Origin of the sequence: Bradyrhizobium sp. SRL28 (genome assembly GCF_018596315.1) — a bacterium.
Classification (GTDB): Bacteria; Pseudomonadota; Alphaproteobacteria; order Rhizobiales; family Xanthobacteraceae; genus Bradyrhizobium.
This window is the reverse complement of sequence record NZ_JAHEAG010000006.1, coordinates 1-228,776: the sequence shown is the minus strand read 5'-3', so window position 1 is coordinate 228,776 and position 228,776 is coordinate 1. Positions and strand designations below refer to the sequence as shown.

Sequence of the window (228,776 nt, the reverse complement as noted above, 5' to 3'; positions counted from 1 at the left end):
GCCGATCAACCCGCCTTCGGCGGCTTCCGGCGAGAGATGCCCGATCGACAAGCCTGACGAGCCGCCGGAGAAGCGGCCATCGGTGACCAGTGCGCAAACTTTTCCGAGGCCCTTCGATTTGAGGTAGCTGGTCGGATAGAGCATCTCCTGCATGCCGGGACCACCGCGCGGGCCTTCATAGCGGACCACGACGACGTCGCCGGCCTTGATCTTGTTGCCCAGGATGCCTTCGACGGCAGCGTCCTGGCTTTCGAAGACCCGCGCCGGCCCCTCGAACTTCAAAATGCTCTCATCGACGCCAGCGGTCTTCACGATGCAGCCATCGAGCGCGATATTACCTGACAGCACGGCGAGACCACCGTCCTTCGAATAGGCATGCTCGGCGTCGCGGATGCAGCCTGTGGCGCGGTCGGTATCGAGCTCCTCGAACCGGCGCTCCTGGCTGAAGGCGACTTGCGTCGGCACATTGCCCGGCGCCGCCGTGAAGAATTTTCGGACACTCTCGCTCTTGGTGCGAACGATGTCCCAGCGGCTGAGCGCGTCCTCCAGCGTCTTGGAGTGAACCATCGGCAGGCCGCGGTTGAGCAGACCAGCGCGATCGAGTTCGCCCAAAATGGCCATCACGCCACCGGCGCGATGGACGTCTTCCAGATGCACGTCCGCCACCGACGGCGCCACCTTGCAGAGCACCGGCACCCGCCGCGACAGGCGGTCGATGTCCTGCATCGTGAACGGGACCTGCCCTTCATACGCCGCCGCCAGCAGATGCAGCACGGTGTTGGTCGAGCCGCCCATGGCAATGTCGAGCGTCATCGCGTTCTCGAACGCCTTGAAGTTTGCGATCTTGCGCGGCAGCGCGGTTTCGTCATCCTGCTCGTAATAGCGCCGCGCCAGATCGACGATCAGGTGCCCGGCCTCCACGAACAACCCCTTGCGGTCAGCATGCGTCGCCAGCACCGAGCCGTTGCCCGGCAGCGCAAGGCCCAGCGCCTCGGTGAGGCAGTTCATCGAATTGGCCGTGAACATGCCCGAGCACGAGCCGCAGGTCGGACAGGCCGAGCGCTCGATCACTTCCACCTCGGCGTCGCTGACGCTGGTGTCGGCCGCCGCGACCATGGCGTCGATCAGATCAACGGCGCGGAGCTTGCCCTTGATGTTCACCTTGCCGGATTCCATCGGCCCACCCGAGACGAACACCGTCGGGATGTTGATCCGCAGCGCCGCCATCAGCATGCCGGGCGTGATCTTGTCGCAGTTCGAGATGCAGACCATGGCGTCGGCGCAATGCGCGTTGACCATGTACTCGACGCTGTCGGCGATGATCTCGCGCGACGGCAGGCTGTACAGCATGCCGTCATGGCCCATGGCGATGCCGTCATCGACCGCGATGGTGTTGAACTCCTTGGCGACGCCACCCGCCTTCTCGATCTCGCGCGCGACGAGCTGGCCGAGATCCTTCAGGTGCACATGGCCGGGCACGAACTGGGTGAACGAATTGACCACGGCGATGATCGGCTTGCCAAAATCCTCGTTCTTCATACCGGTGGCGCGCCAGAGGCCGCGGGCGCCCGCCATGTTGCGGCCGTGGGTCGTGGTTCGGGAGCGGTAGGCGGGCATGATCTGTCCTTTTGGATCGGGAAAGGCGTCTTTTAGACGGTGAGCTCTGCCGATTAAAGCGACTTGGCGCAGGGTCGCCATGCGCTGGCCCACCCAAAACGGGACAGGGTGCAGACGCCCCCTGCCCCGGCTACCGCTAGACGACCTCGCGCGCGCGCAGTTCCGCGATTGCGTTGGCGTCATAACCGAGCGAGGCCAGCACCTCCTCGGTGTGGGCGCTGAGCGCGGGCGCCATGCGGTCGAGCCGGCCGCCGCCATGGGCGAGCTGGAACCCGCTGCCGGCAAAGCGCAGGCGTCCATAGGGCGTGTCGATCTCCTGAATAGCGCCGCGCGCCGCGATTTGCGGATGATCGATCACCTCCTCGACCTTCCAGATGCTGGCGCAGGGCGCGCCCGCGGCCTCCAGGATCTTTTCCCAGTCGCGCGGGTCCTTTTTCGACAGCGCCTCCTCGATGATGGCGCGCAGCGCCGGCTCGTTTTCCTGCCGGGCAAACCAATCGACGAAGCGCGGGTCTTCCAGCACGTCCGATCGACCCAGCGCGGTCATCAACGCGCGGTATTGCTTCTCGCTGTTGACGGCCAGCAGCAGATAGCCCTCACCGGCCTTGAAGAGGTTGGCGGTCGGCCGGCGGCTTACCGCCTGGTTGCCGGAGAGCTGCTGGCGATGGCCGGCGACCGAGTAGTCCGCGACCTGCCCGGACAGGAACGCCAGCGTCGCCTCCAGCATGGAGACATCGACCAGTTGCCCCTTGCCGGTATGGATGCGCTGGAACAGCGCGCTCGACACGCCGAAGGCTGCCGTGGCGCCCGACAGTACGTCGCAGACGGCGAAGCCCGCGCGCGTCGGCCCGGTCTCGGCGTGGCCGGTGATCGACATGATGCCTGACAGCGCCTGGATCTTGCCGTCATAGCCCGCGCCCGATCGCTCCGGGCCGGTCTGGCCAAAACCCGAAATGGCGCAATAGATCAGCCGCGGATTGATCGCCGAGAGTGCGGTGTAGCCAATGCCGAGCTTGTCCATCACGCCGGGACGGAAATTCTCCATCACCACGTCGGCTTGCGCGGCGAGCTGCTTGACGATGGCGATTGCCTCCGGCTTCGAAAGATCGAGGGTGAGGCTGCGCTTGTTGCCGTTGATGGCCTGCCAGCCCGGCGCCAGGCCGCGGTCGGCCCATTCGCGGCTCAACGGCGTGCGGCGCATGTCCTCGCCTTCGCGCCGCTCCACCTTGATGACGTCGGCGCCGAGCAGCGCGAGCTGATAGCTCGCATAAGGGCCGGCCAGCACCTGCGTGAAGTCGAGAATCTTCACGCCTTCGAACGGTCGGGTCAAATCAGTATCCTCCTGCGGGCGTCATTGCGAGGAGCGAAGCGACGAAGCAATCCATTCTTCCTTTGTGCCGCGCTATGGATTGCTTCGCTTCGCTCGCAATGACGACCCTTAAGGCCGTAGCCAGCGTCACGCCGCCCGGTTGCCGCGCGCGATCTCTTTCTGCTTGTCGAACTCGGCGCGGCGCCGCTCCAGCTCTTCCGGGCTCATCTGCGCGATGTTGTTGTAGTCGAGCTTCCAGGAGGCATCCTCGCTCCAGCGCAGCGGCGACTGCATCGTGGTGCGGGAGCCTGCCGCGGACTCCAGTAACCGCAGCGCCAGTTCGAGCGTCAACGCCTGCGACTCGACATCCTGCGGCTTGCCGGCGGAGTTGCCGAGCGGGAAATCCGAGAACAGCAAGCGCGGCGCGGCGGCATGTTCGACGATGTCCTTGGCGCAACCCATGACGACGGTTGGGATGCCGTTTGCTTCGAGATGACGCGCTACCAAAGCTGACGTCTGGTGGCAGACCGGGCAGTTCGGCACGATGACGGCGACATCGACCTTGTCGGCCTGGCAGCGGGCGAGAATATCCGGCGCGTCGACATCGATGGTGACGCGGTGGCTGCGATTGGTCGGCGCGCCGAAGAAGCGCGGCGCGACCTCTCCGATGCGTCCCGAGGCGGCGGCTTTGAGGAGCTGCGGCAACGGAAACCAGGTGCCGCTGTCGGTGGCCGTTGTGTGCTTGCGGTCGTAGCCGATATGCGAGATCCGCAAATCGTGCTGCTTGGCGGTGTCGCCGTCATAGACCTGATAGAATTTGGCGCTGCCGTTATAGGCCGCTCCGGGACCCTGATCGCCCTTGGTGGGATCATACTTCGCGGCAGTGGTAATGATGGTGACGCGCGACTTCGCGAGCGGCTTCTTCAGCGGCTGGAACGGCGCCTCGACATAATGCGCCCAACGATAGGGCGTCGTGTAGCCGATCGCGGCGTAATAATCGCGAGTCCGCTGCATATAGGGGACGGCGGAATCGTAGTCGGGCGCAAAGCCGAGCTGATCGTCGAGGGGAGCGGACATTGTTGTGTCTCCTGCGTTTCCACCGGGAGGCCGTTGCTCGGCCTGCGGCCAGACTAGAGATAGTCCGCTGATTGCTCAACCGCCGAAATAGCCACTCAAACCCGCGACCAGCGACTAACAGTCGACCTTAACTAGCCCAACAAGCTCAGACGCGCCTCTACGCTCGCAGGCGACGCGCGCCCCGAGTCGATGCGACGGCTCGTTTCCCCCGAAACAACGAGGGCGCAGGGAAGACCGGGTGCGCGCTGCACCCGCGGTCTCGTGTGCAATATGCACAAAGAAGTGCGCACACGAGCATACAGGTCCAGCGGAGAGCATCCGGCCTTCCCTGCGCAATGGTTTGACGGCTTATGGCGCGCTCTTCCCGGAGACGAATTCCTCTTGCCTCCGTCGCTGCCGGATCGACGGCCCAACGAACCCGGTTGGATTCGTTCAGCCTCCGTCAGCTTGACACCAGCCACGGGTGCCAGAACCACACGCTTTTGCCGTACGCAACAACGCCGCTCGTCCTGCGCGGATCAATCGCTCACAGCCCCAGGACAAAGCCTGAAACCGCCCTGCAATGCCTCGCGCGCGCGACGCCATCGCGTCCACCGCAACCCGCACTCCACGTATCGTGACGACGCGTACGCCCCTCTTCGATGAGGCGGGATGGCGCGAAGATGGGGCTGATTTGGGGGAAATGAGAAGCGGTTTATTTTCGATGCGCAATCTGGACGACCCAAATCACGCTGAAATGGCTGGCGAAATTCGATCTTTCGCGCAGCGGGTTTTGTGGTGATTCAGGCAAGGCGCCGTAGGGTGGGCAAAGCGAAGCGTGCCCACCATCCCGGACAACGGTGAGAGATGGTGGGCACGGCGCTGTGCGCCTTTGCCTACTCGCTGCTTGACGTCGGAATTGGCATGCCGCGAAACGCTGACCGCGCCATTCGAGCCAATCGCGATCACATACAGCGGTGGCTCGATGCCGCTGCCATCGATGAATTCCGAGACGAACTCGGCGAAGCGCTGCTGGCCGTGGGCCGTCATGCCGTGATCGTAGCAGATTTACAGGGCTGCCTCGATCACCGAACGATTCGGCAAGCCTTTGCTAACGCAGCAAGACCACGCCGGCCACCGTACACAGCGGATAAAATTCCTTGAGACAGATCAAGCGAAGGCTGTTCATGGGAGAACAGAGAGAGGCGGTCGGTTCAAGGCCGGGGCGTGCTGCAGTTGAAGATGGAAGCAAGCCTCGTCTCCATCCTCTATTCTAGGGAGGCATCAACAATAGGGAGCAACATCATGCGCGCATTTGGAGCTGTATGTTTTTCACTATTGCTATCAGCAATTCCTGCGACTGCATCAGATCAAAAACTCAAGGAGGAACTTGGGAAGGTAGCTTCAGCATACGAGCAGAACTTCAACAAGAAGGATGCTGCCGGGATTACTTCACTTTTTACAAAGAACTATCTTCGAGTTAACGCTGGAGGAGTGGTAACTGATAACACCAAGCTTTACGAAGGCGTTTTTAAGACTGGATTTGATCATCTCGAAGTAAAGACAACTGAGATTCAGCCTCTGTCAGATGACATGGCTATGGCTACTGGTGAATCCAGAATTACCGGAAAGAGTGAGAAAGGTGATCCTCTGGACGTAACGATCATCTGGACTGCTCTTGATGTCCGTGAGAATGGGCAATGGAAGATCCGGATGCTGACGTCGATTCCTAAGCCCCCGCCGCCGCCGCAAACAGCAGCAGCAAAGTAATTCAAGAAGAGCAACGACCGGGCGATGAAAGCGGCGGCGCCAACCAGCGCCGCCGCTTTGCAATCGGCCGTTCAGGGCAGCTCGTAGGGCGGATTGAAGCCGACTTGTCCGCCGTAGCTCGTGCCGAAACGCTCATTGATTTGCCCCCGTCGGGTAATCGGCGTTCAGTTCGTGGAAGGGAATTAGGCTGCACTTAATAATTGGCTGCAGTGAGAGCACTGATTTGAAGCGGGGAGTGCTGCTGCGGCGTGACCACAGGAGGTGGAGGAGATACGGCCGGTAGAGTCGCCCCGAGTACGGAAAATACCCGGTGCATCTAACTTTCACGCTGCGTCATGATGGGCGCATTGCGGACGATCGCATCGACAAAAAAGTTGAGTGCACTGTCACCGCAGCTACGAGCAGCAGATCATCAAGGTCCCTTTCGGCCGCTCGCCCCGAAAGCACCAGCATCGCGGCAATGGCGGCCAAACAGACGAATTTTCGACGACGCAGCTTCTGATCGCGCGTCGAATTTGCGCAGCGCGGCAACAAGTTTGCACTGCCATCAGGTCGACAATTGTGCTCTCTTTGGCTGCGCGACCTCTCGCTGATCATTTCAGCCCCAGCCCCATGGTCGGCTCGAGAGAGAGCGCTGCCCCGGCGTTGACCCCCACGATTCGCGCCGGTCGCCTTGTTCATGCGTTCCCCTGGAGTGGCGGCCATGGTGCAGAACCTAGTAGCCGGATTGGTCGTGGTGGCTTTGATTATCATGGGCCTGCTTGCATACGCCCAGAAACATGAGGGGTGCTTGCACGGGCGCTCGCTCCAAACCTTCAAGCCCTGCGGATCAGTTGGTGTTGACCTGTAGCGCTGGCCGCGACGCTGCGGCCAACCTCGCGCGATTTGGCGCTCATGATTCCGGGCAAATCCCGGTTCGCCTATCCGTCAGTACGGGCCGAGCCGAGCTGTTCTTCAATCGAACGTGGGTTCTTGGCAAACTGGGCGACTGATCAGGCGACGCGTTGGGCTCGCCTCCATTGGTGGTCTGTCGAAGTCTGCTCTTGGCAGCACCTTTGAGACATGCCCGCCTATCCTGAGAATGTCCGTTCACCGGGGTAGACCGGAAGTCGCCGTGATCCGGTCAAACCGACCCAAAGCTGCCATTTGAAGGATTTATTTCGCTGGTTGATTTGAATGACGGCGCTCGTTGCGCCGTTGAGCAGCTCTAAGTGAAAGCTGGCGAGCGGGCCAGCGGCATACGTTCTAACAAAGGCTGAAGGAGAGTCGCGCCGGCATTATCCGCATCGAGCTTAGCGAAGGCTTCCTGATACTGGCGCGCCGCCGGCGCCTCGCACGACTAGCGGTTCGTCAGTCAGCTGCCCCGGGACGTTGCGTTCAGTACGGAACAATGCGAGGCGTCTTGCCGGATAGTTGAGGCCTCGCGCCTAGCCTTTTGCGGCGGGTACGGGCGGCACCGGCAGAATGATTTCGGAAGCGACCTTCCAGTCCTTCCCGACGCGAAGCCATTGATGATCATCAGAAACGGCCTGGCTGTTCCATCCTGCCCCGCATAAGAGACCGTGATGTTCATAGGCACGTAGGACTCGGCGACGTCGCGCGTTAGGCCGACAACCTTGAGCTTCGAATAATCTGGCTCGAGCACGACCGGACCGGAGCTACCGATGTCATGCAGCTTTTGATCAACTGCCTCGTTGCCCCAGAAGCCGGCCCAGTTCCCCTCGGACTGGATCGCGCTTTTAGCCACCAACAGGGTCGAGGGCGATTGCCAGAACATCCCATGCAGAGCCTTGAAATCGTGGTTGTTGGCCAACTCCATGAGCCTGCCGAACTTCGATTTTATCGCGCTCAGGGTCGCAGCATCCAGCGGTTCTTTCCTGACGGCGGGAGCAGCCGCGACAGCCCCGGTGGAAAGAGCCGAGGCAGTGAGAGTGACAAGAAGAGTCTTGTACATGCAGGAATTCCCCTTCCAACGTTTGGCTCGCGTCATGACAACGCCCGTTCGCGTTCTGCGATTGGTATCAGTTACTCACTTCCATCGGCCGAAGACGTCATCAGGACGTTTTAGCTTGCACATTCGCGTAGCAAGGTTGTGATTTTGGCATCGAGATTTCGGGCAACGGTAAGGGCTTCCGAGCTGCCATAATGGAGCAGATAACTCTCCATTTTGTCATAAGAGACGTGCACGCCATCGGGACGCTCATCAATGAGCACTGTGACTGGAGCGTAAGATCCAGCATCGGGCACGTGCTTGACCATTTCTTTCATGATGAGTGGATTGCCGACCACAAACCGTATGATCTTAGGCGTCTTGGATCCAGTTTCGCGACGCAGAATGTCGCCCAAGTCGAATTCCGCGAAGAGCATAAGGTCCGTTCGGCCGAGGCCGCTTTGTACAACACGCTCCAAATCCGTGAAGGATTTTGTCGCTCTCGTCTCCTTGAAGAATTCGGCCATGTTGGGTTGCCCAACCGCCGACTTGAGCGCGGCCACGACAGCGTCGAATGGTTTTAAGCTCGTGAGGCTGAAACGCTCCACCTCGACTTTAGCGATTGTCATTTGTCCTCCGGAACAAGTCTCATGATGAAGTGCCTCTGATCGCGTCGGAACGCCCGGAAGTCATGCAGCCGCGGGCTGTGCATCCAGGAAGGTCCGGACGTGGCTGACGAACATCTCGTGGTGCTGAAACAGGGCGCCGTGCCCTGAATCGGATAGAAGACAAGCTGAGCGTTGCTTAGTTCCTTGAACATTGCGTAGGCGTTGTTCGCGGGCAGCATGGTGTCGTGGCTGCCGCTGACCACAAGAGCGGGCTGGCGGATGGCGCGCAGAATGGCGTGCCCGGGATCAGGTGTGGCGCACCAGGTGATCAGCGCCTTGGCCTGCGGATCGGTGACCGCGCTGCCGTTATCGGTGTCCCGATCGTCCTTACGCACCTTCGTCCGCTTCAGGAAAGCCAAGCCGGAGGACCTGCTGGCGGACGAATTCGTGAAGAACAGCGGCAGGCGGGGGTCCGGCGCATCGGTTTGGGAAAACGCTTCCTGCAGAACCGCTAACAGGTGTTCCTCTCCGCCTTTCGGTGCGGTGCCGACGAGGATGAGCTTCCGGACCAGCCGTTCGTGCTCGGCGGCGACCTGTTGGGCGACGCAGCCGCCAAGAGAAAAGCCCAGCAGGTCGACCTCAGAAAGGCCGAGCAGATTGATGAAGGCGACTGCATCTTTCGCCATCGCTGCGATATTGTCAGGCGTTTGGCCGGTCGAGCGGCCAACCCCGGCGTTGTCGAATGCGATTACAGGGCGATCGGTGGCGAGAGCGTTGACGACGGCGGGATCCCACGCATCGATGTTGCCAGAGAAGTGCTGCAGCAGAATCAGCGGCGTTCCGGTAGCGCCGCCGAGGCGGCGATAGGCGAAGCGGATTCCGTGGCCTTCGATGTAACGGGTCGGCGCCGTTTCGAGCGTGGCGGCGTCCTGGCTCGCGATGTCGAGTTGATTCATGTCATCCTCCGGATGCTTGGCATAAGAGTGGGGGACGGTGTGGCGCAGCGACTGAGAGCTTCCTCCCGGATTTCGCTGACGCTTCCGCGGCTTTGGCCGGTTTTGCGCGGTCCGATGCGTTCTGTATTCCTCTGAGCAAGTGTGCGCGCTCCCGACGCGAAAGCGCCGGGAGCGTACCGTCACTTCGCGAGTGCGGCCTTTTCGATGACCTCAGCGATTTGCTTCGCATGGACGACGAGCGAGGCATGGCTGCCGGCGACTTCCGTCGTCTGCGCCTTGATCCTGGCTGCAAACGACTTCTGGGCCTCGGGCGCGAGGACTTTGTCCTTCGTGCTGATGACATAGAATGTCGGCTTGTCATGCCAGGCCGCAATGTCGACGGGGGCTTCGAACGCAACGTGATTCAACGGAAGCTGCGAGTTGGCCAGGTGCTCAGCGATTTCCGGAGGAAGGTCAGCCGCGACGGCCGACGGAAACACCTTGGGATCGATGTACAAATTGCCCTTCGCGTCGGGATGGATCGCTTTGCCGCCTTCGGTCGGCGGGCCGGCCTTTGCCAGCGACGCCAGAGATTCACCGACCTCCGGCGCGAAGGCGGAAACATAGACCAGCGCCGAAACCTTGGGATCGTTGCCGGCTTGCGTGATCACCACGCCGCCCCATGAGTGGCCGACCAGAACGGTCCTGCCGTCCTGCCTCGCGAGCGCCTGTTTGGTGGCATCAACGTCGGCGGCGAGCGAAGTGAGCGGATTTTCAACGAGCGTGACGCTGTAGCCTTTCTTCGTGAGAATATCGGCAACAGGCCGCCAGCTCGTCTGGTCCACGAAAGCGCCGTGCACGAGTACAATGTTGTGGGCTGCTCCCTTGGGCAGTTCGGCGGAATGGACGGAGCCGACCAATGTCGTTCCGGCAAGGAGTACGGTGGCGGCTGAGAGGAGAATATTTCGCATTGATTGTTCCTGTTGGCATGTCGGACGAACACGGTCCGGGGGAATGGACAGGCGTTTCCAGCAAGGTCGCGGTTCTTCCATCTGCCGTCGGCGAGATGGTTGCCGCTCGTGACGTCGGCCCGCCGCGACATGACCTATTCCGCGGACCTTGCGGACGATAGGGATCAATCGTCCGGATGTTGTGTCCAATCGTCCATCGGTCTAATCTCGGCGGCATGGACATCCTCGCCCACGTGCTCGATCGCGTTCGTCTCGGCGGGACGCTGCTCTTTCACTTCGAGCTCGGCCATCCCTGGCATCTTGAGTTGCCGGCGCGCCCCTACGCTCTGTTTCACTATCTCAGCCAGGGCTCAGCGACCCTCGCGCTCGAGGACGGACAGGAAATACAGATGACCGAGGGCGACTTTGTCGTCATCACGCGCGGAGAGCCCCATGTGTTTTATTCGGATCGCCGGGCCAAGCCTTTGCGGATTATCGATATCGATCGATCGTCGCCGCTTCTTGGCGTCATCAGTCACGGCACCCGAGCAAAGCCGCTCTCGACCATGATCTGCGGCAATTTCACGGTGTCACGGCCGCTGTTTGGCAGCGTGCTGGAGCTACTTCCACCCGTGCTCCTGCTGAAGCCGACGGCGGACAGTGGTTGGCTTGAAGCAATCCTGCGCCGCATGGTCAGCGAGTCCGCGCTTGAACGTCCTGGCCAACGCGTCGCGCTTTCACGACTGACGGAAGTGCTCTTTGTCGAGGTGCTCCGAAGCTGGATCGCGTCACTCAGTCCCGGACAAGGCGGCTGGCTCGGGGCCATATCTGACCCGCATATCGGACCGGCGCTCAAGCTGATTCACGAAAACCCGGAGCGGCCCTGGACCCTGAGCGACCTTGGCCACCGCGTGGGGCTCGGCCGCTCGGTATTCTCGGCGCGCTTTACCAGACTCGTCGGCCAGTCCATGCACCGTTATGTGATCGAACGCCGGATGGCGGAAGCTGCGTTCCTGCTGGAAACCAGCGATGAGCCCATCGCACGCATTGCCAGCCGGGTCGGTTACGAGACAGCGGCGGCGTTTTCGAAGCTGTTCCATCGATATCACGGCCTATCGCCTGGCCGGTACCGCGCAGCGCGACGCTCTAACAGCGGCGAAAGGCAGGGGGACGTTCAGGAAGCAGAAGTCGCCGACTGACCTTGGCAGTGTGGACACCTATCGGATCGATAGGACGATGGCAGCGAGCGTGACGACACCTCGGTAATTTCGGGTAATTCTTTATGCGGGTGGCGACTCGACGGAACTGCCTGAGCTTGGAGAGACAAACGAGAAACTAGCGGGTCTATTCTCGCAACAGAAATTTTGATCGTTGGGTAGTTGCTGGATGCCTCCGCATTGCGGGTAACATAGGAGTTGAACGCAGCCTTTGGCGACAATCCTTCTTCCCAGAAATGGCACAGGAGGAGTTTGACACCGCCTTTGATTATCGCGAACGAACAACGACTCCTTGTCGCCCGTGAGAGCTCAGACCCCCGCTACCGACGACCAGATCTCCGCGAGCTTGCGCTTGGCCTTCTGCCTACGCGTCAAAGGCACGATCTGCTCCTCATCCTCCGGCAGCCGCAGGCCGACGACGTTGACGCGGCCGCCGCTGATGCTGCGCGCGACCAGCACGATGGGATCCAGCACGAGCTCGGCGCCTACCTTGGGCGCATGGTCGAGATGAATGTCGAAATAATCCGCCAGCGTCAGACTAGCCTGCTCTTCCCCGGCCGATACGCCATAGATCTGGGCGAGTTCACCAAGCGTGTGCTCGCCCGACACCATGAAATCGCCGAGCAGATGCGGATCGGGCGCCGAGCTCGGCGGCATGTCGACGAAGAAGCGGTCCAGCGCCTCGGCCTTCTCCGGCGGCGCCAGCAGATAGATGTAATCGCCGGCTGCGACCGGATCGGCCTCGGCAGGTGAAAGAATCCGCTCGTCGCGGATCACCAGCGTCGGTTTCGACCAGGACGGAATGAGCCCCCGCCGGACGTAGAGGCTCTTCGACCGCACCGGATAGCCGACCAGTTGCTGTTCGAGCTGGCCCGGCAGATCGAGCTCGACGCGCCGCGGGCCGCGGTCGACGCGCGGCAGCGCCACGTGTAGCCACCGCGCCGCCGGCCCCAGCGTCCAGCCCTGCAGCAGCAGCGAGATGACGACCACGACAAAGGCGACGTCGAAATACAGATAGGCTTTCGACAGCCCGACCAGCATTGGGATCGACGCGAGAAAGATCGCGACCGCCCCGCGCAGGCCGGTCCAGGCGATGAAGACCTTTTCCCGCCAGTTGAACCGGAACGGCGCCAGGCACAGCAGCACCGCGAGCGGCCGCGCCACGAGCATCAGCACGAGCGCCACGATCACCGAGGGACCCACGCTGTCCAGCAGGCGCTGCGGCGACGCCAGAAGGCCCAGCAGAACGAACATCACGATCTGCGCCAGCCAGGTCGCGGCGTCGAGAAAGGTTATCACCGAGTTATGCGCGCGGGTCGGCCGGTTGCCGATGATGATGCCGGCGAGATAGACCGCGAGAAATCCAGAGGCGTGCGAGATCTGCGCCACGCCGAAGATCACGAGCGCAGCGGTCGCGACAAAGGGCGCATGCAGGCCTTGCGGCAGCGCCATGCGATTGAGCGCCACCACCACCAGACGGCCACCGATCACGCCGATGACGGCACCGAGCACGCCTTCGCGGGCAAGCTCCATCACAACATGCCCAGGCGAGCTTTCACCGAGCGAAATGAATTCGACCAGCATCAGGGTGAGAAAGATCGCGAACGGATCGTTGGTGCCGGATTCGGCTTCCAGCGTTGCTCCGACACGGGGGCGCAGGCGCAGGCCCTGCGTGTGAACGAGCAGGAACACCGCCGCGGCATCGGTCGACGCCACCACGGCGCCGACCAGCAGCGCCTCGGTCCAGCTCAGATCGAGCGCATATTTGGCAGCCGGTGCGGCAACCACCGCGGTCACCAGCACACCAACCGTCGCCAGCACCATCGACGGCGCCAGCACGATACGGATGCTTTGAAACTTGGTCCGCAGGCCGCCGTCGAACAGGATCAGCGCCAGCGCCACCGACCCCACCAGATAGGTGGTGCGGACATCATTGAAATTGAGCTGGCCCGGCCCGGCATCGCCCGCCAGCATGCCGATCAGGAGGAACACCAGCAGCAGCGGCGCCCCGAAGCGCAGCGCGAGCAGGCTCGACAGGATGCCGGCCATCACCAGAATGGCGCCCAGAAAGATGGCGATGCTGACCGAGTCGAGAGAAGCCATGAACCTCCGCAATAACCTCTACAATCTTCGCAAATACTTGCAATTGCATCCTTATCGTTGCCACAGTTGAACGCCAACCCATTTCTGCGATAGCGGCAATGTGCCCGATTTCAGGGGCTTAATTGACTTCGCCGGCCCATGTATCGATGGTCCGGCCGCCCTGTTTGTGGAAATCTGCCCACCGTTCGAATCAAATTTGCCTGCGCTGCGCCTGACGAGATTTTGCCGATGGACATGGCCCCGAAAGAGATCGTTGAGTTTCTGCAATCGACCGCGCGATCGGTCGGTGCAGAGGTCACCTCGCCATGGTTCTATTTGCAGTTTGGGCTGATCCTGGCCGCCGCCGGCATCGCCTATGCGGCGGATGCGGCGATCCGCGCGCGGGTTGACATGACCTCGCTGGCGATGCGCTGGCCGTTGCCGCTGCGGCATTTCGCCCGCGTGCTGGTCGCCAGCGCGTCGACCGCGGTGTTCGCAGTCCTGGTGATCGCAGAGCGCATCACGATGTACCACCTGACGTGGCCAAGCCGCAGCTACCTGCTGATGGTCGCTGCCAAGCTGGCGCTGGCGTGGCTCGTGATCCGGCTCGTGACCTCGGTGATCCGCAACGCCTTCATCGTCAAGCTGGTGTCGATATCGGCATGGTTCGTCGCGGCACTGAGTATCCTCGGCCAGCTTGATCCGGCAGCGGAAACGCTGGACTCGTTTGCGATCGAGATCGGAGGCTTGCGGCTGACGCCGTTGCTGCTGATCAAGGGTGGCGCACTGTTGATCGCGGCGCTGTGGCTGACCAACATCGCCAGCAACTTCATCGAAAGCAGGATTACCCGCGCCAGCGATCTGACGCCATCGATCCAGGTGCTGCTGGTCAAGATTATCCGCATCGGTCTGATGGTGACGGCGATCGCGATCGCGCTCGGCACCGTCGGCATCAACCTTTCGGCGCTTGCGGTCTTTACCGGCGCGGCCGGCGTCGGCATCGGTCTGGGCCTGCAGAAGATCGTCGCCAATTTCATCTCGGGCATCATCCTGCTGGCAGACAAATCGGTGAAGCCCGGCGACCTCGTCACCATCGGCGACAGTTCGGGCCGCATCAGCGCGATGAAGACGCGCTACATCTCGGTCGCCGCCGGCGACGGCCGCGAGTTCCTGATTCCGAACGAGGATCTGGTGACGCAGAAGGTCGTGAACTGGACCTATACCGACAAGAACACGCTGGTGAAGGTGCTGTTCAGCACCAATTACGACGCCGATCCGCGGGCGGTGTGCAAGCTGGCCATCGACATTGCCGGCGCCGTGCCGCGCGCGATCAAGAGCAAGCCCCCGAACTGCATCCTGACCGAATTCGCCGAGGCCGGGATGAAGTTCTCCCTGACCTTCTGGTTGCCCGATCCGGACGGCCTGGACAACGTCAAGAGCGAGGTGATGCTGGCGCTGTGGGACGCCTTCAAGCGCGAGGGGATCCGTGTTCCCTATCCGGTCCGCGAAATCCGCGTCCGCGGCGGTGCACTACCGGTTGAACAGGTGGTGGAAGTTTCCGGCTAGATGCAAGTCTTTTTAGAGCCTCCAGCCCCCCAACCTCGGCTTGCCGCAGACCGCTTCGATCACTAAATTAGACCCTTAAAATCAACCATTCCCGTTCCCGCCGAAGCATGACCCGCCCATGAGCTATATTGAAGCGTCAGATACCTCCTTGCGAAAGACCGGCCAGATCAAACTGCATGGCGCGAGCGGATTCGCCGGCATGCGCAAGGCGGGCGCGCTGGTCGCAAAGTGCCTCGACGAACTCACCGACATCGTCAAGGCGGGCGTCCTGACATCACGGATCGACGAATTCGTCCGTGACTTCGCCTTCAGCCATGGCGCCTATCCGGCGACGCTGATGTATCGCGGTTACCGTTACTCGACCTGCACCTCGATCAATCACGTGGTCTGCCACGGCATGCCCGGCGACCGCGCACTGAAGGAAGGCGACATCGTCAATATCGACGTCACCTTCATCGTCGATGGCTGGTACGGCGATTCCAGCCGGATGTATGTGATCGGCCCGATCGCGCGCAAGGCGGAGCGGCTGATCGAGGTCACCTATGAGGCGATGATGCGCGGCATCGCCGCGGTGAAGCCCGGCGCCACCACCGGCGACATCGGCCACGCCATCCAGAGTTTTGTCGAGCCGCAGGGCATGAGCGTGGTGCGCGATTTCTGCGGCCATGGGCTCGGGCGCATGTTCCACGACGAGCCGAACATCATCCATATCGGACGGCCCGGCGAAGGCGTGATGCTCAAGCCCGGCATGTTCTTCACCATCGAGCCGATGATCAATCTCGGCAAGCCGCATGTGAAGATCCTCTCCGACGGTTGGACCGCGGTGACGCGCGACCGCTCGCTGTCGGCACAGTTCGAGCATTCGGTCGGCGTGACCGCGACCGGCGTCGAAATCTTCACGCTGTCGCAGCGCCACGGCGAGAAGCCGCTGGTTACGACGTAGTTGGGCAGGCGCCTGCCCCTCCCGTGCCGGGAGCTGACGATGGCGGCGGTGGCACGGCGCTTTCGAACCGGACTTGCTGCGACTTGTCTCATCGCATGTGCCATTTGCCTCGCAAGCCAGAGCAACGCGGCCGAGGATCCCCTGTTCGTCAGCAAGCGGATCACGCCGGAGGGCGAGTACACGTCCGGCATCGAAGGTCCCGCGGTCGACGCATCAGGCAACCTTTACGTTGTCAATTTTCAACAGAGCGGCAACATCGGCAAGCTGGCGGCTGGCGCCGCGCAGTCCCAGCTCTTCACGTCGCTTCCTGCTGGCAGCATCGGCAACGGCATTCGTTTCGATCGGCAGGGGCGGATGTACGTCGCTGATTTCAAGAAGCATAATGTCTGGGTCATCGAGCGCGGCGAAACCACGCCGCGCGTCTACTTTCATTCCGATCGGTTCAATCAGCCAAACGACCTGGCGATCGCGGCGGACGGCACGCTCTATGCCAGCGACCCGCGATTTGCATCGCCCGCAGGCGGCCAGATCTGGCGCATTACCCGCGGCGCCGACGGCAAGGGTCAGGGTGAAGTGATGTCCAGTACAAGGCGCCTCGGCGTGACCAACGGGATCGATCTGAGCCCGGACGGCGCCACGCTTTACGTGAGCGAGTCGAATTCGCGGCAGGTCTGGGCCTATCGCCTCGACGGCAGCAAATTGCTCGACCCACGGCTGGTCAGGGGTTTTGCGGATTTCGAGGTCGACGGCCTGCGCACCGACGTCGATGGCCGGATTTATCTGGCGCGGCTTTCGGCCGGCAAGATCGCTGTTATCGCAGCCGATGGATCGCTCGAGCGCGAGGTACCCCTGAGCGGAAAGCAGCCGACCAACCTCAGCTTTGGCGGCCCCGACGGCAGAACCGTGTTCGTGACCCAGAAGGAGGGCCGCTTCATTGAGGCCTTCCGTGTGAATGGTCCCGGCCGCGAGCCGTGTTTGCAAATGCCTCGCATGTGCTGAAAGCCCCCTGCCCCGCATTGCGGCAACACGCTTTGTCATTGAGCTGCAATGCACCGGAATATCCCGGGTTGTGTGGGGTAGCATCTAGCGCGAGCCCTTCGGAACAGAAGTCTCTGGCGGGCAAAAGATCAATCAAGGGAGCATGGGCAATGTTCGAAATTTCACGTCGTGATCTGGTTCTCGGGAGCACAGGGGCCGCGCTGGTTTTCGGCCTCAAGGGACCGGTTTCTTTCATCGGGGCTGCGCATGCGCAGCGCGCCGCTGACAGCTTCAAATACATGGTCGGCGACATCGAGGTCTTCAGCCTGCATGATGGCTCCGTCGAGCGCGTCGTCGCTGAGGGCATGGTCAAGAACGCCTCGGTTGACGACGTCAAGAAAGCGCTGACCGCAGCCGGCATCGGTCCCGACAAGTTCGACAATCCCTTCACCGTCACAGCGATCCGCACCGGCGGCAAGGTCATCCTGTTCGACACCGGATTTGGCAACAACGGGCCGCCGACGGTGGGCAAGCTCGCCGACAACATGAAGGCGGCGGGTCTCGATCCGGCGGCCGTCTCCACCGTCATCATTTCACACTTCCATGCAGATCACATTTCGGGCCTGTGGGTGAAGGAAACCAACGCGCAGGTGTTCCCGAATGCAGAAATCATGATGCCCGAGGTGGAGTACAAGTTCTGGACCGATCCCGCGCTGGTGGAGAAACTCCCTGAAGCCGCGCGCGGCACTGTGAAGCGCATTCAGGCGACCTTCCCGACCTGGAAGAACATCAAGCAGTACAGCGACGGCGCCGACCTCGCGCCCGGCGTCAAAGCCATCGCTACGCCCGGCCACACCGTCGGCCACATGTCCTTCCTGGTGGCCTCGGGCGGACAGCAACTGATCGTCCAGGGCGACGCCTCCACCCTCCACCAGTTGTTCGTAAGGAACCCCGGCTGGATCTCGTCGTTCGACGCCGACGGGCCGCAGGCGGAAGCTACGCGCCGCGCCTTGTTCGACCGCGTGATCGCGGACAAGGCCATGATCGCCGGCTATCATTTCGGCTTCCCGAATGTCGGAACGCTGTCGAAAGATGGCAACGGTTATGCGTTCGCGGCCGTGAAGGCCTGATCGCAAGCAAGGTTTGAAACGATCGGAAGGCGCCGCACTGTCTGCGGCGCCTTTTCGCCAGAAACGCTCGCACTTTAGAGTTGCAAAAGCTCGCCGGCACTGCATGGTTACGGCGATGCCAGCCAAGATCAGCCCCCCTCCAGATCAATCCGCCGAGACGCCGCATTATCACGGCCACCGCGAACGCCTGCGCGAGCGCTTCTATGCGGCCGGGCCGGAGGCGCTGAGCGACTATGAACTGCTGGAGATGGCGCTGTTTCCGGCCCTGCCCCGGCGCGACACCAAGCCGCTGGCGAAAGCGCTGTTGAAAAAATTCGGCTCGTTCGCCGAAGTCATTCACGCGCCGGTCGCGCGCCTGCGCGAGGTCGACGGCATCGGCGAGGCCTCGATCAACCAGATCAAATTGCTCGCAGCCGCCGCCAGCCGGGTGGCAAAGGGCGAGATCAAGCGCAAGGTTGCGCTGTCGTCCTGGAACGACGTGATCGAGTATTGCCGCAGCGGCATGGCGTTTGCCGATAAAGAGCAGTTTCGCCTGCTGTTCCTCGACAAGCGCAATCAACTGATCGCTGACGAAATCCAGCAGACCGGCACCGTCGACCACACCCCGGTCTATCCGCGCGAGGTGATCAAGCGCGCCCTCGAACTATCGGCGACCGCGCTGATCCTGGTGCACAATCATCCGAGCGGCGATCCGACGCCCTCACAGGCCGATATCCATATGACCAAGGCCATCGTCCAGATCGCCACCCCGCTCGGCATTTCGGTCCACGACCACATCATCGTCGGCAAGAACGGGCATGCGAGTTTGAAGGGGCTGAAGCTGATCTAGCAAGTCAGCTTTCAGGCGCAAAGCCGACGTGCACCGGAAGCGCTGGGAACGGCGCCCTTTAACCCCGAGCCGACTCGCCATCAGCCATAGACGTTGGGGATGGCTACCTTGCCGGCCTCTGCAGAGAGCCCACGATCTCGCGCGCGGCGGCCTGCAGATCGGCAAGGTGCCGGGCGGCGAAGTCATCTACCGTGAACGCCGTCCTGATCCAGCGAAAATTGATCGAGCCATGAACACGCCTGCCATCGAACAGCGCCACGGCAATTGCGGCTGCCCCATCATCGGCCGGGGTTTCTCCGTATCTACCGGCCACGTAGCTTGGGTCGCGTGTTGCGTAACCCCGGCGCCGCGCCTCACTGAGAATTCTCTCGAGCTTCTTCGGGTCGCGCGCGAGCCAGTCCTCCGGGTTGTTGGATTTCCTGAGTATGCGCAAGGTGTCTTCCCGCTCCTTCTCCGGACACCACGCGAGATAAGCGCGCCCGACGCCCGTCATCAGCCACCCCACCCGGCCACCAACCCGGCCGTGCAGCCCTGGGAGCACGAACGGACTGTGCGGCACGGTCGTCTCGCGTCTTTCCATGCAGTTGCCAGCGGGCACGAACAGATCGGACGGCCACTTCACCTTCTTGCACAGTCGGGCCAGAACGGGTGCTGCAGCCTCGGCAACGCGGTCGTACCGGTCCTGCTTTCGTACGACGTCCGTGAAGACGCTTAGCCGATAGCGGCCGTCGGCCAGACGCCGCGCGACCATGCCCGCCCGCTCCAGCGTGTTCAGAATGCGCAGCAGGCTGGGCTTGGATATCGCCGTTGCGGCGTGGATCTCGTGCAGCGACGAAATCGGTTCCGAGTGGAGGAATCTAAGGACTTGCAGTCCTCGCTCCAATCCTCTGATTGTTTCGACCCTCGGCATTGCCGATTCCTGTCGCTCGTCGAGCTCGGCCATTCTTCCCGTTCCGCTCCGCGGAGTCCAGTGTTCCGCAGTCCGGAATTCAGCGTTCCGCCCAGCGGAATCGACACCGATTTCTATGGTTTCTTGCACAGCAGAGCCCGATCCTTCGCGAGCGGGACATCCGAGGCGGCACGATGCTGTGCATCTACGAGGAGGGTGAGAATGGCAACGCAAACATTTCGTGGAATCTATTGGTGGGGGCGCCTCCTGCTGGCAGTGAGCCTGGGAGCAATGGCCCAACCGGCGGTCGCGCAATCCTACCCGTCCGGCATGATCCGCATCGTCGTCGGAGGCGGGGCTGGCGCGCCGCCGGACATCATCACGCGTATTATCGCCAACGAGCTTGGGCAGAGCGAAGGCTGGCGGATTGTCGTCGAGAACAAGCCTGGAGCCGCGGGGACGCTTGCAGCCGGCGAGGTCCTCAAGCAACCGGCGGACGGATATACGATCCTGGCCTTCACAATGGGCGCTTCGGCATCTCCCGCACTCCTGTCGAACATAGCCTTTCGTCATGACACCGATTTTGCTCCGGTAATCAAGGTCATGACCGCGCATCACGTTCTGGTTGCCAATCCGTCAGTATCCGCCAAGTCGATGACGGAGCTTGTTGCCTTGCTGAAAAGCCAGCCCGACAAGTTCACATTCTCATCAGGCGGGATGGGCACGCCAGCCCATCTCGCAGGCGAACAGTTCAGGCTCCAGACGGGGGTGCGCGTGACCCACGTCCCCTACCGGGCCCTGCCGCAGGCGATCGGGGATCTCGTCAACGGCACCAACCACTATCAGTTCATCACGCCTTTGCCTGTTCTCGAACTGATTGCCTCCGGCAAGCTCCGAGCGCTCGCCATCACGGCACCAACGCGCATGGCAGCCCTGAAGGACGTTCCCACCGTCGTCGAGGAGGGATTCCCGGAGCTCGTTATTGAGGACTGGGTCGGCTTCGTGGTGAAGAGCGGCACACCAGACGCCATCATCGGCGTGCTGAACGAGGCAATCAACAAGGCCCTGGCGAAGGCGAGCGTGCGCGAGGCGTTCGCGAAGATCGCGGCGGAGCCCGCCGGCGGGACGCCCGGCGAGTTCGGCGCGCACATCAAGTCGCAGATCGCGCACTGGAGCAAGGTCGTGAAGGACGCGGGGATCAAGCCCGAGTGACTGTCGAACAGGTACCGAGGGCCAAACCCCATGCTCAGATGCAAAGCCGCGGAAGCACGCAACGCCTACCCGACGCCCTCCCGCGCTGACATCGAAGCTGATCCAGCGAAGTCTGCTTTGTGACAGAGCGGCCCGTGTTGCGCACATAATGCGTGACCCTATCCACGCCCAGATCGCCATCCCGCTCGGCATTTCCGTGCACGACCACATCGTCGTCGGCAAGAACGGGCATACGAGCCTGAAGGGGATGCGGCTGATCTAACCTGCCGCCACAGCTCGGTAATCGCCTATCCCAACGAGGCGACCACCATCATGCCGCGGCAAGACCTCGCACGACGAAATCAACGACCGGCGCTATTAAAATCAGGTGATCGCAACGGGCAGTTGCGCTAATATGCACCTGTCGCACATCCCACGCCGCGCGCTGTCGCGTCGAGAGACCGACAAACCACGTCGGATAGGTTTTCGTATCGGAGGACCGTCATGACCAGCACTTCAGACACCGCGAGAAACCCTCAGGCCGGTTCGGATACGGCGCCCCTGCGCGCCAAGTCGGGCTGGATCATCGCGCTCGGCGTCATCTATCTGATTGCCGGGTTTATCGCGCTTGGCAGCGTCGCGATGGCTACCGTCGTCAGCGTTCTCGTCGTCGGCGTGATGATGATCATCTCCGGCGTCGCCGAAGTCTTTAGCGCCTTCCAGATCAAGAGCTGGGGCAAATTCCTGCTCTGGGCCCTGCTCGGCGTGCTCTACATCATCGCCGGCTTCGTCACGTTCCAGAATCCGCTGCTCGCCGCAGTGCTGCTGACCCTCGTTCTCGGCGCATCGCTGGTGGTCTCGGGCATCATGAGAATGTTTCTGGCCTTCAGCATGAAACGGGAAACGCCCTGGATCTGGGTGGCGCTGTCAGGCCTGATCACGCTTTTGCTCGGCGTGCTGATCCTGCTGCGCTGGCCGGTGTCGAGCGCTTATATCCTCGGCCTGTTCCTCGGCATCGATCTCATCATGGCCGGCGCGAGCTGGATCGGGCTCGGCGTCGGCTTGCGCCGCGCTCGCTGAGGTGTGGTTGGCGGGCTGCGTGCGGCGCAGTCTCTTGAGCGACGAAAAGGAGGCGCCATGCGCTGGATCTACCTCGCCGTCATCATTCTTTTCGCCGTTGCGACCATCATCTTCGCGCTGCAGAACTTCGAGGCCGTCACCATGTCTTTCCTCGGCTTGAATGCCCGCGTGCCGCTCGCGCTGCTGGTCGCCGTCGCCTACCTGCTGGGGGCTGCAACGGGCGGCAGTCTGTTCGCGCTGCTGCGTCGATCCTACGAAGGATCGAGAGGAGTATAGGAGCGTCCTGAAGGGCGCGCGCCGGGCTGGAATGCGCACGCATTCCTGAAAGCGCATGCGACCCCGGCCGGCGCTCCACGACCGATCTCGATGCACCGCTTGCGGAGTGCTGAGGGCGATGACTCTACTGGGACTTCTCGGCATCCTGATCGGGCTCGGCCTGCTGATCTTGTTCGCCTATCGGGGGTGGAGCGTGTTGCTCCTCGCGCCGCTTGCCGCGCTGGTGGCCGCGCTGTTTTCCCGCGAGCCGCTGCTGGCCCACTGGACCCAGACCTTCATGGTGAGCGCGGCAGGCTTTCTGGCCCAGTTTTTTCCGCTGTTTCTGCTCGGCGCCCTGTTCGGCAAACTGATGGAAGACAGTGGCTCGGTCGCCGCGATCGCGACCTTCATGACGCAGCGGCTGGGCACGCGGCGGGCCGTGCTCGCGGTGGTGCTCGCCGGAGCGCTTGTCACATATGGCGGCGTCAGTCTGTTTGTCGCCTTCTTCGTACTCGCGCCGATGGCGCACGAGCTGTTTCGCAACGCCGGCATCCCACGGCGGCTGATGCCGGCGACGATCGTGCTCGGCACCTCCACCTTCACCATGTCGGCGCTGCCCGGCACGCCATCGATCCAGAACGCGATCCCGATGCCGTTCTTCGGCACCACGCCGTTCGCCGCGCCCGGCCTTGGCCTTCTGGCATCGCTGATCATGTTCGGCTTCGGCCTGTGGTGGCTCAACCGCGAAGAGGCCAAATCAAGAAGAAGCGGCGAAGGTTTTGGCGGCGGCGTGCCGATGCCTTCCGACCGTCTCGCCACCGACGACAAGCTGCGCGAACGCGCCACTACCGCGCGGGAATTCGATCCGGCGGAGATCGCACACGGTGCGGTGACCGACGCGCCGCCGCCGGTTGCACTCGCCTTGCTGCCCCTCATTGTGGTGATTATCGTCAATCTTGCGATGTCGCTGTTCATCCTGCCGGCGCTGGACACCCACTTTCTCGCCGAAGCTCGCTGGGGCGAAACGTCGCTCGCATCCGTCGGCGGCGTATGGGCTGTTATCACAGCCCTCGCCTGCGCGATCGTGGCGGTTCTCGCCGTCAGCCATCGGCGATTGCCGGCCCTGCGTGCAACCATGGACGCCGGCGCCAACGCCGCCGTACTGCCGGCGGTGAGCGTGGCGAGCCTGGTTGGGTTCGGCGCTGTGGTGGCCGCGATGCCCGCCTTCGATGTCGTGCGCGACATCGTGCTCGGCATCGGCGGCGGACCGCTGGTCTCACTGGCGGTTGCGACCAATGTGCTCGCCGCGCTCACCGGCTCGGCATCGGGTGGGCTGACCATTGCGCTCGACGCCCTCGGGGCGACGTATATGGCGCGCGCGGCGGAGATCGGGCTCGATCCCGCGCTGCTGCATCGCGTGGCGGTGATCAGTTCGGGCACGCTCGACAGCCTGCCGCATAACGGCGCGGTCGTCACGCTGCTCGCCGTCTGCGGATCGACGCACCGGGACAGCTATCGCGATATCGTCATGGTCGGTATCGTCGGCGCGCTCATCGCCCTCGTTGCCGTCATCGTGCTCGGCTCGCTGGCGGGATCATTCTGAACCTCGCCACTGCCTGACGTCATTCACGGGAACGCGGGGTCATGTGCCAAGCCATGCCGTCAGCCTTGATCTTTGCCTGACCAGGCCATCCTGGTTGAAGTGGTGAACGCAGAAGTGAGCCCATGAATTTTCGTACGCCATGTCCATGTCACCCGTAACCGACGTGGTGCCTAGGCCGATTTCTGCGTAGGTAAACTCGAAACTGCCACTGGGGCGCGCCAGCGCAATGTGGAATGGTTGACCGGTGAACTCGTTGATCTTCGGCCTGCCGGTGCTCCGCATGACGCCGGGTATCTCTACCCTTGCGGTTCTGAGCTCGAGGTCCGCATCGAGATCAATCGGCAGGAACAACGTCTTGCAAAATTCCGAGCAGGTGGACGCGAATACGGCGAATAGATTGCTCAATGGTTCGCACGCCTCGCCTGAGATGATCGTTTCAAGCGCGATCCGTTGAGCTTCATCTGCACGCTCGTCGATAACGATCTGGCGCCGGCCGTTTCCGTCCTTGATTTCGCCAGGCCATTTGTACAGCGCCGCCCAGTTCAAGCCTGAGAGCGGCGTATCGTTGAAATGACCTTCCACGATGGTGCCGACGAAGGCCGACTGGCAGTAGCCGTGGGTACTCGGCAGGTTGAACTGGCAACCGCAATTCATGGCGCAATTGCAGTTATCGTAAGTCTCGCTCTTGAATAGCCATTGATCAGCCATCTCACTGCGCCTCCCGTCGCTTATGGTTGACGCCCTGATTCCACAAACAGGTGAGTGTCGCCGCCGAGCCTCCAGTCTGGGGCCGGGGTTTGCGTTGCAGTGTTCACACCCCGTTTGCCCCGGAAGTTTAGCGGCGTTGACCTGCGACTGAAACCGGATGGCTGGATTTCCGGTTGTGGCCCATTGACGCCCCCGGCGACAGCCGGTTCCCTCCACGACCACATCATCGTCGGCCAGAACGGTCACGCAGGTTTGAGAGGGCTGCAGTTCACCCAGCTGCGTCAGCGATCCATCGTAGATGGAGCACGGTGCGCGACTATATATTTGGTGCAGTGCCTTAATCTGCAATTTTGTATTTGCTGGCGGCGGCGTTCCGTTACTCTGCGCCTTTTGCGCGGGAGTTTCCTCGCCGCGATGATGGAGCATCGGATGCGGACGACACGCCGAACGTTCGTGCGGGCCTCCCTGGCGACGGCCGCCGCGACACTCCTGCCAATCTCTCTGCGCGCCCAGGAGGGCCTGCCCGCCCGCCGCGCCATCCCCTCGACCCGCGAGGAGATACCGATCGTCGGACTGGGGACCTGGATCACCTTCAACGTCGGCAATGATCCGGTGCTCCGGGACGAATGCGCGCGTGTCATGGCCGCCTTCTTCGAGGCGGGCGGCCGCATGATCGACTCCTCCCCCATGTATGGCTCGTCGCAGCCGGTGATCGGCTACGGCCTGCAAAAGCTCGGGCGGCCCTCCGCGCTATTCTCGGCCGAAAAGGTCTGGACGTCCTCGGCAGCGGCAGGTCCGCCCCAGATCGAGCAATCGCGCCGCTTCTGGGGTGTGCCGAAGTTTGACCTCGTTCAGGTTCACAATCTCCTCGCCTGGAAAGCGCATCTGCAGACGCTGTTCCAGATGAAGGCGACCGGTGCAGTTCGTTATGTTGGAATCACCACGTCCGAAGGCCGCCGTCACGATCTCATCGAACAGATCATGCGGAACGAGCCGATCGACTTCGTGCAAATCTCCTACAACGTCGTGGATCGCGAAGTGGAGGCGCGGCTGCTGCCGCTGGCGTCGGAGCGCGGCATCGCCGTGATTGTGAACCGCCCATTCCGGCAGGGCGCGCTGACCCAGCGGCTCAAGAGCGAACCGCTGCCCAAATGGGCGGCTGAGCTCGGGGTGTCGAGCTGGGCGCAACTTATCCTGAAGTTCATCCTCTCTCACCCGGCCGTCACCGTCGCAATTCCGGCGACCACCCGCGTCGACCACGTGCGTGAAAACCTCGCCGCCGCTGCCGGCCCTATGCCTGATCTCGCCATGCGGCAGCGCATCTCGGCCCACGTGAAGGCGCTTTGATGTCGGAGTGGTGGACCTACCGCGCGGAGGATTTCCTGCTGTTTTCGCCGCGCGTCTACTGGCGCATGTTCGAATTGCACAATGCGGCGCTCTGGCCTCTGCATGTCCTGACGCTCGCCGCCGGCCTCATCATCATCCTGCTCGTCGCGCGGCGGCCGAAACCCTCGGCACGCTGGCTCGCACTCATCCTCGCGATCCCCTGGATCTTCGTCGGGTGGTCCTTCCTGTGGAATCGCTATGCGACCATCAACTGGGCTGCCGCCTATGTCGCGCCGGCTTTCGCCGTTGAAGGCGTGTTGCTGCTCGTCATCGGGTCGTTGCGCGATGGTCTCGCCTTCGACCGGCGCGGGCTTGCCGGTTGGACAGGATATCTCATCCTTGCCTTCGCACTCGCCGGACAGCCGTTGCTTGCGCCGCTCCAGGGACGCGGCTGGGCCTCGTCCGAGGTCTTTGGCATCGCGCCGGATCCGACCGCGATGGCGACGCTCGGCGTTCTGCTCCTCGCCCGCGGCAGGCTTTTGCCATTGCTGCTGCCGATCCCCGTTCTCTGGTGCCTCCTGAGTGGCCTAACCCTCCAGACCATGGAAGAGCCGCAAGCCTGGGCCCCTTATGCTGCGCTAGCGCTCGCTGCTGCAGCCTGGATCTGGACCATCATCCGGCGGACGGCCGATATCATGAAGGAAAACCGAACGTGAGCGCCGAAGTAACGATCCGACCGTTCCGGGAGGAAGACACATCTCACGTGCGCGAGCTGTTCATCATCGTCAACCGCCTGCTATCGCCGCCGCGTATGCGCGATGCCTTTGAAGCTTACATCGCCCGTTCACTGACCGACGAAATGGATCGCGTTGCTGCCTACTACGGCGAGCGGGGCGGCGGCTTTTGGGTGGCGCTGAGGGAGGAGAAAGTCGTCGGCATGTTCGGCCTTGAACCCGCAGCACCTGACGCCATGGAGCTGCGTCGCATGTATGTCGATCCGTCCGCCCGACGTGGCGGGATCGCCCGGTTGATGCTGCAATTTGCGGAAGATGAATGCCGTCGGCTTGACATGCGAAGACTTGAATTGAGCACGTCTGAACTGCAGCCGGCCGCGCTGGAACTGTATCGGCACGCGGGATATCGGTTGCTGAGCGAGGCCGTCGCCGAAGAAGCGAGCAACAAGACGTTGGGAGGTGGCATCCGTCGATATTATTTCGAAAAGGCCCTGTAGGACAAAATGGGCTCACCAACGCTTCATCTGTCGATGAGGTTCCGAACATCACGGATACGATACTTCGTCACGTATCGAAGCATCCATGTCATCGAAGCGGGCATGATGATCTTCAGTCGCCGACCGGAATCGAACCGGCGTCGGCTTCACAGGAGAGCATCATGGCAACCACCGACTATGCAAACCAGAACCTGATCGTCACCGCATTCTGGGAGGTCAACTCCGGAGAGGAAGGCGCGGTCGCAGCACTTCTGAAAGACTTTCTTCCGCAGGCGCAGCGCGAGCCGGGCGTCAAGGAGTTCCAGATCCACCAGAACGTCGCCAAGCCGCGGGAATTCTTCTTCTACGAGGTATTCGCGGGTGAAGCGGCCTTCGCCGAGCATCAGCAGACCGACCATTTCAAGAACATCATCGTCGGTCAGGCGATCCCGAGACTCGCCAGGCGCGAGCGGCAGCAATTCCGCTTCATCTGAGCTCACAGAACCGGACCGACGATGCAAGGGAGCCTGGCTCAACTCGTGTCCCGGACGCGGCGCAGCGCCTTTTGGCGGTGCACCGCAGAGCCGGGACCCCTGCAGCCTCTTGGGTCCCGGCTCTGCGGCGCGTCATTTCATGCCGCGCCGCGTCCGGGACACGAGTGGCGTCACGCCGCCACGTTCGAGAGGAAACGATCGACGGACGCGCGCAGGTCGGCGGCTTGATCCGACAGGTCTCGCGCGGTCGCCAGTACGAGGTCGGCGGAACGGTTGGTGTTCTCGGTCGCGGTGGCCGTTCCCGCAATGCTCCGGGCGACGCTTTCCGTTCCGGCGGCGGCGTGTCCGATACTCCTCGATATTTCGTTCGCCGCGGCGTTCTGCTGGCTGACGGCGTCGGCAATCGCCGCGGTGAAGCGATCGATTTCATCCATGATCGAAGCAATCGCGCCGACATTGTCGACCGCCTGCTTGGTCGCCGATTGCACCTCGGCGATCTGCGAGGAAATGTCTTCGGTCGCCTTCGCGGTCTGGGTGGCGAGCGCTTTCACTTCCGACGCGACCACGGCAAATCCCCGGCCGGCCTCGCCCGCACGCGCGGCTTCGATCGTGGCGTTGAGCGCCAGCAGATTGGTCTGGCCGGCAATATTGCGGATGAAGCCCACGACCTCATCGATATGCTGCGCGGAGCTGGCAAGGGCCCGAATCGTTTCGTTCGCCGTCCCGGCCATGCCGGAGGCGCGCTGCACGATCGTCGTAGCGTCATTGACCTGCGTCTTGATCGCCTGCACGGAAGCGCCGAGCTGGCTTGCAGCGGTTGCCACGGTCTGAACGTTGGCCGAGGTTTGGCCTGCGGTGGAAGCCGTTTCGACGGATTGCTTGCCGGCGGCGTGCGCGATTGAGGAAAGGGTTTGCGCAGTGTTCTTCAATTCGCCCGTCATCCGGTCGGTGTTGGCGAGAGCGGCGGTGAAGGTGGATCGGAAGGCTTCTATCTCGGCCTCGATGCGCTGCCGCCGGGTGACCTGTTGCGCATGGGTCACGTCCTTTGAGGACATCAGCGCGAGATCCTGATCGGCGCGGGCCTTCAGGCTCGCCTGCATGACGGCAAGCGACTTCAGAAGCCGGCCCAGTTCGTCACGCCGCCGGACTGCAATATCGTCGGTGAAATTGCCGGCCGCCACGCGTTCTGCAACCCGCACCGCAGCGGAGATCGGCTTGCTGAGTGAATAGGCAAAGGCCATTGCGATAATGATTCCGACGAGTGCGGTCCCGATGGCGATACTGAGCATGGCCGTGCGTGCTGCCGCGACCGATGCTTCCGCCTCGGTCCGGTAGTCGAAGCCATAGGCCGCCACCAGTTCCACGAGATCGTCGAGCGCCGCGACGGCCTCGTCGCCCTGCCGCGTCAGCAAGAAGGTCGTGGGGATCTCGGTCAGGCCGCCCGGCACCGGCTTGAGGATCTTCAGTCCAGCGTCCGACCAGCCGCGGAGGCTGGCTTCAGCCTTCTCCCGGGCGGTCTTCACGTTCGCACTCTGGACCCTGTCCCGGACCACGCTGAGATCTTCGGAGATGTTGCGAACCAGCTTTTCAAACCGGGCGACTGCTTCGCGCGTGGCCCCGTCGGTCAGGCTGCGCTGCATGACGAGACGCGCCTCGTTCAAGCCCGCATGCGCTGAGCGCGCGTGATTGATCCCCATCAGGGGACCGTCATAGAGGCGCACCACCTGATCGCCCGCCGTGGAGATACCTCGAATGCCGTAAAATGCGAGCCCACAGGCAAGCAGGACGACAACGCTGAAGGCGCCGAAAATCTTGTAGCGAATCGACATCACAAATCTCCGGCGCAGCCTTGGGCGCGACTAGTCCGTAACCTTCACCATCATCTTCATCCGCGGATGGATGGCGCAGATCACCTGCACGTCGCCCGTTTCCTTGAAGGTCACATCCGTCGACATGCCGGGCGCCTGCGAGCCGAGATTGAATTCGCTGCCCTTGGTGGCCGACATGACGTTGTGAGGAATGCTGTCGTCGTTCACAAAGGTCAGCGCGCCACCCTTCTTGATGGTGACGCTCTCGGAGGAGAATACCCGGCCCTGCTGATGGATCACCTGGTTGGCGGCGAGCGCGCCAGCGGACAGGCCGGAGAGAATGACGAGAGCGAACAGAATGGTCTTGTGCATGGGATATCCTTGGATCGGTTAAGGCTGAGATCAGCGGGGGAGGACCGGCACCGCGGTCGGACTGAGGTTGCTGGTCAGGGTTTTCATGAAGGTAACCAGATCGGATTTTTCCTGGGCGGTGAGGCCGAGCGGCTTCATCAGGTCGGAACGGCTCGGCCGGTCGACTCCGCCGTGATCATAATGTTCGACCACCGCTTCCAGCGTGGCGAGCGATCCATCGTGCATATAGGGGCTTCGGCGTTCAATTTCGCGCAAGCCAGGCGTCTTGAAAGCGTGCTGCATCTTGATCACGCCCGGCACGAATTCGCCACGGCCGATATCCTTGCTCGGCAGCCCGATGTCCTGGAAGCCGTCATTGGTGAAGTTCCAGCCCTCATGGCAGGCGGAACAGAGCCCCTTGCCGTTGAAGACGGCGAAGCCGCGCTTGGCTTCCTCGGAAATCGCCTTTTCATTTCCTTCGATCCAGGCATCGAACGGCGCACGCTCGGAGACCACAGTCCGTTCATAGGTCGCAATGGCCTTGGCGAGCGTCTTGGCACTCATCCCTTCGCCCGGAAACGCCGCAGCGAACAGCGGCTTGTATTCGGCGATGGATGTCAGCCGCGACATCAACTGCTCGAGCGGCATGTTCATCTCGCCCGGGGCCTGGATCGGACCGAGCGCCTGCTCTTCGAGGGTAGCCAGCCGGCCGTCCCACATGAATATCTCACCCCATGCAGCGTTGACGATGGTCGGCGAGTGCCGGCCGAGTTTTGCCATGCCGTGGCCGACGCCCACCGCCAGACCGTCGCCCCAGCCGAAGCCCGGGCTATGACAACTCGCGCAGGACTGCGCCATGGAGACCGAGAGCCGCGTATCGAAATAGAGCTGCTTGCCGAGCGCAGCCTTCTCCGGCGTGTAGGGATTTTCCTTCGGGAACGGGATCGTTGCCGGCCGCTTGTACTGCGTCTTCATCGCATCCATTCCGGGCGCGGCCTTCTGACCGAGATCGATGCGGCGGGTCTCACCGACGATAACCGCGCCGAGGCTGATGCTGGCAAAGCCGATCGCACCAAGACCGGCCGCAACAATGGCCGTTGCGAGCAAGGTTGATCGACGAGGGAAGAATCCCGACATGCCGCGTCCTCGAATGATGGTGCCAATGGCCGCTTGAAAAAATGCAGCACGAGGGCGAATGCGTAATTGTTGGCGTGACGATAATCGCCAATGGTTAATCACAGTGTTCGGAACGAATGCTTTGGATTCCGTAGTTCTACGAATCGAAAAAACACGGGTTCTTGCAGCGGAAACAGCAATCCCAACGTGCGCCGGGTGCGCCGCTCATTCAGAAATCAACGATCGATTTGCCGCATCGGCCGCGTCGATAGCGCGACGTTTCAACAACTCACGTTCGCGCTTGTTGGCTGCGAGCGTGGCTGCGATCTCGAACGCTGCGCGCGCTTCCGCGAAGCGGTCGAGCCTGAAAAGGAGATCTCCGCGAACGCTTGGCAAGAGGTGATAGTTCTTCAGTGCCGGCTCGCCCGCCAGTCCGTCGACGATCACGAGCGCCGCCGCCGGCCCCTCGCTCATACTCACTGCCACCGCGCGGTTGAGCTCGATAATCGGCGAACGCACCAGGCCCGATAGTTCGGCATAGAGCTTTGCGATGCGTAGCCAGTCCGTTTCGCCAGGTGTGGCAGCTCTGGCGTGACAGGCGACGATCGCCGCCTGCAGCACGTAGAAACCGCCTCCGCCGCCGAGTTCGTACGCCCGCGCCAGTGCCGATAACCCGCGGCGGATCTGAAGCCGGTCCCATCGCGCGCGGTTCTGGTCCATCAGGAGAATCGGATCGCCGGCCGCATCCGTGCGCGCCGCGGTGCGCGAGGCGTTCAGTTCCATCAGCGCGAGCAGGCCATGGGCTTCGGCTTCCCGCGGCGCGACCAGTGTCAGCACCCGGCCCATGCGCAGCGCATCGTTGCAAAGCTGCGGCCGCAGCCACTCGTCGCCGCGGGCGGCGGTGTAGCCTTCGTTGAAGATGAGGTAGACGACCTCCAGCACCGAGGCCAGCCGTTCGGAGAGTTCCTCGCCACGCGGCGTTTCGTAGGCGAGCCCGGATTCCGACAGCGTCCGCTTCGCGCGCACGATGCGCTGGGCAATGGTCGCCTCCGGCTGCAGGAAGGCGCGCGCGATCTCTTCCGTGGTCAGGCCGCAGATCATCCGGAGTGCGAGAGCAGCGCGCGCCTCACGTGACAGGCGCGGATGGCAGGCGGTGAAGATCAGCCGCAGCAATTCATCGCCGATATCGTCGTCCAGGCCGGCGTCCGGATCGGGCATCGCCTGCTGCTCCTGCTCCAGATCGCGTATCAGCATTTCGTGCTTGAGGGCGAGCATGCGGCGGCGGCGCAGGTCGTCGAGCGCGCGGCGTTTGGCTGACGCCATCAGCCACGCGCCGGGCCGTTCCGGCACGCCGGTAGTTGGCCAATGTTCGAGCGCCGCGAGCAGGGCTTCCTGCGTCAGGTCTTCCGCCAGCGTCACATCGCGCAACATCCGGGACAGGCCGGTGATCAGGCGCGGCTGCTCGATGCGCCAGACCGCCAGAATGGTGCGATTGATGTCGGCGGCCGTCATCGCCGCCGACTGCGCCTGACGAACGTCCAGATCATGCGTGGGCGCTTATGCCGACCTCGCAGGCGCCATCCACGCCCGGTGTCGCCAGCACGCGAACTTCGCAGGTGCCTTCCCAGCCCGGCATGTGCTCGAGGTGCAACTGCATGAACTCCTTCGCGGCGGCGACAGCCTCTTCCATGTCCCGGAGTTCGAAGATCGCGTAGCCGCCGATCAGCTCCTTGGTCTCGACAAAGGGCCCATCGATCACACCGAGCTTGCTGTTCGTTATCCTGACCTGTGCGCCGGCCATGGCAATCGGCATCAGGCCGCCGGTATCGAGCATGCGGCCGGCCTTGATCTCGCGGTCGGCCAGCTTGCCCATCGCCTCCATCAGCGCAGGCGTCGGGCCTTGGTCGGGCTGCGGCGAGGTAACGATATACATGAAGCGCATCGAAAGACTCCCGTTGAGGCGAGCCGCGGCGGGAATCGCCACAAACTGGCTCGCTATGGAAGACGACGAACGGGATGATGCCGGATCGACAGGGGTTCTGGAAATATTTCGAACCCAAGGCGCGGGTTCCCCGGGGGCCTATTGCCCCCGGATCATGATCAGGGGATCGGCCGCGTCAGGCACCCGCCGCCACTGCGCATTGTCATCGGCCTCGAACTGCCAGGTGTCGCCCTTGGCCGACAGCAGCAGCATCCGGCCGTGATCGAGCCGCCACTGGTTCGGCGCGAAAGCTGCGACTGTGGGATCGCATTTCGGCTTCAAAAACACCTGGAAATTATCGCCCGTCGCCTCGGTATTGGTCAGCGTCAGGCCGCAGATGGTCTGGCCATTGCCGCGAACCATCGACCAGTCGCCGATCATCTGGTCCATCGATTTGGCGAGCGAGCGGGCGGCGGCGAGGTTCTGCAGGATGTAGACGCCCTCACCGGTCCGCAGGCCTTCGAAGATGCCGCTCTCGACCTCGGTGAGGTCGATCACCGGCTGGCCCGCCGCATCCTGCAGCCGCACGATGTCCAGCCCCTTGATATTCCAGGCCGTGATGTCCTTGGTGAACGGCAACGCCTTGGCACAGCTGGGCTCAAGCTCGAGCTTCAGCCCCTGCGGCGTCGTATCGCTCTTCAGCGTGACGACACACGTCTTGCTGCGCTCGGTGGTGGCCAGCTCCCACTGCCCGATCATGTCCTTCTTCAGCGTCGAGGCATCCTGCGCCGCGACCGGCGGCGCAAGCGCCAGCAGCGCCGTCAGCGCTGCCGCCGTAATGCCCGAACGCCTGCGCAACATCAGCGCCCCTTCACCGGGGTTTCCGGAACAGGCGTCAACGGCGCCTTGCCGGCAAACCAGTTTTTCAGATTGTCGACGACAAGCTGATCCATGGCATTGCGCGTTACCACCGAAGCTGAGCCGATATGTGGCAACAGAACGACATTTTGCATGGCCTTCAGGTCGTCCGGAACGTTCGGCTCGTTGGCAAAGACGTCGAGCCCCGCCGCCAGGATGGTGCCGGATTTCAGCGCCGCGACCAGCGCCGGCTCGTCGACGACGGAGCCGCGCGCGACGTTGATCAAAACGCCGCGCGGACCGAGCGCCTTCAGCACGTCGGCATTGATCATCTTGGCGGTAGAGGCGCCGCCGGGCACGATGACGATCAGCGTGTCCACTGCTTTCGCCATTTCCATCAAGTCAGGATAGTGCTTGTAGGAGACGGCCGAGGACGGGTTGCGCGAGTGATAGGACACCGGCACAAGCGAGGCCTCTAACCGGCGTCCGATCGCCTGCCCGATGCGGCCCATGCCGACGATCCCGATCTTGCGATCGCGCAGCGAACCGACGCTGAGGGGATAGTTCTGCGCCTGCCACAACCCGGAGCGCAGGTAGCGGTCGGCCTTGACGAACTCGCGCAAGGTCGAAATCAGAAGCCCCATTGCGACGTCGGCGACTTCTTCGGTCAGCACGTCGGGCGTGTTGGTGACGACGATATTGTGCTCGCGCGCATAGGCGGAATCGACGTGGTCGTAGCCGACGCCGAAACTCGCGACCATTTCGAGTTTTGGAAACTGCGACAGCGCCTTCGCGTCGGCCGGCACCATGTGATAGGTCACCGCCATGCCGCGGATTTTCGCTATCGTTTCGGGCGTCAAGCGTTCGAGGTCGGCGCGGCTCTCCGCCATATGCAGGACGAACTGGTCCGAAAAGCCGTTTTCGAGGATCGGCCTGATCGGCCCATAGATCAGGAGGTCGATCTTTTCGGACGAAATATTCGCGGCAGCCATCAATTTTCCTTTCCAAGCGCGCTCTCATGCCAGCGCCGTAGTACCAGATGCGAAACTAGCGCCAGCAGCCCATAGATGACAATCCCGGCCACCGACAGCAACAGCAACGCCGCGAACATTCGGGGAATGTTGAGGCGATAGCCGGACTCGGCGATCCGGAACGCCAGCCCGGAGCCGGCGCCCGCGGTACCCGCCGCGATTTCGGCGACCACGGCGCCGATCAGCGACAGGCCGCCCGCGATCCGCAGGCCGCCGAGAATATACGGCAGCGCGGCCGGCAATTTCAGGTATCGCAGCGTCTGCAGCTTTGACGCGCCATAGAGCTGAAACAGCCCGGCCAGATTGCGGTCCACCGAATTCAGCCCAAGCGTGGTGTTGGACAGGACCGGAAAGAAACCGACGATCCAGGCACAGACGATGACCGCGGTCTGCTGCGGCAGATAGATCAGCAATAACGGCGCAATTGCGATCACCGGCGTGACCTGCAGGACCACCGCATAGGGAAACAGCGAATATTCCAGCCATTTCGACTGATTGAACAGCAGCGCCAGCGCAATACCGCCGACGGCCGCGGCGATAAAGCCTTCCAGCGTGGTGAGCAGGGTGACACCGAGCGATTCCGACAGTACCGGCCAGTCGCCGACGAGCGTCTGAAACACGACATAAGGGCTCGGCAGCACGTAAGGCTGGATGTCGTTGACGCGCACCACGAGTTCCCAGAAGCCCAGGCCCGCCGCCAGCACAACGACTGGCAGCAGCATCCGCCCGATATTCTGGAAGGAGCTCATGCGCTGCGCTGCCCCGAATAGGAGGGCGCGAGCGCGCTGGAGACCTCGCGGCAATAGCCGGCATATTCGGCCGAGGTGCGAAACTCCTCCCCGCGCGGCTCCCGCGTTTCGATACGAAATTCCCTGCTGATGCGGCCCGGCCGCGCCGTCATCACGGTCACCCGCTGCGACAGGTAGACCGACTCGAACACCGAATGGGTGACGAAGACGACGGTCTTGTGCAGCTTGCGCCACAGATCAAGCAGATCGTTGTTGAGCCGAAAGCGCGTGATCTCATCGAGCGCCGCGAACGGCTCGTCCAGCAAGAGAATATCCGGGTCGGTGACGAGCGCGCGCGCCAGCGAGACCCGCATCTTCATACCGCCGGACAATTCACGGGGGTACGCATCGGCAAATTCGGATAGGCCGACCTGCGCCAACGCGTCCTCGATGCGGCTGTCGGCATCAGTCGCCGGCGCATGCGAAAGTTTCAGCGGCAGGCGAACGTTTTCGCGCACGCTTGCCCACGGCATCAGGGTGGGTTCCTGAAACACAAAACCGATGGGATGCCGCCCATCCTTTTTGTTTGCGTGATGGGATACGTTCACCGTGCCCGCACTCGGTGCGCTGAGCCCCGCGATCAGCCGGAGCGCGGTCGACTTTCCGCAGCCGGAGGGTCCGAGCAACGAGACGAACTCGCCCTTTGCGACATCGAGATCGAGCGGCCCGAGCGCGGTCACGCGATTATCATAGATCTTGGTAACGGCGCGCAGACGCACCGCAAGGCCCGCCGCATCGAAATCCGTCTCGGACACAGCGGGGTCGGCCATCTCGCCTCAGTTCTTCGGCCGCAGATCGACACCGACGCCCTTGTTGACGAAGCGCAACGTATAGGCCTGGCGGTAATCGATATCGCGGCGAACCACGCCGGCCCGCACCATCTTGTCGAAGAAGCTCGCCACCCGCGCGTCGCTCATGGCGCCGATGCCGTCGCGCAAGGTATCGCCGGAATCGACGATGCCGTATTCCTTCATCTTGGCGGCGGAGTAGCTGAGCAGCTCGTCGGTCATTTCCGGGTTCATCTGCTTGATCATGGCATTGCCGGCCGAATTGTCGCCGTAGAGATAATTGTACCAGCCGATGGCGGAGGCATCGACGAAGCGCTGCACGAGGTCGGGTTTCTTGTCGATGATCTCGCGGCGGGTCTCGATCAGCGTCGAATAGGCGTTGAAGCCGTGATCGGCGAGCAGGATCACGCCGGGCTTGAAGCCCGCCGCCTTCTCGACGGCGTAGGGTTCGGAAGTGACGTAGCCTTGCATCGCGCTCTGCTTGTTGACGATGAAGGGCTGCGAATTGAAGGTGTAGGGTTTCACCTTGCTCTCGCTGAATCCGTATTCGGACTTCAGCCACTGGAAGTAGCTCGCGACGCCTTCCTTGGACACGAATAGCGTGAGCGGCTTGAGATCTTCGAGCTTGGTGAATTTGGTTTCCGGATGGGTCAGGAAAACCTGCGGATCCTTCTGGAAGATCGCAGCGACCGCGACCACCGGTACCTTGTTGGTGACCGCGTCGAACGATTGCAGCGTGTTGGCGGTCATGAAGAAATCGAGCTTGCCGGCGGTCAGCAGGATACGGTTGTTGGTGTTGGGTCCTCCCGGCACGATAGTGACGTCGAGGCCGTATTTCTTGTAGGTGCCGTCGGCAACCGCCTGGAAGAAGCCGCCATGCTCGGCCTCCGCCACCCAGTTGGTTCCAAACGACACCTTGTCGAGGGTCTGCGCGCGCGCCGGCATCAGCGCCGCAGCCAGCGCCAGAAGACCCGCGGTTAACGCTCGCGTCAAAAAGGCCGGGTTCATGGTTGGACTCCGTCGATCGTTCTGGCCCATGATGGGAGGCAATGGACGTGGATATCGTCCCACAGGTTTATCCAGGAATAGGATCAATTCCCGGAATATCTAGCAAACTACCCTGCAAATTCATCCAAAGAAACGCTTCGCTCGATGGCTTCAACTGTTCCGCCCCGCGACTGGACCGAGATCCGCTGGCCCGAAATCGCCAGCGCCGACGCCGCGCGCTGGATTGCGGTGCTGCCATTGGCGGCGACCGAGCAGCACGGCCCGCATCTGCCGCTGGAAACCGACGTCCTGATCGGCGAGGCCTATCTGGCGCGGGTGCGCGAGTTGTTGCCTGTAGCACTTCCCGTCACCTTTCTGCCGCTGCAGCCGGTCGGCATTTCCACCGAGCATATCGATTATCCGGGCACGCTGACGCTGCCGACCGATGTCGCATTGAAGGAGTGGATGGCGATCGGCGAGAGCGTCGCACGGTCCGGCATCCGCAAGCTGGTGATCGTGACGAGCCATGGCGGCAACAGCGCGGCGATGTCGCTGGTGGCGCAGGATCTGCGCGCGCATCACGGGCTTCTCGCGGTGACCACGAGCTGGTCGCGCTTCGGCGCGCCGGATGGATTGTTTTCCGCGGAAGAAATCCGTCACGGCATTCATGGCGGTGCGGTCGAGACTTCGATCATGCTGGCGCGCTATCCGCACACCGTGCGGAGCGAAGCGATCGCCGATTTTCATCCCGCCAGCATCGCGATGGAGCAGAAATTTCGCTGGCTCTCCGCACATCGGCCGGTGCCCTTCGCGTGGCAGACGCAGGATCTGCATGAAAGCGGCGCGGTCGGCGACGCCACCAAAGCCTCCGCCGAGAAGGGCGAACAACTGCTCGATCACGGCGCGCGCGCGTTCTGTGAATTGCTCGACGACGTCGACAAATTCGATCCGGAATTGTTTCTTCGTAAACCATGAAGCCCGGGATCTATCCCCGTAACCATCTGAAATACCGGAGAAATAAACGACGAAACCATATTTCCAACCCTCGCCTCGAACCGCTTTCGAGGTGCCTCCGTCCAACTGGGCATGCGGACCACAATGGCCGCTCAACACAGGATGGAGACTTCCATGTCGATCAAGACCAAGTTCGCCGCTCTCGCTCTCGCCACCCTTGCCGTTACCGGCATGGCTTCCACCCAGGCTCAGGCCAAGCCGCTGCACTGGGGTGTCGGAGCCGGCCTCGTTGGCGCAGCCATCGTCGGCACCGCGATCGCCGCTTCAGGCCCCGGCTACTACTACGACGGCTATCGCCGCTGCGGCTGGGTTCGCCAGTTCGACGCTTTCGGCAATTACATCGGCCGCGTCCGTACCTGCTCCTACTAATTTCTTTCGGCTGACTTGGTCTCTGTTTGGGAAGCGAATTCTTCAAGCAAGCCACCTCAACTAAAAACGCTTCTCGTGGATTTGCGTCCGGCACGGGCGCCTCATCCACCCCGTGCCGAACACGACCCGCCCGGCTGTCCCCCCGGGCGGGTCAACTTTTTTGGAGATGCAGGCCGCCCGCCAGAGCCGGCCCATCGCGATGTGTCAGCGATGTCTCCGAACACCGGTCAGCGATCTGTCCGAACGGCAGCTGCGATGATGTTTTGCAACCACGTCACATACCGGTGCTAAGCGACCGCTGCAGTCGGCTCCATTCTTGCTACTGCAAATTACTTGCAATAAAAGTTTAAGGTAAAATGGCGGAATGATCCCGATCTGGCGCTGACCGGCGGAACCGCAGGGAAGCCGACTAGGGGCGGCGGGGTTGATGACTTCAATTGTTGGGTGGCGGCTGGCATTCGAATCTGCAGTGATGACAGGCAACGACAGCATGCCTCATGCCGGGAATGTCCGCTCCGTGAACCGCAACCGCCGATCCCTGGAATATGTGCTGGCCGGCGCCGCATTCGGCGCGCTGGCGCTCGGCAGTCCGGCCATTGCGGCCGACCTGCCCATCAAGGCCGCCCCCTATCTGCGGCCGGCGTTCGACTGGAGCGGCTTCTACATCGGCGGCCACGTCGGCTATGGCGGCGGCAGCTTTGGACCCGATACCAATCCCCTCCCGCTGCAAGGCGTGTTCTTTCCCCACAGCATCACGGGCCTGATCGGCGGCTATCAGGCCGGCTATAATTTTCAGCTCCCGAACAATCTGGTATTGGGCGCAGAGGTCGATGTTTCGTTCCTGAGCACGCTTGATCGTCCGCGGCTTGTGCCGGCCCCCTTCAACACCAGCTTCGACTACATTGCCACGGTCCGGGGCCGTGTCGGATACGCATTCGGAACGCTGCTGCCCTATCTGACCGGCGGCGTCGCCTGGGCCCGGACCCGCGTCGACGTCAATGATGCCGACGGCAGCGTGTTATCCGAGCGCGGGCATGCCCCTCTCGGCTGGACCGCAGGCGCTGGCGTCGAATATGCCGCCGACGCCAAATGGAGCGCAAAACTCGAATACGGCTACATCGACCTGGGTGCCCGAACCTACGGGCTTGCGGACGTACCGCTGCCGGACGTCGCAGTCGATCCGAAGATCCACACCGTCAAGGTCGGATTGAACTACAAGATCTGGGACGGGCCGGGTTCCGCGACATCAAGCGATTACGCCATCAGGCCACCCACCCCTCCCGCGTCCAAGGACTGGAACGTCCACGCCCAGACCACCTTCATATCGCAGGGCTATCCGAGCTTCCGCTCGCCTTATCAAGGTACGAACAGCCTGCCCGGCGCCGGGCGCGTGCGAGAAACCTGGACGGTCGGAGCCTTTCTCGGATGGCGATTATGGGACGGCGGAGAGCTCTATTTTGGTCCGGAGCTTGCGCAGGGGTTCGGAATCGGCGGCACATTAGGCTTGGGAGGTTTTTCAAACGGCGAAGCGCAAAAAGGCGGTGCCGAGTATCCGAGATTCCGCGCACAGCGCTATTTGTTCCGGCAGACGTTCGGGCTGGGAGGCGAACAGGAAGAAGTGGCCGATGCGGCCAATCAGTTGCCGGGCAAACGCGACATCGACCGGGTCACGGTAAGTGTCGGACGATTTGCGGTCGGCGATTTCTTTGACGGCAATTCCTACGCAAAAGATCCACGCGTGGACTTCATGAACTGGGCAATGTGGGCGTCCGCGGCCTATGACTTTCCGGCAGACCTCCCCGGATTTACCCGCGGCGCCGTCGTCGAACTCAACCGCAAGGATTGGGCTGTGCGCGCCGGCCTGTTTCAGGTGCCCTCGGCTCCCAACAGCGATGTCCTCACCTTCAAGACCGGCGGAGCTGTTGTCGAATTCGAAGAACGTCACACCGTGTTCGACCAGCCCGGCAAACTGCGGCTCGGCATCTTCGCCAATCGCGGCAATACCGGCAACTACCGCAACGCGCTGGCGATCAGCGCCGCAGACCCGGCGCTCGACATCAACAACGTCATGACAGACATCCAGCGCCAAAATCTCAAATACGGATTCTACGTCAACGCGGAGCAACAGCTCATGACGGACGTCGGCCTGTTCGCCCGCGCGAGTTGGAACGACGGCCGGAACCAAATCCTGTCCTTTACCGACATTGATCGCAGCGTCTCGGCAGGCCTGTCGGTCAAGGGCAGCTATTGGGGACGGCCGAGCGATACATTCGGTTTGGGCGGCGCAATCAACGGACTTTCCGGCGGGCACCGCGATTTCCTGGCGGCCGGCGGTCTCGGCCTGCTGATCGGCGACGGCCGTCTCAACTACAGCAACGAACGAATCCTCGAGACCTACTACGCCTACGCCATCGACAAGAACTTCACGCTCACCGCCGATTACCAGCTGATCACCAACCCCGCCTACAACGCCGATCGCGGCCCGGTCCACATCTTCTCCGGCCGTTTCCACGGCGAGTTTTAGTCTGGGCCCTTCTGCTCAACTGCGAGCAACCCGCTTGGGGCAGGAAGCTCAAGCCAGTCCCGCATCACGCTTCACCGCCGGGAGAAGCCTCGCCGGTCCTGGCGGCCAGCAGCTTGTCGATGCGTCGGCCATCGAGATCGACGATCTCGAAGCGCCAACCATCCACCTCGATATGGTCGCCGACGTCAGGTATCCGGCCGAAATGGCTGAGCAGGAAGCCGGCAACCGTCTCGTAGTCATGGGATACCGGCAACTCGAACCGGAGCAGCGAAGCAAACTCGACGGCGGGCATCCAGCCTGAAATCAAGTACGAACCGTCGTCGCGTCGGATGGCCGCCGCTTCCGGCGGCCCCTCCTCGGTATGAAAACCGCCGACGATCGATTCCAGGATGTCTGCGCTGGTCACCACGCCCTGCAACACGCCATACTCGTCATGGACCAGCCCCATATGAACGGGGGAATCCCGCAGGATCGCAACGACGTCCCTCGCATCGAGAAATTCCGGAATGACCGGCGCCGGTCGCACCAGCTTGCTGATGTCAAGCATCTGCCCCGACAGATAGCAGTCCAGCATGTCCTTGGCATTGACGATTCCGACCGCGGCATCGCCGGCCTGATCGAACACCACAAACCGGGAATGGCTGCTGGCAGCGAGCGTAGATCGGATCGTTTGCAAGGTGTCGGTCAGGTTGATCATGCTCACCTCGCGACGCGGCGTCATGACGGCGCCGACGGGAAGATCGCCGAGGCGCATGACGCCCGCGATCATTTCCTTTTCACCGGGTTCGAGCACGCCGGCATTCTCGGCTTCGACGACCAGGGTGCGGATTTCATCCTCGCTGACTTTCTCGCCGGCGGCACCGCGGTGACCGAGCAGCCACAACAGTGCCTTGCCGGACCGGTCGAGAAGCCAGACGGCAGGCAATGAGATCTTCGCAAGCAGCATCATGTAGGGTGCCACCCGCACCGCTACCGATTCCGGGTCGCGCAAGGCAATCTGCTTCGGCACCAGCTCGCCGATAATGAGCGAGGCGTAAGTAATCACGGTCACCACGACGCCGACGCCGACGGTATCGGCTACGCCCCGTGACCATCCGGCCTCGATCAATAAGTTACTCAGCCGCGAGCCGAGCGTGGCGCCGGAAATCGCGCCCGACAGCACGCCGATCAGCGTGATGCCGATCTGCACGGTGGAGAGAAATTTTCCGGGGTCGGATGCCAGCGCCAGCGCGCGGCGAGAGCCTTTGACGTTTCGTTCAGCCAGCGCCGCAAGCCTTGCCGGCCGCGACGACACGATGGCCAGTTCCGACATGGAAAGCAGGCCGTTGATGACAATCAGGATCGTGACGATCCCGAGTTCGAAGGTGAGCATTATCGCTTTCTTGCGGGTTCCAATGCGCCAGGACAACTGCGCCACGGAAACCTTACCAGAAAGCCATCCCGGCAAGATTCAAGAGAGCGTGGGGAAACCGCCAAGATTTTTATCCCACTGGCTGGAACGAATCCGCGCGTGCCATCGCCCAGGCATCGTGGAAGCGCGGATCCTGGGTGCCTTCGATCAACTCTCCCGGACGCAGCTGCGGGTAGAGTTTCGCGAATGACATCACCTCGGTGCTCGACGTTCGTTTCGAGAAGTGGATCGGCCGCAACTGCTGCGGATGATCGAGGCCGGCGGCGGCGAGAAGCTCGGACAGCGCGTGCAGGGTAGCATGATGGTACATGTAGACCCGTTCGGTCTTGAGCGGCACCACCAGCGCGCGGGCGCGGGTGGGATCCTGCGTGGTCACACCGGTCGGACAGCGATCGGTGTGGCAGCTCAAGGACTGGATGCAGCCGAGCGCGAACATGAAGCCGCGCGCGGAATTGCACCAGTCGGCGCCAATTGCCATGGCGCGGGCCATGTCGAAGGCGGTCGCGATCTTGCCGGCGGCGCCGATCTTGACGCGGTCGCGCGCGTTGATGCCGATCAACGCGTTGTGGACGAAACTGACGCCCTCGCGCATCGGCATGCCCAGATGATCCATAAACTCCAGCGGCGCCGCGCCGGTGCCGCCCTCATTGCCGTCGACGACGATGAAGTCGGGATAAATCCCGGTCTCCAGCATCGCCTTGCAGATCGCCAGGAACTCCCAGGGGTGGCCGATACACATCTTGAACCCGGTCGGCTTGCCACCCGACAGCCTGCGCATCTCGCCGATGAACGCCATCATCTGCAGCGGCGTCGAAAACGCGCGGTGGGTGGCCGGCGAAATGCAATCCTCGCCCATCGCGACGCCCCGGATCTTGGAGATCTCCTCCGATACCTTGGCAGCTGGCAGCACGCCGCCATGGCCGGGCTTGGCGCCCTGGCTGATCTTGAGTTCGACCATCTTGATCTGCTCGTCGGCCGCGACGCGGGCGAATTCTTCCGGGTTGAACGAACCATCGCGGTTGCGGCAGCCGAAATAGCCGGAGCCGATCTCCCAGATGAGGTCGCCGCCGTTTTCGCGATGATAGGGACTGACACCGCCCTCGCCGGTATCATGCGCGAAGCCGCCCTTCCTCGCGCCGGTATTCAGCGCGCGCACGGAGTTGGGGCTGAGCGCGCCAAAACTCATCGCCGAGATGTTGAAGACCGATGCCGCATACGGCCTGGTGCAATCGGGGCCTCCGACGGTGACGCGGAATTCCGCGCCGCTGCGAGCCTTCGGCGCCACCGAATGATGCATCCATTCGTAACCCTCGCGATAGACGTCTTCCTGGGTGCCGAACGGCCGCTTGTCGAGCTGCATCTTGGCACGCTGATAGACCAGCGCGCGGGTGTCGCGGGAGAACGGCATGCCGTCCTTCTCGCTCTCGAAGAAGTATTGGCGCATCTCCGGGCGAATTTCCTCGAGCAGGAAACGAATATGCGCCGAGATCGGATAGTTGCGCAAAACCGCGTGGTTCTTTTGCAGGAGATCACGAATGCCGAGAAATGTGAGGGCGCCGAAAATCACGATCGGGATCAGCAGGAATTCCCACACCTTCAGATTATGGTCGAAAATCCCGATGCCGATCAGCAAGGCGGTGACGACAGCGCAGATCGTCAGCACGATGTAGCGTGGCGAGAACGGAAGCAGCAGCGTTTCCATGGAATCCCTCAGCCGGATTGTCGTGTCGCCAGCTTAGTCCAACCGCCGGAACGAGCGCTATACGATATACAGAGCGATGCTCACGGAAGTGACGTCGGCCTGGAAAAATGCCTGGCGGCTTCACGGGGTTGAAACAAAGCCGTCGCTTTTTGCCTTTTTGCAGTGCAGCGTAACGCCCGACGCCCGCCATTCAGTGGCTGTGCAGCCGCATCTCGTGCGGAATCTTGCCCTGCTGCAGGCCGTGCTGGGCCAGCCAGGCGTCGGTAGAGAGAATGGCGCGGTCGATATGATCGGCGGTTCGCGAAAAATCGTAGGGTGAACCCACCAGCGGGCACAGCGGCGGCACCACGAAATACTCGATATCGGGCCCAAGCATTTCGAGCTCACTGACCAGTTGCCGCGCTATCAGGAGCGTGAGCGCGTGCATCGCGTTGGCGACCGCCCCGACCGGCGGCGCCTGGTTCGCGCAGGCGTGCCCGGTCGGCAGAATGATCAGGCGCCTGGCGCCCTTCTTCACGGCGACCTGTATCGGCGTGTTGCTGGAGATCGCGCCGTCGGCGAGATAATAGTCCTTGTAGCGGATCGGCGAGAACGCGCCCGGGATCGCGGTGGACGCAACGATCGCCTCCGCCGTGGAGCCTTCCGACAGCACGACGCTGTCGCCGGAGACGATGTCGGTGGTGACGATATGCACCGGCAGCTTCGCCTCCTCCAGATTGCGATAGGGGATGTGATCCTCGATCAGCTTGCGGATGCCGTCATGGGAGATCAGGAAATCGCGGTGCCACAGGAAGCTCAGCACCGTCCGCCAGCTCATCGGAAAGACGTCGTGCCGTTGCAATCCGCGCCAGATGGAAGCGAGGCGCTGTACGCCATCGAGCGTGGGATCGCCGGCATAGAATGCGCCGTTCAGGGCGCCAACGCTGCAGCCGACCACCATGTCCGCGGCGACGCCGTGGGCGGCGAGCGAATGCAACATGCCCACCTGGATGGCCCCGAAGCTGCCGCCGCCCGCAAACACAAAGGCGGTCTTTGCCGGGCCGATCTCGTCGCGTACCGACACGCACACACTCCCTCATCGCCGCGACGGCAACAGGCCGCGTGACGTTGGGGAGTAGTTATAGCAGTGGGGTGGGCTACCGGCCAACGCCGGTTCAGAAAACCGTAGCCCGGATGGAGCGAAGCGCAATCCGGGGACGCTGCATGGGCAGAGAAAGCGGTCCCGGATTTCGCTTCGCTTCATCCGGGCTACATGACCGTCAGCGCTCGACGAACGCCTTTTCGATCACGAAATGGCCGGGCGTGTTGTGGCTGCCTTCGAGGAAGCCGCCGGATTCGAACATCTGCTTCAGCTCGTCCAGCATCCCCGGGCTGCCGCACATCATGACGCGATCGGTCTCGATATTGAGCGGCGCCTGGTGAATGTCGTTGAACAACTGCTCGGACGAGATCAGGTCGGTGATGCGGCCGCGGTTGCGGAACGGCTCGCGGGTCACCGTCGGGTAATACAGCAGCTTCTCCGACAACAACGGTCCGAACAATTCATCGTCGCGCAGCTTGGCGACCAGTTCCTCGCCATAGGCGAGTTCGGAAACCTGACGGCAACCGTGAACGAGCACGATGGTCTCGAACCGCTCATAGACGTCGGGGTCCTTGATCAGGCTCGCGAACGGCGCCAGGCCCGTGCCGGTCGACAGCAGCAGCAGGCGCTTGCCCGGAATCAGATTGTCGGTGATCAGCGTGCCGGTCGCCTTGCGGCCGACCAGGATCTCGTCGCCCTCGCGGATCTTCTGCAGCTTCGAGGTCAGCGGCCCGTCCGCGACCTTGATGGAGAAGAACTCGAGTTCCTCCTCGTGATTGGCGCTCGCCATGCTGTAGGCGCGCAATAGCGGCCGGCCCTCGACCTCGAGGCCGATCATCGCAAACTGGCCGTTCTGGAAGCGGAAACCGGAATCGCGGGTGGCTCGGAAGCTGAAAAGCGTCTCGGTCCAGTGGCGAACGGAAAGAACTTTCTCTCTATAGAACGCGCTCATGGGTTTTCGTTTTTCCTGACGTCTCGATGTAGAACGTTTCGGTCTTCGGCCTCGAAGTGCCAAAAGTCTGCGAAATCATTGGCGATTTGGCGCTCCATTTGCGCACGGCACAGACATAGTCAATATGACCTACAGCACAATCGATAACTCGGAATGGCTGTCGTTCTATTTTGCAAAAAGGTTCGATTCGCTTCGTTAACGCTTTCTCGCGCAATTAACTTGCTGAATTCGGCATCGATCTGGCAATAAATGACCACGCCCAATTAAGAATGCTTCAAAAGAGATCGCATGCGGAGCCCAGGCGAATTTCGAAAAGGTAAACCGGGCTTTTATCCGGATCAGTCGATCTATGCCCAATTTGCCTGCGCCGAATTCGGGCTCCATTTTCGCGACATCGACGGTGGATCGGGACTGCTTTTCAGCGTTGCATCGCGCGACACGCTGGTTCATTTCGGCGCCGGCCGAAGCTCCTGGTATCCGCAAAACAACGCCACCGCCTCGACGCTGGCGTCCGACAAACATTTTACGAGCCGGATCCTGCGCGAAGCCGGCGTACCCGCGCTTGGCGGCGAATATTTCTTCCTTCATGAGCGCTATCGCGCGCATCGCCCGGCGGGACATGAGCGCAGCGACGCGGTTGCCTATCTCGAGACATTGGGCGGATCGGCTTTCGTCAAGCCGCTGACGGGATCGCGCGGCGATTTCGCGCAAGCCATTCACGGCGACGCTGCGCTCAGTCGATATCTCGATGACGTGATGAAATATTACGACGCCGTGCTGATCCAGCCGATCGTCGAAGGGATCGAGTATCGCGTTTTCCTGCTCGACGACGACGCGCTCTATTGCGCGCGAAAATATCCGCCGTCCGTCACGGGCGACGGCATGCACACCATTCGTGAGTTGCTCACCGTCCACAATGACGCGCTACGCGCACGCGGCCTCTCGCCGGCTTCGTTGCCAAACCAGGATCCGTCACTCGATGCTGTCCCGGGAAAAGGCGAACGCCGCGAGATTCCCGGGCGCATGAATCTGAGCGCGGGCGGCACGATGGTGCTGGCACCGGCACCATCCGAAAAGGCCATCAGGCTGGCGCGGCAGGGCGCGCGCGCAATCGGACTCCGCGTCGCGGCCGTCGACATGTTCGTCGATATCGGCGACAATCCGGAGGCCATCGAGATCATCGAGATCAACTCCAATCCCGCGGTCCGGCTGCTGGAAGATTCCAATCGCGGCGACCTCATTCTGAAAATCTGGCATCACACCTTCTCCGTCATGGGACTGCTGTAGTGTTCGACCTGCCGAAATACGGCGACGGCATCTGCCTCGCGCGCATGACCGGATTGCTGGAAGCGCTCGGAATCGATCGCGCGCGGCTGCAGCGTATCTCGGTGGTGGTGACCGGCTCGAACGGCAAGGGCAGCACGGCGGCGATGTGCGCTCAAATCGGCCGCGCCTATGGGCTGCGGACCGGTCTATTCACGTCGCCGCATCTCCTGCGTTTCAACGAGCGGATCCAGGTCGACGGCGTTGAGATCGGCGACGACGCGCTCGCCCGCTTGAAACGGCGGGTCGAAGCTGCCGTCGCAACCGTCTCGAAGAAGATGGACGAGAAATTCGGCGCTTTCGAAGCGCTATTTGCGCTTGCCTGCCTGCACTTCCAGGAGAGCGGGTGCGACTTCGCCGTGTTCGAGGCCGGCATCGGCGGCCGCTACGATCCGGTCCGTCTGGTCGGCGCGCGCGAAACCTGCGTCACCTCGATCGACTACGAACATGTCGAACTGCTCGGAACCTCGCTTGAACTGATCGTATCCGACAAGAGCGACGCCTGCGCTGCTGGCGGCACGATCGTCTATGGCGAGAACTGCCGGGATCTGCGGCCGCATCTTCTCGAATACAACCGCTGGCCGGGCCGTACCTCGCTGTTCGTCCGCGATGAAATCGCCGTCGACAACGAGGACGCGGCGGCCACGGGGCAGTATTTTGATTTCCAATTCGGGCATCATGATTTCCGCCGCCTCGAACTGGGCCTGCCCGGCGCGTTTCAGTTCAGCAATTCAGCCATCGCGATCACACTGTTCCTGCTCTGGCTGCAGCGCGAGCAACCGCGCAGGCCTCCCGAACGTATCGAAGCTGCCATACGCACGGGCCTGCGCGAGGCGCGCTGGCCCGGCCGTCTCGAGATCATCCTGCACAACCCGCTCACCGTGATCGACGTCGGCCACACCCCTGATGGCATCAGGCAATCGCTTGCCAGTCTCATGTCGATTCATGGCCGCGACGGCTGGATCCTTGTCACCGGCGTCTCGCACGACAAAAAGGCAGACGAGATCATCGGCGCGCTGGCACCTTCCTTCGACACCATCATCTGCACAGTGGCGCACCACAAGGGGGCCGAGGCGCAAGTCATCGCCGCCGCGGCGCGACGCGCCAATCCCAAAGCGAACATTCATATCGCGGCGACAATCGCGGACGCGGCGCGGCTGTCGCAGGATATGGCTCGGCGACAAAACCGAAGCGTGTATGTGGCGGGCGGGTTGTTCCTGGCGGTCGAATACGCGACCGTCGTACAGGGCGGCCGCGCGGAGGATTTGGAGTTTTTCTGAACGTGGCGCACAATCGGTGCCGTCGATCGGCTCGTCCGCGGCCAGTGCATCCGGAAACGCCGGAATAACACAATGCGAGGGGAGAGAACGTCATGAGCGACACCGTCAATCGTCAGATCCTGCTGGTCGAGAAGCCCACTGGCAAACTCGGACCTGAGCACTTCAAGCTAACCAAGGGCACGGTGCCCGAGCCGAAGGACGGCGAGGCGCTGGTGCGAACGCGCTATATCTCGCTCGACGCCGCCAACCGGGCGTGGATGCACGGCGCCACCTATCGCGCCGCGGTCGAGGCCAACACGGTGATGGCCGGCGGCAGCATCGCGGAGGTCGTCGCCTCGAAGGCCTCAGGCCTCGCGCCGGGCGATCTCGTGTTCGGCGACACCGGCTGGCAGGACTACGCCGCCGTGCCAGCAAAGCATCTCACGAAAATGCCCAGGATGGAGCCGATGACGCATCTGCTCAGCGTCTACGGCATCGCCGGCCTCACCGCCTATTTTGGTCTCTTGCATGTCGGCAAGCCCAAAGAAGGCGAGACCGTGGTGGTCTCGGCGGCTGCCGGCTCCGTCGGGTCGATTGTCGGACAGATCGCCAAGATCAAGGGCTGCAACGTCATCGGCATTGCCGGCGGCAAGGACAAGTGCCAGTGGCTGACTTCCGAACTCGGCTTCGACGCCGCGGTCGATTACAAGGATGGCGCCACCTTCAAGGCACTGCGGGCGGCGGCGCCGAAGGGCATCGACGTCTATTTCGACAATGTCGGCGGCGACATTCTCGAAGCCTGCCTTTCGCTGATGAACAACCGCGGCCGCATCGCCTGCTGCGGCGCGATCTCGCAATATGACGGCGTGCCCTCGGCCCATGGCCCGCGCGGCGTGCCCGGCCTGATCGTGGTGAAGCGCCTCATCATGCAGGGCTTCATCGTGATGGATTACATGCACCAGAGCGCCGCCGCGCTGGCCGACCTGCAGTCCTGGGTCGCCTCGGGCAAATTGAAGGTGCAGGAGGACGTGATCGACGGAATCGAGAACACGCCGAAAGCCCTGATCGGCCTGCTCGCCGGCGAGAACCGCGGGAAGAGGATGGTGAAGGTGTAGATTGCGATCCGCAGTCCGTAGGGTGGGCAAAGCGAAGCGTGCCCACCATTGAGGATAACGATGTGGATGGATGGTGGGCACGGCGCAAGTGCGCCTTTGCCCACCCTACGACCTAGTGCGTGGCCGCCGCCTGCACCCCAGCCTTCTTCGTCTTCCGTTCCTTCAGCCAGTTCTCAAACCGCTGGATCACGACAAAGAACGTCGGCACAAACAGCACGGCGAGACACGTCGACGCCAGCATGCCGGAGAATGCCGTGATGCCGATCGACTTCCGGGCGTTGGCGCCGGCGCCGGTCGCAAGCACAAGCGGGACCATGCCGAAGATGAAAGCAAACGACGTCATCAGGATCGGCCGGAACCGGGCTCGCGCCGCCTCAACGGCGGATTCCAGCAACGGCTTGCGATCGCGCACGTGCAGTTCCAGCGCCACCTCGACGATCAGGATGGCGTTCTTGGCCGACAGCGCGATCAACAGGATGATGCCGATCTGGGTATAGAGGTTGTTCTCGATCCTCAAGCCCGTCAGCACGATCATTGGGCCAAGCAAGGATAGCGGCACCGCGAGAATCACCGAGATCGGCGCGTACCAGCTCTCATACTGTCCGGCCAGCACGAGGTAGACCAGCAGCAGGGCCAGGCCGAACGCCCAGTAGATCTGGCCGCCGACGACCTTCTCCTGGTACGACATCGCCGTCCATTCGAAGCCCGTGCCGGGCGGCAGGGTCTTCGCGGCAATCTGCTCCATCAGGTTCATCGACTGACCTGAGCTGTAACCCGTCGCCGGCAGACCGATGATGGTTGCGGAAGGATACAGATTGTACAGGCTGATCAGCGACGGACCGACCGCCGGCGTGATCTTTGCCACGGTGCCGAGCGGAATCATGTCGCCATTGCTGTTGCGCACCATCATGTTCTGGATGTCACGCGGCGTCAGGCGGAATTGCGCGTCCGCCTGCGCATAGACCTGGAAGGTACGACCGAACTTGTTGAACTGGTTGACGAAGGTCGAACCCATGTAGGACGACAGCGTCGAGAAGATCTGGTCGGTCGTAACATGCAGCGTCTGGGTCTTGATTCGATCCACCTCGATGTCGAACTGCGGCACCATCGAACGGAACGGCGAACTCACCCGCTGCAGCGCGCTCTGTGACGACGCATTGTCGACGATCGCGCCGGTGATCGCCTGCAACTTCGCAAAGTCGGAATTGCCGTCGCGGAGCTGGACCTGCATCGCAAAGCCGGCGGCGTTACCGATGCCCTGGATCGGCGGCGGCGGGACCACCAGGATCCGCGCCTCCTCGATAACGGAGAGCTTCTCGTTCAATCCGACGAACAGCGACCGCAAATCCTCGCCCGGCCCTCGCGCGCTCCACTCTTTCAGGATCAAATAGGCGACGCCCGCATTGGCGAGGCTGGAAGAATTGTCGAGCGCGGAGATACCGGAAATGGCTATGACCTGATCGACACCCGGGGCCTTGCCGGCTATCTCGCTGACCTGGGTAAGCACACGCTGGGTACGCTCAAGCGCCGCACCATCAGGCAATTGCACCGCGACCAGGAGATAGCCCTGGTCCTCGATCGGAATGAAGCCGGTCGGCACCCGCGACAGGCCGTAGCCACCGATGGCGATCAGGATCAGCGCGCAAATCACCGATATGTTGCTGTGCGCGACCAGGCGGCTGATCAGCCGGCTATACCATGCCTCAATGCGATTATAGACCGCATTGAAGCCGCGATAGAAGAAGTTGCGTTGCTCCGGTGGCACCGGCCGCCGCAGCCACAACGCACACTGCGTCGGCTTCAGCGTCGCCGCGTTGATGGCGCTGAGGAGCGCGGTTGCGGCAATGACCAGCGCGAACTGCGCATACATCTGCCCGGTCAATCCCGGCAGAAACGCCGAGGGCAGGAACACCGAGATCAGCACGAGCGTGATGCCGATGATCGGCGCGAACAGCGCGTTCATCGCGCTGATCGCGGCGTCATGGCCGGACATGCCCTTCTCGATATTATGCGCGGCGCCTTCGACCACGACGATGGCGTCATCAACCACGATGCCGATCGCGAGCACGATCGCAAACAGGGTCGAGATATTGATGGTGAAGCCGAGCGCCGCCATCGCCGCAAAGGCGCCGATGATCGTCACCGGCACCGTGGTCGCGGGCACCAGCATCGCCCGCCAGTCCTGCAGGAAGATCAGGATCACGACGAGGACGAGCAAACCCGCCTCGATCAGCGTCTTGTAGACCTCATTGATCGATTCCGAGACGAATTTGGTGGTGTCGAACGGCGTGTCGTAGGTCACGTCCTGCGGAAACGCCTTCGCCAGCTCCTGCATCTTCTTCTCGACGGCCTGCTGGACCTGGAGCGCATTGGCGCCGGGCGACTGGAACACGCCGATGCCGGTGGCCGGCTTGTTGTTGAGCGAGAACACCTGGCTGTAGGTCTGGGCGCCGAGCTCGACCCAGCCGACATCGCGCACGCGCGTGACGTCACCGCTGCTGCCGGTCTTGACGATCACGTTCTCGAACTCGCTGGTGTCAGCGAGCCGTCCACTGACGTTCAGCGTATACTGGAACGCCTGCCCTGCGGGCGTTGGCGGTGCCCCGACCTGGCCCGCGGTGACCTGCTGGCTCTGCTGCTGGATCGCGTTGATCACGTCCTGCGGCATCAGGTTGCGCGCATACAGCTTGTTCGGATCGAGCCAGACCCGCATCGAGTATTGGCCGGCGCCGAATACCGTGACGTTGCCGACCCCGGGCAGGCGCGACAGCTCATCGCGGATATTGATGGTGGCAGCCGATCAGGACCATCAGGATGGCGATGACGTTGGAAAGAACGGGCCGTTCAATGAAAAACTTCGAAATCATGGCCGGCTCCTACTTGGCTGCAGCAGGCTGTGCTTCGATCTTCTTCAATTGCGGATCGACCTTCTGGCCGGGAATCGCGCGCAACAGCCCGGCGGTGACGACGCGGTCGTCGGCCTTCAGGCCTTCTTCGATGACACGCAGCTCGCCCTCCAGCGGCCCGACCCGCACCTTGCGCTGTTCGACGATATTTTCGCCGTTCACGACCAACAGATAGCGTCCGGCCTGGTCGCTCCCGAGGGCCACATCCGGCACGAACAGCCCGTTCTTCTCCTGATCAATCGGGACGCGGACGCGGACAAAGAACCCCGGCAGCAAGGCGCGGTCGGAATTGGGCAGCACGCCACGCACCGGGAGCGTGCCGGTCGCCTGGTTGAGCGTCACCGCGGCATAGTCGAGCCTGCCCTTGTGCGGAAAGCCGGTCTCGGTCTGGAGCCCGACCTCGACGGGCAATTGCCTGAGATCGTCCGCCGTCATCCCGCGCCGGCGGGCCTCCGTGCGGATCCGCAGCACGTCCTGTTCGTTGACGTTGAAATTCACCCAGATCGGATCGAGCGCCACGATGGTAGCGAGCTGGGTCGGCGACGACGCGCCAACGAGTTCGCCGACGGAGGCGAGATGCGCGCTGACGACGCCGTCAAACGGCGCGGCAACATTGGTATAACCGTAATTGACCGCCGCAATCTTGGTGTTGACCTGAGCCTGCAGCAGGCTCGCCTGCGCATTGTCGCGCGTCGCCGTGGAAGTATCCAGCGTGGCCTGGGAAACGGCTTGCCGCTGGACCAATTCCTGCTGGCGCTTGTAGTCCGCCTCGGCCTGCCTCAGCGTTGCCTGCGCGCCGCTTTCCGCCGCCTGCGCCTGTTCGAGCTTCAGCTTGTAGGTGTCAGGCTCGATCGTGAACAGGGGTGTGCCTTCCTTCACGAAGGCGCCGTCCTTATAGTCGATCGATTGCAGAAAGCCCTGCACGCGCGCGACCAGATCGACATTCTTGATCGGAGCCGTATTGCCGGTCGCTTCCAGATAGCGCGTGAAGGACCGTTGCACCGGCACCGCCACATCGACCTTCGGCGGCGGCGGCGGGACAAAAGTATTTTGTTCGCAGGCACTTAGGATGCCCATCGCCGCAATTGCGAAACCCGCACGCCAGGCGACGGCGCCTCTATGTGCGGCGGTGCCGTATGGTCTCAAGCGTGCAGGCGAACGCGAAGCCTTCATTTTTGGTGCCCCAATCGGTTTTGTTCTGGAAAAGGCATTATTCAAAAACTGGCTTTCCGCCACCCCATGAAAATAGCAACAATCCGCTTGCAGCGGAACCGGAAAGCGAAAATGATGCAGCCCGATTTTTCCTAAAGGCGCATTCGATATTTCACTTTGGTTGAAGCGGCGGCTTCCGGCGACGACAAAAGGATTTATTCAAATGATCAATACGTTGACGCGCGTGAGAAACCTTGGGCCGTTACTGGCGGCCGCGATATTCGCAATTGCAGCACCCGCGTTGGCGCAAGCGCCGAGCGAGGCGCAACGCGACGCCATCAAATCCCAGTGCCGTTCCGATTACATGGCGCATTGTTCCAGCGTGCCGCCCGGCGGCGAGGCATCGCTGCAATGCCTGCAGAAGAACATGTCGAGCCTTTCATCCAGCTGCCAGAGCGCGGTGCGCGCCGTGGAAGCGCCGGCGGCTGCGCCCGCCAAGCCGGCCGAGACGGCGGCGCCGAAAGCAGCAGCGCCGGCGGCTGCAACGGCAGCGCCAGCGAAATCCGCCGAGCCAAAGGCCGCAGCCGCCGCCCCGGCGGGACAGCCGACCAGCGCTCAGATTTCCGCCATCCGCAGCGCATGCCGCTCGGATTATCCGAAGGTCTGCGCGGGCGTGCCTACCGGCGGCGCGCCGGCCCTGCAATGCCTGGAAAAGAACAAGGCGAAACTTTCGGCCGGTTGCGGAAGCGCCGTTGCCGCGGCCAGTGGCGGTGGTGGTGCGGCAACACCCGCGGCAGGCGCGGCTCCGGCTGCAGCGGGAGCGGCTGCCGCCGCACCGGCGGCGCCGACAGTGATCGTGCTGCGGCCGATGCGGCCTCGTGAAGAACTGTTCGTGCTGCGATCGGCCTGCGGCGCCGACGTCCGCTCGATTTGCGGCGGCGTGCAGCCTGGCGGCGGCCGGATCGTGCAGTGTCTCGCGACCAACGCCGCGCAGCTTTCGCCCGCCTGCAAGGACGTTCTGTCCCAGTTCGCAGCGCGATAATCGCGCCCCTGCGGCGGTCCTCGATTGATTCCGGGACCGCCGGTCACTCGCCGCCGCGAAAGGCGAGGATGAGCTGAACGAGCCGTACCGACAGGGCGACATAAAGGATCGCCATCACGGTTTGGTACGCAATATGCCAATTGAGCTTGGCGAGCTTGTAAAGGCCGTCGACAAAATTCAGCAGCAGGAGGATGACGCCGAACAACATGACGCCGCGGCCGACGAGACCATGGCGCAGATAGCCGAACAGCACGATCGCCGGCTCATTGCTCGAGACATGCGCGCCGGCCGATACGATCAACGTCCCGATGATCATCTTCTCGACGTGAGAAAAGATTTCCTTGGAGACCGGCTCGACATGTTCGGAATAGAACACCAGCCATTTGGCCCTGACCTGCGCCATCTGCTTTCCCTGCAACGATGAATGGGAGCTTCACTACAGCGGGTCCGCGATCAAGAAGCAAGAAGGCCGACCATCCTGGTCTGCGGATACTCACGTCAACGATCAGCCGCCTCAGCGAAGGGAGAAACCGATGCTACGCACCGTCCTGACCGCTACCGCCCTGCTCTGCATTGCGCAGACTGCATCAGCGCAGGAGCTGACCGCCGAACAGCGCAGCGCCTGCATGGGCGACTTCGAGAAATATTGCAAAACCGTCACCCCGGGCGGCGGACGCATCATCGCCTGCCTCGCCAAGCAGAGCGACAAGCTCACGCCGGCCTGCAAGAAGGTGCTGGCGGCCGCCGAAAAGAAATGAGGGCACGGCCGGCGTTCATGCCGGCCGTCAACCGAAACGAGATCGGCGTGCGCGCACGCCGCGACAGGTATCCGCAGAACCTTCCGAAACAACTTTCAAAAAGGAACGATCAAGGCTGAACATCAACAGTACAAGTCCGGGAGATTAACATGCGTTACTTGCTGATCATTGCATCCGCCCTTTTCGCCTTCGGCGCCACCATGACCTTTGAGTCGACCGAAGCCAACGCCGTGGTATGCGCCAAGGGCGTCTATCGCGCCGGCTGCGCCGGAGCGCGCGGCGCGGTCGTCGTCCGCAAGCCTGCCGTGGTCTGCAGGACCGTAGTGGTGAACGGCGTGAGGGTTCGCCGCTGCACCTGAGCCCCAGGCATCCAATCGAAGACTCGGTCACGCCGGAGCTGCCGCAGAGCGGACAACCGTTCGCGGACAGAACCGGCGGGCTGAAGCAGGCCGAGAGCCGCCGGCCCTGACGCGGTTGGGCGGGCCGGAGCCTCGTTCCCTGATCATTTTTCTGTAGCGCAAATTTCCGGCGCGGATTAGTCTCCACCTCAAATTAGTAAGTATACTGTCGATTGGGAGGAAGACGTGCGCATCGCCGTCATCGGTGGAGGCCCCGGCGGTCTCTACTTCGCCTATCTCTGGAAGCGGCGTCATCCGGACGCGCACGTCGATCTGTTCGAGCAGAACCCCGAGGGCGCGACCTGGGGGTTTGGCGTGGTGTTCTCCGAACAGGCGCTGGAATTTCTGCGCGCCGACGATCCCGAGACGGTCGATGCCATCACGCCGCGGATGGAGAGCTGGAAGAACATCACGCTCAATCTGCATGGCCAAAGCGTCGAGATCGACGGCATCGGTTTCTCCTCGATCGGCCGGCTCGAACTCCTGACCATCCTGCAGCAGCGCGTGCGCGCGGCAGGCGTCAACGCGCGGTACGACACCACGATCCAGTCGCTCGACGAACTCGCAGGCTATGACCTGATCGTCGCCGCCGACGGGCTGAACTCGCTGGTGCGCCGCGGCTTCGAGAAGGAATTTTGCGCCTCGGTTTCGCACTCGACCAACAAGTTCGCCTGGTATGGCACAGCCAAGCGCTTTGCCACGCTGTCGCAGACCTTCGTGAAGACCGATCTCGGATCGTTCAACGCGCATCACTATCGCTATTCGCCCTCCATGAGCACCTTCCTGGTCGAATGCGACGCGGCGACCTGGCAGACCTACGGCTTCGAGCACAAGACGATCGAGCAGTCGCAGGCGATCTGCGAGGAGATATTCGCAAGCACGCTCGACGGCCATTCGCTGGTGTCGAACAAGTCGGTGTGGCGCAACTTTCCCTGGATCTGGAACGAGAACTGGTCGCACGGCAACATGGTGCTGATCGGCGACGCCCTGCATACCGCGCATTTCTCGATCGGCTCGGGCACGCGGCTCGCCATCGAAGATGCGATCGCGCTGACCAAGGCGCTGGAGGCAGAGACCGAGGTTTCCGCAGGCCTCGCCCGCTACCAGGCCGAACGCAAGCCGATCGTGCAGAAGCTGGTGACGGCGGCGCGCACCAGCGCCGACTGGTACGAACACTTCCCCAAACACATGAATCTCGACCTGATGGATTTTGCTTACAGCTACATCACCCGCTCCGGGCGGATCGCCGACGCGCGGCTGCGCGCGATGTCGCCGGAATTCATGACGCGTTACGAGGCGGAAAAGCAGATTGGGAGCCAGGCATGACGTCAGCAATTTGCGATTTGGTTCCCCGTGACAATCCGGGCGCGCGCGAGATCGGCTTTGCGATTCCGGAAAGCTATAACGCTGGCCGAATCCTGTTCGACAATCTCAGCCAGGGTCGCGGCGGCCGGCTGGCGCTGACCGGCCCCGGCGGCACGCGCACCTACGCAGAGCTCTGCGCCGAGGCCTCGCAATGGGGGCATGGCTTTCAGTCGCTGGGCCTGAAACGCGGCGACCGCATCCTGATGTTCCTCGACGACACGCCGGCTTATCCTGCGGCGTTTTTCGGCGCCGTGCGATCAGGTTTTGTGCCGCTATTGATCAACACCCTGACGCCACCGGATTTGCTGCAGTTCTACCTTTCGGATGCAGACGCGGCGGTAGCCGTTGCGGAGGCCGAGTTCACATCGCGGTTCAATGCGGAGGCCTGCAAGGACACGCCGTTGCAAACCCTGATCGTGGTCAATGGCGCGGCGGGCGAACACGCCGTGCCGAAAGCCCTCATCGCGCAGCAATGGCTGCAGGGATTCTCCACCGATCTGCCGGAAGCCGACACCAGGCGCGACGACATGGCGTTCTGGATGTATTCATCCGGCTCGACCGGACGCCCCAAGGGCATCGTGCATCTGCAGCACGACATGGCCTATAGCGAGCAGGCGTTCGCGCGCAACGTTCTCAAGCTTACGCCGGACGACATCTGCTTCTCCGTGCCGAAGATTTTCTTCGCCTATGGCTTCGGCAACGCCATCACTTTCCCGTTCTCGGTCGGTGCGGCGACGCTGCTGCTGCCGGGACAACCGAAGCCGGCGACGATCTTCGAGGCAATCGAAAAATATCGCCCCTCCGTGTTCTTCGGTTTGCCGACCCTCTATACCTCGCTGACCAAGGCCGAGGGCGCTTCGGCCACGGATTTCTCCTCGCTGCGGATGGCGCTGTCGGCCGCCGAGGTGCTGTCGGCGGAAGTCTTCAACGGCTGGAAGACGCTGACGGGCCTGGAGATCATCGAAGGCCTCGGCTCGACCGAAGCGCTGCACATCTATCTCTCCAACCGCCCCGAGAAGAAAAAACTCGGCGCCGCAGGCCTGCGCGTTCCCGGCTACGAAATCCTGCTCAAGGACAAGGACGGCCGCGAGGTCGGCGACAACGAGGAAGGCATTTTGTGGGTACGCGGCGATTCCAACACGCCGCTGTACTGGAATCGGCCGGACAAATCGGCGGAGACCATTCGTGAGGAAGGATGGATCTACACTGGCGACCGTTTTCTGCGCGATGCCGACGGTTTCCATTTCTTCCGCGGTCGCGCCGACGACCTGATCAAGATATCCGGCCAATGGGTCTACCCGCTGGAGGTCGAACTGTGCCTTGCCGAGCATCCCGATATCAGGGAATGCGCCGTCTTCGCCGCAGAACTACCGGACAGACGCATGACGCTGAAGGCGGTGGTGGTCATGAACAAGGGCGAGTTCGATACCAGAGACACCACGAAGACGCTGCAGGATTACGTCAAGGCAAAGCTGCTGCCTTACAAATATCCGCGCGAGATCCGGTTCATCGCGGAACTGCCGAAGACGGGAACAGGCAAGATCGACCGCCAGGCGTTGATGAAGATGTAGCGAGCAACAAGCACGGCGTCGTCCCTGCGAAAGCAGGGACCCATACCGCGTGATCGATCGATAGGACGCGGTGGCTGACGCTCTGCGTTAATCAACTAGCGCTGTGAGGCTGCTGAAGCGAAGTCGTCTCCCAGCATGCCCAACACACCGGCCGCGGCGTATGGGCCCCTGCGTCCGCAGGGACGACAGCGGAGTTTTTGGCGACTAACTCCCCAACCCCGTCCCGCCATACAGCCACGCCAGATCGCCATACCACTCTTCCGACGTCTTCGCGCCCATGATCGCATTGCGCAGCCGGGCATGTCCGCCTGATGGGTGATAGATGTGCTCGCCGATGGCGCGGGACATCAACTGCACCTTGGCGGTGCGCAGGAAACGCTGCGTGCGATAGGCCTCCAGCGCGACCGCGTAATCATCACGGTTCGCCAGCATGTGTGACAGGCACACCGCGTCCTCCATCGCCTGACACGCGCCTTGCGCGAAATATTGCAGCATCGGATGTGCGGCGTCGCCGAGCAGCGCGACGCGGCCGTCGATCCAACGCTCGACCGGATCGCGGTCGCACAAAACCCACAGCCGCCAGTTCTTGCCGTGCCGGATGATCTCCTTCGCACGCTCATGCACATGGCCAAAACCCTGCATGACCTCCTCGTCGCTGACAGGCTTGCCGGCGACCGGCTCCGGCGCGTCGTTGTGATAGGTGACGACGAGGTTGAACACCTTCCAGCCCGACAGCGGATAATGCACGATGTGGCATTTCGGCCCGGCCCACAGCGTCGCCGCGTTCCAGCGCAAATCTTCCGGCATCTGCTCGGTCGGAATCACCGAGCGGTACGTCGTATGCCCGGATACCCGCGGCGGCCCGTCGGAAACCACCTGCTTGCGGACGTTCGACCACAAGCCGTCAGCGCCAATCAACAGCCGGCCCGTGATGCGCTCGCCATTCGCCAGCCGCGCCGTCACCGACGAGCCGTCCTGATCGTAACCGGTCACCTCGCTACTGACGCGCAACTCGATCAACGCGTGATTCTGGCAGGCGCGCAGAAAAACACCGTGCAGATCGCCGCGATGCACCACCGCATAGGGATTGCGGAAGCGCGAGCGAAACGCATCACCCAGATCGACATGGGTGATTTCTTCGGCGGTCAGCGCATCCATCAGCCGGAGCTGGTCGATATAGACGGCCATGCTTCGCGCGGCCTCACCGACGCCGAGATAGTCGAAGGCGTGGAACGCGTTGGGCCCGAGCTGGATGCCGGCGCCGATTTCGCCGAGTGTCGAGGCCTTTTCCAGCAGGATCGAGCGGATGCCTTTTTGCGCCAGACCAAGCGCTGCGGCGAGCCCGCCGATTCCGCCACCCGCGATCAGGACCGGCTGTGCGTCCATCAGCTCGACTTCCCCAGATGTTCGAGCGCGTCTTCGGCGCGCAGCGGCACGCGCGAGGCCTCGTTATTGAGATCGACCAGCTGCGTCATCAGCGCCAGCAGCGTCTTGCGGTCCGCGGGCTTCAGCGGCTGCAGCATCCTTAGCTGCGCGCGTTCCACCGACGGCATGATGTCGCGCAGCACCGCCGCGCCCGATTTGGTCAGATGGAGCAGCTTGACCCGCTTATCCTCCCGCGACGGCTTGCGCTCGATCAGCGCCTTGCTTTCCAGCCGTTCGATCACGTTGCCGAGCGTGGAGCGGTCGAACGCGATCACCGCCGACAGCCGGGTGGCATCGATGCCGGGATGGGTGTGGATCGCCACCAGCGCCGCATACTGCACCGGCGTCAGGTCGAACGCGCTGCACTCCTCGACGAAGATCGAGACCGCGATCTGCTGCATCCGGCGGAACAGGTAGCCGGGCGCGGTATAGACCGCATCCATGGTGATGGGTGATGGCTTACTCGGCATCGGCTTGTTTGTCCGGCGCGGCATCAGTGAACGCCTTCATTTCCTTCGCCGCGGCCTCGGCCTTGAGCAGGCGCGGATAGGCCGACACATCGACGCCGAAGCGCCGCGCGTTCGCAAGCTGCGGCACCAGGCAGAGATCGGCAATGGTCGGCTTGTCGCCGAAGCAGAACGGTCCGGCCTCGCCCGCGACCAGCGTTTCGCAGGCGGCAAGCCCCTCGCGGTTGACCCAGGCCGCCCATTCCGTCACCTTTTCCTCGGCCACGCCGAGCTGGCGCAGCCGGGCCAGAACCTTCAAATTCTGCACCGGGTGGATATCGCAGGCGATGGCCAGCGCGAACGCGCGCACCTTGGCACGGCGCAGCGGATCCTTTGGCAGCAACGGTGGATTGGGATGGGTCTCGTCCAGCCATTCAATGATGGCGAGCGACTGGGTCAGCACGGTCCCGTCGTCACCCTCCAGCGTCGGCACCAACCCCTGCGGATTGATCGCGAGATAGGCGGGGGCGCACTGTTCGCCCTTGCGAAGGTGATGCGACAGGTGATCGGTCGACAACCCCTTGAGGTTTAGCGCAATCCTGACCCGGTATGCCGCGCTGCTGCGGAAATAGCCATGCAGCTTCATCGGAACCTCCCTCGGATTTTATCGTTTGCCTCGCGGCCTGCATTGACGCTACCCATATTGTAAGTATACTGTCAATCCATAGACGATACAAAAATGACGGGAGGCTTGACCATGGAAGCCGTGCAGAAGACCCCGGAACGCGAGGCGTTCTACAAGAAGATCGACGGCGAGAATCTCTCCGCGCTGTGGAACGTGCTGGGTGACCTCGTCACGCCGGAGCCGCGAAGCGCCTGCCGGCCGCATCTGTGGAAATTCGATTCCATCCGCGACTACATGACCGAAGCCGGCAAGCTGATCACCGCCAAGGAAGCCGAGCGGCGGGTGCTGGTGCTGGAAAATCCCGGCCTGCGCGGCCAGTCGAAGGTCACGACGTCGCTGTTTGCCGGCGTGCAGATGGTGGTCCCGGGCGACGTCGCCCCCGCCCATCGGCACAGCCAGTCGGCGCTGCGCTTCGTGCTCGAAGGCAAGGGCGCCCATACCACCGTCGACGGCGAGCGCACCGCGATGGAGCCCGGCGATTTCGTCATCACGCCGTCGATGACCTGGCACGACCATTCCAACGAAACATCCGAGCCGATGTTCTGGCTCGACGGGCTCGACATCCCGATGGTGCAGTTTTTCGATGCGTCCTTTGCCGAAGGGTCGAACGAGGACCAGCAGAAGATCAGTAAGCCCGCCGGCGACAGCTTTGCGCGCTACGGCCACAATCTGCTGCCGGTCGACGAGAAGCGCAAATCCAAGACCTCGCCGATCTTCAACTATCCCTACAGCTATACGCGCGAGGCGCTGGAGCAGGCGAAGACGCGCGAGGAGTGGGACGCCTGCCATGGGCTGAAGCTGAAATTCTCCAATCCCGAAACCGGCGATTTCGCGATGCCGACGATCGGCACTTTCATCCAGCTATTGCCGAAAGGCTTCAAGACCGCGCGCTATCGCGCGACCGACGCCACCGTGTTCGCCGCGATCGAAGGCAAGGGCCGCACACGGATCGGCGACCAGACGTTCGAGTGGGGCGCGCGCGACCTGTTCGTGGTGCCGAGCTGGCACTGGGTCACGCACGAGGCCGACACCGACGCGGTGCTGTTCTCGTTCTCCGACCGTCCGGTGCAGCAGAAGCTCGATTTGTTCCGCGAAGATCGTGGGAATGCGTGAGGGGTACCAAGAACCGTAGGGTGGGCAAAGGAGCGTAAGCGACGTGCCCACCATTCTTGCGGAGATCGATCTGGTGGGCACGCTTCGCTTTGCCCACCCTACGATTCCCCGCATCACCGCCAGTGCAGCAACCGCGCTTCCAGCACGTTGATCGCCTTCCCCACCGCCAGTCCGAACAGCGACAGGATCACGACCCCGGCCAATAGCTGATCGGTCTGCATCAAATTGCCGGCCTGCAGCACGAACGCGCCGATGCCGAACTGAGCGCCGATCATTTCCGCGCTCACCACCAGCAATAGCGCCACTGACGCCGTGATGCGGAATCCCGCGAGGATCGAGGGCAGCGCGCCCGGCCAGATCACGCGCCACACGATGGCATGGAACGGCACATTAAAACTCTGCGCCATCCGGATCAGGTTGCGCGGCACCGCGTCGACGCCGCTATAGACCGAAATGGCGGTGGAGAAGAACACGCCGAGCGCAATGGTCGCGATCTTCGGCTCCTCGCCGATCCCGAGCCACAGGATCAACAGCGGCAGCAGCGCGATCTTCGGAATCGGAAACAGCGCGGAGATGAAGGTAATGCCGACGCCGCGCGCCAGCGTCGACAGCCCGATCGCAAAGCCTATGATCACGCCGGCCACCGTGCCGAGCAGCCAGCCCAAGCCGATGCGAACCACGGAAGCCGAAATGTGCTGCCAGAGCGCGCCTGACATGGCGAGCTTGTAGATCGCGACCGCAATGGCTGACGGCGCGGGCAGGAACAGCGGATTGACCCAGCCCGCGCTGCCGGCGAGCTGCCACAGCGCAATCACCAGCAACAGCGCGATCCAGCCCGAAGCGCGCCCACCGCCCGGCACAAAACCGGCGCCGCGAAATGCGACCGGCCGGGCTTCGGTTGCGCGATCGTCCTGCGGTGCGCGCTCAAGCATGCTGCACCTCACGCTCGGCATCGATCGCTTCCTCGCGGATCAGCGACCACAGATCGTTCTGAAGCGCCAGCAACTTGCCGCGCGCATCGATCGCACCGCGCTCGGCGCGCGTCATCGGGATTTCGACGATCTCCCTGACTCGGCCGGGACGCCGCGACAGCACCACGATGCGATCGGCGAGCCGCACCGCTTCCTCCAGATTATGCGTGACATAGACCGCGCCCATCGCGCCGTCGGCGAGCAGGCGGATGAAATCCTCCATCAGCAATTCGCGGGTCTGCGAATCCAGCGCCGACAACGGCTCGTCCATCAGGAGAATCGCCGGCCGCACAGCGAGCGCCCGCGCAATGCCTACGCGCTGACGCATGCCGCCCGACAACTGCTTCGGATAGGCGCCGCGGAAATCGGACAGGCCCGTCCGCCGCAACGCGTCATCGACGACGGCGCGGCGCGTGGCCGCGTCAAGCGCGGTATGAACCAGCGGAAATTCGACGTTCGCTTCCACCGTGCACCACGGCAGCAGCGCAAAATCCTGGAACACAAAGGTCAGCGGATTGAGGCTGCCAGCCGGCGGCGCGCCGCGCAGCTCTGCCCTTCCCTCGCTCGGGCGCAGCAGCCCGCCGAGGATCGACAGCAGCGTGCTCTTGCCGCAACCGGAAGGTCCCACGATCGCGACCACCTCGCCGGAGGCAACGGTAAACGATACGCGATCGAGCACGTCGAGTCCGCCGAAGCGGTGGCTGATATGGTCGGCGATCAGGTCCATTGGGTTCCTGGCTGGCTGTAGTTCGTCATTGCCTGCGACAAACGCGAAGCGTTTGCGCAAGGAAGCGAAGCGACGAAGCAATCCATCTTTCCCCGCGCAGAAGCGTGGATTGCTTCGCTTCGCTCGCAATGACGGCATCGGCACACCATCAATCCGCCTTCACATATTCCTTCGCGATGATCGCATCTGCCGCAAACCCCTTGTCGACAAAGCCCTGCTCCTGCAGCCATGCGATCTGGTTGTCGACGTTCTTGACGTCGAGCTTACCGTCCGGATCGATATAGGCGCAGTTGCCGACCACCTGCTCCACCGGCAGGTTGGTGTATTTGGCGATGATTTCGAGCAGCGGCTTTGTCTTGTCGTTGATGTCGGCCTTACCGTCCTTCACGGACGCGAGGATCACATCGTGATATTCACGGTCGGCGCGCACCAGCGCGGCCAAGAGCTTCGTCACCAGCGCCTTGTTGGCCAGCGTCTTCGGCGCGGCAAACACGGCGCCCAATTGCCACGGCGTCTCGTCGCCGACCCAGCCAAGGAATTTGGCGCCACCGGAATCCACCAGCGAGCGCGCGGTCGAGATCGGCAGCAATGCGGCATCGACGGTTTCACCCTTGAGGGCGGCCGCGGCATTCGACAATGACTGCAACGGCAGCACTTTCACGTCCGCGAGTTTGAAACCGTATTTGTCGGCGAGCAGGCCGAGCGAATAGTGAAAGCTGGAGCCGACCTGCGTTACTGCGATGCGCTTGCCCGCCAGGTCTTTCGGCGTTTTCAGCCCGGCCGCGTAGGCGTTGTTGCTGGCAAAGTAGCCGATCAGCGGATAGCCGGCCTTCTCGCGGCTCATGCCGCCGATCACCTTCAGCGTGCCCTTGCCGGCGAGATTGTAGAGCCCGGCGGTGAACGCCGTGATGCCGAAATCGACGTCGCCCGACGTCGTCGCCACCGCGATCGGCTGCGCCGCGTCGAAGAACTTCAGTTCGATATCGAGCCCGGCCTCGCGGAAATAACCCTTGTCCTGCGCGATGAACACCGGCGCCGACGACGACAGCCGGAGCACGCCGATCTTTGCCTTTTGCGCATCGTCGGCCCGCGCAATCCCGCCCGCGGCAATCGCCAACAGGCCCGCCAGCGCGAGCCGTGCAAACTTTGACATCCGGTCTCCTCCGTAACTCGTTTATAGCCCTTCGGGCACGCTCTGGTCCCGCCCGATGAACGCACCCTGTTGTTTCAGGCTTTGTTGCAACTTTTCAACCGCAATGTCGCGCGGAATCGTATTGCCTGACAGTGCCAGCGCCGCTGCCGAACCTGCCGCCTCCCCCATCGCAAAGCAGGCGCCCGAGACCCGCGCCGCCGACTGGCCCTCATGGGTCATCGAGGCGCAGCGCCCGGCCATCAAGAGATTGTCGATGCCTTCGGGCACCAGCATGCGATACGGCAATTCGTTGAAGCCGCGGGATTCCGGGATCGGCGGGAACTTGAAGATCACATCGCCCGCGACATGCTGCTCCATCGGCCAGCCATTGACGCCGATGGAGTCTTCGAACGAGGCGCAGCCGAGCACGTCCTCGCCCGACAGCATGTAGCCGCCGATCACGCGGCGCGTCTCGCGGATGCCGAGTTGCGGCGGAAGGTCGACGATGTAGGATTTTTCAAATCCCGGCACCGTGCGCAGGAATTCGAACGCCTGGACCGCCTGGCGCCGGCCGTCGATCTCGCCGCGCGTCATCTGATCGGGATCGATCCCGCTTATCGCCGTGCCGTCCTCGCGCGCAAGCTGGGTGAAATTCACCCGCCATTCGATCGCCGAGCGCTGCGGGCGGACGATCGCGGTCTTGCGCGGAAACCGATGCGTGCCCGCGGCCTCCGCCTTTTCCATCAGCGCCGGAATGGTGCGCCAGGCCTCACCGGCCTTTTCGGGGTCGATGCCGTTGAGGCGGAACATCATCGAGGGATAGAGCATGCTGCCGGCTTTGTCGCCGACTTCAAACGGCGCACCCGCCCAAGCCGCGAGATCGCCGTCGCCGGAGCAATCGATGAAGATGCCGGCGCGCACGGCCTGTCGGCCCGCCTTGGTCTCCACCATCAGCACGTTGATGCGCTTCTCGTCCTGCATCACCAAGCCGGCGCCGAGCGCATGAAAGAGGATGTCGACCTTGTGCGCGGCGAGCAAATCATCCGCCGCGATCTTGTAGGCCGCGGTGTCGTAAGCCTGCGCGAAAATCTTGCCGAGGATCAGATGCGGCGCGTTGAGCCCGTCGAGCCGGTCGATCCGTGCCAGTAGATCGGAAGCAATGCCCTGCACCACCCGATGCATCTCGCCATGGACATTGGCATGCAGCCCGCAAAAATTCGTGACCCCTGCGGCCGTGCCCATCCCGCCGAGAAAGCCGTAGCGCTCGATCAGGAGCGTCCGGCGGCCGGCGCGTGCGGCGGCCACGGCCGCGGCGATGCCCGCCGGCCCGCCGCCGAGCACGGCGACTTCATATTCGCCGTAGAGCGGAATTTGGCGCGCGGGTTCGGTGATAGTTTTGGCGGGCAAGTTGATATTCCCGGATGGCGTGCGAGCGATAATGTCCCGGACGAGGGACTTTGGCTATTGCGGCGCGACGCTCAGGTTCCGACCTGCAGCGGCGAGGTGAGTTTGCGCAGGGCGGCGATCACCGAGAGCGCGGTAATGCGGCCTGTCTTCGGGTTTTCCGACGGGACGTTCTCGATCGACATCGTGAACGAAGCTGAATCGGCATCGACCCTGATCTGGTGGCAGTTGCGCGTCACCGCCGGATCAGCCCAGATTTCGATCGTCGTGCGATCGGGCCCAATCCCGGCCAGCGACAACGCCGCCACGACATTGACGTTGGCCGGAAAGGCCGCGGCCGCGTCGCGCGCCGAACCCTTGAAGACGCACAGGGCCGACTTTACCCCCTCCATCGAAATCCCGTTCGCGACGAGATAGGGCGCGCCGGCGAGACCTCCGGGCGGCTTGCGCGTGACCATCTGCACCGAATGGATCGTGCCCTCGGCGGCAGCCGAAACCGCATCGAAGCCAATCAAGGCGCCGGTCGGTACGATGATCTGACCGCCATGCGCTTTGGCCAGTTCGATGAGATCGGGACGCGGCAGCAGTGCACTGGCGCTCAGCACCATCACCTGCTTGCCCGCGCGCAGCATCGGCCGGCAGATCTGGTCGAGGATGTCAGCCGGCGCGCATTCGACAACGAGGTCGGCGCGGGCGGGCAGTTCATCGAGCGAAACCAGCGCGCAGGTGATGCCTTCGCGATCGAGCCACGCCTTCGCCTTTTCGCGATCCCTGGTCGCGATCGCCGCAAGCGAGAGGCCCGGTAGCCCCTGCGCCAGCTTGCGCACTAGGGTTCGGCCGATCTCACCGAGTCCGGCAATGGCAATGCGCTTCATTGGCAAATCTCATACTCCTGTAGCCGTCATCATATAGCGCGATGGAGCGAGACGCTCATGCACCACGCCCCCAATTCGCCGCCCGCTTCTCCGCAAACGACGCCAGCCCCTCCGACGCCTCCTTGGTCTGTCGCCGAGCGGAATGCATCTTCACCAGCCGCGCATAGGCCTCGTCTTCGACCGCCATGCCGCCGACCGAACTCTCCATGGCCAATGCCTTGGTTTCAGCCATTGCCTGCGGACCATTGGCAAGCAGTTGCTCGACGACCTTCGCCCCTGCCGCCTCCAGTTCGGCCAGCGGCACCACCTCATGCACCAGCCCGATACGCCGGGCCTCTTCCGCGCCAAACCGTTCGCCGGTCAGCGCGTAGCGGCGGACCTGGCGGACGCCGATGGCGTCGCAGAGCTGCGGGATGATGATGGCAGCCGTCAGGCCCCAGCGCACTTCGGTGATCGAGAACATCGCATTGTCGGCGGCGATCACAACGTCACACGCCGAGATCACGCCGGTGCCGCCGCCGAAACAGCCGCCCTGAACCAGCGCCACCGTCGGGATCGGCAGCGTGTTCAGCCGCTGCACGGCCTCGAACGTCGCTCGCGACACCGCCTCATTTTCTTCCGCCGATTTCGGCCGCACGCCGTTGATCCATTTCAAATCGGCGCCGGCCTGGAAATGCTTGCCGTTGCCCTTGAGGACCACGACGCGGAGGCCCGGCCTCTTGCCGAGTTCGTCCATCGCCGAGAGCACGCCGTTGATGAGCCCGGCGTCATAGGCATTGTTGACCTCGGGACGGTTCAACGTGACCGTGGCGACGCCGCGCGCGTCGAGATCCCACAAAACCGGATTGGCAGTCATTCGGCGACCCCTTTGTTCGGCATTTTGTTATGCCGGACAATAGGCCGGGATCGCAGGTGTTGTCACCGCCGCCGATTTACCGGCGGCCACGCCGCTGCATCATGTCTGCCCGATCGGCGAAGGAGGTCCGCCTTGGGCCGATCGCCTCGAACTGGGCTTTCTGCTCGTCGGTCAACATCACATAGAAATCATCGAGCGCCGTGCGCACCTGCTTGACCGCCTGCAGCATGGTGTCCAGCCGCTCGCCGGCCGCGGCGAGCCGCGCCGACGGTGTGGCTGCTTCCTCGGGCCGGCACGATGTGGCCAGCATGTCGGCCGCCTTTGCGCTGGCGTTCTGCAGGGCGGTAAGGCCGGTGCGTTGCGCATCGGTCGGATGTAACCTTGCCTCGACCTCCTCGGTCGGCCATCGCAAGCTCGATGATTGCGTGATGTCACAGGGCCGCGCGTACGACCTGTTACGGCGTCGCTCGGTTTTCCTCTCCTGATCCTCGGCGACCGCGTTCAGCCGCGCTTTCTGCTCGTCGTTCAGGAGGCCGTAAAACTTGTCCAGCGCCGGCTGCACGGTCGCGACACCTGATATCATCGCCTCGATGCGTTGCTGCATCGACGCAAGCCGGCCGGACGCCGTCAATGCGATCGAGGTCGGACACGCCGCCTTGATCTTCTGTGCCGCCGTCACCGACGCATTGGCGAGATCATCGAGGGCTGCGCGCTGCACCTCGGTCGGTTCGATCGCCTGCGCGATCAGGTCGATAGGCAGCCCGGCAATTTCGCGGCTGTCCTCGCCGCATAGTAGCGCCAGCCGGCCTGGCCCGCCGCCGGGTGAACCGCGCGGCGGCAGGTAGCCCGCAAGTCCCTGATAGTCATAGGGGCCAAACAGGCCGGCATAAATGTCGTCATAGCCATAGTACCAGAACGGCGATCCGACATTCGGTCCCCACAGCGTGTAGTCGTAGAGGTCGTAATAGGCGAACGGCCAGAACAGCGGCCCGACCCAGCCGTAGCCGCCATTGCCGTGCCGCCACCAGCCGCCGCCTCTGGACCGTCCGTATTGCCATCCGGCGAGCGCCGCGCCCGCGGTCACGCTGGCTCGTACAGCGGGACGATGTAGCGCTGCGGTATGGCGATAGCTGCGGGCGAGCGCGCGCGAGTTCAGCGCCCGGCCACTCCCGGCAAAGTTCATGCGATGCGCGGAGAACGAACGGTGTGTTGAGAATGAACGGTGTCCGGAGAACGAACGGAAATGCGCCGCCCTGCCGTGAAAATGCCCGCCGCCGTGATGCCGGCCGCCGAAATGGTGACCGTGACCGTGACCACCGCCGCGATGACCGCCGCCATGATGACCGCCGCCGTGACCGCCTCCATGGCCACCTTTCGCGATCGCAAAGTCCGCCACGGACAGCACCGTTGCGAAGACAATCGCGGCAATTCCCAGTGCGATCTTTGACATGGCACGTCCCATCATGGCCGCACGTCCCATTGTCGCTATGCCTAGAGCTTGACGGCACGCTGATGAACGTTGACTGAACGGCAAGGTTCCCACACGACCAAGCCCGCGCCCTCCGCAACCCGCCCCGTGCGGCGGACCGGTTGCGCCAAATCAAGGCTTGTGAAAACTAGCAACGGCCTCTCCCTCTCAGCAGGATTTCTTAACCCATGCGGATTTGCGTTTTCGGTGCGGGCGCCGTCGGAAGCCATTTTGCCGTGCGGCTCGCACTGGCAGGACATGACGTTTCCTGCGTGATGCGGGGTGCGCATCTGGATGCCGTGAACGCCAACGGGCTGACGCTGCGAGTCGGAAATGGCGAGTTCAAGGCGAAGGTAAGGGCATCCAGCGATCCCGCCACGCTGGGCCGGCAGGACGTCGTCATCTCCACGCTGAAGGCCACGAGCCTCGCCAGCCTCGCTGACGGGCTGCAGCCGTTGCTCGGCGAGCATACCGCCGTGGTGTTCGCGCAGAACGGCATTCCCTGGTGGTACGATATCGGGCTCGCGCCGGGGCATCCGCCGGTGCCGGATCTGGCCTTCCTCGATCCCGGCGGACGCCTGCGGGCCGCCATCCCGAAACAGCTTATTGTCGGCGGCGTCGTGTTTTCGTCCAACGAAGTCGTCGCCCCCGGCGTGGTGGCAAACCTTTCGCCCGAGCGCAACCGGCTCCTGATCGGCGAATGCGACGACCGCCAAAGCGAGCGGGTCGCGCGGCTGCGTGCGGCGCTGCACGACGCTTCGATCGAGGCGCCCGAGGTGACGCATATCCGGGAGACGATCTGGTCAAAACTCCTGACCAACATGTCGATGTCGGTGCTGTGCCTGCTGACCGGACAGACCGCGCGCGGCGTGCGCGACGATCCTGATCTCGCCGAAATCGTGCCGCGGCTGCTCGACGAGGCCAACAGCGTGGCGCAGAGCTGCTTTCCCGAGGTGAAGCGCGTGACGCGCTCCGGCCCCGCGCCGGACCACAAGCCGTCGATCCTGCAGGATTACGAACTCGGCCGCGCCATGGAGATCGACGTGCTGGTCCACGCGCCTGCCGCATTCGCGCGCGCGGCACGACTTTCGACGCCGATGCTCGACATGATGGCGGCGCTTGCCATCCGCCAGGCGCGCGACCAGGGGCTCTATCAGGGCTGAAGGCCGGGCGGTCCCAAACCCGGTCAGAGCGCCTGCAGTCCCAGCCGCCGAAACAGCTTCCGGTCGGCCTCGTCCTCCGGATTGCCGGCCGTCAGCAAGGTGTCGCCGACGAAGATCGAGTTTGCCCCTGCAAAGAAGCAGAGCGCCTGCATCTCGTCGGTCATGGCCGAGCGGCCCGCCGACAGGCGGACGTATGATTTCGGCATCATGATGCGCGCCAGCGCAACGATCCGGACAAACTCGATTGGCGCGATCGGTTCCGCTTTGGCGAGCGGCGTCCCGGCGATCGGAATCAGCATGTTGATCGGAACGCTTTCCGGCGGCTCGGCCAGGTTCGCCAGCGTGACCAGCATTTCGACGCGGTCGGCTTCTTCCTCGCCCATGCCGAGGATGCCGCCGCAACACACTTTCATGCCGGATTGCCGGACATTCTCCAGCGTGTCGAGACGATCGGCAAAATTGCGCGTCGAGATCACCTGCGGGTAATAGCGCGCCGACGTATCGATATTGTGGTTGTAGTAATCGAGCCCCGCCGCGCTGAGGCGATCCGACTGGTCGCGGTCCAGCATTCCCAGCGTCATGCAGGTCTCGAGCCCGAGCGCCTTCACCGCGCCAACCATTTCGACGATGGCATCCATGTCTCGCGGCTTCGGATTGCGCCATGCCGCGCCCATGCAGTAGCGCGTCGCGCCGCCAGCTTTGGCTTTGCGTGCCTCGGCGACGACCTTTTCGACTTCCATCAGCTTCGAGGCGGCAAGACCCGTCGAATGATGCGAGGACTGGCTGCAATAGCCGCAATCTTCCGGGCAGCCGCCGGTCTTGATATTGAGCAGCTTGCTGAGCTGCACGCGGTTGGGATCGAAATGCCGGCGATGAATGGTTTGCGCCTCGAACAACAGATCGTTGAACGGCAGCCGGTAGAGCGACCACGCCGCCTCGCTCGTCCACTCCGCAGCGTCCGCAAGCGGCGCCGTCACAGCCAACTCATCCCGCACTTCGAGCATCCTTCAATTCTCCCGATCCTGATTGCCCCGCGCGGCCGTCATCGCACGCTGGCGAAGCTGATACCAGCGGCGTGCGCTGTGGCTGCAAAAAATTGATCGCCGGCGCAAACCGGCATTGACCGCGCAGCGCAGCTCGTATCACTCTCGCCCCGCTCAAGAAAAAGAAACAAGCGGGAACCGAACATGCATGTCAAAGGAAAGGTCTGCGTCGTCACGGGAGCTGCGAGCGGCATCGGCGAGGCGGTGGCGCGCGCCTATGCGGAGGCCGGCGCGCGCGGCGTCGTCATAGCCGACCTCAAGACCTCGCGCGACAGACTGGCGAAGGTGGCGGGCGATATCGACGGATTGCCGATCACGGCCGATGTCGGACTGGAAGAAGACATCAAGGCGCTGATCGCCGCGGCTGAGGACAAGTATGGCCCGGTCGACGTTTTCTTTTCCAATGCCGGCCTCTCGCGCAAGGGACAGGAGACCGCCTCCGATGCCGATTGGGACGTAAGCTGGCGCGTTCATGTCATGAGCCATGTGTTCGCGGCGCGTGCGCTGGTGCCGGGCATGCTCGCGCGCGGATCCGGCTATCTGCTCAACACCGCTTCCGCGGCCGGCCTGCTGGCGTCGCTGAACTCGATGCCTTATGGCGTGACGAAAAATGCGGCGGTGGCGCTCGCCGAACATCTCGCCATTCAATATGGCGACCGCGGCATCCGCGTCTCCGTGCTCTGCCCGCAATCGGTGCAGACAGGCATGACGACGCCTGGCCCCAGCGCGGCAAGGGTCGACGGCGTGCTGCAGCCGCCGGAGGTGGCGCGCATGGTGATCGAGGCGATGGCGGAAGAACGCTTTCTCATTCTGTCGCACCCGCAGGTCGCCGAATACATGCAGCGCAAGGCGTCCAGCCGCGACCGCTGGCTCACCGGCATGCGCCGGCTGCGCGACAAGATCTACGGCGCGCCGCAATCATCGTGACGTCTTCGGCGCAAACGGCGCCAATATGCCGTCGTATTTCTTGACGCCCGGCGAGGCATACGATCCGCGCCGGGACGTCGTGAGTTTCAACCCCGCCAGCGCCTCGGCCTGTTTGACCGCGGCCGCGACCCCATCGACGACAGGCACGCCGAATTTCCGCGACAGTTTCTGTGGGAGGTCGGCCATGCCGGCGCAGCCCAGCACGATCGCCTCAGCGCCCTTCTCAAGCGCGCGCGCAATCTCGGCCTCAAGCTTCGCTTCCGCACCCGAGCCGGGCTTGTCGAGATCGAGCACCGCGACGTCGCAGGCGGTGACTTGCGCCCTTTCCGCAAAACCATAGCGTCGTACCAATTCCTCGAGCGGCACGATCGAGCGCGGCAGCGTGGTGACGACGGCGATGCGCTTTGCGATCTGGCCAGCCGTCACCAGCGCCGCCTCGCAAATGCCGACCACAGGAAAGCGCGCAGCGGTCCGGGCGGCGTCCAGCCCGGTGTCGTCGAAGCAGGCAACGATCGCCGCATCGGCGTCCGGCGCATTCAACAGCGCCTGGATCAGGCCGGGCACGGCGAACGCCTCGTCGTAATATCCCTCGATCGATACGGGTCCCATCGACGACGTAACGGCGAAGATTTCGGTGCCGGGGCCAGCGACGGCGCGCGCGGCGGCGCCAATCGTTTCGGTCATCGAGGCGGTTGTGTTCGGATTGACGATCAGGATTTTTGTCATGGACGTATCGTAATGGGTATCGAGCGCAGCGCAAAGTCTATCATCCGTCGTCCCGGCCAAGCGAAGCGCGAGCCGGGACCCATAACCACAGGATTTAGTTGTTTGGGCAAAGCGATTGCCACAGCGCTTCACAATGGCCGCCGCGGCGTATGGGTCCCTGCTCCCGTGCGCAATCGCGCACTAGGCAGGGACGACGTCGGAGAGCTTAGCCCACCACCTCGTCGACCCACGCCGCGAACGCATCCAGCGCCTCACCCATCACCTCGCGACCATTCCGCCCCGAACTCTTCAGCACGTGAAAGGAATGATCCGCACCATCCAGCAATCGCAACGTTGCCCATGATTCCAGGCCTTTCACGACAGGCTCGAGCAGACTCAATTCCGCCAGCGCATCGCGCGTGCCCTGCAGGAACAGCATCGGGATTTTGACATCGGCGAGATGCTTGGCGCGGTCGCTGGAAGGTTTTCCGGCCGGATGCAGCGGAAAACCGAGAAACGCTAGCCCGCGAACGCCGACTAGAGGTGAAAGCGCCTGTGCCTGCGACGTCATTCGCCCGCCGAACGATCGGCCGCCCGCGATCAGCGGCAGCGCGGGACAGCACCGCGCGGCTTCCGCCACCGCCGCCCGCACCGCGGCGTGTGCGACCTTGGGCGCATCGGGTCGCTTGCTGCCTTTCTCCATATATGGAAACTGATAGCGCAGCGACGCAATGCCGCGCTCGGCCAGGCCAGCCGCAACAATTTCCATCGACGCATGGGTCATGCCGGCGCCGGCCCCATGCGCGAACACGTAACACGCGCGGGATTTCGGCGATCGCACCACCAGCCCGGAAACCGCCTCATCGGGGCTGATCTCAATTCTGAGCGATTCCGCCGCTTCTGTCTTCATGTGATCTATCCGACACTTTGCTGCAAGATCGGGACTCTATACTGGAAAAGCCCGGCGAGAGATGAACCGACCGAAATCACCCCAAGCCCGAGGGATCGGATTTATGGACAGGCCTATAGCGCCACTATAAGGTGGTATCATATTCAACCGCACGCCGAGGGTGATTCGCCTTCCGGCGTTTTTTGATAACAGACCGATATTGCGCGCAACCGACGCGGTTTTAAAAAGGGGCAGGCCATGCGTGGCAAGAGGATTGCGAAAATTGTGATCGCGCTGGCGATCGTCGGCATCGCTTACACCGCCTTCAAGGACGATATCGCCAAGCTCTGGCAAGATCTGCATGTGAAGATCGTAGAGCATCCGACGCCGAAGAAAACCGTCTGGCTCGACCAGGGCATCAGCAAAGACAAACTGAGCTGGTTCTATCACGCCGACCAGGGAACGCGGACCTTCGGCTTCCCCTATGAGTGGTTCATGGCACTGGAGCAGCCGACGATTTCATGGCTGCCGTTCACCAAGGTCGGCCTCTTCAGCGACACAGCCTATCTCGACCGCTATGGCTTCATCCCGGATACCATCATCCCCGGCAAGGAGGCGCTTCCGATCGGGTTCGCGAAAGGCACCCCGATGCTCGATTCCACGGGCGCGGTATGGCGTAACCCGCGCACCAAGAAGGAGATGATCGGTGTCGGCCTGACCTGCGCGGCCTGCCACACCGGCAGCTTCACCTACAAGGACACCGCCGTCGTCATCGACGGCGGACCGGCGCTCACCAATCTCTTCGCGATGAAGCAGGGCATGGGCATCTCGCTCTTGCTGACGCGCTACTGGCCCGGCCGGTTCGACCGCTTCGCCGAGCGCATCCTGGGACCGGACGCCACCCTCGACGACCGCGAAACGCTGAAGAACCAACTCGACCAGACTCTCAATCAGTACAAGCAGGTCAAGAACCTGGAAGAGCGCGTCGCCTCGCAAAGCATCCAGGAAGGTTACGGACGGCTGGACGCCCTCAACCGGATCGGCAACCAGGTGTTTTCAATCGACCTGAAGAAGCCGGAAAACTACGCCGGCTCCTCCGCGCCGGTGCACTACCCGCGGATCTGGAACACGCCGTGGTTCGACTGGGTGCAGTATAACGGCTCCATCATGCAGCCGATGGTGCGCAACGCCGGCGAGTCACTCGGCGTGTCGGCGGAGCTCAATCTGACCGATCCGTCGAAGGGACTGTATAAATCGAGCGTGGACGTCGATCAGCTGTTCAAGATGGAGCAGATGATCAAGGGTGACACGCAGCCGAACGCCAAGACTGGTTTTCCGGGCCTGCAATCTCCGAAATGGCCAGCCGATATTCTCCCGCCGATCGATCAGAAGCTGGCCGACAAGGGCGCCGAACTCTACAAGAACCATTGCCAGGAATGTCACCGCCCGCCGGTGACCAGCGGGGCGTTCTACGATTTCAACAACAAGGACTGGTGGACCAGGAACGAGGCCGGCGAGGCGATCCTCAAGGTCGAAAATATTCCGATCTCGCATATCGGAACCGATCCCGCGCAGGCGGCAGACATGCTGGCCCGGACGGTCGCGGTGCCCGAAAACCTCGGGATCAAGAGCAGCAGTTTTGCGTTCGCGCTGGGCGAACTGGTCGAGAAAACCGTCAACACCATCTACGACCAGAGGAAGCCGCCCGCGAGCCCCGCGGAGCGGAAGCGGATCGACGGATATATGCCGAACGAACTCCGGGGTGAGCTTGCCTACAAGGTTCGTCCGCTCAACGGCGTATGGGCGACGCCGCCCTATCTGCACAACGGTTCGGTGCCGACCATCGACGATCTGCTCGGGGATCCCGAGAAACGGCCGTCGACATTCTATCTCGGCAGCCGCGAATACGACCCCGTAAAGCTCGGTTACAAGACCGACCCGATCACCAACGGTTTCGTATTCGACACCTCCATTCGCGGAAACTCGAACAGAGGCCACGAATTCAGGAAGGACTATAACAAGGACAAGGAAATCAAAGGCGTCATCGGGCCGGAGCTATCGGCGGACGATCGAAAGGCGCTGATCGAATACCTCAAGACGCTCTGAGGTCATTCGCACATAGCCACGGCCGGGCTCCACCCGGCCGCACGCTTTTTCCGACGCGGCTTGCGTTACAGATGGATCAGGCGGCGCGCGCTTTACCGGCTGGCGACCAGCCGCAGATGCGGCTTGATCGTCTCTTCCAGTTCGACCTTGAGCTGGTGCACGCGCGGATCGCCTGAGCGCGCCGCGCACACCGAATACTGGCTGACCGAGCACGCCAGCGCGCGCCGTTCTTCGGGCGTCCGCGTCACCTGCGGGCTGGACAGCCTCAACACCATCCCGCCGAGTTGCACCAGCATTTCGTCGAGCGCCCGATCCACTCCGGCAATTTGATTCATGGCAGCACTCCTCTGGTAAGGAGTAATGAGCGGCGCGGGCGGCCGTTCCCCGCGCGCGCCGTTTACGGATAACAAGAAGTAAACGGAGCACAACTGCTGCGCGCTTCATTCGCCCGGAACCAGGCTCCCGACCGTCGGCCGCGACATACGCCGATGCTTTCGGCGCGAAAGATACAGCATGAAGCCGGTAACCATGAACAGCGGCATCAGGGCTGCGGCCACCATGAACAGCAGCTGGCCCGGCCAGCCAAATATGCTGCCGCGGTGAATATCCAGCACACTCGCTAGGATCCGCTCGCCGACTGATTTGTCCGCGTAGATCTCCGACGAAACCACCCTGCCGGTGACGGCATCGATTCGGAATTCGTCCCGCGCACCATCGTGCGACGCATCCCGCGCCCAGGATCGGATTCGCACGACCGTACCCGCGGCCGGCAGCGTCAGTTGCGCCGTTGCGAAGCGGCTGCCCTGTTCGTGCAGGAAAGCCGACCAGGCGCGGTCGAGCGCAAGCGGTGCGGCCTCGGCTGCGCCCGTGCCGGTGCCCCGTGGCGATTTCGGTTGCATCTTCGGCTGCATCGGTGCTGCGACGACCGAGGGGCGCGACAATAGCCAGGTGGCGCCGTTCTTGTACCAATCGAACGAATACCACAGGCCGGTGAGCGCCATCACCAGGTAGATCACGAGCACCCAGGTGCCAACGACGGAATGCAGCGACCAGTGGAAGCCGCGACCGCGCAGTGCCAGATTCGGCTTTAGCCACATTTTCATGCTGCCGGCGCGGCGCGGCCATCGCAGCACGATTCCGGAGATCAGCATCACGATCAGGCCGATCGCCACCACGCCGGTGATCTGCCGTCCATAACCATTGGCATCGCCGGGCAGCAGCAGCCAGCGATGCAGCTTGCGCACGGTGGCGAAAAAGTACTCGCCTCGTGGGCTGCCGAGTACGCGCGCATCATACGGATCGACATAGACCGAGGACGGCCGCGAGCCGCCCTCGTTGCGGGCAAACCTGATGCGCACCGCCGTGGACGGATCACTTGCCATCGTCACGGCCGAAACCTTGCCAAGATCGTGAGCGGCCTGCAGTCGCGCGATCAGCCCATGCGGCGTCAGCATCGGCGTGGAGCGGGCCTCGACTCGCATGATCCCGGCATTCAGGCTGGCCCCGATTTCATCCTCGAAGCTCATCGTCGCCCCGGTCATCCCGATCAAGGTCAGCACCAACGCAAGCGCAAGGCCAATGATGGAATGGACCTGCAACAGGGCGGCCTTGATCGAGTGCTTGTTCATAGGGGGAAACATGTCGCGGGGATCGGCGCTGGAATCGACGAGGCTTGTCGCAATCGCCGCCTATTCAACGGGGTTATCAGGACAATACCGAAGAGATGTTCGTCCTGCTACCCAACCGGGGCTCACGCTGTTTGTAATCGTTCTATGTTGGGTGTACGTGCTCTCAGAACTTCACCGTCGCCGACAGCGACACCCGTCGCGCGTCGCCCATTGCGACGTTCAGATTGTTCACGGCGGAGGGATAGTAGATGGTGTCGAACAGGTTCTTGACGTTCAGTTGATAGATCACCGGCAGGGTCTGGTATTTGGTCTCGTAAGTCGCGAACGCGTCCGCGACGACGTAAGAAGGCAGGACGAAGGTGTTCGCCGCATCGCCTGGCCGGTCGCCTACATAGTGTGCACCGGCGCCGATCCGAGTCGGCCCGGCAAAGCCGTGCCGAAGTCGTAGACCAAATAAAGCGAGGCTGTGTTCAGCGCGACGTTCTGCAGCGCTTTGCCGGTCAGGACCGGGTCCTCGGTTACCCGCGCGTCGGTATAGCCGTAGCTGCCGATCATGCTCCAGTTGTCGGTCAGCTTTCCGGTGACGTCGATCTCGAGACCGCGCGAGCGGACCTTGCCGGCGGTGCGAAACTCGGTCAGGCCGGTGGCGGTGTTGAGCTGCGACACCAGCACGTTCTTCTTGTCGATGTCATAGAGCGCCATCGTGCCGGAGAGCCGCTTGTTGATATCGAACTTGACGCCGGTCTCCCACTGCACGCCCTCTTCGGGCGCGATGTTGGAGCCGACCACGACGCCACCGGTGAGCGGCGCGATCGTCGAGGTTGGCTTCAGCGACTGCGTATAGCTCGCGTAGAGGGAGACCTCGTCGGTGAGCTTGAGGATGGCGCCCCCGAGCGGCAGCGCCTTGTCGCCGGAGAGATCGGTGTTGGCCTTGAATGGCCGCCCGCGCCCCGCCAGTTGTTCGTATTCCATGTAGCGCACGCCGCCGACCAGCGCGAAGCGGTCGGTCAGATGAAGCGTGTCCTGGAAAAACAGCGACCGGGTGCCGAGCTTGTCGGTCTGGTCGCTGTCGGTGGCTGACACCGTCGTGCCCGGCTGGAGCAGGCCATAGACTGGATTGTAGATGTTGAACACGTTGGGGGTCGCCTGCCGGATCAGGTCCTTGCGGTAGATCGTGCGATACTGGGCGTCGCCACCAAACAACACGTCGTTGCGCATACCACCGAGCCAGAATCCGCCCTGCAGATAGGACGTGCCGTAACTGACGTTGCTGAGTGAGCCCCTGGTGCCGTCATTGCTCCGGGTCACGATACCGGTGACGGGGTTGACCGCGGTGATGCGCAGCTGGTTGGCGCTGAAGCTTTCGGTGTTGTAGCTGTAGGCCGCAAACAGCTTCCAGTCTTCGTTGAGCCGGTGATCGACCGAGGCCTGCATCAGGTCGGACGTCCCCCACATATTGTTGTAGGGCTCGTCAAGCCGGCGCGTCGCCGGTACAGCAAGCGGCTTGTTGGTGCGGGAGTCGAGCGCGGTGCCGCGGTCGAACGGAGAAATAAAATCGCGGTGCTCATAGTTGAGCTGGACCGTGGTGTTTTCGCCATACCAGGCCAGCGACGGCGCGATCAGCGTTTCGCGGCGTTGCCCGAAATTGCGCCAGTAGTCCTCGTTGACGCCATAGGCGATGAAGCGATAGGCCAGCCCGTCCTTGCCGATCGGACCGGTGATATCGAACATCCCGTCCGCGCCGCTCTTGCCGCCGCCATAGGTCGAGCCAAGCAGGGTGACCGAACCGTGCTGATAGAGCTCGGGACGCTTGCTGATCGTGTTGACGATGCCGCCGGGATCCATGATGCCATAGAGCAGCGAAGCAGGCCCTTTCAGCACCTCCACGCTTTCGACCGCGGGATTGAAGCTGCGGCCCTGAACCAGCGGCATGCCGTTGCGCATGATCGAGCCGTCACGGTTATCGCCAAAGCCACGCCTGATGACGGCGTCCTGGGTGCCGGCCAGCGTGTTGGTCTGGGTGATGCCGCTGACATTGACGAGCGCGTCATCGATGTTGCGCGGCAGTTGATCCTTCAGCACCTGCTCCGGCACGACGTTGACGACTTGCGAGGTGTCGAGCGGCGATGCGCCGGTGCGCAGCGTGGTCGGGCTTGGCATCGCGCGATAGCCAAGCTTGGCTTCATATTGAGCGGCCGCTGCAGCGGCAGCGCGTTCTGACTGACTTGGCTGTGCAGGCGTCGCATTTCGATTTCGCTGGCGCGCTGCTGCAGCCTGGGTCCGCTGCGCAGAAGTGCCCGCTGGGCGAACGAGCTTCCGTCTTTGCGTCGGCGATTCGACTGTCACCGCCGGCAGTACAGCGCTCGATTGCGCATTCGCCATTGTCGTCGAGAAGGATAGATCAACCAGCAGGAATACCGCACCGATAAATAAATGCGCGTGGCGCTTGTCGTTTCGATTTCGATGGTCCTCTACGAGCCGGCAATCAGCACTGGTCGTCACTTCACTTCCACTTCACAGAACAGGATTCACGGGGCCGCATCTAGCAGCCTCAGCGAATGAATAGAACAGCGCGGGAATTGAATCTCTCTAAGGACCACCGCGCTTCGCGTCAGCATCTGCAAGTCTGGCATCGCGATGCATCTGTAAGAGGCAACTGCAGCAAAATCAGACAATGCGGCTGCCGTGCATCTGCTTGCAGGGCAGCCATCAATTGAAGGAAATTGGCTCGTCTACCCGACAGGACGCCGCGATTGCGTCGGCCGCGCTCGTTACCTATGCTGCCGCCTTGTTCCGTAACGAGGCGCCCCCGCATGATTCCACCGCTCGATCCCGTCGTCGCCCGGATCATTCCGCTGCTGCCGCTGCGCGATGCCGCGACGATGACGCCGCAAAGCGCGCGCGAGGCGCTACGCGCGCTGGCAGCCGCGCGCGCGGCCGTGCCGCCGCCGCCGGTGATGAGCGCGGAGGACATCAAGGTGAAAGGCGCCGCCGGATTCCTCAACGCGCGGGCCTACCGGAACTCCAGCGAGAAATCCCCAACTGTCGTGTTCTTCCACGGCGGCGGCTGGGTCGCCGGCGATCTCGACACCCATGACCGGCAGGCGCGCTGGCTTGCGATCGAGACCGGCGCGGTCGTCGTCTCGGTCGATTATCGCCGCCCGCCCGAGGTGCGGTTTCCCGGCGCCTTTGAGGATGCCTTCGCGGCCACACGGGACGTCATCGCCCGCATCGCCGAATTCGGCGGCGACGAGCGGCGCGTCGGCGTCGCCGGTGACAGCGCGGGAGGAAATCTCGCGGCCACCACCGCGATCGCCTGCCGCGACGCCGACATCAAACTGGCGGCGCAATTGCTGGTCTACCCCGTCACCGACGTCGCCGGAAACTTCGCGGACGCCAAAGAGAACGCACGCTTTCCCTCGCGCAGCGAAAACGCGGAAGGCTATTTCCTCACCCGCGCCACCATGGAATGGTTTTGCGGCCATTACCTCGCCGACAAGACCCACGGCACCGACTGGCGCGTGTCGCCGTTGCGCGCCAAGAATCTCACCGGCCTCGCGCCGGCGATCGTCGCGACCGCCTGGTTCGATCCGCTCCGCGACGAGGGCAAGGCCTACGCCGACGCGCTTGCCGCCGCTGGCGTTCCGACCAGCTATTACGACGGCCTCGGCCTGATCCACGGTTATTTCGGCCTCGGCGAAGCTTCCGAGACCGCCAGGCACGAAGCGCAACGCGCCCGCGCGGGTTTCAAGGCGTTGCTCGACAAGGGTACGTGAGAGGCGCCTTAGCCGCGCGCCTCCGGCTCTTCGTTGCCATCCGGCTTCCGGCGCAGCGCCAGGATGACGCCGTGCGCCGTTTCGATATCCCACGCGCCAAAGGTGGCGCAGGCGCTGGATACGATCGCGCGCAAGCCGACGCGTGATGCGCTGCGCGCGATCATGGCGAATGCGAAATCAGCCGGGATTCTCTCTGGCGATCCCGACGCGATGACCGAAAAATTTCTGGGGCTAGTCTGGGGCGACCTGATGACCGGCCTGCTGCTTCAGGCGGCGAGTCGTCCGACGGCTGCCGAAATCGCGCGCCGGGCGCGCGAGGCAACGGTCGCGTTCCTCAAGATCTATCCGGAGCCCGCTCAGGACCGTGCTTGATCGGATCTTTCGGCCTTGCGGAATTCGCACCACGCCTCGTAATCCTCGTGAACGGCATCCGCGGCATCCTTCGCCGCCACGTGGAGCCAGTTCTCACCGCGCTTCTCCAGGTCGGCGATGATTTTTTCGGACGCGCCTCGTGTCGCGGCGTGGATCGCTCCGATGTCGAATCCCATCGCCTCGAGCAGATCAAGCTTCAGTTCCGCGCCAACGAGATCTTCAAGATCGATCTTGCGTGCATCAGGGGCAATTCGCCGGATGATGAAGCGATGCTTCAACGCGAGATGCGGATCGGGGGCCCGAAAACGTCCCTGCGCCAGGTCGAGAAAGCGCGGCTTTCCCTCGATGCGATGTGCCCAGTCCCAGGCAGACGGCACGAGTGCCTTGGCTTCTCTCACGATCCATCCGCCGCACCATTCGGCGATGACGACGAAGCGGGGACGCCCCAGCCCGCCGCCGCCTGCCGTGCGCGAGGCAAAGCGAACGACCGAGGCGTCCTCCGGCAGCCTCGATCGGAGCGCCGCAGCAACGCGCGCAGGCGGCGTCGCATCCGGATAGTCCTTCACCTTCTTCCAGAAGTTTCGCCGTTGTTTTTTGGTGGATGCAACATATTCCCGCATCCAGGACTCGCTCTCATCCAGGAGTGCTGGGCCTGCGTGCGCGAGCCCATCGCCATAGCCCTTGAGAATTGCCTTTGCGGCGTCTCCATTGGCGACCTTGACGTTCGGTGCCAATCGCGCGCTCGTCGCAAGGCGCACGAGATCGAACGGATATGGAATGATGGCGGCCTCGTCGAAATCATTGATGCCCCAGACGAGGCGCCCCTCCGCGTCGCGCCAGGTCCCGAAGTTCTCGGTGTGCGCGTCTCCCACCGACAAGACGCGCGGGACGTCGTTCGGCTGCGGACATAGTTTCTCGATACGCTTGGCCCAGCGGAAGAACGTCGCGCGCAGGAAGATGAACGGGCTCTCCTCCATTCGTTCGTGCTTCTCTTCGAGATCGGGCTCGACGACCTTGCATTCACGCTCGCATTCACGGCGGAGCCACGCCTCAAAGGCGGTGTTGTCCTGCACGAATGTCATTTCTTCAACCACGGAATTCGATTGAACAATCAACAACGGGATCAAAACAGGAAGCGGCTTCCAAGCCTAACGCCGGGAATGATAGGAGCAAGCAGGCCACAATGCAAACAGAGATTGCATCGACGCCGGCTAAACGCAGGGCGAGCCCGAAGAGGCCGAGAGCGAGCGTGACGGGCACAAACCGCTCCGGCGCGAGCGAGGTTGTGCGGCTGTGCGTGGTGACAATCTATAGATCACTGATTGAAGGTCTAAACGCGCCCGGTTAGCCCCGCTGACCGCCTTGACCGATCCCTGGAGCGCGACTCCGGATTCGGGGAACGGGTCGGAGGATCTGCGCAACCCTTCGAACACGTGCGCGTGTTCGATCCGCGGGCGGCGTAACGCATGATCCTTGCCTCCGTAGAACAAAGGTTGGGGGAAAAGAAGGAGACTTGCCATGAGCACATCCGTCCTGTTTTGGCGCCGGACCGATATCGAGGGCCTCGAACGCCTGGAACTGGCAATCGAGCCTGACCAGGTCACGGCCACCGCCACCACGATCTGCGTCGAAGCCGGAGGCTATCGCATCGACCATCGCTGGCAGCTCGATTCCGAATGGCGCGCGCTGACCGTCACCGTGGAGCGCTGGAACGCGCACGGCCATGGTCTCCTGCATCTGGAACGCGCCGGAACCGGCTGGCGGGTCGACGGCGTGCTGCGGCCGGACCTCGAAGGCGCCGAAGAGCCGGACTTGTCGATCACGCCATTCTGCAACACCTTCCCGATCCGCAGGACGCCCCTTGGCGCAGGAGCAAGCCTGCCGCTTGATACCGCCTACATCGATGGGCCGGCGCTGACGGTGGCGCGGTCGCGCCAGCGCTACGACCGGCAAGGCCCCGGACGAGTACGCTACGTCGATCTTGGGCTATCGTTCGGCTTTGAAGCGGATCTGGTGGTCGACGATACCGGACTGGTGCTGCATTACGAGCACCTGTTCGAGCGGGTCCCGCCGACCGCTGACATGCGCGCGTCGCGAAGGCGTGACGCATGAATGATTTAGTATGTGCGATTGACGCTAACGTTCGCGAACGGAATGGCCTTCTCGCGCGACGCGATGACGATCGGCGTGCCGGGCAAATCCACGTACAGGGCAAGTCGCGATCGACCAATCGGAAAGATACGGTGAATGATCAGGCGGTTCGCGAAAAGAAGGAACCTGGATCGAGCGGACCCTTTTTGGCCCGTTCCTCAAGCCACGCGTCTTGAGAAAGGGCGGTGTCCGCTTTCAGAAGTTCAAGTATCGGCGCCTTCGTGAATGCAGCGGTCAGCATGCCGCCGACCGGATCCTGCTCATCCTTCATCACGGCACCATAACCTTGCAACACAGCCTTGATCCGGTTGGCACGGTCCTCGGCGAGATCGGGGCCAACCCTTTTATCGCCGGCAAAATACTCGTCGGCGATCTCAACCGCACCGGTATTATAGGTCCGCGCGATGACCTTGCCGTTGACCTTGATTTCAGTGTGGATGTTCTTGGTCTGATTGTCGGCGCGGCCGGAGCCGCCCGGCGGACCGAGTTCTGCGCTCGACGCAAACGCCTGAGCCGGACTAATCACAGGGTGCGCCGCCAGCCATGCGGCTTTCATGTCCTCCGGCGACGTCTTTTGCGGCTCGATTGTCGCGATCATGCGAGGCTTAAAATCCGGCATCTCCATTAGAGGCGCCGACATTCCAGTCTGCCGAGACGATATCAATCCTGACGAGAGTGCGCCGATCATTTGCGCCTTCTATGGTTGTGCTTTCTAGGCACTCATCTCTCCGCTAGAGACGAAAAGAAAAAGTTAATCTTCCCGGGAAATGCCCATCTTTATTTGGGTTGTTGGATTCTGAAACTGGCGATCCCGGCATGACTCGAACATGCGACCTACGGTTTAGGAAACCGTCGCTCTATCCGGCTGAGCTACGGGACCGCGAACCCGCTTGCGTGGCAGGTACTTGGAAACTTCATATCAAAGGGCGCGTGTCATCGCCAGCCCTCCGTGACCCGCCTCTTCGGTCGCACGGAAGCCCGGTTCCGGGTCGAAAGATTGTGAAGACAGGATCACAAAAGCCAAAAAGGAGCCGTCCATCGACGGCTCCAGTTGCAGCTTGTTCAGCCCTGTGTACCGCCGCTAGTTGTTTGCGGCCATGCCGGTTCAGCATAGTGCTGATCCGGCCCGCGCCATGTTGCCGCGGCAACACAGCCGGGGAGCGTCAGGATTTCCGCCGCTACGCCTTGATGTTGTTCTCGCGAACGACCTGGCCCCAGATGCTGACCTGCTTGGCGAAGAAGGTCGAGAACTCCTTGCCGTCGGCGAGCAGCAGCGTCATCTGCTGCGTCTCGCGCAGTTGCGACGCCACGGCCGGCTCGCTCAGAATCTCCTTCACTGATTTGGCCATGCTGGCGATGATGTCGGGCGGCGTGTCCTTGGGCGCGAAAACGCCCCACCATGCCAGCGTCTCGAAATCGGGGAAGCCTGCCTCGATCGCGGTCTGCGTGTCCTTGAGTACGGGCATCCGCTCGCGTCCCATCTGCAGGATGGGACGCAGCATGTTGGTGCCCAGCTGCGCCGTGATCAGCGCGGCCGATCCCACGATCATATCGACATGGCCGCCGAGCACGTCGTTCATCGCCGGGCCGCCGCCACGGTAGGGCACATGCGTGATCTCGACGCCCGCCTTCTTGCCGAGCACCGTCATCGCCAGATGACCGAGCGTGCCGATGCCGACGGAGGCGTATTTCACCGCGCCGGGGTTTGCCTTGCACGCCGCGACGACGTCGGCAAAGGTCTTGTACGGCCGCTCGGCATTCGCGGCGACGACGTAAGGCGCGGTGCCGACCAGGAACACCGGCACCAGATCCTTCTCGACGTCGACACCTGGCTTTTCGAGGATCGAGGGGATGACCGCGTGCGAGTCGAAGGTCACCAGGAACGTCGCGCCGTCAGGCGCGCTTTTCGCGACCTGTATGGCGCCGAGCGAGCCGGCCGCGCCGGATTTGTTCTCCACCAGCACGGTGCGGCCGAGCTTCGTCTGCAGATGGGACTGCAGCAGCCGCGCCAGCGCGTCGGTGGAGCCGCCCGGCGGGAACGGCACCACCAGCGTCATGTTCTTTGCCGGCTGCGCCAGCGCCGGCGTGACAGCGAACGCGGCCGACGCCGCAAGCAAATTGCGTCTGGTAATCTTCACCTGAACTCTCCTCCCATTGTCGCTGCGATCTTTTGTTTTTTTGTTCGCAGACTTTAGCTAGCCGAAGCCGGACCCGGCCTTTTTGTACTCGGGCCGCGGCGGGCTGAAGATGTCAAGCACACGGGCACCTTCCGGTCCAGCCCGCATGGTGTGCGGCACGTTCCCCGGCGTGCGCCAGAAATCGCCCTTCTTCACCGGAATTTCCTCACCGCCCTGAACCCGGATGGCCGAGCCGTCGAGCAGCACGCCCCATTGTTCCTCGGGGTGATGATGCAGGGTGCCTTGCGCGTGCGGCGCCAGCATCACCACCGACAGCATCGCGTGCTCGCCGGAGAAGATTCGCGTCGTGACCCCGGACGCGAGTTCGCGAAACAGGCCGTCGGCTGGATTATCCAGATTGTGAAATTCGTCCTTCTGACTCATCGTTCCTCCTCAAGCGCCCGTGGCGCATCGATCAAGACTTATCCCTCAAGATTTGCCGTAGCTGCCCTGGTAGCGGCCTTCGCGGATCGCGAGAAGCGTATCCTCCTCGCGCGCGATCTGGGCGCGGACCGCCTCCAGCACCGTGGCTGCGATCGCGGCGGGAAATGACACCACGCCATCCTCGTCGCCGACCACGATGTCGCCGGGGGAGATCACCGAGCCGCCGATCGAAACCGGCACGTTGATCTCGCCGGGGCCGCTCTTGTAGGGCCCGCGGTGGATCGCCGCACGGGCAAAGCAGGGAAAGTCGGATGCGGCGAATGAAGCGACGTCGCGGATGGCGCCGTCGATGACATAGCCCGCGGCACCCCTGTACTCGGCGATGTTCTTCATGATCTCGCCGACCAGCGCCCGCGTCTCGTCGCCACCGCCATCGACCACGATGACGTCGCCCGGTCCAACCAGTTCCAGCGCCCGGTGGATTGCAAGATTGTCGCCGGGCCGCGTGCGCACAGTGAACGCGACGCCCACCAGCTTGCTGCCGCGATGGAACGGCCGCAGGCCTACGGCGCCCGGCAGCCGGGCAAGGTTGTCGCTGATCACGGAGGTCGGCGCGCCCCTGAACGCCTCGATCAGGTCAGGTGCGGGCTTCGGCACGCTCGTCATGGCCGTGGTGATGCTCATGCAGACTGTTTCCCCATGGTGATTGTGCTGGATTTTTCTGTCATTTCGCCCGCCGACGCAACATCGACAGCCGACGCCGCGGTGAGTGAGGTCACCTGCATGGCGCAACACCATGAAGTCCTCCCTTGCCGCAAAACAAATAGCATTCCGCAGGAGCAGCTATAATGGATTTGCAACACAAGCAGCACCTCTACGGTGCTCAATCAGCAGGTCCTACCCGGCTAAGCCCTTCGAACTCGGCAGTTTTCCGACCGCGCCCGGCACCGAATGGGCGCCCGTCGTTGACCCGCGGCGTGAAACCGCACTTGCTCGGCCACACGTGTTAACACGGGTTTAACCAGACCCATTCGACGTTAATATCCGAATTCGAAGATTCGCACGGCAGTTGCCCCAGATGCTGTTTCAGAAGCTTTCGCCTTCACCGGCGCTTTCGATAGTTCAGTTTTCCGACATCGACGCCTTCCGGCCGGTCGAGTTCGTCGCGGACGCACGCAGCGTCCCGCTGAATCTCGCCAATTTCCATACCGCGCGCGCGGCGGTGCAGTTGCCGTTCTGCCAGATCGCCGTGCTCACCTCGTTTCCCCGCATCGTCGATGTCAGCTACCGCGCGGCGCATGGCGTCGTCATCTTCCAGATGGAGGACGACTACGACGTATCCGTGAACGGCATGTCCGTGAACCGTCCGGCCTTCATCGGCATGCGCGGCAATCTGGATTTGCAATTCGTTGAGCCCCGCGGATCGCTGCACGCGATCATCACCCTCGGCGCCGGCCTGCAGGATCGGGAATGGTTCGATACGCCGGACGAGCTTTGCCTGTTCACACCGGACGCCGACGCGCTGGCGACGGTCAGATCCGTCACGACAGGCATTTTGCAGACGGCTTCCGCCAGACCCGATCTGTTGCAGGAGCCGCGCTCGGCGCTTGCCCTCCAGGAAAGCCTGCTGCTCGCCATCGACGAGATGTTCCACAGCGGCCGAACGCCGGAGTTGGCTGGCCGGCTTGCCAGCAGGAGCTATTGCCGCCTCGTTCGCACGATCGACGAGTATGTCGCCTTTCACGCCGCCTCTGCGATCTACAGCGCCGACCTCGCCGAGCAATGCGGCGTGTCGGTCAGAACGCTGGGCACGGCGGTGGCGAGCGTTCGCGGCATGAGCCTGCATCGCTATTTGCGCCTCAAGCAGCTTTGGTCTGCCCGCACACAACTCGGGAAAGGCTCCGACGCCATCACCGTGACGTCGTGCGCCCGCGCCAACGGGTTCCATCACATGGGCGAGTTTGCAAGACTCTATCGCGCAACGTTCCATGAAACGGCATCGCGAACATTGGCCCGCGCGCGCGGAACGGACTGATTCTTGCCACAATGTGGCGCGCTTATTCGCTCGCCTTCAGATGGTGCGCTTAGAATCGCTGCAGCACGGTGTACGCAGCGTAGTTTGCCGTTGAATTTCCTCAATTACTTTCAACGACATAGCGCTGTGTTCCATCGGTCACATCCAAGGGATAAGGTCACAACGACAGCGGGAAAATCGTGCAGTTTCGGGGTGACAGCGCTGCCAAAATGATGACAATCGACTCAATCAAAGTTCCCTAGAGAATTCGACTGGAGCCTACCGTCCGTGATCGCCTCACGTGCATCTTCGTTTGTTGTTGCCACCATCGGGAGCCTCGTCGTGCTGGCCCCGGTGCGCTGCGACGCGCAGTGGTGGCGCAGCGCACCTGTCGATTTCGAATCCTGCGCCGATGTGGCCGAGAAGGCGAAGACCAAGGAAGAAAAGACGGCGAAGCTCGCCGAATGCAACGCGAAGTACGCCGGCCGCCGCAAGCCCGGCGGCGGCTACACCTATTACGATTTCATGCAGGACCGGACCTTCGACATCGCAGGGCCCAACCCGACGCCGGAAGAGCAGAAGAGAATCGACGAGCAATATACCGCCTACCTCGAGCGCGAGCGGCGCAACCACATCGCCGCAGCGATGGCGGCCAAGCAGCAACAGCCAGAGCCGCCGCCGGCGCAGGAGTGGCAGCAGGTCTCGCTGCGCACCGAACCGACCCCTCCTGTGGTGGCTGAAACCGAAAAGGTGCCAGTGCCGGTGGCAAGTCCGGTCAAGCAGGCAGCACGCATCAGGGCTGCCCAATGCGCCAAGAACCAGTTCTCGTGTGAATGGCCGCGGCTTTCAGAGAAAGTCAACGAACTGAAAAAGCTGTTCAACCCACAGCAGCAGCAGCAACAACAGCAGGCCAAGCAGAAGAAGAGCTGACGCTTCTGTCGTCCCTGCGAACGCAGGGACCCATACACCGCGGCCGTTATGGAGGGCACGCGGCACGACGCCGTCGCTTCAGTAGCCCACAGCCCTGGTTGACTAACGGAGAGCGTCGGTCACCACGCTTCATCGATAGATCACGCGGTATGGGTCCCTGCGTTCGCAGGGACGACAGCGTAGGCGTGTTCACGTGGCGACATCCGCCTCAATGCGCGCGCGGCTTCTTGGCGCGACGCGGCTTGACGACCGGCGCTACGACCGCCCGTGACGCCGCCCGCTGCTCCTGCAATCTCGCCTCATAGCCCGGCGACGGCGTCGCCGTCGGCGGCACGGCGTGGGCAGGAACCAGTGATGCCCAACCGGCAAGGGCAATCGCGATCAGCGCCAGACCTGTCCGTTTCATTCGCTCCTCCGTCGCGCCCATTCCAGGATCCCGCCGGACCGGCGGCAATTCAAGGCAGTCGCATTCGCTCATCCCATGCGAACCTGCTCCGGCGTCAGGCCGGGCGAGCCCTTGGCGTCACGCTCGGCTTGCCGGATCAGTTCCACGATCCGGCGCGACAGCGGCACCTCCAGATGCCGCCGCTCGGCGATCCCGGTGATGACGCCCTGCAGATAATCGATCTCGGTGCGCCGGCCGTGTTTCAAATCTTCCCACATCGACGAGCGCGCCTCGGGATCGATCTTCATCGTCCGCCCCAGCAGCATCTCGAAAATCGGATCCGGCAGGCGCAACAGGGGCGGCAACCAGCTGAACGGGATCGGTGTCGGCGAGACCGGCTTGATGCCCTCGGCCCGGATCGCCGCCAGCCCCTCGGCGACCTGGTCGGCGAATAATCGCCGCCATGGTCGTTGCGCAAGCTGCCGACGCAGCGGCAGATCCGCCAGCGCATTGAGCGCGTTGTTGAGATTGAGCAGGAGTTTGCCCCATTGCACACCCTCAATGTTGTCGGTCGGCAGCATCTTCAGGCCCGGCACCGACAATTTTTCGGCCGTGCGCGCCTCGTCCTGCTCGATCACGATGTCGCCGGAAGTGGCGCGATGAAACCGCCCGTTGCCGAGCGCCATCACGTTGAACGCCACCATGCCGCCGAGCACGCGCCGCCCCGGCAGGCGATGACGGAGGACGGCGGCATTGCCGACGCCGTTTTGCAGGCTGACGATGACGGCATCTGATGGTGCATGCTTGGCAATGATGTCGGCCATAGCAGCGGTATCGGCGCTCTTGACCGTGACGAGCACGATGCCGGCGTTCTCAAAAACGGAAGGATTTTCCGACAATGCGAACCGATCGCGCGTGATGGTTTGGTCAAAACCTTCAAAGCTCGTCGGCCGCAGGCCGACTGCTTCGATTTCAGCGATCACGCGCGGACGCGCCAGCAGCGCGACGCGGCGGCCGCCGGCCGCCAGCATGCTACCGACGAAGCAGCCGATGCTGCCCGCCCCTGCAATACCGATCGTTTGGCCCGAAACCATTTCGCCACCAACACGTTGCACCGGGCTTCAAAATAGCAGAGCGCGCGGACCGTGCCTATCGCAGGCGCTGGCCGCCCACTCCTTGTAACCGTCATACGCCACCGTTATGTTTCACGCGGGGCTACGGAGGAGACGACCATGGGTTTACTCGACGTACTCAACGGCATGCAGAATGGCCCGCGCGGCCCGAGCCGCCCCAGCGAACAATCCGACAGCGGCGGCGGCATGTCGCCGATGACGATGGCGATCCTGGCGCTATTGGCCTGGAAAGGCATCAAGCATTTCACCGGCAATCAGGCCGGCTCCGCACCGCGACCCGCGCCCGCTCCTGCACCCGGCAATGTGACTGCCGGCATGCCCGGCGGCGGCGCGGGCGGTATGAGCGACATGCTCAAGGGCGGATTGGGCGGTCTGCTCGCGGGCGGCGCGGCCGGTACCATCCTGAGCGGCGGCCTCGGCGACCTCCTTAAGCAATTCCAGCAACAGGGGTTGGGCGATCAGGCCGACTCGTGGGTCAGCAACGGCCCCAACAAGCAGGTCTCGCCCGGCGACCTCGGCAGCGCGCTCGGCGCCGATCAGATCGAGGCGCTTTCCGCCCAGAGCGGACTCTCGCGTGACGACTTGCTGCAAGGTCTCAGCCAGTACTTGCCCGATGTCGTCAACAAACTGACGCCGGACGGACGGCTGCCGGACGAGAACGAAATGTCGCGCTGGATTTGAAGCGCACCATAGCGGTTCGCGTGAAGAAGCGCGTCAAACAAGAATCCAGCGCGGCGGCCATCGCCGCGCCGCTTCACCATCGATGCATTGGAAGGGGACAGCCATGAGCGGGATTATCTGGGTTATCGTCGTCGGCTTTGTCGCAGGGATCATCGCGCGCCTGCTTTCACCGGGCCCGAATAATCCAAGCGGGTTCATCCTGACCACGGTGCTCGGCATCGCCGGCGCGTTTCTCGCGACGTTCATTGGCCAGGCGATGGGCTATTACGGCCCCGAACAGGGCGCCGGCTTCATCACCGCCACCATCGGCGCGCTCATAGTGCTGTTCATCTGGAACCGGCTGGTGGCCCGCCGCATGATATCGGATCCAGGCAACAGGTGAGAACTCGTAGGGTGGGCAAAGGCGCGCTTTGCGCCGTGCCCACCATTCTCTCCCGGACTGACAATGGTGGGCACGCTTCGCTTTGCCCACCCTACGATCCCGCAATGACGGTCAGACCGTAGAATGTAGCCCGGATGGAGCGAAGCGAAATCCGGGAACAACGGCGACAATGGCCCCCGGATTGCGCGGAGCCTGTCATCGGGCGCGCATTCGCGCGACCCGGTGGCTCCATCCGGGCTACGATTCTGTGGCAATCACAACACCAGATGCATGCCCGCATCCATTCGCACGAACTCGCCGGTCATGTTGCTCGACGCCGGCGAGGCGAGGAAGCACACCAGTTGCGCGATATCGTCGGCCGTCGAGGCGACCTTCAGCGGCACCTTCGCCACCACGGCGTCGCGCACGGCCTTGGCGCCGGCCTCGCCACGGCCCTTGGTGAACCAGGGCGTATCGATATAGCCGGGGCACACCGTGTTGACGCGGATCAATGGCGCCAGCGCGCGCGCCAGCGATTGCGTCATGGTGTTGAGCGCGCCCTTGCTCGCGGCATAGGCGACCGAGGAGCCGCCGCCGGAAATGCCGGCGACCGACGACACGTTGACCACGGCCGACGGCAGGCCGGAGGCTTTCGCGCCGGCCTCGAGTTGCGCGCGCGCGGCGCGGATCATCTGGAACGGGCCAATCGTGTTGACGGCGTAGATGCGCTGAAAATCCTCAGCCGTTAGCCCGTCAAGATCGTGATGCGGCACATGCTTGGTGGTGCCGGCATTGTTGACCAGCACATCGAGGCGGCCCCATGCCGCCGCGGCGGCGGCGATCTTCTTGCAATCGTCATCGCGCGATACGTCGCCCTGCACGACCACGACTTCTGCGCCGGCGCTGCGGCAGAGATCGGCGGTCGCTTCAGCTTCCGCCTTGCTGTTGGAATAGTTGACGACGATGCGCGCGCCGCCCTTTGCCAGAATGGCGGCGGTGGCGGCCCCGAGGCCCGAGGCAGAACCGGTGACTATCGCGCACAAACCATCCTTCGACATCCGCATTTCCTCTTGTTGCTTTTGGCTGGGTTTCGAACCGCCCGTGGACAGGCTTCACGGCTACCATATCCCGCGATGAATGGCGTGCAAATCCGCGAAATCCGTTGCGCGGAATTTATTCATTGCCTGATGGCCTTCATGCCAACGCCTCATGCCGCCCTGCGGACAGCGCTTGTCACGGCTATGGCTTTTGCCCATCATAAAGCGCAAGAAAAGACCGCAGCCGAGCCCGGCATAACCGTTGGGATTGGCATGCCAATTTCAAATCGGGGAACGCTGTGGCGGAGAGTGAGAACATCGTTGCCGAGACCGCGGAGAAAATCTTCGCCGACCTCGCCGACGCCCAAACCATCAATCGCGATGATAAAGGCGCGTGGAAAGCGCCGCTCTGGCAGGCGCTGACCGAGGCCGGCCTGCCGCTGTCCTGGGTGGGCGAAGATTGCGGCGGCTCCGGCGCCTCTCTCGCCGAAGGTTTCAGCGTGTTGAGCGCGGCTGGCCGCTTTGCCGTCGCGGTGCCGTTGGCAGAGACCATGCTGGCAGGCTGGCTGCTGGCGCAGGCCAGGATCGCTTCGCCCGACGGCGAAATGACGGTGGTGCCCGCGAGCCCGAAGGACCGGATTACCGTCAATGCCGACGGCAGCCTCTCAGGCCGTGCCCGCGGCGTGCCGTTTGCGAAAGCTGCAAAGCACTTCGCGGTGCTCGCAAGTGACGCGAAGGGCAGCTTCTCCATCGCGCTGGTCGATGCCGCCAAATGCCGGATCGAGACCGGGCTCAATCTCGGCGGCGACAATTCGGACACCGTGACGCTGGACAAGGTGCAGCCGGTCACGACCAAGCCCGCGCCGCAAGGATTCGACCAGACCCGGCTGATGCTGATGGGCGGCGTCGCGCGCAGTCTGCAGATCGCAGGCGCGCTGGAATCGATGCTGGAAATTTCCGTGCGCTATTCCAACGAGCGCGTCGCCTTCGAGAAGAAGATTTCGAAATTCCAGGCGGTGCAGCACAATCTGGCGCGGCTCGCCGGCGAGTCGGCGGCGGCACTGGCAGCGGCGACTTCGGCCGCCGACGCCATTGCCAACGCGACCACCTTCAACGACGAAGTGTTTCTCGAAGCGGTGGCGGCAAAAATCCGCTGCGCGGAGGCGGCGGAGAAGGGCGGCGCCATTGCCCATCAGGTGCATGGCGCGATCGGCTTCACCATCGAGCACATCCTGCACCGCTATTCGCTGCGCGCGCTGGCGTGGCGCGACGATTTCGGCTCCGAGAGCTACTGGGCGGTCGAGCTCGGCAAGCTGGTAGCCAACCGTGGCGCCGATGAATTGTGGCCGCTGGTGGCCTCGCGCTGACATCAACACCGATCTGCCTGCACAGAAGTCGAGACATTAAATGACCGCAGCCCTCCGTTTCGATCCGATCCGCCTGCCGAGCGAATGCGAGCAGTTGCGCAAGGAAGTCCGCGCCTTCCTCGCGGAGGAAATCGCCGCCGGCACCTTCGATCCGCACCAGCCGAACCGCGAGGACACCGACGTGCCGGAATTTTCCCGAAAGGTCGGCGCGCGCGGCTGGCTCGGCATGACGTGGCCGAAGAAATATGGCGGCCACGAGCGCTCGTTCCTCGAACGCTATGTCGTGACCGAGGAAATGCGCGTCGCGAACGCGCCGACGCGGCGCTTCTTCGTCGCCGACCGGCAGAGCGGCCCGGTGCTGCTGAAATACGCGCCCGAGAATATCAAGATGGACATCCTGCCGCGCATCTGCCGCGGCGAGATCTGCTTTGCAATCGGCATGAGCGAGCCGAATTCCGGCTCCGATCTGTTCGCGGCGAAAACCCGCGCCACCAAGACCGACGGTGGCTATCTGATCAACGGCACCAAGATCTGGACCTCCTCGGCCCATATCGCCGACTACATGATCGCGATCTTCCGGACGTCACCGCCCACCAAAGAGAACCGCCGTCACGGCCTGACGCAGTTTCTGGTCAAGATGAAGCAGCCGGGCATCCAGGTGAATCCGATCGGCCAGATCACCGGCCAGTATGAATTCAACGAGGTTGTGTTCACCGACCATTTCATTCCCGAGGATCACGTGCTCGGCGAAATCGACGGCGCCTGGAAGCAGGCAACTTCGGAGCTGGCCTATGAACGGTCGGGCCCGGAACGTTTTCTCGAAACTTATTACGTGCTGACCGAACTGGTCCGCGCCGTCGGCAAGAACCCGGATACCCGCAGCGCCGAAGGCATCGGCCGCCTGGTGGCGCAGGTGCACACCATGCGGCGCATGTCGGTTTCGGTGGCCGGCATGCTGCAGGCCGGCAAGGAGCCGGTGGTGGAAGCTTCCATCGTCAAGGACATCGGCACGGTGTGGGAGCAGCAACTGCCGCAGCGCGTCCGCGAGCTCGCCGCCTTTGTCGAGGAAACCGCCACCAACCGCGAGACGCTGGAAAAGCAGCTCGACTTCGCGATCAAGACCGCGCCCAAGCTGACGATCCAAGGCGGCACCACCGAAGTGCTGCGCGGCATCATCGCCCGCGGGCTTGGTCTGCGCTAGGCGCGCGGGCCTGGTCTTCGCTAATTCAAAGAGGAACCCCAATGACCAAATACACGGATATCGGCGTCGAGAAGCACGGCCATGTCGGCCTGATCGAAATCCGGCGGCCGCCGCTGAACTTCTTCGACATCTCGCTGATCAACCAGATCGCGGACGCGCTGGAGGAGTTCGACAAGGACATCGAAATCCGCGCCTCGGTTCTCGCCGCACAAGGCAAGGCGTTCTGCGCCGGCGCCAATTTCAGCGATCCGACGCGGCAGGCGCAGGAGGAGGCCGAGGCCAAGGGCGATCCCGCCGACAGCCTGGGCTCGATCAACAGCCTTTATCTGCACGCCGTGCGCATCTTCCGCGCCAAGAAGCCGGTCGTCGCCGCGGTGCACGGCGCCGCCATCGGCGGCGGCCTCGGGCTTGCGGTATCGGCGGATTTCCGTGTCACCTGCCCGGAGGCGCGCTTCTCCGCCAATTTCACCAAGCTCGGTTTTCATCCCGGCTTCGGCCTGACCACGACGCTCCCCGAACTGGTCGGCAAGAACAATGCGGAACTGATCTTCTACACCAGCCGCCGCGTCACCGGCGAGGAAGCCACCCGCATGGGCCTCGCCAATGTCTGCGTGCCGCAGGACCAGGTGCGGGCTGAAGCGATGAAGCTCGCCAACGAGATCGCCGAATGCTCGCCGCTCGGCCTGCTCTCCACCCGCGCCACCATGCGCGCCGGCCTCGCCGACCGCGTGCTCGCCGCCACCAACCACGAACTCGCTGAACAGTCGCGGCTGCGCAAGACGGAAGACTTCAAGGAAGGCGTCAAGGCCACAGCTGAACGCCGCGTGGCGAATTTCAAGGGACGGTAAGACTGCGCCGAACGTTACTTCGTAGGGTGGGCAAAGCGCAGCGTGCCCACCATCTCGTTCGCAGGCTGAGATGCATGGTGGGCACGCTTCGCTTTGCCCACCCTACGGCCTCACGCCACCAGCTTGAACGTCACCCCGCAAAGATCGAACGTATCACCCGACACCTTGCAGCCCTTCGCCTTGGCTGCATCGCGCACTTTCGCGACGTCAGCAACCCTGAACGTCAACCCGCTCATCAGATCGCTCGCGCCCTTGACGAAACGAAAGCCGGCGTTGGGCAATTTCAGTTCCGGCTCGCCGCCCGCGCCCTTGCTCACGGCGACACCCAAAATCTTCCCCCAATGCTCCGCCAGCCCCTGCGGATCCGGGCTCTGCATCTCGACTTCCGTCAACGCCAGCGTCACATCTTTCCGGATCGCCTTCTGCCAGTCCGGCCCCGCCGGCGGATAGGGCCCCAGCACATCGTCGCTGCCCGTGGTGTGATTGAACTCGATGAACGCGGCGCGGCAATCGCGCGGGTGCAGTTGCACGCCACGGTATGGCGCGTGCGTGATCACGTTGGCGGTCCGCACACCCATCCCGTTGGCATGCTTGCCGCGCGCGTCGGGATCGTCGCAGCAGAAGATCGCCATGTAGCCGCCGCGGCCGCCGGTCTTGTCGAGGAAGCGTCCTGCCGCCGTGCCCGGCTGGGTCGGCGCCACCACTTCCAGCAGGATCGTGTCCACCGGCAGCAGCGCGTTCTCCAGCCCGTATTTGGCGACGTTGCCGTCGCGGTAGCACTCCTTGAGGCCCATGATTTCGGAAATATTTGAGATCACGGGCTCCAGATGCGGCGCCACCAGGCAGATCTGCCGTAGCCTGAGATACTCAGCCATCTCACTGCCCCTGAAACGCGGGCTTGCGCTTCTCGACGAACGCCTTTGCCGCTTCCTTGTGATCGGCGGTATCGCCCGAACGCGAATGGTGGATCGCTTCGGCGTCGAAGCAGGCTTCCAGCGACATCGTCTCGGCGTTGTTGATGTTGCGCTTGATGTAGCCCAGCGTTACCGATGGCCCCTGCGCCAGCGACATCGCGAGATCTTGCGCCTCGGCTTCGATGTCGGCGTCCGGCACCACTTTTGTCACCATTCCGAGATTGTAGGCCTCCGTCGCGCTCAGCACCGGCGAGGTCAGATAGAGCTCGCGTGCCTTGGCGCTGCCGAGCATCTGGGTGAGGAAATAGGTGCCGCCGTAATCGCCCGACAGGCCAACCTTGGCGAAGGCGGTCGTGATCTTGCAGGAGGCGCTGGCGATACGAAGGTCGCAGGACAGCGCGATCGAGAGGCCTGCGCCGGCGGCGGCGCCATCGAGTTGCGCCACCACGGGCTTGGGCATCTGGTGCAGGATGCGCGACACTTCCATGCCGCGGCGCAGATTGGCCATCTTGGCCTCGAAGCCGAGCGGCGCCCTGCCCTCCGCCATCGATTTCACGTCGCCGCCGACGCAGAACGTGCCGCCGGCGCCCTTGATCAGCACCGCACGCACCTCGTGATCCTCCGCAGCGCGGCGCGCCGCCTCCACCAGCCCGCGCGTCATGTCCGGATTGAGCGCGTTGCGCCGGTCGGGGCGATTCATGGTGATGGTGAGCAAGCCGGAATCCAGCTTCTGGAGGACCATTTCGTTTGCGCTCATGTGTCGTGCCTTCGTTGTTGTTGGTTGAGATGAATTGGATCTCACGCTGTCATTGCGAGCGCAGCGAAGCAATCCACACTTTCTTTGCCGCCTATGGATTGCTTCGCTTCGCTCGCAATGACGATGGGTGGTGTCGTAGGGTGGGTAAAGGCGCGCTTGCGCCGTGCCCACCAACTTTTGCCGCTGGCATGGTGGGCACGCTGCGCTTTGCCCACCCTACGAGGATGCGTCTTATTTCTTCACCAGCGGACAGCGCGACGCTTCCAGCGGCTGGAACGCCTCGCTGCCGGGGATCGTCGCGAGGAGCTTGTAATAATCCCAGCGCGCCTTCGATTCCGAGGGCTTCTTCACCTCGAACAGATACATGTCGTGCACCATCCGGCCATCCTCGCGGATTTTGCCGTTCTTGGCGAACATGTCGTTGACCGGCGTCTCCTTCATGACCTTCATCACCGCGGCCGCATCTGTGGTGTTCGCGGCCTTCACGGCCTTCAGGTAATGGCTGACGGAAGAGTAGACGCTGGCCTGCGCCGCGGTCGGCGGCCGCTTGACGCGCTCCTGGAAGCGTTTTGAGAACGCGCGGGTATCGTCATTTAGATCCCAGTAGAAGGCCTCCGCCAGCAGCAGGCCCTGCGCCGTCTCCAGGCCGACGCTGTCGATGTCGGTCACGAAGGCAAGTAGCGGGGAGAGTTTTTGGCCGCCGCTCTTGGTCAGCCCGAATTCCGCCGCCTGCTTGATCGCGTTGATGGTATCGCCGCCGGCATTCGCGAGACCGACGACCTTGGCCTTCGAACTCTGCGCCTGCAGCAGGAACGAGGAGAAGTCCGACGTGTTGAGCGGATGCTTGACGCCGCCCAGCACCTTGCCGCCGGCCTTCACCACCACATTTGTTGTGTCCTTTTCCAGGTCCTGGCCGAACGCATAATCGGCGGTGAGGAAGAACCAGGTGTCGAAGCCGGACTTGACGGTGGCGAGCCCGGTGGAGTTCGCCTGCCCAAACGTGTCGTAGGAATAATGCACGGTGTAGGGACCGCAGGCCTCGTTGCTCAGCCGGATCGAGGCCGGGCCGCTATACATGATGATCTTGTTGCGTGCCTTGGCGAGCTCGCCGGCGGCAAGCGCGGTGGCGGAAGCCGCCACGTCGTAGATCATCTCGACGCCCTGGTTGTCGAGCATGTCACGCGCAATGCTGGCCGCGAGGTCGGCCTTGTTGAGATGGTCCGCCGCGAGGATCTCGACCTTGCGTCCCAGCACCTCGCCGCCAAAATCCTCCACCGCCATCTTCGCGGCGGTCTCCGAGCCCGGCCCGGTGATATCTGCGTAAAGCCCGGACATGTCGAGAATGCCGCCGAGCTTGAGCGGCGGCTTGCTCTGCGCCAGCGCCGCAGTCGCCGACATCGCCAGCGCGGCGGCGAACATACCTGTGATTGCTCTCTTCATGGAAGGCCTCCCTTGTCGGCTGCCGCATTGCCTGCGGCTATGAATTTTGCTCTGCCCGCGATCATGCCGTATGGCATCCACAGCGGCAAGGCGCTGACGTTTTCCGCTAAACGGAATGACCTGCGACCCTTAGGATAGGTGGAGCGCCTTGTCCGCCGTAGCTCAACGAGCGAAGGCGGAAGCGATACCCATCAATCGCCGCCCGTAACAGCGATGGGTATCGCGGAGCCTGTCATCGGGCGCGCGTTCGCGCGACCCGTTGGCTCAACCCATCCTACGCACTGGCTCGACAGGCATGGACTGCCCCTGCTTTAGCAAGGTTTTCGCTTCCCCTATTTCGGAGAGATCTTGCGCCATGTCGAAATCAGCAAGAACTGGTGCGAGCAGCTCAGGTATTGCCTCGGCTCGCCCATTTGCACGGTAGAGGTGCGCAAGTCCAATTGCACTGCGCAGTTCGAAAGTCTTCGTTTGTTGGGTTCGGGCAATTTCCAGGGCCGTGCGGAACGTGTCTTCGGCCATGGAAACGTGCGGCGGGCCAAGGCGCAACAACAGCTCACCCTGGCTGCGATGGAGTTCGGCATCAAGCCAATGCTGGCCGGATTGTTCTGTCGAGGAGATCAATTCCCGCAAGATTTCCAAGCCAGCCTCAGGTTGCCCGGCCTCCGCATTCGCCGCGGCAACCTGCATCCCCCAAAATGGTTCGCAGAGGTAGCAGTCGTTCTCGTGAAGCAATGTCCAGCCCCGCTGCATTTCCGCAAGCCCATCCATCCGGTCGCCGGCGCGCCACTTGGCCAGGCCGTTCAGGTAGCTGCCGGCGGCTACATACAACGGCATCGTATGCTCGCGCGCGAGGCCGAGAGCCAGAATAGTCTCCGTCTCCTGCAGCATGCCCCCGCATAGTCCGTCGAAGACCGCCTTGTGAACGAGCGCATTGGCCTGAGAGAGCGCCGGCTTATCTCCGGTGGCGCGCACCGCTTCGGCGGCGAGCCGGCGCGATCGATCAATGCTGCCGAGCGGCCAGAGCACCAGCGCAAGAAACCGCATGATGACGAAAGGCAGGTCCAGCGCCGACGCCTTGAAGGTCGCCGGATCAGGCTCAGCCTCATAGATCGCAAGCGCACGCTCGAGATGCAGTCGCGCGTTCAGGTAATCGCCGCCGAACCAGCAGGTCACCCCGGTTGTCCAGTATGCGACCACTGCGGCCACCGGCGATTCCGATCGCTGCCTGGCGACGGCCATGATGGCCTCGGTCAACTCCCACATCGGTGCGATCTCGCCGTGGGTCAGGCAGGCATTGAACAGGCCCGAATGGACCGGCGCCAGTTCGACCGGATCATTGATGTCGGCCGCGAATCGTCGGGCGCGCTTCCACGCGGCCACCGTTTCGGGGGCGCTGTGGCCAAGGCTGCCCCGCAGCGCGCGGCCATAGGCGATTTGAAGCTGCAGCCGGTTCATGGTTCGGCCCGGCCCGACGGGCAACGCGTCGGCGATCGCAACCGCCTTGCCGAGATGTGCGATGGCTTCAGTATAGGCCGAGCGCCTCAATGCCTGCTGGCCGGCCGTGCGCCACCATTCCAGCGCAGTTGCGCTCAACCCCGCTTCAGTGAAATGGAATGCCAGGACTTCCGGCTCGGTCTCGGCGATGACCGGAAACTTGTCGCGCAGAACGTCGCCGATGTGTTGATGCAGCAGTTGCCGCCGGCTCTTGAGCAGGCTCTCGTAAGCCGCTTCCTGAACGAGCGCGTGCTTGAAGCTGTAGGTCGATTCCGGCGGCACCCCGCGACGCACCAGCAGTTCGGCCTCTTCGAGTTGCGCCAGCGCAGCGCCCAGCGTCAGATCATCGCGTCCCGCCACGGATCGCAGCAGCGCGTATGAGAAGTCGCGGCCGATGGCAGCACCGATCTGCGCAACCTCCTTGACCGGGGCCAGCCGATCAAGCCGCGCCATCAGCGAGTCCTGCAGCGTCGCGGGAATGGCGAGCGGCGGCAGCGGACTGTCGAGGCGATAGCGCCCGGCATCTTCCACCAGCAACCCCGACTCCAGCACCATCTTGGTCAGTTCTTCCACGAACAGCGGGATGCCATCCGTCTTGTCGATGATCTGCGTCATCATTTCGCGCGGCAGCTTTCGGCCGACGGTCACCTGCTCGATCAGGGCGCGCGTGTCCTGACGGTCAAGCCGCTCGAGCTGCAGCAGACTGACATTGGCAAGGCCCGCCCAGGGCGGCTCGAACTCGGGCCGGAAGGTCATGAGCACGAGTATCGGCAATCCCCTGATCCGGTCGACCGTAAGATCGAACAGCTCAAGCGTCGTGGCATCAGCCCAATGCATGTCCTCGCAGACAATCAGCACAGGTTGCTGCCGCGCCAAACCCTCAAGCTGGTCGAGAAGGGCAGCAAATGTCTGTCGCCGCTGCTGCACGGGACTTAAACCCAGCGGCGGATAGCGCTCGCCGGTGGGAATCGAAAGCAATGCAGCGATGAGTGGTGTCGCGTTAGCGACCTGGTCCGTTCCGAGCGCAAGCATTGCCTCAAGCTTGTCGAGCTTTTGCTCGGATGTGTCTGTTGACCCGATGCCGGCAGCGCGCTCGAGCTGGGCGACAAAGGGATGGAGCGCGCTGTTCGTGTGGTAGGGCGAGCACTGATACCGTATCCGGCGGTGCGTCCCCAACGCGAGGCTTTCGGAGAGCGTTGCCACAATGCGCGATTTGCCGATTCCGGCCTCGCCGGAAATCAGCACCATTTGGCCCTGGCTCTGCCACGCCAGTTGCTGGCGCGAGAGTGCGAATTCGATCTCTGCCTTGCGGCCGACAAAGCCCAGCGAGCGCGCGGTACGCACTGCCTCGAAGCGGCTCTCCGATGCAACGCCACCTTCGACCGCCCAGACCGCGATGGGTTGGGAGATGCCCTTGACCTCGCGGAGGCCGAGGTTGCGAAAAATGAAGAGATCGCCAAGCAACTCGCGCGTCGAAGCAGCAACGACGACCGCCCCCGGCTCTGCCAGGCTCTGGAGCCGGGCGGCGATGTTCGGTGTATCGCCGACCATGGCCTGCTCTTCTGACACGCCTCCGCTGATGAGGTCGCCCACCACCACAAGCCCGGTCGCGATCGCGATCCGCACCGCGACCCGTTCCGCGCGCGTTTCGAGCGGCCTTATCGCGGCGATGATGTCGAGCCCCGCTCGCACTGCGCGCTCCGCATCATCCTCGTGCGCGCGGGGATAGCCGAAATAGGCAAGAATTCCGTCGCCTACAAACCTGGCGATCACGCCGTCATAGGCGGCGACGACCTTCGCGCAGGCGGCCCGATAGGCGCGGATCACCTCCCACATGTCCTCGGGATCGAGACGCGCCGAAAGCGCCGTCGAGCCGACCAGGTCGCAGAACATAACGGTGAGGTGGCGTCGCTCGGCGTCGTGCCGAGACGCCGGCTCCGCGACCAATTCGCCTTGTTTGAGTTCGGCGATCGCGCGCAGCATTTTACGTCGATGGCCGAGCAGGACACCGAGTCTGTCGAAATCCTGGTCCGTCAGTTCGGGAAGGACACCAAGATCGATCCCGTTCTCGGCAAAACGCAGCGCGTATTGTTCAAGACCAAGCTTCTCAAGCCAGCGTGAAATCTGCTGCATTGGCTCCACCGGATGTGTGGTTGACAGCAGGCTGAATGGCAGGTCACGGCGAAGGAAACTTATCCCAATGTCCCTGGGATGGCACGCCTTGATGCGGCAATTCGACTGCGATTAGCTCTCTATTTCTTGCGAAGCGGTGCTCGGCTACGGATGCTCACTACCAAGCAGCGCATGACATGATGCCAACAACTGGATTTTGATGCGCGCGCGATTTGCAGCAAGCAGCGTTGCACAACCAGTGCGTAGGATGGGTGGAGCGCAGCGATACCCATCAATCCCTGTGCAGAGGCATGATGGGTATCGCTTCGCTCCACCCATCCTACGCAGCTACGAGCCGCACTATCCCAACAACCCCTTCCCCGGCACATGATTGAGCTCCAGCCGGATGCCATCGGGATCTTCGAACAGAATCGAATAATATCCCGGCGCCCATTGATCCTCGCGCGGCGCACGGATGATCTTCGCTCCGAGTGTCGTCAGGAAGCCATGCAGTTCGTCGACGTCGGCGCGCTCGCGGGCACGGAAGCAGAGGTGATGCAACCCGACACGCTGTTGCTCGAATGCCGCGCCTTCATGCTCGGCTGACGGCGCGCTGATGCCGACCGCGGTGCGGCCGCCGACGCAGTAATAGGTCGTCTCGGTATCGATGACCGGCTTCAGCCCAAGAAACGGCAGCAGCCTCGAATAAAAATCGCGGGAGCGGTCGTAATTCGAGGCGGTGAGAAAAATATGTGCAATGCCGTTGACTTCCATTGTCTCCTCCTTCGTGGCAATCTCTGGTAGCAATGCCGGCTGATGTTGAGCATACAGGAACAGGCGGAACAGAGAGCAGCGGTATGATCCCTCCGGCATCGCGTGACAGCGCTTCGCTCCCGGCCTGCGCCGCATCACTCTTGGTGCTGGCTTCCATGGGGTGGGCCAACGCCGCCGATTGCGCGCTTGAGCGGCAGGGCGAAGGGCGTGTCACCACCGTGGTCGATGCGCGCAACCTACGCCTCGAAGACGGCCGCGAGATCCGCCTCGCCGGCATCGAGCATGGTGGAACCGACAGACCCAGCGGGAGAGCCGCCTTGTCCGCCATTGCCGCCGGCCGCGACGTGACGCTGCATGGCGACGACGATTCGCCGGACCGCTATGGCCGCCAGGGCGCCTTTGTGTTCGTGACCGGCTCGGAACACTCGGTGCAAAGCGAACTGCTGCGCCGCGGCGAGGCGGTGGCAGCCGTCGATATATCCGAAAAAAATTGCGCTGCAGCACTGGCCGCCGCCGAGGCCGCGGCGCGCGATGCCAAATTGGGCATTTGGGCCGAAACCACGGCCATAAAAAACGCGGAAAGTTCGGGCGATATTCTGTCCGCGATTGGGCACTTTACGGTAGTCGAGGGCAAAGTCCTGTCGGTTCGGCAGGCAGGGGCAATCACCTACCTGAATTTCGGGCGTAACTGGACACGGGACTTCGCTGCGACTATTTCAAGGCGCATCATACCGGCGTTCGAGAGCGCCAACCTTGGACCTAAGTCGCTCGAAAATCGACGGATTCGTGTTCGCGGCGTTGTCTCGTCGCGGGGAGGACCACGGATCGAGCTGCTCAGGGTGGGGCAAATTGAGGTGCTGGGCGGGAAATAGCGCGTGATTCGAAAGCTGGGCACCGGTTTTCGGTTGGATTACGCGCAAAAAAGGGATGAGATCGACGATCCCGGTCGGATCGTGGGTCCAGTGGCTGATTTGACGCATCGTGCAGGACGGCGCGAAGGAAACATGGGCTGCCGCCTCTTGGCTGCGCCGGCGCTGCTGTGCGCCGCGCTTACGCTCTCTGCCTGTGGAAATCTGGGAAAACTCGAGACCCCCGCGCCGACGGTGGCGGCGCCGAAGCCGAGCCGCACCGTCGCGCAGACGCCTGCAAGCGAGCGCGAACATGAGCGCATTCTCGCCTCTTATGGCGGCGCCTATGACGATCCGAAACTCGCGACCCTGATCGGCAAGACCGTCGACCGGCTGGTCGCGGCCTCCGACCGTCCCGAGCAGGCCTATCGGGTGACCATCCTCAATTCCGGCGCGGTCAACGCCTTCGCACTGCCGACCGGCCAACTCTATGTGACGCGCGGCCTGGTGGCGCTCGCCAGCGACACCTCCGAATTGTCTTCGGTGCTGAGCCACGAGATGGCGCATGTCATCGCAAAACACGCCTCGATCCGGGAAGACCAGGCGCGGCAGGCGGCGGTGGTGACCCGTGTCGTCACCGACATGAGCAACGACCCCGATCTGACGGCGCTGGCGCTGGCGAAAACGAAACTGACGATGGCGAGCTTCTCGCGCGCACAGGAATTCGAAGCCGACGGCATCGGCGTCGGCATTGCGGCCCGAGCCCGTTTCGATCCCTATGGCGCCGCGCGCTTCCTCGCCGCGATGGAGCGCAATGCGGCGATGAAGGCCGGCAAGACCTCGCTCGATCCCCGCGCGCAGGATTTCCTGTCCTCGCATCCGGCGACGCCCGAACGCGTGCAGAACGCGCAGGCGAGCGCCCGGCAATACACCTCGCCGCAGAGCGCCGAGCGCGACCGCGAGACCTATCTCGCCGCGATCGACAACATCGTCTATGGCGAGGACCCCAGCGAAGGTTTTGTGCGCGGCCGGCGCTTCCTGCATCCGAAACTCGGCTTCACCTTCGCCGCGCCCGATACGTTTACGCTGGATAACACCGCGCAGGCCGTGATCGGCGTGCGCGAGGGCGGCACGCAGGCGATGCGCTTTGACGTGGTGCGTGTGCCGGCCGAACAGTCGCTTGCCGATTACCTCAATTCCGGCTGGATGGAAGGCGTCGACAAGGGTTCCACCGAAGACATGATGATCAACGGCTTCCCGGTGGCTTCGACGTCCGCGAATGGCGATCAGTGGCAATTCAAGGTCTATGCGCTGCGTTACGGCAGCGACGTCTACCGCTTCATCTTCGCCGCCAAGCAGCGCAACACTGAGAGCGAGCGCAATGCGCGCGAGACCGTCAACTCGTTCCGACGGCTGACGCTGGAAGAAATCCAGGCCGCCCGCCCCCTGCGCATCAAGGTCATCACCGCGCAGCCCGGCGACACCGTGGAATCGCTCGCCCACCGCATGACCGGCGTCGACCGCCCCACCGAACGCTTCCGCATCCTCAACGGCCTCGACCAGCACGCGCAGGTCAAGCCAAGGGACCGCGTGAAGATCGTGGTGGATTGAGGCGCGGGCACCCCGAAAGAACGTAGCCCGGATGGAGCGAAGCGCAATCCGGGCTCGCTCGACCCGCTCTGCGACGGCCCCGGATTTCGCGAAGCCTGTCATCGGGCGCGCATTCGCGCGACCCGGTGGCTCCACCCGGGCTACACATCGTCATTGCCTGCGACAAACGCGAAGCGTTTGCGCAAGGGAGCGCAAGCGACGAAGCAATCCAGTTTCGTCCGCTGCTACTCGGCAGTCACCCGCGCACGCCATCGCGACTCGAAACTATCGTCGTCGAGCATCCGCGCCTGGGCATCCATGGGGCCGCTACGTTTCTCTGTGGCGACGATGATGGGCGCCGCCTCGACCTTGACCTTGGCTTGCGCGGATACCGCGTCGACCTTGGCTTTCGCTTGCGCGGGCGCCGCTGCGGGCCACTTCAGCAATGATTTCGAGATCACGGTCTTGCCGGCGTACCAGCATTTTCGCCCGTCGATCAGGCGCCAGGACCAATGCCCTTGTGTCTTTGATGGCGAAGCAACGCATTGCTTGATCTGCGCTTTGGCCTGCGCGGTCAGCATGCCAATCGGTACGAGCGCAGCAATGCAAACGGCGAAAAAGATAAGCCGAATTTGCATCTTCATCGGTCACTCCCCCTGCGGTTAGTTGAGCGCGGGAGTAACTAGCCTTCTATTCTGGTTATAAGAGGTCGAAAATCTGGCTGGCTTCCACGTCAAAGCCCTCAAAACGCCATCTGGGATGATCTCCAGTGGCCCCACCGAAGAGCGCGAACACGGCCCGCCGGGCGCACGCATTCGCCGACTTACTTTCCTGCGCTTCGTGACCGAGTCTAGTCCGTGATCGCCCGCGCGCGCCACCGCACTTCGAAACTGTTGGCGTAGTCAAGCAGCCGCGCTTGCGCGTCGAGTGGATCGCTGCGCTCCCTGACGACGGTTACCGGGACGACGGTTACTGGCACTGGCGCGGTATCGGTTTTCACTTGCGCTGTATCGGCTTTCGCTTGCACCGACGCCTTCGCGGGCCACTGCAACTGCGATTTCGAGACCATGGTCTTGCCGGCGTACCAGCATTTTCGTCCATCGATCAGGCGCCAGGACCAATACCCGTGCGCACTCGAAGGCCGAGCGACACTGCATTCCATGGCCTTCGCATTTGCCACGCCGGCCGGCATGAGAGCAGCGATACAAGCGGCGAAAAAGACCAGCAGAATTTGCGTCTTCATCGAACACCCCCTGCGGTTCAATTAGATGTGGACGGAAGCGTCACTCTTAAATTTGGTCACAAATGGCCGAAAATTTGGCCACAATCCGGGCGAACGGCGGCACGACGGGTTGAGGTGATTCGGCAACTATCTATCATTGCGTGTGCAGGCGAATTGTTCGCCCGTCGGACTGCGTCAAGCGACACCGAGATCAGGAACAGATCCAGATGATCACGACTGCAATCGGCAAGCCCACACCGAATGCGCTGAGCGTAGCCAGGGCGAACTCGGAGAGCAGATTTGCTCGGGGTTGTACATCAGGTAACGACATGGCGCTGCTCCTTGGAGCCCCCGTCAGATGCTGAGCGGTTATGGTTAACAAGGGGTTAACCCGCGCGGACGCCGTGTTGCCGCAATGAGCTTTCGTCTGGCGCAGAGAGAAGGGGAGCGGTGCGAGGACAGGAAACTAGCGCAACCCAAAAACAAAAAGCCCGGTCTTTCGACCGGGCTTTTCGTTTCAATCCCTGGAATTGGGATCCTTTCAGGCGGCTTCGTCCGCCACGGCAGCGTCGTCGCCGTCGGCTTCGACATCGGCCTCATCGGCCTCGCCGTCAGCCTCGGTCGCTTCGGCCTTGGCGCCGCGGCGCGGGCTCTTGGCGAGCTGGCTCTCGATTTCCTTGACCGCTTCGGTCTCCGTCGAATGCTGGACGACGGCGATTTCGCGCGACAGCCGATCGAGCGCTGCTTCATAAAGCTGGCGTTCGCTGTAGGACTGCTCGGGCTGCGATTCCGAACGGTAGAGGTCGCGGACCACTTCGGCGATCGCGACGATGTCGCCCGAATTGATCTTGGCTTCGTATTCCTGCGCCCGGCGCGACCACATGGTCCGCTTGACGCGCGCACGGCCCTTGAGGGTCTCCAGCGCCTTCTTGACCAGCGCCGGCTCGGACAGCTTGCGCATGCCGACATTGGCGACCTTGGCGGTCGGCACGCGGAGCGTCATCTTGTCCTTCATGAAATTGATCACGAACAGCTCGAGCTTGGCGCCCGCGATCTCCTGCTCCTCGATGGCCAGGATCTGGCCGACGCCGTGGGCGGGATAGACCACGAATTCATTGGCCTTGAAGCCCTGACGCTGGGTCACGACCTTCTTCGGCTCCTCGACGCGCGGCGCGGCGGCGGCCGGCTTGACGGGAGCCTTCGGCGCAACGGCGGCTTTCGGGGGCGCAGCCTTCACGGGAGCCTTGGTAGCAACTTTCGACACAGGGGACTTCGAACCCGTCGCTTTCGCGGCAGTCTTGGCAGTCTTTTCTGGCATTGCGCTTCTTTTGTTCTTTGAGGACTTTGTGGCCGCAACCTTCCTGGCAGCCTTTACGGTCGCCTTGGCACGGCCTTTGGTTGCGCTGCGGCTGGCCGGAGCGGCTTTTTTCGTGGTCTTGGAAGCACTCTTTTTACGCGTTTTCTGTGACACAGCCTGCGCGCGGAACTGCCACGCCCCTGTTCGATGTTTTTACGGGAACCCACCGGGGCCACAAGGTACGCATGGCCAGGATCGGCTTATAATGTGCCCAATATAGCACATTTTCCGCAAAAATCAATGATTTACGCCGGGTTCCCAGCCTTTACGGGTCTGGTTCCGCCATAAGTCCGCTAACAGGGTTAAATCAGCAACGCTGGATCGGTTCAGTTTGGGGCCCAAAACAGGCTCAACGAGCCCTTAAGTTATCCACAGGCTAGTCGCCGGAGCCGGGTTCCTTGGAAAAATATTTCTCGAACTTGCCTTCCACACCATCGAATTCTTTCGCGTCGGGCGGCATGTCCTTCTTCTGGGTGATGTTGGGCCAGCTCTTGGCGTACTCGGTGTTGACCTCGAGCCACTTCTCCAGCCCCGGCTCGGTGTCAGGCTTGATGGCGTCAGCAGGACACTCGGGTTCGCAAACGCCACAGTCGATGCATTCGTCCGGATGGATGACCAGCATGTTCTCGCCCTCGTAAAAGCAGTCGACGGGGCAGACCTCAACGCAGTCGGTATATTTGCATTTGATGCAGGCTTCAGTGACGACGTAAGTCATCCAAGGCTCCGAACAAGGCTCCGAGACGGATCAGTTTTCCGGGGTTTGCGTAGCGCATGCAGTGCGCTGCCGCAAGGGAAGCAGCGCGCTTCAAACCGCCGTTTTCAGGCCTCGCCGCCTGCTCTGTGCACTTAATCACTCTTTGTGATTCTGCAAATCATCGTAGAGCACGCGCGCGGCCGCAGCGTCTCCCCGCCGCTCGGAAAATCCCACCACTTTGAGAATGCGCACGCTGCGATCGAGCGCGATCGTCAGCACGTCGCCGAGCTTAACCGCGTGTCCCGGCGCCTTCTCGCGCACGCCGTTGATGCGGACGTGACCGGCCTCGACGAGCGCGGCAGCGGAGGTGCGGGCCTTCACCACCCGCGCGTGCCACAGCCACTTATCGAGACGCTGCCGCTCCAAATATTTACTCGGCTATTCCTTCCGGCCGGCAAGCTGTTCTTTCAGCGCCGCCAGTTTTGCAAATGGCGAATTGGGATCGACCGGACGATCGCGCTCGCGCGGGCTGGCGCTGGTCGCCCATTGACGGTGCGAGGGGCCGCTATCGCGCTTGTCACGACCGCCCTTGTCGCGTCCGCCGAAATCACGGCCGCCGCGCTCGCCCTTGTCGCGACCCCCACCACCCTTGTTGCGGTCACCCTTGTTGCGATCGAACTTGTCGCGGCCCTTGCCTTCAAAACGCTCGCGGGGCGGACGGTCCTGACGTGTTTCCTGACGCGCTTCAGCCGCCGGTGCGCCCTCAGCCGCCACCGGGGTCGCCGTGGCATCCGCCGGCACACCCTCGCGGGGTTTACGAAACTCGTTGTTGCGGCGGCCACGGCGATGGCGTTGCTCGCGCTGAGCGCCCTCACCGCCTTCGCCGCTGGCTGCAGGCGCGCCCTCCGCCGGGCGGGCGTGATGGCGCTGGCGGTTGCGGTCGTGATGCGGGCGGCGCTCCTCGGAACGGCCACCCGGCCGCCAGACTTCGACGAGCTGCGGCTCGGCTGGCGGCGCATCGGGCTTGGCTTCGACAGCGGCTTCTGCGGGAGCGGTTTCTGCGGCAGCGCCTTCAACGGGAGCTTCGCTGGCGGTGGCGGGCTCAGCCGCAGCTTCCGCGGCGCTGATCGCCTGCTCTGCCTCCTGTTCCGGCGGCGCGTCCGCGATCGCGGCTTGCGCCGGCGTGGTCTCGGCGGGCGTGGCTTCGGCGGGCGCAACCTCGGGCGCAACCTCTTCGGTCGCTTCCGCCACCGGCGTGACATTGGGCAGCAATGAAGCCGACGACACGGGCTCGCTCGCAACAGGCAATTCGGCAGCAACTTCTTCCGCCGGCGTCTCTGCCGTTGTCTCCACCGTCGTCTCGGCACTCGCCTCCACCGGCGGCGTCTCAGCGGCGACCGTCTCGACAACGACCTCGGGCGAGGGCGCGGGCTTCGGCGGCAATGGCGGGCGCTTGTCCATGCGGTAGCCGAGCGCGCGCAGGATCGAGGCAAAGTCTTCGCCGGCAGATCCCGTGAGCGAGGTCATCGCCTGCGTCACCACAAAGCCGCGGCCGTCGAACGCACCCGTCGGCTTTTCGCCGGGCGAAGACTCGCGCCACGCCAGCGCGGGCCGGATCAGATCGGCGAGCCGCTCCAGAATATCGACGCGCACCGCGCGCTCACCGCACTGGCGATAGCCGAGCACACGATAGGCGTCGCGATGCAACGCCTTGTCGACCGGGAACGAGGTGCGGCCCGAGCTCGCCAGATGCTGCGCGCCTGAGAGCGCGGACATGTCGACATTGTCCTGCTTCTCGGCCCACAACAGCGAAGCCAGCGCGCGCGCGGCGGGCTTCAGCAGCCCGGGGAAATAGATGTGATAGGCGCCGAAGCGCACGCCGTATTTGCGCAAGGTGGCGCGCGAGGCCTGGTCGAGATCCTTCATCTCGGCGGAAATTTTTGCGCGCTCCAGCACGCCGAGCGCCTCGACCAATTGGAACGCGATGCCGCGCCCGATGCCGGTGATGTCCTCGGCCTTCGACAATCCGAACAGCGGGCCAAGCAGCTTTTCGATATGCGTCTTCAGCCACAGATCGAGCCGCGCCTGCACGGCCTCGCGCGGCGCGCCGGAGAGACGATCATCAGCAATGATGCGCAATCGCGGATGCAGCGCGTCGTCGGCGGCGACGAGCTTTGCGACGGCATCGCCGGTCCAGCGGATGGTGCCGTCCGACGTCAACACGAACTGGTCGTCGGGCGCCGTGCTAAGTTTTGTAGCGCGCGCGTCGATCTCGCTGGCGAGCACTTGCTGGGCAGCGGCCTGCAACGCTTTCGCATCCGAGCCGGCTTCCGCCGCATCGGGTGCAAATGTAAATCCATCGAGCCGGCCGATCGCGTGGCCTTCAACAATCACTTCGCCGGTCTTGCCAATTTCCGTATTCAAAACACTGTTCTCCCGCAGGCGGCGCATCAATACACTGGTACGGCGGTCAACGAAACGCTCCGTAAGCCGTTCATGCAGCGCATCGGATAATTTATTTTCGACCTCCCGGGCGATCCCCTGCCAGTGATCGGGGTCGGACAGCCAGTCCGGGCGGTTGGCGACGAAGGTCCAGGTGCGGATTTGCGCGATCCGGCCCGACAGCGTGTCGATATCGCCGGTCACGCGGTCGGCCTGGTCGACCTGGGCGGCGAACCATGCGTCAGGGATCCGGCCCTTTTTCATCAGGAATGCATAAAGCGTAGTCACGAGCTCGGCGTGGGCAGCCGGCGCGATCTTGCGGTAATCCGGGATCTGGCAGGCGTCCCACAGCCGTTCCACGGCGGCGGCGCCGTGGGCCATGTCCCTCACCTCGCCGTCACGTGCCGCATGATCGAGCACGCGCTGATCCTCGGCAATCGGCGCGCGGGTCAGCGCCTCGTGCCCCGGCGGCAGCGCCAGCGACACCTGCAGCGCGCCGAGCGAGGAGAAATCCAGTTTTGAGTTGCGCCACTGCAGCATTTTGACGCTGTCAAACGTGTGGTTCTGCAGCGCGTTCACCAGTTCCGGCTCGAACGGCGCGCAGCGCCCCGTGGTGCCGAAGGTGCCGTTGCGCGTGGCGCGGCCCGCGCGGCCCGCGATCTGCGCGAACTCGGACGGGTTGAGCCTTCGGAACTGATAGCCGTCGTATTTGCGGTCGGAGGCGAACGCCACATGATCGACGTCGAGGTTGAGCCCCATGCCGACGGCGTCGGTCGCGACGAGATAATCGACGTCGCCGTTCTGGAACATCGCGACCTGCGCATTGCGTGTGCGTGGGCTAAGCGAGCCCAATACAACAGCAGCGCCGCCATGCTGCCGGCGGATCAATTCGGCGATGGCGTAGACTTCATCCGCCGAGAACGCGACGATCGCGGTGCGTCGCGGTTGGCGCGTGATCTTGCGGTCGCCGGCGAATTCGAGCTGCGACAGCCGCGGTCGTGTGATGATGGACGCGCCCGGCAGCAGCCGCTCGATGATCGGGCGCATGGTGGCGGCACCCAAGAGCAGCGTCTCGTCGCGGCCGCGGCGATGCAGGATGCGCTCGGTGAAGACGTGCCCGCGTTCGAGATCGGCCGCGATCTGGATTTCATCGACGGCGAGAAACGACACGTCGAGATCGCGCGGCATCGCCTCGACGGTGGAGACCCAGTAGCGCGGGTTCTTCGGCTTGATCTTCTCTTCACCAGTGACGAGCGCGACCGCTTCAGCGCCGGCGCGATCCGCGATCTTGTTGTAGACCTCGCGCGCGAGCAGCCGCAGCGGCAGGCCAATCACCCCTGACGAATGCCCCAGCATCCGCTCGATCGCCAGATGCGTCTTGCCGGTGTTGGTCGGCCCGAGCACGGCGGTGACGCCGGCGCCGGGCGCGCGATCAGCCGCGAACGTGGAAGGTGAGAAAGCCATTATGTGCAGGTGTTTCTATTAGGTGCCGATCGTCATTGCGAGCGAAGCGAAGCAATCCATAGCGCCGCACGCGGAGATATGGATTGCTTCGTCGCTTCGCTCCCTAGCGCAAACGCTTTCGCGTTTGTCGCAGGCAATGACGGGGAAACTCAGAACTTCGTCCTTTGGCACCATCTCGGCCGATTCTGTTTCATTCTGCGACGGCGATGCGGTCGCGGCTTAAGCTCTGGAACGAGTCTGGAACGAAACGCGCCCGAATCGCTGACTCCTCCCGAAACCCGATACGTTCACCGCAACATCTCGCGCTGACACCATCGGGGTGGCACTAGATCAAGTTTGTGACGGCTCCACAAGCGACGGTTTGGCGGTGAAATCCTTAAAGGCCGGAGTCGAATCAGAAGTGGTCAAGAGTCAAGGCGATTCAGCTATCTCGTCGTCCCTGCTGGCCGTCGTCCCTGCGAACGCAGGGACCCATACGCCGCGGCCGTGCGGCTTGGAGGCGGTGGGAGTTGCTACTGCCTACAACAATGAACTCCTGTGGTTATGGGTCCCCGCTCCCGTGCGCAATTGCGCACTAGGCAGGGACGACGGCGGAGCGGGGATCACGAGCGCGCCCGAACCCTCAATTCGTCTTCGCCACCCTCGGCGGCGCTGCCGTCGTCACAAACGACGTCGCCTCCAGCATCGCCGGGCCAAACGGCGTCGGAATGGTCATGCGGAATGGAACCAGGACGCGGGTTCCCGCGATCGGCACGAAGGCGATCTCGATCCGGCGTTCGGTGGCGAGATATTTGATTACGGGGCGATCGGGGATGTAGCCCGCGATCGGCGTAAAATAGACCGCGCAGACCAGCGCCGGCCCGTGATAGCCGCGCTCGGCCTTCACCGTTTCCATGCGCTTGTAATCGAGCTTGAGGTCGTAGCGCAGGCGCCCGTCGAAGATGCCGGCGCCGGTGCGGCAGGCCTCGGGCGACAGCACCTCGCCGTTCCCAGGCACGCGCAGCATCGAGCCGGTCATGGGATCGAGCACGCCCTTGCGGTGCGCCTCGGTGACGACGACCCGATCAGGATCGACCGGCGGCACCGGATCGATCGAAAAATCCTTCACGCCGCCATTGGCCAGCACCAGCCGAATGGTTTCGGACTTCTTCTGCGTGGTGGTGGTGGCGGTATAGGCATTGGCGACCAGCACGCCGCCCACGACGCGGCCCTGGCTGGCGCCGGAACCCGTGCCGCCGGAAAACGCCTTCAGGAGGCCCGCGGTGCCGCCCTGCGCGGAGGCCGAAAACGTGTCGTCGCCGATTTCGATGGTCCAGCTACCCTTGCCGACCGGGATGCCCGACAGCGTCGCCTCATACTGCGCATCCAGCCGGCCCTGCGCGGAAGCCGCCTGCGGCGCCAGCGCTGCGAACGCTATGGCGCACAGGCTGAAACCGAGCCGAGAGAGGGGCGAAACGGCGCGTTTGGCGGTCACGAATGGCTTGTCCCGGGATCGGCGCGAGTGGCTGTTCATTTAGGCAAAAATATCCGGCAAACAACGCGTGCTTTCGCGAAAACCACGCTTGAAAGACCCCTCAGCGCCATCAGCCTCTCGCGGAAGCGCCAAGGTCTCTACGATCGAAACCCATGATGTCGGCGCGGATTGCGCCCTTTATATGATGGCTTAAGTGGCTGGAACGCCTTACAAACCCGCCGAATCCGCATAGCGTTTTCAAGGGAGGCCTGCCCCGGACTTGGGTCCCTGGGCGGATTTCCGGTCCGCGCGAAGAAAACCCGTCAAAACAAGGGGCTTGGGCTGGTCGGAACGGGCTCCACGCCGGCCAAAAACCTTGACGGTTCGGCCGTCTCACCCTATACGACCGCAGTTCCTGGAAATGGACGCGATTTTGGACCCCCGCGCAGCCGCGAGATGCGCTTGCCTATGGCGGGGATGGAAGAGGATTTTGCAATGTCCCGGCGCTGCGAACTGACGGCCAAGGGCCCCCAGGTGGGCCACAAGGTGAGCCACTCGAACATCAAGACCAAGCGGCGCTTCCTGCCGAACCTGGTCAACGTCACCTTCATCTCGGACGCGCTCGCCCGCAACGTGCGCCTGCGCGTCTCGACCAACGCGCTCAAGAGCGTCGACCACAATGGCGGCCTTGACGCCTACCTGATCAAGGCCAAGGCCGACGTGCTCTCCCCCCGCGCCCTCGATCTGAAGCGCGCGATCGAGAAGAAGGTCGGCAAGCCGGTGTTCGTGAAGAAGGCGAGCTGAGTTTTAGCTACATCGGCGGATCGGAGTTTGCAGCGGCCGGGTCGAAAGATCCGGCCGTTTTTGTTTGCGCACATCACACACACTCTCTCCGTCATGGCCGGGCTTGACCCGGCCATCCACGTCATTCGTCTTTAGTAGTCACGGTATTTTCACGGTGGATATAACGCGTATCCACCCTTGCCCACCCCCTGCGGTTGCGATTGTATTTGCGACGGGTCTGGGGGTTCTTATCATGCGTAATCTGGGAATCGTGGCGCTTTGCGCCGCGCTGGGCGGCTGCGTTTCAACAAACGAAACGATCGCTTTTCGAGCTTCTCCACAGCAACAGGCCATGATGCGCGACGGGCAACCGGCGCTCGTTTCACGTCAGAAGAATTCGCTTGTGCTGGTCCGTCCGGCCTCGCGCCAATTGCAGGTGAACGGACGACCGGTGTTCGTCGTTGGAATAAACAACGTCGGAAAGCAGCCGACGGAGTTTCGCGTTGCTCAGGTAGAAGCCATCCAGCACGTCGGCGGTTCCGATTTCGGAATGCAGATCGTCACGTTCGAAATGCTGCAGCAGGAAGAAAAAAACCGGCAAGTGGCAGCGGCCATTCTTACAGGCGTCGCCGTTGCTGCGAACTCCTACGGCGCCTCAAACGCTGGTCGCGGCACCTACACGACGCCAAGCGGCCGCACCGGCACGTTCTACAGCCCTACCGCTGCTGTGATTGCACAGAACAACGCCGCCATTCAGAACGAGGCCATGGTGGCAGCCACCGTCGAAACGGGACAGCGCAACATGGCCGCGCTTGAGCAGACAGTCATCAAGGACAACACGCTCATGCCCGGCGAATGGTATGGCGGCCAGTTGCACATTGCGCCCCCCACCGATCAGGCCGGCGGCCAGAAGAGCTACACGATTGTTATCACCGTCGGACAGGATCGGCACGTGGTGGATGTCAATCAGGGGCCGGCGGGGACGTAGTAGCAAGGGAAAATGCATCGTTGGCGGCCGCGCATGGATAGCGGGACAAGGGACAATCGACTTGCACAAGTTCTCACGATCGCTTCGCAGCCGCTGACCAACATCCAGCACCAGATCAGTTGGTAAGATGCGCAACCTTTATGATCTACAATCTTGGACAATCAACACACGCAAAACTAGCAATTCCTGCTGACAAGCAACGGCTCGCAGTGCGGGGGCGCTCTAATCGCGGATCGGAGGGGAGGCGCATGGACGACGAAAGGACCATATTTGCTCGCAAATTCAAATTTGAAGATCCCGAGGAGGCTTTCAAGCAAGCTCGGAGGCGAATCACTAACAACGCTCTACGTCGGCAACAGAAGAGCTTGGACCTCTCAGACTACGGTCTAGCCGAATTACCAACTGAAATCGGTGCACTCTCCGCTCTCACTCATCTGGACCTTTCGGGCAACCGTCTTGCGCGATTGCCATCAGCGATTGGCGACCTCAAAAATCTCCGAAGCCTAAATCTCTCTAGAAACACGTTGAGTCTGTTGCCGATTGAGTTTTGGAATTTAGTTGGGCTAAGAACTCTCCATTTGAACAACAACCAAATCGTTGAACTTCCTCCGACCCTGGAGCAATTGACTGGGTTGGAATATCTAGACTTGAGCAATAACGAGCTTTCCGTTCTTCCCTCGCAGATTGGACAACTGACGAAGCTGCAGCGGCTTCACCTAAGCGACAATCATCTCGCACGACTACCAGCAACGGTTGGGCAATTAAAAAAACTGGTTGAACTTCATGCTGACGAAAACGAAATTACTGAGCTGCCAGAAGAAGTCTTTCAACTTCCAGGACTAATGATCCTGTCATTCAGCGCGAATCAAATCAGACTGCTTCCTGATGCCATTGGACAGCTACAAAAACTTTCATTCCTCGATATTGAAAGCAATAAGATAAGAGACCTTCCATCTAATGTCGGAAATCTAGGTTTGCTCGAACGTCTTCATGCAAGTAACAACGCACTCACAAGCTTGCCCGCAGAGTTGGGAAAGTTGGGTCGCCTTACTTCGCTATTTCTTGCATCTAATAATCTTGAAACTCTTCCAACAGAAATCGGACTGCTCCAAAATTTACGGACACTGGATTTGCGGTCTAACAAGCTGAGGCAACTTATTCCAAACATTGGAAAGCTAGAGTACCTAACCCGACTAAATATGGATGGAAACTTCCTAGAACGTCTCCCAGAAGAAGTCAGCGGTCTCACTAGGCTTCGGCGATTTACTCTGAGAAGCAACAAATTAACCGAGATTCCGAGCACCCTAAGCACGCTTCCCATTCTCGAACTTCTCGATCTAGAGAATAACGCATTGGAGCAACTTCCAAAGGCCTTGGGACACGCACGCTCGCTTGGCAAGGTTACGCCACGGCCCACCAATTCAAAGCTCAAGTCGAATTTTGGTCTCTACCTGTCACGAAATCCGTTGCCACACCCCTATCCTAGCCTCATCGCTCCTGGCCAGCCATTAGCGACGTTGAATGTCTTGGCGTGGCTCCGTGACGAACTAGATACCAACACGTTACCAACGCAGCCCCCCTCGTCAGGCGGACGCAAAGGAAATCCTCCCGAACCAACAACGGAGGCAGGGCCCAGCTTCAAAGTGGTGCAGGGGAAATTTGATCTCGCGCCGGCGCTGGAACTGCAGGAGTTCGACAAGGCCACCCAACAGGCCCTACTGCAGCGCCTAAAGAAACAGAGTGCGCTACTTCAAAACGCAAACTTGAAGGTGGGGAACCAGCATCCCCTCCTTGTTCGCACAATAAATGAATACGTGCTGTCTCTTGCAAAGCCCTTGGACGAAATCGACGTTGTGGAGATTTGGTCCGTGGGTACGAGTGTCTTAGCACAGGCACTAGCGTTCGAGCGACAGGAGGCTCACAGGACCATTTCTGAGCCGCTGGAGCCGGAGCATCTCGCCTTATTGATCGAAGTTTCTAGGTTGCACGGGGGCTTCGTACTTGGCTTCCCGGCCGGGCTGGAACTAACCGCTCGTTCTGACGCTGCCCGCCTAGCCCCCGAAGTCGCCCACCTTATCGAGCGCCCAACTTCCGACATTCTGGCATCATTGTCGAAGCAAAGACGCTTGTTCTCGGAGCGAGCAAGGGGACTTGCGGACGCATTGGACGCGGGCTTGCTCTCCACCTCGTGGGACGCTGCGAGAGTGGGGCACGCTGCTTATGTTACTGTCCGCAATCTCTTAATAGAGGCCGGCAGAACGGTGCTGGCGGCAAACAACCTAACCTCAACGGTCGCGGGGGGCCTCGTCTTTTCCGCCGCTGTTCAACAGTCGGGACTTACGCTGGAGGCGGCCCTACAATTGTCGGAGTTCATCAGGGCCAATACGGCAGAAATTCTATCCTTCGTTGCGCCTTTCCCAGAGCTGCGAGCGTGGGTGGAATGGATGATCAATCACTTCGATGAGGAGGAGAAGCGAGACGGGTGATCCTCACATCCCAGCCTTCGAGCGATTGCGCCGATAGTGCTCACGTGCTTTGGAGGCAACGCAGTTCTATCTTGTGTGGTAGTAGCATTAGACTTGCAGCAAGACCGGTTTGCACTTGCGTTCATGCGTTTATGAATTTGCGGGCTATCTGCCCCAGGGAGCTTCACTGTAAAAATTTTTAGACTTCGTCTATACTCGCCAAGGTAGCATCACCTGATTTCCCCGCGAGTCCTCCATGCGCAACATCATCATCTGCTGCGACGGCACCGGTAACGAGATTTCCGAGAACATCTCCAACGTGCTGAAGCTCTATCGCTGCCTGCGCAAGACGGAGAAGACGTCCCCGCGGCAGCTCGTCTATTACGATCCGGGGGTCGGCACCCTGGCGCGGCCGGATCCGTGGCACAAGCTCAGGCAGGATTTCAACGCGATCCTGGGGCTCGCCACCGGCTATGGGCTCGATGACAACGTGCTTTCGGCCTATGGCTTCCTGGTCCACAACTATCAGGCCGGCGACCAGATCTACCTGTTCGGCTTTTCCCGCGGCGCCTACACCGTGCGGGTGCTGGCGGGGCTGATCCACAAGGTGGGGCTGATCACGCCGGAGCAGGTCAATCTCGCAGGGAGCGGCCTGATCGCCTACAAGCAGTTCTCCTCTGACGAGGCGCCGAAGCTGCGGGCGAAGATCAAGTCGGCCATCGATGTCGCCGCCGCGGAAGACGCAGCGCCGCAGACTGCCTTCGACAACGCCGCACAATTCGCGCGCATCACCTCGGCGCGCTGGCCGACCATCCGCTTTGTCGGCGTCTGGGATACGGTGGCGAGCGTGATCGTGCCGCGGGCCGATCGCTTCTATTGGCCGAGCCTGGAGGAGCTGGCGTTCACCCTTGTGAACCCGAGCGTGCAGACGTTCCGGCAGGCGATCTCGATGGACGAGCGGCGCTGCATGTTCCGCCTGAAAAAATGGGACGACCCGCAGACCTACAAGCACAACCGCTTCAACGACGCGCATGCCGAGCCGCAGGATATCCTGCAGGTGTGGTTCGCCGGCGTGCATGCCGATATCGGCGGCGGTTATCCGGAAAAGGAAAGCGGGCTTTCCAAATATCCGCTGCTGTGGATGATCGACGAGGCGACGAAATGTGGGCTGCAGGTCAACCAGGCCACCGTCAACCAGCTCGCCTGGGGCATTCAGCGCAAGGGCTCACCGTTCTCCTATGTCGTGCCCGACGTGCGCGGCGAGCTGCACACCTCGCTGCGAGGGGCGTGGTGGATCCTCGAATATTTGCCGAAGAGCGCGAGCTACAAGGAGTGGCCGGCGCGAAAAGTCCATTTCGGCTATTACATCCCGGACGCCGAACCGCGCTTGATTCCCGACGGCGCCATGATCCACGAATCCGCGTTGGCACGCATGGACGCGATGCCGAGCTATCGGCCGGTGAACTTGCCGAAGCAGTACGAGAAGTTTCCGATGCCGGTAGCGCCGGCGCATGCGTCGGCGCAGCAAGTGGAAGAGGATGCGTAGGGTGGGCAGAGCGAAGCGTGCCCACCATTTGTGACGTCACTCCATCCATTCGTCATTGCGAGCGAAGCGAAGCAATCCATGGTTCAACGCGGGGATAGATGGATTGCTTCGCTTCGCTCGCAATGACGTGGAGAGACTGCAACTTCGTAGGATGGGTGGAGCGCAGCGATACCCATCACATATGTGAACGGGAGGCATCGATGGGTATCGCTTCGCTCCGCCCATCCTACGTAGCACCACTCGGCCACTGGCCGACCACCCCGCAATCTTACGGCCACATTGCAGCCCGCCCGCGACCCAAATGGTTTACGGATCGTTCAACTCTGCCCCCTATTCTCGCGTATCTACCGCCAGAACCGGCTTGAAACGCTCAGGACGAGCGATGTTGGAACGATCGATCGCCGACGAGGTCGAAGCGGCCATCAAGGCCGGCTCGACGGAAAAACATCTGGATACGCTGAGGCAGGTCACCGACCTGTTTCTGCTGTCCGCCGACGGCTATTCCGGCGAACAGATCGAGCTGTTCGGCGACGTGCTGGAACGGCTGATCCGGACCATCGAGCTGCGCGCGCTGGCCGATGTCTCCGCGCGCATCGCGCTCGCCGAAATGAGCACGCAGCTTGCTTCCATCAAGCAGGCGCCGCCGGCCGTGGTCCGCCGCCTGGCGCACAATGACGAGATTTCGATCGCCCGCCCAGTGCTGACCGAATCGGCGCGGCTTTCGGCCGAGGACCTCATCGAGCTCGCCGGGTGCAAGGGCGAGCAGCATCTGCTGGCGATCTCCGGACGCTGGTGGCTGACCGAAATCGTCACCGACGCGCTGTTGAAACGGCATTATCCTTCCGTCAGCCGGCGGCTCGTCAGCAATCCCGGCGCACGAATGTCGGCCTCAGGCTACGCCATCGTGCTGAAGCAGGCGGAGGGCGATGCTGATTTGGCGATCGAGACCGGCATTCGCGTCGACCTGCCGGCCGACCAGCGCCAGCAACTGCTGCGGAGCGCCACCGAGGTCGTGCGCACGCGGCTGTTGTCGCGCGCGCCGCCGCATCTGTTCGAGGAGATCAGGAACGCGATCGCGGTCGCGGCAGGCGGCGCCAACCGCGAAATGTCGCGCACGCGCGATTTCACCGAGGCCCGCCGCTTCGTCGCAGCGCTCAGTAAGCACGGCAAGCTCAACGAGCCGGCGCTGCTGGCGTTTGCGAAAGAGCGGAAATACGCCGAGACGGTTGCCGCACTTGCCGAACTGTCGCGCTCGACCATCGAGGTGATCCGCCCTGTCATGCAGAGCCTGCGCGACGACGGCGTGCTGATCCCCTGCCGCGTCGCCGGATTGAACTGGGAAACCGTCGCCGCCGTGCTCGAGAGCCGCTTCGCTTCGGGGAGCATGGGCCGCCATGAACTGGCGAAAGCGAAAGAGCAATACGGCAAGCTGACAGTCGAAAACGCCCGCCGCCTGCTGAAATTCTGGCAAGTCCGCGCCGCCGACGCGCCGCCGAAGCCGCATTGATTTGATTGCGCCGCGCCCTCACCGTCATTGCCTGCGACAAACGCGAAGCGTTTGCGCAAGGGAGCGCAGCGACGAAGCAATCCATCTATCCGTTATGCCGCGAAATGGATTGCTTCGCTACGCTCGCAATGACGTGGAAACAGCGGCGCACCACTTCCCTTCTCCCATCTCAACTCGGGTTTACCCGAGTTGAGCATCATATTTGGTCGAAGTCGGATACATCCGACTTCGATGGGAGAAGGAAGAAGAACGTCACGCCGCCTTGGTGAGGTCCGCATCGAGATGCTTCAGCCGCGGCATCACTTCCTGCTTCAACAGGCGCAGCGAATTGTGCCACGCCTCCGGCTTGTGCTTGTAGTCGAAGCCGAACACCAGCAGCGTGCCGAAGCCGCCGACCTCGTGATAGATTTTTTCGATCTTCTCGGTGACGGTCGCGGGCGAGCCGACGATCCAGTTGTTGCGGGCGCAGTACTCCGCGGTGACGTCGCTGTCCGCCACGTCGGGCGCGGCCTTGAGGTAGTCCTTGAAGCCGAAATGGCCGAGCAGAGGGAGAAAATATTCGCTCATCATCCGGCCCATCATGTCGCCGACCGACAGCCGCCACGCCTCCTCGTCGGTATCGGCGATGAAGACCTCGCGCACCAGCCGCCAGTCGCTGCGCTTCGGCTTGCGTCCGGTTTTCGCAGCACCGATCTCAACCGATTCCCAATGGCTGCCGACATAGGCCGGGTTGAGGTTGAGGCTCATCGGAATGTAGCCGCGCTCGCCCGCGAGCTTGAGCGTGTCCGAGCCCTTGGACAGGCCGGCGACGCCGATCGGCGGATGCGGCGCCTGCACCGGCTTGAGGTGCGGCTTGAGGAAGTCGAACATCGTGTCGGGCTTGTTCACCGTCCAGAATTTTCCGGTGTAGGTCCAGGGTGCATCCTCGGTCCACATTTTCAGGATGATCTCCAGCGCCTCGCGGGTCATGTCGCGGTTTTGGCCGGACATGCCGTCGACGTTGAACATCGCCCAGTCGCTCGGCAGGCCCGATGCCGCGACACCGAAATTCAGCCGCCCCTCGGAGAGGTGATCGAGAACAGCAACGCGGTTCGCCAGTTCGGCCGGGTGGTGATAGGGCAGCAGGAAGCCGCCGGGGCCGAGACGGATATTCTTGGTCTGCAGGAACGCCTGTGCCAGCAAGAGATCGGGCGAGGGATGCGGCTCCCAGGGCGCGGTATGGTGCTCGCCGATCCAGGCTTCCTGATAGCCGAGCTCATCGAGCCATCGCAGCGTCTGCAGGTCCCAGTCGTGACCCTCTTTCAATCCGCACTCCGGCGGATGGGACGGCATCGTGAAATATCCGATCTCCATGGGGCGTCCTCTCGCTGTTCATTTTTTCAAAGCGCGTCTGTCGCGCGCAAGCGAGAGCATAGCACGCGACGCGTGCGGCTGAGATATGACGAATCGGATGGGCTGAGGTTCGCGCGGCGGAGTTGCGCGCTACCTCGTCCCGAACGTCGTCGCGCCGAACAGCGCCTTCTGCGTCGAAGGCTGCGAGCGCCAGTATTGCGGCGGGGCGGAAACTTCGCCGCCGAGTTCGGCCGCCGCATGCCAGCCCCAGCGCGGGTCGTAGAGCATGGCGCGCGCGAGCGCGACCATGTCGGCCTTGCCGGAGGCCACGATCTCCTCGGCCTGCTTCGCCTCGGTGATCAGGCCGACGGCGATGGTGGGAAGGCCGGTCGCCTCGCGGATGCCTTGCGCGAACGGCACCTGGTAGCCGGGGCCGAGCGGAATCTTCTGCAAGGGCGACACGCCGCCCGAGGACGCGTCGATCCAGTCGACGCCGCGCGCCTTAAGCTCGTGCGCGAATTGAATGGTCTGCGCGAGATCCCAGCCGCCCTCGACCCAGTCGGTGCAGGAGACGCGCAATCCCACCGGCTTGTCGTGCGGAAACGCCGCGCGCACCGCGTCGAACACTTCGAGCGGAAAGCGCATGCGATTAGCCAACGAGCCGCCATATTGATCGGTGCGCCGGTTGGCGATCGGCGACAGGAACTGATGCAGGAGATAACCGTGCGCGGAGTGCACCTCGATCGCATCTATGCCGAGCCGCTCGGCGCGCTTGGCCGCCGCCACGAAAGCGTCGCGCACGCGCTTCAGTCCCGCCGCGTCGAACGCCAGCGGCGGCGTCTCGCCCTCCTTGTGCGGGATCGCCGAGGGCCCCTCTGCCCGCCAGCCGCCTTCGGACACCGGGATCAATTGCCCGCCGTCCCACGGCGTGTGGCTCGAGGCCTTGCGGCCGGCATGCGCGAGCTGGATCATCACCGCCGCCTTCGAGCGCTTGCGCACCGAGGCGAGGATGGGCTTCAGCGCGGCTTCGGTGGCGTCGTTGTAGAGGCCGAGGCAGCCGGGCGTGATGCGGCCGATCGCCTCGACCGCGGTGGCCTCGATGCAGAAGATCGCAGCCCCCGACAGCGCCAGCGAATTGATGTGGGTGAAGTGCCAGTCATTGGCCTCGCCATCGACGGACGAATACTGGCACATCGGCGCCACCATGATGCGGTTGGCAAGCGTCAGGCCGCGCAGCTTGATCGGGGTAAACAAAGCGCTCATGGGGGATGTCCGGACCGGAGGGAAAGCGACCCGCCATGTCTAGCGAGCCGCTCGGCGCTCCTCAACCCGCCGGGATTGCAACCCTCCCCCTACGGTTTGATCCCCGCCGCCTTGATCAGCTCCAGATTGGCCGCCGTCTCGCGCTTGACGAGGTCGTCCATGTCGGCAGGCTTCATCGGCATCGGTTCGATGCCGAGCTTTTTCAGGCTTGCCTGCATTGCCGGATCGGTCAGCACCTTCGTGCCGGCCGCGTGCAGTTTCTCGACGATGTCGCGCGGCGTCTTCGCCGGCACGAACACGCCAAACCAGATCGCGCTCTCGGCGTCCTTCAGTCCGATCTCGAGGGGCGTCGGCACCTCGGGCAGATCGGCGGCACGTTTCGGCGTAGAGACCACCAGAGCACGCACCTGTCCGTCGCGGATCAGCGGCAGCGCGGTCGCAAGCGGGCAGAAATACAGGTCGATCCGCCCGCCGATGATGTCGGCGATCACTTCCGGACCTGCGCGATAGGGCACATGCGTGGTCTCGATACCGGCAGCAAAGCGGAATTTTTCAGTGCTGATATGCACGGCGCTGCCAATGCCGACCGAGCCGAACGAGATCGAGCCGGGCTTGGCCTTGGCGTCTGCGATGAAGTCCTGGATAGTTTTCCACGGCCGCTCCTTCGGCACGATCATCACGTTGGCGCTGGATCCGATCATCAGTACCGAGGCGAGGTCCCGGGTGACGTCGAAGGTCGCGCTTGGAAAAATCGCCGGCGCAATCGCCAGCGCCGACGACTGGGCGAGAATGCTGTAGCCATCGGGCTCGGCTTTCGCGACCAGCGCCGAACCAAGCGCGCCGCCGGCGCCGGCGCGGTTTTCGATCACGATCGGCTGGCTGAGTTCGGCGGAGAGACGTTCGAACACCAGCCGCGGCACGACGTCGGCCGCGCTACCAGCGCCGAACGGAATGGTCGCCTTGATCAGCCGCGACGGCCAGCCTTCCGCCGGTGCGGCAGTGGCGGCAAAAAGGCTGGTCAGGACGCAAATAACGCGAAGGGACTTGGTCATCAAAAGCTCCGGTTTGATTACCCGGAGCGTTGCAAGAACCGTTCCGCTATTCGCCTGTCACTCCACCAGCGTGAACTGCAGCAGCAGATTGCGTTGGATCATCGAGAAATTGTCGTCGGAGACCAGCGTCAGCACGGTGTCGCCCTCCGGCGTGACGTGGACGTCGATGCCTTCCATGTTGTCGATCTCGTGGCCGAGATCGGCCTCGAAGATCGCCGGCCCGTCGATCACGGCGCCGGGGGCTATAGAGGCAAGCGCAACACGCCGGATGCGGATGCCGACCCCGCCGAGCCAGGAGAATTTGCGCTCCAGGAGCAACAGGGAGCCGGACGGCAGCAGCACCGCGTCGCTGACGTCGAAATTATCGGTGCGGCGGATCGTAAACTGCCCCGGCGATCGGCCGCCGATCAGGAAGCCGAGGATGTTGCCCTGCGCGTCGAGGCCGCGTTCGGAGATCGCGATCAGCGTTCCCGCGAGCGGCAAGCCTTTCGGCACCATCACCAGCGCCTCGATGCCCTTGTTGTTGGGCAGCCTGCGCGCCGCCGGCGGCAGCGCAACGAGTTCGCCATGGGCGCGCGTAAAGCCTTTGGCAAAATCGAACCGCAGCACGTTGTGGACGCGCTCGATACCGACATAGGCCAGCGAGCCGTCGAGCGCGAGCGCCTCGGTGTCGAACCAGCCGCGCGAGGTGATCGGCTTGCCGTCGGGACCGAGTATCGGCGAGGCCTCGACGTCGTCGAGCCCGGTCATCTCGCGGCCCTTGTAGACGATGCGCCCGGTGAACCAGCCGCCCTTGTCGCTGATCGCGATGAAGCGCTCGCCCTTTGCATCAAGGCGGAGACCCGACAATCCGCCGAAGCCGCGAAACCGCGAAGTCAGGATGAGTCCGCTGCGATATTCGAGCTCGCCGAACCGCAGACGCGACCGGTCGCGGGTGTCGAACGAGGGCAGCGGCCGGGCGTTGACCTCGATCGAGACCGGCGCGGTAACTGCGAATTCGTCGGGAACGGTCTGCTTCGGCGGCCGCTGTACGGCGGTTTGCGCCAGCGCCGCCCCGGGGACGGCCGCCACCGAAAGCCCCGCCGCTGCGTATTTCAAAAGGCGGCGACGACCTATGGGCGCGGGCATGCTCTCACGAATGCAGACGGCGCGGCCGGTGGTGGCCCGACACGGGAGCGGCGCCGTGAGTCTCGCTGAACAGTTCGGCGAGCTTTTCGGTGATGGCGCCGCCGAGCTCCTCGGCATCGACGATGGTGACCGCGCGGCGGTAGTAGCGCGTCACATCGTGACCGATGCCGATCGCAATCAGTTCGACCGGCGAACGCGTCTCGATCTCCTCGATGATGTGGCGCAGATGCCGCTCGAGATAGTTGCCGGGATTGACCGACAGCGTGGAATCGTCGACCGGCGCGCCGTCCGAGATCATCATCAGGATCTTGCGCTGTTCGGCCCGGCCGAGCAGCCGCTTGTGTGCCCAATCCAACGCCTCGCCGTCGATGTTCTCCTTCAGGAGCCCCTCGCGCATCATTAGGCCGAGGTTCTTCCGCGAGCGCCGCCACGGCGCGTCGGCGGATTTGTAGATGATGTGGCGCAAATCGTTCAGCCGTCCGGGATTAGCCGGCTTGCCGGCGGCCAACCACGCCTCGCGCGACTGCCCGCCCTTCCAGGCGCGCGTCGTGAAGCCCAGAATCTCGACCTTGACGCCGCAGCGCTCCAGCGTGCGCGCGAGAATATCGGCGCAGGTCGCCGCCACGGTGATGGGGCGGCCGCGCATCGAACCGGAATTGTCCAGGAGCAGCGTCACGACCGTGTCGCGGAAGGTCGCCTCCTTCTCGTGCATGAAGGACAGCGGGTGATAGGGATCGGTGACCACGCGCGACAGCCGCGCGGGATCGAGAATACCTTCCTCGAGGTCGAACTCCCAGGCGCGGTTCTGCTGCGCCATCAGGCGGCGCTGCAGGCGGTTGGCGAGCCGCGCGACGATGCCCTGCAGATGCGCGAGCTGCTTGTCGAGGTAGCTGCGCAGCCGTTCCAGCTCGTCATGGTCGCAGAGATCTTCGGCCGCGATCACCTCGTCGAACTTCGGCGCGAACGCATGATATTCCGGCCCGCGCGGCTCGTTGGCGCCGCGTGTGTTCGGCCGCGTCGCCTCGCCCGGCGTCTCGTCGTCGCCGAGCTCGCCGTCATCGAATGTATCCGATGTGGAGGCCTGCGCGCTTTCCATCGCGCTCTCAGACATTTCGTCGGTGGAAGCCTGCGCCTGGTCGGCGCTCATTTCCTGCGCGGCGTCGGAGTCGGGCGAACCTTCCGCGCCGGACTGATCGTTCTCGCCGTCCTGATTCTCGTCGTTCTCGTCGTCATCGGCGTCCGCATCGCGCTCGTCGCCGAGGTCGAGCGCCGACAGCAGATCGTGCACGAGGTCGCCGAACTTGGCCTGGTCCTCGGTGACGCGGCTGAGCTTGTCGAGCCGGGTGCCGATCTTGTCTTCCAGCACCGGCCGCCAGAGGTCGACCATCTTCTTGGCAGCCGTGGGCGGGGCAAGCCCCGTCAGCCGCTCGCGCACCAGCATCGCCAGCGCGTCCGACAGCGGCGCATCGGCGCGATCGGTAATCTCGTCGTATTTGCCGCGGTGGAAATGATCGTCGAGCATCGCGGTCAGATTCTTTGCGACGCCCGCCATCCGGCGCGAGCCGATCGCCTCGACGCGCGCCTGCTCGACCGCTTCGAACACGCCGCGCGCCTGCGGATTTCCCGGCATCAGCTTGCGGTGCACCTTGGGATCGTGACAGGCGAGCTTGAGCGCAATCGAGTCGGAGTGGCCGCGCACGATCGCCGCATCGCGCTTGGTCATCTTGCGGGCCGGCTCCGGCAACCGCGCCTTGCCGGGCGCGAGACCGGGGCGCTCGGCCGCAAACGTCACTTCGAGTTCGGGCGCCTTTGCGATCGCGCGCAGGCAAGAGGTCACCGCGCGCTTGAACGGCTCGGTCGGTGCTTCCTTGGATCCGGTACGGAATTTGGAGTTGGATGTGCTCATAGCGCTTTCGTAAACCAATGCCGCGTGACGTCGCCCGGATAGCCTTCGATCGAACCGAATTCCTCATAACCGCAAGCGCGGTAGAAACCCGGCGCCTGAAAACTCATCGTGTCCAGATAGGATCGCGTGGCCCCAAACTTTCTTGCCTCGTCTTCAATCGCCTTGATCAGCCGCGTCCCGTAATCCTTGCCGCGGAATTTCTGCTCGATCCAGAAGAATTGGATAAACAGCACCGTGATCCAGACTTCGCCGACGATCCCGCCGACGATCTTGTCGCCCTCGCGTAGCGAGATGGCGAAGCGCTTGTATTTCTGCTTCCCCATCTTTTCGGTGTTGTAACCGATCAGTCCGCCGAGCACCGCCTTCTTGGTCTTTCCAATGGTGCGCTCGACGGAAATTTTCGCCATCGGCTAGCTGAGCGCCACGTTCACCGAACTCTCGGGCAGCTCCGCATTGAAGCAGCGCTGGTAGAATTCGGCCACCAGCGGCCGTTCCAGTTCGTCACACTTGTTGAGGAAGGTGACGCGGAACGCAAAGCCGATATCGCCGAAGATATCGGCGTTCTCGGCCCAGGTGATCACCGTGCGCGGGCTCATCACCGTCGAAAGGTCGCCATTGGCGAACGCGTTGCGGGTGAGATCGGCGAGCCGCACCATCTTGTTGACGATGTCGCGGCCTTCCTGCGTGCGGTAGTGCTTGGCCTTCGCCAGCACGATCTCGACTTCCTCATCATGCGCCAGATAGTTCAGCGTGGTGACGATCGACCAGCGGTCCATCTGGCCCTGGTTGATCTGCTGGGTGCCGTGATAGAGGCCCGACGTATCCCCGAGGCCGACCGTGTTGGCGGTCGAGAACAGGCGGAACGACGGATGCGGCTTGATCACCTTGTTCTGGTCGAGCAGTGTCAGGCGGCCGGAAACTTCCAGTACGCGCTGGATCACGAACATCACGTCGGGGCGGCCGGCGTCATATTCGTCGAACACCAATGCGATGTTGTGCTGCAGCGCCCACGGCAAAATGCCGTCGCGGAATTCGGTGACCTGCTTGCCGTCCCGGACCACGATCGAATCTTTGCCGACGAGGTCGATACGGCTGATGTGGCTGTCGAGGTTGACGCGCACGCATGGCCAGTTCAGCCTTGCTGCGACCTGCTCGATGTGGGTCGATTTGCCGGTGCCGTGATAGCCGGTAACCATGACGCGGCGGTTCTTGGCAAAACCGGCGAGGATGGCGAGCGTGGTGGCACGGTCGAAGCGATAATCCGAATCGACTTCCGGCACATGCGGGTCGACTTCGGAATAGGCCGGCACTTCGAGATCACTGTCGATACCGAAAACCTGCCGGACCGACACCTTCATGTCAGGCAAACCGGCGGGCTCCGAAACTTTGCTCATGGCGGCGGTCGTCATCAATCCTCCGAGGTCCCGGGCGTTCCCGAAACCAGATCTGTTGAATGGCTGCGGATGGGGGCTACTGCAAACCTAGCAGAGAGCAAGGGCCGGCAGAAGCCCGCGGCGCAATCAAAGTTCCGTTGCTATATCATTGAGATAGGTCGTGTATCAGGTTTTTGGAGGGCTGCCCTGCGAATCACGCCGCACTTTTGCCGGCTTGGCCACCCGGCCGGGCTCAAAACCGGCCGTTGACCGGCACTTTCAGCCGCTGCCAAGGCTTGGTAGCTCTTGATTCAGGCAGCCCACCGGACGGCAACATTGTGACTTCATTCCTCGATCCCGTGATTGCGTTCGTTTCGGCCCATCCGTGGCTGGCCTATCTGACGCTATTTCTCGCGGCCCTGCTGGAGGCGATCCCGGTCGTGGGGGCGCTGGTGCCGGGCTCGACTATCATACTTGCCCTGAGCGCGCTGGTGCCGGGTGGCGAAATGAAGCTGTGGGGCGTGCTGGCGGCAGCGATCGCCGGCGCCATGCTTGGCGACGGTTCCGCGTTCTGGGCCGGCCATCGCTCGCAACGCGAAATTCTGGGCGCCTGGCCGATGTCGAGATATCCGGGCGTGATGGCGCAGAGCGAGGCGTTCTTCCGCCGCTGGGGAACGCTGGCCGTATTTTTCGCCCGCTTTGTGCCGCCGATCCGCGCCTTCGTACCGGTCACGGCGGGCGCGCTCGGGATGTCGCCGCCCCTTTTCTTCGGCGTCAATATTCCGGCGGTCCTCGCCTGGGCTTGTGCGCATGTGCTGCCGGGTGTGCTCGCGGTCTCGGCGTTGCATGAATATGCCGGCCTGCCGCATCACCAGCACATCGGCAAACACCTATGGATACTGGCCGTGTTCGCGGCGGCGATCATCGCGCTCGGCGTCTGGACGCTGCGCCGTCGTCAGGCCCGGACCGGGCTCCGCCCCGGTGCAGGACCGACGTAGCGGGCACGGGGCCGGATCAGCCGGCCATGCTGCAATTGTTCGCAGGCATGCGCGATCCACCCCACCGTGCGCGCCATGGAAAACAGCACCAGCTCATGGCCGGGCGGCAGGCCGAGCGTGTGCACCAGCACCGCAAGCGCATAGTCGATATTGACGAACTCGCCGGTCGCCTCGGCGATGCGCTCGGGAATTTCGTGGGTGAGTTTGCGATCCGCGCCGGAGCGCGCCAGCGCCTCCAGTAGCGCCCGCGCGCGCGGATCGCCATGCTTGTAGACGCCATGACCAAAGCCCGCGAAGCGTTCGCCGAGCGCGACGCGCTCGCGGATGACGGGGGCGACCTCACCATTGGCGAGCGTCTTCAGAAGCTGCGCCGCCAGCACGCCGGCGCCGCCATGCTTCGGGCCTTTCAGTGCGACGAGACCGGCGATGATGGCGTCGTAGAGGTTCAGCCCGGTCGAGGCCGCGCAGCGCACGGTGAAGGTCGAGGCGTTCAGTTCATGATCCGCCAGCAGCACCAGCGCGCGGCGGATCAGGTCGGCGGCGTGGTTGTGCTCCGGCGCCCAGATGCGCGCGATCTGCAGATGCAGCGGTTTGGCCGATGATTTCGCGTTCAGCATGGTCGCGACCACCAGCCGCATGATGCGGCCGCCGAGCATCGCGCGGCCTTCGGGCGCACGGGTGAACGCCCGTGGGTCGGCGCTGGCCGCCAGCGCCAGCACGGCGATCGTGCGATCGATCGCATTGGCCCCGCGCGCGGCCTCGGCCACGGCGCGCATTTCATCCGACACGACGGGGCAATTGTCCTGTTCGAACGGATCGGCGCCGGTGACATCCCACAACAAGGTCGCCGCATGTTCGAGCGTGTCGCGCTCGGCGAGGTCGACGCAATTGACGCCGCGATAGATCGGCCCGTCCTCAGTAATGGTCGCGACCGCCGAATCCATCACTGGCAGATCGGCGTCGAAACTGCGCATGCCGCGAGGCTCGGGCGCCGGCGTGCGCCGCTCCTTCAGCGTGCGGACGTCCTCGGCCCGGTAGCGGTGGCTACGCGAGTCCTGTGACGGCTCCGAGCGGATCAGCCCACGGCTGACATAGGCGTAGAGGGTTGCCTGCGAGATCGCGAGTTCGGCGGAGGCCTCCCGGGCCGAGAGATAAAGGCCTGCGGATTTTTTCATATTGATTTACATAATCAAGATTGATCAATCTGTCGAGAGGACTGACTTTTAGGGGCGACAAAGGAGAGTCCTCATGAACATGCAGCTTTCAAAGACCCCAATCGGCCTGGACGGGGTTCCCGCCGCCGAAACCGTGCTCAGCCATGTCGATGGCGAGCGCGGCGAACTGATCATCGCCGGCGAGCGCGTCGGCGACCTCGCCCGCAAAACCGGTTTTGAGGGCGTGACAGCCCGGCTATGGAGCGGCGGAACCGGCCAGCCGGTCGGCGAAGCCGCCGTGCGGGCCGCCCTCGGTGCGGGCCGCGAACGCGCCTTCGCCCGGTTGCCGGATCTGCTCGGCATTACGCGCGGTCTATCGATCCTCGACGGTTTTCGCGCGGCGATCGCGGGGCTGCGCGCGGAAGCGGGACTGCAGCACGAAGCCACCATTGTCGGCGCGTTTCCGGTGATTGCCGGCGCACTGGTGCAGCGGGTGAAGGGCAACGATCCGGTCGCGCCCGATCCGACCGCGAGCCATGCCGCCGACACGCTGTCGATGATGCTCGGCCGCAAGCCTGACGCGCGGGAAGCAGCGGCGCTGGACGCCTATTTCGTCACGGTGTGCGATCACGGCATGAACGCGTCGACCTTCACGACGCGGGTGGTGGCCTCGACCCAGGCGGATTTGTTCGCAGCCGTCACCGCCGGCTATTGCGCGCTGACAGGGCCGCTGCATGGCGGCGCACCTGAACCGGTGCTGGAAATGCTGGACGCAATCGGCTCGACCGAGCGCATCAAGCCGTGGGTCGACAGTGCGCTGGCCCGCGGCGAGCGGCTGATGGGATTCGGGCACCGCGTCTATCGTGTCCGCGATCCACGCGCCGATGTCCTGAAGGGTGCGATCGAGCGGCTTGCCGGCGAAGGCACTGATCTACCGTTCGCGGGCGAGGTCGAGGCCTATATCCGCAGCGCGTTGCGGATAAAGAATCCGGATCGCCCGCTCGACACCAATGTGGAGTTCTTCACCGCGATCCTCCTCGACGCGCTGAAAATCCCGCGCCAGGCGTTTACGCCGATCTTCGCCGTGGCCCGCGCCGCCGGCTGGACCGCACACGCCCGCGAGCAGCAGCGCGGCGGGCGGCTGATCCGGCCGAGTTCGGCGTATATCGGGGCAATGCCGGGGTGATTGAAAACCGTAGCCCGGATGGAGCGCAGCGTAATCCGGGACCGGTCGATCAGCGAACGAGAGAATCCCGGATTGCGCTACGCTTCATCCGGGCTACGGCCGTCGTCCCTGCGAAAGCAGGGACCCATAACCACAGGCGTTTATTGTTGCGCGAAAGCCGTCGACCAGCGGATCAAAATTGAGAAGCCGCGGCGTATGGATCCCTGCGTTCGCAGGGACGACGGCTCAGGCGCCGCGCACCACGGTCTTTAGATAATTATACGCCTTGATGATCTCGATCAGGCGGTCCTCGGTGGAGCGGTCGCCGCCGTTGGCGTCGGGATGATGCTGCTTGACCAGCGCCTTGTACTTCGCCTTGACGTCCTCGAGGGTGGCTTCGGCGGTAAGGCCCATCACCTGCAGCGCCTTGCGCTCGGCGTTCATCACCTTGCGGGTTTCGGCCTTGGCCTCGGCGCCCGGTCCGGGCCGCCAGCGTCCGCGGCCGTTGAGCTCGGAGAACATGCTGAAGGGATCTGCGGCACCGTCAAAATCCTCAGCGGCCTGCTTGCCCTTCTTGCCTGCCGTGTTGGCACCCATCTTCCAGGTCGGGCGATGGCCGGTCAGCGCATCCTTCTGGTAGCGCGCGACCGCATCGGCATTCATGCCTTGAAAGAAATTGTAGTTCTGGTTGTACTCGCGGACGTGGTTGAGGCAGAAGTGAAAGTACTCGCGGGAATTCTCCCGGCCCTTGGGCGCGCGGTGCGGGCCCTTGTTCTGGCAGCCCGCCCATTCGCACATGGCGGCTTCCTCGCGCGCCTGCGCCTGCTGCTTCGCGCTCAGCTTGTTGGGCTTGATGCGAATGGAATCGAAGAATTTGGATGAATCAATTGCCATGACTAACTTTGACTACGCAATGCGTGATGCTTCAAGTCTTGACATTGCGAATACCTCTGTTCGGATGCGTCATTGACGGAAAGCGAACAACAGAATTATCTGCTGCCATCATGAGCACCAAGGACACTATCATAAACAAGTTGCGTGAAGCTTTCTTGCCGGAAAGCCTCGACGTCACGGACGAATCTCATCTGCATGAGGGCCATGCGGGCCACCAGCCGGGCGGCGAGACGCATTTCAGGGTCTATATCGTATCTCCGGCCTTCGAAGGGAAGAGCCGGATTGAACGCCACCGCATGGTAAATGCGACGCTTGCGGCGGAACTCAAGGGCTCCGTCCATGCGCTCGCCATCAAGGCGCAGGCGCCGGGAGAAACCGCCGGCCGGTAATTTGGCAAACCTGCCGCAACAATATGAGCGTCCGATGCTGTCGCAGAAGCTCGTAGTTATGGCAGGGCTCCCGGGTTCCGGGAAGAGCACGCTGGCAGAAGGGCTTTCGCGCCATTTTTCGCTGCCGTTGTTCTCGGTCGATCCGATCGAGGCGGCGATGTGGCGCGGCGGCCTGCCCCGCGATCAAACGGGGATCGCCGCCTATGCCATCGCACAAACCTTGGCCGAGGAGCACCTGCGGTTGGGGCAGTCCGTCGTGATCGACGCCGTCAATCCGGTCGAGGCGCCGCGCGCCGCATGGCGAAACCTGGCCGCGAGATATCGCGCCGACCTCGCGATCATCGAATGCGTTTGCGTGGACGAGGCGACGCACCGCCGGCGCATCGAGGCGCGAATGCGCGCCATCGAGGGGATGACGGAGATCACGTGGGCCGAGGTCGAGAAACGGCGCACCGGTTATGATGCCTGGACCGATGCAAGGCTGATGCTGGATACGTCGGCGCACCCACCCGAACGGTTGCTCGCGGAAGCTATCTTCTATCTGGCATGAGGTGGTCCGCCAGCTTCCTGTGAAGATCGGCAGAGACGGTAGAACCGTTTTCGCAACTGTGAGACAATCGCCGACGCGATGAATCAGGTTCCGTTCGGACGCGGGTCGGGCTGACCGCGAGGCCGTCGCAGCTCGATGGGGTCGTCCGATGCGATATTGGGCACGCTTCAGATGGGCCGCCGCCGTGGCGCTGCTGGTTGCGACCTCCCCGATCAGGGCGCACGCGCTTGATATGCCGAGCCCCTTTGTCCAGGAAGTGCTGATCAAGAGCATTCTGGTGACGCTCAACGACGCGGTGGCATCGGATAATTTCACGGTACTCCACGCCAGGATTTCAAGGCCGTTCCGCGATCAGTTTCCGCCCGAAAAGCTGCGGGCCGTCTTCAAGGACCTGGTCGAGAAGCACGCCGTGTTCGACGCAATCGTCGCCAGCCCGGTCATTGCCGAGGAGGAAGCCAAAATCGACGACAAGGGCGTGTTGCGCCTCAAGGGCCGTTTCGACACCACACCGAAAAAGGTGAAGTACCAGCTCGGGTTCATCCCCTCCGACGGCCAGTGGAAACTCAGCGGCATCACCATCGATATTGAATAGATATTATACCGCGATCGTCAGAACGCCGTCCCCGCCCGCCTCGGCTTCGGATCCTCGGCTGTCTCGCGCGGCAGCGGCGTGATCTTCAGCGCCGTGATGCGGTTGCGCTCACGCCGCAGCACGCGGAAGCGGAAACCATGGAAGGTAAAACTCTGGCCGCGCTCGGGGATCGAGCGCGCTTCGTGAATCACGAGGCCGGCGACGGTCGTTGCCTCCTCATCCGGCAGATGCCAGTTCATGGCGCGGTTGAGATCGCGGATCGGCACCGAGCCGTCCACCACCACGGAGCCGTCGGGCTGGGCGCGGACGCCGGCCACCACGACGTCGTGCTCATCGGAAATATCGCCGACGATTTCTTCCAGAATGTCTTCCAGCGTCACCATGCCCTCGACTTCGCCGTATTCATCGACGACGAGCGCGAAATGGGTCTTGCGGCGTCGGAACGCCTTCAACTGTTCGGACAGCGGCCGCATCTCCGGCACGAACCATGGCGGCAGCATGATCGCGGAAACGTTGATGCGCGACATGTCGCCGTCGGAGGCGCGGATCGCGCGCAGCAAATCCTTGGCGTGCAGCACGCCGATGATGTTTTCCGGCTTGTCGCGCCACAGCGGGATGCGGGTGTATTCGGTGGCCAGCACCTCGCGCACCAGTTCGTCCGGCGGCAGGTCGGCATTGATCATCACCATCACGGTGCGATGAACCATGACGTCGGACACGGCCAGGTCGCCAAAGCGGAAAACATTCTGAATGTATTCGGCCTCACCGCTTTCCATACCGCCGTGCACGGCGGATTCTTCCACCAGCCCCTCGATCTCTGAGTCGGTGAGAATTTCGTGCTGGGAAGATTCCTTCACGCCGAGCATGCGCAATATCCCGCGGGACGCCGTGTTGAGCAGCCAGTTCAGCGGATAGAACACCAGATAGGACAGATAGAGCGGATAGGCGATCCATTGCGAGACCGGCATCGGCTGGCGAATCGCGAGGGTCTTCGGCACCTGCTCACCGATGACGATGTGCAGCGAGGAGAACACCAGAAAGCCCGTCATGAACGACACGAAATGCAGGGTGCGCTCCGACATGCCGAGTGGGATGAGCAGCGGTTCGAGCAGCGCGGCCACGGTCGGCTCGCCGACCCAACCGAGACCAAGCGAGGCCATCGTGATGCCGAGCTGGCAACAGGCGAGATAAGCCTCGATGTTGCCCATCATGTCGTGCAGCAGGCGCGCGCCGAACCGGTCCTGCTCGACCATCGCCTTGATGCGAAACCCGCGGCTCTTGACCAGCGCAAACTCAGCGGCCACGTAAAACGCGTTGGCGGCGAGCAGCAGGATCGCGAGCAGCAGATTGAACGCGGTCGAACTCATGTATGCCTCGTGACGGCCCCGGCCCCGCGCGACGCTTGCGCCAAGCTGCGTCCCGGCAATCCCGTTCTCATCCCGACAACTTCTGTTGCAGGAAATCGCGCACCAGCGCCGGCTCGACGTCGTTTGCGACCGCCGCGCGGCCAATCGCCCGCAGCAGGATGAAGGTCAGCTTGCCACGCTTGACCTTCTTGTCCTGCGCCATCAGCGCCATCAGGGCGTCGGCGTCCTTAAGCCCTTCCTGGGCGAAGCCTGCGATGTCCTGCAAATGGGTCGGCAGGCCGACGGAAGCAAGATGACGTTCGACGCGGGCGGCATCGGCCTCGGAGATCATGCCGAGCCTGGCGGAGAATTCCGCTGCGAGCACCATGCCGACGGAGACGCCTTCGCCGTGGAACAGGCGATCGGAAAAGCCGGTCGCGGCCTCCAGCGCATGGCCGAAAGTGTGACCGAGATTGAGCAACGCACGCTCACCATTCTCGCGCTCGTCGCGCGAGACGATCGCGGCCTTGGCGCGGCAGGAGGTCGCAATGGCGTGCTCACGCGCCGCGCCGCCGGAGAAGATGTCGGCGTGGTTGACCTCTAACCAGGTGAAAAAGGCCTCATCGCCGAGCACGCCATATTTCGCGACTTCGGCGTAGCCGGCGCGGAACTGGCGCGGCGACAGCGTGTCGAGCACGGAGGTATCGGCGATCACCAGCACCGGCTGATGGAACGCGCCGAGCAGGTTCTTGCCCTGCGGCGAGTTGATGCCGGTCTTGCCGCCGACCGAAGAGTCCACCTGCGCCAGGAGCGAGGTCGGCACCTGCACGAAATCGACGCCGCGGCGCAGGATCGCCGCCGCGAAGCCGGCGAGATCGCCGACCACGCCGCCACCGAGCGCGATCACCAGATCGTTGCGCTCGATCCTGGCCGCGATCAACGCCTCAGAGACCTTTTCGAGACCGGCATAGGTCTTCGATATCTCGCCTTCCTCGACGATGATTCGTGAGGTCGCAATGCCGGCCTCGGTAAGCGAACGCTCGGTTTGCTCCAGCCAGTGCTTGGCCACGGTGCGGTCGGTGACGATGGCGGTCTGCACGCCGGGACGCAACGCGGCGACGCGCGCGCCGAGCGACGCCAGCACGCCGCGGCCGATGACGATGTCATAGGCGCGGTCGCCGAGGGCTACGTCGACCGTGATATCGGCGGAATGTTTCAGTGGCGCAGTCATGGCGTAACGCTCATCCCGTCGGTTGTCGGCTGGGCAGGAGGCACACCGGCGCACAGCCGGGCGCGCAGGGCATCGATGCATTCCTCGACGATGCGGTCGTGCGGCACGTCGCGCGAGCCGATCGTCAGGTCGGCGGTCATGTAGACCGGCTCGCGCGCTTCGAGCAGTCGGCTGACGGTCGCAACCGGATCCTCGGTCTGCAGCAGCGGCCGGTCGGCGCGGCGCTTGACGCGCTTCATGATGATTTCGACATCCGCCTTGAGCCAGATCGAGACCGCCTTGTCGCGGATGCGGTTGCGGGTCTCCTCGCGCATGAACGCGCCGCCGCCGGTGGCAATCACGGCCGGGCCGCTGTCGAGCAGCCGCGCGATCACCCGCGCCTCACCGTCCCGGAAATGCGGCTCGCCATGGGTTTCGAAAATGTCCGGGATCGACATCCCGGCCGCCGCCTCGATCTCGATATCGGCGTCGAGAAACGGCAGGCGCAGCCGGGCCGCCAGCCGCCGGCCGATGGTGGACTTGCCGGCGCCCATCATGCCGACCAGCACGACCGAACGCCTTCCCAGAGCCGACGTGATGTCGGCCTCCTGGGCGGGGCTCGTTTGTGCCGGTGCGGCGGTCTCGGACATCAAAAACTCTGCGGTTTTGCGGGACTTGCTCCGCGCTGCGACACCTATACTACCCCCATTGACGCCCCCGCCAGAGACTCTTGCCACGGGGATAGGAACATGTTGGATGATTTCATTGGTTAATTCGCCGCCCTGAGCCCCCCTATGCCCAGTTTGTTCCGCTTTCTGATGGTCGTCGGCGTGATCGCCGGGGTGATCTATGGCGTGATTTTTTCGCTGGCGAATTTCGTCACCCCAAAGCCCCGGGAAATGACGGTCACCATCCCCGCAGACAAGTTCCTCAAGAAATAGCCGCTATCGTCTGATTTGTGAGAGGCGAACTCGGGGAGAGGCATTGCGAGATGTCAGGGGCAATGCGTTCCAGCAAGACGGCCACAGACGCGAAACTGACTGACCTGTTCCTCGACATGCTCGCGGCGGAACAGGGTGCGGGCGACAACACGCTAGACGCCTATCGCCGCGACCTCACGGATTTTTCCGAATTTCTCGGCCGCAAGGGACAAAATTTCGCCGGCGCCGGGACGGATGAGCTGCGGGACTACCTCGCCGACCTCGACACCCGCGGCTTCAAATCCTCCAGCGTGGCGCGCCGGCTGTCGGCGATGCGGCATTTGTTCCGCTTCCTTCTGAACGAGCGCATCCGCAGCGACGATCCTGCGGCGATCCTGTCCGGCCCGAAACGCGGGCGGGGCTTGCCGAAGGTGCTGTCGATTGCGGACGTCGACCGCATGCTGACCCGGGCCAAGGAATTGAGCGAGGCCGAGAACGCTTCGCCACAGCAGCGGCTGCGCGCGATGCGGCTGTATTGCCTGCTGGAAGTGCTCTACGCCACGGGCTTACGCGTCTCGGAACTTGTGGCGCTGCCGCTGTCGGCCTCGCGGCGCGACGCCCGCATGATCGTGGTACGCGGCAAGGGCAACAAGGAACGGCTGGTGCCGCTCAACGAAGCGTCGCGGCAGGCGATGGCCGATTATCTCGCTGCGATGGAAGCGCTCAAGCCGGAGAAAAAGAAAAACGCCGTCGCGTCAAAGTGGCTGTTTCCCTCCTTCGGCGAGAGCGGCCATCTGACGCGGCAGCATTTTGCGCGCGACCTGAAGGAGCTGGCGGCGGCATCGGGCCTCGCGCCGCGGCTGGTCTCGCCGCACGTGCTGCGCCACGCCTTTGCCAGCCACCTGCTGCACAACGGCGCCGACCTGCGCATCGTGCAGACGCTGCTCGGCCATACCGACATCTCCACCACGCAGATCTACACCCATGTGGTCGAGGAGCGGCTGAAAAGCCTGGTGCGCGACCTGCATCCGCTGGCGGAGAAGTAAGGTGGCAGCGTAGCCCCCATGGAGCGAAGCGAAATCCGGGTTCTTGCAGCAAGCAGCCCTCCCGGATTGCGCTTCGCTCCATCCGGGCTACGGGAATGCATTCGGCGATCAGGTCTGACAGACGCCTTGACTTCCGCGGCGTCTCCCCCGAAACAGCCGTCTCCCGCCCCGCGGCCTTGTTTGGCGCGCTTTTCGGCAAACCGGGCCATCCGGACCGAGATGTACGCTAAATCATTGAAGATGCGTGCTTTCCTTAAGCGAATCGAAACCGCTTCGCCTCAAAGCACGTTGTTACCTATATTGTCTCGATGCCGGATCAGATGCGCAGCTATCTCGACTTTGAAAAACCCGTCGCCGAACTAGAGGCCAAGGTCGATGAACTGCGCGCGCTGGCGGCGTCCGGCAGCGACATCGGCGACGAGATCGCGCGCATAGAGGACAAGGCGTCCCAGGCGCTGACCGACCTCTATGCCAATTTGACGCCGTGGCAGAAGACGCTGGTGGCGCGCCATCCGCAGCGCCCGCACTTCAGCGATTTCGTCAACGCGCTGATCACTGAATTTACCCCGATGGCGGGCGACCGCAAATTCGCCGAGGACGAGGCGCTGATGGGCGGCTTCGGCCGTTTCCGCGGCGAGCCGATCTGCGTGATGGGCCAGGAGAAGGGCGCCACCACCGACAGCCGTATCAAGCACAATTTCGGCATGGCGCGGCCCGAGGGCTATCGCAAGGCGGTGCGGCTGATGGAGATGGCCGACCGCTTTGGCATTCCCGTGCTGTCGATCGTCGATTCCGCGGGCGCCTATCCCGGCATCGGCGCCGAGGAGCGCGGCGTGGCGGAAGCCATCGCACGCTCGACCGACACATGCCTCTCGCTCGGCGTTCCCAATGTCGCGATCATCACCGGCGAGGGCATGTCGGGCGGCGCCATCGCCATCACCACCGCGAACAAGGTGCTGATGTTCGAACACGCGATCTATAGCGTGATCTCGCCGGAAGCGGCCTCCTCGATCCTGTGGCGCGACGGCACCAAGGCCCAGGAAGTCGCCAACGGCATGAAGATCACTGCCCAGGACATGCTGCGATTCGGCGTGATCGACCAGATCCTGAAAGAACCCTCCGGCGGCGCCCACCGCGATTCGGCCGTCATGATCTCGGCCACGGGCGATGCGATCGCCGAGGCATTCAACGATTTCCGCAATCTGGACGCGGACGGCGTCCGCCGACAGCGGCGGCAGAAATTTCTCGATATCGGCCGCAAGCTCGGCTGATTGGCCATTGCCCTCCCCCCCTGGCTGGACCCTGGCTGGGGGCCGGCCGGCCGGCCCGGCCTCCATTCGTTACCGCCGCCTTAAAGGTGCTTTATTTCGTCGGACCGCTTGATTCGGCCCTAATTAGGCCCAGAGACGGTCTTTAAACTCTATTGACCATGCCTGCCGTGGAAGCGGCCGGCGCATCGCGTTCGGGTTGCGGCGCAGAGGGTCAAAGGGTACTATTTTATGCATTGGCTTCAGGGCATGTTCGCTGTGATTTGGGGTGCGAAAATGCCCGGTGGGTGTGGAGCTTAGCCTTTGATTAACCGTTCGCTGGTTCGCGCGCTCGTCACGTCGGCTGCCCTTGTGGGCGCGGGCGCGTTGTTGGCCAGTTGCAACGGCGGCGACATGTCGCTGGCCAATAACGCCAAGGCCAACCAGCCGGTCCCGCCAAAACTGATCGCCGATATGACGGCGAAAGACATGGACCTGCAGTCGCCGATCCTGGTTCGCCTGTTCAAACAGGAAGCTGAACTGGAGATATGGAAGCAGGATCGCTCCGGCCGCTTCGCGCTGCTCAAGAGCTATCCGATCTGCCGCTGGTCGGGCGATCTCGGTCCCAAGGTCCGCGAAGGCGACCGCCAGGCGCCGGAAGGCTTCTATTCGATTTCGCCGGCGCAGATGAACCCGCAGTCGGCCTATTATCTCTCCTTCAACACCGGCTATCCGAACGCCTTCGACAAGGCGCTGGGGCGTACCGGCTCGCAGTTGATGGTGCATGGCGACTGCTCATCGCGCGGCTGCTACGCGATGACCGACGAGCAGATCGCGGAAATCTATTCGCTGGGCCGCGAATCCTTCTTCGGCGGCCAGAAATCGTTCCAGCTGCAGGCCTATCCGTTCAAGATGACGCCGACCAACATGGCCAAGCACCGCAACAACCCGAACATGCCGTTCTGGAAGATGATCAAGGATGGCAATGATCATTTCGAGGTGACGAAGCAGGAGCCGAAGGTCGATTTCTGCGAAAAGAAATACGTGTTCGATGCCGCCAAGCCGCCGAACGCCACGCGTGACCTGGCGTTCGATGCTTCGGCGAAGTGCCCGGCGTATGTGATTCCCGACGAGGTCGCCAACGCCGTGCGCGAAAAGCAGGCGACCGACCTTGCTGAAACCGCCCGCCTGATTGCAAAGGGAACGCCGGTCGCACGGACCAACACCGGCATCGACGGCGGCATGCACCGGGTGTTTGCCGCCCGCGTGCCTGAGGCCAGCACTGGTCTTTCGGAACCCGGCGACGGCTCGAGCCTGTCGTTGATGGCGCGCGCCCCCGGCACCGTTCCCTCCCACGTCAATCCGCCGAAGGCGCCCTCCGATAATCTGCTGATGGGTGCGCCGGAACCGCCGAAGCTTGCCGCTGCGCCAGCTCCCGCAACAGCGCCCGCCCCCGCCCCGACGCGGGTCGCCAATGCGGCGCCGACAGCTCAGAATGACGGATTCTTCTCCAATCTCGCCCGCAAGGTCGGCATCGGCGGCGCAGCTGACGCCACCGCCAGCACGCCGCCTTCAAAACCGAAAGCGGCCGAGGCCAAGCGCAGCGAGCCGCCGCGTCCGGAAGCAGCCGCGCCGAAGACTACGGCGCCGAAGCCTGCTGACACCAAGCATGCTGCCGCCGGCCGACCGCCGCTGAAGCCGTCGGTGGACGCCGCCGCCCCCGCCGCCAAGGACAATCTGGTTTCCGGCTCCGCGCCGATCATGTCGACGAACTCGTTCGACAGCCGCTTCGGGGCGGTGAAGTAAGCGCGACGCGCCTTCGCAGACTCCGGAAACAACAAGAGCCGTCATGTGCCGCGAAAGCGGCATTGCGCTATTGGCGACGGTGAATTTACCGAGACAGCGCGGTGTATTGGTTCATCTGCTTTCGCGGATGATGACGCCTGACGCGTCTTCATTGTCCCGCTGTGCTTCGTCCCGCCGTGCTTCGCAGCGCCCCAAATTTTTGAGTGTGTCATCGGTGCTTGTCTCAGGCTGGCCTGCCGGTACCGGAGTGCTTCACCGCTGAGGCACGACTTCTTCCGCATGGTGCGAAGTTGATGTAGCCTGAAGACAGGCCGCCAGCGGGCAGTGCCGAAGGCCCGTCGGAGTATCCGCGGCATCATGCCCACGGCGGGGCTAAAGTCCTTCATCTCCAGGTTTTGGGCCGGCTCGTTTTTCATGTGAGCCGGACGAGAGGCTGACACCTCATCGATCAAACACGCCCCAACAGGAGGACATCATGCATTTTTGTATGACAGCGCAATACACGCCAAAATCACTCAACGCCATTCTGGAAAATCCCAAGACCAATCGCTACGAGGCAGCAAAGAAGCTGGTCGAAGCCGCCGGCGGCAAATTGATTTCGATGTACAGCACTGCGGCCAACGGGCCCGGCGTTCTCGTCATCTTCGATGTGCCCGATCCCAACTCGGCACCGGCGATATCAGGCACTGTGATCGCGACCGGCGCCGTCCACAATGTAAGCCTCACGCGGCTGTGGACGCAGGATGAAATTACGCAAGTTCGGCAAAAGGCCGCCCAGCTCCGCGGCTCGTACACGCCGCCCGGTGGCTAGAGATTGCCGGCAGCTCGTTGAGAGCTTTCGAACACGATCATCAAAACATTGGTGGCAGGCGATGACCTGCCACCAATGTTTCACGTGAGGAAGCAGCAACGCACGGACGAGGCTCGCAACGTTACCGCGCGGTTGAAGTGTGAAATGCAAAGAAGAAGCTGAGTAATAAACAAAAGCTTGACACTAAAAATTCACGGCGCCAGGAGTGCTGAAAACGCTACGCAATTTCGCATTCTTAGACAGTACAAGCACTGCCATGGCAGGTATGCTTAGCCGATGACATCAGCGGATTAGCGAGCTTCTTACCCGCCTGTCTATGAAAGCAAATCAACTCGGTGGTGCTTGCTGAACTTCAGGGGCACCACGGATGGAAGGCGCTCGCTATCTTGAGGATGGCAAGCTTACGGTTTTTCGTCGGTACGGTTTTTCGTCGGGCAGGCATCTACTAAGTACGGTTGCGAAACTCGACTTCAGGCAAGTACATTTGGCGGTCATTGAGGACCACAAACGAGCAGACCGCTGTTGATCTTGGCCGCAGGTTACTGTTCCAAATCGAACAGCGCACTGAGCAGGGTCTTCCGCCGAAATCCAAATTATTTTCGACCGTCATTGACGACTACATCCGCTACCGTGAGCGGGATCATTGCCACGGTGGCACCTCAGCAGGCATGCTGAGGCAGATCGTTCGTGTTTCTAGTTGTCCTAAATCTATCTAGTGTCGCAGTCTTCCTGCAGCATCAATAGCCTTGTACCGATCAGACATCTGCTCAAAATTGTCTTTGCTGTGTGGTCCACGAATCTCAGGGCTTTTTTGCAGGCCCTGTTGCACCTGCTCCGGCTTCTTCAAACTGGGATCGGTTGGAGCATTTGGCGCGGGTACAGCTGATGGCGGGGCTGGGGCTGTGTTGGTGTTTCCCGATTGTATCTTCGTAAGTGCAGCCCGTTGACTATAGGTTAGGCCATTGTCCAAGCCATTCGGCATGTCTGCGACAAATGATTTCAATCGGTCAGTTTGAGCGGGGCTTAGCCTCCCCTGGTTATAAGCATCCAGGAGAGGTCCAGATAGCTCGAGTTGCTTCGACGGCGTTAATGAATGTCCGTGCTGATCCAGATATTGGACGGCCTGATCCGGGGGCAGATCACGAAGGCGCACCAACGACTCCGGCGTATTCGTGGGCTTCGGATCAGGTGTCTTATTCGCCTGCTGCGGATCTTTTGGCGGCCCCCGTGTGCCCGTCAAAAGGGATGCTATGGCTTGTTTATATTGTTCTGGGGTCATCGGACGGCCGCCATTTAGGTCGGGACTGACAATTTTTCCATCCGCCGTTCTTCTTGAAACAATTTTTTTACCTCCGATCTCAATCGATTCTGAATTATTGAGATTTCGTACTGCGGCTGCGGCTGCGGCTGCGGCGCCTTGCTGCGCACCCGTGTTCGGACCATACCGTCCACCTGCACTATAATCAGACCGGCCGTACCGTCCGCCTTCACTATAATCTGGTTGGCTGTTTCCCCCAACATGGGTAGGAACTGGGCCCGCAACGGAGGGCGGGGCGGGCGGCGGCGCTCCAACGGAGCCTCCAGATGGCGGAGCTGCCAAGGGCGGTGGCGTGGGCGGTGCCGAGGGTGGCCCAACCCAACCACAAAACGCTCCTGCCACACAGTCCCAGACATAACCTGGACCAGGCTTTGGCGGCTTAGTGTTAGTGCTTGCCGAAGTCGCTTGCGACGGTTGTGAGCTGGTGCCGCCGCTGTAAGTTATGGTGCCGTCCGGGTGTTGGGTTGGTACTCCTTTGTTCTGCGGCTGTATTCCTTTAGCTTGCGGTTGCGGTGCACTGGGAGAGGAATTCCCAAGGGGACTGGGCGAGCTTGTAGCAGGTGCAACGACCTGAAGCTTAGTCGTCCCTGTCTCCGGCACTGCCAGCTTCGTGGTCGATGGTTCTGTCTGTTTGGGAACGCCGACGACCTGCGGAGAAACAGGGCCGCCAACTTTCGGCGAGGGAATGCTGGCGTCGGGTGTACTTGTGACAACAGTCGGTGCGACGACTGGACTGACCACTTTTGGTGCATCAGGCGTTGTGACCGGCGTCTTTGCATTTCCTGTCATCGGGTTGGTTGGCGGAAGAACCGGACCAACCGTCTTCGGCGGATTGATTTCGGCACCTCCCCTCTGCATGCCAGAGAAAGCAGCGGGCGGCGAGGCTACGGGGCCGACCGTCTTGGGCGGAGGAATGCTGGCGTCGGGTGTACTTGTGACAACAGTCGGCGCTACGACCGGACTGACCACTTTTGGTGCATCAGGCGTTGTGACCGGCGTCTTTGCATTTCCTATCATCGGGTTGGCTGGCGGAAGAACCGGGCCAACCGTCTTTGGCGGATTGATCTCGGCGCCTCCCCTCTGCATGCCAGAGAAAGCAGCGGGCGGCGAGGCTACGGGGCCGACCGTCTTGGGCGGAGCAGCTAACTGAGTATTCGGTTGAACGACCGGTGTGACAGCCGGAGAAGCTACTGCGGGTCTAGGTGGTGTCGCTTGCACCGGTGGAATAGTTGGCTTGGCTACGTTGGTGACCGGCGACGTAACTGTAGGTCGAGCGACTTCAACCTTCGGAGCGTTCACTGCCGCCCTGGGCACGTCCACCTTCGGGACGTTCACCGCCGCTCTCGGCACGTCCACTTTCGGAGCGGTGACCACAGGCTTTGGTACATCCACCCTCGGCACGTTCACTGCCGCCCTGGGTACATCCACCCTCGGAACGTTCACGACCGGCTTCGGCACGTCGACCCTCGGGACGGTCGGCCTCGGCACGTCCACCCTCGGGACCACCGGCCTTGGCACTTCCACTCTGGGGACGGTGACTGTTACATTCGGCCTAGGGACGCTGATAGCTGGGATAGCTGGTCGTGGTACAACCACCCTGGGTACTTCGACCGCATCGGCGGAGCCGACAATCAGCGACAGTCCGGCAAAGGCGATAAGAACACTCGAACTAACGTTCGAAGAATACCGCATGAGAGTCCCTCCTTGTTGAGGTCACTCCAGCTCTAAAAATCAAGATAATAAGGGGTCAGTTTAGCGGGAACGCCCGGTTTCGTCCACGCTTATGTCGGAAGATCGCATGCGGCGAATATAGTGCTTAACCACACAATAAATGGCCCGCCGTACACCTTCAGCGGGCCAAACAACCTTCGAAAAACAGCAAATCACCAAGTATAGCGAAGTCCCGCCTGACCGCCGACCGTAGTTGTTCCGGAAAGGCTAGTTGCGTGAGCTTCAACATAAGTGGAGAAGTTTGGCGTCCATATTACATTGATCTTACCCGATCCCCGACCGCCGAGCGTATCTGCAACGGCGGCCCCGACAACTGGCGGAAGGCCTGGAATGGCGCCGCCGCCTACAAGACCTACTCCGCTCTGGTCGACAATCTTGAGGACTGCGCCAGAAAGCTGGGGTTGAATAGTATAGGTCATCCACTTCATTTCGGTACCGATCCGAGCCCCGGCATGCACCTCGGTATTGTCACCGGTCTTGGTGCCGAAATTGGTTGTGTAGATTTCCGTGTACGTCACACCAGCTGTCGGTTCTATGAAGATGCTATAAGGAAAATCGAACTTGTACTGCACGTTACCCGTGTAGCTTATCGAGCTACTGTTTGGAGCTGCAACTAGCCCCGTCGAGGTAACGCTGGTCCAGCTGGCGCTCACCGTAAAGTCGGTTGAAAAGCCCCCATTCGTATAGGCTAGAGTGCCTGAACCGGAAGGTGTGGTCGCATCAAAATCGAACCGGTGCGACCAAGAGTGAGCGCCAGTGGCGACAAACGTCAGAGCGTCGCTCGCCGTGAAGATGCCGATTTTGGTCACATCGAAAGCGCCAACTATGGTGGCAGTGTCAATGTTGCCTCCGAATACTTGCGACTGGTCGTAGGCACCGATTAAGTTGATTCCATAAAGCCATGCTGGCACTGCCGGTGCAACCGGAGGCGGCGCTTTTGTATAGAGGGCCGGAGACTTGCCATAGGCTAGGGCACGGAAGGGATCATCAGTGCCGAACGGATTGCGGTTGTCGAATTCCGCCTGTTCGGCCGAAAAGCGCAGGACACCAGGCGGGGGCGCTAAACGCCTCCCTTGGATCTGATCACGGATGTTCTGCAAAATATTTTCAATAACGTTTCTGACCACTAATTGCTGGACCGACTGAGCGTGCGCTGTCTCAGCAGAAATCGCAAAAAGCCCGAAAGCCGCAGTCGCTGCTACCCCTAGTTTCTTCACCTTGGTCATCCCCCGACCTCACTTTAAAAAGGTTTCATGAAATTCCATTCCCATTCCCATTCCATTCCTAAAATTGTTCCCACTTTGGGTTCCAGACTAGTGCAATTTTGCAACACTTACTTTTAATTGCAGTAGATTGGTTAATGTGTCTTAAAACGTGCATAAGGACCGCCCGCCCTCGATGGGACCGACAATCTGCAGCACAGGCGGGACTTGAAATGCTCGTTTAGATAGAAAATGCACTCAATCGTCGATGCCGGTTGCGAATAAATTTGGATTTCGGCGGTAGGCTCTGGTCGAGGCGCTGTTCAATTTGGAACAGCAGTCGGCGGCCGAAGTCGATAGCGGTCTGCTCGCTGGTGGTCTTCAGCGACCGCCAAATTTATCCGTCTGATGCTGCGGTGCGGATTCGAGCGTAATATATGCCAGACCGCTTGAAGATCGTCAGCCGGCCATCCTCAAGATAGCGAGCGCCTTACATTCGTGGTGCCCCTGAAGTTCGGCAAGCGCCACATGGACCGACGCATTTCAACTGCTAGCGGGCCTCTAGACAAAACGAGGTGCAGTGATCCGCTAACCTATTGAAAACTTTGCTAACCGTACTTGCCGTGGCAGTGCTTGTACTTCTTGCCGCTTCCGCAGGGGCAATCCTCGTTGCGGCCGACCTTGCCCCAGCTTGCGGGATTTTTGGGATCGCGATCGGCGGCGCTGGCGTCGGGCACCAGGGAGGCGTTGGCGAAGGCCATCTCGTCTTCGCCGGTATTGGGATCGAACTTGTGCGCTTCCATCGCCGGCAGCACCGGCTGCTGTTCTTCCGGCGGCACGATCTCGACGCGCATCAATTGCGCCGTCACCGCCTCGCGCAGATGCGCGGTCATCGCCTCATACAGGCCGAAGGCTTCCGACTTATATTCCTGCAAGGGATCGCGCTGGCCATAGCCGCGCAGACCGATCACCTGACGCAGATGATCGAGCATGATCAGATGCTCACGCCAGAGGTGATCCAGCGTCTGCAGCAGGATGGTCTTCTCGACGTAGCGCATCACATCGGGACCCCACTGCGCCACCTTGGCCGCCATGTGCTCGTCGACGCGCTGCTCGATCCGCGTCAGCAATTCCTCGTCGGCAATACCCTCTTCCTTGGCCCATTCCTCGACCGGCAGGTCGATATCGAGCACGCGCTTCAGCTCTTCCTTGAGGCCCGCGACATCCCACTGCTCGGCATAGGCATGTTCCGGCACGTGCTTGACGACGATGTCGTCGATGAAGTCATGCCGCATGTCCGCGACCATTTCGGCCACGCTGTCGCTCTTCATCAGTTCGACGCGCTGATCGAAGATCACCTTGCGCTGGTCGTTCTGCACGTTGTCGAACTTGAGCAGGTTCTTGCGGATGTCGAAGTTGCGGGCTTCGACCTTCTGCTGCGCCTTTTCCAGCGCCTTGTTGATCCAGGGATGGATGATGGCCTCGCCCTCTTTCAGGCCAAGCCGCTGCAGCATGCTGTCGAGCCGGTCGGACCCGAAAATCCGCATCAGATCGTCTTCCAGCGACAGGAAGAATTTTGAGCGTCCAGGGTCGCCCTGACGACCGGAACGGCCGCGCAACTGGTTGTCGATGCGGCGGGATTCATGCCGCTCCGAGCCCATGATGTAGAGCCCACCCGGCTTGGTGATGGTCTTGGCCGGCTTGTTGCCCTTGGCGGGCTCGATCTCGACCACGTCCTCGGCCTTCAGCACGATCTCGCGGAAGCGTTCGATGTCGGCCTTGATCTGTTCGATCTTTTTGGCCTTCTCGGCCTCGTCGGCGATGCTGGCGGTCTCCTGCTGGATCCGCATCTCGAGCGAACCGCCGAGCTTGATGTCGGTACCGCGGCCGGCCATGTTGGTGGCGATCGTGATCGCGCCGGGCACGCCGGCTTCGGCGACGATATAGGCTTCCTGTTCGTGGAAGCGCGCGTTCAACACCGCAAACAGCTTTGCAGGCTTGCCCGCACGCGCCGCGGCGTAGAGCTTCTCCATTCCGGATTCCGAGCCGAAATCGATCTGCTTGTAGCCGTGCTTCTTCAAATAATCGGCCAGCACTTCCGACTTTTCGATCGAGGCGGTGCCGACCAGTACGGGCTGCAGCCGCTTGTTGGCGCGTTCGATCTCGGCCAGGATCGCAGCGTATTTCTCGTTCTGGGTGCGGTAGACTTCATCGTCCTCGTCGAGACGCGCGACCGCCACGTTGGTCGGGATTTCCACGACCTCGAGCTTGTAGATGTCGAACAATTCGTCGGCTTCGGTCAGCGCCGTACCGGTCATGCCGGCGAGCTTTTGGTACATCCGGAAATAGTTCTGGAACGTGATCGAGGCCAGCGTCTGGTTTTCCGGCTGAACCTGGACATGCTCCTTGGCTTCCAGCGCCTGGTGCAGGCCTTCGGAATAACGCCGGCCCTGCATCATACGGCCGGTGAACTCGTCGATGATGATGACTTCGCCGTCGCGGACAATGTAGTCCTTGTCGCGGTGGAACAGCGAATGGGCGCGCAGCGCCTGGTTGATGTGGTGAACGACCGAGACGTTCTCGACGTCGTAGAGCGACTCGCCCTTGAGCTGGCCGGCGTCGCGCAGCAGGGTTTCGATCTTCTCCATGCCGGCTTCGGTCAGCGTCACCGTGCGCTGCTTCTCGTCGACGTCGAAATCGGTCTTGTCGAGCTTGGGCAGGAAGGTGTCGATGGTGTTGTAGAATTCCGAGCGGTCATCGAGCGGACCGGAGATGATCAGCGGCGTGCGCGCCTCGTCGATCAGGATCGAGTCGACTTCGTCGACGATGGCGTAGAAGTGGCTGCGCTGGACCATGTCCTCCAGCCGGTACTTCATGTTGTCGCGCAGATAGTCGAAACCGTATTCGTTGTTGGTGCCGTAGGTGATGTCGCGCGCATAGGCTTCCTTGCGCTCGGCGTCGTCGAGGCCGTGCACAATCACGCCGACGGTGAGCCCGAGGAAATTATAGATCTGGCCCATCCATTCGCTGTCGCGGCGGGCGAGGTAGTCGTTGACGGTGACGACATGGACGCCCTTGCTGGCGAGCGCGTTGAGATAGACCGCGAGGGTGGCCACCAGCGTCTTGCCTTCGCCGGTCTTCATCTCGGCGATGTCGCCCTCATGCAGCACCATGCCGCCGATCAGCTGGACGTCGAAATGCCGCTGGCCGAGGGTGCGCTTGGCGGCTTCGCGCACGGTGGCGAAGGCCGGAACCAGGATGTCATCGAGCGTCTTGCCGTCGGCAAGCTGCTGGCGGAATTCGGCGGTGCGGGCTTTCAGCGCCTCGTCGGAAAGCGCGGCGAGCTCGGGCTCAAGCGCGTTGATGGCGTTGACGCGGGACTGATATCCCTTCACCCGCCGGTCGTTGGCGGAGCCGAAAAACTTGCGGGCGAGCGCGCCGATCATGCCAATTCCTGCCTTTGCCGTTACTTGCGTTGCGCCGTGACGTGGTCCACCAAGTTGCCTATCAACTCACCGTGACGCATCGCGGCGAATACCCGTTCCGGGGCATCATCCGCCTAATGAGTGGGAATTAAGCAATCCAAGGTTCAACGGCAAAAAACGCAGCAAAATAAGCGCTATCGCCGCTGGAGGTTCCGGCACAGATATGGCTGGGTTGGGGCCTTGTCAACGTGGGTCCATCTGTCAAGGAATTCATCATTTTGACAGACTTTTCGCGTTGCCAAGGCCGCATGATTGGGCGAGTGTCCCGCCGCCTTTGCCGCCCCCTTCTTCAAGACAAGGATTTTCCATGACCACCTCGTTCCCGGAAACGAAAACCGGCCTGCGCTTCGGCCTCGCCTCCCTGGCCGCAACGGCCTGTCTGGCTGCGATTCTGGCCGCCAGCCCGGTTCGTGCCCAGGACAACCCCGTTCTCGCCAAGGTTAACGGTGTTGAGATCCGCCAGAGCGATGTGGCGCTCGCGGAAGAGGAACTCGGCCCCAGCCTCGCGCAAATGGACCCGGCAACCAAGAAGGACAATGTGCTGGCCTTCCTGATCGACCTGAAAATCGTCGCCAAGGCCGCCGAGGACAAGAAGGTCGAGAATTCCGAAGACTTCAAGAAGCGCCTGGCGTTCACGCGCAGCCGCCTGTTGATGGACAGCCTGCTGGCCACCGAAGGCAAGGCGGCGACCACCGACGACGCCATGAAGAAGGTCTATGAGGAGGCCTCCAAGCAGATCACCGGCGAAATGGAAGTCCACGCCCGGCACATCCTGGTCGAGACCGAGGACGAGGCCAAGGCGATCGCGGAAGAGCTGAAGAAGGGCGGCGACTTCGCCGAACTGGCGAAGAAGAAGTCCAAGGACCCTGGCGCCTCCGATGGCGGCGATCTCGGCTTCTTCACCAAGGAACAGATGGTTCCGGAATTCTCCGCCGTCGCGTTCACGCTCGAACCCGGCAAGATCTCCGACCCCGTCAAGTCGCAATTCGGCTGGCACATCATCAAGGTCGAGGAAAAGCGCGCCCGCAAGGCGCCCGACTTCGAGCAGGTCAGGGCCCAGATCGAGACCTATGTGACGCGCAAGGCCCAGGCCGAATACGTCGCCAAGCTGCGCGAAGCCGCCAAGGTCGAGCGCATGGACAAGCCGGCCGAAGCCGCCAAGACCGACGCCAAGCCGGATGCCGCCAAGCCCGCGGACTCCAAGATGGCGCCGCCGAAGAAGTAAAAAATCGCTGTCACTTCTTCGAGACCAATAGTATCTACCATCGTCATGGCCGGGCCGAAGCGCCCGGCCGTTCCATGTCCGGGGACTGGTTGGCAGGCCCTGAAGACGTCGATGCCGGCGGCAAGCCCGGCTATGGTTGATCTGGTCGAAGAAGGTGCCCGCATGTCCACCACCATTTCCCCCCTCGCCCCGACCGATGTTCCCGAGATGCCCGCGATTGCGGGCGTGAAGCTCGCCACTGCCGCCGCCGGCATCCGCTACAAGGGGCGTACCGACGTGCTGCTCGCCGTCATGGACAAGGGCACCACGGTCGCCGGCGTCTTCACCAAATCGAAATGCCCGTCCGCTCCCGTTGAATGGTGCCGCGCCAAGCTCGGTCGCGGACAAGCTCGCGCGCTAGTAGTGAATTCCGGCAACGCCAACGCGTTCACCGGCAAGACCGGCAAGCAGTCGACGGCGCTGACCGCGCAAACCGCAGCAAAGGCAGTCGGCTGCAGCACCGGCGACGTGTTCCTCGCCTCCACCGGTGTGATCGGCGAGCCGCTCGACGCCACCAAATTCGACGGCGTGCTGGCGACGCTGACTGAGGCCGCCACGCCCGACCACTGGATGGACGCGGCCAGGGCGATCATGACCACCGATACCTTCCCGAAGGTCGCAACCGCTACCGTCAAGCTCGGCAAGGCCAAGGTCACCATCAACGGCATGGCCAAAGGCGCCGGCATGATCGCGCCTGATATGGCGACCATGCTGTCCTTTGTGTTCACCGACGCGCCGCTGTCGTCCGCTGTGCTGCAGGCGCTGCTCAAGAGCGGCGTTGAAGACACGTTCAACGCCGTCACGATCGACAGCGACACCTCGACATCGGATACGCTGCTGGCCTTCGCTACCGGCGCAGCCGCCGCCGACGGCGCCCCAAAAATCAGCCGCGCCAGCGATCCCCGGCTGAAGGCGTTTGCCAAGGCGTTCCGCGATGTGCTGGCCGATCTTGCCGAACAGGTGGCCCGCGACGGCGAAGGCGCACGCAAGCTGGTCGAGGTGATCGTCGAAGGCGCGACCAGCAAGGCCTCGGCACGCCGCATCGCAATGTCGATTGCGAATTCGCCGCTGGTAAAGACGGCGATCGCCGGCGAGGACGCCAATTGGGGCCGCGTGGTGATGGCGGTCGGCAAGGCCGGTGAGCCCGCCAACCGCGACAAGCTTTCGATCTCGTTCAACGGCATTCGCGTCGCCAGGAGCGGCGCGCGCGATCCGTCCTACAACGAGGCCGAAGTTTCCGCGGTGATGAAGAACCCGAAGATCCAGATCAAGGTCACGCTCGGCCTCGGCAAGGGTCGTGACCGCGTGCTGACCTGCGACCTCACCAAGGAATATGTCGCGATCAACGGCGACTACCGGTCGTGAACGAGACAGCGGCGCATGGCTGACATCAAGCTCACCCTCGTGGTCGCCTGCGCCCTGGTCGATGCCGACAAGCGCGTGCTGATCGCACAGCGCCCCGAAGGCAAGGCGCTCGCGGGGCTGTGGGAATTTCCCGGCGGCAAGGTCGAGCCCGGCGAACGGCCGGAGCAGACGCTGATCCGCGAACTGCATGAAGAGATCGGGATCGACGTCAGCGAGCCGTGCCTGGCACCGTTGACGTTTGCCAGCTACGCCTATGACAGCTTTCATCTGCTGATGCCGCTCTACATCTGTCGGCGCTGGGAAGGCTTGGTGATCGCGCGCGAAGGCCAGCAGCTGGCCTGGGTCCGCGCCAACAAGCTGCGCGACTACCCGATGCCGCCCGCGGACATCCCGCTGATCCCGCATTTGATTGATTTGTTGATGTGAAGCGCGTGGCCGGCGGCTCCGGGAGCACGCAGGGCCGGCACAAAAAAATCAAAACAACCCCATGCAAAGTAGAACGCCGCCACGCCCGCGGGCGCTTCGCTGGTCTCGTACCTGATCGATTTGTTGACGGCGTTCCCCGGATGCGGCGCAGCACGAAGTGACGCTGCTCCGGGGTCCATCATGGGTCCCGGCTCTGCGGTGCACCGCTAAGAAGCGCGGCACCGCGTCCGGGACACGGTCAGCCCTTCGGCCTTCCTTTCACCGCCGCTTCCAAACTCGCTTTCGCCGAGCCCGGCTGCAACGGCTTTTGCTGGCTTTCATGCGGCGCCCAGCCGGACAGCCAGATCACGTCAAAGGTCGCGCGGATGCGGCCGTCGGCATCCGCGAACCGCTCGCTATAGATCTGCGCCATCCGCAACATGGTGGTGCGGCGCGTCAGCGGGCGCCGCCGCTCGATCAGAATGTTGCTCGCGCCCATCCGCCGGAGATCGGCCATCAGCGCGAACGCGCTGTCGTAGCGCACCACGACGCGATCGACGTCGGTGACGGGCAGCGCAAGCCCGGCGCGCTGCAACAGCCCGCCGATGTCGCGCAAATCGGCAAATGGAGCGACGCGCGGCGACACCCCGCCCTCGCACTCGGCTTCTGCTGCCGCAAAGGATTGCCTGAGTTCGGTCAAGGTGTCACCGCCGATCATCGCCGCCAGCAACAGTCCGTCCGGCTTCAACGCGCGGCGGATCTGCGCCAGCACGCCGGGGAGATCGTTGACGAACTGAAACGCAAGCGCCGAGACGACGAGATCGAGCGATTGCGGTGGCAAGCGCAGCGTTTCCGATTGATCGGGATCGATACGCCTGATCGACTGGAAGCGATCAGCGACGGGCTTCTGCAGCAATTCGCCCGGCGTCCAGACATCGGCGACGTCGGCAAAATTCCGCATCACCGCCTGCAGCCGCTCCTCCATGTCCTCCCTGACGCGATCAAGCAGGAACGTCACCGGCCCGGCACGCCGCGCGCGTTCCATCCGCGCGCGCAACAGTGCGCGGTCGAACAGGATGGGTGCGGCGGTCGGGCTCGAAACCATGCCGGTTGGTACGACGGTCAGCGATCCATCTCAATCCCTCTTGATGACAAGCGCGGCTTCGTACGCCTCGAATCACGAGGTATGCATCTTTCGCGAAGTTCGGGCGTGACCGCACGCTTGCGCAAGCTATTAATGAGCGTCAGGTTCGTGGCGCGACGGAGCATCAGACATGATCACTTGTTACCTGCGTTACGAGGTCAGACCGGACAAGCTCGCCGAGTTCGAAGCTTACGGCAGGATGTGGCTGGAATTGCTGCCGAGATTCGGTGGCATCCACCACGGGTATTTCCTGCCATCGGAAGGGGCGAGCGACGTTGCCCTCGCGATGTTCAGCTTCCCGAGCTTCGCGGCCTACGAACAGTATCGAAAAGACAGCGCCGGAGATCCCGACGTCCAGAAAGCGATCGCCTTCGCAAAGGAAACGCGCTGCTTCATCCGCTATGAGCGATCGTTCTTCCGGCCCGTGCTTCCGAAAGAGCCGTAAGCTGGGGGCAGATAAGAACAGTCTATCGACTTGAGCGTGGCGCCGCACGGCGCTAGCCTCTTCCCATGGACGCCGAGGCATCACCACCACGCTCCATCTCCAGCCACCTTCGCGGCGCGCTCGGCGCCTGCCGTGACGCATTCGCGCATCTTCCAAAATTCGCGCTCGACATCGCGCTGCCGACGCTCTGCGTTTCCTGCCGCGAGCCGGTTGATGGCGAGGGCGTCTGCGCGGAATGCTGGGCGAAACTGTCGTTCATCGCACCGCCGTTCTGTCCGCGGCTCGGCATCCCCTTCGTGTATGATCCCGGTCCGGAATTGCTGTCGATGGAGGCGATCGCCAGCCCACCAGCCTACCAGCGCGCCCGCGCTGCGGTGCGCTACGATGACGTTGCCCGCACGCTGGTTCATTCGCTGAAATACCAGGACCGCACCGATCTGGCGCCCGCGATGGGCCGCTGGATGGCCCGCGCGGGCCAGGAATTGCTCGCAGAGGCCGACGTGCTGGTGCCGGTACCCCTGCACTGGCGGCGCGGCTGGAGCCGCCGCTACAACCAGTCCGGCGCGCTGGCGCGGGTGATTTCACAGCAAACCGGCGTCAAACTGGCCTCCGAGGCGCTTCGCCGCATTCGCACGACCGAACAACAGATTGGCCTGTCCAGGCCGCAGCGCGCCAGCAATGTGCAGGGTGCCTTCAAGGTCGCCGCCGATCGCATGGCTGATATCCAGGGCCGCCGCATCGTCCTGATCGACGATGTCTTGACGTCAGGCGCCACGACGGACGCCTGCGCCCGCGCCCTGCTGCGCGCCAAAGCCGCGCAGGTCGACGTGCTGGTATTCGCGCGGGTTGTGGACAGCCACCGCGCTCCCATATAATTCAAACACTTGCCAAATCAGAGCGCGCCATGACTGCCATTGAAATCTATACCCGCCCGGGCTGCGGCTATTGCACCGCCGCCAAATCGCTGCTGACGCGCAAGAACGCCGCGTTCACCGAATTGAACGTGGCGACCGACCCGGCCTATCGCGATCAAATGTACGATCGCGCCGGCCACGGTTCGACCTTTCCGCAGATCTTCATCGGTGCAACCCATGTCGGCGGCTGTGATGAGCTTTACGCGCTGGACCGCGCGGGCAAGCTCGACGGCCTGCTGGCAGGAGAAAAGGCCTCCTCATGAGCGCTGGCTCGACCTTTACCGCTGCCATGGTGCAGATGCGCACCGGGCTGCTGCCCGAGCCGAGCCTCGAGCAAGGCACCAAGCTGATCCGCGAGGCCGCGGCGCAAGGCGCCGACTATGTGCTCACCCCCGAGGTGAGCAACATGATGCAACTGAACCGCAAGGCGCTGTTCGAGCATCTCGCGTCAGAGGAAGACGACCTCTCGCTGAAGGCCTATCGCGCGCTTGCCGCGGAATTGAAGATCCATCTCCATATCGGCTCGCTGGCGCTGCGCTATTCGCCGGAGCGCGCGGTCAACAGGTCCTTCTTGATCGGGCCCGACGGCAAGTTGCTCGCCAGCTACGACAAGATCCACATGTTCGATATCGATCTGCCCGGCGGCGAGAGCTATCGCGAATCTGCCAATTACCAGCCGGGCGAGACCGCCGTGATCTCGGACCTGCCGTGGGGCCGGATCGGGTTGACGATCTGCTACGACGTGCGTTTTCCGGCGCTCTACCGCGCATTGGCCGAAGCCGGTGCAGCGTTCCTCACGGTGCCGTCAGCCTTCACCAGAAAGACCGGCGAGGCGCATTGGCACACGCTGCTCCGCGCCCGCGCCATCGAGACCGGTTGCTTCGTCTTCGCGGCGGCGCAATGCGGCATGCACGAGAACAAGCGTGAGACCTTCGGGCATTCGCTGATCATCGCCCCCTGGGGCGAGATTCTTGCCGAGGGTGGCGTCGAGCCTGGCGTATTCCTTGCGCAGATCGACCCCGCGAAGGTTGAAACCGCACGCAAGACCGTGCCGTCGCTGCAGCACGGACGGCGCTTCGGCATCGCCGATCCCAAGGCTGGGCCTGAGCATCTGCATCTCGTCCGGGGTTCGGCATGATCCGGTACAACCTTCGCTGCGAGAAGGGCCATGCGTTCGAAAGCTGGTTTCAAAGCTCCGCGGCCTATGAGAGCCAGGAGAAACGCAGGCTGGTGAGTTGTCCTGCCTGCGGCTCGGTGAAGGTCGAGCGCGCCATTATGGCCCCGCAGATCGTAAGCAAGAAGGGCCGCGAGGCCGCCCCGCCTGCGCCAGCCGCGCCTGCGGAAGTAACGGCGTCATCGGAATCGACGCCGCTGTTGATGGCGCAGGAGCGCGAGCTGCGCGTCAAGCTCAAGGAGCTGCGCGATCACATCGTCAAGAACGCCGACAATGTCGGCGAGCGCTTCCCCAACGAGGCGCGCAAGATGCACTATGGCGATATCGAGCATCGCCCGATCTACGGCGAAGCCTCGCCCGAGGAAGCACGCTCCTTGATCGACGAAGGCGTCGAGGTCTCCCCGCTGCCGGTGCTGCCGGACGATAGGAACTGACGCTGGCGTCATGCCGTAGGGTGGGCAAAGCGACAGCGTGCCCACCATTCAAGACAACGGTCGCAGATAGATGGTGGGCACGCTGCGCTTTGCCCACCCTACGATTCCCGAATCAAGCCGTCACCAGCAGTGCAACGCCCGCCACGATCAGCGCGATGCCGGACAGCTCCCGCGCCGATAATGGCTGCTTGAACGAATAATACGCCACCGCCTGCGCGAACAGCACCTCGACCAGCGCCAGCGTGCGCACGTTCGCAGCCGCCGTCAGCGCGAATGCCAGAAACCAGAATTGCGAGGCGAACGCGCCCATGAAGCCCGCGAGCATCGACGGCTTCCAGAGTCCGAAGATCTTCACGAGCACATCGGGCGCGCGGACGAGCAGATAAATCGTCAACACCAGCGTCTGCACGAACAGGCCGAACACCAGCGTATAGGACGCCGTCGTCACGAAGGAGACGCCGGGCACGTTGATGATCGCGCCGCGAAAGCCGACCGCCGACAGCGCGAAGCAACCGGCGGCGACCAGGCCGATGATGGTCGGCTTCAACTCCGCAAAGCCCTTTTCGCCGCCCGGCCTCAGCGCGGTGATGACCACGCCGATGGTCGCAATGATGATCGCAACCACCCTCAACAGGGTCAAATGATCACCGAGGAAGATGAATCCGAAGATCGCGGTCTGGATCGCTTCGGTCTTGAGATACGCCGTGGTCACGACAAAGGAACGATCGTTCATCGCAACCAGCATCAGCCCGGTGGCAACGATCTGACTGAGCGCGCCGAGCAGCAGCCATGGCCAGAACGCGGCCGTCGGCCACGGTATGGGATCGCCGGTTACCCCCACCACGACCGCGAAGAAGATGATCGAGAACGGAAAACCGAACAGAAAGCGAATATTGGTCGCGCCCCAGGTCCCGAGCGGCCCCGTCAACGACCGCTGCATCGCATTGCGGGCGACCTGGCCCAGCGCAGCGATGATGGTGAAGGGAATCCAGAGCGAGGCGACGGAGAGCATGAAAAATACCGGCAGGAAGCTGCCGCACCGTGCCGGGCGGGATCGGCGCGGTCAACAGGACCGGCGTCATGACAGGATTGCGATTAAGCCGAAATTCTCTCGTCGTCCCTGCGAACGCAGGGACCCATACGGCCGTGCTCCCTCATGTGAGCACGAATGGTCGACGTCTCGTAACCCAATTAGCGCTGCGGAGTATGGGTCCCTGCGTTCGCAGGGACGACACCGGTTATGTGGCTAAGTTGCTGGGATCAACTACACCCCCTCGGCCACCACCATGTAGTTCACGTCCATGTCGGACGAGATGCTCCATCGGTCGGCAAGCGGGTTATAGACCACGCCGGCCTGCTCGGTGATGGTGAGCCTGTTGTGGGCGAGATGTTGTGCGAGTTCGTCGGGCGTGACGAATTTGTCCCACTGATGGGTGCCGCGCGGCAGCCAGCGCAGCACATATTCCGCGCCGACGATCGCGAGCGCAAAGCTCTTCCAGTTGCGGTTCAAGGTCGAGACCACCATCAACCCGCCCGGCTTGACCACCGCCGCGCAGCGAGCGAGGAACGCGCCGACATCGGTGACATGCTCGATCACTTCCATCGCCAGCACGACGTCGAAGCGCTCGCGCAAATCCATCGCCTCGACCGTGGTGCAGCGGTAGTCGATCGACAGATGACCCTTGTCGGCATGCAGCCGCGCGGCAGCGATGTTGGTCGCCGACGGATCAATCCCGATCACCTGCGCGCCCAGCCGCGTGAACGGCTCGCACAACAGGCCGGCACCGCAACCGATATCGAGGATGCGCAGGCCCGACAGGCAACTCAGGCTCCTGGCGTTGCGATCAAACTTGCGGCATGCGGCGTCGCGGATATAGGCGAGCCGCAACGGATTGATCTTGTGCAGTGGGGCCATCTTGCCTTTGGGGTCCCACCACTCGTCCGACAATTTTGAGAATTTTGCGACTTCGGCGGGGTCGACTGTGGAGCCCGTGGCGGCGGAAGCGTTTTGCTGCATGGCCATGACTTACGTACCGGCCGGCCGTGCCGTGATGGCATTGCGAAATGCCAGCGGCGAAGCAATGGTGTCGAGGGTCTTGCCACCCTCACCGACTCCGAAGACCGTTACGTCGCCGTAGTTGAGGATGCGGCCGAGGATGCTCTGGTTGACGTCGACGCTCTCGACCTTGTCCACACTCATCTCGAACGTCTGCCGCTGAATGAAGCCGGTCTTGTGGACGACACGGAAATTGGTGACGTCGGTCTCGGTGGTCCATTGATGGAACCAGGCGGTGACCGTTTTGTACAACGCAGCAATGGCTGATATCCCCGCCAGCGACAGACAGATCAGTACGGATGGGCCCGCCGGCACGATCCCCGAGAGCACCAGGAATACGCTCGCTACGATCCAGCCGATGATCGCCGGCAAGAAATATATCCAGTGCGCGTTGGTCGAATACAGCACCTTCTCGCCGGGCTGCAGAATATCATCGATATAACGACCCATACGCCCGCCCTGAATTAACCCGCCACCACAGCCATTTGCGCCATTTTTGGGCCGAAAACGAAGCTGGTTGCTTGCTCCGGACCGCGCCGCTATGTATACGCCGCTTTCGGCCCGGGCGCTCCACTTTCCGTGCGGGTCATCTAACTTATCCTCACAGGGAATGCACGCGTCGTCATGGGCCGCCTCGTGATGAAATTCGGCGGCACGTCCGTCGCCAATATCGACCGAATCCGCAACGTCGCGCGACACGTCAAGCGCGAAGTCGACGCCGGACACGATGTCGCTGTCGTCGTGTCGGCCATGGCCGGCAAGACCAACGAACTGGTGGACTGGTGCCGCGACGCCTCGCCGATGCATGATGCGCGCGAATATGACGCCGTGGTGGCATCAGGCGAACAGGTGACCTCGGGCCTGCTCGCGATCGCGCTACAGGGCATCGGCATCCAGGCCCGCTCCTGGCAGGGCTGGCAGATCCCGATCAAGACCTCCGACGCCCACGCCTCGGCGCGGATCCTCGAGATCGACGGCACGGAGATCGTCAACCGTTTCGCCGATCGCAAGGAAGTCGCCGTCATTGCCGGCTTCCAGGGCATCAATCCGCAGACCAACCGAATCACCACCCTCGGGCGCGGCGGCTCGGACACCTCGGCGGTGGCCATTGCGGCTGCGATTCGCGCCGACCGCTGCGACATCTATACCGACGTGGACGGCGTCTACACGACAGATCCGCGGGTGGTTCCCAAGGCGCGGCGGCTCGACAAGATCGCCTTCGAGGACATGCTGGAACTGGCCTCGCTGGGCGCCAAGGTCCTGCAGGTGCGCTCGGTGGAACTCGGCATGGTGCACAACATGCCCGTGTTCGTCCGCTCCAGCTTCGACAAGCCCGAGGATATCGACCCGCACGGCACGCCGCCGGGCACGCTGATCTGCAGCGAGGAGGAAATCATGGAAAGCCACGTCGTCACCGGCATCGCCTTCTCCAAGGACGAAGCCCAGATTTCCCTGCGCCAGATCGAGGACAAGCCGGGCGTTGCCGCCGCTATCTTCGGGCCGCTGGCGGACGCCAACATCAATGTCGACATGATCGTCCAGAACGTCTCCGAGGACGGCAAGACCACCGACCTCACCTTCACCGTTCCGGCCTCCGACTATAACCGCGCCCGCGACACCATCACCGCCTCAAAGGGCAAGATCGGCTATATCAGGCTCGACAGCGCCACCGACGTCTCCAAGGTCTCCGTGATCGGCAGCGGCATGCGCAGCCATGCCGGCGTCGCGGCGAAGGCGTTCAAGGCGCTGTCCGAGCGCAATATCAACATCCGCGCCATTACCACCTCCGAGATCAAGTTTTCGGTGCTGATCGACGCCGCCTACACCGAACTTGCGGTGCGCACGCTGCACACGCTTTACGGGCTCGACCAGACTTAGAACGATTTTCTCTCAAATTTAGCGCATGATCTGATCGTCAGACCGGCGGCGTTTGGCAGATCATGCGCTTCGCTAGCGCAGCATCGGCGCTGACACACACGTTATTGGTTCTGGCAGGCGTTTTGCTTGGCAAAGCAAGCCTCGATTGGCTATACGGCCTGTGAGGTGGGTTGCCGCAAACTGCACCACGGTTTTGGCGATCCCGATTCGGCCGGGATCAGGTGCGGCCGCGCCGAATGAATAAAATTGTTGTTTTTCGTGCGTTTCACGCCAGCTACCGGCCACCCGGCGGGCTGGCCTCGCGGGGGAGGATACCAGCACATGCGGAGCGCTTCGGGAGGCCCCCGCGTCTTGTTGAGACGGCTCCGCGAAACCATGGCGGAGAAGGTCTCGGCCCAGGAACGCCTGGACAAGATCGTGGTCCTGATCGCGGCCAACATGGTGGCCGAGGTCTGCTCTTGTTACGTGCTGCGCATCGATAACACGCTCGAACTTTATGCCACCGAAGGTCTGAACCGCGACGCGGTGCACCGGACGGTGCTGAACGCGCATGAGGGCCTCGTCGGCCTCGTGTCCAGCGAGGCGAGCCCGCTCAACCTCTCCGACGCGCAAAGCCATCCGGCGTTCTCATTCCGCCCGGAAACCGGCGAAGAAATCTACCATTCGTTCCTTGGCGTGCCGATCCTGCGCGCCGGCAACACGCTCGGCGTGCTTGTCGTGCAGAACCGCGCCAAGCGCACCTATGTCGAGGAAGAGGTCGAGGCGCTGCAGACCACCGCCATGGTGCTGGCGGAAATGATCGCCTCCGGCGAATTGGCGGCGCTGGCGCAGCCCGGCGCGGAACCCGCAGCGGGGCATTCCCTGCACAAGACCGGCGCAATCCTGTCCGACGGCATCGCGCTCGGCCATGTCGTGCTGCACGAGCCGCGCGTCGTCATCACCAACTACATCGCCGAAGACCTGCCGAAGGAAATCAAGAAGCTGGATGCTGCGCTGACCAAGCTGCGCGCCGATCTCGACCGCATGCTGGAGCGCGGCGATGTCGCCGAGGGCGGCGAGCACCGCGAGGTGCTGGAAGCCTATCGGATGTTCGCCAATGATCACGGCTGGTCGCACAAATTGCACGAAGCGGTCGCCACCGGCCTGACCGCCGAAGCCGCCGTCGAGCGCGTGCAATCCGATACCCGCGCCCGCATGTTGCGCTCGACCGATCCCTATCTGCGCGACCGCCTGCACGATCTGGAAGACCTCGGCCATCGCCTGATGCGGCAATTGGTGGGACAGGATCATGCACCCTCGCGCGAGCAGCTTCCCGAGAACGCCATCCTGATCGCGCGCGCGATGGGACCTGCGGCGCTGCTCGACTATGACCGCAAGCGGCTGCGCGGCCTGGTGCTGGAGGAAGGCACCGCGAATTCCCACGTCTCGATCGTGGCGCGCGCGCTCGGCATTCCCGCCGTCGGCGAAGTGCCGAACGCCCCCGGCATCGCCGATCCCGGCGACGCCATCATCGTCGATGGCACCTCGGGCTCGATCTATGTCCGCCCCTCGGCCGAGATCGAATCGGCCTATGCCGAGCGGGTGCGGTTTCGCGCGCGGCGACAGGCGCAGTACGCCGCGCTGCGCGACATGCCCTGCGTGACCAAGGACGGCCAGCCGGTCGAGCTGATGATCAACGCGGGCCTCGTGATCGACCTGCCGCATATCGACGATACCGGCAGCGCCGGCATCGGGCTGTTCCGCACCGAACTGCAGTTCATGGTCGGCCAGAGCCTGCCGCGCAGCTCGGACCAGTTGGCGCTCTATCGCACCGTGCTGGATGCCGCGGGCTCCAAGCCCGTGACGTTCCGCACCCTCGATATCGGCGGCGACAAGGCGCTGCCCTATATGGAGACCGTGATCGAGGAAAATCCCGCGCTCGGCTGGCGGGCGATCCGGCTCGGGCTGGACCGGCCGGGATTATTGCGCGGCCAGATCCGCGCTTTGCTGCGGGCCGGCGGCGGCCGCGCGCTGAAGATCATGTTCCCGATGATTTCCGATGTCGCCGAATTCGACCAGGCCAAGGCGATCGTCGAGCGCGAACTGACATATCTGCGCCAGCACGGCCATGCGCTGCCGGAACGGATCGACGTCGGCACCATGGTGGAGGTGCCGGCGCTGCTCTATCAGCTCGACGAACTCCTGAAGAAGGTCGATTTCGTTTCGGTCGGATCGAACGACCTGTTCCAGTTCATGTTCGCGGTCGACCGCGGCAACGCCAAGGTTTCCGAGCGGTTCGACACCATGTCGGCGCCGATCATGCGTGCGCTTCATGACATCGTGCGCAAGGCGCAGGCGGCGAAGAAGACGGCGTCGCTGTGCGGCGAGATGGCCTCCAAGCCGCTCGGCGCGCTGGCGCTGATTGCGCTGGGCTACCGCTCGCTGTCGCTATCCGCCACCGCGCACGGTCCGGTAAAGGCGATGATCCTGGACCTCGACGCCAAGAAGGCCGAGGCTGTCATGATGCCGCTGCTCGAGGCGCCGGCCGGCAGCGTTTCGATCCGGAAGAAACTGACGGAATTCGCGGAAGCCGAGGGGCTGTCGTTGTAGCGAGGCTCGCGCCCGACAACGCCGCCTTCCCTTTCGATCCCTGAGAACCACGCCATGCTACCCGAAGCCAAACTCGATATCCTGCTCGCCCACCACGCCTCGCTGGAGGCCGAGCTGCTGGGTCAGTTGAATTCCGAAAAATACGTGCAGATCACGCGCGAGCTTGCCGAGCTCAATCCGCTGATCGACGCGGTGAAAGACTATCGCGCGGCACGGGCCGAGATTGCAGGCGCCGAACAGCTGCTGGCGGATGCCGCCACCGATCCCGAAATGCGCAGCATGGCCGAAGCCGAGCTCGAAACGCTGCAGGCGCGCGTGGCCGAACTGGAGCAGAAGATTCGCGTGGCGCTGCTGCCCAAGGACGCCATGGACGACCGCAACGTGATGCTGGAAATTCGCGCCGGCACCGGCGGCGACGAGGCCTCATTGTTCGCCGGCGACCTGTTCCGGATGTATGAGCGTTTTGCTGCCTTGCAGGGCTGGAAGGTCGAGGTGATCTCGGCCTCCGAAGGCACCATGGGCGGCTTCAAGGAAATCATCGCCGAGGTGCAGGGCCGCGGCGCATTTGCAAAACTGAAATTCGAATCCGGCGTGCACCGCGTGCAGCGCGTGCCCGACACCGAGACGCAGGGACGCATTCACACGTCCGCGGCTACGGTCGCCGTTCTGCCCGAGGTCGAGGACGTCGATGTCGACATCAAGAACGACGATCTGCGGATCGAGACCATGCGCGCGCAAGGCGCCGGCGGCCAGCACGTCAACAAGACCGAATCGGCGATCCGCATCACCCATATTCCGACCGGCATCGTGGTGATGATGCAGGACAGCCGCTCGCAGCACAAGAACCGCGCCTCCGCGATGAACATTCTGCGCTCGCGCATCTACGACGCCGAACGTCAGCGCGTCGATGCGGCGCGCTCCGCGGACCGCAAGGAGAAGGTCGGCTCCGGCGATCGAAGCGAGCGCATCCGCACCTATAATTTCCCGCAAGGCCGCGTCACCGACCACCGCATCAACCTGACGCTCTACAAATTGCCGCAGGTGATTTCGGGCGAAGCGCTGGGCGAATTGACCGACGCGCTGACGACTGAGCATCAGGCGGCACAACTCGCAGCCCAAGGCGCAGCGGCGTGAGGACCGCCTCCTCGTCGTCCCCGCGAAAGCGGGGACCCATGAACGATTCTATCGTCGTCCCTGCGAACGCAGGGACCCATAACCACAGGCTTTCGTTGCGGCGGAAGATATCAACCCACACCGCCTCAATCGAGAAGCCGCGGCGTATGGGTCCCTGCGTTCGCAGGGACGACGTGTGGAGGGATTTGCGCGAGGACGCCGCATGACGGATTTCGCCGGACAAACCATCGAGACCGCCCGGCGTGTCCTGTCCGCGCAGTTCAAATCCGCCGCCATCGAATCCGCCGAGCTCGACGCCCGCCTTCTGATCGGTCACGCACTCGGCCTCGACCTGACCGGCTTGATCACGGCCGCGCAGCGCCAACTCACGCCGGATGAATCGGCACGCCTCGAAGCATTCGCCCGCCGCCGCCTCGCGGGAGAACCGGTCGCCCGCATCATCGGCGAGAAGGAATTCTGGGGACTGTCGCTGCAACTCTCCCCCGCGACGCTGGTGCCGCGACCCGATACCGAGACGGTGGTCGAGCTGGCGCTGGAACTGCTGCGCGCCGGCGGAAACCTCGATCGTCCGTTGCGCATCGCCGATCTCGGCACCGGTTCCGGCGCGATCCTGCTGGCGCTGTTGTCCGAGCTGCCGGCGGCGCAAGGATTCGGGACCGACATTTCGGAGGGCGCCTTGCAAACCGCCGGGGCCAATGCGGCTCGCGCGGGGCTGTCGGATCGCACGACGCTCATCGCGTGCGATTATGCGAGCGGACTGTCAGGTTTGTTTGATCTGATCGTTTCGAATCCGCCCTATATCCGCTCGACGGACATCGATGGTCTGGCGGCGGAGGTGCGGAATCACGATCCGCTGGCCGCGCTCGATGGCGGCGCCGACGGGCTGGACGCCTACCGCGCGCTGATTCCTCAGGCGGCTCGCCTTCTGGCACCGGACGGCCCCCTCGTTGTGGAAGCCGGACAAGGCCAAAGCGGCCCTATCCAGGCTTTGATGGCTGCCGCAGGGTTAACGCCTGTGATCGCCCCCAAAGTCGATCTGGCCGGCATTCCGAGGGCCGTCGCGGGCCACAAAATGGCCCGATAAAGTCCTTTTGGAACGCAAAAAAACCCCTTGGAATATTCCCCGGGAGCGACTACGTTCCGCTCACAACATCGGTCCAGGGTTGCTGGCCCCGTAAGATTACACGGGTGAGGCCAGAGTTCTCGAAACGAGAGCCCGCCGGGTGAAAGGTTCCAAAACGCAGGTCGAATTGAGCGCAATAGCTGGAGCTGTGCTGCTCTCGACCGCAAAGCGAACGAAAGCCTGATATTGCGCTTGAAGACTTACGCAACAGCCACTCACGCGAAGCCGTCACGCAAGACGATTAGGCTGGTTTTGGCAGGCTGAATGATTTGGTCCGGCGTGCGGTGAACGCGGCCGGTTGGGGAACGCGTCTTTGTTGAACGCGAGGGTTGGCGAAATCGACGACATGAATCTGAACGGCATCGTGATTCGGTGCGCCTGAGTGCGCCCGGATGCGATGAGGATACGACGGCAACTGCATAACTTCAGGGCTGGAATAAAGGCGAGACATGAGAAACGGTCAGAACAACAAGCGGATGCGTAACCGGAATAATAACAACAATAACAGCAACAATAATAACCGGCGCGGTCAAAACCCCATGACCCGGGTGTTCGAATCGAACGGACCCGATATCAAGATCCGCGGCACTGCCTCGCACGTCGCCGAAAAATACGTTCAGCTGGCGCGTGACGCGCGCTCTTCCGGCGACCCGGTCGCGGCCGAGAACTACTACCAGCACGCCGAACACTATTTCCGCCTGATCGCAGCCGCCCAGGAGCAGTTCCGGCAGAACCAGCCGCAGCCGCGCGTCGACAACGAAGCGCCGGCGACCGAAGACGGCGAGGACGAGGGCGAGAGCTTCTCGCATTTCGGCCAGGAACCGGGCTTCGTCCCGCAGCAGCCGCAACCCTACATCCGCGACAACAATCCGCGTGAACAGCGGGGCGACGGTCAGTCCTACCAGCGCGACCAGCAGCCGCGCGAGCATCATCGCGACCGCGAGCCTCGTCCGCAGCCGCAATATCAGCCGCAACCCCAGCCGCAGCCGGTGATTGCCGACACCGGCGGCGTCGATCGCCTGCCCTCCTTCATCACCGGCCCGCAGCCGCAGGTGAACGGCGCGCCCGGCGGCTATGAAGAGGGCCGTGGCGGCGAGCGTTTCCCGCGCCGGCGCCGCCGGCCGCATGGCCCGCGTCCCGACGGCATGGCCGCGCCTGCCGCGCCCAGCGAAGATTTCAATCCGGGGAATGAGTAGATAGTTCGCTCGCTATATCGTCGTCCCCGCGAACGCGGGGACCCATACGCCGCGGCCTTCATTTTGAAGCACGCTGGCGGTGGACTTTCTAAAACAATTACCGCCAGTGGCTATGGGTACCTGCTTTCGCAGGGACGACCCACGACGCGTTACGCGTTATCCCTTGTCGCCGTCGACGACGGCACCAGCACCGGCTCCAGCGACGGAATCAACCGGGTGCGTTCACGGCCCGCGGGGATCGCGCGATAGACCTGCTTGGTCGCCTCCACGATATGGACGCCGGCGAACGGTAGCGACAGCGCCGCGCCGACACGCTCCCACGCCATCGCCGAGCGCAAAAACCAGCTATTGCCGACCGGCGGCAGGAACAGCGCCTCGCCCCACGAAGCCGGCGTGAACCAGGTCTGCCGCAGCAATTGCGTGATCTGCGCACGCGAATAGGGCCGGCCGTGACCGAACGGCGTAGTGTCGGTACGCGTCCACACGCCGCGCCGGTTCGGGATCACCGCGATCAGCCGCCCGGACGGCGCCAGCACCCGCCACACCTCGCGCAGCAAGCGCTCCGGATCATCAGACATTTCCAGCGCATGGACCAGCAGGATGCGGTCCACCGCGGCGTCCGGCAGTGGCATCGAGAATTCGTCGATCAGGGTCGCCAGCGCGGGGCGCGCGGTCGGCCATTTCAACACGCCCTGCGCCGCCGGCATGAAGGCGATGCAGCGTTCGGAATCCTCGCGAAACAGGCCCAGATAGGGCGTCGGGTAGCCGAGCCCGAGCACGCGCTGCCCCGCCGCATCGGGCCAGCGCGCCCGGATGCCGCGGTTGATCAGCTGCCGCGCCACGATGCCGAGGCGCTGCGAATAGAAGTCGCGGAGATCGATGACGTCGATGGTCATGAGCGCAATCTACCACACCGTGTTTCATTGCGGCGCGCCGAAAATGGCATTGCCGCGTGAGCGTTAACGCCATATTTCTTGATACCCAATGGGGCTGAAAGCCTTACTCATGGAGTTATCATGGCCGCGGAAATTCGCACCTTCACCTGCCTCAGCGACAATTTCGGCTATTTGATCCACGATCCCGCGACCAAGGCCACCGCATCGATCGACGCGCCGGAAGCCGCGCCGATCATCAAGGCGCTGGAGCGCGAGGGCTGGACGCTGACGGATATTCTCGTCACCCACCACCATCACGACCATGTCGGCGGCGTCGCCGAACTGAAGCAGAAATATAATTGCCGGGTCGTTGCCCCCAACGACAAGTCCACCAAGATCGCCAATGTCGACCTGCGCGCGGCCCATGGCGATGTGATCAAGGTGGGAAGCCTGCTGGTGCGGGTGCTGGAAACCCCGGGCCATACGCTCGACCATATTTCCTATGTGTTCGACGGTGACAAAGCCGTATTCGCTGCCGATACGCTATTCTCGATCGGCTGCGGCCGTGTATTCGAGGGCACCTATCCCATGATGTGGGACTCGCTACTAAAACTGCGCGCGCTGCCCGACGATTTCAAACTCTATTGCGGCCATGAATATACCGCCTCCAACGTCAAGTTCGCGCTGTCAGTCGACGGCGATAACCCCGCGCTGAAGGCACGCGCCGAGGAAGTGACGCGGCTGCGCGCCGAGAACAAGCCGACGATCCCGGTGCTGCTGGGCGAGGAGAAGAAGACCAACGTATTCCTGCGCGCCGATGAGCCGTCGGTGGCGGCGAAGCTGCACATGAAGGGCGCCAGCGCCGTCGAAGTGTTCGGCGAACTCCGCGAACGCAAGAACAAGTCCTGATGGCGCTTTCGAAAGAAGCCGCCGAGATCGTCGCGCGGCTCGACCTGACGCCGCATCCCGAAGGCGGGCATTATCGCGAGACGTTTCGCGATATCAGCGTGGACGCCGATGGACGCTCGCGATCGACCGCGATCTATTTTCTGCTGGCGCGCGGCGAACGCTCGCACTGGCATCGCATCGACGCCGTGGAGACCTGGCATTATTACGCGGGCGCGGCGCTGACGCTGCAAATCGCTGATGATAACGGACAGCGCAGCGTGAAGCTCGGCGCAGATCTCACGGCCGGCGAAGCGCCGCAGGCGATCGTGCCGCCGCATGCCTGGCAGGCCGCCGAGAGCACCGGCGACTGGACGCTGGTCGGTTGCACGGTTGCGCCGGGATTCGAGTTTGCGAAGTTTGAACTGGCGCCGAAGAATTGGGAGCCGGCGTGATTTCGTAGGGTGGGCAAAGCGAAGCAGGCCCACCATCCAAAGATGCATGTGTGGATAGATGGTGGGCACGCTGCGCTTTGCCCACCTACTTTTTCCAAACCATATCCTTCGCCGCAATCAAGCCGCCGCCCGCGATCAGGATCGCAGCGATGGCAATCGTCGCGGTCGGCTGCGCGAAGCCCGCAAAAATCAGAAACGCCGTCGACAGCAACGGCGTCGCGTAGGACGCGGCGCCGAGCACGCGGATATCGCCGCGTTTCATGCCGATGTCCCAGACGAAGAACGCAGCCCCCACCGGCCCGACGCCGAGCGCAATGATCGCCAGCCACTGCCCGATCGTCTCCGGCCACACCGTGGTCTCGACCATGCCATGCACAAGCGCGGCCAGCAGCGCGGTGGCGAGACAGAAGCCGGCGACCGCATCGGTCGGCACCGCCTTGAGCTTGCGCGACATCACCGAGTAAGCCGCCCACACAAAGGCGGCGACGAAGGCTGCGGCCAGTCCCGGTATCTGGCCGGGCGTAAAGCTCGCGCCATTGCCGGCGAACAGCAACACGGTGCCGGCAAGCCCAAGCAGCGCGCCGATGATGTGATGCGGCGCCAATCGCTCGCCCGGCAATAGCGAAGAGAACAGCACGATCAACAGCGGCCAGAGATAATTCAACAACCCCGCTTCCGCGGGCGGCGCGAAGCGCAGCGCGAGGAAATACAGCGCGTGATAGCCGAACAGGCCGCCGACACCGACGACCCAGGCGACCGGCGGCTGCTTCAACGCACCAAAGGCAGAGGGCCGAAACAGGAAACTTGCGAAGGCGACCAAGGCGCCGATCGCAAATGTCATGGCGGCAAGCTGGAACGCGGGAATTTTCCCCGTGGCGACCGTCAGGACCGACAGCAGCGACCACATCAGGATCGCGGTCAGTCCGATCAATGTGGCGGTACGGGGAGTCATTAGCAGAGTTCTCTCGTCATGGCCGGGCATAGCCGTCTGAAGGACGGCGTCGCTTACGCTCGCCTATGCCCGGCCATCCACGTCTTTCTTGCCGCTGGTTGTAAAGACGTGGATGCCCGGGACAAGCCCGGGCATGACGACTTTTTATGAGCCGTTGCGACATGCAACAGCCATGCGATGACGAGACGCCGTCAAACCATGTACTGCCCACCGTTGACGGTCATGGTCGAACCGGTGATGCCACCGGCCTCGTCTGCGGCGAGGAACACCACCGCGCGGGCGATTTCCTCGGGCTCGCCGAGACGGTTGACCGGGATCAGCGGCAGGATGCTCTTCTCCAGAACGTCCTTCGGCACCGCCTGCACCATTTCGGTGTTGATGTAGCCGGGGCAGATCGCATTCACGGTGATGCCGCCCTTGGCGTTCTCCAGCGCCAGCGCCTTGGTGAAGCCGATGTCGCCGGCTTTCGCCGCCGAATAATTGACCTGGCCGAACTGTCCCTTCTGGCCGTTGATTGAGGAGATATTGATGATGCGGCCGAACTTGCGGGCGCGCATGCCCTCGATCACCGGGCGCGTCATGTTGAACAGCGAGCCGAGATTGGTGTTGATGACCGCGTTCCACTGATCGAGCGTCATCTTGTGGAAGGCGCCATCCTTGGTGATGCCGGCATTGTTGATGAGCACGTCGATCGGACCGAGGTCGCCCTCGACCTTCTTGATGCCCTCGGCACAGGCGTCGAACGAGCTGACATCCCATTTGTAAACGGGGATGCCGGTCTCCGATTTGAATTTTTCGGCGGCGGCGTCGTTGCCGGCGTAGCTCGCCGCAACCTTGTAACCCGCAGCCTTCAGCGCCTTGCTGATCGCCGCGCCAATGCCCCTCGTACCCCCCGTAACCAATGCAACACGTGCCATGTCGTAGTCCTCCTTGGTGGTCTTCTTTATAAGCCGGAATTGTCCCGGTCTTTTGACGAAGCTCAGCCTTAGGTTTGAAGCGTTGTTGAAAACGCCTGCGTAAGATGAAAATGCCCGGCGCGAGGCCGGGCATTTCATTTTTACCAATTCGAGCCGAGGTTGCGAGATGATCTTTTCATCATTCAACCAGTCACTCTGCCTTTAGTTCAGTCGCGTGCAATGCACATCGCGATGCCCATGCCGCCGCCGATGCACAGCGTGGCGAGGCCCTTCTTGGCATCGCGCTTCTGCATCTCATGCAGCAGCGTCACCAGCACGCGCGCGCCGGACGCGCCGACCGGGTGGCCGATCGCGATCGCACCGCCGTTGACGTTGACCTTGCCGGTATCCCAGCCGAGGTCCTTGTTGACCGCGCAGGCCTGCGCCGCGAACGCCTCGTTGGCCTCGATCAGGTCGAGGTCGCCGATGTTCCAGCCGGCCTTCTTCAGCGCGGCGCGGGAGGCCGGGATCGGGCCGGTGCCCATGATCTTGGGATCGACGCCGGCCTGGCCCCACGACACGATGCGGCCGAGCACCTTCTTGCCTTCCTTGGCGGCCTGCTTGGCGGTCATCAGCACCACAGCGGCGGCGCCGTCATTGATGCCGGACGCACTGCCGGCGGTGACGGTGCCGTCCTTCTCGAAGGCGGGCTTCAGCTTCGCCATCGCGTCGATGGTGGCGCCATGGCGCGGATATTCGTCGTCGCTGACGATGATGTCGCCCTTGCGGGTCTTGATGGTGACGGGGACGATCTCGTCCTTGAACTTGCCGGCCTTCTGTGCGGCCTCGGCCTTGTTCTGCGAGAAAACCGCGAACTCGTCCTGCTGCGCGCGGGTGATCTGGTACTGGCGCGCGACGTTCTCGGCGGTGTTACCCATGTGGTAGCCGTTGAAGGCATCCCACAGGCCGTCCTTGATCATGGTGTCGACCAGTTCGAGGCCACCCATCTTGACGCCGCCGCGCAGATACTGCGCGTGCGGGGCCATGCTCATGGATTCCTGGCCGCCGGCGACCACGATTTCGGAATCGCCGTTGAGCAGCGCCTGATAGCCGAGCGCGACCGTGCGCAGGCCGCTGCCGCAGAGCTGGTTGACGCCCCAAGCCGGGCTTTCCACCGGGATACCGGCGGCGATCGAGGCCTGGCGGGCCGGGTTCTGGCCTTGGGCGGCGGTCAGGATCTGGCCCATGATGACTTCGGAGACGCGGCCCGGCTCGATGCCGGCCCGCTCCAGTGCAGCCTTGATGGCGACGGCGCCGAGGTCATGCGCCGGGGTGGTGGCGAACGCGCCGTTGAAGCTGCCGACCGGGGTGCGGGCGGCGCTGACGATGACGACATCGTCTGACATGGACATCTCCTTATTTGGTTTCTTGGGCTTGAGGTTGCTTCGACGGCGGGCGGCCGGTTGGCGTGCCTGTCTCTCACCTCATCCTGTTAACCCCGTTGATCCATGTCAATCGGCCAGGGGCCAAAATCCTGCCGCGGCGCATTCAAATTGATCCCCGTGAGGGTTTCCATAGCAGCGTCCATGCCTTGGAATTAACCGTGCCGCACAAAACGGTAGCCGAACCGCATTGAAAATGCTTACTTTGCTGCGTTGCGTTGCTCGTCTGCCCGTCGGCGATGCCGTCGGGTTCCCCGCTCTCGGTGTATTGTGTGAGCTTATGGCAAAGTCAGACCAACCTACGACCATCAAGAAATACGCCAACCGGCGGCTCTATAATACCGGCACCAGCACCTACGTGACGCTCGAGGATCTCGCGGCGATGGTGAAGGATGGCGAGGACTTTCTCGTCTACGACGCCAAGACCGGCGACGACATCACCCGCTCGGTGCTGGCGCAGATCATCTTCGAACAGGAAAACAAGGCCGGACAAAATTTATTGCCGACTACCTTCCTGCGGCAGTTGATCCGCTTCTACGGCGACAGCATGCAGATGGTGGTGCCGAAATATCTGGAGCAGTCGATCGACACGCTGACGCGCGAGCAGGAAAAATTCCGCAAGCAGCTCACCAACACCTTCAGTGGAACGCCGTTTGCGCCGCTCGAGGAACATGTCCGCCGCAACATGGAATTGTTTCAGCAGACGTTCTCGATGTTCAAGCCGTTCGTGCCGCCGCGCCCCGGCTCGACGTCGTCCGAGTTGGAGAAGGTGCCGGAGCCGGCGGCCGAAGAAGACAACATCGACGATCTTCGCCGCCAGATGAAGGACATGCAGGAACGGCTCGAGCGCATGTCGAAAGAGCCGAAGAAGGAAGAGTGAGACTCTTTCGTCGGATCTCTCTCCATTGTCGTCCCTGCGAAAGCAGGGACCCATAACCACCAGCGTTGATTGTTTAGCGAAGTCGTCTACCCGATTGCCCCATTGAAGGGCCGCGGCGTATGGGTCCCCGCGTTCGCGGGGACGACGGCGGGGGGGAGCTAACCCGCCGCCGGCAGCACCGCATCACCCGCCACAGCCCACGGCCGTTCCGGCGAGGCCAGCCCGATCAGGCGGCCCTGGATGTAATCGCAGCCCCATTCGCGCAGCATCACGGCGGCTTCCTCATCCTGCACCCATTCCGCGACCGTCTTGATCTGCAGCCGCCGCGCCAGATCGATCAGCGTATGCACGAAGGCGCGATCGTCCGCGGAGCGCGCGATGTTCTGCACGAAGGCGCCGTCGATCTTCACGATATCGACGCCGAGCTTGCGCAAATTTCGGAATGAAGTGTAGCCGGCGCCGAAATCGTCGATCGCGATCTGGCTGCCGAAATTCTTCAAGCGAGTGACGAAACCGCGGACGTCGTCGATATCCTGGATCGCAACCGTTTCGGTGATTTCGACGATCAGCCGCTCGCCGGCGCCGGGATGGGCCTGCATCAGCGATTCGATCGAAGTCCACCAGTCGGGGTCCATCGTGGTGTCGGGCGAGATGTTGAGGCTGAGCCGCACATTCGGCGACGCCGCAAGTTCGGCGACCGCGAGCTCGAGCACGCGGTGATCGACCAGCCGGATCAGGCCCAACCGCTCCGCGACCGGAACGATGTCGGGCGCCAGCAGCGCCTGGCCGTCCGCCTGCTCCATCCGCACCAGGCACTCGTAGAACGCCGGCTGCCGCGAGCGCGCTTCCACCACCGGCTCGAACGCGGTGACGATGCGGCGCTCGTTGAGCGCGGTGACGATCTCGTCGGTGACGCGGATGTTGACCCGGCGCTGGGCATCACGCTCGACATTGGGACGCCACAGCGAGAACGATCCGGCGCGGCGCCGCTTCGCGCCGTCGAGTGTTTCCTGGGCGCGGTTGACAGCCTCATCGGCGTTGCGGGCATGGCGCGGTATGGTGACGGCGCCGATCGAGGCCGTTACCGAGACGGGACCGGATTTGGTCGGGATCACCTCGTCGCGGATTCCTGCCAGGAAGCGCTCGCCAGCAGTATTGGTGTCGTCGACCGTACAGTTCCTCAAGATCAGTCCGAACTTGTTGCCGGAGAACCGGCCGAGCACGTCGCCACCGCGCAGCTTGGCGCGGATGCGTTTTCCGACTTCGGCGATCACGGCGTCCGCCACGTCGAAGCCGAAGGCGTCGTTGACGCGCGCCAGATGATCGATGCCGATCAGCATGAAGGCGGAACCGGACCGGAAACGCATGGTTTCTTCGATCGTTTCCGCCAGCGCGGCGACCAGATGCGTGCGATTGAGTTCACCGGTCAGCGGATCGTGCCTCGACAGCCGCATGAGCTGCTCGTCGCGGGCGTGGCGCTCGTTGTTGACACGAACGATGCCTTCCGCGCGCACCGGCTTGCCGTCGGGCCCTGCAAACCAGCACCCGGTCTCCTCGATCCAGATCACCGGCGCCGAGGCCGCGGCCCGCAACCCATATTCGATCCGGTAGGCGACGCCTTCACCGCCCCGTGCCGGCGCCGATTGAGCGAGCGCCTCGGTCCGGATCGAACGGGAGGGCTCGATCAGCCTGGCGAAGGCGGAGCCGCTGGCCAGCGCCTCCGCCGGAATATCGGTGAAGACCGCGCCGGCATTGTCGCTCCAGGCGATGGTGTCCGCCGTCAGGTCCCAGAGGAAGGCCGCCTGACCGAGCGAGGCAAGGATGCTGGAGGCTTGCGGGACAGGAAGCATCAGGGCGCCTCGATTCGGGACACCGTCGGGTGATTCCCATCGCCTGAGGATAGTGGCTCTTTCGAACTTGAGACTAGGCCAAGTTCATAAATAATCTGGAAACCATGTTTCGTGGACTTCCCGGGCTCGGTAGGAACGAACCGAGAGGAAGCGGCATAGGTCTTGCGAGGTCAGATCGCAGTGGGGCGTAACGTCCCAAAACGTGACAGTTTAGCCGGTTACGGTGTGCGATGCTGGATATCGATCGATCAGACGAAATTTTGGACGGCGAGTTCGTCAACCTCGACGAGCCGGCCTGCGTCGAGCTGGTGCCGGTGACCCAGCCCGTGCACCGGACGCCGCGACCGGCGCCGCGGCCCGATCCGACCTTCGTCGCCCAGTTGATCGCAACCGCCGAGCAGGCGCCGCAGACCCGTGGCCTGCGGCGGGCTTCGCTGGCGGATGCGCAGACGGCCTATGGCGCCAGCCAAATCCGGCGGTCCGGCACCAGCTTCCGGACACGGCAAACCATCTAGCTTTTTTGTTTCTACGCGTTTCTTGACACGAACCGGGATTCCCCTGCTTCGCTCGAAAACGCTATGAGTCAGCGCTGAGGCGTGTCCGGCTTATCCGGCGGGTGCGGAAAGCCTGGGCCCGGCTGCAGTCCCGGTGACGGGATTTCCGGTGACTGGACCTCCGGCGACGGGATTTCCGGTGAAGGCGTCTTCGGCGCGGCCGCCTCGGGCGCAACGGCAGGCTGCACCGGTTTCGGTTCGGGGTGTTTCGGTTCGGGGTGATCCTGCAGCACGGCTTCCGCGACAGATGCTGCCGCCGGTACCGATGGGGCAACAGGAGCAGGTGGCGCTGCCTTCGCGGGCTCAGGTTCGGGCGCGGCCGCGGCCGCGGGTGCCTCGACTTTTGCGGCGGCTTTTGGCGGAGGCGCAGGCGCTGCCGCGACCGCAACGGCACGGCGCCGCGTTCGCAGTGCAAGGCCGGAGAGGAAATCCACCAGCGACAATGCCGTCAGCAGGAAATAGGTCGAGGTGCCGAACTTCGGCCACAGCACGAATTCGGCCGCCGCCGCGCCGAACACGATCAGCGACAGCAGATGGTCGGTGAGATATTTCGCGCCGGGGCGCGCGCCCTTGATGACTTCGGCGAGCAGCAGCAGGATGGCGAGCGTAAGCAGCACGTCGCTCAGCGTCACCGCCCATTCCGCACCCGACATCAATGTCACCTTCACCAGCGGATCGGTGAACGAGACGTCGGGCATCAGAAAGACGATGATATTGTAGATCGCGAGCGGAATCAGAAGCAGCGGAAAACCGACCATGGGTATCGCGCCTTCCTAGAAAACCGGAATGTCCCCCGGCGAAGCATCGCTTCGCCCTGGTGGAACCGTTGGCCCACTCGTTGGCCAAATTCGGGCAGACGCCGCTAAAAGCGACGCCTTATCCCCGAACCCGATCAGGATTCCTTCTTTTTCAGCACCTGCCGGCCCTTATACATGCCGGTCTTGAGGTCGAGGTGGTGCGGACGGCGCAGTTCGCCGGAATCCTTGTCCTCGGCATAGGTCGGCTTCTTCAGCGCGTCCGCCGAGCGGCGCATGCCACGCCGCGAGGGCGATGTTTTTCTTCTGGGAACGGCCATAACGGTCCTCTAGGGGTGTTGTCGGAGGCATCGTCCAAAACCGGACGGCCCAGCGCTGCGCGCACGGGCTGCGATGCCGATAAGGCCGCGCTTATAGAGGATGGGATGGCGTAAAGCTAGGCCAGCTTGCGGTTAAAGGGGCCGAAAATTGGCTCAAAAAGCACGATTCTCGCTCCAGCATCGCGGCACGGCATTGGCCCGGGCCATATAGGTCCCTGCCAGCCGGCGTACCCCGGAGCCGGGATTGCGGGCGCTTCGCCTGACAGGATTGGGCAGGATCGCCGCCAGCAACGCAGCTTCGCGCGCCGAAAGCGAAGCGGCCGAGCGGCCGAAGGCGTAAAGGGAACCGGCTTCGGCCCCGAACTGCCCGGATGGACCGAGTTCAGCGATATTGAGATAGATTTCCAGGATCCGCTGTTTGGGCAGCACCAGATCGATCCACATCGCCAGCGGCAGTTCCAGCGCCTTGCGGACCACGCTACGGCCCGGCCAGAGGAACAGGTTCTTGGCCACCTGCTGGGTGATGGTCGAGCCGCCGCGGGCGGGCTCACCGTCCTCGGCATCGTCGATTGCATCCTGCAGCGCGCCCCAATCGACTCCGCGATGGCTGCAGAATTTGGCGTCTTCCGAGCCCACCACCGAGCGCGGCAGATAGGGCGAAATCGCATTGAAATCGACCCATTGGCGCGATACCGGCGCGCCCTTGAGCCAGCGCCACGCCATCAGCGTCGAGACCGGGTGGCCGGTGCGATAGAACGGCGTCACCAGATAGGGCAGCAACAGCACCGCGAGCAGGATCAGCAATAAAATTCGGACAATGCGCAAAATTGGATGCTTCCGGTTCAGCCCAGGCCGGCCCGGGGCCGGTGATCAGGCCCCACCCTCGTGACATCTCCATGATATTTCGTGCGTTTTCCAGCGCTTTTGTGACCTCCGTCATGGAATTGACGAAGCCGTTGCCATCAACGATTGTCCGGCCAAATTGATCTGGAGCTATTCTTAATGACCACCGCCACTGCCGATTTTTCCAAACGCCTGGACCAGACCGCGGACGATACCGAAGCTCTGCTGGCAAAGCTGCTCTCCGACACGCTCTTGCCGGACGAGATTGCCCGGCCGAAGCGGCTGATGGACGCGATGCGCTATTCCAGCCTCAACGGCGGAAAGCGACTGCGCCCTTTTCTGGCGGTCGAAAGTTCGGCCGTGTTCGGGGTTCCGCGAGACGCTGCCTTGCTTGTCGGCGCCGCACTGGAATGCATCCATTGCTATTCCCTGATCCATGACGATCTGCCGGCGATGGACAACAGCGACCTGCGCCGCGGACGGCCCACCCTGCACAAGAATACCGACGACGCCACCGCGATCCTCGCCGGCGACGGCCTGTTGACGCTGGCGTTCGACATCGTCACCCGCGACGAGATCCACAAGGACGCCAATGTGCGCCTGTTGCTGACGCGGGCGCTGGCGCGCGCCTCCGGCATTGGCGGCATGGTCGGCGGCCAGATCCTCGACCTCGCGGGCGAGGGGCGGTTCGGCGACCGCGAGCCGGTCGACGTGGCACGGGTGCAGCAGATGAAGACCGGCGCGCTATTGCGCTATGGCTGCATCGCGGGTGCGATCCTCGGCCAGTCCTCACAGAAGGAATACCAGGCGCTCGACGATTACGGCCGCGCGCTCGGCGAGGCGTTCCAGATCGCCGACGATCTGCTCGACGTCGAAGGCGACGCCGAGGCGCTCGGCAAGCAGACCGGCCAGGATGCGGCGCTCGGCAAGACTACCTTCGTCACCCAGCTCGGCATCGACGGCGCCAAGCAGCGCGTGCGCGATCTCCTGGCGCGGGCCGATTCCGCGCTGTCGATCTTCGGGGCGAAGGGCGAGATATTGCGGGCAGCCGCGCACTTCGTCGCGGAGCGCAAGAACTAGCGCGCTAGTCAAAGGCAGCGGATGAGCGAGGAATTCGAAGAGCACCTTGTTCGGTTCCGGAACCTGCCCCTGCCGGTCCGCGTGGTCTACGGGAGGCCCCGCACCTTCATCGCGCTCGCGGTCGGCGTCATCGCATTCCTGCTACTGCCCGGCACGCTGCGGCTGCCGACACGGCTTGTCGTCGGCTGGGACGTATTCTCCGCACTGTACCTCGTGCTCGCCTACATCATGATGCTGCGCTGTGACGTCGGCCATATAAGGCGCAGCGCGGTGCTGCAGGACGACGGGCGTTTCCTGCTGCTGTTGTTGACCGCGCTCGGCGCCTTCGCGAGTCTCGCCGCCATCGTGCTCGAGCTCGGCGCCTCGAAGGGCAGTACGCCCGGGCTGATCCTGGCCACAGTGACGATCGTGCTGTCATGGGCGACCGTTCACACCGCCTTCTCGCTGCACTACGCGCACGAGTTCTATCGCGGCAAAAAGCCCGGCGGCCTGCAGTTTCCGAGCGGCGACGCGCACGAGGACGCGGACTATTGGGACTTCGTCTATTTCTCGTTCGTGATCGGCATGACCGCGCAGGTTTCCGACGTCGGGATCACCGACAGGGTCATCCGCCGCACCGCGACCGTGCACGGCATCGTCTCATTCGTGTTCAACACCGCGCTGCTGGCATTGATGGTGAATATCGCGGCGAGCGCAATCTGACTCCCCGTCGTCTCGGCATTTGACTCGGGACCCGGCTCCTCTGCCCTCAAGACAGAGATGAGCCGGGGGCCCGACGTGTTCGATAACACGCCCCCGTGGCTACGGGCACACGCCCGACATGATGGCCCCGAACGAGTGGCAACCCGTCGCACGTTCCTGGCCGGTAAGCGGCTGGCCTGAGGACGAAATGCCCGCACCCCTCGGTGCTTGAGAACGCCTGACAATAACCTGCCTTGGTTCCTGAGCTGGTCTTGCTTCGTAAACGCGCCGTGATTCCGGCCTTTCGCGCGTTGCCACCGGCTTTTTGGAGCGACGCTTCTCGCATTCATTGTCGTCGTTGAGGAACGAGCCCTCGGCGCAGACGATCTTGGTGCAGCGCTCGCCCTCGGCCTGGAAGCCGTGTTCGCAGACCAGCGGGCACACCCGCGACGACTTCAGCTTGATCGTATCGAGCGTATCGACGCTGGCGACCTTGGTGTCGAGCCTGGTGCCGGCGTAACGGTTGAACTGCGTCAGCGACCGCTGCGAGGCGTTGTTCCAGTTGCCATCGGCATTGCCGGTCAGGCAGCCGACGCGGCGCAGTTCGGCCTGCACCGACTTGGTGACATCGGCTTGCGGCGGCCCCGCGGCGAGGGCGGCAACGTTCACCGCCTTGTCAGCGGGGGCCGGAGCGGACGCCTTGTCGGCGGCGGCGCTTTCGGCAGCGACGCGCTTCTGTTCGGCCGCGGCCGCCTGGTCCTGCGCCACCTGCTTGGCCTTTTCAGCCGCGATGCGCGCCTGTTCGGCGGCTTTGGCTTCCGCTTCGGCCTTTGCCTGTTGCGACTTCTGGGCGCCTTCGGCGGCGAGCCGTGCCCGCTCCTGCTCGGCCAACCGCGCTTTCTCGGTCGCGGCGACGCGCGTTTCCTCGGCGGCGATCTTGTCGAGCTGAAGCTTGGCAAGGCTGGCGTAGAAGCCATCGGGATATTGCGCGAGGAAGGCGTTGAGCGCGCTCTTGTTGCCGATCTGCAGCGCGAGTTCGTAATCGCGGCGGGCTTCGGCCTGCGCGCTGAGGGCGGGTGCCACAGGGGCCGCCGCAGGTGCCGGGCGGGCCGGCACCAACGGCACGTCTTCACCGCCGAGCGAACCATACACAAAGGGTTCCTGCTTATTGCCCGTGGTCTTGAGCACCTCGTCGCGCACGAATCCGAACGCACGGCGGACGTCGAGCCCGGGCTTCGTCAAATGATGCGACAGTGCCGCCGTGAACGGGCTGTTCTGGCCGTCACCGTCGGCTGCGGTGGAACCGGCCTTGGCCGAATAGGCGATCAGGACGTTCGGGCTGGTCGGCTCGACCTTGGCCAGGCCCTGCCCGATCGCGCGCGAGGCGACGGTGCGCTTCATGGTCCGGGAAAACGGATTGTCGCGGCAGGCGTCGAGGATCACGAGCCGCAGCTTCTTGGCCGGCTCGATCGCGACCAGGACGCGATCGAGCGACAGAGCTTCGTCATAGACGTCGGTGTCGCGTTCCAGCCGTGCATCCACCGGAATCAGGTAATTTCCGCCGTCCACCTCGATGCCGTGGCCGGCGTAATAGACGACGGCGATATCGGCATCACGGGAGCGGTCGGCAAAATCGCGCAGCGCGCGCCGGGTGTCGGCGGCGGAGAGATCCCGCCGGGAATCGACGACATCGAAGCCCGCCTCTTTCAGTGTCGACGCGATCTTGGCGCTGTCGTTAACGGGATTGGCCAGCGGTGCGACATTCCTGTAGGCGGAATTGCCCAGCACCAGCGCCACGCGCTTCTCGGCAAGGGCCGGCTCGCTCACAAACAGGAAGGCCGCCGCTGCAGCGGCCCATCGAAGCAATTTTAGCGATCCTGACATCATCATGACTCCTCCGGAGTCTCGTACTTTTTTACCACACCGGCCTGCCTACCAGAAGCCACAGCCCGGCTTTGTGAGTTAAGTCACGATCCACGCGGACGTGAATTGTGCCCTCGCTATAGCCTTAGTCATGCGAACAAGCCGCCAGGTTCGGCCACCAGCGATCCCATTTCGCCCCGGTTCCCCGGAAGGCCGCGCCTTATGGCAACCCCGCGAGACACGCATTCTTCCGCAGCGATGCGAGCGTTCGCCTTTTCTCAATAGCGCGATCAGCCGGTTCATGGCTTAATTCATCTTGAACAAATTCTCTTCTTGTCCGGGAGCAAAGCCGTGAACGCTGACCGATCGACCGTCGAAGCCGTGGTGAAGAGCTATTTCGATGGCCTGTATGAGGGCGATGCCGACAAGCTCGGCGCGATCTTTGACTCCACCGCCGATTTGCGCTGGCTGGAGAAGGGCGAGTTGCAGGTCCTGACCGTGCCGGACTGGCTCGATCGCGTGCGCAAGCGCCCCTCTGCCAAGGCCGAAGGCAAGCCGCGCGAGGATTTCATCGTCACGATCGACCGCTCGGATGATCAGACCGCCTTCATCAAGGTGCGCTGCCAGTTGCCGCCGCGCTATTTCACCGACTATCTGGTGGCGATGAAACTGCGTGACGGCTGGAAGATCGTCTCGAAATCCTACCGCTACGATCTGCGCGAGTAATATCCATTCAGGCTTGCGCCCCCGCCGGCGCGGCCTCCGTGCCGCCGCGACGGCGGCCAAGGTTGCCCCGGATCACGCGCATCACGACCGGCGGTTGCAACAGCCGTGTCGGCGGTGCCTCCAGATTGGCGACCTCGAGAAACGCGGTCGCCAGCTTTGCATCGTAACGCGCGGCCATGTGCAGCTTGCCGATATACCAGTTGATGAATCGCGCCAGATCGGCCGCGCCGGCATCGAGGCATTCGCGCAACAGCATCGCTTCCTGCCGCCACCGTCATGCCCTGGCCGTAGACCGGCTTGAAACCCCTTCGCCCTTCATCCGTGAGCGCGCGCTTGCGCATTGACCCCACGGTTTTTCCTTGCGAATGGGGGCGATCATGGAAGCCAAGTTTCAGATCTTTTTGATCCTGCTTGCGGTGCTGGCAGGAACCGCGCTGCTGGCACGACGAATCAATGTTGCACCGGCCATTCTGCTGCTGCTCGCCGGTATCGTGCTCGCCTTCGTGCCGGGCATGCCGATGGTGGAATTGCCGCCTGAAGTGGTGCTGCTGCTGGTGTTGCCGCCGCTGATCTATTCGGCCGGCGTCGCCATGAGCTGGCGCGAATTCAAGGCCAACTTGCGGCCGATCGTCCTGCTCGCGGTCGGCTGCGTGATCTTCACCGCCTTCGCGGTCGCCGCCGCGACGCATTACCTGATCGGGCTGCCGTGGACGGTGGGCTTCCTGCTGGGAGCCATCGTCGCGCCACCGGACGTGGTGGCGCCGCTGGCAATTGCGCGCAGGCTCGGCATGCCCCGCCGCATTCTCGTCGTGCTCGAGGGCGAAGGGCTCGCCAACGACGCCACCGCGCTGATCCTCTATCGGTTCACAGTGGCGGCAATTACGACCGGAATGTTCTCGCTGCCCAAGGCGACGGGCACCTTCGCGGTGATCGTCGTCTGCGAGATCCTTTTTGGCGTGGCGGTCGGCTGGCTATCCCTACGCGCCCGCCACCGCGCGCGGGATCCGCAGGTCGAGATCACGCTGTCGCTGATTACCCCCTACCTCGCCTACTGGATTCCTGAACATCTCGGCGGCTCCGGCATCCTCGCGACCGTGGCATGCGGCCTCTACATTAGCTGGAACGGCCCGCTGTTGATCTCGTCGGCCACGCGTCTGCAGGGCATTTTCTTCTGGGACCTCGTGATCTTTCTGATCGAGGGCCTGCTGTTCCTGTTGACGGGATTCCAGATGCGGCTCCTGTTCGAGAAATCGAAAGCGTTTCCGCTTGACGATATCCTGCTCACCACAGCGCTGGTCGCAATCATTATCGTCGTCGCACGTTTTGCCTGGGTTTATCCGGCAACCTATTTGCCGCGCCTGATCAGCGAACGCATTCGCAAGCGTGATCCTGCTCCGAACTGGCGGACCGCTTTCGTGATCTCCTTCACCGGCGTGCGCGGCGCGGTGTCGCTGGCTGCCGCGCTGGCATTGCCGCTCGCGCTGCCGAACGGCGAGGCCTTCCCGCATCGCGACATGATCCTGTTCGTCGCCTTCGGCGTCATCTTCATCACGCTGGTCGGAATGGGTTCGGGATTGCCGCTGGTCGCACGATGGCTCGACGTCACAAAGGACGGCCGCAACGAGCATCGAGCCGAGCATGAGGCGGAGATCGCGGCGCGCCGCGAGGCGCTCGATGCGGCGCTCAAGTCGCTGGATGCCATCACCGACGACCGTGAACTATCTGATGAAGTCGTCAAGCTTCTGCGTTCCCGGCACGAGGTCCGCAGCAACCAGCTCCCTGACACGCTCGATCCCGATGCCCACGATGTCTCGGCGGCGGGCACTGCGTTGACGCGCGAATTGATCTCGGAGGAACGGAAATTCATCCACGTCCTGCTCCGCGACGGCAAGATTACCGACGAAACCAGGCGGCGGATCGAACGCGACCTCGATCTGGAGGAAGCGAGTCTCAGCAATCGGGAGTATCGGAAGGTGCCGCTGTAGGCGTTGTCTCTCCATACGTCGTCCCGGCGCTTATGCGCAATTGCGCATCAGGAGCCGGGACCCATACGCCGCGGCTTATCGATAGGACGATCGGGTAGACACATTCTGACGCAACGAACATCGGTGGCTATGGGTCCCGGCTCAAGGCCGGGACGACGTGATGAGAGTGTGCCCCCTACTCCGCCGCCGCATTCCTGCCGGGACCACCGACATAGCCGGCCGCGTCGCCGAACCGCTCGATCATGACCGCGGTGAGGTCCTTGGCCTTGCTGGTGACGCAGGCGCCGGAACGCACCGTATAACGATCCTGATGCTTGAGGTGCGGCGGCGCCTCGCCTTTCTGCAACGCGCGGGCGGCGTCCATCACCAGCTTGCGGAAATGCATGATGCCGAGATCGGTCGGGCCGAGATGCTCGCGGGTGCGGTCGGCGATCGGCCCCTGGCTGTCCTGCACGGCGGCGTCCTGCTCCGACACGCCCTTGATGCCGGTGTAGCTGCTGGTCTTCTGCAGCTTGCGATCGATCAGGTAATCGTTCGACTTGTTGCGCAGCGGAACATAGTTCTCGTCGACCACGGCCATCACGCCGTTGCCTCGGTCGTAGCCGTCGCGCTCGGCCTGCGTCAGCGGGCGCTCCGGATTCCAGGCATAGGTGAAGATCCAGCAATTGGTATCCGTCACCGGCACAAAGCTCTGGCCGAAAATATTCTCGCCGGGCATCGAGCTCGGCGCATAGGCATGCACCGGCATCAGGAATTGGGCGATACGCCAGTAGATATTGTCGGAGCCCGTCAACCGCCCGCCCGCGACCGTCAAGCCGGCCTCGTGCGGATTGATCTTGATCACCGGGCGCGGGTCTTCGGCGATCCAGCGCATGTGGTCGGTTGCGACCCGTACAAGCGGATTCACAAAGTGCTTCTTGATGTCGAGGATCTCGTTCTCTTCCTTCTCGAACGATAGATGCGCGAAGGTGAAATGCGCGGTGTCGATCGAGCCTTCCAGCGCCTGCACCCAGTTGCAGTCCTGCCATTTCTTCGAGACGTAGCGATGTGAAGCCGGCAGCAGCGCCATTTCCAGATCAGGCAATTCGGGGACCTGATCCGCCGGGCCCATATAGGCCCAGATCATGTCGCCCCATTCCCGCACCGGATACGACTTGATGCGGATCAGGTCTTTTGCGTTGAGATCGGGATAGGAGGTCGGCATGTCGACGCAGCGCCCGTCGGTATCGAATTTCCAGCCATGATAGACGCAGCGGATGCCGCATTCCTCGTTGCGCCCAAGCCAGAGATTGGCGCCGCGGTGCGGGCAATATTGATCGATGACGCCGACCACGCCGCGGCTGTCGCGGAAGGCGAGCAGTTCCTCGCCCATGACGACGATCTTTTTCGGCGTGCCGTCGGCCTCGGGCAGTTCTTTCGACAGCAGCACGGGGAGCCAGAAGCGGCGCAGCAATTCGCCCATTGCGGTGCCTGCACCGCTCTCGGTGAGGAATTTGTTGTCTTCTGCGCGGAGCATGGGGCGTCCTCCGGATGTTTATTGCTTTTGACGAAGCTTGGCGCAGGCGCGGTTTGGCGTCAACGCGAATACGTCATAGCTGCACAGCGGCCGCCGTAGGGCGGGTTAGCGTAGCGTAACCCGCCGCCTTTGCGATGATTGGCGGATTACGCTTCGCTAATCCGCCCTACGAAATTTACACCGGCCGCTCCCCCTTCACCGTCACCCGCGTGCCTGATCTTGTGTGCGGCCAGTAATCCCACATCGCGCGGTGCTGGGCGCAGCGGTTGTCCCAGAAGGCGACCGCGTTTTCCGTCCAGCGGAAGCGGCACTGGAATAGCGGGTTCTCCGCGTGCTGGTAGAGATAGGCCAGCATAGCGTCGCTCTCGTCGCGCGGGATGCCGACGATGAATCGGGTGAAGCCGCGGTTGACGTAGAGCGCTTTCTTTCCTGTCACCGGGTGCGTGCGCACCACCGGGTGCTCGGCGCGCGGATATTCCACCCGGTCGGCGACGCCGTAATTGGCGTAGAGCCCGCGATAGGTCTGCTCGCCGTCGTGCAGCGCGGTGAGCCCGTCGAGATAGGCCTTCATCCGGTCCGACAGCGCTTCGTAGGCGGCGTACATGTTGGCGAACAGCGTATCGCCACCGCGCGGCGGGCACTGCTTGATGTAGAGGATCGAGCCCATCGGCGGCTCGACGTCGCAGGAGACGTCGGTATGCCAGCCCTCGCCATTGGCGCGCGGTGAATCCTTGTCGGCATAGATCTTCATCAGCGCGGGATCGCCCTCGTTGGGCGCCGCCGGATGCACATGCAATTCGCCGAACTTGCGGCCGAAGGCGAGGTGCTGGTCGGGGCTGATGTGCTGGTCGCGAAAAAAGATCACGAGGTTTTCGGCGAGCGCGCGATGGATCTCGTCCATCTGGCGATTGGAGCGCGCGTCGTCCGAGACGAGCTTGCCGATATCGACGCCGGAAATCTCCGCGCCGATGATCGGGGTGAGTTTTTCGACAGCGATGGTCTCGTAGGGGTCAGATTCGCCGGCAACGTGCCGATAGCGCGGTCCCTGCTTGCCGGACAACGAAGACATTGGCGTTCTCCCAATCGTTCTTGATTGGGATCATCGTAGCCCGGATGGAGCGAAGCGCAATCCGGGATCGGTGCCTCAGATTGCAACAAGTCCCGGGTTTCGCTTCGCTACACCCGGGCTACTAGTTATTCCGCCGCCGTCGTCTCCGGCGTCTTGCTGCCTGCGCCGTAGCGCTGGTCGATATAATCGATCACCAGCGCCTTGAAGTCGGCGGCAATCGTGGGCCCGCGCAGGGTGCGGAATTTCTTGCCGTCGACGAACACGGGCGCGGCCGGCGCTTCGCCGGTGCCGGGCAGGGAGATGCCGATATTGGCGTGCTTGGATTCGCCGGGGCCGTTGACGATGCAGCCCATGACGGCGACGTTGAGCGTTTCAACACCGGGATATTGCGTCTTCCAGCCCGGCATTTCCTCGCGGATGAAATCCTGGATCGAGCGCGCCAGTTCCTGGAACGTGGTCGAGGTGGTGCGGCCGCAGCCCGGGCAGGCCGCAACCAGCGGCACGAAGGTGCGGAAGCCCATGGTCTGCAGCAGTTCCTGCGCGACCTGAACTTCCAGCGTGCGATCGCCGCCGGGCTCGGGGGTGAGCGAAATGCGGATGGTGTCGCCGATGCCATCCTGCAGCAGGATGCCGAGCGCCGCGGACGACGCCACGATGCCCTTCGAGCCCATGCCGGCTTCGGTGAGGCCGAGATGGATCGCGTAGTCCGAACGCGAGGCGAGCGTCTGGTAGACCGCGATCAGATCCTGCACGGCGGAAACCTTCGCCGAAAGAATCATCTTGTTCTTGGGCATGCCGAGCTCTTGCGCCCGCGCCGCCGACAGCAAGGCCGACTGCACCATGGCTTCGCGGGTGACCGCGCGAGCGTCGCGCGGGTTCGCAGAGGCCGTGTTCTCGTCCATCAGCTTGGTCAGCAGCTCCTGATCGAGCGAACCCCAATTGGCGCCGATACGGACCGCCTTGTTGTTCTTGTTGGCGATCTCGATGATGTCGGCGAACTGCGTGTCGCGCTTGTTCTTGAAGCCGACATTGCCGGGATTGATGCGGTATTTGTCGAGCGCCTCGGCGCAGGCCGGATATTCGGCGAGCAGCTTGTGGCCGATATAATGGAAGTCACCGATCAGGGGCGTGGTGATGCCGAGCTTGCGCAGGCCATCGCGGATGTGCGGAACGGCGGCGGCGGCGTCATCGCGATCGACGGTGATGCGCACCATTTCCGATCCGGCGCGCGACAGGGCCGCGACTTGCGCGATCGTGCCATCGACATCGGCGGTGTCGGTATTCGTCATCGACTGCACGACGATCGGCGCACCCCCGCCGACGGCAACATTGCCGACCATGACCTGGGTGGTCTTATGCCGGGCGCGGGGACCGGCGACGTCGTCTTGCGGAATTATTTCGGGCTTGTTCATGGGGCCTCGAATATCAGGTTTTGGTGACATTCACCAAGAGGGAGGCGAAGGGTCTGTGCGCCCCATCACGTTCCGGATTTTTCGTTGTATATTCAGTATCTTAGGCCGATCACGACGGCCGGAAGCAGGGTAGAAATACCGCCACTTCGTTAACCGCTATATTGGACAGGAATCGCCGAATTGGAAGGGCGAGCGTACTTCCAGGCGCCTTTTCATAGCCCGATGCGGGCCCTAGCATCGGCCCTAAAACAATGGGAGGCCAACAAATGTCGGGGCGTAACGGGCTCATCTCTACCGCGGAACTCGCTGATATTCTGGGCCAGGCCGATTTGCGGCTGTTCGACTGCACCACCTACCTCGAGCCCGCCCCTGAAGGCAGCAGCCAGCCCTATCTCACCGTACCCGGACGTCACACGTTCGAAACCGGGCATATTCCGGGTGCGGACTTTCTGGATTTGCAGGGCGAGTTCTCCGATCCCAACACCGAGCTTCGCTTCATGATGCCTGGTGTCGCGCATCTGGAGCAGGCGTTCGGACGTCACGGCGTGTCCAACAAAAGCCAGGTCGTGCTGTACAGCATCGGCACACCGATGTGGGCGACGCGGTTCTGGTGGATGCTCACATCGCTCGGCTTCGAGAACGTCGCGGTACTGGACGGCGGGCTCGACAAATGGAAGCTCGAGGGCCGCCCGCTCGAAATCGGACCGGCGAAGGGATATCCGCCGGCAACGTTCACGGCGAAGCCGAAACAGGGATTTTTCGTCGACAAGCACGCGACGCTCGCGGCCACCTCCGAGCGCAACACGATCGTCGTCAACGCGCTCGGCCCGCAGTTTCACAAGGGCCTGGAACCGAGCCGCTACGGCCGGGCCGGCCGTGTCCCCGGCAGTTGCAACGTGTCGGCAGCGACGTTGCTCGATCCCAGGACCAAGGCCTTCGTTCCGCTTGGCGAGGCGGAAGCCAAATTCAAGGCGCAGGGCATCACGAAAGACAAGCGTGTGGTCGCCTATTGCGGCGGCGGCATCTCAGCGACGGTCGATCTGTTTCTGCTGCACCGCCTCGGCTACGACAACCTCACCCTCTATGACGGCTCGATGGGCGAATGGGCCAAGGACACGTCGCTGCCGATCGAGACGGGTTAGGCTCTTTCTACGTCATTGCCTGCGACAAACGCGAAGCGTTTGCGCAAGGGAGCGACAGCGACGAAGCAATCCATCCTTCAGCGCAGGCGGAAAGATGGATTGCTTCGCTTCGCTCGCAATGACGGAAGCATCACGCCGACACGTTCGGATCCGGCGTGACCTTCGGATCCGGCTTGTTCACGAGATAGAGCCCGGCGATGACCAGCAGCGCGGCGACGCCGAAGGCGACGGTCAGCGTATCGTGCAGGATGAAGTAGCTGGCGACGACGCCGAACAGCGGCGTGACGAAGGTGAAGGCTGACAGTTTGCTGGCTGAGTAGGTTTTCACCAGCGCAAACCACAACAGGAACGTCAGGCCCACCACCCAGAACGCCTGATAGGCCAGCAGCGACAGCGACAGCGGCCCGGGAACGTGGGTGATGGTTTCGTCCGATATCCACGCGGCAAGCGCGAGAATCGGGATCGATAGCGCCACCTGATAGCCGAGCCCCTTTTCCGCGGGGGCCTTGATCAGCGCGGTGGTCTTGACGATCAGCGTCGTGGCCGCCCAGAGCGCGCCGCCGGCGACGATCAGGAGGTCGCCCAGCAAGACCTTCGCGTCGACATTGGCCTGGGGAACGCCGATCGCCAGCGCGACCCCGGCGAAACTCAGGGCCAGGCCACCCCATTGCGGCGCCCGAAGCCGTTCGCGCAGAAAGACATATGAGCCGAGGGCGACGAAGAACGGCGCCGTATACAGAAACACCACGGCACGCGACGCCGACGTCAGCAGCAGGCCGCGATAGATCAGCACGAATTCGATACCGAAAATCACGCCCGCGCACACGCCGGGCCACAGCGTCCCGTCGCGCTCGAAGAATTTCACCCGGCGAAACCAACCGATCGCGAGCAACACCGGCAACGCGCCGACAGAGCGGATCAGCGCCTGCAGCATCGGCGGCACGTCCGGCAACACCAGCTTCACCGCGATCTGGTTGAACCCCCAGCTCACGCACAGCATCAGCATCAAGGCGATCGCGCCCGGACTGAGCGCACGCCCGGCGGAAAGTGCTACTGGTTTGGAAGACATCGATCCTCGTGGCCGGCTTATCCGCCGTGTTCTCTATTTCTGACAGTGCGCGCAGGTGCCGGCGATCTCGACGACGGAGAGCTTTGGCGCAAAACCCGACGCCCGGGCCGCCGCGTTGAGGCTTTGCGCCACGGGGGCCGCGGGAATTTCGCCGACGGAGCCGCAATGATCGCAGATCAGGAACGCCACCATCGAGGTCTCGTCATGATCATGCGCGCAGGCGAGGAAGGCGTTGCGGCTCTCGATCCGGTGGACGAGGCCGTTCTCCATCAAAAAATCGAGCGCGCGGTAGACCGTGATCGGCGCCGGCCGCGGCATCGATTTGGCGAGTTCGTCGATCACCTCATAGGCGCCGAGCGGCCGGTGGCTCGACAGCAGCGCCTGCAGCACCTGGCGCCGGATCGGCGTGAATTTCTGCGCCCGCCGCGCGCAAACCTGTTCGGCATGCGCGATTGCTTCCGCAGTGCAGCGGCCGTGATCGTGGTCGGGCGCGGGAAATGTCGGCTTTGTCAGGGTCATATTCGGCTTTTGTAGCAGTTTGAGAACCAATCCCAAAGCCCGGCCACCCGCTGGTTCCCAGCCATGTGCTGGAAGCGGATCAGGCCATTATTAACTCACCATGCGGAATTCATAAGCAAGCTTATTATATCGCAAGCTTATGGAGGCTTAGGCCATGCGTGGTTCCGTGGATATGAACTTCCTGTTCACGCTTGGCGAGGTGCAGCGGATGATGCGTGCCTATGCCGACCGGCAGGCGGCGCGCTACGGCATCACCCGCGCGCAATGGGCTGTTCTGGCCAAGGTCGAGCGAACCGAAGGCCTGAAGCAATCGGAACTCGCCGAACAGATGGAGATGCAGCCGATCACGCTGACGCGGCTGATCGACAAGCTCTGCGACAATGGCTGGATCGAACGTCGCGGCGACGAGAAGGACCGCCGCGTCAACCGCCTCTATCTGCGCAAGGCCGCACGCCCACTGCTCGGCAAGCTCGCCGGGCTGCGCTCCGAGCTGACGGCGGCCGCGCTCGACGGCATCAACCCCACTGATGCCCACCGCCTGCTCGACCAACTCGACCTGATCAAGGAAAACGTTCGCAACGCGATCCAGCATCCGGCGAACGAACCTCCGCGAAAGGAGCAGCGTTATGGCTGATCCCGTGCTCAAATTCCCGCCCGAGCAGAAGAGCAATCCCGCTTCGCCGTCGGCGCGGCCGAAACTCGCCGCCGAGCCACGCCGCCGGCTGATGGCCGGCATGCGCCGCTACCGCCGCTTCCTGCTGCTGGTGGTGCTGCCGCTGGTCGCCCTGGTGGCCGGCGTGACGTTCTATCTCAATGGCGGGCGCTACGTGACCACTGACGACGCCTATGTCGGCGCGCAGAAGGTTCTGATCACGCCTGACATATCCGGCAAGATCGAAAAGGTCGTGGTGAAGGAGGGCCAGCAGGTTGGTCCCGGCGACGTGCTGTTCGAGATCGATCCCGTCCCATTCCGCCTCGCCGTGGCACAGGCCAAGGCCACCCTGGCACAAGCCAATGTCACCTATGACAATCTGAACGCTGATCTCAAGATCTACAGCCAGATGAGCGAGCTCTCGCAGCAGGGCATGGATCTGAAGCGGCGCGACGTCGAACGCAAGTCGGCGCTGGTGAAGAACAATTTCGGCTCGCAGCTCGATCTCGACAATGCGTCCACCGCGCTCGTCACCGCGAGTGCGCAGTTCCAGCTGCTGCAGCAGAAGATCGCCACCGCCAAGGCACAACTGCTCGGCAATCCCGATCTCCCGCTCGCCGAATTCCCGCCCTATGCCCAGGCCAAGGCGGCGCTCGACCAGGCCCAGCGCAATCTCGACCACACGGTGATGCGCGCGCCGATGGCCGGCATCGCCACGCAGGTCGAGCAGATTCAGCTCGGCCGCTTCGTGATGGCCGGCACGCCGGTGTTCAGCATCATCGACACCTCGAATCCATGGGTCGACGCCAACCCGAAGGAATCCGATTTCACCCATGTCGCGGTCGGTCAGTCCGTCACGCTCGAGGTCGATGCGTTTCCGAACCACCCGTTCAAGGGCACGGTCGGCTCACTCTCGCCCGGCACCGGGGCGCAGTTTGCGATCCTGCCGCCGCAGAACGCGTCGGGCAATTTCGTCAAGGTGGTGCAGCGCGTTCCGGTGCGGATCTATTTCGACAAGAACGACAAGTTCGTCCGCAAGCTGAAGGCCGGCATGAGCGTCTACGCCACCATCGACACCAACCATCGCCGTTCGTTGCCCGCCCTGCTCGGCCTGTCGCCGGCGGTGGCGAATCAGGACCACGATTAGCGCCATGGCGACGCCGGGCGCATCATCGGCTGCCGTTCCCGGTCTGCGCCGGAACATGGTGACGATCTGCGCCATGACGGCGACGATCATGCAGGCGCTGGACACCACCATCGCCAACGTCGCGCTGCCTTACATGCAGGGCACGCTGTCGGCGTCGCAGGACCAGATCAACTGGGTGCTGACTTCCTACATCGTCGCCGCCGCGATCATGACCGCACCGGTGGGCTGGATCGCCAACCGTTTCGGCCGCAAGCGAATCTTCGTCGTCTGCTCGGCCGGCTTCACCATTGCGTCCGTGATGTGCGGGCTGGCGCAGGACATCACCCAGATGGTGGTGTTCCGCCTGCTGCAGGGCGTGTTCGGCGCGGCGCTGGTACCGCTGTCGCAGGCGGTGATGCTCGACTCCTACGCGCTGCACGAGCGGGCGAAAGCGATGGCGATCTGGGGCATGGGCGTGATGATGGGGCCGATCATGGGCCCGTCGCTGGGCGCCTGGCTGACGGAAACTTACTCATGGCACTGGGTGTTCTTCGTCAACCTGCCGTTCGGAATTTTTACCGTGCTCGGCCTCGTTATCTTCATGGACGAGTCCAGAAAAGACATCCACCTGCGCTTCGACTGGTTCGGCTTCACCGCGCTCGCCATCGCGATCGGCGCGCTGCAGCTCGCGCTCGACCGCGGCGAGCAGCTCGGCTGGCTGGAATCCAACGAGATCATCGCCGAGTTCATCATCGCCGGTATCGGCTTCTACTATTTCCTGGCGCATTCGCTGACGACCGACCGGCCCTTCATCCAGTTCGCGCTGTTCAAGGACAAGAATTTCGTCGCCGGCTGCGTGTTCATGGCAGTGATGGGGCTGGTGCTGTTCTCGACCATGGCCCTTTCCTCTCCGTTCCTGCAGAACGTGATCGGCTATCCCATCATCACCGCCGGGCTTCTGCTGGCGAGCCGCGGCTGCGGCACGTTCGTGGCGATGATGCTGGTCGGCCGCATGATGAACCATATCGAGGCACGAACGCTGATCATCGCAGGCCTCAGCCTGACCGCGGCCTCGTTGTTCTACATGACCGGCTGGACCGACCAGACCGGTGTGACCGAAATCGTGGTCATCAGCGTGGTCCAGGGCTTTGGTTTCGGCCTGGTGTTTGTGCCGCTTTCCACCGTGGCGTTCCTGACACTGCCCAATCATCTGCGCACCGACGGCACCTCGATGCTGACCCTGATGCGCAACGTCGCAAGCTCGATCGGGATCTCGCTCGTCATCTCGCAACTCACGCAGGGCACGCGCTACAGCTACGCAGTCCTGTCGGAGCATATCAATCCGTTCAATCACGCCCTGCAGATGCCTGTGGTGCGCGACATGATCGATCTCGCCACCGACAAGGGCCGCGCCATGGCTGATATGATGGTCAAGACGCAGGCGCAGATCATCGCGTTCTCGTACGACTACCAGATGGTGATGATCTTCACGGCTTGCGCGATCCCGCTCGCCATCATGATCGGCTCGACCAAGGCGACGCTGCGCGAACAGTCGGCCGCGCCTGACCATGCGGTGATGGAGTAAGCCGCCCGCTCGCGGTTTTCGTTACGGCCGCGCGGGCAAGGAAAGTGCGTCAAGCCGCGCGTAGCTCGCTTCCATTCCATCTTCCATGCCGGTCGCCAGCATCGTGGCACGCGTCGCTGCATCAGGCAGCGTCATCCGCATAGTCATCAGCGTGCCGGTGCCGTCGGGGGCAAAATTCGTTTCGACATGATTGTCCGGTGTCGGGTCGGGCAGATGCATCCGTTCCACGTGAACGAGCCGGCTGAACGGCACCGTCTCGATAAACTCTCCGGTCAGGTAGAAGCCGCCTCCCTTGCCGTCGCTCCATTCGTACCGGATCTTGCCGCCGGGGCGCGCCTCGTTGATGCAGACCGGCATCGTCCAGCCCTCCGGACCGAGCAGCCACTTCTGGATCAGCGCCGGATCGGTGTGCGCCCGATACACCGCCTCCGGCGTGGCGGCGAAGTGCCTGGTAACGACGACGTGGGTGTCGCCTTCGGTCTTAAGCGTCAACTTGCTCATCGGACTGCCTTTCACTCTTCGGTTCTCATGGCGGCCAGAACGTCGTCCAACCGGTTGTAGTTCGCGCTCAGGGTCTGGCGCAGCATCCCGAGCCATTGGTCGATCTCGGCGACGGCCGTCGGCGCCAGCCGGCACGGCCGCTTGGTGCCTTCGACACGCCGGAGGATGAGACCGGCGCCTTCGAGCACCTTGAGGTGTCGGGAGATGGCGGGTTGCGTCATCTCGAACGGCTCGGCCAGCTCCATGACGGTGGCCTCGCCCAACGCGAGACGCGCCAGGATCGCCCGACGGGTTGGGTCAGCCAGCGCGGAAAAGGCGGCATCGAGGCTTGACATAGTCCATCTCAGATCAGTTATATAATATGCATGTTATATAACTGGGCATTTATTGTCAAGTCGATGCCAGGGCTACCCCGGCCACGGCGGGCCACACGAAACGGCGCGATAGGAGAGCGACTCGTCAGGTGAAAATCCGCGATGTGCGCATCGAGCGCGAAGATGCCTTGATAAATGTCGGGGCAGCCGACGTCGCGTTAGGGTCGTGACGCGCTCTGCTTGGCCTGCAGGCTCAACCACATTCCGCCGAGCGACAGCGCGCCACCGATCAGATGGATCACGGTCGGCGCCTCTCCGAGAAAGAGGATCGACAGCACCGCGCTGACGATCGGCCCGAGATAGAGGCTCAGGGACGTCGACACCGCGCCGAACTTCGCGCCGAGATAGGCATAGGCCGAATAGGCGAAAAGCCCGGGCACCAAGCCTGCGAACAGATAGACCAGCGCTGCACGGCCGCTGAACGCGGCGGCAGGCGCAGACCACATTTCATGGATGGCGAAGGGCAGCGAGAACAGCGCGCCTGCCGCAGCGAACAGGCCGATCCGCGCCAGAAAGCTTATGCCGGTGCCCACACGGTTCTGCAGCAAGGTGTACCCCGCCCAGCCCAGCATCGCCATCAGTGCGAGAATATCTCCGATCGCCACGCCTGAACCAATAGCGCCTCGCCCCATCATAATGATCAACGCGGCGCCCGCCAACGAGAGCAGCATGCCGATGATCTGGCTTCGATGGATGGCTTCCTGACCTGATATGAAGGAAAACAGCAACACCACGAGCGGCGAGAGCGCCATGATCAGCGCCAGGTTGATCGCCGACGTCGTAACGCCGGCGACATAGACCGGGCCGCCGCAGATGAACATGCCGAGAAAACCAGCCGCGGCGATGCCGAACGTCTGCCCGTGCAACACGCCGGGCTTTTCCCGCAGCGCCATCACGACGGCCGGCAGCAGGCCGAGCGCCACGATGCTCCAGCGAAAGAACGCGATCGAGAACGGCGGGACGCTCCCGGCGACACCACGCGCCAGGATCATGTTGGAGACCTGGGCGGTGGCAACCAGCAGGAAGCCAAGCAGGCCCAGCATTTCGCGCGCCTTGCTGGCGGCTTCCTTGGGTTCGATCATGTGCAATCCGGTGTTGGCGCCCTGCCGATGGCACATCTTATCCGGCCGATTTACTGGCAGCCATAGCTCGCGGTCTGCTTGCATCTCCGCCGTCCACGTCGTGCGCAGCGGATAGACGCAGACGGGATAGATGCGGCGGCGATGTGGATCAATTCGGGTGGTGCAAGTTCGAGCGCGGCAAGCGCGGCAAGCGAAAACGACGGCATCATTCGAGGCCCACGCGCCGAGCGGCATCCGACACGGCGATATAGGCAAACGCGATCGCCGGTCCGAGCGTGATCCCCGGTCCGGGATAGGTTCCGCCCATGATCGACTGCATGTCATTTCCGCAAGCGTAGAGGCCGACAATCGGCTGATTTCCGGCATCGAAAACGCGGGCAACCTCGTCCGTGACAAGTCCGGACGAGGTGCCGATATCGGAAGGATAAAGCCGGACCGCGTAGAAGGGAGCCTTCGCGATGCGGCCAAGGTTGGGATTGGCCCCGCCTGCAGACGCATCGCCGTTGTGATTTTGATACACCGTGCTTCCCCTGCCGAATTCGGGATCTCGACCGGTTTGCGCATACAGGTTCATCTTGTCGACCGTCTCGCGCAATTGACTGGGATCGATGTTCAACCGCAGCGCAAGCTGCTCGACGGTGTCGGCGGCGCTGAGATAGCCGTCGGCGACAGCAGCTCTGGCGCCCCAGCCACCAGGCCGAACCATGCCAAGACCGTACTTCCGAACTGAAACCGCATCCGCGATCAGAAACGCCGGAATGGCCGATTTTCCCTTCGCCAACATCTCCAGCGCAAACTGGTGATAGGAGATCGCTTCGTTGACGAACCGACGCGCGTTGCTGTCGACAACCAGCGTCCCCGGTTTGGCACGGTCGAGCACGAAATGCGGAAAGACCGCCTGTGATCCGTCGCGCCGCCGCCGGATCGATGCGGGTGCCCAGAAGGCAGCGCTGGCATCGCGCTCGCTGAGCCGCGCACCGATCTCGAGGGCCTTGTCCTGCGCATCACCGATCGAGCCCGGCGCAACAGACGACCAGCCAGCTTCAGTTCCGAGCGCCGCGTGACGCCGTTCGGCATGGCGGTTGAAACCGCCTCCCGCCAGAATCAGCGCGGCCTTGACGCCGATCTCGCGCGATACTCCCTCCGAGATCAAACTCGCCGCCGTAACGGCACCGTCAGGCTTCCGGATAATCTTCGCGAGCGATACACCCGTCAGGATGTCCACACCCTGACGCATCAATGAATACAGAAGCCGGCCAACCAGCGCGTTACCCATCACGAGCCGTGTGCCCCTGCCATGGCTCGCCTTGTCGCGCGCGTAACGCGCAACGAGCCTGGCGGCGTGCCACAACGATCTGACGGACCTCGCCGATGACAAGAGATGACCGATATCGGTCCTGTCGACCATCATCCCGCCAAGTAGCGTGAACTCCGGTAGCGGCGAACGAACCAGCCTGAACGCCTCGCCAAGCAACCGCCCGTCGAACGGTAACGGCTCCAGCGCGCGCCCGGCCAGCGCCGCGCCCTCAAGCTCCGAGCGATAGTCGGGATGACGAACATAGGCCCGCAATTTAACTTCGGAGCGATTTTCCAGAACCTCGACTGCCGCGGGACCCGCCTTCAGGAAAGCCGCGCGCAGCGCAACGTCGGCATGGTTTCCGACGATCTGCTGCAGATATTTTTCGACGTTCGCCGCGCTATCGGCCGCCCCGGTGGCCGATGCATGATGCGTATTGGGTATCCAGATCGATCCCGCCGACAGCGCGGAGGTACCGCCGACGAATTCAGTCTTCTCGACCAGCAGCGTTTTCGCGCCTCGAATGGCGGAAAAAAGCGCCGCCGACATGCCGGCGGCCCCCGCGCCGATCACGACGACGTCGTAACCGGGCGAGACCTCGGACAATCGTGGGCGGCGCAAGAACAGCTACCGGCAGCTATAGCTCGACGCCTGCTTTGCATCCCCATTGCCGTTCCACGTCGTCCGCAGCGGATAGACGCAGACGGGATAGCTGACGCCGTTGTCGCGTGAGGTCAGCATGATCTCGCCCGGTGCTGTGCCCTTCTCGACCCAATCCACCAGCGCGGTGAAGAACTGATCCTGCTCGCGCGTCGGATTCTGGTTGGCGTTGCCGGGCAGTTTCGGCAGCGGCACGGTGTCGTTCTTGCCACCGACCGTGTAGGCCCGGCCTTGCGAAGAGTGCGCCGAACCCGGCAGCAGATACATCCGCATGAATTTCTGCACCTCGGTATGCCCGCCCATCGCTGCCACCACACGCTCGTGATAGTTGATGTTGCCGGCGGGCGGGATCGCATCGTCGACCAGGCCCGTATGGACGATGACCTTGCGGCCGAGCTCGCGCAGCTTGCCAAGATCCGCCTTGTCCGTGATGAGGTCGCTGAACAGCGTCGGCTGCAACGCGACGCCCTTGTTCACGGCGTCGGCGAGGCCGGCATAATCGAGTTCAAGCCATTTATTGCGTGTATTCGTCGAACCGTTCGTGATCGGCTCGCCTGACGCCGTGCTGGCGTCGGGGGCGTAGCTGATATCCTGCAGTGCCAAGGCGACGCCATAGGAAGAGGCGCTGGTGATCAGGTTGCCGATGGCGGTGCTCTTGGTGAACGTCCACCAAAGCTGGTTCTTGCCGAGCAATTTACCGGATCGCGCCTCAGCGCCCTGCACGGCATCGAAACTCCCGTCGCTGGTGGCGCCGTACCAGATCCGGTTCAATGCATTCGCCTCCTTCAGGCTCATGCAGGTCGCGACATCGGCATTATTTCCGGTGACACCCTCGCCGGCTTCGCCTGCGCATAGCGCCTCGGCATCGCGCGCGGGATTATAGTCGCAGGCAAAGGGATCGAGCAGGAAGCCGAGGCCCGCCTTGTCGCAAGCGGCAACCGCGCGCTTGTTGGCGGCGGCGATTTTGGCGGCGAAGGCTGCGGCCTTCGGCTTGTCCACCGACGTGAAGCCGAGTTCGGTTTTCATCACGATCTGGGGATAGAGGCCCGCCGTTCCGAATTTCGCGATGCTCAGCGCCGGCTGGGCGATCATGTAGCCGTCGTACAGTTCGGGATGCTCCTGCACGAGCTTCATGCCCTGCCGGCCGCCCTGCGAATGGCCGTCGTAGTAGGCGTATTTCGGCGCCTTGCCGTAATAGAGGTTGACCAGCGCTTTGGTTTTGACGGCCTGTTCCACCATGGCTCGCACGGAGAAATCGCGAAGCGATTCCACGTTGACCTTGCCATCGGACAGAAACGCGAACGAGCCATCCTGATACCAGGGCTGGCCCGCATCCGTCGTGCCCGACGCGTAGCCGATATTGGCGTTGACGATGGTCGGCACCTTGCTGCCGATCTTGTCGGCATAGCGATGACCGCCGCCGACCCATCCACCACCGCCATAGTTGCGTATACGCTCGTTCCAGTTGGCATGCGTCGGCAGCCAGACCTCGATGCCGATACCTTCGGAATACGACCGCGCATTCTTGTCCTTTTCCGCCGTGGCGCCGGGGCCGACCAGCAGCTTCACGAGGCACAGATCAGCCGCCGCCGTGATGGGCTGTTGCGCATCAGGCGCCTTTAGTTCCTCGCCCTTCTTCACCAGCCGAACCGCGACGACCGACGTGTCGGCGTCCGGGCGAAAGGCTGTCTTGATGCCGTCATCGCAAGGCAGCGTATCGGCCAGCGCCGGCGTCAGATACCCGCAGGCGGCGAGCAGCAATGCCGCACCAATACTCTTCCTCTTCATGATCGGCATCGTCTCGCTCCCCTTTTCAGTCTTCTTGTTTCCGTTCCGAATAGTCACGCCTTAGGCATCGTCAGTGGCCGCGATTCCCTGGTCTGGGCCGCCAGCCTGATCGCGGCGTTGGCGGCGCCGAAGCCGTGATAGTCACGGCGCTCGACGATCTCGAAGAAGAACCGCTCGTCGAACGCGTGCGTGTAGACCTGGAAGAATTCGCCCTCGCCTTCGCGGTCGTAGAGAATCTGGTTGTGGCGAAGCGCGGCCATCATGTCGGCGTCGAGACCATATTTGGCTTCGATGTCGTCGTAGTAATTGTCGGGAATCCTGAGGAAGTCCGCGCCGCGCGCGCGCATGTCGGCGACCGCCGCGAAGATATCGCGGCAGGAGAACGCGACATGCTGGACGCCGGAGCCGAAGAATTCGTGGATGAAGCGGGCCGACAGCGTGCGCGTCGCCGACGAGCCGTTGAGCACCACGCGCAGGTTTTCGCTGCCGTTGATCAGCGCCTGGCTCTGCACGAGGCCAACCGGGTCCGCGATCTCCATCTGCGGCAGGCGTTCCAGATCGAGAATGCCGGTGTAGAACAACAGCCACGACAGCATCTCGTCATAGGGCATCGACTGCGAGATATGGTCGACCGCATCGAGCCGATCGCCGGCCGCATTGCTGCGCAGCGCCTCGAAATCGAGGTCCCAGTTCTTTCCGGCCTCTTCCAGGAAATACAGCAGGCTGCCGCCAACGCCGCGGATCGCCGGAATTTCGAGTTCGCCCGGCCCGACGGGCTGGTAGAAGGTCCGCGCCTGCAGCGCCTCCGCGCGCGCCATGGTCCTGGCGGCGTCATCCACATCAACGGCGATGGCGCAGACACCGGGACCGTGCGCGACAAAGTGCGAATGCGCGAAGCCATCAGGCTCGCAATTGATCACGAGATCGATTTGGCCCTGCGACCAGCGTTCGACGTCCTTGCTGCGATGCGCGCCGGTTTTGCGAAAACCGAGCTGGCCGAACAGCGCGGCGAGGTCGCGGGCTTTCTCTTCGCTGACGGCGAATTCGATGAAGCCGACGCCGCGGCTCTTCGCCTTCGGCTGCAGCGGCCTCGCAGGCGCGCCCGCCGCCGCGCCGCGGACGTCATCCTCGAGCAGGATGAGCGAGCGCAGCCCATCGGTCGCGGTTCGGACCGCGGAGCCGGCGCGAAACTGGTCGTTGAATATTTCCAGCGACAGCGGGCCCGCATAGCCGGTGGCGAGCACAGCTTCCACGAACGGCGCGACCGGGAGGTCGCCCTGGCCCGGGAAGCAGCGGAAGTGCCGGCTCCAGGACAGCACGTCGAGGCCGAGTTTCGGCGCGTCGGCCAGTTGCACCAGAAAGATCTTGTCGGCCGGGATCGATTGAATCGGCATCGTCGGAAACGACGGCGCCAGCGCGTGAAAACTGTCTAGAATGATGCCGATCGATTTGTGGTCGGCGCGACGCACGATCTCCCAGGCGTCGCGATAATCGTTGACGTGGCGTCCCCAGGCGAGCGCCTCATAGCCGACGCGCAAGCCCCGCGCGGCGGCACGTTCGCCCAGTTCACGGAAATCGGCAGCCGCGCGGTCGATACCGCCGAGCGAGGCCGGCGAAATATTGCTGCAGATCAGCATCAGATCGGTCTGCAGCTCCTGCATCAGGTCGAACTTGCGCTCGGCGCGCGCAAAGTTGCGGGTGCGCTGCGGCTCCGGCATGCCCTCGAAGTCACGGAACGGCTGGAAAGCGCAGATCGAAAGCCCGAGATCCCGGCACATCTGGCCGACGTCGCGCGGGCTGCCGCTGAACGACAGCAGATCGTTCTCGAAGATCTCGACGGCGTCGAAGCCGGCGGCGGCGATGGCGCGGAGCTTTTCGTCGAGGGCGCCGCTGAGCGAAACCGTGGCGATCGAGCGCTTGTTCATGCGGCCTTCTCCATGATCCAGCCCGGGGAAACGCGCGCGCCGGTAAGCGCCGCTTCGCGCACCGCTTCGACCACGGCAAGCGTCCCCATGGCGTCCGCGGCGGAAATCAGCGGGACCTCGCTTCTCGCGATCACCGCACGGAAATGCCGGAGCTGCTCCACAAGCGGATCTGCCGAGGGCACATCGACCGTGGCACGGGAGAGCGGCGCATACCAGCCGCCTTCGCCCGGATACGACCACAGCTCCATGGTGGGCACCGACAGCGACCCCTTAGTGCCGGCGAACAGATAGCAAGGCTGGTCCTGCTTCGGATAGGCGGCGTTCTCGCCCGATGACAGTTCCCAGCTCCACGGCGCTGGCGTCGTATCCGACAGCGTTACCGTGCCAATCGCGCCGCCTGCGAATTTCAACAGCAGGCCGGCGGTGTCCTCGACAGCGAAGCCGCGCGCCTTGCTCGAGGTCATGGCCTGAACCTCAGATATCTCGCCGCAGATGAAGCGCAGATTGTCGATGTCATGCACCAGATTGATCAGCAACGGCCCGCCGCCTGCCTCGCGCCGCCATGCGACATCGAAATAGTCGTCCGGCTTCTTCAGCAGCCACAAGCCGACGACGGCCGTGAGCTGGCCGATCTCGCCGCCGGCGACCTTCTCGCGTATCGCCTTGATACGGGGATTGTGGCGGCGATGGTGGCCGACCAGAACCGGCACGCCGCTGCGTCGCACTGCTTCGCAAAGGCGCTGCGCGGATGCGACGGTGTCGGTCACCGGCTTCTCAACCAGCGCGGGGACCCCGCGCGCGACGCAATCGAGCGCCATCGGTAGATGCAGCGCGTTGGGTGACGCGACGATCATCCCGTCAGGCGTCTCCCGCTCCAGCAAGGCGCGATGATCGGCGTACCAGGGAATCCGGCGCGATTCGGCAAACGCCTTTGCCTCGGGCGAGGGATCGGCGATCCCGGCCAAGACGCAATCAGGCGACGCCGCGACCAGCTCGATATGTTTGCGGCCGATCAGCCCCGCACCCGCCACGCCGATCCGCAACGTGCTGTTCATGCGGCCGTTTCCGTCATGGCGCCGCCCAGGAACAATTGCCCGATGCGGGGGTCGTTCAGCACGCGTTGCGCGGTGTCGACAAGCCGGGTCTGGCCCAGCTCGAGCACGATGCCGTAATCGGAAATCTCGAGCGCGGAGCGGGCGTTCTGCTCTATCATCAGGATCGATACGCCGCGGTCGCGCAAATCCTTCAGAATGTTGAAGGTCTGCTGCACCATCAGCGGCGACAGCCCGATTGAAGGTTCGTCGATCAACACCAATTGCGGATTGAGCAGCAGGCCGCGCGCGACTTCGAGCTGCTTCTGCTCGCCGCCCGACAGCGTGGAAGCCTGCTGGGTCGCCTTCTTGCGCAGCACCGGGAATTTATCGAGCGCCGCCTCGATCCGGGCAGGCAAATCGGTGATGTCGCGCCCGGCGACGACGGCACCGAGCTGGATGTTGTCGCGGACCGACAGCTCCGGAAAAATATTACGTCCCTGTGGCACGTAGCAGATGCCTGATGTCAGCAATTCGCGCTGGCTCAGGCCGGTGACATCGCGCCCTCTAAACAGGATTTTGCCTTCGCGCAGCTTCAAGAGGCCGAAGATCGCCTTGAACACGGTGGATTTTCCAGCGCCGTTCGGGCCGATGACGGTGGTGATGGAGCCCGCCGGCACCGAAAAGCTGGTGCCGTTGAGGATCGTCATCTTGCCATAGCCGCCGACGAGGCCTTGAACATCCAGGATGGTGTCGCTCATGGGCTGGTCCTTTAATGACCGAGATAAGCTTCGATGACGGCGGGATTGGCGCGGACTTCGCTTGGTGTGCCCATCGCCAGCAGCTTGCCTTCCGCCATCACCATGACGCGGGTGCACAGCGACATCACGAATTCCATGTTGTGCTCGATCACCACGAAGGTGGCGCGCTTTTCGCGGTTGATCGCCGCCAGCCGTTCCTTGAGATCGCCGAGCATGGTGAGGTTGACGCCGCCGGCGGGTTCATCGAGCAGCACCAGCCGCGGTCCGCCCATGAACGCCATGGCGGCGTCGAGCAGTTTCTGCTGGCCGTAGGACAGGCCGCCGGCCGCTTCGGTCGCGAGATGATCGAGCTTGAAGAAGCCGATCATCTGGTCGGCCGCCGCCGATAGTCCGGCGTCGGAGGGGCCGAGCAGCCGCGACATCATGTTGCCCTGATGCTCCTGCCCGGCGAGGATCAAATTCTCCCGCACCGAGAGTTTTGGAAACACCTGCAGAAGCTGGAAGGTACGACTGACGCCCAGACGATTCAGTTCGGACGGCCGCAATCCAGTGACGACCTTGCCGTCGACCTTGACCTCGCCACCGGTCGGCGTGAGCTGGCCAAGGATGCAGTTGAAGAGGGTGGACTTGCCGCAGCCGTTCGGGCCGATCAGGCCGAGGATCTCGCCCTCCTGCACGTCGAAGCTGACGCCGTCGACGGCCTTGATGCCCCCAAAACTCTTTTTGACGTCGCTGACTTCGAGAACTGCGGTCATGGCGCCGTCTCCAGTCTGGATTTCGCCACCGCGCGCAGCGCGGATGCCGCCTTGGTGCGGCGCTCGGTCAGATAGCGGTCGAGGATGCCGAGGATGCCGGTCGGCGAATAGATCAGGAGCAGCATCACAGCCACCGCGTAGAGCATCAGGTAATAGCCCTGCGTGAAGCGCAGCCACTCCGGCAGCAGCACCGCAATCATCGCGCCGAGGAACGGCCCGAAGAAGAATCCGGAACCGCCGACGATCACCATCATCAACAGATCGAGCGAGAGCGAGAGGTTGAAGGGAACCGGATCGATATATTGCGTCAGCGGCGCATAGAGCGTGCCGGCGACGCCGCCAAGCGCCGACCCGATCGCAAACGCCATCAGCGTATAGCGCCGCGTGTCGATGCCGAGCGATAGCGCCCGCACCGGATTTTCGCGCAGCGCCACGAAGGCGCGGCCCCAGGGCGAGCGGATCAGCCACCACATCGCCAGCGAGACGATGCCGAGCGAGCCGAGACAGAAGTAATAGAACGGCAGCGGCCGGTTGGTGGCGAAGCCCATGACATTGGGCCGCGGAATGTTTGATATGCCGTAGATACCCTTGGTGAGCCAGTCCTCGTTGCGGAACACCAGGAACGCGAGTGTCGAGAACGCCAGCGTCACGAAGGCAAGATAGTGATGCTGCACGCGCAGCGCCGGATAACCCAGAATCCAGCCAATCGCAAAGCACAGCACAATGGCGACGCCGAGCGCCGCAATCAGCGGCATGCCGCCCTGCGTGGTCATGATCGCCGCTGCATAGGCCCCGATGCCGACGAACGCGCCCTGCGCCAGCGAAACCTGGCCTGCATAGCCGAGCGTCAGATTGAGCCCCATCGCGGCGATCGTCATGACAGCCCACTGGCTCAGGATGTAGAGGCCGTAGCGGTTGAAGTTCATCGGCACGATGATCAGGGCCGCGATGACGGCGACGCCGAGCCCGATACGCAGATATTTCCCGGTGGCGGTCATACCGTGCGCTCCTCGGGCCGACCAAGCAGGCCCTGCGGCCGGAACAGGATGATGACGATCAGGAGGATCAGCGGCACCGCGGCGCGGTACTGCGTCGACACATAGGCGGCCGCCAGATTGTCGACCACACCGATCAACAGGCCACCGGCGATCGCGCCGCGCACCTGGTTGAAGCCGCCGACGATCGCCGCGATGAAGGCGGCCTGCCCCAGCACTTCACCGGAGGAGAATTTCGCCAGATAGATCGGCGTAATCAGCAACGAGGCCAGCGCCACCAGAAACGCGTTGATCAGGAACGTCATCAGGATCATGCGTTCGACCGGCACGCCGATGATGCGGGCGACTGTCGGGTTCTGCGCGGTCGCCTGCATCTGGTGGCCAATCGACGTGCGGTTCAGGAGCATGGTCAATCCGATCACCACCGCGATCGCGAGTGCGAGCACACCAAGGCTCTGCAACGAGACCACCCGGCCGAGTATCGAAACGTCACCGGCAGGTACGATGGAGGGGAACGGCGACGCTTCGGCGCTGAAGAACTGCTTCACCGCCTCCTTCATGCCGATCGCCAGCGCCATGGTCGCAATCGCCAGCGGCAGCACGCCGTGCCGCAACATCGGATCGACCAGCAGCAGCTTGAAGCCGAGCCCCAGCAGCAGCAGCGACAGCAGGATGCCGATGAGGATGGCGAGCCAGAATGGCGCGCCCACATGCATCACCGCCAGCATCAGGAATGCCGGCAGCATCACGAATTCGCCCTGCGCGAAATTGATGGTTTGCGATGTCTGCCACAGCAGCGTGAAGCCGACTGCAACGAGGGCGTAGATCGCCCCGGTCGCAAGGCCTGCCACCAGCAGATCGAGCAGATTGGACATGCTCCTCCCCTCACCCGTCACATGCGGACGGCGTCAATCATTTTCACCATGCTGATCTCGGGGGCGTGCGCTCAAGCGCACGCCCCGTCGCGACTCAGTTCAGTTTCGGCAATACCTGCTTGACGACCTGCTTGCCGTCGACGATCTCGACCAGGAATCCCTGGCGGTCGATGTCACCCTTCTCATCGAAGGTCACATCCATCAGGATGCCGGGCTCGCTGGCGGCCTTGATGGTGAGGCCGTGCAGAGTGTCGGCGAACGCCTTGGCGTCGACCTTGCCCATCTTCTCGGTGGTGGCCTTGATCATGTAGATCGCGAGATAACCCTTCAGCCCGTTATGGTCGGGGACGTAATTGTACTTCTTGAGGAACTTTTCGCGGAACGCCTTGACGAGATCGACCGGTGCATCGGTGGTCAGGCCGACATGCCCGCGCGCGCCGTTCGCCGCGTCGCCGGCGAGTTCGACGACCTTCTGGCCGACCAGCGTGGTCTCGCCCATCAGCGGCACGGTGATTGCCTGGCGCTTCAGCTCCTTGAGCATCCGCGCGCTCTCTTCCTCGTTGACATAGACGAACACCGCATCGGGCGCCGCGGCCTTGATCTTGCTGACGTCGGCGGCGAAATCAGCCTGGCCCGCTTCGGTCGAGATGTCAGCCGCGACCTTGATGTTGTACTTGGCGAATTCCTTGGTGATGACGTCGCGGCCGCCCTTGCCGAAATCATTGTTGACCCAGACGATCGCGACCGACTTCGCCTTCAGCTCGTCGTTGATGTATTTGGCGACCTTCGGCATCGAGGATTGCTGGCCGAACGAAGTGCGGAACAGGAACTTGTTGCCGCCCTGCGTCAGTTCAGCGGCCTCGCCGCCCATGATCTGCGCGATGCCGGCTTCGGCGGCGAGCGGCGAAGTGACCTTGACGGAGCCGGAGTAGCCGGGGCCGAGCAGGACGTAGGGTTCATTGTCGAGCGCCTTTTGTACCTGCGCACGCGCGACGCCGGGATTCGACTGCGAATCCGCATGCGTCACTTCGAGCTTACGGCCAAGAACACCGCCCTTGGCGTTGATCTCCTCGATCGCAAGATCGATGCCATTCTTCCAGTTGGTGCCGACGGTGGCGCCGCCGCCGGACAGCTCGGCGACATTGGCGAGCTTGATCGGGCCGCCTTGCGCGAATGCGGCTGCGGCCGACACGGTGGCAAGCAGGAGTCCTGCGAAAATTCCAGATCTCATTTCCATCCCCTCTTCTCGTTACGACAAGCGACCTTGTGACCGGCCGCGTTTTAGGCTGCGTTCACTTTAGCGTAGCGTCTGGCCATCACGGCGTCGAATGCATTTCCCATCTCGACGGCCGATGGCTTCAGTCCCGTGAATAATTCGAATGCGTCCGCGGCCTGATAAATCGCGAGCTCGCGCCCGGTCATGACCTCGGCACCCTCAGCCTTTGCGGCGTTCAACAGCGGCGTCCAGAGCGGCGTGTAGACTGCGTCGGCCACCCATATATCCTTGTGCAACAGAGCATCCGGCACCGGCGTGCCGCGGTTCGGCAACATGCCGACCGGCGAGCTGTTGACGATCCCGGTGGCGCCGCTCATGGCGTCCTCGACGCTGCCGACAACACTCGTTTTGCCGCGTTTCCCGATCTGGCTGGCGAGTTGCGCAGCCTTGGCGCGGTCGGTGTCGAAGATCCTGATCTCGGCGACGCCGATCCCGGCCAGCGCAAACGTAATCGCCTTGCCGACGCCGCCTGCGCCGATCACGGCAACGGTGCTCTGCGCGGGGTCACGGACAAGCTCGGTGATCGCCCGGGCAAATCCTGTGGTGTCGGTGTTATGTCCGATCAGCCGGCCATCGCGGACCACGACGGTGTTGACCGCGCCGATCGCCTGCGCGCCCGGCGACAATTCATCGAGCAGGGCGACCACCGCCTCCTTGTAGGGAAAGGTGACGTTGACCCCTGCAAAGCCCAGACGGCGCACGCCGTCGAGCAGCAGCCGCAATTCCTCGCGGTCGGCGCCGGCCACTTCGATCAGTTGGTAATGGCAATGCGCGCCGAGCGCTTCGGCGGCCCGCTCATGCATCGCCGGCGACGCCGAATGGGCAATCGGCGCGCCGATCAGGCCGGTGAGAAAGCGGCGGTCGGCTGGAGCAAGCGGTCGGGCGGCAGGGCTCATGATCTCGTCATCGGTCCCAATGCGCGTTGGCGGCGGTCGGTTCGAGATACGCCCCGATCCGCCCAGACGATAGCGTTTTGCCGACCTAACACAATTACCCATTTATGCCGGATAGATAACATCATGTTATTTCTTGCGCGCCGTTATTTCCTTGCGGGGCTTGGAATCGGGCTTTCGCGGCGCCGCCTTGCCCGGTCCAACGGCGCGCATTTCCGAGCGCAGACATTCGATGAAATGCTCGATGTGAAGCGACAGCGGCGCACCGCGTTTCACCGCAATGTAAGTGTCGAACCTGGTCGGCTCGACTATCCTGAGCAATTCGACGCCGGGATAACCGCCATGGGCGACGGTGAACTGGTCGATCACGGCAATGCCGAGGCCGGCCTTGACCAGCGCGCACACGGTTGTGCCGAAGCGCGCGCGGATGGTGATGTCGTAGTCGAGTTTGTTGCGCGCAAATATCTCCGCCATGATCCGTCCATAGGGATCATTGGGATCGATGCCGATCAGCGGATAGCGGATGATCTCCGCGGCCGAGACCTGCTTGCATCCGGCAAGCTCATGCCCTGCCGGCACGATGCAGAACAACTCGCCCGACGCCAGCGGCAGGAAATCGAGGCCGGGATGCTCGAGCCGGTAACTCATGGCGACGCAATCGCCACGGCCCAGCAGCAGATAATCGACGGCCTCCTCGATCTTGAGGATGTTGATGTCAATCCGCAGTTCGGGATAGCGGCGCCGCACCCGCTCGATAGCGCGCGGCACCATGACCTGCGAGATGCTGGGTACTGAGCCGATACGCAGCTCGGACAGATCGCCGCGACCGATCTTGGAGATGATCTCGGTGAGATCATCCATCTTCTCGTAGACGCCGTTGATCTGCTCGAAGATGTTGCGGGCTTCCGCCGTCGGGAAATAGCGCCCGTTCTGGCGCTGGAAGAAGCGGACGCCCAGGGACTTCTCGGTGTATTTCACCAGCCGACTGATGCCGGGAGCCGACACATTCAGAAGCCTCGCAGCCCCGCCGATCGTGCCGGTCACCATCACGGCGCGGATCACCTCGACCTGGCGAAGCGTCATCATGTACGGCAACTCCGGGCATGAACTTGCGAGATACTATCATCTTCAATCGGCGCACCGGCCAGTCCGGAGGAAAATCTCTGGCTGCCTCGAAATTGACGATCAGGCACCATCGCGCGATCCGGCAATCACATTCCTGGCGGCGATGAGCGCGCGCTGCGCCCGCGCCTTCGCATCCATCGTCTTCGCAAGCTCGGCGGTCGGGACTTCGATACTGACCGTGATATCCGCCGGCATGGCGCGCGTCAGCGAGACGAGATCGATGCCGCCCTCGCCCGGAAACATCCGCGCGTGGCGGGCGGCATGGATCATGGCCTCCGTCGTGGTGGGCCGCTCGGCGGGGGCGTCGCACATCTGCCAATAATGCAGCCGGTGCGCGGGGACGCGCGCGAGTTCGTCGATCGAACTCCTCGACCGGTCGAAATGCAGCGCATCCACCAGCACGCCGGCATTTGGCTGATCTACCTGCGCGACAATGCTGCTCGCGGTCGCAAGGTCAGGAGCGGACGTCCATGGCATGAATTCGAGGTCGGCGGACAATCCGTAGGGGGCCGCGGCCTCGCAGAAGGCCGCATAGCGATCCCTGAGCCGGCCGAGGTCGGGATCGTAGGCGGCGACCAGGATGTGCTTGGCGCCGAGCCGCGCACCCGTCTCGAAAAACGCAGAGAATGCGGCGATCTCGGTTTCCGGCCGGAGCGCGACCACTTCGAGGTCAGCCACGGTGATGCCGGTCGCATCCAGCCTGGCGAGGGTCTCCTTCAGGCCGGCCTCGTCTTCCATCAGCGGATAGGCAACGCCGCCTTGCATGGCAGGCAGCAGCCGGAGCCCGACCTGCTGATAGCCGCAGGCGGCGGCGACGTCGATCAACGCAGGGGGCGCGAGTTCGAGGACGGTCAGCGCGGCGAGGGAGAACGACGGCATGATGACCTCGTCAGGCGCCAATGGCGTTTGCGGGGCGGCGACAGACATCGCCGGGAATCTGGATAATCCTACTTGATCGGCGGGCGCGGCAATACGGCCTCGCCCGCCTCCATCCTGTAGACATGGTCGAGCGAATACCAGGGCGCGCGGACATCCGTGGCGGTCGGATGCGGCTCGTCATGACGCACGAAATCGCCGATCAACGCCTTGGTCACGCCAAACTGCACGTCGCTGTCAATGTGCGGATCGGCGGGATCGTAGACCTGCGAGATCAGGACCTTGAATCCCGGCTTGAAGATCAGCGCATGCAGATGTGCCGGCCGGTAAGGATGCCGGCCCTGCACCTGCAACAGCCGCCCGACCACGCCATCGGTCGGGATCGGATAGCCGACCATCATCACCGAGCGAAAGGCGAAGCGACCATCGGCATCGGTCGTGAACTTGCCGCGCAGGTTCATCTCCGCCTGTTCGGGGTCCTGGTTCTCGTAAAGGCCGACCGGTGAGGTGTGCCATACATCCACCTCCGCCCCGGCAACCGGATTGCCGGCATGGTCCACGACACGTGCGTTGACAAAGAGGGCCGCGCCCGGCGTTTCGGACCGGACGATCGAGCCGCCGTTTTCGACGCGGGGAGAATTCAATCGCCAGAACGGCCCGAGCAATGATTGCGCCGTCTCGGTGTTGCCCTGGTCGCCATTGTTCAGAAGGCAGACCAGCGAGGAAACGCCGAGCGAGCCCGCCATCAGCACGACTTCGTTGTGCGTATCGGTCGATTGACGGCCCATTTCGGCGAGAATCGCAGTGGCCTCGCGGAATTCCGCTTCAGTCAGCCTGGTGTCGCGGACGAAGCCGTGCAGGTGCTTGACCAGCGACACCATGATCTCGCGCAACCGCGGATCGGACGTCCGCTCCATCACGGAAGTGGCCGTAACCGTGACATCCTGCTGACGCCCGATGATCATTCCGCACCCCCGGCGGCCGCGTCTACACGTCGAAGAACACGGTTTCTTTGTCGCCCTGCAAGTGGATGTCGAAGCGATAGACCGCGTTGCCGTTGCCCGGCTGCCGCGTCGCGATCAGCGTGGCGCGGCGGTCGGCCGGCACCAGCGCCAGCACTGGATCGGCGGCGTTGGCCGCCTCGCCATCAAAATAGATCCGCGAATAATTGTGCAAGAGCATGCCGCGCGCGAACACGGCGAGCACGATATGCGGCGCCTGCGGCTTGCCGTCGGGATCGGCGACCTGCCCGGGCTTGATGGTGTTGAAGACGAATCCGCCGTTCGCATCGGTACCGATCCGGCCGAAGCCCTTGAATGACGTATTCGGCAGCGCCCGTTTGTCCTGCGGGTCGGAGAAGCGCCCTTGGGCATCCGCCTGCCAGATCTCCAGCATGCAATCCGGCACGACCTCGCCGTCGCCATCGAACACTTGTCCCTCGATGCGAATGCGTTCGCCCGAGGTATCCGCTGTCACGAGATTATTGCTGAACGTGTCGTTCCAGTCGTATTTGCCGTTCGGCGTCAGCCCATAGGCGAAATAGGGGCCGACGGTCTGCGACGGAGTAACACCGTCCGGTTTGGCCTGTTCCACTTATTTGTTCTCCATCGGCGTGGCGTTGCGCCCGCGCAGCACAATGTTGAAACGGTAGCACAGCGCCCAATCCGGCTTAGTGTTCTCCAGATCGAACGAGGAAATCATCCGGTCGCGCGCCTTCTCGTCGGTCACCGAATTGAAGATCGGATCGAACGGGAACAAGGGATCGCCGGGAAAATACATCTGCGTGACGAGGCGCGAGACGAACGAATGGCCGAACACCGAGAAGTGGATGTGGGCCGGCCGCCAGGCGTTGTGGTGGTTGCCCCAGGGATAGGCGCCGGGCTTGATGGTGACGAAGCGATAGTAACCCTGCGCGTCCGACTGCGCGCGGCCGGCGCCGGTGAAATTCGGATCAAGCGGCGCGGGATGCTGATCGACGACATGCACGTAGCGGCCGCAGGCATTGGCCTGCCACAGTTCGACCAGCGTGTTCGGCACGCCGCGGCCGTCTTCATCGAGCACATGGCCGTGCACGATGATGCGCTCGCCAAGCGGCTCGCCCTTGCCTTGAACGGTGAGGTCGTGGTCGTTCTCGCGCACCGTCTCGTGGCCGTAGACCGGCCCGGTCAATTCCGACAGCGTGTGCCGCATCGGAATCAGCGGCTTCGAGGGCGAGCGCTTGACCGTGCTCTTGTAGGCGGGGGACAGCCGCGGCGGATGCGCCGCGAGACTTTGCACTGGATAGACCAATGTCATGACGAATTCCTCCCTCGCCTTGCGCCCTAGCGCAAAATTGTTTTTGCAATTTTGTCGCGAAGCCGCGCCGCCCGATCATTATATGACATAACTAATTTGGGGAAGCGCTGTTTTTTGCCCTCCCAAATAGTTGTTTCAGTTGATCTTTTCGATCGCGACCGCAACGCCTTGGCCGACGCCGACGCACATGGTTGCCAAGGCAAGCTTCCCGCCCCGCTTCTCCATGCCGTGTACCGCCGTCAACGCCAGCCGCGCGCCGCTCATGCCCAGCGGATGGCCGAGCGCGATCGCGCCGCCATGCGGGTTGACGAAGTCGGCGTCGTCCTTGACGCCCAGTTGCCGCAAACAGGCTATGCCCTGCGAGGCGAAGGCTTCATTGAGCTCGATCAAGTCGAAGTCAGAGATCTTGATGCCGAGCCGCTCCATCAGCTTCTTGGTCGCCGGCACCGGGCCGATGCCCATGATGCGCGGCGGCACCGCGGCCGAGGCTAACCCTAGGATGCGCGCCCGCGGCGTCAGCCCATGCTTCTTCACGGCGGCTTCCGACGCGAGGATCATCGCGGCCGCGCCGTCATTGACGCCGGACGCATTGCCCGCCGTCACCGTGCCGGGGTTGCGCACGATCGGCTTCAGCTTGGTGAGGCCCTCCAGCGTGGTCTCGGGGCGCGGATGCTCATCCTTGTCGACGATCACAGGCCCGGCCTTGCCGCCCGGCACCGACACGGGCGTGATTTCCTCGGCGAAATAACCGGCCGCAATCGCAGCGCCCGCGCGCTGCTGGGAGCGAATCGCCATCGCATCCTGGTCGGCGCGCGAGACCTGGAATTCCTCGGCGACGTTCTCGCCGGTTTCCGGCATCGCATCGACGCCGTACTGCGCCTTCATGAGCGGATTGATGAAGCGCCAGCCGATGGTGGTGTCGTAAATCTCGGCCGAGCGCGAAAACGCTTCCGGCGCCTTGCCCATCACAAACGGCGCGCGCGTCATCGATTCGACGCCGCCGGCAATCGCGAAATCGATTTCGCCTGATCGAATCGCCCGGCCCGCGGCGCCGACCGCATCGAGACCCGACGCGCAAAGCCGATTGAGGGTCTGGCCGGGAACCGATTCCGGGATGCCCGCGAGCAACAGTGCCATCCGCGCGACGTTGCGGTTGTCCTCGCCGGCCTGGTTGGCGCAGCCGAAAAACACCTCATCCACCTGCGACCAGTCGAGATTGGGATGCTTCGCCATCAGGGCCTTGATCGGGGTCGCGGCCAGATCGTCGGCGCGCACCTTGGCGAGCGAGCCGCCGAAACGGCCGATCGGGGTCCGGACGGCATCGCAAATGAATACATCACGCATAGAATCTCTCCCTGAATGCCGTGCTTTAGGCGTTGACCCGCTGGAACTGTTGGCGAGTTTTAGGAGCGTGCCCGCGGCAGGTCAATTGAGGCTTGCCACTCCTGTCGTGCTCCGGCGGGATGCCCGTCATGCGGGCGTGACCAATTATTCGGCGTGGGGCGTGGAAAACTCTGACAATGGGGGTAAGGGAATAGGACCGGGCGGAGAAATTTTGTAGCTTGCCGCCCGCAATGACGATCCAGCAATCCATCCCTGCCCCTGCACCTCCCGAGGCCGCGCCCGCCGCTGACGCAAATTCACGCGTCACGCCGATGATGGAACAGTACCTCGAGATCAAGGCCGCCCATCCCGGGCTCTTGCTGTTCTACCGGATGGGCGATTTCTACGAGCTGTTCTTCGAGGACGCCGAGATCGCCTCCAAAACGCTGGGCATCGTGCTGACCAAGCGCGGCAAGCACCAGGGCATGGACATCCCGATGTGCGGCGTGCCGGTGGAGCGCTCCGAGGACTATCTGCATCGGCTGATCAATGCCGGCCACCGCGTTGCCGTGTGCGAGCAGACCGAGAATCCCGCCGCGGCACGCGCCCGCGGCAACAAGAGCGTGGTGGCCCGCGGCGTGGTGCGGCTGGTGACGCCGGGCACGCTGACCGAAGACACGCTGCTGGACGCCCGCACCAATAACTATCTGCTGGCGATCGCCCGCGCCCGCGCCTCTGCCGGCGGGGATCGCATTGGCCTCGCCTGGATCGACATTTCGACGTCTGAGTTCATGGTGACGGAATGCTCGACCGCGGAACTCGCGGCGACGCTGGCGCGGATCAATCCGAATGAGGTGATCGTCACCGACGCGCTCTATGGCGATGCCGACCTCGGCCCGCTGCTGCGCGAACTGCCGTCGGTAACGCCGCTCACCCGCGACGTCTTCGACGGCGCCACCGCCGAGCGGCGGCTGTGCGACTATTTCGCGGTCGCGACCATGGATGGCCTCTCCGCGATGTCGCGGCTGGAAGCGACCGCGGCGGCCGCGGCCGTGACCTATATCGACCGCACGCAGGTCGGAAAACGTCTGCCACTGTCGCCGCCGTCGCGCGAGGCGGCGGGCACCACCATGGCGATTGACCCCGCCACCCGCGCCAATCTCGAATTGACCCGCACGCTGGCTGGCGAGCGGCGCGGATCGTTGCTCGACGCGATTGATTGCACGGTCACCGCCGCGGGATCGCGGCTATTGGCGCAACGCCTCGCCGCCCCGCTCACCGACAGCGCGGGAATCGCGCGGCGGCTGGACGCGATTGCCGCCTTTGTCGTCGACAGTGCGGCGCGTGACGATGTGAGGACCACGCTGCGCGCCGCACCCGACATGTCGCGCGCTTTGGCGCGGCTATCGGTCGGACGCGGTGGCCCGCGCGATCTTGCTGGCTTGCGCGACGGCATCCTTGCGGCAGATCAGGCGCTGGCGCGGCTCGCGCAACTCGAAGCGCCACCCTCTGAAATCGTTGCCGTGATGGAGGCGCTGCGTCGTCCCTCGCGCGACCTCGCCCACGAATTCGAACGCGCACTCGCCGAGCAACTGCCGCTGATCAAGCGCGACGGCGGCTTCATCCGCGAAGGCTATGAGCCCGCGCTCGACGAGAGCCGGAATCTGCGCGATGCCTCCCGCCTCGTCGTCGCCGCGATGCAGGCGCGCTATGCCGAGGACACCGGCATCAAGGCGCTCAAGATTCGTCACAACAATGTGCTGGGCTACTTCGTCGAGGTGACGGCGCAGCACGGCGACAAGCTGATGGCGCCGCCGTTGAACGCGACCTTCATCCATCGCCAGACGCTGGCAGGCCAGGTTCGCTTCACCACGTCCGAGCTCGGCGAGATCGAGGCCAAGATCGCCAACGCCGGCGACCGAGCGCTGAATCTTGAGCTGGAAATCTTCGAGCGGCTCTGCGCGATGGCGCTTGCGGCCAGCGACGATCTGCGCGCCGCCGCACATGCGTTCGCGCTGCTCGATGTCGCGACCGCGCTGGCGAAGCTCGCCGTCGACGACAATTACGTGCGGCCCGAGGTCGATGGCTCGCTCGGCTTCGCCGTCGAGGGCGGCCGTCATCCCGTCGTCGAACAGGCGCTGAAGCGCGACGGACATCCGTTCATCGCCAATGCCTGCGATCTCTCGCCGGGGCCCGCGCAGAAATCCGGCCAGATCTGGCTGATCACTGGCCCCAACATGGCGGGCAAATCGACCTTCCTCCGCCAGAACGCGCTGATCGCGCTGATGGCGCAGATCGGCTCCTATGTGCCGGCGTCGCGCGCGCGGATTGGCGTCGTCGATCGGCTGTTCAGCCGCGTCGGCGCGGCGGATGATCTTGCGCGGGGACGATCGACCTTCATGGTCGAGATGGTCGAGACCGCCGTCATCCTCAACCAGGCCAGCGAGCGCTCGCTGGTCATCCTGGACGAAATCGGCCGCGGCACCGCCACCTTCGACGGCCTGTCGATCGCCTGGGCCGCGATCGAGCATCTGCATGAAGCCAACCGCTGCCGCGCGCTGTTCGCCACCCATTATCACGAGCTGACCGCGCTTTCCGCCAAACTGCCGCGGATGTTCAACGCCACCGTGCGCGTCAAGGAGTGGCAGGGCGACGTCGTGTTCCTGCATGAGGTGCTGCCCGGTTCGGCGGACCGCTCCTACGGCATCCAGGTCGCCAAACTCGCAGGCCTTCCGCCGGCAGTGATCACGCGCGCCAAATCAGTGCTGGCGAAACTCGAAGCGCAAGACCGCGGCCAGACCGCCCGCGCGCTCGCCGACGACCTGCCGCTGTTCGCCGTCCCCTCCCGCGCCGCCGCGGAAGCCGCGCCGCCGAGCGAGGCGGAGCAAATGATGGAAGCCGTGAAGGCGCTGCATCCCGACGAGATGTCCCCGCGCGAGGCGCTGGAGGCGTTGTATGCGCTGAAGGCGAAATTGCCGAAGGGGTGACGAGCCGTAGCCCGGATTTCGCTTCGCTCCATCCGGGCTACGAAGCTAGCTCCTCTTAGCCGGCAAAGGGCTCGATCAATTTCAGCGTCGCCGCGAAGCGGATGCTGCGCTTGCCCACCAGCGCAGTCGCCTCGATCTCTGCACCTTCGGCACTACAGCGGCCCGAGAAGCCGATGCCGACCTCATGACCGCCGAACAGCGGATGCTCGTCCTTTGCCGGGGTGTGCTCCTGATTAACGAACTCGCCCTTCCAGCGGCCGTTCAAGGAGCTATAGGCGCCGAGATAATAGAAGAACGCGTCGCCGCCCAGGATGCGGCCGTCTTTCAGCAGCATCACGCCGGTTTGCCCACCGGTGATGCCGTCCAGCATCCGGATGTCGATCGAGTAAAGCCCGCTGACGATGCCGCCTTCGCCGACCGGCCCTGGCGGGGGGATGTCGTCATTGCCGAGCGGCGTCATGACCGCGCGGAACACCGAGCCGGCGTCTTCGACGACGGAGCCCGCGAAGTGCCAGACGTCGCCCTGCGGTTTGCCGCGTATGCTGATCGTAACGGCGTCGGCACTGACCAGATTCCTCCGGTGCGGCGAGGCGCTGTGGCGCCGCGTCCTCAGCCTTGCGATGATTTCGCCGTCTACATTTTCGTACGCGCCGAAGTGCGCGAATGCCGTATTGCCGCCGAGCATTCTTCCGGCATGCGCGTACAGCACGCTGCGGCCTGTGCCGCCGCTGATGTCGTATTCGACCTTGTACAATCCCTCCACCGCGCGCCCCGGTTCTGTCCAGTTGCCAACTTAGCGGGTCTCATCGCAGTCGGTAACCATCAAACTTGCGGCTTGGCGTGTGCGGCCTTCCTGCGCCCGAGCCACCACAGGGTCAGGTTCCAGCCGATACAGGTCGCCAGCGCCAGGCTCAGCCCGATCGCCGAGCCGAACAGCAATGCCGCGACGTGCAGCACCGCGATTGCGATGCCGAGGCCGATCAAGCCCCAGGCGCTGTTGGCGAGCACGGCCGCCGTCGGCGGGCCACCGATGCGGGGATGCAGGATCAGCATCATGGAGGTGAACACGATCGGGAACAGCGCGATGATGCCGCTGACCTTGGGGCCGACCCAGCTCGACGTCGTGACCACCGTCGCCACCAGCGTTGCGACCAGCGATGCCCGCAGCGGGATGTCGTACCAGCGGCGCCGGATCGGCGGCATTTTGGCGTGGCGATAGCGGGCGAGCAACGGGACGCAGATGGCGTAGGCGATGACATTGGCGATCAGCCCGCCGGCCAACGACCATTGCACCGAGCGGATGATCGTGGCGAGCACGAGCCACACGGCCACCGCCGTGAGGCAGCTGAGCAGCGCGCCACGGCGCTGCGCCAGCACGACATAGGTCAGCCCGAGAAAGATCGTCGCGGCGTTGATCGGCAGGCTTGCCAGCGCGCCCTCGGCGATGAAGGCGGCGTCATGATCGAGCGCGAGGAATACGTAGGACGGCCCGGCCGAGATCGGCAGCGTCGCGATCAGCGCCCCGATCACCGGGCCCGATCGTTCGGTGACGACGGATGCCGTCACCACAAACGCCGCGGTGATCGCCATGCGCAGGCCGAGCGTCAGGATGAAGGCGAGTTCGGGGGACATGCTCTATCCGTCGTCCCTGCGAACGCAGGGACCCATACGCCGCGGCTTCTCGATTACGGGAGGTGTAGGCTGATATTTCCTGCACCAACTGACGCCGGTGGTTATGGGTCCCTGCTTTCGCAGGGACGACACCGAGTTGATACGTCTCACACCCGCTTCATCGACACCGAAACTTTCGGGCCGTTCTTGATGGTCTGATAGACCACGCAATAGCGTTCGGTGAGTTTCAAGAGCAGGTCGAGCTTGTCCTGCGGCGCGTCGGTTCCAACCTCGAAGCGGAGGCGGATTTCTTCGAAACCGACCGGGGCTTCCTTGTCGACGCCGAGCGTGCCGCGAAAATCGAGGTCGCCTTCGGCAATGACGTTGCCGGTCTTCAGGGGAACATCGACGGCGGTGGCCACCGACTTCAGCGTCACGCCGGCGCAGGCGACCAGGGCTTCCAGCAGCATATCGCCGGAGCAGAGCTCGAGGCCGGAGCCGCCGGTGGCGGGGTGGAGGCCAGCTACCGCCAGCGCGCGGCCGGTCTCGACCTTGCAGGCGATGCCTTCATTGTCGATCGAGCCTTTGGCTTTCAGGGTGATGACGGCGGCGGAGGGATCGGACTTGTAGCGTTCCTTGATCGGGGCCTGCATCGCGCGAAGTTCGGCGGCGTCCATCTTCGTCTCCCGGTTGTTCTTTTTGCCACGCCGGATTTAGAGCGAAATTGCGCCGCTGTCACCACCACATCGCTTCGCCGGCCATCGTTTTTGGGTCGGCATCGGGCACATTGCGGTCGAGCGAGCGATCGAGCGAGGTCAGCACATGGCGCTTGAAATTCTCGAACAAGGGCGAGGTGCGGTCGCGCGGCCGCGCCAGATTGATCCTGATCGCCTCGAACAGCCGGCCCGGCCGCGGCCGCATCACCAGCACGCGATCCGCCAGCACCACCGCCTCGTCGACGTCGTGCGTCACCAGAACGAGGGTCGGCCGCGTGTCGTTCCAGAGATCGAGCAGATGATCCTGCAGGTCGCGCCGCGTGAAAGCATCCAGCGCGGAGAACGGCTCGTCGAGCAGCAGCACTTCCGGCTGCGGCACCAGTGCACGCGCAATCGCCACCCGCTGCGCCTGCCCGCCGGAAAGTTCGCGCGGCCAGGCTTTTGCCTTGTCGGCAAGGCCGACCCGCGCCAGCGCGCGTGCCACCTTCTCGCGCCGCGCAGCGGCCGGCAGATCCGTCAGGCCGAAGCCTATATTGTCGGCGACGCTGAGCCAGGGCAGCAATCGCGGCTCCTGGAAGATGATCCCGATCTTGGCATGCGGCGCCGTAATCGTGACGTCGTCCAGCGTCACCGTGCCCGTGCTGGCGCGGTCGAGGCCGGCGATGGCGCGGAGCAGCGTCGATTTTCCGCAGCCGGAGCCGCCGATGATGGCGACGATTTCGCCGGGCCTGATCTCGGCGGAAAAACGCTCCAGCGCGTGGACGCCGTTGGGATAGGTTTTGCCCACTCTATCCAGCGCGAGCATCAGGCGGCTCCGCTCTGGCGGCCGAACGCATCCTGCCAGCGCAGCAAGGGCGCACTGGCGAGTTCGATCAGCCAGTCGGTGGTCTTGCCGAGGATCGCAAAGATCACGATCGCCGCCACGATCTGCGCCGGCTTGCCGAGCTGCTGACCGTCGATCAGGAGATAGCCGAGCCCTTCGGACGCGCCCATGAATTCGGCCGCGACGACGAACATCCAGCCCAGGCCAAGTCCGACCCGCAGCGCAACGACGTAGGCCGGCAGCACCGCGGGCAGCAGGATGCGGCGGATCATCGCCGGACCCGAGAGGCGGAAGATGCGGCCGACCTCGACGATCTTGCGGTCAACGGAGAGGATCGCGCCCATCACGCCGAGATAGACCGGGAAGAACACGCCAACTGCGATCAGCGCGACCTTCGAGGTTTCGAAGATGCCGAGCCACAGGATAAACAGCGGCACCCAGGCGATCGACGGAATCGCGCGCAGCGCCTGCACGGTCGGATCGAGCAACTGCCGCGCCAGGCCCCAATAGCCGGAGATGGCGCCGAGGATGGTTCCGGCGACGACGCCGAGCCCGAAGCCGGCGGCAACGCGCGTCACCGTGGCGGTGATATGGCGCGACAGCTCGCCGCTCTTTGCCAGTTCCATCACGGTGGCGAAGATCTTGGTTGGCGGTGGCACCAGCCGGCCGTTGGAATAGCCGAGCCAGACCCAGACTTCCCAGAACAATGCGAGCCCGACCGGCAGCAACAGCCCGAGCGCCGGCCGCGCATAGCGGCGCAGCCGCGCGGGCGACGCAGGCGGCGTTATCGCATCGGTCCGTTCCAGCGCGGGAAGTTCAACGGTCATGGCCATAGCAAGAACGCTTCTCACGCCGGATTGCAAGGTGGGGGTTAAGCCGCGCCTCTATCCATTCGTCGTCCCCGCGAACGCGGGGACCCATAACCACCGGCTTTGGTAATGAAGGAAGGTGATAGCCATCGAGAACCACAACAACGGCCGCGGCGTATGGGTCCCTGCTTTCGCAGGGACGACGCCGATACACCCTTTCCTAATTCGTCGGCAGTGGGACCTGGTCGTCGATCAGCGCATCCAGCGTCGCCTTGACGTCGACCTTGGCGTCGACGACGCCGGCCTGCTGCAGCGCAAGGCCGGCGGCGAGGATGGATTCGCGCTGCGGAGCGCCGATGCGGCTGTGGGTCAGCTCGGTGCGCTCCTTGAGCTGCTTGTCGACCACCGCCTCCGGCAGCTTGGTCACGCCGATGAACGTCTTCTTCAGGTCGTCGTAATTGGCCAGCGAATATTTGCGCGCTTCCTCGTAAACCGCGAGCACGCGGCGAACGGCGTCGGGATGATCCTTCAGGAACTGCTCGCGCACATTGAGGATGCCCCAGGTGTTGGCGTCCGCCTTGCGGAAGAACAGCTTTGCGCCCTCCTCGACTTCGGCCTGCGCCATCATCGGGTCGAGACCGGCCCAGGCATCGACATCGCCGCGGATCAGCGCGGTCTTGCCGTCGGCGTGCTGCAGCAGCACCGGCGTGATGTCCTTTTCCGTAAGCCCCGCACCGAGCAGCGCACGCACCAGGAAGATGTGCGGGTCGGTGCCGCGGGTCACCGCGACGCGCTTGCCCTTGAGATCGGCGACGGAGGCGATCTTGGAATCCTTAGCTGTCACCAGCGCGGTCCATTCGGGACGCGAATAGACGTAGATCGACTTGATCGGGTTGCCGTTGATCCTGGCGATCAGCGCCGCCGAGCCCGCGGTCGAGCCGAAATCGATCGAGCCGGCGTTGAGGAATTCGAGCGCCTTGTTGGAACCGGCCGACTGCACCCAGACGACGCTGATACCGTCCTTGGCGAATTCCTTCTCCAGCAATCCCTTCTGCTTGAGGATCATCGACACGGGATTGTAGGTCGCCCAGTCGATACGAATCTCCTTGAGCGCATCGGCGGCAGACGCCGCGCCGGGCAGCAAGGTCGAAAGCGCGATGGCCGCAGCCACTGCGCGCCGTGAAATCCTGAGCATGGTCGCCCTCCCTGAGGTCCTGAAAAACATCATTGTTTTTCAATAAGTTAGATTGCGACGCAACGAGAAAATACATACCGTCAATGCTACGGAGTCAGCACAGCATTGCCCAAGCGGTTCGGAATTCAGCATAGAATTGCCCTCACCTTACAATCGCCCGTGACAGCCTCTGCGCCGTCCGATATCGGGGAGATCATGGATAGCGTCGTGACTGAGGCCCCCTCGGGGGAGGATGAACGTTTCGACACCGCGCGGATCACCGCGGCGGTCGATGCCTTGGCCGAAAAACATGCCGGCCGCGAGGACGTGTTTCGCTCGGCGCTGGCGCAATTGCTCAAGGCCGAGATGATCGCGGCGCGCGCCACAGCGCAGGCGATACTCTTGAAGGACCGCCACGGCCGCCGCTGCGCGGAGCGGCTCTGCTTCATGCAGGACGAAATCATCCGCATCCTCTACTCCGCCGCCACGCGACACCTCTATCGCTCGCATGTGCCCTCCGGCGCCGAGCGCATGGCTGTGGTCGCCACCGGCGGTTACGGCCGCGGCCTGATGGCGCCGGAATCCGATATCGATCTCTTGTTCATCCTGCCCTACAAGCAGACCGCCTGGGGCGAACAGGTCGCCGAAGCCATTCTCTATTGCCTGTGGGACATGGGATTGAAGGTCGGCCACGCCACGCGCTCGGTCGACGAATGCATCCGCCAGGCGCGCGGCGACATGACGATCCGCACCGCGATCCTGGAGACGCGGTTCTTGACCGGCGACCAGCCGCTCTATGACGAACTGGTCGCGCGGTTCGACAAGGACGTCGTGCAGGGTACGGCGTCCGAATTCGTCACCGCCAAGCTCGCCGAGCGCGAAGAACGCCACCGCCGCGCCGGGCAATCGCGCTATCTGGTCGAGCCCAACGTCAAGGACGGCAAGGGCGGCTTGCGCGACCTGCACACGCTGTTCTGGATCGCCAAATACGTCTACCGCGTGCGCGAGACCGACGAGCTGGTCGAGCGCGGCGTGTTCGACGCGCAGGAGTACCGCACCTTCCGCCGCTGCGCCGACTTCCTGTGGTCGGTGCGCTGCAACCTGCATTTCGTTTCCGGCCGCGCCGAGGAACGATTGTCGTTCGACATGCAGCGCGAGATCGCGGTGAGGCTCGGCTACACCTCGCATCCCGGCATGCAGGATGTCGAACGCTTCATGAGGCACTACTTCCTGGTCGCCAAGGACGTCGGCGACCTCACCGCGATCCTGTGCGCCAAGCTGGAAGACGAGCAGGCCAAGCCCGCGCCGGTCTTGAGCCGCATGGTGGCGCGGCTGCGGCCGGGCACCAAGCGGCGGCGGGTGCCCGACAGCGACGACTTCATCATCGACAACAACCGCATCAATCTCGCAGCACCCGACGTCTTCAAGCACGACCCGGTCAACCTGATCCGGATCTTCCAGCTGGCGCAGAAGAACAACCTTGCCTTCCACCCCGACGCGATGCGCACGGTGACGCGCTCGCTGAAACTGGTGAACGCCCAGCTTCGCGAAAATCCGGAAGCCAACCGGCTGTTCATGGAGATCCTGACATCCGACAACGCCGAGATCGTGCTGCGGCGCATGAACGAGACCGGCGTGCTCGGTCACTTCATCCGCGCCTTCGGCAAGATCGTGTCGATGATGCAGTTCAACATGTACCATCACTACACGGTGGACGAGCATTTGATCCGCTGCATCGGCCACCTGCAGGAGATCGAGCGCGGCGGCAATGACGAGTTCACGGTCGCGAGCGACCTGTTCCGCAAGATCCAGCCCGAGCATCGCGCGGTGATCTACATCACCACGCTGCTGCACGACGTCGCCAAGGGCCGCCCCGAGGATCATTCGATCGCGGGCGCCAGGGTGGCGCGGCGGCTGTGCCCGCGGCTCGGCTTCAACACCGCCGATACCGAGCTGGTGGCATGGCTGATCGAAGAGCACCTCACAATGTCCACGGTGGCGCAGTCGCGCGACCTCTCCGACCGCAAGACGATCGAGAATTTCGCGGCCGTCGTGCAATCCGTCGAGCAGATGAAGCTTTTGACCATCCTGACCACCGCCGACATCAGGGGTGTCGGCCCCGGCGTGTGGAACGGCTGGAAGGCGCAGTTGCTGCGCACGCTGTATTACGAAACCGAGCCGGTGCTGACCGGCGGCTTCTCGGAAGTGAACCGCGCGCAGCGCATCGCGGTGGCGCAGTCCGAATTCCGCGCCGCGTTCAACGAGTGGCCGGAAGCTGAGCTCAACGCCTATATCGGGCGGCACTATCCCGCCTACTGGCTCAAGGTCGACCTGCAGCGAAAAATCCGCCAGGCGCGTTTCATCCGCGCCAGCGAGCAGGCCGGGCACCAGCTATCGATCAATGTCGGCTTCGACGAGGCGCGCGGCGTCACCGAACTGACGATCCTGGCGACCGACCATCCGTGGCTGCTGTCGATCATTGCAGGCGCCTGCGCGTCTGCCGGCGCCAACATCGTCGACGCGCAGATCTACACGACCACCGACGGGCGCGCGCTCGATACCATCGCGATATCAAGGGAATACGACCGCGACGAGGACGAGGGACGGCGCGCCACCCGCATCGGCGAGATGATCGAGCAGGTGCTGGAAGGCAAGCTGCGGCTACCCGAAGTGGTGGCCCGCAAGGCGGCCAACCGCGGCAAGGTGCGCGCTTTCGTGGTCGAGCCGGAGGTCACCATCAACAACCAGTGGTCGGACCGTTACACCGTGATCGAGGTTTCCGGCCTCGACCGCCCCGGCCTGCTGTATCAACTGACGACCGCGATCTCGAAACTCAACCTCAACATCGCCTCCGCCCATGTCGCGACCTTCGGCGAACGCGCCCGCGACGTATTCTACGTGACGGATTTGCTCGGCGCCCAGATCACCGCGCCGACCCGGCAGGCCGCGATCAAGAGCGCACTGATTCACCTGCTCTCCAGCGAAGACAACGTCGCACAGCCGGCGGCGTGATGAGCCGTCCTCACCCGACGGCTCCACCGTCATTGCGAGCTACCGGGTCGCGCAAATGCGCGCCCGATGACAGGCTCCGCGAAGCAATCCATAACGCCGCAAGTGGAAAGATGGATTGCTTCGCGGAGCTCGCAATTGTGCATGT

The 228,776-nt window shown here is 63.1% G+C and carries 204 protein-coding genes, 1 tRNA gene and 5 pseudogenes (1 of these 210 running past the window's edge); 86 read left to right on the top strand and 124 right to left on the bottom strand.

The features are described from left to right. The 4 genes from ilvD to KIP88_RS16740 form a co-directional block, all read right to left on the bottom strand. Positions 1–1,617 carry the 5' portion of a dihydroxy-acid dehydratase gene (gene ilvD, locus KIP88_RS16755; protein WP_214489023.1) on the bottom strand. It extends 228 nt beyond the left edge of the window, so only the first 1,617 of its 1,845 coding nucleotides appear in the window; its start codon is at positions 1,615–1,617; its stop codon lies beyond the left edge, outside the window. Between the two features lie 136 nt (positions 1,618–1,753). Beyond that, on the bottom strand, positions 1,754–2,947 hold the full coding sequence (locus KIP88_RS16750) for a CaiB/BaiF CoA-transferase family protein (RefSeq protein WP_214489022.1): 1,194 nt from the start codon (positions 2,945–2,947) through the stop codon (positions 1,754–1,756). 126 nt (positions 2,948–3,073) lie between these two features. Further along, on the bottom strand, positions 3,074–4,003 hold the full coding sequence (locus tag KIP88_RS16745; RefSeq protein ID WP_214489021.1) for a glycine reductase: 930 nt from the start codon (positions 4,001–4,003) through the stop codon (positions 3,074–3,076). Between the two features lie 726 nt (positions 4,004–4,729). Continuing rightward, positions 4,730–5,032 carry a hypothetical protein gene (locus tag KIP88_RS16740; protein ID WP_214489020.1) on the bottom strand — a complete coding sequence of 101 codons (303 nt, stop codon included), beginning with the start codon at positions 5,030–5,032 and terminating at the stop codon, positions 4,730–4,732. Between the two features lie 177 nt (positions 5,033–5,209). Between KIP88_RS16740 and KIP88_RS16735 the strand changes: the two genes are divergently transcribed. After that, a complete protein-coding gene (locus tag KIP88_RS16735; protein ID WP_308163584.1) occupies positions 5,210–5,752 on the top strand; it encodes a nuclear transport factor 2 family protein in 543 nt (180 codons plus the stop codon). 1,427 nt (positions 5,753–7,179) lie between these two features. Here the strand turns inward: KIP88_RS16735 and KIP88_RS16730 are convergent. The 4 genes and pseudogenes from KIP88_RS16730 to KIP88_RS16715 all read right to left on the bottom strand — a co-directional run bounded on the left by KIP88_RS16730 (position 7,180) and on the right by KIP88_RS16715 (position 10,196). Continuing rightward, positions 7,180–7,706: pseudogene (locus tag KIP88_RS16730) on the bottom strand (hypothetical protein). A gap of 110 nt (positions 7,707–7,816) precedes the next feature. Further along, the gene (locus KIP88_RS16725) at positions 7,817–8,311 is read right to left on the bottom strand and encodes a DUF302 domain-containing protein (protein ID WP_214489019.1); all 495 of its coding nucleotides are present in this window, start codon (positions 8,309–8,311) and stop codon (positions 7,817–7,819) included. A 60-nt stretch (positions 8,312–8,371) separates the two neighbouring features. Continuing rightward, positions 8,372–9,246, bottom strand: a pseudogene (locus KIP88_RS16720) (alpha/beta fold hydrolase). 179 nt (positions 9,247–9,425) lie between these two features. After that, positions 9,426–10,196, bottom strand: a complete 771-nt coding sequence (locus tag KIP88_RS16715; RefSeq protein ID WP_214489018.1) for an alpha/beta fold hydrolase — start codon at positions 10,194–10,196, stop codon at positions 9,426–9,428. A 215-nt stretch (positions 10,197–10,411) separates the two neighbouring features. Between KIP88_RS16715 and KIP88_RS16710 the strand changes: the two genes are divergently transcribed. Further along, complete coding sequence (locus KIP88_RS16710; RefSeq protein WP_214489103.1) at positions 10,412–11,374, top strand: AraC family transcriptional regulator; 963 nt, start codon at positions 10,412–10,414, stop codon at positions 11,372–11,374. A gap of 327 nt (positions 11,375–11,701) precedes the next feature. Here the strand turns inward: KIP88_RS16710 and KIP88_RS16705 are convergent, their stop codons facing one another. Next, positions 11,702–13,495 (bottom strand): potassium/proton antiporter, encoded by a 1,794-nt coding sequence (locus tag KIP88_RS16705; protein WP_214489017.1) that lies wholly within the window; start codon positions 13,493–13,495, stop codon positions 11,702–11,704. Positions 13,496–13,723: 228 nt separating this feature from the next. Between KIP88_RS16705 and KIP88_RS16700 the strand changes: the two genes are divergently transcribed. The 5 genes from KIP88_RS16700 to radC all read left to right on the top strand — a co-directional run bounded on the left by KIP88_RS16700 (position 13,724) and on the right by radC (position 18,920). Further along, a complete protein-coding gene (locus tag KIP88_RS16700) occupies positions 13,724–15,040 on the top strand; it encodes a mechanosensitive ion channel family protein (protein WP_214489016.1) in 1,317 nt (438 codons plus the stop codon). A 118-nt stretch (positions 15,041–15,158) separates the two neighbouring features. Beyond that, positions 15,159–15,983 carry a type I methionyl aminopeptidase gene (gene map / locus KIP88_RS16695; protein WP_214489015.1) on the top strand — a complete coding sequence of 275 codons (825 nt, stop codon included), beginning with the start codon at positions 15,159–15,161 and terminating at the stop codon, positions 15,981–15,983. Positions 15,984–16,022: 39 nt separating this feature from the next. Beyond that, complete coding sequence (locus KIP88_RS16690) at positions 16,023–16,982, top strand: SMP-30/gluconolactonase/LRE family protein (RefSeq protein ID WP_214489014.1); 960 nt, start codon at positions 16,023–16,025, stop codon at positions 16,980–16,982. Positions 16,983–17,131: 149 nt separating this feature from the next. Beyond that, complete coding sequence (locus KIP88_RS16685) at positions 17,132–18,091, top strand: MBL fold metallo-hydrolase (RefSeq protein WP_214489013.1); 960 nt, start codon at positions 17,132–17,134, stop codon at positions 18,089–18,091. 115 nt (positions 18,092–18,206) lie between these two features. Then, positions 18,207–18,920: a DNA repair protein RadC gene (radC, locus tag KIP88_RS16680; protein WP_214489012.1), complete on the top strand. Its 714-nt coding sequence runs from the start codon at positions 18,207–18,209 to the stop codon at positions 18,918–18,920. Positions 18,921–19,023: 103 nt separating this feature from the next. Here the strand turns inward: radC and KIP88_RS16675 are convergent, their stop codons facing one another. Further along, on the bottom strand, positions 19,024–19,863 hold the full coding sequence (locus KIP88_RS16675; RefSeq protein WP_214489011.1) for a helix-turn-helix domain-containing protein: 840 nt from the start codon (positions 19,861–19,863) through the stop codon (positions 19,024–19,026). Between the two features lie 168 nt (positions 19,864–20,031). On the opposite strand from KIP88_RS16675, the gene KIP88_RS16670 reads away from it, so the two are divergent. From KIP88_RS16670 to KIP88_RS16650, 5 genes and pseudogenes are all read left to right on the top strand, one after another. Next, a complete protein-coding gene (locus KIP88_RS16670; RefSeq protein ID WP_214489010.1) occupies positions 20,032–21,021 on the top strand; it encodes a tripartite tricarboxylate transporter substrate binding protein in 990 nt (329 codons plus the stop codon). Between the two features lie 172 nt (positions 21,022–21,193). Continuing rightward, positions 21,194–21,283: pseudogene (locus tag KIP88_RS16665) on the top strand (DNA repair protein); the annotation flags it as partial. 221 nt (positions 21,284–21,504) lie between these two features. Then, entirely contained in the window at positions 21,505–22,080 is a 576-nt protein-coding gene (locus KIP88_RS16660; protein ID WP_214489009.1) for an HdeD family acid-resistance protein, read from the top strand. Positions 22,081–22,137: 57 nt separating this feature from the next. Next, positions 22,138–22,356, top strand: coding sequence for a hypothetical protein (locus KIP88_RS16655; protein WP_214489008.1), 219 nt, complete (start codon positions 22,138–22,140; stop codon positions 22,354–22,356). A gap of 127 nt (positions 22,357–22,483) precedes the next feature. Then, positions 22,484–23,938 (top strand): GntP family permease, encoded by a 1,455-nt coding sequence (locus tag KIP88_RS16650; protein WP_214489102.1) that lies wholly within the window; start codon positions 22,484–22,486, stop codon positions 23,936–23,938. Between the two features lie 39 nt (positions 23,939–23,977). Here the strand turns inward: KIP88_RS16650 and KIP88_RS16645 are convergent, their stop codons facing one another. Continuing rightward, complete coding sequence (locus KIP88_RS16645) at positions 23,978–24,646, bottom strand: DUF1326 domain-containing protein (RefSeq protein WP_214489007.1); 669 nt, start codon at positions 24,644–24,646, stop codon at positions 23,978–23,980. A 429-nt stretch (positions 24,647–25,075) separates the two neighbouring features. Here KIP88_RS16645 and KIP88_RS16640 point away from each other — a divergent pair, with 429 nt between their 5' ends. From KIP88_RS16640 to KIP88_RS16625, 4 genes are all read left to right on the top strand, one after another. Next, positions 25,076–25,993, top strand: coding sequence for an aldo/keto reductase (locus KIP88_RS16640; protein WP_214489006.1), 918 nt, complete (start codon positions 25,076–25,078; stop codon positions 25,991–25,993). Further along, positions 25,993–26,688 (top strand): DUF6064 family protein, encoded by a 696-nt coding sequence (locus tag KIP88_RS16635; RefSeq protein ID WP_214489005.1) that lies wholly within the window; start codon positions 25,993–25,995, stop codon positions 26,686–26,688. The genes KIP88_RS16640 and KIP88_RS16635 overlap by 1 nt, the downstream gene beginning before the upstream one ends. Next, positions 26,685–27,203, top strand: a complete 519-nt coding sequence (locus tag KIP88_RS16630) for a GNAT family N-acetyltransferase (protein ID WP_214489004.1) — start codon at positions 26,685–26,687, stop codon at positions 27,201–27,203. Before KIP88_RS16635 ends, KIP88_RS16630 begins: the two co-directional genes overlap by 4 nt. A gap of 161 nt (positions 27,204–27,364) precedes the next feature. Further along, the gene (locus tag KIP88_RS16625) at positions 27,365–27,676 is read left to right on the top strand and encodes a putative quinol monooxygenase (RefSeq protein WP_214489003.1); all 312 of its coding nucleotides are present in this window, start codon (positions 27,365–27,367) and stop codon (positions 27,674–27,676) included. 170 nt (positions 27,677–27,846) lie between these two features. Here KIP88_RS16625 and KIP88_RS16620 read toward each other — a convergent pair whose 3' ends face one another. The 10 genes from KIP88_RS16620 to KIP88_RS16575 all read right to left on the bottom strand — a co-directional run bounded on the left by KIP88_RS16620 (position 27,847) and on the right by KIP88_RS16575 (position 37,345). Beyond that, entirely contained in the window at positions 27,847–29,505 is a 1,659-nt protein-coding gene (locus tag KIP88_RS16620) for a methyl-accepting chemotaxis protein (RefSeq protein WP_214489002.1), read from the bottom strand. 30 nt (positions 29,506–29,535) lie between these two features. After that, entirely contained in the window at positions 29,536–29,856 is a 321-nt protein-coding gene (locus tag KIP88_RS16615) for a plastocyanin/azurin family copper-binding protein (protein WP_214489001.1), read from the bottom strand. A gap of 30 nt (positions 29,857–29,886) precedes the next feature. Next, a complete protein-coding gene (locus tag KIP88_RS16610) occupies positions 29,887–30,972 on the bottom strand; it encodes a cytochrome-c peroxidase (protein WP_214489000.1) in 1,086 nt (361 codons plus the stop codon). A gap of 204 nt (positions 30,973–31,176) precedes the next feature. Next, positions 31,177–32,463, bottom strand: a complete 1,287-nt coding sequence (locus tag KIP88_RS16605; RefSeq protein WP_214488999.1) for an RNA polymerase sigma factor — start codon at positions 32,461–32,463, stop codon at positions 31,177–31,179. 31 nt (positions 32,464–32,494) lie between these two features. Beyond that, positions 32,495–32,893: a YciI family protein gene (locus KIP88_RS16600; protein WP_214488998.1), complete on the bottom strand. Its 399-nt coding sequence runs from the start codon at positions 32,891–32,893 to the stop codon at positions 32,495–32,497. Between the two features lie 138 nt (positions 32,894–33,031). Next, positions 33,032–33,733, bottom strand: a complete 702-nt coding sequence (locus tag KIP88_RS16595; protein WP_214488997.1) for an AprI/Inh family metalloprotease inhibitor — start codon at positions 33,731–33,733, stop codon at positions 33,032–33,034. Continuing rightward, on the bottom strand, positions 33,733–34,722 hold the full coding sequence (locus KIP88_RS16590; RefSeq protein ID WP_214488996.1) for a 2-hydroxyacid dehydrogenase: 990 nt from the start codon (positions 34,720–34,722) through the stop codon (positions 33,733–33,735). The genes KIP88_RS16595 and KIP88_RS16590 overlap by 1 nt, the downstream gene beginning before the upstream one ends. After that, positions 34,722–35,510, bottom strand: coding sequence for an ABC transporter permease (locus KIP88_RS16585; protein ID WP_214488995.1), 789 nt, complete (start codon positions 35,508–35,510; stop codon positions 34,722–34,724). Before KIP88_RS16585 ends, KIP88_RS16590 begins: the two co-directional genes overlap by 1 nt. After that, a complete protein-coding gene (locus KIP88_RS16580; RefSeq protein ID WP_214488994.1) occupies positions 35,507–36,319 on the bottom strand; it encodes an ABC transporter ATP-binding protein in 813 nt (270 codons plus the stop codon). Before KIP88_RS16580 ends, KIP88_RS16585 begins: the two co-directional genes overlap by 4 nt. A 6-nt stretch (positions 36,320–36,325) precedes the next feature. Then, positions 36,326–37,345, bottom strand: a complete 1,020-nt coding sequence (locus KIP88_RS16575; RefSeq protein WP_214488993.1) for an ABC transporter substrate-binding protein — start codon at positions 37,343–37,345, stop codon at positions 36,326–36,328. Between the two features lie 144 nt (positions 37,346–37,489). On the opposite strand from KIP88_RS16575, the gene KIP88_RS16570 reads away from it, so the two are divergent. The 3 genes from KIP88_RS16570 to KIP88_RS16560 all read left to right on the top strand — a co-directional run bounded on the left by KIP88_RS16570 (position 37,490) and on the right by KIP88_RS16560 (position 41,231). Beyond that, positions 37,490–38,299 (top strand): creatininase family protein, encoded by an 810-nt coding sequence (locus KIP88_RS16570; protein WP_214488992.1) that lies wholly within the window; start codon positions 37,490–37,492, stop codon positions 38,297–38,299. Between the two features lie 153 nt (positions 38,300–38,452). Next, the gene (locus tag KIP88_RS16565) at positions 38,453–38,707 is read left to right on the top strand and encodes a hypothetical protein (protein WP_214488991.1); all 255 of its coding nucleotides are present in this window, start codon (positions 38,453–38,455) and stop codon (positions 38,705–38,707) included. Between the two features lie 490 nt (positions 38,708–39,197). Next, a complete protein-coding gene (locus KIP88_RS16560) occupies positions 39,198–41,231 on the top strand; it encodes a carbohydrate porin (RefSeq protein WP_214489101.1) in 2,034 nt (677 codons plus the stop codon). Positions 41,232–41,295: 64 nt separating this feature from the next. Here KIP88_RS16560 and KIP88_RS16555 read toward each other — a convergent pair whose 3' ends face one another. From KIP88_RS16555 to KIP88_RS16540, 4 genes are all read right to left on the bottom strand, one after another. Continuing rightward, positions 41,296–42,603 (bottom strand): hemolysin family protein, encoded by a 1,308-nt coding sequence (locus tag KIP88_RS16555; RefSeq protein ID WP_214488990.1) that lies wholly within the window; start codon positions 42,601–42,603, stop codon positions 41,296–41,298. A gap of 109 nt (positions 42,604–42,712) precedes the next feature. Then, on the bottom strand, positions 42,713–44,344 hold the full coding sequence (locus tag KIP88_RS16550; RefSeq protein WP_214488989.1) for an FMN-binding glutamate synthase family protein: 1,632 nt from the start codon (positions 44,342–44,344) through the stop codon (positions 42,713–42,715). A 190-nt stretch (positions 44,345–44,534) separates the two neighbouring features. Next, the gene (locus KIP88_RS16545) at positions 44,535–45,407 is read right to left on the bottom strand and encodes a patatin-like phospholipase family protein (protein ID WP_214488988.1); all 873 of its coding nucleotides are present in this window, start codon (positions 45,405–45,407) and stop codon (positions 44,535–44,537) included. Between the two features lie 196 nt (positions 45,408–45,603). After that, the gene (locus tag KIP88_RS16540; RefSeq protein WP_214488987.1) at positions 45,604–46,377 is read right to left on the bottom strand and encodes a ferredoxin--NADP reductase; all 774 of its coding nucleotides are present in this window, start codon (positions 46,375–46,377) and stop codon (positions 45,604–45,606) included. Positions 46,378–46,665: 288 nt separating this feature from the next. Between KIP88_RS16540 and KIP88_RS16535 the strand changes: the two genes are divergently transcribed. The 3 genes from KIP88_RS16535 to KIP88_RS16525 all read left to right on the top strand — a co-directional run bounded on the left by KIP88_RS16535 (position 46,666) and on the right by KIP88_RS16525 (position 50,074). Then, positions 46,666–47,664, top strand: coding sequence for a hypothetical protein (locus KIP88_RS16535; protein WP_214488986.1), 999 nt, complete (start codon positions 46,666–46,668; stop codon positions 47,662–47,664). Beyond that, entirely contained in the window at positions 47,664–48,980 is a 1,317-nt protein-coding gene (locus KIP88_RS16530) for a folylpolyglutamate synthase/dihydrofolate synthase family protein (RefSeq protein ID WP_214488985.1), read from the top strand. The genes KIP88_RS16535 and KIP88_RS16530 overlap by 1 nt, the downstream gene beginning before the upstream one ends. A gap of 92 nt (positions 48,981–49,072) precedes the next feature. Beyond that, positions 49,073–50,074, top strand: a complete 1,002-nt coding sequence (locus KIP88_RS16525) for an NADP-dependent oxidoreductase (RefSeq protein WP_214488984.1) — start codon at positions 49,073–49,075, stop codon at positions 50,072–50,074. A gap of 112 nt (positions 50,075–50,186) precedes the next feature. Here the strand turns inward: KIP88_RS16525 and KIP88_RS16520 are convergent. Both KIP88_RS16520 and KIP88_RS16515 read right to left on the bottom strand, forming a co-directional pair. Further along, positions 50,187–52,868: pseudogene (locus tag KIP88_RS16520) on the bottom strand (efflux RND transporter permease subunit); the annotation flags it as partial. Between the two features lie 82 nt (positions 52,869–52,950). Continuing rightward, positions 52,951–54,057, bottom strand: a complete 1,107-nt coding sequence (locus KIP88_RS16515; RefSeq protein ID WP_249790831.1) for an efflux RND transporter periplasmic adaptor subunit — start codon at positions 54,055–54,057, stop codon at positions 52,951–52,953. Between KIP88_RS16515 and KIP88_RS46525 the strand changes: the two genes are divergently transcribed. Both KIP88_RS46525 and KIP88_RS16510 read left to right on the top strand, forming a co-directional pair. After that, positions 54,050–54,223 carry a hypothetical protein gene (locus tag KIP88_RS46525; protein ID WP_249790830.1) on the top strand — a complete coding sequence of 58 codons (174 nt, stop codon included), beginning with the start codon at positions 54,050–54,052 and terminating at the stop codon, positions 54,221–54,223. The two genes, KIP88_RS16515 and KIP88_RS46525, sit on opposite strands and share 8 nt — an antisense overlap. Before the next feature lie 132 nt (positions 54,224–54,355). Then, on the top strand, positions 54,356–55,174 hold the full coding sequence (locus KIP88_RS16510) for a cysteine rich repeat-containing protein (RefSeq protein WP_214488982.1): 819 nt from the start codon (positions 54,356–54,358) through the stop codon (positions 55,172–55,174). 43 nt (positions 55,175–55,217) lie between these two features. Here KIP88_RS16510 and KIP88_RS16505 read toward each other — a convergent pair whose 3' ends face one another. Next, on the bottom strand, positions 55,218–55,577 hold the full coding sequence (locus KIP88_RS16505; RefSeq protein ID WP_214488981.1) for a hypothetical protein: 360 nt from the start codon (positions 55,575–55,577) through the stop codon (positions 55,218–55,220). Between the two features lie 130 nt (positions 55,578–55,707). Between KIP88_RS16505 and KIP88_RS16500 the strand changes: the two genes are divergently transcribed. The 4 genes from KIP88_RS16500 (at position 55,708) to KIP88_RS16485 (ending at position 59,266) form a co-directional block, all read left to right on the top strand. Further along, positions 55,708–55,932, top strand: coding sequence for a cysteine rich repeat-containing protein (locus tag KIP88_RS16500; RefSeq protein WP_214488980.1), 225 nt, complete (start codon positions 55,708–55,710; stop codon positions 55,930–55,932). Between the two features lie 149 nt (positions 55,933–56,081). Beyond that, entirely contained in the window at positions 56,082–56,291 is a 210-nt protein-coding gene (locus KIP88_RS16495; protein ID WP_214488979.1) for a hypothetical protein, read from the top strand. Positions 56,292–56,516: 225 nt separating this feature from the next. Next, a complete protein-coding gene (locus KIP88_RS16490) occupies positions 56,517–57,656 on the top strand; it encodes an FAD-dependent monooxygenase (protein WP_214488978.1) in 1,140 nt (379 codons plus the stop codon). Then, a complete protein-coding gene (locus tag KIP88_RS16485; protein ID WP_214488977.1) occupies positions 57,653–59,266 on the top strand; it encodes a benzoate-CoA ligase family protein in 1,614 nt (537 codons plus the stop codon). Before KIP88_RS16490 ends, KIP88_RS16485 begins: the two co-directional genes overlap by 4 nt. A 204-nt stretch (positions 59,267–59,470) precedes the next feature. On the opposite strand, the gene KIP88_RS16480 is transcribed toward KIP88_RS16485, so the two are convergent. From KIP88_RS16480 to maiA, 3 genes are read right to left on the bottom strand one after another with little or no spacing between them, the layout of a single operon-like run. Further along, positions 59,471–60,652, bottom strand: a complete 1,182-nt coding sequence (locus tag KIP88_RS16480; RefSeq protein WP_249790829.1) for a 3-hydroxybenzoate 6-monooxygenase — start codon at positions 60,650–60,652, stop codon at positions 59,471–59,473. Further along, on the bottom strand, positions 60,652–61,161 hold the full coding sequence (locus KIP88_RS16475) for a MarR family winged helix-turn-helix transcriptional regulator (protein WP_214488976.1): 510 nt from the start codon (positions 61,159–61,161) through the stop codon (positions 60,652–60,654). Before KIP88_RS16475 ends, KIP88_RS16480 begins: the two co-directional genes overlap by 1 nt. Beyond that, positions 61,151–61,783, bottom strand: a complete 633-nt coding sequence (maiA, locus tag KIP88_RS16470) for a maleylacetoacetate isomerase (RefSeq protein ID WP_214488975.1) — start codon at positions 61,781–61,783, stop codon at positions 61,151–61,153. The genes KIP88_RS16475 and maiA overlap by 11 nt, the downstream gene beginning before the upstream one ends. A gap of 111 nt (positions 61,784–61,894) precedes the next feature. Between maiA and gtdA the strand changes: the two genes are divergently transcribed. Then, positions 61,895–62,935 carry a gentisate 1,2-dioxygenase gene (gtdA, locus tag KIP88_RS16465; RefSeq protein WP_214489099.1) on the top strand — a complete coding sequence of 347 codons (1,041 nt, stop codon included), beginning with the start codon at positions 61,895–61,897 and terminating at the stop codon, positions 62,933–62,935. Between the two features lie 113 nt (positions 62,936–63,048). Here the strand turns inward: gtdA and KIP88_RS16460 are convergent, their stop codons facing one another. The 7 genes from KIP88_RS16460 to KIP88_RS16430 form a co-directional block, all read right to left on the bottom strand. Continuing rightward, positions 63,049–63,867: an ABC transporter permease gene (locus tag KIP88_RS16460; RefSeq protein WP_214488974.1), complete on the bottom strand. Its 819-nt coding sequence runs from the start codon at positions 63,865–63,867 to the stop codon at positions 63,049–63,051. Next, entirely contained in the window at positions 63,860–64,633 is a 774-nt protein-coding gene (locus tag KIP88_RS16455; RefSeq protein WP_214488973.1) for an ABC transporter ATP-binding protein, read from the bottom strand. Before KIP88_RS16455 ends, KIP88_RS16460 begins: the two co-directional genes overlap by 8 nt. A 148-nt stretch (positions 64,634–64,781) precedes the next feature. Further along, positions 64,782–65,786 carry an ABC transporter substrate-binding protein gene (locus tag KIP88_RS16450; RefSeq protein ID WP_214488972.1) on the bottom strand — a complete coding sequence of 335 codons (1,005 nt, stop codon included), beginning with the start codon at positions 65,784–65,786 and terminating at the stop codon, positions 64,782–64,784. Between the two features lie 21 nt (positions 65,787–65,807). Continuing rightward, positions 65,808–67,172, bottom strand: coding sequence for an FAD-dependent oxidoreductase (locus tag KIP88_RS16445; RefSeq protein WP_214488971.1), 1,365 nt, complete (start codon positions 67,170–67,172; stop codon positions 65,808–65,810). Between the two features lie 71 nt (positions 67,173–67,243). Continuing rightward, positions 67,244–68,044, bottom strand: a complete 801-nt coding sequence (locus KIP88_RS16440; protein WP_214488970.1) for an aspartate dehydrogenase — start codon at positions 68,042–68,044, stop codon at positions 67,244–67,246. A 55-nt stretch (positions 68,045–68,099) separates the two neighbouring features. Beyond that, entirely contained in the window at positions 68,100–68,900 is an 801-nt protein-coding gene (locus KIP88_RS16435) for an enoyl-CoA hydratase-related protein (protein WP_214488969.1), read from the bottom strand. Positions 68,901–68,976: 76 nt separating this feature from the next. Then, positions 68,977–70,350: a Spy/CpxP family protein refolding chaperone gene (locus tag KIP88_RS16430; RefSeq protein ID WP_214488968.1), complete on the bottom strand. Its 1,374-nt coding sequence runs from the start codon at positions 70,348–70,350 to the stop codon at positions 68,977–68,979. 206 nt (positions 70,351–70,556) lie between these two features. Here KIP88_RS16430 and KIP88_RS16425 point away from each other — a divergent pair, with 206 nt between their 5' ends. Further along, positions 70,557–71,531 carry a ketopantoate reductase family protein gene (locus KIP88_RS16425; RefSeq protein WP_214488967.1) on the top strand — a complete coding sequence of 325 codons (975 nt, stop codon included), beginning with the start codon at positions 70,557–70,559 and terminating at the stop codon, positions 71,529–71,531. 23 nt (positions 71,532–71,554) lie between these two features. Here the strand turns inward: KIP88_RS16425 and bioB are convergent, their stop codons facing one another. Next, on the bottom strand, positions 71,555–72,535 hold the full coding sequence (bioB, locus tag KIP88_RS16420; RefSeq protein WP_214488966.1) for a biotin synthase BioB: 981 nt from the start codon (positions 72,533–72,535) through the stop codon (positions 71,555–71,557). Positions 72,536–72,718: 183 nt separating this feature from the next. On the opposite strand from bioB, the gene KIP88_RS16415 reads away from it, so the two are divergent. After that, positions 72,719–73,501: an SDR family oxidoreductase gene (locus KIP88_RS16415; RefSeq protein ID WP_214488965.1), complete on the top strand. Its 783-nt coding sequence runs from the start codon at positions 72,719–72,721 to the stop codon at positions 73,499–73,501. Here the strand turns inward: KIP88_RS16415 and KIP88_RS16410 are convergent. Together KIP88_RS16410 and KIP88_RS16405 are read right to left on the bottom strand one after the other, a co-directional pair. After that, positions 73,493–74,227 carry an aspartate/glutamate racemase family protein gene (locus tag KIP88_RS16410; protein WP_214488964.1) on the bottom strand — a complete coding sequence of 245 codons (735 nt, stop codon included), beginning with the start codon at positions 74,225–74,227 and terminating at the stop codon, positions 73,493–73,495. The two genes, KIP88_RS16415 and KIP88_RS16410, sit on opposite strands and share 9 nt — an antisense overlap. Before the next feature lie 205 nt (positions 74,228–74,432). After that, entirely contained in the window at positions 74,433–75,116 is a 684-nt protein-coding gene (locus KIP88_RS16405) for an alpha/beta family hydrolase (RefSeq protein WP_214488963.1), read from the bottom strand. Positions 75,117–75,353: 237 nt separating this feature from the next. Here KIP88_RS16405 and KIP88_RS16400 point away from each other — a divergent pair, with 237 nt between their 5' ends. Next, positions 75,354–77,201 carry a di-heme-cytochrome C peroxidase gene (locus tag KIP88_RS16400; RefSeq protein WP_214488962.1) on the top strand — a complete coding sequence of 616 codons (1,848 nt, stop codon included), beginning with the start codon at positions 75,354–75,356 and terminating at the stop codon, positions 77,199–77,201. Between the two features lie 92 nt (positions 77,202–77,293). Here the strand turns inward: KIP88_RS16400 and KIP88_RS16395 are convergent, their stop codons facing one another. From KIP88_RS16395 to KIP88_RS16385, 3 genes and pseudogenes are all read right to left on the bottom strand, one after another. After that, positions 77,294–77,536, bottom strand: a complete 243-nt coding sequence (locus KIP88_RS16395) for a hypothetical protein (RefSeq protein WP_214488961.1) — start codon at positions 77,534–77,536, stop codon at positions 77,294–77,296. 105 nt (positions 77,537–77,641) lie between these two features. After that, a complete protein-coding gene (locus KIP88_RS16390) occupies positions 77,642–78,841 on the bottom strand; it encodes a PepSY-associated TM helix domain-containing protein (protein ID WP_374226474.1) in 1,200 nt (399 codons plus the stop codon). A 151-nt stretch (positions 78,842–78,992) separates the two neighbouring features. Continuing rightward, positions 78,993–81,211, bottom strand: a pseudogene (locus tag KIP88_RS16385) (TonB-dependent siderophore receptor). A gap of 431 nt (positions 81,212–81,642) precedes the next feature. On the opposite strand from KIP88_RS16385, the gene KIP88_RS16380 reads away from it, so the two are divergent. Further along, positions 81,643–82,605, top strand: coding sequence for an alpha/beta hydrolase (locus tag KIP88_RS16380; protein ID WP_214488960.1), 963 nt, complete (start codon positions 81,643–81,645; stop codon positions 82,603–82,605). 63 nt (positions 82,606–82,668) lie between these two features. Continuing rightward, positions 82,669–82,977 carry a TetR/AcrR family transcriptional regulator C-terminal domain-containing protein gene (locus tag KIP88_RS16375; protein ID WP_214488959.1) on the top strand — a complete coding sequence of 103 codons (309 nt, stop codon included), beginning with the start codon at positions 82,669–82,671 and terminating at the stop codon, positions 82,975–82,977. Here KIP88_RS16375 and KIP88_RS16370 read toward each other — a convergent pair. Then, on the bottom strand, positions 82,962–84,059 hold the full coding sequence (locus KIP88_RS16370; protein ID WP_214488958.1) for a DUF2252 family protein: 1,098 nt from the start codon (positions 84,057–84,059) through the stop codon (positions 82,962–82,964). The genes KIP88_RS16375 and KIP88_RS16370 overlap by 16 nt on opposite strands. A 436-nt stretch (positions 84,060–84,495) precedes the next feature. Here KIP88_RS16370 and KIP88_RS16365 point away from each other — a divergent pair, with 436 nt between their 5' ends. Next, positions 84,496–85,089: a putative glycolipid-binding domain-containing protein gene (locus KIP88_RS16365; RefSeq protein WP_214488957.1), complete on the top strand. Its 594-nt coding sequence runs from the start codon at positions 84,496–84,498 to the stop codon at positions 85,087–85,089. 139 nt (positions 85,090–85,228) lie between these two features. On the opposite strand, the gene KIP88_RS16360 is transcribed toward KIP88_RS16365, so the two are convergent. The 5 genes from KIP88_RS16360 to KIP88_RS16340 all read right to left on the bottom strand — a co-directional run bounded on the left by KIP88_RS16360 (position 85,229) and on the right by KIP88_RS16340 (position 88,373). Next, the gene (locus KIP88_RS16360; protein WP_214488956.1) at positions 85,229–85,753 is read right to left on the bottom strand and encodes a hypothetical protein; all 525 of its coding nucleotides are present in this window, start codon (positions 85,751–85,753) and stop codon (positions 85,229–85,231) included. A gap of 178 nt (positions 85,754–85,931) precedes the next feature. After that, a tRNA-Arg gene (locus KIP88_RS16355) sits at positions 85,932–86,008 on the bottom strand. Positions 86,009–86,306: 298 nt separating this feature from the next. Beyond that, a complete protein-coding gene (locus KIP88_RS16350) occupies positions 86,307–87,266 on the bottom strand; it encodes a tripartite tricarboxylate transporter substrate binding protein (protein WP_214488955.1) in 960 nt (319 codons plus the stop codon). 57 nt (positions 87,267–87,323) lie between these two features. Beyond that, the gene (locus KIP88_RS16345; RefSeq protein ID WP_214488954.1) at positions 87,324–87,689 is read right to left on the bottom strand and encodes a dimethylsulfonioproprionate lyase family protein; all 366 of its coding nucleotides are present in this window, start codon (positions 87,687–87,689) and stop codon (positions 87,324–87,326) included. A gap of 45 nt (positions 87,690–87,734) precedes the next feature. After that, complete coding sequence (locus tag KIP88_RS16340) at positions 87,735–88,373, bottom strand: RraA family protein (RefSeq protein WP_214488953.1); 639 nt, start codon at positions 88,371–88,373, stop codon at positions 87,735–87,737. 394 nt (positions 88,374–88,767) lie between these two features. On the opposite strand from KIP88_RS16340, the gene KIP88_RS16335 reads away from it, so the two are divergent. Next, complete coding sequence (locus tag KIP88_RS16335) at positions 88,768–89,724, top strand: helix-turn-helix domain-containing protein (protein WP_249790828.1); 957 nt, start codon at positions 88,768–88,770, stop codon at positions 89,722–89,724. Positions 89,725–89,991: 267 nt separating this feature from the next. Then, positions 89,992–90,633: a hypothetical protein gene (locus KIP88_RS16330; protein ID WP_214488952.1), complete on the top strand. Its 642-nt coding sequence runs from the start codon at positions 89,992–89,994 to the stop codon at positions 90,631–90,633. Positions 90,634–90,841: 208 nt separating this feature from the next. On the opposite strand, the gene KIP88_RS16325 is transcribed toward KIP88_RS16330, so the two are convergent. Next, a complete protein-coding gene (locus KIP88_RS16325; protein WP_214488951.1) occupies positions 90,842–91,039 on the bottom strand; it encodes a hypothetical protein in 198 nt (65 codons plus the stop codon). 68 nt (positions 91,040–91,107) lie between these two features. Continuing rightward, complete coding sequence (locus KIP88_RS16320) at positions 91,108–92,112, bottom strand: 2-dehydropantoate 2-reductase (protein WP_214488950.1); 1,005 nt, start codon at positions 92,110–92,112, stop codon at positions 91,108–91,110. A gap of 138 nt (positions 92,113–92,250) precedes the next feature. On the opposite strand from KIP88_RS16320, the gene KIP88_RS16315 reads away from it, so the two are divergent. After that, on the top strand, positions 92,251–92,832 hold the full coding sequence (locus KIP88_RS16315; RefSeq protein ID WP_214488949.1) for a YidB family protein: 582 nt from the start codon (positions 92,251–92,253) through the stop codon (positions 92,830–92,832). A 103-nt stretch (positions 92,833–92,935) separates the two neighbouring features. Next, positions 92,936–93,214, top strand: a complete 279-nt coding sequence (locus KIP88_RS16310) for a GlsB/YeaQ/YmgE family stress response membrane protein (RefSeq protein WP_214488948.1) — start codon at positions 92,936–92,938, stop codon at positions 93,212–93,214. A gap of 254 nt (positions 93,215–93,468) precedes the next feature. Here KIP88_RS16310 and KIP88_RS16305 read toward each other — a convergent pair whose 3' ends face one another. Further along, entirely contained in the window at positions 93,469–94,251 is a 783-nt protein-coding gene (locus KIP88_RS16305) for an SDR family NAD(P)-dependent oxidoreductase (protein WP_214488947.1), read from the bottom strand. A 278-nt stretch (positions 94,252–94,529) separates the two neighbouring features. Between KIP88_RS16305 and KIP88_RS16300 the strand changes: the two genes are divergently transcribed. From KIP88_RS16300 to KIP88_RS16290, 3 genes are read left to right on the top strand one after another with little or no spacing between them, the layout of a single operon-like run. After that, positions 94,530–95,597 (top strand): acyl-CoA dehydrogenase family protein, encoded by a 1,068-nt coding sequence (locus KIP88_RS16300; protein ID WP_214488946.1) that lies wholly within the window; start codon positions 94,530–94,532, stop codon positions 95,595–95,597. Between the two features lie 40 nt (positions 95,598–95,637). Continuing rightward, a complete protein-coding gene (locus KIP88_RS16295) occupies positions 95,638–96,798 on the top strand; it encodes an acyl-CoA dehydrogenase family protein (RefSeq protein WP_214488945.1) in 1,161 nt (386 codons plus the stop codon). A gap of 41 nt (positions 96,799–96,839) precedes the next feature. Beyond that, positions 96,840–97,646, top strand: a complete 807-nt coding sequence (locus tag KIP88_RS16290) for an enoyl-CoA hydratase/isomerase family protein (RefSeq protein WP_214488944.1) — start codon at positions 96,840–96,842, stop codon at positions 97,644–97,646. Between the two features lie 110 nt (positions 97,647–97,756). On the opposite strand, the gene KIP88_RS16285 is transcribed toward KIP88_RS16290, so the two are convergent. The 5 genes from KIP88_RS16285 to KIP88_RS16265 all read right to left on the bottom strand — a co-directional run bounded on the left by KIP88_RS16285 (position 97,757) and on the right by KIP88_RS16265 (position 105,137). Further along, positions 97,757–98,521, bottom strand: coding sequence for a hypothetical protein (locus KIP88_RS16285; protein WP_214488943.1), 765 nt, complete (start codon positions 98,519–98,521; stop codon positions 97,757–97,759). Between the two features lies 1 nt (position 98,522). Further along, the gene (locus KIP88_RS16280; RefSeq protein WP_214488942.1) at positions 98,523–99,317 is read right to left on the bottom strand and encodes an enoyl-CoA hydratase; all 795 of its coding nucleotides are present in this window, start codon (positions 99,315–99,317) and stop codon (positions 98,523–98,525) included. Between the two features lie 231 nt (positions 99,318–99,548). Further along, positions 99,549–100,757 (bottom strand): ABC transporter substrate-binding protein, encoded by a 1,209-nt coding sequence (locus tag KIP88_RS16275; RefSeq protein WP_214488941.1) that lies wholly within the window; start codon positions 100,755–100,757, stop codon positions 99,549–99,551. Positions 100,758–101,021: 264 nt separating this feature from the next. After that, the gene (locus tag KIP88_RS16270) at positions 101,022–104,384 is read right to left on the bottom strand and encodes an adenylate/guanylate cyclase domain-containing protein (protein ID WP_214488940.1); all 3,363 of its coding nucleotides are present in this window, start codon (positions 104,382–104,384) and stop codon (positions 101,022–101,024) included. Positions 104,385–104,723: 339 nt separating this feature from the next. Further along, entirely contained in the window at positions 104,724–105,137 is a 414-nt protein-coding gene (locus KIP88_RS16265; protein ID WP_214488939.1) for a VOC family protein, read from the bottom strand. Between the two features lie 83 nt (positions 105,138–105,220). On the opposite strand from KIP88_RS16265, the gene KIP88_RS16260 reads away from it, so the two are divergent. Further along, positions 105,221–106,009, top strand: coding sequence for a thermonuclease family protein (locus KIP88_RS16260; RefSeq protein ID WP_214488938.1), 789 nt, complete (start codon positions 105,221–105,223; stop codon positions 106,007–106,009). Between the two features lie 132 nt (positions 106,010–106,141). After that, the gene (locus tag KIP88_RS16255; RefSeq protein WP_214488937.1) at positions 106,142–107,596 is read left to right on the top strand and encodes a M48 family metalloprotease; all 1,455 of its coding nucleotides are present in this window, start codon (positions 106,142–106,144) and stop codon (positions 107,594–107,596) included. A gap of 224 nt (positions 107,597–107,820) precedes the next feature. Here the strand turns inward: KIP88_RS16255 and KIP88_RS16250 are convergent, their stop codons facing one another. The 7 genes from KIP88_RS16250 to KIP88_RS16220 all read right to left on the bottom strand — a co-directional run bounded on the left by KIP88_RS16250 (position 107,821) and on the right by KIP88_RS16220 (position 116,267). Continuing rightward, the gene (locus tag KIP88_RS16250; protein ID WP_249790827.1) at positions 107,821–108,219 is read right to left on the bottom strand and encodes a hypothetical protein; all 399 of its coding nucleotides are present in this window, start codon (positions 108,217–108,219) and stop codon (positions 107,821–107,823) included. A 206-nt stretch (positions 108,220–108,425) separates the two neighbouring features. Then, a complete protein-coding gene (locus KIP88_RS16245; RefSeq protein WP_249790826.1) occupies positions 108,426–108,818 on the bottom strand; it encodes a hypothetical protein in 393 nt (130 codons plus the stop codon). Positions 108,819–109,338: 520 nt separating this feature from the next. Then, positions 109,339–110,061 (bottom strand): CarD family transcriptional regulator, encoded by a 723-nt coding sequence (locus KIP88_RS16240; protein WP_308163579.1) that lies wholly within the window; start codon positions 110,059–110,061, stop codon positions 109,339–109,341. 469 nt (positions 110,062–110,530) lie between these two features. After that, positions 110,531–110,869 carry a ferredoxin FdxA gene (fdxA, locus tag KIP88_RS16235; RefSeq protein ID WP_214488935.1) on the bottom strand — a complete coding sequence of 113 codons (339 nt, stop codon included), beginning with the start codon at positions 110,867–110,869 and terminating at the stop codon, positions 110,531–110,533. Positions 110,870–111,004: 135 nt separating this feature from the next. Further along, complete coding sequence (locus tag KIP88_RS16230) at positions 111,005–111,274, bottom strand: RNA-binding S4 domain-containing protein (RefSeq protein WP_214488934.1); 270 nt, start codon at positions 111,272–111,274, stop codon at positions 111,005–111,007. A gap of 12 nt (positions 111,275–111,286) precedes the next feature. After that, complete coding sequence (locus KIP88_RS16225) at positions 111,287–114,754, bottom strand: helicase-related protein (RefSeq protein WP_214488933.1); 3,468 nt, start codon at positions 114,752–114,754, stop codon at positions 111,287–111,289. Between the two features lie 622 nt (positions 114,755–115,376). Then, the gene (locus tag KIP88_RS16220; RefSeq protein ID WP_214488932.1) at positions 115,377–116,267 is read right to left on the bottom strand and encodes a DUF3108 domain-containing protein; all 891 of its coding nucleotides are present in this window, start codon (positions 116,265–116,267) and stop codon (positions 115,377–115,379) included. A gap of 435 nt (positions 116,268–116,702) precedes the next feature. Here KIP88_RS16220 and rpmB point away from each other — a divergent pair, with 435 nt between their 5' ends. From rpmB to KIP88_RS16195, 5 genes are all read left to right on the top strand, one after another. After that, positions 116,703–117,011, top strand: a complete 309-nt coding sequence (gene rpmB, locus KIP88_RS16215) for a 50S ribosomal protein L28 (protein WP_057855003.1) — start codon at positions 116,703–116,705, stop codon at positions 117,009–117,011. 232 nt (positions 117,012–117,243) lie between these two features. Next, entirely contained in the window at positions 117,244–117,978 is a 735-nt protein-coding gene (locus KIP88_RS16210; RefSeq protein WP_214488931.1) for a hypothetical protein, read from the top strand. Between the two features lie 248 nt (positions 117,979–118,226). Further along, positions 118,227–120,464 carry a leucine-rich repeat domain-containing protein gene (locus tag KIP88_RS16205; RefSeq protein ID WP_214488930.1) on the top strand — a complete coding sequence of 746 codons (2,238 nt, stop codon included), beginning with the start codon at positions 118,227–118,229 and terminating at the stop codon, positions 120,462–120,464. 235 nt (positions 120,465–120,699) lie between these two features. Then, complete coding sequence (locus KIP88_RS16200) at positions 120,700–121,989, top strand: DUF2235 domain-containing protein (RefSeq protein ID WP_214488929.1); 1,290 nt, start codon at positions 120,700–120,702, stop codon at positions 121,987–121,989. Between the two features lie 382 nt (positions 121,990–122,371). Beyond that, a complete protein-coding gene (locus tag KIP88_RS16195; protein WP_214488928.1) occupies positions 122,372–123,496 on the top strand; it encodes a DUF2336 domain-containing protein in 1,125 nt (374 codons plus the stop codon). Positions 123,497–123,748: 252 nt separating this feature from the next. Here the strand turns inward: KIP88_RS16195 and KIP88_RS16190 are convergent, their stop codons facing one another. The 7 genes from KIP88_RS16190 to cobS all read right to left on the bottom strand — a co-directional run bounded on the left by KIP88_RS16190 (position 123,749) and on the right by cobS (position 131,586). Continuing rightward, on the bottom strand, positions 123,749–124,849 hold the full coding sequence (locus tag KIP88_RS16190) for an LLM class flavin-dependent oxidoreductase (protein ID WP_214488927.1): 1,101 nt from the start codon (positions 124,847–124,849) through the stop codon (positions 123,749–123,751). A 129-nt stretch (positions 124,850–124,978) separates the two neighbouring features. Next, positions 124,979–126,091, bottom strand: a complete 1,113-nt coding sequence (locus tag KIP88_RS16185) for an NADH:flavin oxidoreductase/NADH oxidase (RefSeq protein ID WP_214488926.1) — start codon at positions 126,089–126,091, stop codon at positions 124,979–124,981. An 89-nt stretch (positions 126,092–126,180) separates the two neighbouring features. Then, entirely contained in the window at positions 126,181–127,143 is a 963-nt protein-coding gene (locus tag KIP88_RS16180) for a tripartite tricarboxylate transporter substrate binding protein (protein ID WP_214488925.1), read from the bottom strand. A gap of 57 nt (positions 127,144–127,200) precedes the next feature. Continuing rightward, positions 127,201–128,271 (bottom strand): esterase-like activity of phytase family protein, encoded by a 1,071-nt coding sequence (locus tag KIP88_RS16175; RefSeq protein ID WP_214488924.1) that lies wholly within the window; start codon positions 128,269–128,271, stop codon positions 127,201–127,203. Between the two features lie 4 nt (positions 128,272–128,275). Continuing rightward, positions 128,276–130,177, bottom strand: coding sequence for a cobaltochelatase subunit CobT (gene cobT / locus KIP88_RS16170; protein WP_214488923.1), 1,902 nt, complete (start codon positions 130,175–130,177; stop codon positions 128,276–128,278). Then, positions 130,174–130,584, bottom strand: coding sequence for a GNAT family N-acetyltransferase (locus KIP88_RS16165; RefSeq protein ID WP_214488922.1), 411 nt, complete (start codon positions 130,582–130,584; stop codon positions 130,174–130,176). Before KIP88_RS16165 ends, cobT begins: the two co-directional genes overlap by 4 nt. Positions 130,585–130,587: 3 nt before the next feature. Beyond that, positions 130,588–131,586, bottom strand: a complete 999-nt coding sequence (cobS, locus tag KIP88_RS16160) for a cobaltochelatase subunit CobS (RefSeq protein ID WP_214488921.1) — start codon at positions 131,584–131,586, stop codon at positions 130,588–130,590. A gap of 302 nt (positions 131,587–131,888) precedes the next feature. On the opposite strand from cobS, the gene KIP88_RS16155 reads away from it, so the two are divergent. After that, a complete protein-coding gene (locus KIP88_RS16155) occupies positions 131,889–132,548 on the top strand; it encodes a DedA family protein (RefSeq protein WP_214488920.1) in 660 nt (219 codons plus the stop codon). Here the strand turns inward: KIP88_RS16155 and KIP88_RS16150 are convergent. Then, positions 132,506–133,723 carry a citrate synthase family protein gene (locus tag KIP88_RS16150; RefSeq protein WP_214488919.1) on the bottom strand — a complete coding sequence of 406 codons (1,218 nt, stop codon included), beginning with the start codon at positions 133,721–133,723 and terminating at the stop codon, positions 132,506–132,508. The genes KIP88_RS16155 and KIP88_RS16150 overlap by 43 nt on opposite strands. Before the next feature lie 73 nt (positions 133,724–133,796). On the opposite strand from KIP88_RS16150, the gene KIP88_RS16145 reads away from it, so the two are divergent. Continuing rightward, on the top strand, positions 133,797–134,888 hold the full coding sequence (locus tag KIP88_RS16145) for a citrate synthase/methylcitrate synthase (protein WP_214488918.1): 1,092 nt from the start codon (positions 133,797–133,799) through the stop codon (positions 134,886–134,888). 225 nt (positions 134,889–135,113) lie between these two features. Here the strand turns inward: KIP88_RS16145 and KIP88_RS16140 are convergent, their stop codons facing one another. After that, positions 135,114–135,761 (bottom strand): J domain-containing protein, encoded by a 648-nt coding sequence (locus tag KIP88_RS16140; RefSeq protein WP_214488917.1) that lies wholly within the window; start codon positions 135,759–135,761, stop codon positions 135,114–135,116. A 110-nt stretch (positions 135,762–135,871) separates the two neighbouring features. On the opposite strand from KIP88_RS16140, the gene KIP88_RS16135 reads away from it, so the two are divergent. The 3 genes from KIP88_RS16135 to KIP88_RS16125 all read left to right on the top strand — a co-directional run bounded on the left by KIP88_RS16135 (position 135,872) and on the right by KIP88_RS16125 (position 137,292). Further along, complete coding sequence (locus KIP88_RS16135) at positions 135,872–136,150, top strand: BolA family transcriptional regulator (protein ID WP_214489094.1); 279 nt, start codon at positions 135,872–135,874, stop codon at positions 136,148–136,150. A gap of 34 nt (positions 136,151–136,184) precedes the next feature. Further along, positions 136,185–136,700: an AAA family ATPase gene (locus KIP88_RS16130; RefSeq protein ID WP_214488916.1), complete on the top strand. Its 516-nt coding sequence runs from the start codon at positions 136,185–136,187 to the stop codon at positions 136,698–136,700. 148 nt (positions 136,701–136,848) lie between these two features. Beyond that, complete coding sequence (locus KIP88_RS16125) at positions 136,849–137,292, top strand: hypothetical protein (protein WP_249790825.1); 444 nt, start codon at positions 136,849–136,851, stop codon at positions 137,290–137,292. A gap of 17 nt (positions 137,293–137,309) precedes the next feature. Here the strand turns inward: KIP88_RS16125 and KIP88_RS16120 are convergent, their stop codons facing one another. The 3 genes from KIP88_RS16120 to KIP88_RS16110 all read right to left on the bottom strand — a co-directional run bounded on the left by KIP88_RS16120 (position 137,310) and on the right by KIP88_RS16110 (position 140,498). After that, positions 137,310–138,659 carry a hemolysin family protein gene (locus tag KIP88_RS16120; protein ID WP_214488915.1) on the bottom strand — a complete coding sequence of 450 codons (1,350 nt, stop codon included), beginning with the start codon at positions 138,657–138,659 and terminating at the stop codon, positions 137,310–137,312. Positions 138,660–138,726: 67 nt separating this feature from the next. Continuing rightward, a complete protein-coding gene (gene aroB / locus KIP88_RS16115; protein WP_214488914.1) occupies positions 138,727–139,869 on the bottom strand; it encodes a 3-dehydroquinate synthase in 1,143 nt (380 codons plus the stop codon). Beyond that, entirely contained in the window at positions 139,866–140,498 is a 633-nt protein-coding gene (locus KIP88_RS16110; RefSeq protein ID WP_214488913.1) for a shikimate kinase, read from the bottom strand. Before KIP88_RS16110 ends, aroB begins: the two co-directional genes overlap by 4 nt. 144 nt (positions 140,499–140,642) lie before the next feature. On the opposite strand from KIP88_RS16110, the gene KIP88_RS16105 reads away from it, so the two are divergent. From KIP88_RS16105 to KIP88_RS16085, 5 genes are all read left to right on the top strand, one after another. After that, positions 140,643–140,789 carry a histidine kinase gene (locus KIP88_RS16105; protein ID WP_161851285.1) on the top strand — a complete coding sequence of 49 codons (147 nt, stop codon included), beginning with the start codon at positions 140,643–140,645 and terminating at the stop codon, positions 140,787–140,789. A 50-nt stretch (positions 140,790–140,839) separates the two neighbouring features. Further along, complete coding sequence (xerD, locus tag KIP88_RS16100; protein WP_374226473.1) at positions 140,840–141,814, top strand: site-specific tyrosine recombinase XerD; 975 nt, start codon at positions 140,840–140,842, stop codon at positions 141,812–141,814. Positions 141,815–142,122: 308 nt separating this feature from the next. After that, complete coding sequence (locus KIP88_RS16095; RefSeq protein ID WP_214488912.1) at positions 142,123–143,085, top strand: acetyl-CoA carboxylase carboxyltransferase subunit alpha; 963 nt, start codon at positions 142,123–142,125, stop codon at positions 143,083–143,085. 300 nt (positions 143,086–143,385) lie between these two features. After that, positions 143,386–144,867 carry a murein L,D-transpeptidase family protein gene (locus KIP88_RS16090; RefSeq protein ID WP_214488911.1) on the top strand — a complete coding sequence of 494 codons (1,482 nt, stop codon included), beginning with the start codon at positions 143,386–143,388 and terminating at the stop codon, positions 144,865–144,867. A 475-nt stretch (positions 144,868–145,342) separates the two neighbouring features. Further along, positions 145,343–145,678, top strand: a complete 336-nt coding sequence (locus KIP88_RS16085) for a GYD domain-containing protein (RefSeq protein ID WP_214488910.1) — start codon at positions 145,343–145,345, stop codon at positions 145,676–145,678. A gap of 712 nt (positions 145,679–146,390) precedes the next feature. Here KIP88_RS16085 and KIP88_RS16080 read toward each other — a convergent pair. From KIP88_RS16080 to secA, 3 genes are all read right to left on the bottom strand, one after another. After that, positions 146,391–146,957 carry a hypothetical protein gene (locus KIP88_RS16080; RefSeq protein ID WP_214488909.1) on the bottom strand — a complete coding sequence of 189 codons (567 nt, stop codon included), beginning with the start codon at positions 146,955–146,957 and terminating at the stop codon, positions 146,391–146,393. Positions 146,958–148,879: 1,922 nt separating this feature from the next. Beyond that, the gene (locus KIP88_RS16075; RefSeq protein ID WP_214488908.1) at positions 148,880–149,953 is read right to left on the bottom strand and encodes an autotransporter domain-containing protein; all 1,074 of its coding nucleotides are present in this window, start codon (positions 149,951–149,953) and stop codon (positions 148,880–148,882) included. A gap of 584 nt (positions 149,954–150,537) precedes the next feature. Then, positions 150,538–153,375 carry a preprotein translocase subunit SecA gene (secA, locus tag KIP88_RS16070; protein ID WP_214488907.1) on the bottom strand — a complete coding sequence of 946 codons (2,838 nt, stop codon included), beginning with the start codon at positions 153,373–153,375 and terminating at the stop codon, positions 150,538–150,540. A gap of 346 nt (positions 153,376–153,721) precedes the next feature. Between secA and KIP88_RS16065 the strand changes: the two genes are divergently transcribed. From KIP88_RS16065 to KIP88_RS16055, 3 genes are all read left to right on the top strand, one after another. Further along, positions 153,722–154,639, top strand: coding sequence for a peptidylprolyl isomerase (locus tag KIP88_RS16065; RefSeq protein ID WP_214488906.1), 918 nt, complete (start codon positions 153,722–153,724; stop codon positions 154,637–154,639). A 162-nt stretch (positions 154,640–154,801) separates the two neighbouring features. After that, positions 154,802–156,043 carry a bifunctional glutamate N-acetyltransferase/amino-acid acetyltransferase ArgJ gene (gene argJ / locus KIP88_RS16060; RefSeq protein ID WP_214488905.1) on the top strand — a complete coding sequence of 414 codons (1,242 nt, stop codon included), beginning with the start codon at positions 154,802–154,804 and terminating at the stop codon, positions 156,041–156,043. A gap of 15 nt (positions 156,044–156,058) precedes the next feature. Then, positions 156,059–156,469 carry a (deoxy)nucleoside triphosphate pyrophosphohydrolase gene (locus KIP88_RS16055; protein ID WP_214488904.1) on the top strand — a complete coding sequence of 137 codons (411 nt, stop codon included), beginning with the start codon at positions 156,059–156,061 and terminating at the stop codon, positions 156,467–156,469. A 238-nt stretch (positions 156,470–156,707) separates the two neighbouring features. On the opposite strand, the gene KIP88_RS16050 is transcribed toward KIP88_RS16055, so the two are convergent. Further along, entirely contained in the window at positions 156,708–157,553 is an 846-nt protein-coding gene (locus tag KIP88_RS16050) for a methyltransferase domain-containing protein (RefSeq protein ID WP_214488903.1), read from the bottom strand. Positions 157,554–157,722: 169 nt separating this feature from the next. Here KIP88_RS16050 and KIP88_RS16045 point away from each other — a divergent pair, with 169 nt between their 5' ends. The 5 genes from KIP88_RS16045 (at position 157,723) to KIP88_RS16025 (ending at position 160,559) form a co-directional block, all read left to right on the top strand. Continuing rightward, positions 157,723–158,037 (top strand): NIPSNAP family protein, encoded by a 315-nt coding sequence (locus KIP88_RS16045; RefSeq protein ID WP_214488902.1) that lies wholly within the window; start codon positions 157,723–157,725, stop codon positions 158,035–158,037. A 65-nt stretch (positions 158,038–158,102) separates the two neighbouring features. Next, on the top strand, positions 158,103–158,912 hold the full coding sequence (locus tag KIP88_RS16040) for a ComF family protein (RefSeq protein ID WP_214488901.1): 810 nt from the start codon (positions 158,103–158,105) through the stop codon (positions 158,910–158,912). A gap of 29 nt (positions 158,913–158,941) precedes the next feature. Then, on the top strand, positions 158,942–159,214 hold the full coding sequence (gene grxC, locus KIP88_RS16035; protein ID WP_214488900.1) for a glutaredoxin 3: 273 nt from the start codon (positions 158,942–158,944) through the stop codon (positions 159,212–159,214). Beyond that, positions 159,211–160,089 (top strand): carbon-nitrogen hydrolase family protein, encoded by an 879-nt coding sequence (locus KIP88_RS16030; protein ID WP_214488899.1) that lies wholly within the window; start codon positions 159,211–159,213, stop codon positions 160,087–160,089. Before grxC ends, KIP88_RS16030 begins: the two co-directional genes overlap by 4 nt. Then, entirely contained in the window at positions 160,086–160,559 is a 474-nt protein-coding gene (locus KIP88_RS16025) for a DUF1178 family protein (protein WP_214488898.1), read from the top strand. The genes KIP88_RS16030 and KIP88_RS16025 overlap by 4 nt, the downstream gene beginning before the upstream one ends. 112 nt (positions 160,560–160,671) lie before the next feature. Here the strand turns inward: KIP88_RS16025 and KIP88_RS16020 are convergent, their stop codons facing one another. From KIP88_RS16020 to KIP88_RS16010, 3 genes are all read right to left on the bottom strand, one after another. Then, positions 160,672–161,571, bottom strand: a complete 900-nt coding sequence (locus tag KIP88_RS16020) for a DMT family transporter (protein ID WP_214488897.1) — start codon at positions 161,569–161,571, stop codon at positions 160,672–160,674. A gap of 252 nt (positions 161,572–161,823) precedes the next feature. Beyond that, on the bottom strand, positions 161,824–162,582 hold the full coding sequence (ubiG, locus tag KIP88_RS16015; protein ID WP_214488896.1) for a bifunctional 2-polyprenyl-6-hydroxyphenol methylase/3-demethylubiquinol 3-O-methyltransferase UbiG: 759 nt from the start codon (positions 162,580–162,582) through the stop codon (positions 161,824–161,826). A gap of 3 nt (positions 162,583–162,585) precedes the next feature. Further along, on the bottom strand, positions 162,586–163,065 hold the full coding sequence (locus KIP88_RS16010; RefSeq protein ID WP_214488895.1) for a PH domain-containing protein: 480 nt from the start codon (positions 163,063–163,065) through the stop codon (positions 162,586–162,588). 174 nt (positions 163,066–163,239) lie between these two features. On the opposite strand from KIP88_RS16010, the gene KIP88_RS16005 reads away from it, so the two are divergent. From KIP88_RS16005 to KIP88_RS15985, 5 genes are all read left to right on the top strand, one after another. Further along, positions 163,240–164,493 (top strand): aspartate kinase, encoded by a 1,254-nt coding sequence (locus KIP88_RS16005; RefSeq protein WP_214488894.1) that lies wholly within the window; start codon positions 163,240–163,242, stop codon positions 164,491–164,493. A 321-nt stretch (positions 164,494–164,814) separates the two neighbouring features. After that, positions 164,815–167,082: a phosphoenolpyruvate--protein phosphotransferase gene (gene ptsP, locus KIP88_RS16000; protein WP_214488893.1), complete on the top strand. Its 2,268-nt coding sequence runs from the start codon at positions 164,815–164,817 to the stop codon at positions 167,080–167,082. Positions 167,083–167,136: 54 nt separating this feature from the next. Continuing rightward, the gene (prfA, locus tag KIP88_RS15995; protein ID WP_214488892.1) at positions 167,137–168,216 is read left to right on the top strand and encodes a peptide chain release factor 1; all 1,080 of its coding nucleotides are present in this window, start codon (positions 167,137–167,139) and stop codon (positions 168,214–168,216) included. Between the two features lie 202 nt (positions 168,217–168,418). Next, the gene (prmC, locus tag KIP88_RS15990) at positions 168,419–169,300 is read left to right on the top strand and encodes a peptide chain release factor N(5)-glutamine methyltransferase (RefSeq protein ID WP_214488891.1); all 882 of its coding nucleotides are present in this window, start codon (positions 168,419–168,421) and stop codon (positions 169,298–169,300) included. A 488-nt stretch (positions 169,301–169,788) separates the two neighbouring features. Further along, positions 169,789–170,535 carry a DUF4167 domain-containing protein gene (locus KIP88_RS15985; protein ID WP_214488890.1) on the top strand — a complete coding sequence of 249 codons (747 nt, stop codon included), beginning with the start codon at positions 169,789–169,791 and terminating at the stop codon, positions 170,533–170,535. A gap of 149 nt (positions 170,536–170,684) precedes the next feature. Here the strand turns inward: KIP88_RS15985 and KIP88_RS15980 are convergent, their stop codons facing one another. Beyond that, on the bottom strand, positions 170,685–171,431 hold the full coding sequence (locus tag KIP88_RS15980; RefSeq protein WP_214488889.1) for a methyltransferase domain-containing protein: 747 nt from the start codon (positions 171,429–171,431) through the stop codon (positions 170,685–170,687). Positions 171,432–171,551: 120 nt separating this feature from the next. Here KIP88_RS15980 and gloB point away from each other — a divergent pair, with 120 nt between their 5' ends. Continuing rightward, positions 171,552–172,319, top strand: coding sequence for a hydroxyacylglutathione hydrolase (gene gloB, locus KIP88_RS15975; protein ID WP_214488888.1), 768 nt, complete (start codon positions 171,552–171,554; stop codon positions 172,317–172,319). After that, complete coding sequence (locus tag KIP88_RS15970; RefSeq protein ID WP_214488887.1) at positions 172,319–172,750, top strand: cupin domain-containing protein; 432 nt, start codon at positions 172,319–172,321, stop codon at positions 172,748–172,750. The genes gloB and KIP88_RS15970 overlap by 1 nt, the downstream gene beginning before the upstream one ends. A gap of 85 nt (positions 172,751–172,835) precedes the next feature. On the opposite strand, the gene KIP88_RS15965 is transcribed toward KIP88_RS15970, so the two are convergent. The 3 genes from KIP88_RS15965 to KIP88_RS15955 form a co-directional block, all read right to left on the bottom strand. After that, the gene (locus KIP88_RS15965) at positions 172,836–173,702 is read right to left on the bottom strand and encodes a DMT family transporter (RefSeq protein ID WP_214488886.1); all 867 of its coding nucleotides are present in this window, start codon (positions 173,700–173,702) and stop codon (positions 172,836–172,838) included. Between the two features lie 191 nt (positions 173,703–173,893). Then, positions 173,894–174,619: an acetoacetyl-CoA reductase gene (phbB, locus tag KIP88_RS15960; protein ID WP_214488885.1), complete on the bottom strand. Its 726-nt coding sequence runs from the start codon at positions 174,617–174,619 to the stop codon at positions 173,894–173,896. A gap of 206 nt (positions 174,620–174,825) precedes the next feature. Further along, entirely contained in the window at positions 174,826–176,004 is a 1,179-nt protein-coding gene (locus KIP88_RS15955; RefSeq protein ID WP_214488884.1) for an acetyl-CoA C-acetyltransferase, read from the bottom strand. A 316-nt stretch (positions 176,005–176,320) separates the two neighbouring features. Between KIP88_RS15955 and phaR the strand changes: the two genes are divergently transcribed. Continuing rightward, entirely contained in the window at positions 176,321–176,920 is a 600-nt protein-coding gene (phaR, locus tag KIP88_RS15950; protein ID WP_214488883.1) for a polyhydroxyalkanoate synthesis repressor PhaR, read from the top strand. A gap of 158 nt (positions 176,921–177,078) precedes the next feature. On the opposite strand, the gene KIP88_RS15945 is transcribed toward phaR, so the two are convergent. Then, complete coding sequence (locus tag KIP88_RS15945) at positions 177,079–178,770, bottom strand: bifunctional diguanylate cyclase/phosphodiesterase (RefSeq protein WP_214488882.1); 1,692 nt, start codon at positions 178,768–178,770, stop codon at positions 177,079–177,081. A 230-nt stretch (positions 178,771–179,000) separates the two neighbouring features. On the opposite strand from KIP88_RS15945, the gene KIP88_RS15940 reads away from it, so the two are divergent. Then, on the top strand, positions 179,001–179,285 hold the full coding sequence (locus tag KIP88_RS15940) for a hypothetical protein (RefSeq protein WP_249790824.1): 285 nt from the start codon (positions 179,001–179,003) through the stop codon (positions 179,283–179,285). A gap of 68 nt (positions 179,286–179,353) precedes the next feature. Here the strand turns inward: KIP88_RS15940 and KIP88_RS15935 are convergent, their stop codons facing one another. From KIP88_RS15935 to mtgA, 3 genes are all read right to left on the bottom strand, one after another. Next, a complete protein-coding gene (locus KIP88_RS15935) occupies positions 179,354–180,082 on the bottom strand; it encodes a hypothetical protein (protein ID WP_214488881.1) in 729 nt (242 codons plus the stop codon). A 134-nt stretch (positions 180,083–180,216) separates the two neighbouring features. Next, entirely contained in the window at positions 180,217–180,399 is a 183-nt protein-coding gene (gene rpmF / locus KIP88_RS15930) for a 50S ribosomal protein L32 (protein ID WP_028347701.1), read from the bottom strand. Between the two features lie 153 nt (positions 180,400–180,552). Further along, entirely contained in the window at positions 180,553–181,224 is a 672-nt protein-coding gene (gene mtgA, locus KIP88_RS15925) for a monofunctional biosynthetic peptidoglycan transglycosylase (RefSeq protein WP_214488880.1), read from the bottom strand. A gap of 177 nt (positions 181,225–181,401) precedes the next feature. Between mtgA and KIP88_RS15920 the strand changes: the two genes are divergently transcribed. Both KIP88_RS15920 and KIP88_RS15915 read left to right on the top strand, forming a co-directional pair. Then, a complete protein-coding gene (locus KIP88_RS15920; protein WP_214488879.1) occupies positions 181,402–182,322 on the top strand; it encodes a polyprenyl synthetase family protein in 921 nt (306 codons plus the stop codon). Between the two features lie 21 nt (positions 182,323–182,343). Beyond that, entirely contained in the window at positions 182,344–183,024 is a 681-nt protein-coding gene (locus KIP88_RS15915) for a DUF1345 domain-containing protein (RefSeq protein ID WP_214488878.1), read from the top strand. 99 nt (positions 183,025–183,123) lie between these two features. Here the strand turns inward: KIP88_RS15915 and KIP88_RS15910 are convergent, their stop codons facing one another. Next, positions 183,124–184,887, bottom strand: a complete 1,764-nt coding sequence (locus KIP88_RS15910; RefSeq protein ID WP_214489091.1) for a caspase family protein — start codon at positions 184,885–184,887, stop codon at positions 183,124–183,126. 330 nt (positions 184,888–185,217) lie between these two features. Between KIP88_RS15910 and KIP88_RS15905 the strand changes: the two genes are divergently transcribed. After that, positions 185,218–185,592 carry a nuclear transport factor 2 family protein gene (locus KIP88_RS15905; protein WP_214488877.1) on the top strand — a complete coding sequence of 125 codons (375 nt, stop codon included), beginning with the start codon at positions 185,218–185,220 and terminating at the stop codon, positions 185,590–185,592. A gap of 7 nt (positions 185,593–185,599) precedes the next feature. Here the strand turns inward: KIP88_RS15905 and KIP88_RS15900 are convergent, their stop codons facing one another. Next, complete coding sequence (locus KIP88_RS15900) at positions 185,600–185,848, bottom strand: hypothetical protein (protein ID WP_214488876.1); 249 nt, start codon at positions 185,846–185,848, stop codon at positions 185,600–185,602. Between the two features lie 121 nt (positions 185,849–185,969). Between KIP88_RS15900 and KIP88_RS15895 the strand changes: the two genes are divergently transcribed. Continuing rightward, positions 185,970–187,577, top strand: coding sequence for a Na+/H+ antiporter (locus KIP88_RS15895; RefSeq protein ID WP_214488875.1), 1,608 nt, complete (start codon positions 185,970–185,972; stop codon positions 187,575–187,577). A 175-nt stretch (positions 187,578–187,752) separates the two neighbouring features. On the opposite strand, the gene KIP88_RS15890 is transcribed toward KIP88_RS15895, so the two are convergent. The 3 genes from KIP88_RS15890 to ispG all read right to left on the bottom strand — a co-directional run bounded on the left by KIP88_RS15890 (position 187,753) and on the right by ispG (position 191,574). Further along, the gene (locus tag KIP88_RS15890) at positions 187,753–189,093 is read right to left on the bottom strand and encodes a Rieske 2Fe-2S domain-containing protein (protein ID WP_214488874.1); all 1,341 of its coding nucleotides are present in this window, start codon (positions 189,091–189,093) and stop codon (positions 187,753–187,755) included. A 175-nt stretch (positions 189,094–189,268) separates the two neighbouring features. Beyond that, a complete protein-coding gene (locus tag KIP88_RS15885) occupies positions 189,269–190,162 on the bottom strand; it encodes a TauD/TfdA family dioxygenase (protein ID WP_214488873.1) in 894 nt (297 codons plus the stop codon). 125 nt (positions 190,163–190,287) lie between these two features. Then, the gene (gene ispG / locus KIP88_RS15880) at positions 190,288–191,574 is read right to left on the bottom strand and encodes a flavodoxin-dependent (E)-4-hydroxy-3-methylbut-2-enyl-diphosphate synthase (protein ID WP_214488872.1); all 1,287 of its coding nucleotides are present in this window, start codon (positions 191,572–191,574) and stop codon (positions 190,288–190,290) included. A 266-nt stretch (positions 191,575–191,840) separates the two neighbouring features. Here ispG and KIP88_RS15875 point away from each other — a divergent pair, with 266 nt between their 5' ends. After that, on the top strand, positions 191,841–192,716 hold the full coding sequence (locus tag KIP88_RS15875; RefSeq protein ID WP_214488871.1) for a sulfurtransferase: 876 nt from the start codon (positions 191,841–191,843) through the stop codon (positions 192,714–192,716). A 130-nt stretch (positions 192,717–192,846) separates the two neighbouring features. Here KIP88_RS15875 and KIP88_RS15870 read toward each other — a convergent pair whose 3' ends face one another. Then, on the bottom strand, positions 192,847–193,785 hold the full coding sequence (locus KIP88_RS15870) for a DMT family transporter (RefSeq protein WP_214488870.1): 939 nt from the start codon (positions 193,783–193,785) through the stop codon (positions 192,847–192,849). Between the two features lie 33 nt (positions 193,786–193,818). Next, complete coding sequence (locus tag KIP88_RS15865; RefSeq protein ID WP_214488869.1) at positions 193,819–194,304, bottom strand: Fur family transcriptional regulator; 486 nt, start codon at positions 194,302–194,304, stop codon at positions 193,819–193,821. 154 nt (positions 194,305–194,458) lie between these two features. Between KIP88_RS15865 and KIP88_RS15860 the strand changes: the two genes are divergently transcribed. Genes KIP88_RS15860 through KIP88_RS15850 form a run of 3 tightly spaced genes read left to right on the top strand, consistent with a single transcriptional unit; the run spans position 194,459 to position 197,667 of the window. Beyond that, on the top strand, positions 194,459–194,938 hold the full coding sequence (locus tag KIP88_RS15860) for a MarR family winged helix-turn-helix transcriptional regulator (RefSeq protein WP_214488868.1): 480 nt from the start codon (positions 194,459–194,461) through the stop codon (positions 194,936–194,938). Continuing rightward, positions 194,931–196,103, top strand: coding sequence for an HlyD family secretion protein (locus tag KIP88_RS15855; RefSeq protein ID WP_214488867.1), 1,173 nt, complete (start codon positions 194,931–194,933; stop codon positions 196,101–196,103). The genes KIP88_RS15860 and KIP88_RS15855 overlap by 8 nt, the downstream gene beginning before the upstream one ends. Positions 196,104–196,107: 4 nt before the next feature. Continuing rightward, positions 196,108–197,667 carry an MDR family MFS transporter gene (locus tag KIP88_RS15850; RefSeq protein ID WP_214488866.1) on the top strand — a complete coding sequence of 520 codons (1,560 nt, stop codon included), beginning with the start codon at positions 196,108–196,110 and terminating at the stop codon, positions 197,665–197,667. Between the two features lie 21 nt (positions 197,668–197,688). Here KIP88_RS15850 and KIP88_RS15845 read toward each other — a convergent pair whose 3' ends face one another. From KIP88_RS15845 to pcaF, 19 genes are all read right to left on the bottom strand, one after another. Next, complete coding sequence (locus KIP88_RS15845; protein ID WP_214488865.1) at positions 197,689–198,168, bottom strand: SRPBCC domain-containing protein; 480 nt, start codon at positions 198,166–198,168, stop codon at positions 197,689–197,691. Between the two features lie 11 nt (positions 198,169–198,179). Further along, a complete protein-coding gene (locus KIP88_RS15840) occupies positions 198,180–198,503 on the bottom strand; it encodes a metalloregulator ArsR/SmtB family transcription factor (protein WP_214488864.1) in 324 nt (107 codons plus the stop codon). Between the two features lie 197 nt (positions 198,504–198,700). Next, entirely contained in the window at positions 198,701–199,624 is a 924-nt protein-coding gene (locus KIP88_RS15835) for a DMT family transporter (RefSeq protein ID WP_214488863.1), read from the bottom strand. A 205-nt stretch (positions 199,625–199,829) separates the two neighbouring features. Continuing rightward, a complete protein-coding gene (locus KIP88_RS15830) occupies positions 199,830–201,542 on the bottom strand; it encodes an FAD-dependent oxidoreductase (RefSeq protein WP_249790823.1) in 1,713 nt (570 codons plus the stop codon). Positions 201,543–201,548: 6 nt separating this feature from the next. Then, positions 201,549–203,378 (bottom strand): tannase/feruloyl esterase family alpha/beta hydrolase, encoded by a 1,830-nt coding sequence (locus tag KIP88_RS15825; RefSeq protein ID WP_214488862.1) that lies wholly within the window; start codon positions 203,376–203,378, stop codon positions 201,549–201,551. Between the two features lie 44 nt (positions 203,379–203,422). Next, on the bottom strand, positions 203,423–205,294 hold the full coding sequence (locus tag KIP88_RS15820; RefSeq protein WP_214488861.1) for a bifunctional sugar phosphate isomerase/epimerase/4-hydroxyphenylpyruvate dioxygenase family protein: 1,872 nt from the start codon (positions 205,292–205,294) through the stop codon (positions 203,423–203,425). Further along, entirely contained in the window at positions 205,291–206,349 is a 1,059-nt protein-coding gene (locus tag KIP88_RS15815; RefSeq protein ID WP_214488860.1) for a Gfo/Idh/MocA family protein, read from the bottom strand. Before KIP88_RS15815 ends, KIP88_RS15820 begins: the two co-directional genes overlap by 4 nt. Continuing rightward, a complete protein-coding gene (locus KIP88_RS15810) occupies positions 206,346–207,086 on the bottom strand; it encodes an ABC transporter ATP-binding protein (protein ID WP_214488859.1) in 741 nt (246 codons plus the stop codon). The genes KIP88_RS15815 and KIP88_RS15810 overlap by 4 nt, the downstream gene beginning before the upstream one ends. An 11-nt stretch (positions 207,087–207,097) precedes the next feature. Then, entirely contained in the window at positions 207,098–207,841 is a 744-nt protein-coding gene (locus KIP88_RS15805; protein ID WP_214488858.1) for an ABC transporter ATP-binding protein, read from the bottom strand. Then, the gene (locus KIP88_RS15800) at positions 207,838–208,839 is read right to left on the bottom strand and encodes a branched-chain amino acid ABC transporter permease (RefSeq protein WP_214488857.1); all 1,002 of its coding nucleotides are present in this window, start codon (positions 208,837–208,839) and stop codon (positions 207,838–207,840) included. The genes KIP88_RS15805 and KIP88_RS15800 overlap by 4 nt, the downstream gene beginning before the upstream one ends. Further along, on the bottom strand, positions 208,836–209,711 hold the full coding sequence (locus KIP88_RS15795; RefSeq protein WP_214488856.1) for a branched-chain amino acid ABC transporter permease: 876 nt from the start codon (positions 209,709–209,711) through the stop codon (positions 208,836–208,838). The genes KIP88_RS15800 and KIP88_RS15795 overlap by 4 nt, the downstream gene beginning before the upstream one ends. 94 nt (positions 209,712–209,805) lie before the next feature. Beyond that, on the bottom strand, positions 209,806–210,942 hold the full coding sequence (locus KIP88_RS15790; protein ID WP_214488855.1) for an ABC transporter substrate-binding protein: 1,137 nt from the start codon (positions 210,940–210,942) through the stop codon (positions 209,806–209,808). 50 nt (positions 210,943–210,992) lie between these two features. Further along, positions 210,993–211,883, bottom strand: a complete 891-nt coding sequence (locus KIP88_RS15785; RefSeq protein ID WP_214488854.1) for a shikimate dehydrogenase — start codon at positions 211,881–211,883, stop codon at positions 210,993–210,995. Positions 211,884–212,009: 126 nt separating this feature from the next. Further along, positions 212,010–212,966 carry a LysR family transcriptional regulator gene (locus tag KIP88_RS15780; RefSeq protein WP_214488853.1) on the bottom strand — a complete coding sequence of 319 codons (957 nt, stop codon included), beginning with the start codon at positions 212,964–212,966 and terminating at the stop codon, positions 212,010–212,012. Positions 212,967–213,065: 99 nt separating this feature from the next. Next, the gene (locus KIP88_RS15775) at positions 213,066–213,932 is read right to left on the bottom strand and encodes a sugar phosphate isomerase/epimerase (protein ID WP_249790822.1); all 867 of its coding nucleotides are present in this window, start codon (positions 213,930–213,932) and stop codon (positions 213,066–213,068) included. A gap of 20 nt (positions 213,933–213,952) precedes the next feature. Beyond that, the gene (locus tag KIP88_RS15770) at positions 213,953–214,846 is read right to left on the bottom strand and encodes a dioxygenase (protein ID WP_214488852.1); all 894 of its coding nucleotides are present in this window, start codon (positions 214,844–214,846) and stop codon (positions 213,953–213,955) included. A 22-nt stretch (positions 214,847–214,868) separates the two neighbouring features. Then, a complete protein-coding gene (gene pcaG, locus KIP88_RS15765; RefSeq protein WP_214488851.1) occupies positions 214,869–215,474 on the bottom strand; it encodes a protocatechuate 3,4-dioxygenase subunit alpha in 606 nt (201 codons plus the stop codon). After that, entirely contained in the window at positions 215,475–216,176 is a 702-nt protein-coding gene (gene pcaH, locus KIP88_RS15760) for a protocatechuate 3,4-dioxygenase subunit beta (RefSeq protein WP_214488850.1), read from the bottom strand. It lies immediately after the preceding gene. 135 nt (positions 216,177–216,311) lie between these two features. Further along, positions 216,312–217,520 (bottom strand): 3-oxoadipyl-CoA thiolase, encoded by a 1,209-nt coding sequence (pcaF, locus tag KIP88_RS15755; protein ID WP_214488849.1) that lies wholly within the window; start codon positions 217,518–217,520, stop codon positions 216,312–216,314. Positions 217,521–217,750: 230 nt separating this feature from the next. Here pcaF and mutS point away from each other — a divergent pair, with 230 nt between their 5' ends. After that, positions 217,751–220,486, top strand: a complete 2,736-nt coding sequence (mutS, locus tag KIP88_RS15750; RefSeq protein WP_214489088.1) for a DNA mismatch repair protein MutS — start codon at positions 217,751–217,753, stop codon at positions 220,484–220,486. Positions 220,487–220,541: 55 nt separating this feature from the next. Here the strand turns inward: mutS and KIP88_RS15745 are convergent, their stop codons facing one another. The 6 genes from KIP88_RS15745 to KIP88_RS15720 form a co-directional block, all read right to left on the bottom strand. Beyond that, the gene (locus KIP88_RS15745; protein ID WP_214488848.1) at positions 220,542–221,249 is read right to left on the bottom strand and encodes a hypothetical protein; all 708 of its coding nucleotides are present in this window, start codon (positions 221,247–221,249) and stop codon (positions 220,542–220,544) included. Between the two features lie 59 nt (positions 221,250–221,308). Then, complete coding sequence (locus KIP88_RS15740) at positions 221,309–222,118, bottom strand: hypothetical protein (RefSeq protein WP_214488847.1); 810 nt, start codon at positions 222,116–222,118, stop codon at positions 221,309–221,311. A 146-nt stretch (positions 222,119–222,264) separates the two neighbouring features. Continuing rightward, on the bottom strand, positions 222,265–222,774 hold the full coding sequence (locus tag KIP88_RS15735) for an OsmC family protein (RefSeq protein WP_214488846.1): 510 nt from the start codon (positions 222,772–222,774) through the stop codon (positions 222,265–222,267). Between the two features lie 58 nt (positions 222,775–222,832). Then, positions 222,833–223,618, bottom strand: a complete 786-nt coding sequence (locus KIP88_RS15730) for an ABC transporter ATP-binding protein (protein WP_214488845.1) — start codon at positions 223,616–223,618, stop codon at positions 222,833–222,835. Continuing rightward, the gene (locus KIP88_RS15725) at positions 223,618–224,469 is read right to left on the bottom strand and encodes an ABC transporter permease (protein WP_214488844.1); all 852 of its coding nucleotides are present in this window, start codon (positions 224,467–224,469) and stop codon (positions 223,618–223,620) included. The genes KIP88_RS15730 and KIP88_RS15725 overlap by 1 nt, the downstream gene beginning before the upstream one ends. Positions 224,470–224,665: 196 nt before the next feature. Continuing rightward, the gene (locus KIP88_RS15720) at positions 224,666–225,640 is read right to left on the bottom strand and encodes an aliphatic sulfonate ABC transporter substrate-binding protein (RefSeq protein WP_214488843.1); all 975 of its coding nucleotides are present in this window, start codon (positions 225,638–225,640) and stop codon (positions 224,666–224,668) included. A gap of 195 nt (positions 225,641–225,835) precedes the next feature. Between KIP88_RS15720 and KIP88_RS15715 the strand changes: the two genes are divergently transcribed. After that, positions 225,836–228,631 carry a [protein-PII] uridylyltransferase gene (locus KIP88_RS15715; protein WP_214488842.1) on the top strand — a complete coding sequence of 932 codons (2,796 nt, stop codon included), beginning with the start codon at positions 225,836–225,838 and terminating at the stop codon, positions 228,629–228,631. Positions 228,632–228,776 lie beyond the last annotated feature (145 nt).

Bases quoted from the DNA above. Each gene is read 5' to 3' on its own strand.
- KIP88_RS16685 (WP_214489013.1), top strand. From the start codon at position 17,132: ATGTTCGAAATTTCACGTCGTGATCTGGTTCTCGGGAGCACAGGGGCC.
- KIP88_RS15855 (WP_214488867.1), top strand. From the start codon at position 194,931: ATGGCTGATCCCGTGCTCAAATTCCCGCCCGAGCAGAAGAGCAATCCC.
- KIP88_RS16250 (WP_249790827.1), bottom strand. From the start codon at position 108,219: ATGAAGATGCAAATTCGGCTTATCTTTTTCGCCGTTTGCATTGCTGCG.
- KIP88_RS16525 (WP_214488984.1), top strand. From the start codon at position 49,073: ATGAGCGACACCGTCAATCGTCAGATCCTGCTGGTCGAGAAGCCCACT.
- KIP88_RS16535 (WP_214488986.1), top strand. From the start codon at position 46,666: ATGCGGAGCCCAGGCGAATTTCGAAAAGGTAAACCGGGCTTTTATCCG.
- KIP88_RS16310 (WP_214488948.1), top strand. From the start codon at position 92,936: ATGAGCGGGATTATCTGGGTTATCGTCGTCGGCTTTGTCGCAGGGATC.
- KIP88_RS15985 (WP_214488890.1), top strand. From the start codon at position 169,789: ATGAGAAACGGTCAGAACAACAAGCGGATGCGTAACCGGAATAATAAC.
- KIP88_RS15915 (WP_214488878.1), top strand. From the start codon at position 182,344: ATGAGCGAGGAATTCGAAGAGCACCTTGTTCGGTTCCGGAACCTGCCC.
- KIP88_RS16515 (WP_249790831.1), bottom strand. From the start codon at position 54,057: ATGGGCATCCTAAGTGCCTGCGAACAAAATACTTTTGTCCCGCCGCCG.
- ptsP (WP_214488893.1), top strand. From the start codon at position 164,815: ATGCGGAGCGCTTCGGGAGGCCCCCGCGTCTTGTTGAGACGGCTCCGC.
- KIP88_RS16245 (WP_249790826.1), bottom strand. From the start codon at position 108,818: ATGAAGACGCAAATTCTGCTGGTCTTTTTCGCCGCTTGTATCGCTGCT.
- bioB (WP_214488966.1), bottom strand. From the start codon at position 72,535: ATGCTCGAAGTGCGGGATGAGTTGGCTGTGACGGCGCCGCTTGCGGAC.
- KIP88_RS16620 (WP_214489002.1), bottom strand. From the start codon at position 29,505: ATGTCGATTCGCTACAAGATTTTCGGCGCCTTCAGCGTTGTCGTCCTG.
- KIP88_RS16500 (WP_214488980.1), top strand. From the start codon at position 55,708: ATGCTACGCACCGTCCTGACCGCTACCGCCCTGCTCTGCATTGCGCAG.
- KIP88_RS16360 (WP_214488956.1), bottom strand. From the start codon at position 85,753: ATGGAGATGCCGGATTTTAAGCCTCGCATGATCGCGACAATCGAGCCG.
- KIP88_RS16185 (WP_214488926.1), bottom strand. From the start codon at position 126,091: ATGAGCGCTTTGTTTACCCCGATCAAGCTGCGCGGCCTGACGCTTGCC.
- ubiG (WP_214488896.1), bottom strand. From the start codon at position 162,582: ATGGCCATGCAGCAAAACGCTTCCGCCGCCACGGGCTCCACAGTCGAC.
- KIP88_RS16295 (WP_214488945.1), top strand. From the start codon at position 95,638: ATGACCGCAGCCCTCCGTTTCGATCCGATCCGCCTGCCGAGCGAATGC.
- rpmF (WP_028347701.1), bottom strand. From the start codon at position 180,399: ATGGCCGTTCCCAGAAGAAAAACATCGCCCTCGCGGCGTGGCATGCGC.
- KIP88_RS15725 (WP_214488844.1), bottom strand. From the start codon at position 224,469: ATGGCCATGACCGTTGAACTTCCCGCGCTGGAACGGACCGATGCGATA.
- KIP88_RS16675 (WP_214489011.1), bottom strand. From the start codon at position 19,863: ATGGCCGAGCTCGACGAGCGACAGGAATCGGCAATGCCGAGGGTCGAA.
- KIP88_RS16575 (WP_214488993.1), bottom strand. From the start codon at position 37,345: ATGAACCCGGCCTTTTTGACGCGAGCGTTAACCGCGGGTCTTCTGGCG.
- KIP88_RS16455 (WP_214488973.1), bottom strand. From the start codon at position 64,633: ATGGACCTGATCGCCGACCATATCAGCCACCGCTTCGGCGGACTCGAC.
- KIP88_RS16600 (WP_214488998.1), bottom strand. From the start codon at position 32,893: ATGCGCTTCATGTATATCGTTACCTCGCCGCAGCCCGACCAAGGCCCG.
- KIP88_RS16110 (WP_214488913.1), bottom strand. From the start codon at position 140,498: ATGTCCGAGACCGCCGCACCGGCACAAACGAGCCCCGCCCAGGAGGCC.
- KIP88_RS16285 (WP_214488943.1), bottom strand. From the start codon at position 98,521: ATGGCTGAGTATCTCAGGCTACGGCAGATCTGCCTGGTGGCGCCGCAT.
- KIP88_RS16055 (WP_214488904.1), top strand. From the start codon at position 156,059: ATGGCTGACATCAAGCTCACCCTCGTGGTCGCCTGCGCCCTGGTCGAT.
- KIP88_RS15940 (WP_249790824.1), top strand. From the start codon at position 179,001: ATGCTGGATATCGATCGATCAGACGAAATTTTGGACGGCGAGTTCGTC.
- phbB (WP_214488885.1), bottom strand. From the start codon at position 174,619: ATGGCACGTGTTGCATTGGTTACGGGGGGTACGAGGGGCATTGGCGCG.
- KIP88_RS16450 (WP_214488972.1), bottom strand. From the start codon at position 65,786: ATGTCAAAGTTTGCACGGCTCGCGCTGGCGGGCCTGTTGGCGATTGCC.
- KIP88_RS15870 (WP_214488870.1), bottom strand. From the start codon at position 193,785: ATGTCTTCCAAACCAGTAGCACTTTCCGCCGGGCGTGCGCTCAGTCCG.
- KIP88_RS15980 (WP_214488889.1), bottom strand. From the start codon at position 171,431: ATGACCATCGACGTCATCGATCTCCGCGACTTCTATTCGCAGCGCCTC.
- KIP88_RS16290 (WP_214488944.1), top strand. From the start codon at position 96,840: ATGACCAAATACACGGATATCGGCGTCGAGAAGCACGGCCATGTCGGC.
- KIP88_RS16220 (WP_214488932.1), bottom strand. From the start codon at position 116,267: ATGAACAGCCACTCGCGCCGATCCCGGGACAAGCCATTCGTGACCGCC.
- KIP88_RS16560 (WP_214489101.1), top strand. From the start codon at position 39,198: ATGCCTCATGCCGGGAATGTCCGCTCCGTGAACCGCAACCGCCGATCC.
- KIP88_RS16065 (WP_214488906.1), top strand. From the start codon at position 153,722: ATGACCACCTCGTTCCCGGAAACGAAAACCGGCCTGCGCTTCGGCCTC.
- pcaH (WP_214488850.1), bottom strand. From the start codon at position 216,176: ATGACATTGGTCTATCCAGTGCAAAGTCTCGCGGCGCATCCGCCGCGG.
- maiA (WP_214488975.1), bottom strand. From the start codon at position 61,783: ATGAAGCTGCATGGCTATTTCCGCAGCAGCGCGGCATACCGGGTCAGG.
- KIP88_RS16710 (WP_214489103.1), top strand. From the start codon at position 10,412: ATGGACATCCTCGCCCACGTGCTCGATCGCGTTCGTCTCGGCGGGACG.
- KIP88_RS16475 (WP_214488976.1), bottom strand. From the start codon at position 61,161: ATGCCGAGTAAGCCATCACCCATCACCATGGATGCGGTCTATACCGCG.
- prmC (WP_214488891.1), top strand. From the start codon at position 168,419: ATGACGGATTTCGCCGGACAAACCATCGAGACCGCCCGGCGTGTCCTG.
- KIP88_RS16625 (WP_214489003.1), top strand. From the start codon at position 27,365: ATGGCAACCACCGACTATGCAAACCAGAACCTGATCGTCACCGCATTC.
- KIP88_RS15785 (WP_214488854.1), bottom strand. From the start codon at position 211,883: ATGAGCCCTGCCGCCCGACCGCTTGCTCCAGCCGACCGCCGCTTTCTC.
- KIP88_RS16565 (WP_214488991.1), top strand. From the start codon at position 38,453: ATGTCGATCAAGACCAAGTTCGCCGCTCTCGCTCTCGCCACCCTTGCC.
- KIP88_RS16180 (WP_214488925.1), bottom strand. From the start codon at position 127,143: ATGACCAAGTCCCTTCGCGTTATTTGCGTCCTGACCAGCCTTTTTGCC.
- KIP88_RS15715 (WP_214488842.1), top strand. From the start codon at position 225,836: ATGGATAGCGTCGTGACTGAGGCCCCCTCGGGGGAGGATGAACGTTTC.
- mutS (WP_214489088.1), top strand. From the start codon at position 217,751: ATGACGATCCAGCAATCCATCCCTGCCCCTGCACCTCCCGAGGCCGCG.
- KIP88_RS16045 (WP_214488902.1), top strand. From the start codon at position 157,723: ATGATCACTTGTTACCTGCGTTACGAGGTCAGACCGGACAAGCTCGCC.
- cobS (WP_214488921.1), bottom strand. From the start codon at position 131,586: ATGACGACCGCCGCCATGAGCAAAGTTTCGGAGCCCGCCGGTTTGCCT.
- KIP88_RS15805 (WP_214488858.1), bottom strand. From the start codon at position 207,841: ATGACCGCAGTTCTCGAAGTCAGCGACGTCAAAAAGAGTTTTGGGGGC.
- KIP88_RS16635 (WP_214489005.1), top strand. From the start codon at position 25,993: ATGTCGGAGTGGTGGACCTACCGCGCGGAGGATTTCCTGCTGTTTTCG.
- KIP88_RS16700 (WP_214489016.1), top strand. From the start codon at position 13,724: ATGGACATGGCCCCGAAAGAGATCGTTGAGTTTCTGCAATCGACCGCG.
- gloB (WP_214488888.1), top strand. From the start codon at position 171,552: ATGGCCGCGGAAATTCGCACCTTCACCTGCCTCAGCGACAATTTCGGC.
- KIP88_RS15720 (WP_214488843.1), bottom strand. From the start codon at position 225,640: ATGCTCAGGATTTCACGGCGCGCAGTGGCTGCGGCCATCGCGCTTTCG.
- KIP88_RS15885 (WP_214488873.1), bottom strand. From the start codon at position 190,162: ATGTCTTCGTTGTCCGGCAAGCAGGGACCGCGCTATCGGCACGTTGCC.
- KIP88_RS15815 (WP_214488860.1), bottom strand. From the start codon at position 206,349: ATGAACAGCACGTTGCGGATCGGCGTGGCGGGTGCGGGGCTGATCGGC.
- phaR (WP_214488883.1), top strand. From the start codon at position 176,321: ATGGCAAAGTCAGACCAACCTACGACCATCAAGAAATACGCCAACCGG.
- KIP88_RS16610 (WP_214489000.1), bottom strand. From the start codon at position 30,972: ATGTCGGGATTCTTCCCTCGTCGATCAACCTTGCTCGCAACGGCCATT.
- KIP88_RS16405 (WP_214488963.1), bottom strand. From the start codon at position 75,116: ATGAAGACAGAAGCGGCGGAATCGCTCAGAATTGAGATCAGCCCCGAT.
- KIP88_RS16510 (WP_214488982.1), top strand. From the start codon at position 54,356: ATGATCAATACGTTGACGCGCGTGAGAAACCTTGGGCCGTTACTGGCG.
- KIP88_RS16745 (WP_214489021.1), bottom strand. From the start codon at position 4,003: ATGTCCGCTCCCCTCGACGATCAGCTCGGCTTTGCGCCCGACTACGAT.
- KIP88_RS16715 (WP_214489018.1), bottom strand. From the start codon at position 10,196: ATGCGAAATATTCTCCTCTCAGCCGCCACCGTACTCCTTGCCGGAACG.
- rpmB (WP_057855003.1), top strand. From the start codon at position 116,703: ATGTCCCGGCGCTGCGAACTGACGGCCAAGGGCCCCCAGGTGGGCCAC.
- KIP88_RS15730 (WP_214488845.1), bottom strand. From the start codon at position 223,618: ATGCTCGCGCTGGATAGAGTGGGCAAAACCTATCCCAACGGCGTCCAC.
- KIP88_RS16485 (WP_214488977.1), top strand. From the start codon at position 57,653: ATGACGTCAGCAATTTGCGATTTGGTTCCCCGTGACAATCCGGGCGCG.
- KIP88_RS16705 (WP_214489017.1), bottom strand. From the start codon at position 13,495: ATGGCTTCTCTCGACTCGGTCAGCATCGCCATCTTTCTGGGCGCCATT.
- KIP88_RS16480 (WP_249790829.1), bottom strand. From the start codon at position 60,652: ATGGACGCACAGCCGGTCCTGATCGCGGGTGGCGGAATCGGCGGGCTC.
- xerD (WP_374226473.1), top strand. From the start codon at position 140,840: ATGTCAGGGGCAATGCGTTCCAGCAAGACGGCCACAGACGCGAAACTG.
- KIP88_RS16280 (WP_214488942.1), bottom strand. From the start codon at position 99,317: ATGAGCGCAAACGAAATGGTCCTCCAGAAGCTGGATTCCGGCTTGCTC.
- KIP88_RS15850 (WP_214488866.1), top strand. From the start codon at position 196,108: ATGGCGACGCCGGGCGCATCATCGGCTGCCGTTCCCGGTCTGCGCCGG.
- KIP88_RS15740 (WP_214488847.1), bottom strand. From the start codon at position 222,118: ATGTCCCCCGAACTCGCCTTCATCCTGACGCTCGGCCTGCGCATGGCG.
- KIP88_RS15860 (WP_214488868.1), top strand. From the start codon at position 194,459: ATGCGTGGTTCCGTGGATATGAACTTCCTGTTCACGCTTGGCGAGGTG.
- KIP88_RS16205 (WP_214488930.1), top strand. From the start codon at position 118,227: ATGGACGACGAAAGGACCATATTTGCTCGCAAATTCAAATTTGAAGAT.
- argJ (WP_214488905.1), top strand. From the start codon at position 154,802: ATGTCCACCACCATTTCCCCCCTCGCCCCGACCGATGTTCCCGAGATG.
- grxC (WP_214488900.1), top strand. From the start codon at position 158,942: ATGACTGCCATTGAAATCTATACCCGCCCGGGCTGCGGCTATTGCACC.
- KIP88_RS15845 (WP_214488865.1), bottom strand. From the start codon at position 198,168: ATGAGCAAGTTGACGCTTAAGACCGAAGGCGACACCCACGTCGTCGTT.
- KIP88_RS16025 (WP_214488898.1), top strand. From the start codon at position 160,086: ATGATCCGGTACAACCTTCGCTGCGAGAAGGGCCATGCGTTCGAAAGC.
- KIP88_RS16325 (WP_214488951.1), bottom strand. From the start codon at position 91,039: ATGAAACGGACAGGTCTGGCGCTGATCGCGATTGCCCTTGCCGGTTGG.
- KIP88_RS16430 (WP_214488968.1), bottom strand. From the start codon at position 70,350: ATGTCAAAGATCGCACTGGGAATTGCCGCGATTGTCTTCGCAACGGTG.
- KIP88_RS16075 (WP_214488908.1), bottom strand. From the start codon at position 149,953: ATGACCAAGGTGAAGAAACTAGGGGTAGCAGCGACTGCGGCTTTCGGG.
- KIP88_RS16010 (WP_214488895.1), bottom strand. From the start codon at position 163,065: ATGGGTCGTTATATCGATGATATTCTGCAGCCCGGCGAGAAGGTGCTG.
- KIP88_RS15795 (WP_214488856.1), bottom strand. From the start codon at position 209,711: ATGTCCAATCTGCTCGATCTGCTGGTGGCAGGCCTTGCGACCGGGGCG.
- KIP88_RS16080 (WP_214488909.1), bottom strand. From the start codon at position 146,957: ATGACCCCAGAACAATATAAACAAGCCATAGCATCCCTTTTGACGGGC.
- KIP88_RS16460 (WP_214488974.1), bottom strand. From the start codon at position 63,867: ATGCTTGAGCGCGCACCGCAGGACGATCGCGCAACCGAAGCCCGGCCG.
- KIP88_RS16265 (WP_214488939.1), bottom strand. From the start codon at position 105,137: ATGGAAGTCAACGGCATTGCACATATTTTTCTCACCGCCTCGAATTAC.
- KIP88_RS15890 (WP_214488874.1), bottom strand. From the start codon at position 189,093: ATGCTCCGCGCAGAAGACAACAAATTCCTCACCGAGAGCGGTGCAGGC.
- KIP88_RS15965 (WP_214488886.1), bottom strand. From the start codon at position 173,702: ATGACTCCCCGTACCGCCACATTGATCGGACTGACCGCGATCCTGATG.
- pcaF (WP_214488849.1), bottom strand. From the start codon at position 217,520: ATGCGTGATGTATTCATTTGCGATGCCGTCCGGACCCCGATCGGCCGT.
- KIP88_RS16260 (WP_214488938.1), top strand. From the start codon at position 105,221: ATGATCCCTCCGGCATCGCGTGACAGCGCTTCGCTCCCGGCCTGCGCC.
- KIP88_RS16120 (WP_214488915.1), bottom strand. From the start codon at position 138,659: ATGAGTTCGACCGCGTTCAATCTGCTGCTCGCGATCCTGCTGCTCGCC.
- KIP88_RS16150 (WP_214488919.1), bottom strand. From the start codon at position 133,723: ATGAAAAAATCCGCAGGCCTTTATCTCTCGGCCCGGGAGGCCTCCGCC.
- KIP88_RS16225 (WP_214488933.1), bottom strand. From the start codon at position 114,754: ATGGCTTTCTCACCTTCCACGTTCGCGGCTGATCGCGCGCCCGGCGCC.
- KIP88_RS16645 (WP_214489007.1), bottom strand. From the start codon at position 24,646: ATGGCTGATCAATGGCTATTCAAGAGCGAGACTTACGATAACTGCAAT.
- KIP88_RS15770 (WP_214488852.1), bottom strand. From the start codon at position 214,846: ATGATCATCGGGCGTCAGCAGGATGTCACGGTTACGGCCACTTCCGTG.
- KIP88_RS15970 (WP_214488887.1), top strand. From the start codon at position 172,319: ATGGCGCTTTCGAAAGAAGCCGCCGAGATCGTCGCGCGGCTCGACCTG.
- KIP88_RS16005 (WP_214488894.1), top strand. From the start codon at position 163,240: ATGGGCCGCCTCGTGATGAAATTCGGCGGCACGTCCGTCGCCAATATC.
- KIP88_RS16165 (WP_214488922.1), bottom strand. From the start codon at position 130,584: ATGGCGAAAATTTCCGTCGAGCGCACCATTGGAAAGACCAAGAAGGCG.
- KIP88_RS15865 (WP_214488869.1), bottom strand. From the start codon at position 194,304: ATGACCCTGACAAAGCCGACATTTCCCGCGCCCGACCACGATCACGGC.
- KIP88_RS15810 (WP_214488859.1), bottom strand. From the start codon at position 207,086: ATGAGCGACACCATCCTGGATGTTCAAGGCCTCGTCGGCGGCTATGGC.
- KIP88_RS16440 (WP_214488970.1), bottom strand. From the start codon at position 68,044: ATGAAGCGCATTGCCATTGCCGGACTCGGTGAGATCGGCCGAACCCTA.
- KIP88_RS15825 (WP_214488862.1), bottom strand. From the start codon at position 203,378: ATGCCGATCATGAAGAGGAAGAGTATTGGTGCGGCATTGCTGCTCGCC.
- KIP88_RS16315 (WP_214488949.1), top strand. From the start codon at position 92,251: ATGGGTTTACTCGACGTACTCAACGGCATGCAGAATGGCCCGCGCGGC.
- KIP88_RS16040 (WP_214488901.1), top strand. From the start codon at position 158,103: ATGGACGCCGAGGCATCACCACCACGCTCCATCTCCAGCCACCTTCGC.
- KIP88_RS16365 (WP_214488957.1), top strand. From the start codon at position 84,496: ATGAGCACATCCGTCCTGTTTTGGCGCCGGACCGATATCGAGGGCCTC.
- KIP88_RS16335 (WP_249790828.1), top strand. From the start codon at position 88,768: ATGCTGTTTCAGAAGCTTTCGCCTTCACCGGCGCTTTCGATAGTTCAG.
- KIP88_RS16140 (WP_214488917.1), bottom strand. From the start codon at position 135,761: ATGGCAATTGATTCATCCAAATTCTTCGATTCCATTCGCATCAAGCCC.
- KIP88_RS16175 (WP_214488924.1), bottom strand. From the start codon at position 128,271: ATGCCCGCGCCCATAGGTCGTCGCCGCCTTTTGAAATACGCAGCGGCG.
- KIP88_RS16725 (WP_214489019.1), bottom strand. From the start codon at position 8,311: ATGACAATCGCTAAAGTCGAGGTGGAGCGTTTCAGCCTCACGAGCTTA.
- prfA (WP_214488892.1), top strand. From the start codon at position 167,137: ATGCTACCCGAAGCCAAACTCGATATCCTGCTCGCCCACCACGCCTCG.
- KIP88_RS16415 (WP_214488965.1), top strand. From the start codon at position 72,719: ATGCATGTCAAAGGAAAGGTCTGCGTCGTCACGGGAGCTGCGAGCGGC.
- KIP88_RS15910 (WP_214489091.1), bottom strand. From the start codon at position 184,887: ATGTCAGGATCGCTAAAATTGCTTCGATGGGCCGCTGCAGCGGCGGCC.
- KIP88_RS16590 (WP_214488996.1), bottom strand. From the start codon at position 34,722: ATGGCTGCCGCGAATATTTCGTCCGAAAAGATCGACCTCCTGATCTAT.
- KIP88_RS16580 (WP_214488994.1), bottom strand. From the start codon at position 36,319: ATGGCCGACCCCGCTGTGTCCGAGACGGATTTCGATGCGGCGGGCCTT.
- KIP88_RS16320 (WP_214488950.1), bottom strand. From the start codon at position 92,112: ATGGTTTCGGGCCAAACGATCGGTATTGCAGGGGCGGGCAGCATCGGC.
- KIP88_RS16435 (WP_214488969.1), bottom strand. From the start codon at position 68,900: ATGACTGCCAATCCGGTTTTGTGGGATCTCGACGCGCGCGGCGTCGCC.
- KIP88_RS16200 (WP_214488929.1), top strand. From the start codon at position 120,700: ATGCGCAACATCATCATCTGCTGCGACGGCACCGGTAACGAGATTTCC.
- radC (WP_214489012.1), top strand. From the start codon at position 18,207: ATGCCAGCCAAGATCAGCCCCCCTCCAGATCAATCCGCCGAGACGCCG.
- KIP88_RS16125 (WP_249790825.1), top strand. From the start codon at position 136,849: ATGCGATATTGGGCACGCTTCAGATGGGCCGCCGCCGTGGCGCTGCTG.
- KIP88_RS16030 (WP_214488899.1), top strand. From the start codon at position 159,211: ATGAGCGCTGGCTCGACCTTTACCGCTGCCATGGTGCAGATGCGCACC.
- KIP88_RS16375 (WP_214488959.1), top strand. From the start codon at position 82,669: ATGACGCCGTGCGCCGTTTCGATATCCCACGCGCCAAAGGTGGCGCAG.
- gtdA (WP_214489099.1), top strand. From the start codon at position 61,895: ATGGAAGCCGTGCAGAAGACCCCGGAACGCGAGGCGTTCTACAAGAAG.
- KIP88_RS16555 (WP_214488990.1), bottom strand. From the start codon at position 42,603: ATGCTCACCTTCGAACTCGGGATCGTCACGATCCTGATTGTCATCAAC.
- KIP88_RS16740 (WP_214489020.1), bottom strand. From the start codon at position 5,032: ATGACGGCCCACGGCCAGCAGCGCTTCGCCGAGTTCGTCTCGGAATTC.
- KIP88_RS16195 (WP_214488928.1), top strand. From the start codon at position 122,372: ATGTTGGAACGATCGATCGCCGACGAGGTCGAAGCGGCCATCAAGGCC.
- KIP88_RS15820 (WP_214488861.1), bottom strand. From the start codon at position 205,294: ATGAACAAGCGCTCGATCGCCACGGTTTCGCTCAGCGGCGCCCTCGAC.
- KIP88_RS15775 (WP_249790822.1), bottom strand. From the start codon at position 213,932: ATGTCTGTCGCCGCCCCGCAAACGCCATTGGCGCCTGACGAGGTCATC.
- KIP88_RS16395 (WP_214488961.1), bottom strand. From the start codon at position 77,536: ATGAATCAAATTGCCGGAGTGGATCGGGCGCTCGACGAAATGCTGGTG.
- KIP88_RS15735 (WP_214488846.1), bottom strand. From the start codon at position 222,774: ATGGACGCCGCCGAACTTCGCGCGATGCAGGCCCCGATCAAGGAACGC.
- map (WP_214489015.1), top strand. From the start codon at position 15,159: ATGAGCTATATTGAAGCGTCAGATACCTCCTTGCGAAAGACCGGCCAG.
- KIP88_RS16505 (WP_214488981.1), bottom strand. From the start codon at position 55,577: ATGGCGCAGGTCAGGGCCAAATGGCTGGTGTTCTATTCCGAACATGTC.
- KIP88_RS15875 (WP_214488871.1), top strand. From the start codon at position 191,841: ATGTCGGGGCGTAACGGGCTCATCTCTACCGCGGAACTCGCTGATATT.
- KIP88_RS16660 (WP_214489009.1), top strand. From the start codon at position 21,505: ATGACCAGCACTTCAGACACCGCGAGAAACCCTCAGGCCGGTTCGGAT.
- KIP88_RS16605 (WP_214488999.1), bottom strand. From the start codon at position 32,463: ATGACGGCCGCCGACATCAATCGCACCATTCTGGCGGTCTGGCGCATC.
- KIP88_RS16130 (WP_214488916.1), top strand. From the start codon at position 136,185: ATGCTGTCGCAGAAGCTCGTAGTTATGGCAGGGCTCCCGGGTTCCGGG.
- KIP88_RS16400 (WP_214488962.1), top strand. From the start codon at position 75,354: ATGCGTGGCAAGAGGATTGCGAAAATTGTGATCGCGCTGGCGATCGTC.
- KIP88_RS16640 (WP_214489006.1), top strand. From the start codon at position 25,076: ATGCGGACGACACGCCGAACGTTCGTGCGGGCCTCCCTGGCGACGGCC.
- KIP88_RS16380 (WP_214488960.1), top strand. From the start codon at position 81,643: ATGATTCCACCGCTCGATCCCGTCGTCGCCCGGATCATTCCGCTGCTG.
- KIP88_RS16570 (WP_214488992.1), top strand. From the start codon at position 37,490: ATGGCTTCAACTGTTCCGCCCCGCGACTGGACCGAGATCCGCTGGCCC.
- KIP88_RS16345 (WP_214488954.1), bottom strand. From the start codon at position 87,689: ATGAGTCAGAAGGACGAATTTCACAATCTGGATAATCCAGCCGACGGC.
- KIP88_RS16340 (WP_214488953.1), bottom strand. From the start codon at position 88,373: ATGAGCATCACCACGGCCATGACGAGCGTGCCGAAGCCCGCACCTGAC.
- KIP88_RS16305 (WP_214488947.1), bottom strand. From the start codon at position 94,251: ATGTCGAAGGATGGTTTGTGCGCGATAGTCACCGGTTCTGCCTCGGGC.
- KIP88_RS16095 (WP_214488912.1), top strand. From the start codon at position 142,123: ATGCCGGATCAGATGCGCAGCTATCTCGACTTTGAAAAACCCGTCGCC.
- aroB (WP_214488914.1), bottom strand. From the start codon at position 139,869: ATGACTGCGCCACTGAAACATTCCGCCGATATCACGGTCGACGTAGCC.
- KIP88_RS15920 (WP_214488879.1), top strand. From the start codon at position 181,402: ATGACCACCGCCACTGCCGATTTTTCCAAACGCCTGGACCAGACCGCG.
- KIP88_RS16255 (WP_214488937.1), top strand. From the start codon at position 106,142: ATGGGCTGCCGCCTCTTGGCTGCGCCGGCGCTGCTGTGCGCCGCGCTT.
- KIP88_RS16390 (WP_374226474.1), bottom strand. From the start codon at position 78,841: ATGTTTCCCCCTATGAACAAGCACTCGATCAAGGCCGCCCTGTTGCAG.
- KIP88_RS15895 (WP_214488875.1), top strand. From the start codon at position 185,970: ATGGAAGCCAAGTTTCAGATCTTTTTGATCCTGCTTGCGGTGCTGGCA.
- KIP88_RS16670 (WP_214489010.1), top strand. From the start codon at position 20,032: ATGGCAACGCAAACATTTCGTGGAATCTATTGGTGGGGGCGCCTCCTG.
- KIP88_RS16085 (WP_214488910.1), top strand. From the start codon at position 145,343: ATGCATTTTTGTATGACAGCGCAATACACGCCAAAATCACTCAACGCC.
- KIP88_RS16370 (WP_214488958.1), bottom strand. From the start codon at position 84,059: ATGACATTCGTGCAGGACAACACCGCCTTTGAGGCGTGGCTCCGCCGT.
- KIP88_RS16495 (WP_214488979.1), top strand. From the start codon at position 56,082: ATGCGTTACTTGCTGATCATTGCATCCGCCCTTTTCGCCTTCGGCGCC.
- secA (WP_214488907.1), bottom strand. From the start codon at position 153,375: ATGATCGGCGCGCTCGCCCGCAAGTTTTTCGGCTCCGCCAACGACCGG.
- KIP88_RS15835 (WP_214488863.1), bottom strand. From the start codon at position 199,624: ATGATCGAACCCAAGGAAGCCGCCAGCAAGGCGCGCGAAATGCTGGGC.
- KIP88_RS16550 (WP_214488989.1), bottom strand. From the start codon at position 44,344: ATGGAAACGCTGCTGCTTCCGTTCTCGCCACGCTACATCGTGCTGACG.
- KIP88_RS15900 (WP_214488876.1), bottom strand. From the start codon at position 185,848: ATGCTGTTGCGCGAATGCCTCGATGCCGGCGCGGCCGATCTGGCGCGA.
- KIP88_RS16105 (WP_161851285.1), top strand. From the start codon at position 140,643: ATGCCCAGTTTGTTCCGCTTTCTGATGGTCGTCGGCGTGATCGCCGGG.
- KIP88_RS16270 (WP_214488940.1), bottom strand. From the start codon at position 104,384: ATGCAGCAGATTTCACGCTGGCTTGAGAAGCTTGGTCTTGAACAATAC.
- KIP88_RS16210 (WP_214488931.1), top strand. From the start codon at position 117,244: ATGCGTAATCTGGGAATCGTGGCGCTTTGCGCCGCGCTGGGCGGCTGC.
- KIP88_RS16050 (WP_214488903.1), bottom strand. From the start codon at position 157,553: ATGGTTTCGAGCCCGACCGCCGCACCCATCCTGTTCGACCGCGCACTG.
- KIP88_RS16425 (WP_214488967.1), top strand. From the start codon at position 70,557: ATGCGGATTTGCGTTTTCGGTGCGGGCGCCGTCGGAAGCCATTTTGCC.
- KIP88_RS16595 (WP_214488997.1), bottom strand. From the start codon at position 33,733: ATGTTGCGCAGGCGTTCGGGCATTACGGCGGCAGCGCTGACGGCGCTG.
- fdxA (WP_214488935.1), bottom strand. From the start codon at position 110,869: ATGACTTACGTCGTCACTGAAGCCTGCATCAAATGCAAATATACCGAC.
- KIP88_RS15955 (WP_214488884.1), bottom strand. From the start codon at position 176,004: ATGTCAGACGATGTCGTCATCGTCAGCGCCGCCCGCACCCCGGTCGGC.
- ispG (WP_214488872.1), bottom strand. From the start codon at position 191,574: ATGAACAAGCCCGAAATAATTCCGCAAGACGACGTCGCCGGTCCCCGC.
- KIP88_RS16615 (WP_214489001.1), bottom strand. From the start codon at position 29,856: ATGCACAAGACCATTCTGTTCGCTCTCGTCATTCTCTCCGGCCTGTCC.
- KIP88_RS15790 (WP_214488855.1), bottom strand. From the start codon at position 210,942: ATGAGATCTGGAATTTTCGCAGGACTCCTGCTTGCCACCGTGTCGGCC.
- KIP88_RS16690 (WP_214489014.1), top strand. From the start codon at position 16,023: ATGGCGGCGGTGGCACGGCGCTTTCGAACCGGACTTGCTGCGACTTGT.
- KIP88_RS15935 (WP_214488881.1), bottom strand. From the start codon at position 180,082: ATGGTCGGTTTTCCGCTGCTTCTGATTCCGCTCGCGATCTACAATATC.
- KIP88_RS16190 (WP_214488927.1), bottom strand. From the start codon at position 124,849: ATGGAGATCGGATATTTCACGATGCCGTCCCATCCGCCGGAGTGCGGA.
- KIP88_RS16585 (WP_214488995.1), bottom strand. From the start codon at position 35,510: ATGAGCTCCTTCCAGAATATCGGGCGGATGCTGCTGCCAGTCGTTGTG.
- KIP88_RS15945 (WP_214488882.1), bottom strand. From the start codon at position 178,770: ATGCTTCCTGTCCCGCAAGCCTCCAGCATCCTTGCCTCGCTCGGTCAG.
- KIP88_RS16135 (WP_214489094.1), top strand. From the start codon at position 135,872: ATGAGCACCAAGGACACTATCATAAACAAGTTGCGTGAAGCTTTCTTG.
- KIP88_RS15800 (WP_214488857.1), bottom strand. From the start codon at position 208,839: ATGACCGCCACCGGGAAATATCTGCGTATCGGGCTCGGCGTCGCCGTC.
- KIP88_RS16020 (WP_214488897.1), bottom strand. From the start codon at position 161,571: ATGCTCTCCGTCGCCTCGCTCTGGATTCCCTTCACCATCATCGCTGCG.
- KIP88_RS16410 (WP_214488964.1), bottom strand. From the start codon at position 74,227: ATGACAAAAATCCTGATCGTCAATCCGAACACAACCGCCTCGATGACC.
- KIP88_RS16655 (WP_214489008.1), top strand. From the start codon at position 22,138: ATGCGCTGGATCTACCTCGCCGTCATCATTCTTTTCGCCGTTGCGACC.
- cobT (WP_214488923.1), bottom strand. From the start codon at position 130,177: ATGAGCACATCCAACTCCAAATTCCGTACCGGATCCAAGGAAGCACCG.
- KIP88_RS15780 (WP_214488853.1), bottom strand. From the start codon at position 212,966: ATGATGACGCTTCGCCAGGTCGAGGTGATCCGCGCCGTGATGGTGACC.
- KIP88_RS16145 (WP_214488918.1), top strand. From the start codon at position 133,797: ATGAACATGCAGCTTTCAAAGACCCCAATCGGCCTGGACGGGGTTCCC.
- KIP88_RS46525 (WP_249790830.1), top strand. From the start codon at position 54,050: ATGCCCATCGCCGCAATTGCGAAACCCGCACGCCAGGCGACGGCGCCT.
- KIP88_RS16275 (WP_214488941.1), bottom strand. From the start codon at position 100,757: ATGAAGAGAGCAATCACAGGTATGTTCGCCGCCGCGCTGGCGATGTCG.
- KIP88_RS16540 (WP_214488987.1), bottom strand. From the start codon at position 46,377: ATGAGCGCGTTCTATAGAGAGAAAGTTCTTTCCGTTCGCCACTGGACC.
- KIP88_RS15840 (WP_214488864.1), bottom strand. From the start codon at position 198,503: ATGTCAAGCCTCGATGCCGCCTTTTCCGCGCTGGCTGACCCAACCCGT.